Raw genomic sequence first — 230,686 nt, 5'->3', positions numbered from 1 at the left:
CGGCGACTATGTCTTCGTCACTGAGTATGACGGTTACCTCCGCCGCATGAGTGAGTCCGAGGCTGAGATGTTCGCCCCGGATGGCACGCACGGTTGCGATACCTGTCTCTACCCGGGTGTCTGGGAGAACTATCCGGAGGGGTGGATGTACGAGCTCGCGCGACTCGCCGGGTTTGGGTATCCACCTGCGTGGGCGTCACGAACGCCCGTCTGGTTGCCGGACGGCCCGGGCGGGCCGCCGGTGGATCCGGCCGTGCTTGCGCGGGAGATTCTCGATGATATGGATCTGCAGCCGATCGAGATCGGGATGGCGCCGGCCACGTTGTCCCAGAACCCAGGGTCGATGGGTCTGGTGGGCGCGCCGGTGTGGATGTGGGCGGTCGACCCCTCACCGCAAACGTGGGGGCCGCTCGAGGAGTCCGGTAGTGAGCAGGGTGTGACCGTCACTGTGGTGGCTGAGGTTGAGCATGCCGAGTGGGACATGGGCGACGGTGGCTCGACGACGTGCAGCACGCCTGGTCAGCCCTACCACGAGGCGATGGGTGTGCGAGATTCGCCGGACTGTGGGTATCTGTACACGCGCACCAGCCGCGATGAAAGCGATCAGGCCTACACAGTGACGGCTACGACGATGTGGGCTGCGAGTTGGGAGGCTTCGACGGGGGAGTCCGGGACGCTGGATGTGGATCCGTTGACGTCTTCGGCGTCGGTGCGTATCGGTGAACGCCAACTCATCGAGCAGTAGGGAGGGGGCAGCGTGCGCCAGTTCGGAAGTCTCGCTCGCGCCGAAGAACATCAACGACGTCGTAAGGCACCCCACAGTGCGATCCGGCCTAGGGGCCCGTTTCATGCCGAGATTCCCAGAACGCGAAGGGTCTAAGACGTGTCAGACACAGTGAGTGCGCCGCGACGGAGCGATTGCGAGCGTGGAGCAATCGGCCTGGTCGCGAGCATCCTGGCGGTGGCGTTGATCGCGATCATTGGGCTCGTGTTCGACGGCGGCGTGAAGGTCCGAAACATGCAGCGGGCGGATAATGCTGCCGCTGAAGCTGCGCGTGCAGCGGGCCAACACATCGACGGTACGGATCTAGGCGGTGGTTTCGGGCTAGACACCGGAGCCGCAATGGCCGCTGCGCGAAGTTACCTCGCCGAAGCAGGTGTCCAGGGCGACGTGTCGATCAGTGGCGACTTGATCACCGTCACGACAATCACCACCGAGAAGACCGTCTTCCTGTCCATCATCGGAATAACCACCCTTACCAGCCACGGCGAGGCCACAGTAAGAATCGCCGAAGATCTGTGACGCCAAGGAACGGAAGGCGAATATGAGCGGGATCGGGTATAGGACCATTGTCATAACCGGGTTAGCAGCAAGTCTGCTCACCGGATGCACGAACAACAGCGAGCCAGATAGCACGACTCCGATCTCCACTCAAACGCCGCCAACTGCCACCCCGACGTTTGCCGACCCGGACGAACCTGTGGGGCCGCCCCTCACGGCGCCGACTCAGGAGACGGCGACGCCGGATGAAACAACGCCGGAGGCGGAGCTTGAAAGCGAAGAGGATCTCGCATCTGGGGCGGCTGAGCTGGCGATTCTCGATTTTCATACGGTGATGGACCGGCTCTTTTCCGATCCAGAACTAGAGCTCGAAGAGTTGGACGAGGTTGCCATGGGGCAGGCATGGATCAGCGTTCACGAGAGTGTGCAGGATGCGCGGGCGGCTGGCCGTATACGTACGGGCGAATCAACAGTCCACGGCTTTGAGGTTATTGATCACGACCTTGATCCTGATCAGCCTGAGGAAGGGGTTGCGCCTCGACGAATCGTGGTTCGTGGCTGTCTCGTTACTCACAATGGTGATGAGGTGTATTTCCAGTACCTTTTGCACGATACGTCGGGCAGTGAGGATTACCACTGGCGAGTCGTCGTCGACGAACCGGTGTTCACCGATGATGATCCGCCGGAGCCTGAGCCATGCCCCTGAACCGCTGCCGCTGGCTCGTCCAGGTTATTGCGCCCTTAGTTTTGATGAGTTTCTTGGCCGTTGGCCCCTTATCTTGGCAAGCCCATGCAGGCCTCGCAATCTGCTGGGATCGCGATAGCGGAAGTTTCTCCAGAATCAGAAGTGGCAAACACCTGGTCTGACATTCATGCGCAAGAAATGATCTCCTCTGTTGTCGATGTCTGTCATGTATTGGCTGAGCGGGCAATGGCGGCGGGCGACTTGCGTGGCGCTCAGGTGGCTACGCTCCGCGAGTTGGACGTCGAGCACGGCTCAGAGCTGTTGTGGGGTGCCCGCCTGAAGCCGGAGGTCCGACTTGGTGACGCGGTACATGGCGCGGCAATGATCAGGCACCTCCGGGAGCTTGCCGAGCAGCTCTGGGGCGACCTTGAGGACGAGGCTGTGGAACTCCTCGATCAGATCGAAGAGCGGTTATCGGTCACACGTACGGTTCGTGGCCCTCTTACGCCGGTGATCATTGGCTGTTGACTACCGAATCCGGTAGTCAACAGCCAATGATCACGGGAAGAGGGGGTCGAAGCCGGGTAGGTGGCTTCCGTGGACCTCGAATCGTTCGACGAACGACGGGCCGACGATGAAGCCTGCCGCGGTGATCCGGTCCACCGTCTCCTGATAGAGCTGCGACGCCTCGAAGGCCGCGACAGACTCTGCGTCGGCCCACAACGTGACAACGACGCACTCGTCGCCGCTGCGGCCGAACAACAGGCCAGCGAAGCCCGCATGGGCGCGGAACATCGGCAGGGACTCCTGGGCTGCAAACTGTTCGTAGTCGGTGGTGCGACTGTCGTCGATCCGGGTCCGCCAGACTCGCATGATCATGGCCCGCTCCTTCTCGCCAGCCTGGACATGCAGTCTAAGCCTGCCGTCCAATCCCGGTTCATGCCCAGTGATCGTTGCCGGATTTTCCGCCCTCAGCCCCGGTGATCGAAGTCAAGATCGGGTCGCCAGGGCGACACGAAAGCGGCGACGATCACCGGGGATGGGTGTGGGTGGATGGGTGTGGGTGGATGGGTGTTGGGTGTAGGGGATGGGGGTTGGCGGGATGGGTTGGGGTTGGTGTGGTGGTGGTTCAGTGGGTTAGTCGACGGTGGGCATGATGTCGGCGGCGTCGACGTGGTCGAGGTGGAGAACGATGTCGACGAACGGTTCGAGCGCGACCGGGTAGTCGGGTAGCGGGTAGCCGGTGCCGATCACCCGAGTGGGTCGGGGTTGGCGTAGCCAGGTGGTGGACGTCTCTGGGAGTTGGCGCAGGTCAACGAGGAAGGTCGGGTGTTGTACCTGGTCGAGGAGGTGTTCGTTGCTGCCCTCGTCGGCCGGGCCCAGGGTGAACACTTCAAGGGGTTCGTCCTCGTCCTCCGCGTTCCAGGCGTTGAATGAGCCGCTGCCAAACGACGTGCCGACGTTGACATAACCGTCCCCGACGAGGTCTCTGAAGAACGCACCCTGCACCTTGGGGTACGCCGGTGGGTCGTAGGACTCGTAGGCGATGTGCCCGTTGTGGGCGAAGACCATGATCTTGTCGCCGGTGTGTTCGTGCCACCACACGGTGTTCTCGGCCATCACCCGATCGCGGAAGAGCATCGCCTCGGCCAGGCTTGTGTCATCCCAGAAGTCGGTCATGTACATGGCGGTGATCTGGTGGATGATCATGGCGTTCTGCACGGCCCAGCTGAACTGTTCGGGGTCGGGTCCGGGGTGGCGTTGGAGTAGCCACAGTGCCAACCTCGCTTCGATGGCCAGCCGCTGGCGCTGTGCCCGGGGCTGCTCCATGTACGCGTCCATCCAGTTCTCGACACTTTGGTCTGGCTGGGGGCGGATGTTGGTGTAGAGCCGCTCGAATCGGGGTCGTAGTGCGGGGTGGTGTTCGTCGATGTAGGTGAGTACTTCGTCGAAGACTTCGGGGCCGGCGTAGCCGATGTCGTTGCCCATGATCTGGATGGGGTGATCGGGGTCCCGCTCGTTGTAGGCACGCATCCATTCGAGGAGGTCGACGATCTCCGCGGTGCGGAAGAAGCTGTATTCGCGTTGGAGCTCTTCGGTGAGGATGCGGCGCACATCGCCCTGACCGGTGAGGACGTAGTGGTTGAGGCGTAGCCCGGTGCTCCAGCTGAGTTCGGCGGACACGGTGCTGAATCCGTGGTGGTCGACGAGGTAGCGGAAGAGTCGGTGGCCGAGGGTGCGGAACTCGTGGGATCCGTGGGTGGCTTCGCCGACGCCGATGATGGTTGCCTCGCCGATCATGTCGCCGAAGGGTTCGAGATCGTCGAGGGGATCGGTCGGGTTGGTGGACGCCACCGGTTGGGCGTGCTGGTCGAGTTCCGCGACGACCGCACTAGTTTCCGCATCGGCGGCGAGCAGGCCGGTTGGGGGCGGGTTGGCTAGTGCCGGCAGGGTGGTGGCGATCAGCGCGGCGGGTACGAGAGATGACAGGAGAAGTACGGGTAGCCGGCGTGCGGCTCGGGTGTTCATGTGGATGGTGCTCCCTTGAGGTCATCACCCGGGGCCGGTCGATGGACTGGCTACGCCGGGGGTTGATGAGTGGTGAACCAATGGCGAGTTCCACCCTGCCGATGTGGCCTGGGTCAGCCCATCCGGATCCACCCTGGCTCGGCCCCGGTTCGACCCCGACTCAGCCCTGAGCCAACCCTGCGAACCGGCCGCGCCGCCTACCGCTACGCTGTGGTTATGCTCTCGGGATTGTCGCGCAGGGTGCTGTTCGAGTTGGCCACCAACGAGCAGTTCGAGGCGCTCGTCCGGGCCACCAATGTCACCGAAGACCTCGCCTACCGCGCCGCCCGTCGGTACGTTGCCGGACGCACCCTGGATGAAGCACTCGAGACGGTGCGTCACCTCGTCCGCGATGGCTTCGGTGTCACCCTGGATCTGTTCGGTGAGGGCGCCGACGACGAAGCAGGCGTCACGCGAGTGGTGGAAGGTTATCGGGCGGCCGCCGCGGCCTTGGGTGATGTCGACGGCGACGTGTGCCTGGAGATCGTCCCGTCGAACCTTGGTCTCGATTTTGGCCCGGATGTGTGTCGCCGGCACGTCGAGCAGCTAGTCGAGCTCCTTCCGGAGGGTACACGGCTGGAGGTCAGCGCCGAAGAGAGCTGGCGCACGCCGCACATCATGGACCTCTCGATCACGCTGGCCGAGGCAGGCGTCCCCGTGCTGGCTACGGTTCAAGCCAACCTGCGCCGCAGCCCGGGCGATGTCGACCGGCTGAGTCAGGCCGGTATCCCCGTCCGCTTGGTCAAGGGTGCTTACCTGGAATCATCCGACGACGCACACCCGTGGGGCGACGAAACCGACATCGCCTACGTCCGGTTGGCCCACCAGATCCACTCCGGTGGCGCCGGACTGGTTCTGGCCACCCATGATCCGGTGATCCGGGAAGCCCTGCTGGCGACGCTGGACGGCGTCACCCTCGAGATGTTGCTCGGCGTCCGTCCCGATGACGCCCTTGAGCTGCTCCAACGAGGGCACGCGGTCCGGATCTACGCGTGTTACGGGCAGAGCTGGTTCCGTTACTGGATGCGGCGGGTGGCCGAAGCCCAGGGCAGCTGAGGCGCCGGCGGGTGGCGGTCATAGTCCGCCAAATCGTCGTTCGAGTGAAGTGATCGTTGCCGGTTTCCTGAGCGCCGGCGCGCTTGGTGCGTTGAGCGCCGGTCATCGTGTCCGGTATGGGCGTTCTGTGGAGGCGCTCAGCGCCCCATGCTCCGTGCCGCGGATCCCCGCGGACTGTAACGCCCCGTCACGAGGAGATGCGCTGAGGAAGTTTTACCGCTGATAGTTTGATGGCGTACTATCTTGCTACGAACTATCGGGAGGAAGATCTATGTCTTTTCATTCGTCGTCCGGCGAAGATCCGGATCCGACTACCCATGCGGAACCCGTCAGCATGCTTGGCCGGCTGGCCCGGGCCACGTTCCGGCATCGCGGAAAGGTCTTGGTCGGGTGGCTAGTGGCCATCGCGGTAACTGTGGGGTTGGCCTCGGCGTTCGGTGGAGACTTCGCCGTCGACTACGGAACGCCGGGCTCGGACTCGCAACGCGCACAGCACCTGCTCGACGAACGTTTTCCCGAGCAGGCAGGTGCATCCATCAACGTGGTGATCCGGGCTGAGGAGCCGGCCAGCGACGCCGAGGTACGGGCAGAGGTCTCCGCTCTGCTGGCCAACCTTGCTGAGCTGCCGCACATCGTCGAGGTCGCCGATCCTTATACAACGCCCGGAGGTCTGGCTCCCGACGGGCATACGCTGCTCGCCGACCTCAAGCTCGATGTCGTCAATCCGGACGATATGCCAGTGGCCGAAACCGAGCAGATCATGAACTTGGCGGCCGCGGTGGAACACCCGGGCCTCGACATCGCACTCGGCGGTACCGCGGTCGAACTCGCGCAGGCCACCGAGGCGGGCTCAGAGGTGATCGGGTTCATCGCCGCGGCCCTGATCTTGGTGGTCACCTTCGGCTCCGTGGTAGCCGCCGGTTTGCCGCTGGCGGTCGCGGTGGCCGGGCTCGGGGTCAGCGCCATGCTCACCGGGCTGATCGCCGCCATGGTGGACGTGCCGGACTGGTCGAGTGCCTTGGCGACCATGCTGGGTATCGCGGTTGGCATCGACTACACGTTGCTGATGGTCACGCGGTACCGGGAATGGCGCGCGGCCGGCCTGAATCCGGAAGCGGCCACCGTCGCCACCCTCGACACCGCCGGCCGAGCCGTGGTTGTCGCGGGAACCACCGTGGTCATCAGCATGTTCGGGCTGTTTGTGATGGGACTGTCGTTCTTGCAGGGCGCCGCCATGGTCGCCATCGCGGCGGTGCTAGTGGTGATGGTGGCAGCCGTGACCCTGTTTCCGGCGCTCCTCGGCTACCTGGGTGCACATGTGGATAGGCTGCGGCTCCCGCTGGGCGACCGCCGCCCGGTCTATGTGGCACCTGGTGGGCACGTCGCGCCATCACCTGGGTGGGCCCGGTGGAGCCGGTTCGTCGCCCGCCGCCGGATCCCGGCCGTCGTGCTGGCCGTCGCCGCCTTGCTTGCCCTCGCGGCGCCGTTCCTCGGGGCGCGGTTCGGATTCCCCGACGCCGGTAACCACGCACACGACACCTCCACCCGGCAGGCGTATGACATGGTGACCGACGGCTTTGGTGCCGGTGCGAACGGCCCGTTGCTACTCGTGGCCGATCTTCAGCCGGGGTCGGAAGGGGTGCTCGAGCGCATCACCGCCGACGTGACGGCCACCGAAGGGGTGGCACTGATCCACCCACCCCGGTTGGGGCCGGCTGGCGACACCGCACTCCTGACCGTCATCCCGGAGACCGGGCCGCAGCACGAGGCCACCGACCAACTGGTCGACCGGCTGCGAGACGAAGTGCTTCCCCGGGCAACAGCAGACACCGGCGTAGAGGTCCACGTGGGTGGAGTGGTGGCCGCCGGAATCGACGCCAACGAAGACACCGCGCAGCGCCTGCCGTTCCTCATCGGCGGCGTCGTGCTGGTATCGATGGTGCTGCTGATGTTGTCTTTCCGCAGCATCGTCATCCCGATCACTGCGGCCGTGATGAACCTCTTGTCGGTGGCAGCCGTGTACGGTGTGGTCGCGCTGGTGCTCGACGGCGGCTGGTTCGGGAATCTCGTCGGAGTGGACACCGCCACTCCGATGCCGGCCTGGTTGCCAGTGATCGTGTTCGCCGTCCTCTTCGGCTTGTCGATGGACTACGAGGTATTCCTGATCAGCCGGATGCGCGAAGCATGGGTGCGCAGCCAGGACACCACCCGAGCCATCGTCGAAGGGTTGGCCGGCACCGCGCGGGTCATCACCGCCGCAGCATCGATCATGGTGGTGGTGTTCGGTGCGTTCATCTTGAGCGACGACGTACTGGTCAAGGTCATCGGGGTGGGAATGGCGGCGGCGATCCTCATCGACGCCACGCTCGTGCGGTTGCTGCTGGTGCCCGCGGTGATGCACTGGTTGGGCCGGGCCAACTGGTGGCTGCCCGATACGTGGGAACGTCGGTTGCCCCGGCTGCACGTCGAGGGAAGCCCGGAAGCTCATCTAGCGACCGACGCCGAGTCCGACCTCCACCACGTGCCAGTGGAGGCGCGGACGTGACGTCTCCGCTGCTATTCGGTACGGCCATAGGATGGTGCGTGTGGGTGAACTGAGTGGACCCTCTGATGGCGCCGCCGAGCCCGCCGACGCGGTGAACCACATCGTGGCCCAGTGGCGCCGCGAGCGTCCGGACCTGGACGTGTCCTACATGCAGACCATGGGTCGCATCGCCGTGCTGACCCGCCAGTTGGCCCGACGCTCCGACGAGGTCTTCGGCCGCCACGGCATCACACAGGGGGAGTTCGACGTACTGACGACGCTTCGCCGGGCTGGTAGTCCGTATACCTTGATGCCGTCGGAGCTGGCGGAGTCGTTGATGATGTCCCGTGCCGGTATGACGAGCCGGCTGGATCGCCTCGAGAAAGCCGGTTACATCGAGCGGGCCCTGGATGCCGCGGATCGCCGAAGTTTCCGGGTCAGCCTCACTGATCAGGGCCGGGTTCTGGCCGACGCCGCCCTGGCTGACGTGGCGGCGGAGATGAACTCATTGGTCGCCAGACTTGAGACCGCCGATCGGGAGGTTTTCGAAAGGAGCCTGCGCACCCTGATCGATGCCTCGAACTGACCTCCTGAAAACACCGGCCCCACTCACGCTTCTAGGCGGCGCGGGGTTGGGCGCCGACCCGGTGCCCTGGAGCAGGCGGGGGGCGTGATTGGTAGCGGTGTCCGGTGGGGGTGGTGGTTTCCACGATGTGCCGGAACGGGTCGACGAGGCGGATAGTCCATCCCGGCTGCTGTTTGACGTAATTACCACGGGCGCAGGTCCCACGCCCATTACCCGGCCTGGTCACCCCATCATGGGAGTAGGGATGGATGTGGTCGAAGTGCCGGATGGGGGCGTCGCAGTAGGGGTCGCGGCAGGTGCCGCCGTCGCGGTAGGTGAGCAGCCGGGCTAGGGTGCCGTCGAACCGGCGCCGTTTGGGGTCGCAGTCGGCGATGATCCCGGTGGCCGGGTCGGTGAACAACCGTCGTAGGAAGACCCGGGCCCGCCCCACGTCATCGCTGTGGCGGTCCCCGGCGCGGCGGGTGATGTCGCGGGCGGTGTCGGCGGGGATCGGTCCGTACCCGGGTAGCTCCGCGGCTTCGTTGTCGTCGCCGAGCAGCGAGGTGTCGGTCATGACCAGGCCGATCTCGGCGGAGACCGCGTCGGCGGTCGCCTGCCCGGTGAGGCGTTCGACGAGGGTGTCGGCCATGATCTGGTCCCGGCTACGCCCGTCACCACCGGTGGCGATCACTCCGTCGGCGTGGCGGCGCAGCGCCGCATACGCCGCGACGCCTTGTTCGCAGGGCAGCAGTGCGGAGATCACGGCCATGGTGTCCGGCGCCGGGCGCACCCCGACCCGGCGGTCTTTGCGCGCCCGGGATGCGCGGGCGACCGCGGCGGCCGGATCGGCTTCGATGGCGTAGCGCCGGGCCAGGCCTTGAACCCGCCGCGGCCCGATCCCGGTGATCTCACCAGCCAGGCGGGCATCAACCTGACGCCGCTGCTCAGGGTCGAGATGGGAGGTCTCATTCACCACGAACGTCGCAGCGAACTCAGAGATCTCCCCCGTGCGTAGCAGGGCGAAGGTGCCCGGGAGGTGACAGGCCAACGCCCGCGCCTGACCGAGCTGGCGGGCCGCGGCCGAGGGTGAGGTCTTCGTGGCCAGGCCGATCTGTTCCGGCACCCCCCGCAGGGCGTGCCGTTCAGCAAACCCCATCCCACGCCGGGCCGCACGCTGAGACTCGGCGAACTGGACCATCACCTCGTACTGCGCCGCCGCCGCGGCTGCCTTCAACCGCTCCAACCCAGCCAACACATCGATCCGGGCCGCGTCGTCTTCAACGATGGCGGACAGCTCGGCCAACCGGGACACCATCACCGCGACCTCATCAGCCACCGCACCCATACCACCCACCACCGGCGCACCCCCTTCCGCGAGACCGCCACCCACCTGTTAGTTCATACGTTCGATTCTACCGCTACGACAAGTAGCAACACAAGCGGTCACCCAAGGTATCCACGCTTCGTCACGTTCGTGATCAGCACCCGCGGCCTCCTACCGGATCAGCTTGGGTAGGACTGTTCGCCAAGAAAGGCCGCGGCGTTGGCCCGGGTTATCTGATCGGTGGACACCTCACCTCGGTGCGATACGAGCGCCACCGGATCGTCGGTGCCCATGGGAAACGGCCAGTCGCTACCGATCACGACGTGCTCCTCGCCGACCACACCGACCGCCAGGTCGAGCACCGCGGGGTCGTGGGCCAGGCAGTCCACCCACAGCTGTCGGGCCTGCGTACGCAGGTCGGCGTCGGTCCGGTCGATGCCGGGGCGGGTGGTGTCGACGCCACGCTGCCACCGGCCCAGCAGCACCGGCAGCACACCGCCGCAATGGACCAGCGCCACCCGCAAACCAGGGTGGTCGTCGAGAACACCACCGAGCAGCAGCTGGGCCGCGGCGAGCCCACTCTCGTATGGGTTGCCGAGCAGGTTGCCCAGGTAGAACTCGTCTAGTCGGGAATCCGGTGCCGGTCCCGGGTGCAGTAACAAAGGACGGTTCGCCTGGGCCAGCAACCGCCACAGCGGGCGCAGCGACGGCGACGCCAGGGAAACGGACCGCGCTCCGGCGCTGGCGGTGAACCCGGCCCACCCGGAGGACACCAGGCGCTCGGCCTCGGCGAGCGCGGCCGTGGGCTGTTCGAGTGGGAGGTAACCGAGTGGGACCAGGGATTCATAGGCCCGGGTGGTCGCCGCGAGCCCGTCGTTCAGCGCCTGCGCCCATGCGGCGGCACCTGCGTCATCGTCGCCCTGTCGGTAGAGCGGCGGAGGAATGGCGACGAGGGCCCGGTCGAGGCCGGCGGTCGGCAACCACGCGGCGAGCCGGTCGGGCCGGTAGAGGTCCGCGGGACCAAGGAGATGCCCGTCCACCAGCAGCCGCTCACCTTCGAACGCCAGGCCGACGGCGCCAACCGCGGCGTCCGGCAGTTCGGGAACCAGGTGCGTGTGGACGTCGGTCCGGGGCAGGACGACGCTGGTCATGGGGTGATGGCTCCGGTTGAGTACGCCGTGAGCTCGGTGTATTGAACGTGGTTCCGCAGCTCACCGAGTCCGTCGACCCTGGTGACGAGTTCGTCGCCGGCGGCCAGGAAGACCTGGGGGTCGCGGGCGTTGCCGATACCGCTCGGGGTCCCGGTCAGGACCACGTCTCCCGGCAGCAACGTCATGCCGGCGCTGAGCTCGGCGATGATCTGCGCGACGGTGAACGCCATCTGTCCGGTTCGGGCGCGCTGGAGTTCGTGTCCGTTGAGCTCGAACGAGATCTGTAGGTCTTGGACGTCGTCGACGTCATCAGCCGTGGTTACCCACGGGCCTAGCGGCATCGTCGCGTCGATGCTCTTCCCTTTGAGCCACTGTCCGCCGTGTGCCCGCTGCAGGTCTCGCTGAGACACGTCGTTGGCGACGAGATAACCGACGACGTGGTCGAGGGCCCGTTCTTCCGGAATGGACCGGCCCGGGCGGCCGATCACCAGCGCGAGCTCGGCTTCGTAGTCCCACGTGCTGGACAACGCCGGATCGAACGCGATGGCGTCCCGGGGCCCGATCACGGTCAGCGGACCCTTCGTGAAGAACGTCGGGTGGATCGGGCGTTCCTTCGGGTCCTGCCCCTCTCGTTTGCCGTGGGACTCCTCGAAGTGGTCCCAGTAGTTCCACCCCGTGCAGAGGATGTCGCGGTTGAACCGGGTCAGCGGTCTGAGGAGGGTAAGTTCATCGACCGTGGTCCGCGGTGCACGATCCGCGTCGCGGCGGGCCGCCTGCCGTGCCGTCGGATCCCGGACCACGTCGTCGGGTGTCGGAGAATCCTGCGGGAGAATCGCCACCTCCGCGCCGTCGCCCCCGTCGCCCAGCACCACGATGCTGTGCGGTGCGCCATCGACGAGTGCCCGCCCGATCCTCATGCATCCTCCTCGGGCAGGACGGCGATCGCGTTGATCTCGATGAGGTAGTCCTTGTTGACGAACTTCGACACCTCGACCATCGTCGACGCCGGTGCCACCCCGGTGAAGTACTGCTCACGCACCGCATGGATCGCCGCGAAGTCCTCCATGTTGCGGATGTAGACGTCCAGGCGGGCGATGTCGGCGAGGGTGCCGCCGGCCTCCTCGACGGCCGCCGTGAGGTTCTGACATACCTGGTGGGTCTGCGCGGTAATGTCGCCCACCCCGGTCACACCGCCGTCGCGGTTGCGGGCGGTCATGCCGGAGATGAATACCAGCTTCCCACGCGCCGGCACCCAGGTGGCCTGTGAGAAATGACCGTTGGGTGTGGCCAGTTCGGGGCTGCGGATCTCGTTGACCGTCATGGTGTCCTCACGTCTCTCGTGTTCTGTTCCTGAACCGGACCTAACGGGCATCCGCAGGGTCGGTGTACCAGCTGGGCTGGGTCGGATAGTGCGGTCCGTCGTAGATCTCGAGCAGAACGGTCTCCTCCTCGGCGATGGTGGGCCCGTGGAGCGAGCCGCGCGGATTCCAGTAGAACGATCCAGCCGTGAGCGTGACGTTGGTCGGTGTGTACGTGTACCGGCCGGACAGGCAGTACATGAACTGGTTGGACGCATGAGAGTGCCGGTCCGGGATGCCGCTGCCCCGGCGGAATCGGACCAGGGTGATCGACGCGCCGGTGTCCTCGTTGCGCCATAGGGTTTTGTGGCTCAGGCCGGCGAGTGTTTTGTCCACCCACTCCAGGTCCTGCGTCTGTACGAGGATTTCCCGGAATCGGTGCGCGGCCTGCCCGTCCGGTGTGGATGCGGCCTCCTCGCGGGATCGGTCCGGCCCTTCCCCGCCGTACCTGGCCGGCTCGGAGAGGTTGGCGGCCCACTCGTCGGCGCTGACCGCGTCCGGGCGGGGTGGGCGGGGCGCCAGTGGCAGGTCGGCGGGGTAGGTCACGTCAGCGCTCATCGGTCCTCCAGATGGTCGAGGGAGACGACGAACCAGGTCTGATGGTCGCCGGTCGGGTTCGGCACGGCCAGCGGCCCGCCTGGGTGTTCGGTCACCGAGTCGCTTAACGCGTCGCCGTCGAGGTCCGCGTCGATCAGTGCCGTCACGTGCGGAACGCGGGTGAGGTCGAGTGAGGCTGTGTCACCCGGTGCGACGGTGACCGTCCAGACCGTCACGTACCCGGTGGACAGCACGGGTTCGCGGCCGTCACCGAGCCGTTGCGGCCCGGCCGGTAGGGACCCTCGCTCGCTGCGGGCACCTGGGCCGACGTCGACTACCTCGTCGCGGTTCTCGCCAAGCTCCTTGAGCTCCACGAGCCGGTTGCGATACCGCTTGCCGCCCGTCTCGGTCAGCCGGTGCACGGGGGACACCGGCCGGAACACCGCCCCACCGGTGTACTCATGGATGTGTCGGGGGTCGCTGCCATCGAGCCAGTCCATCCGTCCCGACGATCCGTCGATCGACAGCACGACGTAGGGGTTGTGATGCAGGTGCCACGGGTGTCGCCCGCCAGGAGGTAGGTGGACGTCCCACACCCGGACCCGGGGGGTGTCGAGGACCAGTGACGTCCCCACGTCGACCAGCTCGACCTCGGTGCCGTCAGGGGCGACGACGACCTGACCTTTCATAGTTCAGCCTCCGCGGTAGCGACGTCGGGATGGGTGATGTGGTGGTACACGTCGAGCACCGTGGTTCCGGCGGACGGCCACGGTAGAACCGCTGCGGCATGGGCGTCGGGGCGGACGAGCACCACCGCGTCGGCGTCCACACCGAAGCGCTTTCGCATCCGGTCACCAGGGTCGAACAGCGCCCGGTCACGTAACCCGGAGTCGTGTGGTGCGTCCCACCGGCTAACCACCAGATGCCGCAGCCCGGGGATGTCGTCGGGCGGAAGCGCCGGCCGGCGGCGGGTGTCGGTGAAGTAGAGAGCGACGAAGCTGTCGCCGACGAGATCATGCAGGTAGACGACACCACCGCCGGGTTCGTGCAGAGGCAGATCCGGCACCCGTTCTCCGGCCTGGACCGGGCCGGGTTCACCGCCGGTCTGCACGATGGTCCAGTCGCCGGTGTCGTCCACGTCGAGCCGGACTCCGAGGAGTGTCCGCGTCATGGCCCAGCCCCAGTCGGCCTGGTGACGCTGCTGGTGAGCGCCGGAGTTGTGGGAGCCCATGGCCTTGCGGGCTGCCTCGGCCATCTGACCGGACCCTTTGATCGCGACACTCGACTGTTCCTTTTCGTACCCGTTGAGCAGGGCGGGCGACGCCCAGCCGCGGAGCACCCAGGCCAGGCGCCAGGACAGGTTCGACGCATCCAAAACACCGGTGTTCAGCCCGAGTGCCCACATCGGGGTGATGAGGTGGGCGGCGTCGCCCATGAGGAGGATGCGGCCGCCGATCCACTGATCGGCCACCCTCTGGTGCACGGTGTACACGTTGGAGCCGAGCGTCCGGACGTCGCTGACGTCGCCGATGAAGTGGGTGGCTTTGGCGCGCAGCTCGTCGATGCCCGGTTCTGGCGCCCCCTGTTTGAGTGGGTACAGAAACCGCCAGCAGTGTGGCTGACGGACCAGGATCATCCACTCGTCCGGATCGGCGAAGTAGGCCAGATAGGGGTAGTCGCGGGGGTTCTCGACGTCGAGATCCACCTCGAGGTCGACGAGCATGTACCGCTCCTCGAGTGTTGTGCCCTCCACCCGGATGCCGAGCGCCGTGCGCAGCGGCGACCGCCCGCCGTCGCACCCCAGGACGTAACGTGCGTCCATGGTGTGTTCACCGTCGGGGGTCTCGACGGTGAGGACGACGCGATCCGGATGCTGGGTGAATCCGGTGACCCGGTGCCGCATCCGGAGCACGCCTGGCACCCGATCTCGCAGAAGCTGTTCGAGGACACCTTCCAGGGCGTTCTGTGGGATGTTGATCACGAACGGATACCGGGTGTCCTCGGCCAGGACACCCGTGCGGACGCTCATCCCCGCCGTGCCGGTCGGCCGGTCGATCTCGCCGATCTCGTCGATGCGTAACGACGCGGCCAGGACCGGTGCGGCGGCCCCGAAACGGCCCAACACCTCAAGCGTTCGGGTCAGGACGGTGCCGGCCTTGGTGTCCAGGGAGAGCGCACCGTCTTCTTCGAGCACGACGACGGGTATCCCGTGATGAACCAGTCCGAGCGCGGTGATCAGCCCGATCGGACCGGCACCAACGATGACCACCGGCAACACGTCGTCATCGGTGGAAGGCAGGGCGTGCGGAGGAGTAGTCACGGCGCTCCTTCGGACGGGTGAGGCGACGCGGCGAAGGCGCGATCCCGGGACAGCGTCGACCCCGTCATCGTCGCCGCGTCGGACAGCAGGAACAGCAATGACCCGACGACGTCCTCCGGTGCGCCGATCCCCGTCGAGCCCGCCCAATGCTCCCGTTCGGGGCCGGAATTGGCCCGCCGGAACTGGTCGGTGTCGATGACGCCCGGAAACAGCACGTTGACTCGTACCCGGTGGTCGGCGACCTCCGCGGCCAGCGACTTGGCGAACGGCACCATCGCACCCTTCGACGCCGCGTAGGCGGCCGCCTCAGCCCGGCCAGCATGCGCCAGGCCCGAGCTGAACAGGACGATCGAACCGTGCCGGGCGGCCACCATCGTGGGCAAGACCGCCTGGCAGGCCCACACGACGCCGTCGAGGTTGACCGCGCGTACCCGGTGCCACTCCTCTTCCGCCATGTCGATCACCCGGGTCCGAGGCTGGACCGCGGCCCCGGCGACGAGGCCGGTCACGGTGCCGTGGCGGCGCACCACGTCGTCGATGGCCGCGTGTACGGCAGGCCGGTCCGAGACGTCGACCCGGACGAGGTCGACACCCGCGCGTGCCTGTGCCGCTTGGTCCGGCCCACGTGGTTCGATGTCGAGGACAACGGCCGTGCCGCCCGCGTCGGCAACCGCCCCGGCGAGGGCCGCACCGATTCCGGCACCGCCGCCGGTCACCACGACGACGTCACCACGGGCGTCGAACGATGCCCTCATCGCGCGGGCTCCTCGGGAAGTGTCGTCCCGACGTTCTCCGCCGCCGATCGAAGCCCGCTCACCACTGAACCCGGGAGCCAGATCCCGTCGGCCAGTCTCCGCTGCGCCTCCTCACGCTCGCGCTGGCCCGGCAGCATCACCGCGTCGACGCCCGGCCGAGTACGCGATCCGAGCACGAAGGCGGCCAACGCCTCGATCCGCGCCGCGAAGCTGTCCGGATCACCGAAGGCGGCGACGTCCAGGGCGAGGAAGAAGTGTGCGCAATCGTTGGGCACCGACACGTCGGCGTACAGGCCCTTGACGCCATCGCCGAACGCTCCGCCGGACAACACACCGGTCAGCACGTCGATCATGAGGGCGAGCCCGAAACCCTTGGGCCCACCGGTCGGCAGGAGCATGCCGCCCACTGCCGCGGCCGCTGTGGTGGTGGGGTTGCCGTCTTTGTCGGTGGCCCAGGTGTCCGGGATCGACGTGCCGGCGGCCTCAGCGAGCCGGATTTTGCCGAGCGCCGCTTCCGAGAGGGCCATGTCCAGCGATATCGGCCCGTCGGGTGTCGGGGCCACGACGGCGAGCGGGTTGTTGCCGACCACGGGCTCGGCGCCGCCCACGGCCGGCATCAGCGGCCGGGTGTTGGACATCGCGATACCGAGGCATCCGTGCTCGGCGGCGAGTTCACCGTAGGTGGCGGCCCGGCCGAAATGGAACGCATGCCGGACCACCGACACCCCGACGCCGTGTTCCTTGGCCGCGTCGACGGCGAGTCGCATCGCCTGATGGCCGGTGAGCTGCCCCAGGGCGTGCCGGCCGTCGAGCACCGTCACCGCGCCGTGCCGGTGGACGACCTCGGCGTTCTCATGGCGCGACACCGAGCCGGCGCGTAGCCGGTCGACGTACATCGGGACGAGCATCGCCCCGTGGGACGCGACACCGGTGAGTTCGGCCTGGACCAGGCTGGTGGCCACGAGGCCGGCGGCTTTGGCGCTGAACCCCTCGGACCTGAAGATCCTCGTGATCGCTCCGTGGAGCCAGGCATGATCGACGGTGCGGCCCTCAGTCGCTCGGTCTACCGTCGTCACTGCGTCCCCTCATCGTTGGTCATCGCCGCCCGCATCCGGCTCATCGCTCCTTCGAGGTGGACCCGCATGGCCGCCTCCGCCCGCTGCGGATCGCGGGTCAGGCACGCGTTGAGCAGCTCAACATGTTCCTCGTGACTGCGGTCGTTGTACGCGTTCTCGTGTGCGGAGGAGAACCGGTAGCGCTCGCTGTTCTGCCAGGCAGGCTCGATGGAACGCAGCAGCCACCGCGAGCCGGCCGCCTGGTAGAGCAGGAAGTGGAACTCCGTGTGTGCCTGGCGGGCGGCGTCCGCGTCGTTCGCGGCCAGGAAGGCCTCGTGCCGTTGGAGGGCTTCGTGCGCTGCCCGGCCCTGTTCCTCGGTGAACTCCGCGGCCGCTGCCGCGACCACCAGCGGTTCGAGAACGAGCCGCACCCGGTACGTGTCCTCCAGGTCCGCCAGGGAAAGTTCACATACCCGGGCACCGCGATGTGGCACGAGGTCGACCAGCCCGAGGGCGGCGAGTTTGCGCAACGCCTCGCGGACCGGCATCGCGCTGGTGTCGAACCGCTCGGCGAGTTCCTGGATCCGCAGATGGGAGCCGGCCGGGAAGACCCCGCGGAGGATGAGCCGGTGCAACTCGGCGGCGACTCTGCCGGCCAATGTCCGTTCGGGTTGTCCGCCCGTGGAACCCTCCGTGGACAGCTGAAACCTGACCGAATCGCTGGTGATGTTCACCGGTTCTCCTCCGCCCACGGCAGCAGGCTCCTTTCGACGAGTTGGATCGCGTAGAAGAGCACGATGCTGATGATCGCCAACAGGGTGATCGCCGCGAACGCCAGGGCGGTGTCAGCGCTGGCGCCCGACTGGACGATGACGTAACCCAGCCCCTCGGACGAGCCCACGAACTCGGCGATGACCGCACCGATGACGGCAAGGGAGATCGCGGTTTTGAGTCCGACGAAGATCTGTGGCAAGGCCCAGGGGAACCGCACCTTGACGAACTCCTTGATCTCGCCCGCGTCCAGCGACTGGGACAACTCCACCAGCTCGGAGGGGGTCGACCGCAAGCCGGCCACCGTCGCCAGCACGATGGGGAAGAAGCACAGCAGGACCACCATCACGATCTTCGGCGCCAAACCGAAACCCATCCAGACGACGAGGATCGGGGCGATGGCCACCTTCGGCACGGCATTAACCGCCAGCAGCAGCGGATAGAGCATCTGCTCGAGCAGCCGGAACCGGGCGATGCTCATGGCCACCGGTATGCCGAGCAGGATCGCCAGCCCGAACCCGAGGACTGTCTCTTTTGTAGTGACGAAGGTCTGTTCAGCGAGATAGCTGTTGAGGTCGATCATCTTGCTGACCACGAGGTCTGGTCCGGGCACCAGGTAGGTCGGGATGTTGAAGAGTACTGTCGCCAGCCACCACAGCGCGACGATCATGGCGAGCGCCAGGATCGGAAGACCGAATGCCCGGATACGCTCGCGCGTTCTTCGGCGTCGCGCGCTGGTCGGCGCCGACTCGGCCGCCACGGGCGTGACCATGGTGTGCTCCTTCGGAGGCGGTTCGGTGTCCCGGCTCGGGGTCATGTGGACCGAACTCATGTGGCGACCTGCGGCGCGGGCTGCAAGAGGTCGTGGAGTTCGGCGCTGATCGCTGACACCTGATCCGCGTGGGCGTTGTGGCCCAGCGTGCGGGGCCGAGGGATCGGTACGTCGACGATTCGCTCCAGCCGGCCCGGGCGCGGGCTGAGCACCACGACCCGGTCGGCCAGCAGCACCGCCTCGTCGATGGAGTGGGTGACGAACACGATCGTGGTGCTCTCTTCGGCGACGACCCGTTGGAGCTCCACCGACATCTCCTCGCGGGTGAGCGCGTCGAGGGCCGAGAAGGGTTCGTCCATGAGGAGCACCTTGGGGCGTTGGATGAGCGAACGGACCAAGGAGACACGCTGTTGCATACCGCCGGACAGTTCGTGCGGCAGCTTCTCCTCGAATCCCGCCAGGCCCGCGAGTTCGATCAGAGCCTGGGCCCGGTCGGTGTACTGCCGTTTGTCCAGGCCGAGCATCTCTACCGGGAGCAGAACGTTCTTGCGTACGTTGCGCCAGGGCAGCAACGCCGGCCGCTGGAACATCACGCTGACGTCCCGCCGGGGCCGGGCGACCTGCTCACCGGCCACCCGCACCGCCCCGACCGTCGGCCGGATCAGCCCGGAGATGATCCGTAGCAACGTCGACTTGCCACAACCGGACCGCCCGACGAGGGTGACGAACTCGTTCTCATGGACCTCGAGATCGATCCGGTCGAGGGCGTGGATCTCGCCCCGCTGGGTGTCGAAGCGCTGGGAGACGCCGATGACTTCGATCATCGCGGTTCAGCCCTGTGGCGCGAGGTCGAACGACACCAGGTCTTCCGGTGTGACCTCATTGGTGAGCGCCGAACCCATGATGTCGATGACGCGGTCCACTCGATCGGGATCGATGCTGCCGACGACGTCGACATCGCCGCGAACGTACTCCGCCATGATGGTCACCTCGGCGGCGGCTACATCCACGTTCTGGGTCGGCTCGACGCCTTGGAGGATCTCTCCGGTTTCCTCGGGGTTCTCCACCGAGTACTCCAGGCCTTTCATCAGTGCCCCGATGAAACGCTCGACCACCTCGGGGTCGGACTCCGCGAGGGCGTCCGAGGTGAGGATGACGTTGCCGTAAAGATCCGGTAGGACATCGCCGTAAGGCAAGACCACGACGTCTTTACCGTCGGCTGCGGCGGCGATGAGTGGTTCGCCGACGACGAATTGGCCGATCGCGTCGACCTGGTTGCTGACGAGCAATTGGGGCAACGACGGTGGCGCCGATGGGACGAACTCCACCGCGTCCGCGTCGACGCCGGCGGCCTCGGCGTACGTGGGAAAGATGACCTGGTTGGTGGAGCCCGGCTGGTCGCCGATCGTCTTGCCTTCCAGGTCTTTCGGCTCGGTGATGCCGTATCCATCGAGGCTGACGATGGCCGCGAGGGACCGCTGGTGGGTGACCCCGATGGTGGTCACGGGCAGTTGTTCGTTGGCCACGGTGACGACGACGGTGGAGAAATCGGCGGCGCCGAAGTCCGCTGTGCCGCCAGCGATCAGCTTCATGACGTCGACGGACCCCGTGCCGGGTTCGATCGTGACGTCCAGGTTGACCTCGTCGAAGAAACCCTTCTCTTCCGCCACGTAGGCATACGCGTCGCGACCGAACGTCCCGAACGAGGTCAGATACGTGACGGAGGCGGGTTCGTATTCGGTGGCATCCGGGTCGTCACCGGAGCCCGTCGTCGGATCGGCTGCCGCGTCGTCGCTGGTGTCACCCCCACAAGCCGTGAGGAGGACGGCGCCCGCAACCGCGAGCGAGGACCACATCGCAGTCCGTCGGTTCATCATGTCGCACCTCTCGCCGGTTGGGCAGCGAGCCGGCCCGGGCCGGTCGTCGAACGACCTGGCCCCGCCGCCTGCGCCGCGGGGAGTTGCTCGCAGCGGCCGGATCTGTGACCTGTACCACTACGATCGATGCCGAGCAGCATTTCTGATATTTGATCAAATGTCAATGATTTCTTCTGGGGACTTTTTCCACCACGGGGAAAGGGGCATCGCGGGGCAGCGGCGAATTGACCCAGTGGGGTAACGCGGCAGCGACCCCGTCACGCCTAGCGTCGAGACACCTGATGCCCACCGGCGAAGGCGGTGTCATGCAACTCCAGCACGACTTCACGCTCCCAGTCCCGCCCCAACAGGCGTGGGCGGTGTTGCTCGACATCGAGCGCGTTGCGCCATGTATGCCGGGTGCGACGCTGGACCGGGTCGACGGCGACGATGTCTCGGGGCGCGTGACGCTGAAGGTTGGCCCGCTGCGGCTGACCTACCATGGCGACGCCCGGATAGAGCAACGAGACGAAGCTGCGCACCGGCTCGTCCTCGCTGCCCAGGGCCGGGAGGCCCGCGGATCCGGCACGGCGGCCGCGACTGTGACGGCCGCGCTCTCGCCCGCACCGGACGGCACCCGGGTGGCCCTGCGGACCGACCTTGCTCTGACCGGCCGTCCGGCTCAGTTCGGGCGGGGCCTGGTGGAGGAGGTCGCCGGAAAGCTCATCGGTCAGTTCGCCGACCGGCTGTCATACGCGATCACCAGCGACGGCCCTGACCAGCAACGGTTGCCCGACGCCGCTGCCGTGGCGGCTGGCGATGGACGGCCTCGCGGGCTGAGCGACGGACCCTCGGTGTCGGCTGCTGCCGCACCGTCGGGCACGTCGTCGACGCATGCGTCGAACGGGCTGATGGAGGAGAACTCGCTGGACGTGTTGTCGCTACTGCGGACGACGGTCGGTGCACGCGGCCTGCTGGTAGCCGGCGCGGTAGCGGGTCTGGTGATCGCCTTTCTGTTCGGCCGTCGTCGTCGCCCGTCGCCGTTCCACGTCGTCGACGACCGAACGTATGGCCGTCCACCCACCTACGTGATCGATGCGGGAAGGCGTGAAACCGGTGTATGACCTGCAAAAGCTGCTGTGGGACGTCCGAAAGGACCTCGACCTCGCCCGTCGCTTCCGCGCCGAACCGGACGCGGTGCTCGACGAGTACGGCATCGAAGGAGAGGAACGTGCCGCGATGAGATCGCTGGACTTCAAGACGCTCTATGAGCGCGGTGCCAACCCGTACCTGCTCTATTTCTGTGCGCTGCAGATCGGCGTCGACCGAGCCGAGTACTACGCGCGACTACGAGGGGAGGTCAGCTGATGGGACAGGTAGTTGGAGCGTTCACCGCGTCGCACTCGCCAGGCATCACCGGCTTTCCGGAGCGCGCCGAGCCGGCCCAGCGGGAAGCCGTGGAAGGTGCGTTCGGTGAGGTCCGGCGGCGGATCGAGGAACTGCGCCCGGACGCGGTGGTCGCGGTCTCGGTGGAGCACTTCACCAACTTCTTCCTGGGCAACCTGCCGGCGTTCGCGGTCGGCACAGCGGGTTCGTATCTGGGTCCAGTCACCAAGGAGATGGGGGAATTCCTTGGGGTCCCCCAGCACCAGTACCCGGGGCACGCGTCGCTAGGAGCTCACCTGTACCGGTTCGCCCTCGAATCGGACTTCGATCCAGCGCTGGTGGAAGGTGGGCTGGCGTTCGACGAGAACTTCTGCGTTCCGCTTAAACACCTGGACCCGGACTCGACGTTGCCGCTAGTTCCGGTGATCGTCAACGGGGTGAACCCGCCGTGGCCGACGGCACGTCGCTGCTACGACTTCGGACGCATGATCCGGGCCGCCGTCGAGGCTCAGGACGCCGCGCGGCGCGTCGTCGTTCTGGGCACCGGCGGCCTCTCCCACTGGGTGGGCATGCCGGAGTCGGGCCAGGTCAACGAAGACTTCGACCGCGACTTCCTGGATCGGCTGGAGAGCGGCGACGCGGCCCGCCTGACCGACTACACGCAGGACCAGATCGATGCCGCAGGCAACGGTGCACACGAGATCCGTACCTGGCTAGTCACCGCGGGTGCGGCAGGAGCGCCGTTCGACACCCTCGCCTACGAACCTGTCCCCGCCTGGCTCACCGGTACCGCGGTGGCCGCTGCCCGGATCTGACCCATCTTGGAGGAGCACGTATGAGCAAGCTGCCTAGCGTTACCGGCCAGGACATGCGCGGTGTGATGGCCTACCCGCCCACCCCGGCGCTGCCCGGTGCCGAGCGAGTGGACGCCACCAACACCGTTGACCTCGCGGAGACCGAGCGGATGATCCGCACGCTGATCAACGACGGTGTCGACGCGATCGCGCTCAACGGCACCCTCGGTGAATGCGCGACGCTGACCCTGGACGAATGGAAAGAGTTCGCCGCCTGTGCGCAGGAGACCGCCGAAGCGACTCGCTCCGGGTTTCCGCTGTTCATCGGGACGACGACACTCAACACCCGCGACACCGTCGCCCGGATGCGGTTCCTCGCCGACCTCGGCGTCACCGGAACCCTGCTCGGGCGTCCGATGTGGGGCGAGATGGTCGCGCCGGTGATGGAGCGCTTCTACCGCGATGTGGCCGAGGCCGTCCCGGAGCTGGCGATCACGGTGTATGACAACACCGCGGCCTTCCGCGGCATCATCCCCCGCAGCGTGTACCGGACACTCATCGAGTTGCCGCAGGTGGTGGCGGTTAAGTACGCCGGCGGTGCGTCCGTCGGGTTCCGCTACCACAACGACATGGCGCACACCCAGACGTCGTTCCCGCTGATGCCGATCGAGACCGACTGGTTCCCCGCCTGGGAGATGTACGGCGAAGAGCTGGTTGGAATGGCGTGGTCGTCGACGACGGCGTGTGGTCCGGCGCCGGTGCTGGCGCTGCGGGACGCACTCCGCGAGAACCGGTACGACGACGCGCGCTGGCTCACCGAGCGGCTGCGGTGGGCGCACGAGCCGTTCCTCGTCGGGCAGGACTTCATGGAGTTCGCCAAGTACAACGTGCCATTGGAGAAGATCCGGGTGAACGAGGCCGGCTACATCCACGTCGGCAAGTCCCGCCCGCCCTACACCGACGACTTCGTCCCCGAGAAACACGTCCAGGACACCAAGGACCACATCGCCCGCTATAAGCAGGTCGTGAAAGAGGTCGCGGAACGCCTGGGTAGGACGCACACAGAGAAGGTGTGACACATGGCCGCGATCGGAACCAGCGAGGGCGTCCAGCGGATGCTGGCTGATATGCGGGAAGGTGTCCTGCAGGGACGGGTTCCCGCGCGGATCTTCAACGACCAAGAGATCTTCGATCTGGAGCGCGACAAACTCTTCTCCACCGCCTGGTGTTTCCTGGCCCACGAGTCGGAGATCCCGAAGAACGGCGACTACGTCGTTCGCTACATCGCGAACAACAGCATCATCGTGGTGCGCGACGAGCACGGCAACCTCACGGCCAGCCTGAACATGTGTCGGCATCGCGGCAACATGATGTGTAAGTCGGAGATGGGTAACGCCTCGCACTTCCGGTGTTCGTACCACGGCTGGGTGTACAAGAACTCCGGCGAGCTGATCGGCGTCCCGTACTTCAAGGAGGGGTACGAGGGAAAGCTGGACCGCAAGCAGTGGGGCCTGGTTAAGGTCCGGATCGACACCTACGCAGGGCTGATCTTCGGCACGCTGGACCCGGACGCGCCGAGCCTGGACGAGTACCTGGGCGGGTTCCAGTTCTACCTGGACATCTACCTCAAGCAGGGCGCCGGTGGCAGCGAGGTGCACGGCCCGCCAGACCACTGGGTGGCCGAGACGGACTGGAAGATCTGCGCGGAGAACTTCTCCGGCGACGGCTACCACACGCCGGTGGCCCACCAGTTCGGTTTCCACCTGGGGTATTTCCCGTCGTCCGGCGCCACCCACAGTGAAGGGTGGGCGGTGCATATTCCGGACAAAGGGCATTCCATCGGACTGGGGCACACGCCCGGGATGCCGCCGTTCTTCGGGTACCCCGACCAGTTGGTGGAGCAGATGCGGGCCAGCCTCTCGCCTGAGCAGATGGAGGTGTTCTCCAAGACCCGCACCGCCGTGGGTTCGGTGTTCCCGAACCTGTCCTTCCTCATCCAGCCGTTCAGCCTGGTTCCGGGTGAGCCGGGGGTGCGGTTCTGCACCATGCGGTTGTGGCACCCGATCGGCCCGGGCCGGATGGAGATGTGGTCCTGGTGCCTAGTGCCCAAAGACGCCTCCGACGAATACAAGGAAGAGGCGTACAAGGCGTACACGCTGGCCTTCGGCCAAGCGGGGACCTTCGAGCAGGACGACTTCGAGAACTGGACCCGGGTGACGCGCGCCGCGGGGTCGACGGCGGTGCGCGGCGTCGAGTTCCCGTACGTCATGGGGTTGGACCGGCCGCGGTTGGACGACTTCCCAGGGCCGGGATACGCGGTCTCGCCGTATGTGACCGACACCAACTTCCGCAATCTCTGGTCGACCTGGCTGGACTACCTGACCAGGGAGGTGTGATGGGCCTGGCGACGACACGTGGGGTGGACCGTGAGGTGCGGGAGTCGATCCGGGAGTTCTTGTACCTGGAGTCGTTGGCGCTGGACGAGCGGCGGTTCCGGGATTGGCTCGAAGCGTTCGCTGAGGATGCCCGGTATGAGATCCCGGTCCGGGTGACCCGGGAGAAGTTCTCCGAGTGGGAGCTTTCACCGACATCGCGGATCTTCGACGACACCAAGGAGACCCTTGAGGTGCGGGTCAAGCGGCTCGAGACGGACTTCGCCTGGTCGGAGCAACCCCCGTCGCGCACCCGGCATTTCATCACCAACATCGTGGTGCGGCCGACCGATGAAGCCGACGAGTTCCTGGCCCTATCCAACTGCCTGGTCTATCGCAGCCGTGGCGAGGAGACGACGCCGAGCCTGTTCTCCGCACAGCGCCGCGACCTGCTGCGCCGTGCCGACGAGGGGGACGGCTGCGGCTGGTTGATCGTGCATCGCTGGGCGGCGCTGGACCAGGCGGTAGTGAACGCCCACAACATGTCGATCTTCATCTAGGACACCCAGGCCGGTGATCATTGCCGGATTCCCGCCCCACTCCCTGGTGATCGTTGCCGAAATTGCGTCGTCATAGCGACAGGGATCCGGCAACGATCACCGGGTCGGAGGGCGGAGATCGGTTAACGATCACCGGGAAGTGGAGCGGAGCTGAGTATGGACGACGAGAACACCGCAGCCGCGGGGGCACAGTTAGAGGCATCGGCATTGCCGAACGAGATTCCGCTCGACGGTGGCGTCGACGGGCCCATCCTGATCGCCAACGAGTTCGCCGACGTTGTGGTCAGCCGCGTCCTCACCCGCAACGGGATGCGGCTCGACATCTGGTCACCGCGCCGCGGGACCCGCGTCCAACTGGACGCTGTCGAGTTGGACTGTCTGAGCTACCAGGAACCGGAGACGTTTACCGAAATGCTGGCCCGGAAGCCCGGCGGATGACCAGTCAAAACGCGGCGGCGGGTGGCCGGTTGGCGGGGCGACGCATCGTGGTCACCGGCGGTGGCTCAGGAATCGGCCGCGGAGTGGTCGACGCGTACGTCGCCGAGGCGGCACAGGTAACCGTCCTCGAACGATCAGCGGAGCACGCGAGACAGCTCTCCGCCGACCATCCCGACGCCGTCCACGTTATTCATGGCGACGCTACGTGTCCCGACGACGTCGCCGAGGTGGTCCGGGCCGCGGCGACATCCGGCGGCGGAATCGACCACCTGACCTGCGGGGTTGGCGTGTTCGACTACTACGCTTCCCTCCGGGAGCTCACCTCGGCCGACGTCTGTGCGGCGGCCGAGGAGATCTGGCGGACCAACGTGCTCAGCAGTCTGCTGGCCATCAACATCGCCTACCCATCGTTGCGTGCGGCCAACGGGTCGGTGACGCTCACCCTCTCCGCGTCCGCGTTCTATCCCGAGGGCGGCGGAGTGCTGTATGGCAGCTCGAAATGGGCGCTGCGTGGTGTGGTCACTCACTTGGCCAAGGATCTGGCCCCGCAGGTGCGCGTGAACGGGGTAGCACCGGGCGGAACGTCGGGAACGAAGCTCGGCGGCCTCGGCACGTTGGATCAGGACCTGACCGCTGATCGGGTCGACGGCCGCGACCAGCGGATCACAGCTGGTAACGCTCTTCAGACGCTGGCTGAACCCGTCGATCACGCTGGAGCGTACGTGTACTTGGCTGACCCGGCCGCCGCTCGCATCGTCACCGGAGTGGTCATCAACACCGACGGAGGCCGCATATGACGACCACCGAGCACCCGCAGCCGTACGTCGGGCAGGCGGTCCGGCGACGCGAGGATCCGCGGTTCCTGACCGGACGCGGACGTTTCCTCGAAGACCGGACCCTGCAGGGGCAGCTGTACGCGCATTTCGTGCGCAGCACGGTGGCGCACGCGCGGCTGCTCGGCATCGACACCAGCACCGCACTGGCGATGAGCGGGGTGGTTGCCGTCATCACCGCCGACGACCTCCACGACGTACACCCGATCCCGCTGATCCGGCAGCCGCCCAGCCTTGGTGTGCCGTTGCCGGAGCTGCCGGTGCTCTCGTCGGGGACGGTCCGCTGGGTGGGTGACCCGGTGGCCGTCGTCGTCGCCGAATCACCCGCGGCCGCCGCCGACGGTGCCGAAGCGGTCGACGTGTCCTACGAGACCCTCCCGGCGGTGTGTCTGGTTGAAGACGCCGTTGCTGACGGCGCGCCCGTCCTGCATGAAGGGTTCGACGACAACTGCTGCTTCCGCACCGCCTACACCGGTGGCGACACCGCTGCGGCCTTCGACGCCGCGCCATACCGCCTACGTCGCCGCCTGGTGAACCACCGGGTAGCGCCGTTCGTGATGGAGCCGCGCGGCATGATCGCAGCGTACGACCAGCACGAGCAGGTCATGGACGTCTGGATCACCACTCAGCGTCCGCACCACACCAGGTGGTTCATCGGCCAGGTGCTGGGGATGCCGGAACACCTGATCAGAGTCGACGCGGGTGATGTCGGCGGTGCGTTCGGCGCCAAGGAGCCGATGTATCCCGACGAGGCCGCGATCGCCTACGCTGCCAAGCATCTGGGCCGGCCGGTCAAGTGGGTCGAGGAGCGCACCGAGAGTTTCCTCGCGACGACACACGGCCGCGATCACGTCGCCGACCTGGAGGTGGCCTTCGACGACGACGGCGTGATCACCGCCATGCGGGGGCGCGTGCTCGGGAACATGGGCGCGTACCTGTACCCCAACTCGTCGGGAACCATCATTGGGCGCACCGGGCCGCTGCTGCCGCAGAGTTACGCCTTCGATTCGATCGACGTGGAGATCGTCGGGGTGTTCACCAACACCACACCCACCGGTCCGTATCGGGGCGCCGGGCGGCCGGAGGCGACGTACTACACCGAGCGGCTGATCGACGAGGTGGCCGCGGAGCTCGGCCTGGACCCGGCTGAGGTGCGTCGTCGTAATTACGTCCCGGCCGACGCGTTCCCGTGGCACACGCCGACCGGGCTGGACTACGACAGCGGCGACTACGCGGCCGCCCTGCGGACGGCGCTGGACGAGATCGGGTACAACGACGTGCGTGCCCTGCAGCGCAGCGGTAATGACGACGGACGGCTGATCGGGGTGGGGGTGGCATCGTACGTCGAGATCGGTGGGGTGACCCCGTCAGCAGTAGCCGCGATGGAAGGCTCGCCGGGCCTGTGGGAGAGTGCGTCGGTGCGGGTCCACCCGTCCGGCAAGGTCGCCATCTCGATGGGCACGTGCGGGCACGGGCAGGGACACGAGACGACGTTCGCACAGGTGGCGGCGGACGCGCTGCAGATACCGTATGACGACATCTCGATCATTTACGGCAACACCGAGACGTCCCCGTTCGGGTTCGGCACGTTCGGTTCGCGTAGCGCGGCGGTCGGCGGCACCGCTGTTCTGCTGGCCTGCCGGAAAGTGGTGGCCAAGGCGAAGCGATGGGCGGCGGAACTGCTGGAGGCTGACGAGAAGGACGTCGAGCAGGTGTCCGGCGGCTACCAGGTCAGGGGCGTGCCGGCGACGCGCATCGGCTTCGCCGCCATCGCGACCAAGGCGCTGATGTTGATGAAACCGCTGGCCGAGGGCGAGGAGCCCGGGTTGGACGCGACCGGCTACTTCGACCCGCCCAACTACACGTTCTCCTCGGGGACACACGCGTGCGTCGTGGAGGTGGACCGGTTGACCGGCCACGTCGACGTCACCGACTTCGTTGCCGTAGACGACTGCGGCACCGTCATCAACCCACTCGTGGCCGACGGGCAGGTGCATGGCGGCGTCGCGCAGGGCATCGCGCAGGCGCTGTTCGAGCGGGTGGTTTACGACGCCGACGGGCAGCCGCTGACGTCGTCGTTGATGGACTACGCCGTGCCGACGGCGCGCCAAACACCGGTGATCCGTACGGCCCGCGCGACGTCCCCCACACCGGTCAACCCGATGGGCGTGAAGGGCATCGGGGAGAGCGGCGCGATTGGGTCGACGCCGGCGATCGCCAACGCTGTGCTGGACGCGCTCCGCCCGGCGGGTGTGCGTGACCTCGACATGCCGTTCACCCCGGAGCGCGTCTGGGGGGCCCTGCGCGCAGCGGATGCGACCGCTTGAGAGGCACCAGGCGGCTCCAGGTGCACGATCATGATCCACGATCAGCGAAGGACGGATCGATGAAAGCCCGTACCAGTGGAGAAGTCGTCGAGCGGACCCGTCCGAAAGCTGGCGGGCCACCCCTGAGCGGTAGGACGCCGGCCGGGCAGTTGGTTGGTGAGACGTTGTGGCGCCTCGGCGTGCGACAGGTGTTCGGCGTCGTCGGGAGTGGGAACTTCGTGCCGACAGCGGCCTTGATCGCGGCCGGTGCCCGCTACGTCGGAGCGCGGCACGAGGGCGCGGCGGTCACCATGGCGGATAGTTATACCCGGGTGTCCGGTGAGCTGGCCGTGTGCAGCGTGCATCAAGGCCCGGGGCTGACCAACACGATCACCGGCCTGGTGGACGCGGTGAAGAGCCGGACGCCATTGCTCGTCATCACTGGTCAGACGTCTGCCGGGTCCATCAGATCCAACTTCTACGTCGACCAGGCTGGGCTGATCGAGCGCACTGGTGCCGCCGTGGAGCAGGTGCACCGGCCGGAGACGGTGGTCGAGGACACGATCCGGGCTTACCGTCGCGCGTGGGTGGAGCGTCGCCCCGTGGTTCTTAACCTGCCGCTGGACATCCAGGCGGTCGACGTCGCCGCGCCAGCTGGGTTGGCGACGGACGGGACCGGCATGTCACGTGTGCCTGCGCCCACCCGGGTATCGGTTGAGGGTGTGGCAAATCTGCTGGCGACGGCACAGCGGCCGCTGATCATCGCCGGGCGCGGCGCCGTGGTGTCGGGCGCCCGCGGATCGCTGCTAAAACTCGGGCAACGTGTTGGTGCGTTGCTGGCCACCACGGCCGTGGCGAATGGATTCTTCGGTGAGGACCCGTGGACGCTCGGGATCGCGGGCGGGTTCGCCTCCGACGAGGCAGCGGAACTGATGCGGGAGGCCGACGTCGTCATCGGATTCGGATGCTCGTTCACCACGTGGACCCTGCGGCACGGGCGGCTGGTGAACCCGGATGCTGTCGTCGTACAGGTCGACGTCGACCCAGGTGCGCTCGGGCTGACTGAACGGGTCGACGTCGGTGTGCTCGGCGATTCCGACGAGACCGCCCGGGCGATCCTCGACGAGCTGGCGGCCCGCGACGATGACGGCCCGGCGTACCCCGGCTGGCGGACCGAAACCGTCGGCGCCCGCATTCACCGTTACGGCCGAGCACAGACGGTTGACCCGGGGAGTGTGCACACCGACGTGATCCACCCACGGGTGCTGTCCCTGGAGTTGGAGACGATGCTGCCCGCGGAGCGGACCATCGTCGTCGACGGTGGGCATTTTCTCGGCTGGCCGGTCACGTGCTGGTCGGTGCCCGATCCGGAAGGGTTCGTGTTCACCAGCGCCGGCTTCCAATCGATCGGCCTCGGCCTGGCCGCGGCGGTCGGTGCGCGGATCGCTCGGCCGGATCGGCTGACCGTCCTGGCGGCGGGCGACGGCGGATTCCTCATGAGTGTCTCCGAGCTTGAGACCCTGGTCCGGCTGCGGCTTCCGGTGCTCGTCGTCGTGTACAACGACGCCGCCTACGGTGCCGAGGTGCACCATTTCAGCGGCAGCGGTGCCGGGCTGGAACTGGTGCGGTTCCCGTCGACGGACATCGCCGCGCTGGCGCGGGGAGCCGGCGCTGGTGGTGTCACAGTGCGGGATGTGGCTGACCTGGCGCCGGTGGCGGCCTGGTTGGAGAAGCCGGACGGGCCGATGATCGTCGACGCGAAGATCGATCCCGACGTGGTCGGGTACTGGGCTGAGCAAGACTTCCAAGGCCACTGACCACCCTCCATCCGGGGATGGGGAGTGGAGGTGAAGCGGTCGATCCGTGGGTTCAACCTGCGGCGGTGCCTGCCCGGCTGCCGTCGGCGCCTCGGTTGCCGGACGACCAGATGAGCTGGATCAGCTCGGCGCGGTTGCGGACATCGGTCTTGGCGAACACCCGCTTGAGGTGCTGCTTGACCGTATTCTCGGTGACGAAGGCCCGTTCGGCGATCTGCTTGGTGGTCAACCCTTGGCTCACCAGTTCGGCGATCTCCTGCTCACGCCGCGACAACACGTCCCACAGCGGCAGCCGCTCGACCTTCTCCTGGCCACAGTTGAAAATCAGGGTCACCGCGGCGTCGTCGTTGTCAGCCAACCGGTAGGACTTGACGATCACCTGACGGCCGGATCGCTGGTCGCGCAGGCTGCGGGTGTGCACGCGTTTCCCGTCCCGACGGAATTCCTCCATCGCCTCGGCGATGCTCTCGTCCACCGGACCGAGCCGCCCCAACGCGTCCGGCGACACCGTCAGCCAGGGCTCGTCGCGGGCGATGCGGTTGCGGTACAGCACCTGTGCGCTGAGGTCGGTGACGACGACGGCCTGCGGCATCCGGTCTAGCACGTGTTCAAGCATGCTGGCGCGATGACCAGTGCTTTCGAACCGCAGGGCACGCTCGGTGGCGAGGCTGAGCTGTTCGCTGGCGAAACGCGCGGCGATGAGATCGTCGTCGTCGAAACTGGGTTGTTCCTCGGTGCGGGCGAAGTTGATGGTGCCGAAGAACGTGCCGGACACCACGACGGGAGCCTCGAGTGAATGGGCGTAGCCGCCGACGCCGAGCGCGGACCGCGCCCCGCATGATGTCCACCGATCGGCCGGCACCGCGCGCGACGAATCGATCGGGCGGCGCTGTTCCAGCACGAAGTCGAGAACCGGGTCGTCATCTCGCCCGTACTCCTCGTAGTCGTCGAGAAAGTCCGAGCCCACTTCGGCGCGCACGCTGACGACGTTCCCCGACTCGGTGTCCAGCCGGTACAGGCCGAATCCGCCGGCCGGGATCACATCCTGCACGACGTCGAAGAACGCGTTCTCGACTTCGCCGAGAGTCAGCGCCGATTGGAGTGCGCCGGCGAACCGATTCCGTGCGTCTTGCTCTTGTGTTGCCCGAGACTTCATCCACGACCACCCTGGCTTCGATCAGTGGTGCTGTGCGGGCGAAGGAATGACGGAGCCCCCTGGGTGAGCAGGAAAGACTCGCCCCTTTGGCCCGGTCTGGCATCGGGTGCAGAGGTTCCAGGCAGCATGCACAGCCCTGCCAGGCCTGGTCAATGCCTCTGCGCCGGGATCGGGCTGAACGTCAGCGAGACGTCAGCGGCCGCGTCGTGCCACCCGGCGGCCAAGAGATGGGCTTCCTGGATGTACCCGATTGGGTGAACCTCTCATCCCACCCAGCCGGTAGCGTCTCTCGGATCTGGCAGCGGTTTGCACGACGAGCTCCCCGAACAACGTGAGCCAATGTAGGAGGCGTCGAAGCCTCCTCATCATCTGAACCGAAGAGCCATGGAGGTCAGAGTCATGAGATGTTCGACATCGGTCGGCAGTCGACTAGTAGCGGGCGTGGCCGCGGTGGCTTTGCTGGCCGCATGTGGAGAGGGAGCCATCAGCGGCACTAACGGCGACGACGGTGGGTCCGAACAGGTCGGCGACGGTGACGCGGAGATCACCCTTCGGTACGCGTTCTTCGCACCTGCTGCCTCCTTCCCCGCCGTCCAGATGGAGGAGTGGGCCGAGCGGCTCAATGAACGCACCAACGGCCACGTCTCGGTCGAGCTTTTCCCCGGCGGCACGCTGCTGGGTGCCGGCGACATCTACGACGGCGTCAGGGGCGGTATCGCCGATGTCGGGCTTGATTCACCCGCCTACGATGTCGGCCGCTTCCCGCTGAGTTCGGTTGTGTCATTGCCAGTCGGCTTCGCCAACGCCAAGGTCGCCAGCCGCACCCTGCTCGACCTACTCGACGAGTTCGAGCCCCAGGAATTCGCCGGGTACGAGATCATCACCGCCTTCACTACCGAACCGGCCCGTCTGCAGTCGGATCGTCCGGTTTCCAGCCGCGACGACCTTGCGGGCTTGGAAGTGCGCGGTTCTGGAGCTGGGGTGCCGGCCTTGCGGGCACTGGGCGCGTCGCCCGTGGGTATGCCGATGCCGGAGGTCGCCGAAGGGCTGCAGACCGGTGTCATCAACGGCTACGTATCCTCCCGCGAGGTGCTGCAGGACTTCGGCCTGGCCGAGCAGGTCGGTTACGTCACCGACTACGCCTTCGGCGTCTCGAACACGTTCGTCGCCGTGATGGATGAGGGCGAGTTCGCCGCCCTGCCGGAAGACGTACAGACGGAGATCATGGGTCTGCGCGAGGAGATGATGGAGTTCGCCTCCGGATATCACGACGACGAGAACGTCGGCGGCGCCCTGGAGTGGGCGGAAGAGGAACACGGCGTGGAGATCGTCGAGCTCGACGAAGGTGAGCAGGACGCCTGGGACGAGATCCTCAGCGAGCTCATCACCACCTGGGCCGACGACGTCGAGGGCAACGGCTTCGACCCGCAAGAGGTCTTCGACCGGATGACCGAGCTACAGGAGCAGTACACGGCCGAGTTCGGCGAGGACCGCTGACAACGTGACCGGCACCCGCGGCAAAGGAGGGACCGTGACCGGCGCGGAGGTGGTCAACCCCGGCGTGACCAGCGGTCGCCTGACGGGCGGTATCGACATGGTGACGAAGGCACTGGCGAGTGTCGCCGGGGTGGTCCTGCTCGTGATGCTGACTATCACGGTCGGCAACATCGGCTTGCGGATGTTCGCCACTCCCTACCACGGCACGTTCGAGGTAGTCGGGCTCCTCGCCGTTCTGGTGAACGGCCTTGCCTTGGCCGAAGCGCAGCGTTCGAGATCGCATATCGCCGTCGATCTGGTGATGCGGCGTGCTCCGGTGCGTATCCAGCTCTACGTGGGCGGTGTCATCACCCTCGTGGCTGTGGTGCTGTTCGGCTTGCTGGCGCAACAGCTCACCTCGTATGGGTTGAACCTCCGTGACCAGGGTGCCGTGACTGACTCGCTGCGGCTGCCGTTCTGGCCCGTGGCGCTGGTCCTGGCGGCCGGAGTGGCGGGCCTCATGCTGGCCCTCGTCAACGACCTACTTGTCATCCGCCGCAACCTGCGGTCGGACTCGCCGGAGACGATCTGGTGACCGCGCCGTCCCCGAGGAGTCCCTGGTGAGTTTCACACTCGTCGCGGTCATCGGCATCGTCTTGATGCTCGTCATCATGATGCTGCGGATGCCGGTGGCCTTCGCCTTGATGTTGGCCGGCGTCGTTGGTGCCGCCTACATGATCGGCGCGCCAGCCGCCATCCAGCTGTTGGCTGCCGACACCTACCGGCAGTTCGCCTCCTATGGTCTGTCGGTAATCCCGTTGTTCGTCCTCATGGGCCAGATCGCCTTCAGGTCCGGGATCAGCGAACGTTTGTATGCCACGGCCTACAAATGGATCGGCTCCCTGCCGGGTGGCGTCGCGGCGACGACAATCCTGGCCAGCATTGGTTTCTCGACTTTCTCCGGGTCCAATTCGGCGACCACGGCCACGATGGGTGCGGTGTCCCTGCCGGAGATGAAGAAGTACCGGTATCAGCCGGCTCTCAGCGGTGGCAGTGTAGCCATCGGCGGCACGCTGGGTGTGCTCATCCCACCATCCACCGCGCTGATCATCATCGCGATCCAGTCCGAGCAGTCGATCGCCAGGCTGTTCGTCGCCGCCCTGGTGCCTGGATTGCTGGTGGGTGTGCTGCTCGTCGCCACAGTGCTGGTGGTGTGCTGGCGTCGTCCCGAACTCGGGCCGCCGGGTCCCAAGGTGAGCTGGCGGGAGCGGTTCAAGGCGCTCACCGGGGTGGTTGAGGCGTTGGCGCTGTTCGCGCTCGTCATTGGGGGGTTGTATCTCGGCTGGTTCACGCCCACTGAGGCGGGCGCCGTCGGGGCGTTCGGGGCGATCGTCATCGCGGTGTTGCGTCGTAGCCTCACCCCGCAGGCGTTGTGGTCCGCGGTCGTCGACAGCCTGCGGATCTCGGCGATGGTGGTGTTGCTGGTCACGGGGGCCGTCGTGTTCGGCCGCTTCCTGAGCCTGACTCGGTTGCCGTTCGAGCTGGCCGACTGGGTCGGGGGGCTCGCGGTGCCGTCGACAGTGGTGTTGTTGATCCTGGTGTTGATCTACCTGGTGGGTGGGGCGTTCATGGACGCCCTAGGGTTCCTGGTGATCAGCATTCCGATCTTCTTCCCGCTGGCGGTATCGCTCGGGTTCGACCCGGTCTGGTTCACCATCATCGTCACGCTGGTTACCACTATCGGCGCCGTGACACCACCCGTGGGAGTGAACCTCTACATCGTGAGTGCGCTCGACAAAGACCTCGACGTGGTGTCGGTGTCCAAGGGCACGGTCGTCTTCTTCATCCCCTATGCCCTGGCGATCGCCCTGTTCATCGCTGTGCCCGGTCTGGTCATCACCTGATGTGGCACGACCCCTCGGTGATCGTCAGCGCATTGTGGTTGCGATTTGGTGATCAACAGCGGGTTTTCGTTGCCGAGCAACAACTACAACATGCTGACGATCACCAAGAAGGACGACGAGAAGGAGGCTGATGGGATGACGGAACGGGTGCCGGCGGATGACGCCGACGCGCGGCAGGAGTATGTCGACGACATGATCCGCCGCCGCGGATACGTCCTTGACTACCACAAGGTGATGGCGGCGCAGGACCTGCCGGTGCTGAAGGCCGCCGACGGCCTGGTCTCCGCGGCCTACCTCGCTGAACGGTCGCTGGACCGGCGGACCAAGGAACTGCTCTTCGTCCTCAGCCTGACCGTCGTGCGAGCCGAGCGGCACCACATCGCCAGCCACATCCGGGTCGCCCTCAAACACGGTGCTACCCCGCAGGAAATCCTCGAGGCGATCGAGATCGCGTTACCCCAGGCCGGGGTGGTGGCGTTCCAGCACGGTTTCGACGTGTGGCGAGAGGTGGTCGGGGCCGAGGGAATCGATCCCAGCCCGGACGCCCTGCCGGAGACCCGGAATTGACCCGTCAGGGGGACGTGCCTGACCTGGCCGCTTCCGTAGCGTGACGAACCACCGGGTAATGAACTCCCCGGACCAACCGAACCACCAAGAACGACGAGCATCGGAGCCGCGATGGATCCCGCGAGGAACACGGACGTCGTCGTTGATCTCGAGGTCAACGGACGGAGCGAGGTGCGTACCGTGCCGGCGCGTACCCTGCTGGTCCACTTCCTGCGCGAGAACCTTGGCCTGACCGGGACACACGTTGGCTGCGATACCACACAGTGCGGCGCCTGCACGGTGGAGCTGGACGGGGTGGCGGTGAAATCGTGCACGGTCCTGGCCGCTCAGGCCGCTGGCAGCACCGTCCGGACCATCGAAGACGCGTCGGCCAGCACCGACGGCGGCCTCGACCGGGTCCAGCGGGCCTTCTGGGACGAACACGGGTTGCAGTGCGGCTTCTGCACCCCGGGGATGGTGCTGGCGGTCCGGCAGCTGCTCCGCGACAATCCGCGGCCGACGGACGACGAGATCCGCCACGGTATCGACGGCAACCTCTGCCGCTGCACCGGTTACCAGAACATCGTCGCCGCCGCCCGCAAAGCAGCTGAGGCGGGCCCGACGATGGCGAAGGCGGACTGACGATGTACCCAGCAGAGTTCGCCTATGAGCGCCCATCCAGCCTCGACGGGGTATTCACCGCACTCCAGCAGAACCCAGGCGACGCCAAACTCCTCGCGGGCGGCCAGAGTCTCCTGCCGATGATGAAGCTGCGCCTCGCCACCCCGGCCATGCTGGTCGACCTGGCCGGTGCCGCCGAACTACGCGGCCAGTGGCGCACCGATTCCGGCGTCCGCATCGGGGCTCTCACCAGTTACCGGGAGCTGCAGCGCAGTCCGCGCACGCTGAGCCTGCTGCCCGGCCTGGCGGACACGCTGGAGGTGATCGCCGACCAGCAGGTCCGTGCTCGTGGCACCGTCGGGGGCGCCCTGGCCCACGGCGACCCGACCGCCGATCTGCCCGCCCTCATGCTCGCACTCGACGCCGAGGTGCGCATCCGTTCGCGCGGCGGCGAACGTGTCGTCGCCCTGGGTGACTTCATCACCGGCATCTTCTCGACGGATCTGGCCGACGACGACGTGCTGACCGCCGTGGACGTACCGTTGCCGCCACCCAGCACGGGCGCGGCCTACGAGAAGTTCGAGCAACCGGCCAGCCATCTCGCGCTGTGCGGCGTGGCAGCGGCGCTGGCCATCGAGGGCGGCACCATCCAGCACGCCCGGGTGGCCATGACGGGCGTGTCGGCTACCCCGCGCCGGCTCACCACGGTCGAGGACGCGCTGCTCGGAGCGGCGGCGGACCCGTCGTCGCTGGATGAGATCGCGGCGCTGGCACCACACGGCGTCGAACCGCTGAACGACCTGCACGCACCGGCCGAATACCGGTCGCACCTGCTCGAAATTGCTACGCGCCGCGCCCTTCACCGTGCGGCGGCGCGGGCCGGAATGAGGTGGACGGAATGAAAGCCATGAGCGACGACGACGTGCTGGTCACGCGCACGGGGACAGTTACGACGTGCACACTGAACCGCCCAGACACCGGCAACAAACTCGACGCCACGTTGCTCGATGCGCTGGCCGGGTGCATCCGTGCTGCCCGCGAAGCCGATACCCGCGTGTTGGTCCTCCGTGGCGCTGGAGCGGACTTCTGCCTCGGCCGCCAAGGCCCGAGGCTCGACGGCCCGCCCACCCCCGCCATCCTCAACGCCGAGTTCGCCCGCGTCCAAGGTGTCAACGAGCTGGTCGAAGACTTTCCCGGGCTCACCGTTTCGGTGGTCCACGGCCGGGGACTAGGCGCCGGTGCCAGCCTGGCCGGACGGTGTGACGTGGTGGTGGCCGCCCGCTCGGCGCGGCTGGCGTTCCCGGAGGTGCCGCACGGCATCGCACCCACCGTCGTGGCGTCGTACTTCGTGCACCGGCTGAACCGGACGGCGCTGCTCGACCTGCTGCTGACCGGCCGGGAAGTGGACGCGGAAGAGGCGCAGCGGCTCGGCCTCGTGTCCCGGATCGTCGACGACGAGGGTCTCGACGGCTCGGTCGACGCGCTAGCCGAGGAGCTCGCGCGGCTGCAACCGGAGATCGTGCGGACCATCAAGTCGTTCATCGGCGTCGCGTCGACGGTGCCCCCGAGGACCGCCGTCCGGCTCGGCGTCGCCGAACTGGTCAACCAGATGGTCGACCAGGCCACCCCCCACCCGTCCAGCGGAGGATCGCGATGAGCAGCACCGCACTCACCGTGCGCAAGACGTTCGCCCAGGTAGAGGAGATCCGGCTGGCAGCCGGGCAGTCCGACGACGCCGGCCCGCTGCGGAAGGTCGCGGTCTGCGCGGTATGCCCCAATCCGTTCGCGGGACAAGGCTACGTAGCCGACCTTACTCTCTTGGTCGACGCTTCAGGCGAGATCGGGACCTTCCTCGGTACCGAGGCCGCCAAGCTGCTGGGCGCACCGGTCGAGAGCTACGGCAAAGCCGGTCTGGTAGGTACCTCCGGCGAGCAGGAGCACGTCAACGCCGCGTTGACGTCGGTGTTCGGCAACGCGTTCCGCGAGGCGATCGGTGGCGGGAAGGCGTGGATCACCTCGGCGACAAAGGTCTCCGCACCCGGCGCCATCATCGACGTGCCGCTCGCGTTCAAGGACGAGATCTGGGTAAGAAGCCACTACGACGCACTCGAAATGCGGATACCCGACGCTCCGCTGCCGGACGAGCTAGTCATCATCGCTGCCGTGTCCAACCGGGGCCGGATCAACGCCCGGGTGGGCGGAATGAGCGTCGACGAGGTCAGAGCCGGCGGTGCGTCGTGACGGCGACCCGGCTGGCCGTCGTCGGCGCCGGGACGGTGCTCTCGGGCGACCTGAACAACCCGGTGCTCGACGCCGCGGATACCGTGCTGTGCGAGGACGGGCTCATCACGGCTGTCGGCCCGGAGGGCGAGCTCGGTGCGGAGATCGACGCCGCCGATACCGTGATCGACGCGCGTGGCAGCACCGTTGCGCCGGGTCTTATCGACTCGCACTGCCACGTGGTGCTGGGTGACTACACCCCGCGGCAGAAAACCGTCGACTTCCTGGCCAGCTACGTCCACGGCGGCATCACCAGCGTGGTGTCGCCGGGTGAGATCCACGCTCCCGGCCGCCCGCACGACGCCACCGGCGTCAAGGCGCTGGCCATCGCCGCCCGGGCGTGTTTCAACAATCTGCGTCCCGGCGGCATGCGGGTGCATGCCGGGGCAGTGGTGCTCGAACCGACGTTGCAGCGTGAAGACTTCGCGGAGCTGCAGCGCGCGGGTGTGCACCTGGCCAAGTTCGGTTTCGGCCGCTACGAGGACCCGTCCGACGGCGTCGACCAGGTCAGATGGGCACAGGAGCACGGCATCACGGTGATGTGCCACTCCGGTGGGGCCAGCATCCCGGGGAGCAAGCCGATCACGCCGGAGCACCTGCTGGAGTTGGCCCCGGACGTGTGCGGTCATATCAACGGCGGGCCGACCTCGCTGGACGAGGCCGGTGTGGACGTCGTCATCGAGCAGACCCAGATGGCGCTGCAGCTGGTCCAGGCCGGCAACGTGCGCTCAGCGGTACGGATCCTGCGCAAAGCCCTCGACGACGGCCAGTTCCACCGGGTGGTCATCGGTTCGGACACCCCGACCGGCACCGGTGTGATGCCGTTGGGCGTGCTCAAAACGGTGGCCGAGCTGAGCTCGCTGGGCGGCGTCGACCCCGCCCTGGTGTGGGCCGCGGCCACCGGTAACAACGCCGCCACCTGGGATCTGCCGGCCGGCTACCTCCGGACCGGGGCGGCCGCGGACCTGGTGGTGATGGACGCCCCATGGGGGTCGACGGCCGACGACGCCCTCGGAGCGTTGCGCATCGGCGACCTGCCGGGCATCAGCGCCGTGGTGACCTCTGGGCAGGTACGCGCGCTGCTGAGCCGCAACACGCCGCGGGCGGCCCGCCTGGCCACGGTAGCGCCGGCTTTGCCGCACCTGGAGCCGGCGCATTGACACCGCCGTCCGCTCACATGATCGCTGACGATACCGAGGCTGAACGTACTGGCCAACCGGATGGAGGAGGACACGACATGTCCATGAAGGTGATCGTCGACCTGCAGGCATGTCAGGGATACGCCTGCTGCATGATGGAAGCTCCGGCCGTGTTCGACCTGGACGAATCCGCCGGCAAAGCGATCCTGCTGCAGGAGACCCCCACGGACGATCTGCGTGCACAAGTGGACTCCGCGGCCCGGGTCTGCCCGGCGCGCGCCATCACGGTCGAGAACGGCTGATCCGTGCGCCGCGTCGTCGTGGTGGGGGCGTCGCTGGCGGCCGTGCACGCGATCGAAGGACTCCGTGACCACGGGTACGCCGGCGAGATCGTGCTGATCGGAGCCGAGCCGCACCTGCCGTACGACCGCCCGCCGCTATCCAAGGAGGCGCTGCACCAGGGCCCTGAAGTCGACAAGGTCCACCTGCGGGCGCCCGAATGGTATGCCGACGCCGGCGTCGAGTTACGCCTTGGTCGCCGTGCGACGGCCCTGGATCCGGCTCGGCGTATCGTCGTTCTCGATGACGGAACACCGGAGGAGTACGACGGGATGGTGCTCGCCACCGGATCCACCCCGAAGACGCTGAGCACGCTGGGCGATGTCGGGCCCGTCAACATCCTGCGGACCGTCGACGATGCCGTCGCCCTGCATGGGCAGCTGATACCGGGGCGGCACCTGGTGGTGCTGGGTGCCGGGTTCATTGGGCTCGAAGTGGCTGCGACGGCCAGCGAAATGGGCCTGGATGTTTCCGTCGTCGAGCTTGCTCCGGTGCCACTGACGCGGGTGCTGGGCGACGAAGTAGGGCAGTGGTTCCGGACGCACCAGGAGGCACACGGCGTGCAACTGCACTGCGGAAGTGTTCTGGACGGCATTGACCCTGGCGCCGGTGGCAGCAAGATCCGGCTCCACAACGGCACCGTGCTCTCCGCCGATCTGGTGGTGGCCGGGGTGGGCGTCACACCAGCGACCGGGTGGCTGGAAGGTAGTGGCGTGCGGCTGGCCGACGGCGTGGTGTGTGACAAAAGCCTGCGCACATCGGTGCCCGGCGTCGTCGCCGCCGGAGACGTCACCCGCTGGTACAACGCTCTGTTCGACGAGGAGATGCGGGTAGAACAGTGGACCAACGCGGTTGAACAGGGACGACACGCCGCGGCGTCGCTGTTGGGGGCGGACGAGGCATACACTCCAGTTCCATACTTCTGGTCCGACCAGTTCAACGCGAAGATGCGTTTTGTGGGTCGGGCGAACGCGGCCGAGCAGGTCCACGTCGAGCGGATGGACGATACCTCGATGGTGGCCCTGTTCGGCAGGGACGGCGTCCTCCGCGGGGCTCTGTGTGTGAATGCCGCTCGACGACTGGCCCAGTACAGCCGGGCCATTCGCGATCAGGTGCCCTGGGGTGACGTCGTCGAGCCCTGAAGGAGGTAGCTGGTGTCCCACCCAGTGCCAGCGGACGCTGCCAGGGGACACCATGGTGCCGTGGACATCCGGGTCCTCGGCGGATTCAGTGTTTCTCTTGGAGGCAACGTCGTCCGGCTGACCGGGCGTCGCAGCCGTGGCCTGCTCGCGCTACTGGCCTCGCGGCCCGGCCAGCCGGTCACCACGTCCGAGGTGCTGCATCAGGTGTGGGGTGAGGCGACCGCGGATCCGCCCGGTGAGTCGGCGCGGAATACGGTGCAGGCCCGCGTGTCCGCTCTACGCCGTGCCGTTGGACCGGACCTGCTGCGCGCCGTTGAACGTGGGTACGTGCTGGATCTGCCGCCCGACGCCGTCGACGTGACCCGCTTCGAACGTGCCGTGCGCCGGGCGCGTGAACTACGTGCGGCGATGGAGGTTGAGCCGGCCAGCGAGATGTACGCCCACGCGTTGGGTCAGTGGCGGGGGGACCGGGCCTACTCCGATCTGCAGCACGTGCCAGCGCTGGTGAAGGAGGCCGACCGGCTGGCGGAGTTGCGGCTCCAGGTGCTGCAGGAGTGGCTGGCACTGGAGATCGAGCGTGGCCGATACGACGAGGTCGCCGAGATCTTGGTCGACGCCACAGGCCGGCATCCCGGCATCGAAGAGCTGTGGGCGTTGCGGATGCTGGGTCTCTATGGCCAAGGCCGGCAAGCCGAAGCCAGCGAGGTCTATGTGGAGGCTAGGCGTCAGCTGAGAGAGCGGTTCGGCCTGGATCCTAGCCCGCGGCTGCGAGAACTGGAATTGATCATCCTGCACCAGAAAGATCCTCGTCGCGGCGGCATGCGGTTCCCTGGGCCGGTCCGGATCGCTCGGCCGGCGACGTCGTTCGTGGGCCGTCAGGATGATCTCGATGAGGTAGCCGCGCTCGTGGCGAGCGCCCGGCTGCTCACGCTGACGGGTCCGGGCGGCGTGGGCAAAACCCGCCTGGCCATGGAGGCCACCCAGGTGCTGGTGGACTCCTGTGCCCCGGTGGCGGCGCACGGTGTCACCGTTGTCGACCTGATCGAATACCGCCGCGGCGACGACCTCGCCGGAGCCGTGCTCGAAGCGCTCGGCCCGGTAGTGCCGTCGTCGAGATCGGTGACGACGAGCAGCCGCGCCCGCCGGGCTCTGGACATGCTGTGTGACGTCCTGGCCGACCGGCGGCTCCTGCTGATTCTGGACAACTGCGAGCATCTGACCGAAGATGTCGCGGTCCTGACGTCGGCGCTGCTCAACCGGACCACGGCCACCCACATCCTTGCCACCAGTAGAGAAGCGCTCAACGTGCCCGGCGAGAGCGTGTACGTCGTCGACCCGCTGCACGACGATCCCGCCGTGCGGCTCTTTCTCGACCGGGTGCGTGCCACCCAGCCGGACCTGCAGGTCGACGACGACCGGAGGCGGACCGTGACCTCCATCTGCCGCCAGCTGGACGGGCTGCCCCTCGCCATGGAGCTGGCCGCGGTGCGGATCCGAGTGCTCGGCATCGATGAGGTGGCTCGCTTGCTGGACGACCGGTTTAGCCTGCTCAGTCACGGCGCGCGGATGGCAGCGGCCCGGCATCGCACTCTTGAGGCCGTCATCGACTGGAGTTACGACCTGCTCGACGAGGGAGACCGGCGGGTGTTCGAGGCGCTGTCGGTGTTCCGTGGCTCGTTCGCAGTGCGACATGCCCGGCAGGTCTGCGTCCGGCTGGGCGGCAGCGAAACCCAGGCCATGGACAGTATCGAACGGCTCGTGTCCCGCTCGATGGTGCAGGCCGAGACCGGCCCGGACGGCAGTGCTCGGCTCCGGCTGCTTGAGACCATGCGCGCCTATGCCGCCGAGCGTCTCCGGGCATCGGGACTAGAGCAGCGGGCCGTCGTCGCCCACGCACAGGTATATGTCGAGCTAGCCCGCGAGCAGATGCCGGCGCTGACGACCGAACGGCAGGCCAGGGCCGTCGCCGCGCTGATGAGGGACGACTCGAACATCCGCGCGGCGCACAACAACGCTGTTCAGCGGCGTCTCGGGGCGTTGGCTCAGGAATTCGTCGGAGTTCTCGGGTATGTCGCATGGATGCGTGAAGGTCGAGCGCCCGATTGGGGCATAGTGGTCCGTTCGTTGGACCTTCCCGCCCGGGACGTGGAGATCCGGGTGCGAGCACTCGCCTGGGCAACCCACCTGGGATCGGTTTTCGGACATGCCGACGAGGCGGTGCGTTATGGCGAGCAGGCGGCGCGGCTGGCGTCGGTGCACCCGGACTGCCGCCTGCCAGAGGTCGGTTTCGCCTTGCTGGCCAGGGCCCATGCGTTGCACCGGCTAGGACGATGGGAGGAAGGCGACGCGATCTTGGGTGAGGCTCGGGAAGTCTCGGCGGCGACCGGCGACCCATGGACGATCGCCGGCTGCGCCATGGTGCGTGGCCTGGGCGCCCTGGTCAGAGGCCGGCTGGCCGAGGCCGACGAGAACTTCATCGAAGCCGCGAATTGGTACCGAGCATGCCCCGACCGCTGGGGCCAGCAGCGAGCTGCGCTGCGCAGGGCGATCGTGGGCGGGGCGCAGGGCGACCATGCGGGCGCGGCGTTGCTTCTGCGGGAAGCGCTGGCCTTTCTCGACGAACTGGAACTACCGGAGGCCGCGATATCCGCCCGAGTGGCGCTTGCCCGGGCCACGTTGTTCGCCGGCGACGTGGAAACAGCTCGCGGCATGGTTGAGACCTTGGAGCGGGGCGGGATCATCGGTCGGTTCAGCGAGGTGGACGGGCGGGTGTTGCAATGCCGGGCGGTACTCGCCGAACATGACGGCGCGGCCGGTGACGCAGTGGAGTTGCATCTGGGGGCAGCACGCCGCTTGCTTGACGCCGGTCTGTCGGCCGAGGCTATCGAGTCGCTGGCCAGAGTCATACTGCTCACCGGCAGAGACGATCCCGCGGCGACCGCCGCTGCTGCCGACGCCGCTGCGGTTGCCGCGGGTAGCGCCGATCCACGAGTGCGAGCCACCGGGTGTGAAGTTGCGGCATTGGTTGGCACCGACGACGCGGAGGTGGTCCGGCAACAGCGGCAGGCGCAGTTGATCCGTGATGATCACGGGCTGGCCCGGCCTGCGCTGCTGCGCGACCATCCTTGGCTGGCCGGCGCCACACACTAGTGTGTCGCACTAGTGCGGGCGGGCGTATTTGTCGGCGAGTTCGGCGCCGATCCGGGCGAGTATCGCCTGGACTTCAGGCGGGTCGACGACGTCGATCATGGCACCCCAGCCGGCGAGATTGCGGGCGATGTCCAACGGTGTCGGCGCGGCGAGCCTGACCTTGGTGCGCCCATCGTCGAGTTCGCCGACGGTATGGCAGTGCCGCCCGAACTGATCTTGCAGGATCGGAACGAACCGAGTAGCGATGATGACGGTGGCCCAGGTGCGTGATCGGCGCTGCTCGACCGTGTCGACGACGTCCTGCCACGCGGCGGCGAGCGTGAATTCGTCGGGACGCTCGGCGCGCAAGTCGGTCGGCTCCGCCAGAACGATGCGGTCGACGCGGAATGTCCGCTGGCCGCGTTCGGTGCCGGCGAGCAAATACCAGGTGTCGTCTTTGTCGACCAGGCCCCACGGGTCGACCAGGCGTTCAGTCTGTTCGCGTGAGCTGCCGACGTAGGTGAGGCGGACTTTCCGCCGTTGGACGACGGCGGCCTGGAGCGTGTTGACCAGCTCTGGGCGGTCGCGATCACGCTCGCCCCATCGCGCGGGGTCGATCATGGTGGCTTCGGCCGCGGCCTGGGCGTCGGCTCGAAACGTCTGTGGTAGTGCCCCGACCAGCTTGCGCAACGCCGCTTTCGCCTCATCGGATATCGCCGCGGCCGGCCCGACCAGGAGGAACAGTGCTTGTGCCTCGGTGGCCGTTAAGCCGCTCAGGTCGGTTCGGGCGCCACCAACCAGTGACCAGCCGCCGCCCCGGCCGGGTTGTGGATACACCGGAATACCCGCTGTGGACAGGGCTTCGAGGTCGCGGCGGGCAGTGGCCACCGATACTTCGAGCTCGTCGGCCAGCTCCGCTGCGGTGACCCGGCCGCGAGTTTGCATCAAAAGAAGTGCGGCGACGAGGCGATCCGCTCGCATAGAAAAATTCTCTCATAAACCTGCTCAATAGATGAGCATTTTAGGGCGCAGGATGGAGATTGTTCAGAAGACAGCGGATCATCCGCCACGATGAAAGGACACGCCATGTTGCGGGGACTGACCACGACCACCTTTTTCGCCGACGACCTCCGGGCCGCGCAGGCTTGGTACACCGAACTGTTCGGCGTCGAGCCGTACTTCGTGCGCCCCGTTGAGGGCGACCCGGCGTACATCGAGTTCCGCATCGGCGACTACCTGCACGAGTTCGGTCTGCTCAACAGCAGCTTCTCCCCGCACGGCAGCACGGACAAACCCGGGGGTGTGGTGGCGTACTGGGCGGTCGACGATGTTCAGGCGAGCTTCGATCGGCTGCTCGACATGGGGGCCACGGTCCACCAGGGGCCGATCGAACGCGGTCCAGGTTTTACTACCGCCTCGGTGGTCGACCCGTTCGGCAACGTGCTCGGTGTGATGTACAACCAGCACTACCTGGACATGCTGACGGCTCGGACGGGGGCCTGACATGGACACCGTCATCGCCCGTACCCCTGACGAATGGCGTTCCTGGTTGGCGCGGAACTCGTGTGTCGAGACGGAGGTATGGCTGGTCATCTACCACAAGGACAGCAGCACTCCGAGCATCCGCTATCACGAGGCGGTCGAGCAGGCGCTGTGTTTCGGGTGGATCGACAGCGTGCATCGCAAGAACGACGCCGAGAGTTCCCGCTTGCGGTTCAGCCCCCGGCGTCGGCGCAGCCGGTGGAGCCAGCTCAATCGGCAACGTGCGGCGACGATGACCGAACAAGGGTTGATGACCGAGCGGGGATTCGCCGCGATTGAGATGGCCAAGGCTGGTGGCACCTGGGTGGTGGAGCCGGCCGGGTAAGACGGGTGCTCTACCCGGCCGGCCGGAATTCTCAGGTGGCGTCAGCGGCGGGAAGTGGCTGGCCAGTCTCCAGGAGGGTCTTGAGGCCGCTGATCAGTTCTGGCCAGCCGGTGCTCACCATCTCGCGCATGGTGCTGCCGGGCTCGAAGTCGTCGTGTATCACGGTCAACTTCACCGTCGCACCAAGAGGTTCGATCTCGAAGGTCACTTTCGACCGGCGTTCGCTGGCGAGGGTATCGCGCAGTTCGTCGCTGATGTTGTGTGCGGCGGCCCACTCCGGCGTGACGGCGTGCCACGTATACGAGAGCCGGTGCGGCGGTTCCGCCGCCAGGACTACCTGCTCCGCGTCGGAGAGGGTGACGTCGCCATCCTTCCAGCTCATCGGCGCCCCGGGGGTCCAGTCGGTGACGAACTCCAGACCCCAGTAGCGGCGGGTGAAGGTGGGGTCGGTGAGCGCTTGCCAGAGCCGTTCGGGGGTGGTCTTGATGTAGGTGGTGTAGACGAACTCGGTGTCGCCCATGGTGGCCTCCAATGCGGTTTTGAGGTCGGCGAGGGTGCGCACGCGGTGGCGGTGGTATTGCTGGATCCAGCGCTCGGCGATGGCGTTGATGGGTTCGGCGTTGAGAAAGTGCAGCTTCTCCCGGCCCTGCCGCAACGTGGTCACCAGGTTCGCGGCCTCGAGCACTGCCAGGTGCTTGCTGACCGACTGCCGCGCCATGTTGAGCCCTGAGCACAGATCGCGCAGGTTCTGCCCGTTGTGCTCGTTCAAGCTGTCCAATAGCCGGCGCCGGTGCGGATCTGCCAGTGCCTTGAAGACGTCGCCCATCGCGATCCACTCCATTCATGCAACCGAATGGCTGCATTTCAACAATAGGCAGCCGTTTGGCTGCATGTCAATGGTGTCGGAGTGCGGAACGGGCAAACCTGAGAGCGGCCTCCGTGCTCTCACCCGCCGACGAACTGCTACTCCGGCAGGATCGTGCGCAGGATCTCCGGCTCGACCAGCCCCGCCTCGCCGAAGCGCCGGGCCACCGCCGCGAAGTCCGGTGCCTGCTCGGCCAGCGCGGCAGCCAGCTGACGTGCTTCGTCGAGACGGCCGGCCAGGGCGAGGATGATGGCCCGCCACAGGATGAGGTCGGAATCCTGTTCCGCCACGTTCACGTCGTCCGGCAACTGGCCGACAGCTTCGTCGGGGCGTCCGTCCAAGGCGAGCTCGAACGCCATCACGGTGCGGTGGTAACGCCAGTTGTGCTCGACCATCCGGCTGATCTCGACCAACGGCTCCGGGTGGTCGTCGATCCGAAGGTCGGCGACGGTGTCCCGCCACGGCCGCCCGCTGCGCTCGGCCCGGACCACCAGGATGGCCGCGGAGCGCTGGCCGCGTTCGTCGCCACCGGCCGCTTCCGCCGCTTCGAGTGCGGCGACCAGCCGGCGGGGTAGCCAGCCCGTCGACTTTTCGTAGGCCTCCACCATGCTCTCCCACACCCGAGGACCTCGCACGATGTTCGCCAGCGCGGCGCACGAGTCGCCGACGAGATGACCGGCGGCACTCACACACGCGTCGCCGGTGTAGATGTCGATGCCGCCGTAGGTATCCACCATGCCGACCTGCCGCCGTTCCGGGTGCGGATCGACGCTGCGCAGCGCGCGTAGTGCCTCCGTGGCGGTGAGTCCGGCGCGGAGCGCGTCGAGCCCCAGGTCGCCGTACATGGGTTCACCCATCGATTGGGTAGCCACTAGTCCGTACCCAGGTGCCGCCCAAGGCACGCTGGCCCCCACGGCGAAGGCCTGGGACTGGGTGGCCACGCCCATATAGCCCGTTTCGGGGTCACGCGCGATGATGGAGTACGTCATGCCGCCGACAGTAGACGACGCCGGAGTCCGGCCGGGTGCGCGGCGGGCGATCCGTCAGTCACACGGGAGGTGACCCGATGTGCCGCCGTGTCCCGTCACTCGGTCGATGAGCAGCCACTCGCCGTACCAGGCGAGTTCATAGTCCAGTGACCAGTGCGTACACGACTCGCCTTCGGGTCCGTAACCCGGTGCTTGGATGCTGGTGAACTCTAGCCAGATCTCGGCGCCCTGGGGGGTTTCTTCGATCCAGTGGACCTCGAAGCCGAAGTCGTAACTCGTCTCGACCCCGGCCGCGAAGTCCGCCGCCGTCATCGAACCTTGCAGCCGCGGCGAGAGCTGATCGAAGGCCAGTTGGTAGTCACCGGAGTTGATGCCACCGAAGTATCGGTCCAACGTCTGGGCCACCGCGAGGTGCAGCTCGCTCACGTCCTCGATCTCCGGCAGCTCGGCGTCATCAGGTCCGAGCGGGAGTTCACAGTCGGCTATCTCCGGTGGTGAGAGGAGGTCCGGGCGGGTCAACCGGTCGACGACGAGATCGCTGCGGACCGCGTAGCTCAACCCTTCGGCCTCGACGTCTTTCGCGATGAGCACCCCCACCACCTCACCGGTGGGCCGCAGGACAGGGCCGCCCGAGTTGCCGGGGCTGACGCTGATGTCGAGCTGAATGTTCGGCCACAGGGCGTCGTCGACGCGCGAGACGGTACCCGTCGTCATGGTGAGCGGATCACCGAGTGGGTGGCCGATGACCGCGAGCGACTCACCGGCGGCGACGTCGGCCTCGGTGAGGGTGAAGCGGTGCCCGTCCAGCTCGGACGGTGTTTCGAGGATGGCGATGTCGTTGGCGCCATCGAGGCCGACCACCGTGGCCTGGTGTGTGTGGCCGCCGGCTATCACGGCCACCGACGCCGCTTGATCGACGACGTGCGCCGCGGTGACGATCTGGTGTCCGGAGATCAGGAAGGCCGATCCGACGCCGCTGCCCTCACACGTCGTGGCCTGGACCATCAGCACGCCGGAGCTGACCGTCCGGTAGAGGTCGGCGAAGTCGGCGGCCGGTGGTGGTGGCGTGGGCCCGGTGGTGTCCGTCGTCGCGGGTTCGGTTGCCTCCATGGGGCTAGGAATCGGCGATCCGTCCGGCACGGTCGGCTCAGCCGCTACCGTCGGCGGATCCGAAGCGTCGTCGCGTAGCAGCGCGTATGTAACCGCAGCGGCGCCGCCGAGTCCGAGCACGGTGACCCCGGCGATGATCGCGAGGCGGAAGCGGCGGCCCGCGGACGGTGGAACGGTGACGTTCGCCGCAGGATGACCGCAGGCGGGACAGTAGTTGACGTCCGCACCTAAACGACTCCCACACCGCGAACAGAACACCGGGCCCCCTCGGCCAGCTGCCAGAGTGTTGACGGCGATTCACTCTGAGTCTAGTGGTGCTGTATAGGGCGACCACTATCGGCGAAAACGATCTCTGGTTTATGATCGGCGATCACTACCGACCGCGTCGAAGGGCGGCGAGACCGTGGCCGGACGTCCAATTGGTATGGATCTCGGTACCACTTTCTCCGCGATCGCCTACGTAAATGATCTTGGTAAGCCGGAGATCATCCCGAATCGCGAAGGCGAGTCGATCACGCCTTCGGTCGTGCTGTTTCAAGGCGGTATCCCGTTGGTGGGTTCCATGGCCCGACGATCAGCGGCGACGGCGCCGGATGACGTCGTCCAGTTCCTCAAACGGCAGATGGGCAACCGCAGTTGGAGCTTCGAGGCTAGCGACGGCTCCACCTACGCTGCTGAGGAAGTCTCGGCCCTGATCCTGAGGCGGCTGAAGGACGACGCCGAGCTGCTCCTCGGGGAGGGCAGTGTGCAGGACGCGGTGATCACCGTGCCGGCATATTTCGATGACGCCCGCCGGCGCGCCACGATCGACGCGGGCAGGATCGCCGGACTGAACGTGTTACATGTGATCAACGAGCCCACCGCTGCGGCTTTGGCCTACGGCATCGAGTCCGGCGCGGACGGCACCGTCCTCGTCTTCGATCTCGGCGGTGGCACCTTCGACGTGACGGTCATGCGGGTCACCGGTGGCACGTTCGACATCCTGGCCACCGACGGCGACCGCAACCTCGGCGGCTTCGACTGGGACAACAAGCTGATCGAACACGTCAACCAGCAGTTCACGGCGGCCGGCGGTGCCGACCTGCTGGCTGACGACACCGCGCTGGCCGATCTGCGCGACAAGGCTGAACTGGCCAAGCGGAGCCTCACCAGTATTCCGAAGACCCAGATCGCGGTTACCTACGGTGGTGTGAGCCAGGCCCTGCCAGTAACCCGTGAAGGCTTCGAGAAGCTGACCGCCGGTCTGCTGAGCCGAACCAAGCACATCCTGCAGGAGGCACTTGTCGAAGCCGGTGTCACGTGGCGCGACATCGATCAGATCCTTCTCGTGGGCGGGTCGACCAGAATGCCCATGGTGCGCGAAATGGTCGAGGGCCTGGCCGGCAAACCCGTCGATCGCTCGATCAACCCGGACGAGGTCGTGGCACTGGGCGCCGCTATCCGGGCTCAGCTGAGTGTGGCCGAGAGCGGCACGGCCGGAGCCAACCTGCCCGAGCTGGCTACCAAGGAGCGGATCGTCGTTCAGGACGTCACATCACAGACGCTCGGTGTGATCCTCGTCGATGGTGATGGTCCCCGCGACCCACGGCGAAATTTCCCCGTTATCCATCGCAACACGAAGATCCCGGTGAAGGAGTCTCGTGCTATCGGCACGTTGTATGACAACCAGCGGGAGTTGTTGATCGAGGTGACTGAGGGGGAGGACAGCGACCCCGAGTACGTCACCAAGATCGGAGAGCAGTCGGCACCGATACCGAGCTATCCGAAGAATGCGCCCTTCACCGTCACCTACTCCTACGACATCGATCAGATGATCCATGTTCAGGTGATCGACGAAACGACGAAGAAGATCGTCGCGGACTTCGAGGTGGACAACAGCGCCAACCTCGACCGCTCGGCGGTTGGCGCCGCCGTCTCCCGGATGAGTGACATCGAGGTCGCATGACAGCGCCCGACACCAACTTCTACGAACTCCTGGACCTCGATCCGGAGGCGGACCCGGAAGCCATCAGCGTCGCCATCCGGCGTGAGCGCAAGATCTGGATCCGGCGCCAGAACGCCCCCGACGCCCAGCGCCGAGCCGAAGCGGAGCTGCGGGTGGCCGAGCTCGACGACGCCGAACAGACCTTGCTTGACGTCGAACGGCGACGCGACTATGACCGGCGACTGGACGGGCAGCGCCGACGACGCCAGGGGAACGATGACGGTCCACCGCCGCCGCCTGAACCCGTCGTCGACGTCGAGCAACTGCTCGCCACTGCCGAGGAGTACCTCGACGCGGACCTCCCGCGGCTTGCGCACGAGGTTGCCACCGAGGCTACTCGGGCTGATCGGCGTGACGAGCGTGGTTGGGCCTATCGGGGGGCGGCCTCGGCGCGGCTCGGAGACTACGAGCAAGCCGAATCGGAGTTTCGTGAGGCGGTCCGGCTAAGCCCGCGGAGCGTCCGGTACCTGACCCAATTGATGTACGCCCAGCTCCGGCTCGGCTGGATGGACGCCGCACGCGATACGTTGGCGAGGGCCGAACAGGAAGACCCGGACGATCTGGACGTTCGGCTGGCCAAAGCGCACTTCTGCCTGGCGGTCGACCGTCCCGACGACGCGTACGCCGTGGTCTACGGCTTGGCGCAGATCCGTCCCGACGACGCCGTCGTCCATGGGGTCGCCGCGCACGCACTGCGGGACATGACTCTGGCGCGACTGTCGGTGCCGCAACCGGACTACTTCGTGTACACGAGCCGTCGTCAAATCGACTTTGCGAGAGAGCACCTTCAGCGGGCCCTCGCGCTCCGATTCGACGACGACGAGCTACGCGGTGATATCAACCGTTGGTTGGTTCTTGCCAGTGAGGCTGAGCAGCGAGTATGGGTGCGCGGCGGAGGTGTGGCCGGCATCGGGGCGTTCGCGGTGCTGATGTTCGTCGCGATCAGCGCCGGAGCGGCCGGCGTGGGTGGCGGCGCGACCCTGTTCTTCCTCATAGCAATCTGTGTGCTCGGGGTATGGGTGGCCCGTCGATGGCGACCGCGGTGGAAAGTGAACCGTGATGCGATGCGGTATCGAGGAGGACTCCGATGGGGGATCTGACGCCGGGCGCGGAGGAGCGGCTAGACGAACTCGCGCGGGAGGTCGCTTCGTTGCGAGACCTCTTTCAGCGCCGGTTGTTCGATGACCGCGATCGCCGCCGTCTTTACGACGAGTTGTACGACCAACTGCAGTGGGCGCGCGACGGACTCGCTCGCCAGGTTGTCACCCCCCTGCTGCAGGAACTTCTTCTGGTTGTGGACCGGCTCGGTTCAGACCCAGCGGACGATTTCGTCCGGTCGATCCGCGATGAGTTGGTCGACGTGTTGGAACGGCGTGGTGTGGTGGCCATCGAACCACACGGCGAGCCGTTCGATCCTGCGCAGCACGAGGCGACCGGCACGGTGGAGCTGGCCGACGGACAGCCGCCCGGTGTGGTGATGGCCGTGGAACGTCCCGGCTACGTGCATGGCGACCGGCTGCTGCGGCCAGCACGGGTGGTTGTCTCGCGATCTGGGCCCCCCTCCCCATGATCATGAACACTTTGCCGTGCCACGGCACGGCAAAGTGTTCATGATCATGGGAAGGGGAGTGTCGGTGCGGTTCTGTAGGGTGCCGGGTAGTTCGACCGGTCCGGGCCGGCCGAGCGTCGAGGGAGGGCCATGCCCGTCACGATGCAGCAGACGGAGTTCGGGCCAGCCGCGTATCAAGCGCTGGTGGCAGCCGTACACGAGTGCAAAGCCGCGGACCGGCTGGCGCCGGTCACCGTCCTCGTCCCTAACGAGCGCATCGGTGTAGCCGCCCGCCGGGCGCTGGCTCGTGGGCCGGTCGGCGGGTCGGCCGGGATCGCGGCGCTGCAGGTGCTCACCATCCGGCGGTTGGCCGAGTCCGTGTGCGGTGAGCGGTTGGCGCGGTTGGGCCGGCGCCCGTTGACCGGTCCGTTGCTCGTCGCGGCCTTACGCGCGGCGCTGGCCGACGCGCCGGGTGTGTTCGCGCCGGTGGCCCAGCACATCGGTACCGCCCGAGCTCTGGCCAGGGCGTATCGAGAGCTGCGGCCGTTGTCGTCGGCCATGGTGGACACGCTTGGCGCTGCTGGCGATGTACCCGCCGCCACCGTGCGGTTGTGCCGGCAGCTTCGGCACCGGCTCGCCGAGTCGACGTTCGATGAGGTCGACCTCCTGGAGGCTGCGTATCCGCTGGTGGCCCGGCAGGGTGTGCAGGGCAGCGTCGTCGTCTTCCTCCCGCAAGACGTGGACCGCCCGGAGGCGGCGCTGCTGAGCGCGATCGCCGAGGTAGGCGAACTACGCCTGATCCTCGGGCTGACCGGCGATCCCGCGGCTGATCGCGGGCCGGTGGAGGTTTGTCGCGCGGTGGGTGGCAGCGCCGAGTCCGCTGGTACGCCGCCGCTCGCCCACACCGTCGTACACGCGTCGGACCCGGATGACGAAGTTCGCGAGGTAGCCCGGCGGGTGCTGGTGATGCTTCGGCACTCACCCGGGTTTCGGATCGGGGTGTTGTACGGCACGGCCAACCCTTACGCTCGCCTGGTACATGAGCACTTGGGCCGGGCCGGAGTGGCGGTCTTCGGCCGGGGTATGCGGTCCACCGCGGAGACGAGATTCGGCCGGGCGGCGCTGCGATTGCTGGCGTTGGCCGATCATCAGTTCCGCCGGGACGAGGTCCTCGCGTTCGTGGCGGACGCGCCGGTCCGGCACCGCGGCGCTCCCGTGCCGGCATCGGCATGGGAGCGGATCTCCCGAGTCGCCGGCGTGGTCCGCGGCACCGACTGGCAACGAGTCCGCGAGTATGCCGAGCGTCGTCGTACGTGGCTCGCCGATCAGCCGGACGCCGAGTCCAACCAGCGCAGCCGGGCCGAACGCGGGGCCGAGCAGGCTGAGGCGCTGGCCGATTTCGTCTCGGCCGTCCAGGCGGGGCTAGCCCGGATGTCGGAGGCCACGAGCTGGCGGGAACTAGCGACGGCGATCGCCGAGTTGTGGTCCGCGGTGCTGCCCGTGGAAGACCCCGAGCCGCTGCCACCGGAGGAACGCCGCACCGTCGACCGGATCGCCGGTATCTGGACATCGATCGCCGGTCTGGATGGCCTCGCCGGCCCCCCGGATCTGGCGTTGCTGCGTCAGTTGGTCGAGCTCGAACTCACCGACGATCTCGACCGGGTGGGCCGCATCGGTGAAGGGGTTCACGTTGGTCCGGTATCCGAGGGTGTCGGCGAAGCCGTCGACGCGATCTTCGTGGTGGGTGCGGCCGAGGGGCTACTGCCGGCGCGCTCCACCGACGACCCCCTCCTTCCGGACCGGGTCCGGGCCTTGACCGGCGGCGCGTTACCCACACAGGCCGATCGGACGGCACGGCAGCACCGGCATGTGCTGGCCGCGCTGTCGGCCGCACCGCCGCGCCGGCGGACCGTCAGCTTCCCCCGGGGCGACCTCCGCCGGGGCGGCGCTCGGGTGCCGTCGCGGTGGCTGTTGCCCAGTTTGCGGGCTCTCGCCGACGGCGGCGACGTGGTGGCCACGGCATGGGCGGCGGTGCCCGGACTGGACGAGTCGCCGTCGTACGCGGGTTCCGTCGCCCGCACCCCACACCCGGCCACCGCGCAGGAGTGGAGGCAGCGCGCGGTCATCGACCACCACCCCAGCGCACCGGATGATCCGATCATGACGCGGGCCCGGAGCGGGCGGGCGGCCCGCCAGTCCGCCGAGTTCACCGCGTTCGACGGCAATCTTGCCGGTGAACAACTACCGGACCCGACGGTGAGTGGCACGGTGTCGGCTACCTCGCTGGAGAACTGGGCCCAGTGCCCGCACGGGTATTTCATGCGGCACCTGCTCAGGGTGATCCCCGTCGAGCAACCGGAGGAGGTCGTCCAGATCTCCGCGCTGGACCGCGGGACGGTGATGCACGACATCCTCGAGCAGGTGGTACGGCGCGCCGCCGCCGAAGGCTGGACACCCGGTCCCGGTGAGCCGTGGCCGGAGCGGACGCGAGAAGTACTCGACGAGGCGGCTTCCGCCCGGTTCGCCCAGGCCGAGGCGGAAGGGGTGACGGGTTTCTCGTTGCTGTGGACCGAAGACAGCGCGGCCATCCGCGCCGATCTGCACACGTGGATCGGTGAAGACAACAAACGGCGAGCCGCGGCCGCGTTGGCCCCGATCGCCGCGGAGTGGGCATTCGACGGAGTTGAGATCCCGCTGGGTGACGGGCGGTCGCTCCGCGTCCGGGGCAAGATCGACCGGATCGACCTGGCGGCCGACGGCACCCTCGTCGTCATCGATTACAAAACTGGAAAACCGGACTCCTACCGGGATCTGAACAGCGATCCATGCCATCGGGGTCAGCGCCTCCAGCTACCCCTCTACGCCATGGCGGCTCAGGCCGAACGGGCCGGGTTGACCACCTCTGATCGGCAGATCGGCCCGATCCGTTCGGAGTATTGGTTCACCAGTCGCCGAGGCGGCTTCGAGCGGATCGGGTACCGCGTCGACGACACCGTCGTGGCGCAGGCCCAGCGGGCGCTACGCACCATCGTCGACGGCATCACCGGGGGTACCTTCCTGGCCCGTCCCAACGACACCTCGAACCCGATGTGGACGTGCCGGTACTGCAACCCGGACGAACTCGGTGAGCAGGGCGTCGAGGCAGCGTGGACAGCCAAGTCCCAGGCTCCGGAACTGGCAGCACTGCGGGCCATGCTCGACGGGGAGGCGCTGGCATGACACTCACCGATCAGCACGTACGTGAGCGGATCCGTACCGACCTGTCAACCAGCCTGTTCGTCGAGGCCGGAGCAGGGTCGGGCAAGACCACCGTTCTCGTCGACCGGATCGTCGCACTGGTGGGCAGCGGATTACCCCTGCGTCACATCGCCGCCGTGACATTTACCGAGAAGGCCGCTACCGAACTGCGCGACCGGATCCGGGTGGAGCTGGAACGGGCCGGCGCCGAGGAGGCCGTCGACGAGCTGGACGGTGCCGCCATCGGGACATTGCACTCATTCGCCCGCCGGGTGCTCACCGAACACCCCATCGAGGCAGGTGTGCCGCCGCTGTTCGATGTGCTGGACGAGCTGGGATCACAGGTTGCCCTGGATCGACGCTGGGACGAGTTGCAGACCGAGCTGTTGCAGGACGCCGCCACCGCGCCGGTCCTGCGGCGGGCGTTCGCCGCGGGCGTGACGCTGGACCACCTGCGAACCCTGGTGATCGAGCTGGACCGCAACTGGGATCTCGTCGAGCAGCACTACCCCGAGGTGGAGCGTGCCACCGGCTCGGCGCCGGCTGACCCGCGGCTGCGGCCGGTTGTCATCGCCGACGTGCGAGAACAGGCGGTGGCGTTGCTCGCGCGCCGGCACGAGTGCACCGATGTCGACGACCGCCTCCTCGCCCGGCTGAATCAGTTGGCCGACTGGTTGGACAAAACCCATGAGGCGGATGACGCCCAGCTCATCGAGCTGCTCAGAGGGATACCCAAGGGTGGCAAGATCGGGCGGAAGGGTTCGTGGTCGGGTCCGATCGACGAGATCCGGGCCGCCTTCGGGAGGCTGAAGGATGCCGCCGAACACACCCGCGCCCAGGCCGTCGACGATGTCATGCAGTGGTTGCTGCGCCGGCTAGCGCTGTCCACCGTGGCGGCGGCCGAGCAGCGAGTCGCTGACGGCGCGTTGCATTTTCACGACCTGCTGGTCCTCGCCCGGAGGCTCGTCCGTCAGGTCTCCGCGGCTCGGGAACAGCTCGCCCTGCGGTACCGCCGGCTGCTGTTGGACGAGTCGCAAGATACCGACCCGATCCAGATCGAGCTGGCCGTCCGCATCGCCGGGGGTGCGGATGCGCGCCACGAGGACTGGCAGGACATCGAGGTTCCCGACGGCGCGTTGTTCTTCGTCGGAGACGCGAAACAGTCCATCTACCGGTTCCGGCGGGCCGACATCCGCACCTATCTCGACGCTCGAGACCGGCTGGGCGAAACGGTCTCGTTGACCACCAACTTCCGATCTACACCGGAGATCCTGGGGTGGGTGAACTCCGTCTTCAGCGTGCTGATCACCGAGTCCCCGGGAGCTCAGCCGGCGTATCAGGCGCTGGAGCCGCCGCCGGGCCGTCCACAAGCCGTGCCGGCCGACGGTGCGCCGGTGGTTGTGCTGGGTGGACAGGCACATGCCGACAAACCATCGGCGGCTCAACTGCGGGAGCGGGAGGCGACGGACATCGTCGCCCTCATCCACCGCGCCGTGGAGGACGGCTGGCGGGCCGGTGATCGGCGTATGGGCCTGGCCGACATCACCATCCTGGCACCCACCCGCACGTCCATCTCCGGTTTGGAGGCGGCGCTGGACACGGCCGGCATCCCTTACCGGACCGAGGCCGCCACCTTCGTGTACTCCGCACCCGAGGTGCGTGAACTCATGCGCTGCGCCCGGGCCATCGACGACCCCACCGACGAGCTGGCGGCCGTCACAACCCTGCGCGCACCCATGTTCGGTTGTTCCGACGCGGAGCTGTGGCGGTGGCGCGCCGCTGGCGGATCATGGAATCCATTCGCACCGGCTGTCGCCCAGGGCCGCGTCGCCGATGGCCTCGCCCAGTTGCGTTCGTGGGCCCGCCGCCGATCCCATTTGAGCCCATCCGAGTTGCTGGACGAGATCATCGACCAGCGGCGGGTACTGGAGACCGCGGTCGACTCACCCCGATATCGGGAGACGTGGCGGCGGCTGCGTTTCGTCGTCGACCAAGCCCGGGCGTGGTCCGAAGCCGAGCGGGGCTCGCTGCGCGAATACCTGCTGTGGGCCGAGCGGCAGGCGGAGGATTCCGCCCGGGTCAGTGAGACGGTCCTGCCGGAGACGGACACCGAGGCGGTGCGCATCACCACCATCCATGCCGCCAAGGGGTTGCAGTTCCCATTCGTCATCGTCGCCGGGCTGTCGTCGAAGGGATCCAACCAGCGGCCCACCGTGTTGTGGCCGGAGACGGGCGGATTCGAGGTACGCCTGAACAAAGAGAAAATGGTTGAGACGGCCGGTTATGCCCAAGCGGATCAGCGGGAGCAGGCCATCGAGTACTGCGAACGTCTGCGGCTGTTGTACGTGGCGTGCACGAGAGCCCAGCATCACCTCGCTGTGTCGTTGCACCGCAGAGAAGGCGCCGACTGTCCAGCCGCCGTGCTCAGCACCGCCTGTCTCGATGCTGTCCACGAAGACTGGCATCCAGACCGGCTCCCCGGGCCGCTGCCGGCGGCGACAGAGACCGCGGCGCCGCCGTTGCCGGCATGGCAGGACTGGGTGAGTCAGCACGCCGCCGCCTCCGCCCGCTCCCGGCTCCGCGAGGCGGAATCCGCCACGGATATCGCCCACGGCCGGGCCAGCGCCGAACTCCCTACCTTCGCCCGTGCAGGGCTGGCCAAGCAGCCACGAGATCTCGAGCTGCCGGCCTGGGCCAAGGGACGCTACGGAACCGCGATCGGCCGGGCGGTCCATGCCGTTCTCCAGACCGTCGACCTCGCCAGCGGCATCGGCACCGACGAGTTGGCGGCGGCTCAGGCACTGGCCGAAGGGGTGCCCGACGCGGCGGCTGACGTCGCCGCGGCGGTGCGAGCAGGCCTGGACGCGCCCGTCATCCGGGCCGCGGCGACCGCGCCGCATTGGCGCGAGACATACGTGGGCACGGTGGTCGACGATGTGCTGGTGGAGGGATACGTCGACCTGCTCTTCCGTGATAGCGGTGGCCTGGTAGTGGTGGACTTCAAGACCGACGCCGTGACGTCCGCCGAGGCCGTCGCGGCCTACGAGACGCAACTGGACGTCTATGCCCGGGCGGTCGCGGACGCCACGGGCGAACGGGTCGACCGGTGTGTGCTGCTGTTCCTCCGGCCGGCTGCCGCCGTCGAATACGTCTGCGGCCCCGGCGGCGGGTAACGTCCGAGGTGAGCCGGATGATCGTGCCCGGCTGCTCCGCCGCGGGGGGGCCAGTGTGCCCGGGTGATCGCGAGATCGTGCTCGAAGCTCCTGCCGATACTTGGGAGTCAGCCCGCGGAGGTGGTGTCGGAGGTTAGGGTGGTGCGCGAAGGTCGCTGAGGGACGACGTCGTCCCCGATGACCCGAGAAGGTTGGAGAGCCTATGTCTGGAATTTCTCTTCCGGCCCCGGTCGCCGCCGTCGTGGACGCCATCAACGATGCGGACACGGACGCGTTCGTCGCCGCGTTCACGCCTGATGGGTTCGTCGATGATTGGGGCCGGGTGCTCAACGGCCCTGAAGGTGTTCGTAGCTGGGCCGAGTCCGACGCGATTGGTATGGGCGCACGGATGACGGTGTTGTCAGCTGACACACAGGGAGACACAACGACCCTGCGTTTCGGCTGGCAGAGCCAGAAATTCAACGGGGAGTCGGACGCGATCGTCGTCGTCGAGGACGGCCTGGTTCAGAGCTTCACCATTCCACCGCACCGGTGACGTCGTTCCGGCGCCGCCGGTTTCGTGGGTACGTCTCGGCGACCTTCACGGGGCGGTGACCACCTGGCCGGCCCAGGCTAAACCCCCGCCGAAACCGAACAGCAGAACCGGGCGGCCCGGTTCGATGTCACCGCGCTCCACCATCTTCGACAGCGCCAGCGGCACGGACGCTGCCGACGTGTTGCCCGACTCGACCACGTCGCGGGCGATGGCGGCCTGCTCGGCGCCCAGCTTGCGGGCGATCGCATCGATGATCCGCAGGTTGGCCTGGTGGGTCACTACGGCGCCGAGCTCGCTGAGGTCGACACCAGCTCGGGTGCATGCTTCCCGCGCGATGGGGGCCAGCTCGGTGGTGGCCCACCGGAACACGGATGGTCCTTCCTGGCTGAACGTGGGGCGCCAGTCGTCGTTGATGCGGACCATGTCGCCACGTGATGGATCCGATCCCCACACCACGGGGCCGACGCCAGCAGCACCGTCGGTGGCCGACAACACTGCGGCCGCGGCGGCGTCACCGAGAAGGATGCACGTGGTGCGGTCAGTCCAGTCGGTGATGTCGCTCATCTTTTCGGCGCCGATGACGAGCGCGTGCCGTGCCGCGCCGGCCTGGATGGCGTGATCGGCCGTGGCCAGCGCCGTGCAGAAACCAGCGCAGCCGTTGCTGACGTCGTAGCCGGCAGCGTGGGGGATTCCGAGCCGCCGAGCGACGAGGAGTGCGACGTTGGGAACCCGGTCGATTGCCGTGCAGGTGGCTACCACCACGAGGTCGATATCGGATGGTTGCAGCCCAGCTTTGGCGAGGGCTTTGCCCGCGGCGGTGGTGGCGAGGTCGGTCATCGTCTCGTCGCTGGCAATGTGCCGGGTGGCGATGCCGGTACGTTGCCGGATCCACTCGTCGTTGGTATCGACGGTGGTGGCGAGGTCGTCGTTGGTGAGCACGTGGTCGGGCTGATAGTGACCCAGCGCGGTGATGCGCGATCGCGGCACGGCGTGTCCTTCGTGAGCGGTGTCGTGGATCCGCGCGGGGGCCGCTACGGACAGTCCGGCTAATACTGTCGTGCATCGGTCGCCGAATCCACCTGTGGTGTCAGGGGCCGGTGCGTAATGACTCGAGTAGGCACGTCAGGGCAGCCATCGTGTCCAGCAGGTCTGTGTCGCGATCCTCGGACTGGGCCAGCCATAGGGCCGCTTCGTTCATGGCGCCGGACAACAGATGGACTAGGGGACGGATCGGTTGGCGTGAAATGACGCCGTCGGACATCAGCTGGGTGAGTCCGGCCTCGAGTTGCTGCATGGAGGTCTGTGCGTCCATCTCCCTCCACATTCCCCAGCCGAGTACAGCGGGCGCGTCGACCAGCATGATCTGGTGGATGCCCGGTTCGGTGCTGGCCGCGAGGAACGCTTGGCAGCCGGCGATCAGCTGGGTCCAGGGGTCGGCGTCGGGGGCGGCGTCGGCTACCCGGTTCGCCACTTCCTCGTGGATCTGTGCGAGCACCGCTCGGAAGAGTTCGTCCTTCCCGTTGAAGTGGTGGTAGAGCGCGCCTTTGCTCACGCCGGTGGCTTCGACGATCTGAGCCAGGCTCACGTGTGAGTAGCCGTGGGTGGCGAAGAGGTGGCGGGCTGTGGTGACGAGGGCGTGGGTGGTCTCGAGGCGTTGTTGCGCCTTGGTCCGGGAGGCACGACCAGTCGAGGGCATGGCGCCATCCTACACTTGACATACCGGCGGTCGGTATCTTAAGGTGGCAATCAATCAAAGATACATACCAACGGTCGGTATCTTTCATCTCTTGGGAGGCTCACATGCAACTGTCCAGCTACTACCCGGTGATCATGACGGACAAGGTGCAGGAAACCCTGGCCTTCTACGTCGAGCACTTTGGTTTCACCGTGACATTCGAGGCCGACTGGTACGTCAGCCTCAAGCGGCCAGGTGTCGACGGCGAGCCGTCGTACGAGCTGGCCATCCTGGACCACAGCCACCCGACCATTCCGGAGGGATACCGGAGGCCCGTGACCGGACTGCTGCTGAACTTCGAGGTCGCCGACGTCGACGCCGAGTACAAGCGCCTGGTAGAGGGAGCCGGCCTGGCCCCGAAACTCGAGCTGCGAACTGAGACGTTCGGGCAGCGCCACTTCATCGTCGCCGATCCGGCTGGAGTGTTGATCGACGTCATCACCGAGATTCCGCCGGGGGAGGAGTACGCCGACAGCTTCGTCGAATGATCGACCGAGGCTGAGCTGTTGTGATGCCGAGAGGTGGCCGCCGGAGCCAGGCAAGGCCCGGTTACCACCTCCCGGGCCAGCCCCGCTACGCGGCGACCAGGGCTGGAGAGTCGAACCACGCGTCGGCGGCCTGCTGGCCGTGTTCCACGAACGACGTGAGGTAGGTGCGGACCTCGGCGGCGAACTGGGAGATCTCCGCGGTGGTGAACCCGGCGATCATCGCCAGTGCCTCGATATCCGGAACCTCGGCGTTGACCAGCGATTCCGTCATATGGTCGACGTCCAGGCCGCATGCCCGGGTCACGGTGGCAATGGTTTCGCCTCGGTCCAGCGCTGCTTCTAGGGCGGCCGGCGTCACGCCGAGAATCTCGGCCGCGGTGGGAATCGCGTACATAGTCACTCCTTCACAGGGAGGATTGCTCCCTTTTGCTATCGACCAATTCTCCGCAGTCGAACCTGAGAGGAGCCGGAGAAAGTGCTGATAGTTGGGTGTGACTTCGGCCTCGTCGAAGCGTGGGCGCTGGCCGGTGGGCCCGGTGGAGAACGCGCGCGATGGGGGCGTCAGCGCAGGGCGTAGACCATGAAGACCGGGTCGCTGTCGATCAAGAAGGTGACGCCGGCCGTGAGGTCGTCGGTGGTGACTTCAAGAACGGACAGACCGTCAAAATGGGTCTCGCTGTTCCCGGTGTGCAGGTCGATCAACTCCAGCCCGTGCCGGCTGAGACCCGGAACGGCCAGCGCTCCATCGATGACGGCGGAGCCTTCGAGCAGGTCCGTGGTCTGGTTCTCGACTCGCCACAGCTCGTCGCCGCTGTTGACGTCGTATCCGGCGAGCCACGCGGCGCGGTGCTGCGATTCCTTATCTGACTCAACCGTCACGACGACGTCGTCGAAGAGGCCGGCGACGCTGTAGTAGCTGGAGCTGACGGATGGAAGAACCTCGGTCCACGCCGGGATACCCGTGCTGGCGTCCAGGGCGAGCAGGAAGTTCTCGATCGTGTCCGAGCCGTCGTCGAGCCGGGATGCGCGGACGACAACGAGCTCATCGGTGGTGCCGACCACCTGATGCGCGAAGGGTGCACCGCCGTGGTCGTCCTCGAACCCGTAGTCCCACACCGGCGCTCCATCAACCACCGAGAATGCGGAGAGCCGCAACCACTCGGGGCGGACGGTTCGGCCTAGATTGAATATCGTGTCCCATCCGGCCTGCAGCCCGTCATCCATGAAGGTGGTGACGAGAACGTCGCCGGCACGGTGGACGAAATCGGACAGGTGCTCGCGGTCCTCGGAACGCTGCCAGACGACTTCACCGGAGTACACATCGGTGCGCAGGAGACTCAGCCCGCGGTCCGGCACCCGGTGGATCAGCGCTATCGAGCGTTCATCGACCTGGGCGCCACCGGCGGTGCGCACGTCGAGGTCAGGCGCGTCGGCCCCATTCGCGATGCGGTGGCACTCGAGGAGGTCTCCGCTGACGCGCTTGGTCACCGCGACGGTCAGCTCGTCGTCGGAGACATGCGCGAGAACGAGGTGGTCGCCGATAGGTTCCGCGGCATAGGAGTAGCCATCCTGAGTGCGTCCCCACACTGCCTCGGCTGACCAGCCGTCGATGACGGAGACCGGACGATACTGGACGACCATCCCGGCGCCGGTGAGCTGCGGCCGGCGAGGGTTGGGGATCGCCGCACGCGGCTCGCCGAACGGCGCCTGGGCGGACAGCGCCGGCTCGGCCGGTTGGTCAGCGTTGGCGACGTAATCAGCCGGAAGGCTGACGTCGGGGAGGTCGTCGGCGGGTATGTCCCGGAAGTCGGCGACGCAGCGTCCCTGCCATGCTTGCCAACCCGCGAACCCACCGATGCCGACAGCCACGATGACGACGGCCGAGACGACCCCGATCCATACCTGACGGGTCATCCGGGCGACCTTTCGATTCGACGGCCACGGCACTCCCTGCCGCCCACGCTGTCAGGCCGGACAACTCGCCCAGCTTCGGCGATGGTTCTGGCCAGCCTGACAGTGCGGTGGACGCCGCGACTTGTCAGTCTAGGTAGGCATGGCACCGCCGGCTACAGCGTTGTCCGGCCTGACACCGCCAGGGTCAACTAGCGGCGGCCATGCGGGCCTGGTAGCGCGCCCGAGCCTTGGCGGCTTCGGTCTCACGATCACGCGGCGGAGCCTTGGTGATCAGGGTGTCCAGCAGCTTCTCGGTGGACGCGGTGATCTCGGCGACCGCGCGGTCGAAGGCCTCTTGATTGGCCTGCGACGGTTTACGTGTCCCGGCGATCTTGCGGACGTACTGCAAGGCAGCGTCGGCGACCTCGTCGCTGGTGGCCGGTGGTGCGAGGTTGTTCAGCGGCTTGATGTTGCGGCACATAACACGAGCGTATGCGAACAACCAAGCGCCGCCTACCCGTAAGCACTGCGTTGGCTCGGGTCGGCAGCTTAAGCGGACGCAGCGCTCAGCTCGCGCTCCAACGGGGTCCGGAAGGTCGGAACGACGGACGCCGACTCGAGCCGGGGCTGCAGGTGAGCCGCGGCCTCGGCGATGGCGGTGGTGGCCTCGGCGCCGACATCCTCCAGGAGCCGCCAGACGATGTCTGGACCATTCATACCCCAGCCGCCGACGATCCGACCGTCCCACCACACCGTAGGCCCGATGTTGCCGTTCCGGTCGAACAGCGGCGCTCGATGTGGCCCGAGGAAGAACTCGCGTTGCTGCCAGCCCATGGGAGTCGGGTCGAGGGCGGGCAGGAGCGCTGCCGACGGTGGGACGGGTGGTTCGGGTTCGAGGTCGTCGCTCAGCGCGATGCCCGGGCCATCGTCGAGCTCGACGTCTGCCACCGCGAGCGCGGCCAGGACCTTGCGGGTAGTGCCCAACGTCCACCCCGTCCACCACTGCAAATCCGCAACAGTGGCCGGCCCGAAAGACCGCAGCCATGCTCGGGCCAGCGTCACGCGGGCGTCGAGTTCGCCGACGGTAGGCAGCCCTTCGGGCCACAACTCCCGCACCGCCGCCCACCGGTGCATCCGGGACAACCAGGTGCCCGCCGGGCGGCCGCGCACGATCCGCCCGTCGGCACCCATCAAGGTGAGCACTCGGCTGGTGATGTTCTGCTTGACATCCCACGCTTTATCGGACGTGGGTAATACGGCGGTACGTAGCCGCGGTTCCGCCCTGGACAGTTCGGTCGCCAATGCCTCGCCCCGCTCGAGGAGCGCGCGTTCGACTTCCGTCTCGACCTCGGTCAGCCAGCTGTCGATGTCGGGCCCGACCGGGGGTTCGGTGGGAGCGGAAGAGAGTTCTTTCACCAGGCGCCGGCGTAACCTCGCGGCGATCTCCATGCCGGCCGCGCTGTGGATCACCGGCACCAGTTCGGTTGGGGCGACGAACATGGTGCGCCGCATACCGATCATCTTCACCAGCGAATGCTGCTCGTACAGCGCAACGGATAGGTCGTTCAGGGTTGCGTCCGGACAGCGGGCGAGGACAGACAGGTACACGGTGGCCGGGTCGGTAGCGTGGAGCACGACGACGCTGGAGGTGGCCTCGACCGGCGACGACGCCGCATGCTCCGCCGCGAGCCGATGCCGGCGCATCAGGCGAGTACGGCGCTGCGCCGTGCTGAACTTGACCATGGCCACACCCTAGTGCTCAGCGCAGACATCCCGGACCGATCGATGCGCTGCTTCCACGCCAGATAGTGGACGGTCGTCTCGTCCTCCAATGGTTACCTGAGGGCAAGAGCGGCCTTTCACAATTGGGCGGTTTCGTTGGGGTCTGGCAATGTGATGTTTGGGACTGTGATGTCTTGGGACATTGTGGTCACTGGGAGCTCGCGACTTCGTGGGCTGCCGTATCCGAGTGGGCATAGGTCTGGTGGGCGGGGTGCGGGGTAACGGTGGAGGGTTTTCGGCGTAACGGTGGAGGGTTCTTCGCGCTATAGCAGGGAGAACCCTCCACCGTCAGGCCGAAAACCCTCCACCGATCGACATCGCGGGCGCGGCGACCCCCTTCTCGCGCGGATACTCGGGACCTCTGAGACTTCGCTCATCAGCGTCCCTACACCCGCAACTAGGAATAGCCACAAAAGCCCCTAAAAGGACGGTGTGGTAGCCGATTCATGCAGCCTGTGGACAACCGAATGGCGAACGCGGGCCCGAGCGTCTACTCTCCGGTGCATGCGTGATCTTGGAGAACGAATCGCAGACTTTGGTCAATGGATAGTTAAACCTCGTGTCATGACCATGGCCTCGTGTCGGGTCCTTGCGATTCCGGTGTGTGTCGGCCTGGTTCTGGCCGGATGTGCTGGCGACGACGGGTCGGCGCCAGCTGCGGATGCACCCTCCACGATCACCGACGCACCCACCCCCGACACCACTCCTCGTGACGACCACACGCCGGACCCAACCCCAACCACAGAACCGACGCCAACTCCAGACCCCACAGCCGCCCTTGAGGCAGAGATCACCGAATTCTTCGAGGAGTACATCGACGTCGTAAACCGCAGCTGGACATCACGCGAAGCCTTGGATCGCCGCCGCGAAATGTTCTCAGACAGCTGTCAGGCATGTCTTGTGGGATATGAGTTTGCGCAACGTGTGCATGACGAGAGTCTGAGTTATGACGGCGAGGAAGCGGACCTCATCGATGTGTTGTTGGTTGAATTCGATGCAGGATCGGCGATCTTTTTAACAAGTGCTGATTACCCGGAAGGCAGCCTGGTATCGGCTGACGGTGATGTGGCTGTTAGTTTCGATCCAGCCAGGGGCAGGCAGACGCTCTACCAGGTGAATCGTAAGGCTGAAGGTGGCTTCGTGATTGTTTTCAGTGAGGCCTTGTGATTCTTATGCGACGTGTATGGCCCGCTCTAATCATCGCTTGTAGCTTATTGCTCTGGCCTGTTTTTGCTCACGCGTGCAATATAGATGGAGAGAATTGTCCGCCACCGCCGGACACAGATGGTGGGGGTGTGGGGTATTCATACGACAGTGCGACGCGGACGTTCTACCCGAAGCCAGAGGGTGGTGAGGCCCGCGAGGAACACGGTGGTGTGGTGTGGATGGTCCGGTACGTGATCACGTGCGAGCGCAACCATCCCGATCGTCCAGGCCATGACGTGGCGTGTTCCGAGGCGCTCTGCGATGCCGGCGGTGCAATTGGGTACACCACGTTGGTGTTTCGCCGGGAGCATGTCTCCGACCCTTGGGAGCCGTGGCCGGGTCGGGAGCGTATCTGCCGGATCCGCACCACGGGCGAGCCGATCCCGTTGGCGGATGTGGAGGCGGAGATCTTGGCGGTGGTCGAGCGGCACTATGAGGCGATTTCCCGTCCGGAGATCGACGTTGTTCCGACTGGGAATGCGGTGGTGAATCTTCCCGTGCTCGCGTCGACCGAGGATGCGGGATCGGTGGGTTTCGAGATCGAGAACCCGTTGCCGGGGCACGTGCGAGCGGATCCGCGGTATAGCTGGCAGTGGAGTAACGGCGACCGCGCGAGTGGTCCTGGGCGACGTTACGACGGAACTGATCCGTTGGCGCGACCCGCGCATTATCCGGTGCAGGCGGTGTTCGGCAGCCCCGGCGAGCAGCGGGTGGGTCTGGAGGCGACGTGGGAGATCACGCTGACGGTGGAGGGTATTCCACCGATCACCGACGTTGATCCCCTTGTGTACGAGGCTAGTGAGTCGTTCACGGTGCGCAGCGCGCGGACCGTCCTGGTGGACTGAGCTGGACGGCCTTCAGTGCACGGCACGATGTGTTAGGCGGGTCGTCCAGCCGTCCAGGCTCGTTTGTTGAGCAGCCACTTGGCTTCGTCCACGGCTTGTTCGGGGTCGAGGTCGGTGCCGAGTTGGTGCTGCTCCGTGCCGCCGTTGGCCTGGGGTTGAGGAACGAGTAGCAGCCAGGTGCGGACCCCGTTCGGGTCTTCGGTCTGGGTGATCAGCGGTGTGTCGTCCGGTTGAGTGGTGGAGCTGCCGGAGAGGTCGATGTGCTCGGCGAGGCGAACGGTCGGGTGGATGGTTTCGGAGAAGCAGCGTAGACACAACCAGCCGTACCTGGGCCCGCGCCACTGCACGTTTTCGGATGGGCAGCCGTAGCAGAAGCTTCGCATTCCGTGTTCCTACCAAGCGCGCAAGAGAGTGGTGACGAACGACGTGGCGGCGGTCCTTCCGCCTACCGGCCGGACGCGTGTGACCAGGCGTCCGGCTGGCCGGTGATGGTCAGGTGTTGGTCCGCCGCTGAGGAGAACACCGAGACCGCCGCTCAGCGATCGCGCGAACTCCATGCGCCGAGTATAGACACGCGAGATCATCTGAGCGGCTGCCCCGCGCCATCCCCGGCCTGCCGGGGCTGGCCGGGGATGGTGTGGTGCTCAGGACTTGATGAGCTGGTGGACGCGTTGGTGGGAGACACCGAGGATGGTGCCGATGTCGCGCAGCGAAAGTTGCTGAGCGGCCAGCGCCCGAGCGGCGGCACGGGACTCCGCCGCCGCGGCCCGATTAGCGTCCGCGGCGTCTCTGCGCAGCTGCCGGGCGCGGCCCAAATGCTGTTCGACGATGGGCGGTAGGACCGGCTGAACGTCGACGCTGACGTGTGCCTCGGGCACGCCGAGGATGGAGGCGATGGCGTGCCGTTGATGCCGGACGGCCTGGACGAGCAGCCGGACTCTCGACCGCGCGGCCGGATGTTGGTTGCAGTGGACCACCCAGTACAGGCCGTCCCGAATGGCGGTGCTGGTATAGCGATGGTGGGGTAGGTTGTGCATCTGGTCCCTGCCTTCCCTTTTCAGGTAGGGGTCGCGGGGCTGCGCGAAGTGCGAGTTCGCGCAGCCCCACCCAAGTGCGGCGCCGCTCTTGGATCGTATGTTCGAATAATGTCAGTTGGGTCCGACAGGGTCGGGATGGCTGACCGAACGGCGGGTCAGGCAGGGATGCCTCTGTATGGTGTTGTTTGAGTCGATCACTTGTCGCTTGATGACGTTCTAGCGTGTTTGTGCGTCGTCCGGCGCCGCGACCATGAGTCAGCGGAACTGGACTCCCACGGTGTGCAGGGGCCCGTCTGGTGTCAGAACGGTCAGTAGCCGGCACGAGCCAGACCATGTCGCATCGGAGTGCCAGATGTAGCGATAACTTTTCGTTCGCGGACGGTACGGGATCTGGTCCCGGTGCGGCGTCTGGGCGGCCTCGTCGGGGCCGGTCGGCTGGCCCGTCGCACACGACATCTCGGCGGTGGTCACCTCGAACGGGGCACGTCCCCGGTATCCGCCGACGGCGACGTCGAGCACGACGGCGCTACCGGGGTCGACGCTGGTCAGCGCAGGCGGGGATGCCAGAAATGCGGTGTACTGTTCAGCCACCTCCTCGTCCGATACCACCCGGTCCAGGAACATCAGGCTGTCCATCCGGCAGTTGCAGGGGTTGGCCTCGCGATTGTTCTGTGGGTAGCTGCCGCCGATCTTGATCCCGGTTGGGTCGGTGGGCGATGTGACGTGGGAGCCCGGCCCGTCGACCTCCCACGGGTCACCCGGGTTCGTGTAGAAACCGTCGAGCTGCACACCGTTGTGGAACAGCCGCATGGTGCCGTCGTCGTAGTTGAATGTCGCCGCGAGGAACACCCACTCGTCCCGGGGAAGTAACGTTTGCCAGTCATCGCTGGCGGCGAACGTCTGCGATGCACCGCCATCGATGCGGCGACCGAGGGCCACTAGCCGTAGCTCGCCGTCGACGTTGATGACCTCCAGCAACGCCCTCACCGGATGGCCGTCCGAGTCGCCACTGAGGATGCCGGCCATGCCGACAGCGTTGTAGTGGTCGTCCGGATCGGGTGTGTTCGAGTTCGGGCCGGGGTTCTCGCCGGTCATCTTGAACCAGCCCATGATGGTGATGCCGGCCGTCCCGCTGAACGCGTTGAGACTGGCGACGCCATCCGGGTTGTAGACGCCCGCCTTCCAATCGTCGTTGCCCATCACTGTCGGATTCACTTGCCGGGTCTGTAAGGATTGCCGGCTGCCGGGGTACGCACCGTCAGGCACCCGCATGTGGCCCGCGCCGTTGACGAGGTCGAGATCGGTCGCGGACCACCCGAGGTCATGTTCGCGCCCAGGATCACCGAGCACGGGATGCTCGAAGTCGAAATGGGCGACGACGTCGGGCCTGAGGCTGTCGATCACGACGGGCTCCGGAGCCGTCGGCAGGGTGATGTGGCGGTCCGGTGCCGCCTGTGCATGGTCGACTCCGGTGACACCGAGCGCGATCGCGGACGGTAGGCAGAGCAGAAGGCCGACCGGGATAACCGCGGCCCGCCAGAAAAGCTTGTGCATAGCTCCTCCTGAGAGTCTGTTTCAGACTCCGAGATGGCGAGAGCTCTGGATGGTCCGGTGGTGGCGGTAGCCGTCCGCCACCACCGTGGACGCGGTGAGCTGACAGGTGCCTCAGCTCGTGGACCTCAGTGCCCTAGGTTTCGGCGCCGGATACGGCGGCGATCGTCACTCCGGTGCCGGGTGGCCGGTCACCGCGAGGTTGCGGATGCGCCCGATGTCGTCGAACGAACCGAAACCCACCCGGCCGGTGCCGAAGGTGGTGTCGGTAGCCGTCATCAGCGGGGACTCCGAGCCGTCGATGTAGAGGGCGATCCGGCCGGTGTGCCCGTTGTGGGTGAGGCGGACGTCGTGCCAGTTCATGCCCGGTGTGATAGCCGGAGGTGCGGCGGAGGACCCGTCCCATTGGTCGTCGATGCGCTCCCGGTCGGCATTGTTCACCTTGAAGAGGCCGTTGTGGGGATAGATCGAGTCGTCTTCCGACAGGTGGGCGTAGTAGAACTCGGTGTCCGACTGGTAGCCAAAGACGATGATCACGTCACGGCCGACAGGTTGGGGGACGTCGATCCGCACCTGAGCGGTGAGGTCCACCGACCGCCAGGTCGGGCCGGCGGTGAGGATCGCGTACTCGAAGGGCCGGCGTGGGCCTGGACGCGGGTCTCCGGCCTCGGCCAGGATCACCTCCGTGCCGGGGAATTCCCACTTCTCCGGCGTCACCGGTGCCCAGTGGTGTGCGGCGGTGGTGTTCGTCACGGTCTGCTCCACGTCTCGGTGAGGGATGCGTTGTGCATCGGTGACCTTCCAGATGGAACCGCTGCCCTTCGAGAGCACGTACAACTCGCCGTCGGCGTCGTGGCCGAAACGCAGATCGATGCGGTCCAGGCCGGTAAGGTCTTGCATGGTGACGAGCTCGCCGTCAGCGTTGCGCAGCCGTAGCTCCTGGATGCGGGCCATCTCGTCGCGTTCCTGGTACATCTGGCTGGCCCGGGCGAAGTACATCTGACCGCTGACGATGTCGCCGAAGACATAGAGTCCTTTCAGCTGGGGGATGTCGCCGCGGTACACGAACCCACCGACGATAGCGACCCCGAGATCGCCGGTCTGGCCCGGCTGGCGGTTGTGGTCATAGGCGGCCACTGGATACGTGTAACCATACGTGTGGTCGTCCTCTGGCAGGGGCCGTGGCCAGCGGTCGTCTCCGACCATGAACGGGCCTTCCCGGTCGCTCCAACCGAAGTTGTCGCCGGCCCGGACCTCATAGATCGACTCGATGTGCCATTCGCCGATGTTGGCCACGTACATGCGGTGGTCGCCGACCGGATCCCAACTGAAGCGATGCGGATTGCGCAGACCGTAGGCGTAGGTCTCGCCAAGTGCATCCGGATCGTCGACGAAGGGGTTGTTCGACGGGATGCCGTACTGACCGTTGGAGCTGTTGGTGCCGGACGGATCGATGCGGAAGATCGCGCCCTCGGGTCGGCCGAGGTCCTGCGTGACGTCGGTGAACGTGGCGCCGCCGCCGTCGCCGATGGCCGTGTAGAGCAGGCCGTAGTCGTCGTCGCCCGGGGTGGCCGTGGGGTTGAAGCCGATCTGCTGGAAACCGTGGATGAACGTCTGGAAGCCGAGGCGGAGTACCTCGCGGCGGGTACCACTGAAGCTGTTGGCCGTGGGATCGTCGGCGGTCCACTCGGTGAGCACGCCGTGGTGGTTGGGGTTGTCCGGGCCGGGCAGGTCTGGAGTTTCGTTCCGGAGTGCGTCGCGGCCCTCGGTGTGCACTGTGTAGAAAATCCCGTTGTCGGCGAACTCGGGGTGGAACGCCATGAACCCGGACCCGCTACCGAGGCCCTGGTGGTTCCAGAACTCGGGCGAGAACTCGGCTCCAACGTCGAGGAACTCGATCGGCTCGCCGTCGTCGATGAGGTATAGCTTGCCGTTGAGATCTGGTACGTAGAGCCGGCCGGAGCCGTCGGGTACCTCACCGAGGTAGTTGATCCGGTTGGTGCGGTTGAGCCGTTGGTCGGTGGGTGGCGGGTCGGGCTGCGAGGCCGGGATCTGGACGAACTCTTCGAGGGTTAGTGCCAGATTGGACATGGTCGGATCGGGCAGGGGATCGAGGATGGGCCCGTCGTCGTCGGCCTTGGCCGGTGCCGCCAGAAGGGCGAGCGCCAGTGCGGCCGCGGTGGCCCCTGAGGCGACGGCGGCGGGATGACGTGGGAGTGGCTTCATTGTTCCTCCTCACCGTGAGTAAGCGCTTTCCAAGGAACGGAAAGCGCTTTCTCCTTTAGGTCACGAAAGTATTTCGATCGCGACCGCCTGTCAATAGGTGGGATGTCCGCTAGCCACGGTCGATGCGACGGGACGGCCTGATGTGCCGTCACGGCACCCTTGACGGTGCCCTGGGCGGCGGGTAGCTTTCACGTTCAGGCAAGCGCTTACCAAGCGCATCATCCCAGGTCCCAGGAAGTGCAATGATGCAACGTGGACGGCTCACTCTCAGTGTTCTGGCGGCCGCGTCGCTGGCCGTCGCGGCATGTGGTGGAGACGACGGCGACGCCGCGGATTCCTCCGATGCCACGCCCCTGGAGATCGTCGCCTTCAGCCCGCCATCACTCGGCGCGTTCCTGCCCGCCGTGATCGCGGACCAACGCTTCGATCTCGACAACGGACTCGACATCTCCTTCGTGGAACGCCCCCCGGACGCCTACAACACGGAGTTCGGCACCGGCCAATTCCAGGTTGGTGGCAGCGGCTCACTCATGAGTGAGGCGGTACGGCTGACCGAGGGAATAGACGTCGTCTATCTCTTCAACGTGCACGACTTCTGGGGCGGCCTCGTCTCCACCACCCCTGACGTCGCCAGTGTCACCGACCTGGAAGGGCACAGCCTGGCCGGCGTGACGGGTTCCACGAACTACGCGATGTTCCGGTGGTTCGCCGAGACTGCCGGTGTCGACTTCGGCGCGGTCACCGTCGAGAGCCATGACACGGGTGCTCTCGGTACGCAGGCCCAGACCTCGCGCAGCGACGCCATCCAGATCTGGGAGCCCGGCTACAGCCTGCTCATGGCCCAAGAACTCGACCACGTCCACGACGTCCCCCTACCGCTTGAGCTGTGGGAGCAGGAATTCGGTACGACGGACATCCCGTTCCTGGGCATCGCCGTCCACCGCTCGTGGCTCGATGAGAACGAAGAACTGGTGGCACCTCTGCACGCCACCTACGAGCAGGCAGCCGAGTGGAGCCTGGCCAACCCAGACGAAGCGGCGCAGATCATCGCCGACTCGATCGAAGGGGGCGGTGACGCCGAGGCCCTCGCCGGCCTCCTGGCCGACAACGACCGGCTGGGTCTCAACGTCCGGTGGTCGTCGGACGTCGCGGACGGGATCGCAGCGGTGTTCGACGCCGGCGTCACCATCGGCTACTTCGACGAGTCGCCCTCACTCGACATCGTCTACGAGGGCAACTGACCCCCAGGAAGGACCTCGACGTGAGCAAACTGGCAACCGGCCTGGCTCGACGGGGCGACGAGGTCTGGCGGCAACGCGTGCAACGCTCGGCGCGGCGGCTGCCACCCGTCGAGATGGTGGTGGCGATCTGCGTCGGGCTGATCGTCTGGACGATCGTCGCGGCCCGCACCGAGGATTACATCCTCCCGCCGATCACCGATGTCGGCTCGCGCATCGTGGAGCTGTTCACCGACGCTGACCAGCGGTGGGACTGGTTGATGACCATGTTCCGCATCATGCTCGGCCTGATCACGTCGTTCGTCGTGGGCACCGCGTTGGGTCTAGCCATGGGCAGATCACGTCGTCTCACGAACATCTTCATGCCCTATCTGCAGATCACCCAGGGGATTCCGTCGTTGTCATGGGTGATGATCGCGATCATCTGGTTCCAGACCGTCGAGGTTCGTATCTGGTTCCTCATGGTGATGGTCACCCTGGCCGGGTTCGCCTTCCAGGCGCAGGACTCGTACCGGGCGATCCCGGCCGAGCTCAAGGACATGGCGAAGTCACTGCGGCCGCGACGAGACCGGCTAGACATGTTCCGTACCATCACCCTGCCGGCCATCCTGCCCGGCATGCTGACCGCCTGGAAGGTCAACCTCGGCCTCGGCACGCGGGTGGTGCTGATCGCCGAGTTCGCCGGTGCCACCATCGGTGTTGGTTACCAACTCCGTCTTGAGCAGCAGTTCTTCCGCATGGACGGGGTTATCGCGTGGACCGCGTCGCTGGTGATCTTCGTTCTGATCATTCAACAGGTCATCGCGATGATCGAGCGGCGCATGCTCCGCTACCGCCCCGGAGCACACATGCCCCAGGTGAGCGAAGCGACTCAAGAACCGTTGACGGCGCAACCCGACGCCAGGCAGGTGGGGTAGGACGATGACCGATCTCATGCAGGGACGGGAGGTGGCGCCAGTGAGCCACGACGCGGGGAGGTCGGACGACGCGGCGGTCCGGTTCGAGGACGTCCACAAGGTCTTCGTCACCGGCGACGGAACTCGGGTGCGCGCCCTCGAAGGCCTGAATCTGTCGGTGGCCCGAGGCGAGATGCTGGCGATCGTCGGCCAGACCGGATGCGGCAAATCAACCGCGTTCAACTTGCTACTAGGACTGTTCGGGGCGACGTCGGGCACGGTCACCGTCCACGGCATGGACCCACATCGCGACTTCGAGGCACTGAAGGGCCGGATCGCGGTGGTGTTCCAAGACGGACGCCTGCTGCCGTGGCGCACCGCCGAAGACAACGCCGCACTCGGCCTCGAATACCAGGGCGTGCGCAAGGCAGAGCGGACCCGGATCGCCCGTGAATGGCTGGCCCGCCTGGGCCTGGAGGGCCGAGAGAAGGCCTACCCATTCGAGCTCTCCGGCGGCATGCGCCAGCGGGTGGGAATCGCGCGGTGCTTCGCGCTGAACCCGGACATCATCCTGTGCGACGAGTCGTTCAGTGCACTCGACGAGTTGACCGCGGAGCGGCTGCGCGGCGAGTTCCTGCGCCTGGTGAAGAACGAAGGCAAGACCGGCGTGTTCATCACACACTCCATCGAGGAGGCGCTGACCGTCGGCGACCGGGTGGCGGTGTTCCGAGCGCCGGGACATGTCGCCGCGGAATTCACACCGGAGGCCGCGTTGTCCGAGTCCGAGTTATCCCGGATGCGCAAGTCGGTGCGCGACGTCATGGCCGGAGTGGAGTCACCCGGATCCGCGTGAAACTTGCCGGCTAAGAGGCCCCTATTTGCGGGGCCGCCAAACCACATGGAGGCCACTCCCGTTAGGAGAGTGACCTCCATGGTCTTGGGCCTACACCATCGCGCGACGGCCTGCGCGCAGCATCAGACCGGCGCCAAGTGCCAACAACACGAACGTCAGCATGATGGACGGCACCAAGCCTGGGACGCCGGTGTCGGGCAGCTCGCGGCCTGAATCATCGTCACCACCGGACCCGTTGGCGTCGCCGTCACCGCCAGCGTCGCCGTCACCGTTGGCGTCACCATCGCCGTTGGCGTCACCATCGCCGTTGGCGTCGCCAGCGTCGCCATCGCCGTTGGCGTCGCCGTCAGCGTCGCCGTCACCGTTGGCGTCGCCGTCACCGTTGGCGTCGCCGTCAGCGTCGCCATCGCCGCCAGCGTCACCGTCGAACTCTGTGCTCCAGGTCAGGATCGAACTCCCGCATATGCCAAGGCTAGCGAAGAGCATGCCCGAGGCGGAGCCGTCGGCGTTCACTGTCCCTCGGATGACGTAGTCGGTCACGCTATCAGTCCAGTGGATCTCGAACGGGCGGTCAGCGGTGATCGGCGTAGCCGGGAACTGGCTTGAATCGAAGTCGCCGAAACCGGATCCGTTTCCGCCTCTGCAGAACCACCAATATTGACCGCTGAGGTTCGAGAGCCTGCCTTCGGAGTCGATCTCGAAGCTGAATGGACGCTCGTCTTGGTCATCCATCTCGACGTCACCCGCATGGGTCTGCACGGTGGCGCCGTCGTAGCTGCCGGCGGCCGGGGCCTCGCCCTGGTCGTCCGAGACGACGGTGAAGGTGATCGAGGCTTCACCAACCGGGCTCAGCAGCGTGACATCTTGCTCGCCCAAGGCCAACGGAGCCGAGATCTCTCCTTCTGCGGCGCCGAGAATGTCGGTGTTCAGCGTCTCGACAAACTCTCCGTTGAGGATCAGGTCGACGGTGATCGGCCCGGTGGGGTTCGATGAGGCGGGGAAACCGGTCCCGCGAATCCCGACTGGCTTCTCCGCGAGTTCGGATTCGGTGACAACCCACCGGTCAGCGGAGATCTGCGGGTCGAAGTTCGAGACGTACTCATCGTCGTAGTATTCGTCGTCGGCCACCACGGTGAAGTCTTGCGAGACGCTGCCTTCAGCGGACTCGAGCGCCAGCGTGTGCACACCGGCGGGCAGTTCCACGGTGAATCTGAAGTTCAGCGTCCCCTGCTCGTCCGTTGTGGCTTGGTGCATTTCGTCGCCATTAACCGAGATCGTCACACTGGAGTCGGGCGCCCAACCCCAGGAGTTGGTGATGATTCCCTCGCGCTGCATCGACCAGGCGGAGATCGTCGATTTGTCGAGGCTAATCTGCGGGTTGTCAGCCTGCGCGTCCACCTGCGCCTCGTCGCCGTCGACGACTATGAACTCGGCGGAGAACTCCGGCGCATCCGAGCTGGCTACGTTGGCCGCGGCTGGAATGGTAGCGCTCACGATCAGCGCGGCGGTGCCACCCAGCGCGCCGAGCAGGCGAGCCCGTCTCAGCCGCGAAGGGGCGCGTTTCTTCTCTGTCTTCAGCAAGTGAAGCTCTCCCTCTTATTCGTCGGATAGGCGCGTGTAGACCACTGACGACGCACGTCGTCGCGGAGATACGCCGCAGCCAGCGTGAAGTTCAACGCGACGCAGGGACAACTTCTCCGGACAACTCCAGACACGAAACCGGGCGGGGCGCGGGCGGACATTTCCGCAGGGCACCTAGCTTCGGTGTTTAAGAGTGGGTCAGACTCGTAGCGGGACGGCACCGATACGGTGATAGGTGTCGACATCACGTGGGAGGCGGGAATGGCGGGTCCGGTCCGTTGGGGTGTGCTGGGTGTCGCGGCGATCGCCACGAAGAAGGTGATCCCTTCGATGCAACGCGCAGCGGACTGCGAGATCCTCGGGATCGCGTCGAGGGATGCCGATCGCGCCGCTAAAGCGGCTGCTGAGCTGGGAATTCCGCGTCACTACGGCTCCTATCAAGCACTCCTAGACGACCCCGATATCGATGCTGTCTACATTCCGCTGCCGAACAACCTGCATGCCGAATGGACGCTGCGGGCCGCGGCCGCCGGGAAACACATCCTGTGCGAGAAGCCGCTGGCGATGAGTGCTGCCGAGGCGCGGACCATGGTCGCCGCGTGTGACGAGGCCGGGGTCGTGCTGATGGAGGCGTTTATGTACCGCCTGCACCCGTTGTGGGCCCGGACCCGGGACCTGGTGGCGGAGGGTCGTATCGGCGAACTGCGCGCCATCCAAGCGATCTTCGCCTATAACAACACCGACCCGGCGAACATCCGCAACATCGTCGAGCTGGGCGGTGGTGGGTTGATGGACATCGGCTGCTACCCGATCAATGCCGCCCGGATGATGTTCGGCGCCGAGCCAACCGCCATCCAAGCCAGCATCCGCCGTGATCCCACGTTCGGCACCGACGTCCTCACATCAGCGGTGCTGGATTTCGACGGCCGCCAGGCGTCGTTCGTCTGCTCGACACAGCTGGAGCCCGCCCAGCGGGTGGAGCTGTTCGGGTCTGAGGGGAGGCTCGTGGTCGAGATCCCGTTCAACATCCCGGCTGACCGACCCACCTTCATCACGCACATCGCCGGCGGCAAGCCGCCAGTCGAGCCTGGCATCACAGTGATCGAGGTCCCAGCCGCTGACCAGTACAGCATCCAGGGCTCGCGATTCGCCCAGGCCGTTCGCGACGGTGCGCCAGCACCGACACCCCCGGCCGACGCGGTCGCCAACATGGCGGTCATCGAGGGAGTCTTCGCTGCGGCTGAAGCTCGCTGAGCCTTCGAGCGCCTCCGCTGGGCATGCTCCTGACTGTCGCTCGCCCAGGAGCGGCCGGGCGGTTCGCTCAGCGCTGAAGGCTGGATGGAGCACGGCGGGGTGCCGGGGACCTAGGCTCGTCGCATGTACGAAGTGATCACCAACGACGGCCGGACCCTCGCCGTAGAAGAATGGGGAGTGCCGGACGGCACGGCGGTTGTGTACTGCCACGGCACGCCGATGAGCCGGCTGGCTCGATATCCGGACGACGAGCTGTTCGGCACCCTCGGTATCCGGCTTATCACCTACGACCGTCCGGGGTACGGCAAGTCCACCCCGCAACGCGGGCGGCGGGTGGCCGATGCCGCAGCGGATATCGAGGCCATCGCCTCGGCCCTCTCGCTGAACCGCTTTCCGGTCTTCGGCGTCTCCGGGGGTGGGGGTCATGCCCTCGCCGCGGCGGCAGGGCTCCCTGATCGGGTCACCGCGGTGGGTGTCATGGCGTGCACGGCGCCGCGGGACGCTGCCGGACTGGACTGGACCGCCGGCATGATGGAGGACAACCAGGCCTCGTCGGTGGCCGCCGCCAACGGCCGGGAGGCACTCGCGGACCACTTAGCCAAGGCCGAGTCGTCCGACCTGATGTCGTTGGTCCCGCCGGCCGAGCAGGCCGTACTCCAACGGCCGGATATCCAGCGGATGTTGTCGACGGCGTTCGCCGAGGCATTACGTCCCGGTCTGGATGGCTGGATCGACGACGAGCGGGCGCTGTATGCGCTGCCGTGGGGGTTCGACCCGTCGACCATCCGAGTTCCGGTGCGGCTCTGGCACGGCGAACTCGACACACTCGTCCCGGTCAGCCACAGCGTGTGGCTGGCCGAGCGGATACCGGACGCGTTGCTGGTTCGTGAGCCCACGGCGGCACACGCGGGTCATTTCCTCGCCACACCGGACATGCTGCGGTGGCTGGTGGCGACCGAAGGCTGAGCCGGCCGACGTTACTCCTCGTTGCGGATGGCGACTGGCGACTCGAGTTCGACGGTCCGGCTCACCGTGCACAGGCGGTCATGTGACTTCGCGAGGGCATCCGGCAGGATCTTGCGGGCTTCGTCGCCCCGTTCGCCCTCGGGGAAGGTCACCTTGAACACGACCTCCAGCCGCTCCATCCGGTTGCCGGATTCCGCGTCGCGGATTTTGTCGCCGCTGACCTCGACGGAGAACGACTCAGGCTCCGAGCGTCGGGTGGTGAGTGTGTCGACGTCGATCGCCGAGCAGCCACCAATGGCGGTGAGCAGCAGCTCCACGGGGGTGAACTCGCTGTCGCGGCCCTCGCCGAAGGTGATGACACCACCACGTTTGTTCGTGGCGATGTACTGCTTGTCGGCGACGCGGGTGATGGAGACGGTTCTACGGGGGTTGTCGGTCATGGGCCAACCCTGCCAGATGGGTAGCCCGTCGGTATACCCGCGGGTGGCCCGCCAGCCAGACAGGTGACGTCAGCGTCAGAGGATCTGGGAGAGGAACAGTTTCGTCCGTTCCTCCTGGGGATTCGTGAAGAAGTGGGTGGGTGTCCCCACCTCGACGATCTGGCCGTCCGCCATGAAGACGATCCGGTCCGCGACGGCCCGTGCGAAACCCATTTCGTGGGTGACGACGATCATCGTCATCCCAGATTCGGCCAGCTGGACCATCGCGTCGAGCACCTCCTTGATCATCTCTGGATCCAGTGCCGAGGTTGGCTCGTCGAACAGCATCACCTTGGGTTTCATGGCCAACGCGCGGGCGATGGCGACCCGCTGCTGCTGGCCGCCGGAGAGCTGAGCCGGGTATTTGTGGGCCTGCTCCGGGATCTTCACCCGTTCGAGCAGTTCCATCCCGTGCTGCTCCGCCTCGGCTTTGGGGACACGGCGCACTTGGCGGGGCGCCAGCGTCACGTTCTCCAGGATCGTCAGGTGTGGGAAGAGGTTGAACTGCTGGAAGACCATACCCACCTCCCGACGGACCTCCTGGATGTTGCGGATGTCGTCGCTGAGTTCGATGCCGTCGACGACGATCCGCCCGCCGTCGTGTTTCTCCAGCCGGTTGACGCACCGGATCAGCGTCGACTTGCCGGATCCGGACGGCCCGCACACCACCACGACCTCTTGACGGCCAACGACGAGATCGATGTCTCGGAGTGCTTGGAAGTCGCCGAACCATTTCTGGACTCGCTCGCAGCGGATCATCTCCTCTCCGGTGCCGCCCGCTCTCCGTGCGTCCTGGGTGAGGGAGGTGCTGGTGTCCGGTTCCGTCATGGCGTCGTCCTCATTCATCTCAACGCTCCCCGAGCCCAAGCCGCGTTTCCAACCGTTGACTCTCGCGGGACATCCAATACGACCCGACCCAATAGATGAAGGACACGAACAGCAGTGTCTCCGCGTGTAACCCCTGGCCGAGGAACTCCGGCTGCTGGGTGACCCGGCGCGCGACCGCGAGCAGGTCGGTCAGCCCAACAATCAGGACGAGCGACGTGTCCTTGAACAGACTGATGAACTGGCCGACCATCGCGGGGATCACGTTCCGCAGCGCCTGGGGCAAGATGATCAACCGCATAGTTTTCCACGGGGGCAGCCCCAGCGCCTGCGCGGCCTCGTACTGTCCCCGCGGGATGCTCTGCAACCCGCCGCGGACGATCTCGGCGACGTACGCAGCCGTGAACAGAAGCAGAATGATGACGACGCGCCACGTCCGGCCGGGGGTCGGAAACCCGACGGGCAGCATGAACGGCAGGATGAGCCAGCCCATGAAGAGCAAGGCGATCAGCGGCATGCCGCGGATCAACTCGATGTAGACGACCGATACCAGGCGGATGGCGGGAAGTGTCGATCGCCGGCCTAGCGCGATGAGCACCCCCACCGGAAACGCCATAGCGATACCGCCGATGGCGAGAAAGACGGTGAGCATCAGCCCGCCCCAACGGTCCAGGCTGACACCGTCGAACTGGGTCACGACCACGTATGAGCCGAGCAAGCCGGTGATGACGGCGAGGTGCATCCAGCGTCGCCGGTGAGGTGGGATCCGGCGGCCGACCAGGTAACCAGCGACGGCGAGCACCACCGTTGCCGCCAGCAGGATCAGCGGTGTGGCCGTCCGCACGAACGTGACCAGGGCAGCCACGAGCAGCAGGGCCGGTGCCGCGCGCCGGGCGTTCTGTTGCCAGGACGTGGTGAGCTCGATACCTCGGATCCGTGCGGCTTCGACGTTGGCACGTGCCGTCACACCCAAACCCAGGCCGATCACGAGAGCAAGGATCGCGACGGCGGCCCACGGTCGCCACAGTTCACTCCGGGGGAACGTGCCGACCATCAGATTGGTGAGGTTGACCTCGACGATCTCCCAGCGCGCGGTGACGAGAACGAACCGGATCGCCCGATAGACGACGTAGCCGATGGCCGGCACCAGAATCAGGGTGAACAACGAGTTGTACCAGGTGTTGAAGAGGTTCTGGCGGACCCAAACACCCGGCGAACGAGTGCCCGACGGCGGGCGGTCCGGCGGAGGTGGCCGGTACTCGGAGGAGTGCACCTTGATCTCGGACATCTACACCCCCCGCAACCCGAGCCGGCGGTTCAGCACGTTGACGATCAACGACAGGGTCAAACTGATCGCCAGGTACATAAGCATCATGATCCCGATCAGCTGCGGTGCTGGTTGGCCCTGCCCGATGGCGATCCGGGTCACGCGGAGCAACTCCGGAAAAGCGATGGCGATGCCGAGCGCTGAGTTCTTCGCCAGGTTGATGAACTCGTTCCCGGCGGGAGGAATGGCGATCCGCAATGCCTGCGGCAGCACTACGTGCCGATAGCGCTGCGCCCCGCTGAGGCCGAGCGCGTTCGCGGCCTCAGCCTGTCCTTTGGGAACGGCCAGGATGCTACCGCGGACGATCTCCGCGACGAACGCCGCCATGTAGAGCACCAGCCCCAGGAGCAGCGCCCCGTGTTCAACGGTGAGCTCGTAACCACCGCTGACCGTGCGCCCGTCGAGAACGGGTAGCGTCACGGACACCGGCTGGCCGAGTGCCAGCCACGCCACACCGACGACGACGCCGAACGTGACGGCACCCCACACGATCCGGTGATGCGGTTGTCCGGTGGCGTTGAATCTGCGGGTTCGCCACCGGACGACGACGATGGACAGCACGATGGCGACGGCGCAGAAACCCAAGAACAGGCCACTGTCGTCGTCGACGTCGAACCACGGTGCGTAGAGACCCCGGTTGGAGAAGACGAACCCGCCGCCGTCGATGGCGTCGTTGATCCTGGGCAACTGTTGCAGGATCGCCAGGTAGAGGAACAGGAGGAACACGATGAGCGGGATGTTGCGCAGCGCTTCGACATAGGCCGCCGCGCACTTGCGCACCAGCCAATTGCTGCTCAGTCTGGCGATTCCGACGAACACACCGAGCACCGTCGCCAGGACGATACCCCAGGCCGACACCACCAGCGTGTTCCGCAACCCCACGACCAACGCGGCCCAGATCGAATCGCGGGACGAGAAGTCGGCCCCGGCCAGGGGGAATCCCGCCGCCTGCCCGAGAAAACCGAAGTCGGTGCGCATTCCCTGGGCTTGCATGTTCTGGACCAGGTTGTTCGCCAGCAGCCAGAGCAACGCGGCGACACCGGCGAGAAAGGCCACCTGCACCGTGATGCGCAAGACCCGGACGTCCCGCCATGGTGGCGGCCTGGTGTCAGTGCCGTTGGTGCGTTGTCCCGTGTTCACCGCCGGTATCCGCCAGGGTTCGTGGAACCCCTAGCTGCGCTAGCGGTACGGAGGCGCATAGAGGAGCCCGCCCTCGGTCCATAGGTTGTTGAGCTCGGGTTCCAGACCCAGGGCGGTGTCCGGGCCGACGGTCCGCTCGTAGATCTCCTGGTAGTTGCCAACCTGTTGGAGAATGTCCACCGCGAAGTCGGCATCGAGACCGAGGCCCGGGTTGAAGTCGTCGATCCCTAGGAATCGAGCGACGTCCGGGTTCTCTTCCGGATCGACGGCGAGGAACTCATCCACGTTGGTGGAGTCGATACCGAACTCCCACGCCTGGATGGTGGCGATGACCGCCCAGTTCACCGTGTCGAACCATTCGACGTCGCCGTCGAGCGTGGCCGGGCTCAGGGGTTCCTTCGACATAGTCTCGTCGAGGACGACGAGCGCGTCCGGTCCGCCCTCGTCCGTGGGCCACTCGGCCTTGAAAGCGGCGAGCTGAGACTTGTCCGACGTCCATCCGTCGCATCGGTCGGTGAGGAACGCCTCACGGAGGGTGTCGTTGTCCTCGAAGGTAAGTGGCTCGTAGTCGACGCCGTGTGCGGAGAAGGCTGATTCGAGATTGAGTTCGGTTGTGGTGCCGGATAGAGTGCAGACCACGGTGTCTTGCATGTCGGCGATGGAGCTGAAGCCGTCGTCGGTGCGCACCATCATGCCCTGGCCGTCGTAGAACGTCGTGGTCGCGAAGCTGACGTTCTCGGCTCCGTCGCGCAGCGCGGTCCACGTCGTGTTCCGGATCAGCACGTCGATCTCGCGGGCTTGCAGCGCGGTCAGGCGCGCCTCAGCGGTCAGCTCGATGTATTCGACGGCGTCCGCGTCGCCAAGGACGGCGGCGGCGACCACCTGACAGAACTCGACGTCGAACCCTTCGTACGTACCTTCGGGCGTGACGAAGCCGAACCCCGGGACCTGTCCGTTGATGCCGCAGTTGAGGACGCCGCGGCTGCGGACCTGGGCCAGGGTGCCGTCGGTGGGGGTTTCGTCGGTTGCGTTCTCATCGTCGTCGGCTGGTCCCGCGTCGATGTCCTCGACGAGGTCGTCGTCGGGTAGTCCTGGATCGTCGGCGCCTCCGTCGTCCCCACCCGTGCACGCGGCAAGCATCAGGATCGGAGGTATGAGTACTGGCAGCAGTAATGTCCGGCGTCGCACGTGGCCCTCCCAGTGGTCTGGAGACCTGTTGGCCTCGAGGGCGCGCCCGTCCACCTGACCGGATGGCTGATGGTGGCACCGGAGGTGGACGCTCAGCGCGGAATGTCCACAGGTTAGGCGTCCAGAACGATCACGTCACCACCTAACGGCCGGCTAATTGTCCTCGTGATGAGGTTGTGATTTGTCCGGCGAGTTGGGGGCTTCGGCTGAAATATGGTTGTCACGTGCCGGACGCTTCGGAAAATCCCTCCACGGTGGCCCGGCCAGAGGCGCTCCGCGGATACGCCGGGCTACGACGCGGGTACCCGGCCTGAGCGCGGGTAGACGATGGATGTGCCGGGTGCGACACGTTCGGATCGACCATCGGTGGGTAGCGTGTCAGTGCGGCAACACGTGGGTTCTGCAGGGCGGTGACCACAACCCGCACGCAGAACATGAAGGAAGAGTCGACGCGACCGAAGGGATTGAGACCGTGTCGGACCGAGAACAGGCAGTGCTCAGCGCCGTCCCCACTGGGCTATTCATCGCTGGCGAGTGGCGTGAGTCCCGCTCCGGAGCCCGCCTCGACGTCGAGGATCCAGCCACGGGTGAGGTCCTGACCAGTGTCGCGAACGCCACACCAGAGGACGGCATGGATGCGCTGGCCGCCGCGGTCGACGCGCAGCAGGCCTGGGCCGAGACCGCGCCGCGATCCCGTGGTGACATTCTGCGCGGTGCCTATGAGGCGATCATGGACCGTATCGACGATCTCGCCCTGCTGATGACACTCGAGATGGGTAAGGCGGTCCCGGAGTCGAAGGCTGAAATCACCTACGCGGCGGAGTTTCTCCGGTGGTTCTCGGAGGAGGCGGTCCGAGTCGCGGGCCGGTATTCGATGGCTCCGGCGGGCGGCAGTCGACTACTCACCATGAAGCAGCCGGTCGGGCCGTGCCTGTTTATTACCCCGTGGAACTTCCCGATGGCCATGGGCACCCGCAAGATCGGCCCCGCGGTGGCGGCCGGGTGCACCATGGTGGTGAAACCGGCGACGGAGACTCCGTTGTCGATGCTCGCGCTGGCGTCGATCTTCGCCGAGGCAGGTCTGCCAGCCGGGGTGCTCAACGTCGTACCCACCAGCTCCGCCGGGGCCCTCTCCGAGCCGCTCATTCGCGACCCGCGGCTACGAAAGCTCTCGTTCACCGGTTCCACGCAGGTGGGCCGCAAGCTCATCGAGCAATCGGCGGAGCAGGTGTTGCGGGTGTCGATGGAGCTGGGCGGCAACGCGCCGTTCCTCGTCTTCGACGACGCCGACCTCGACGCCGCCGTCGACGGTGCGGTGCAGGCGAAGATGCGCAACGTCGGTGAGGCCTGTACGGCGGCCAACCGCTTCCACGTCCACGAGTCGGTCGCCGGCGAGTTCGCCGACCGGCTGGCGGCCCGGCTTGCGGCGTTGCGCGTCGGCCGTGGCACGGACGACGGGGTCGACGTCGGACCGCTCATCAACGCCAAGCAGCGTGACACCGTGGAGAGCCTCGTCGACGACGCGGTCGGCCGCGGAGCGAGCGCCTTGACCGGTGGCTCCCGGACCGGCGATGCCGGATACTTCTTCGAGCCGACGGTCCTCGCCGACGTGCCGCGGGACGCACGCATCCTCGCGGAGGAGGTCTTCGGGCCGGTGGCCCCGGTGACGACATTCACCTCCGACGACGACGCCGTGGCATTGGCCAACAACACCGAGTACGGCCTCGTCGCCTACGTCTTCACCCGGGACGTGCAGCGGGCGCTGCGGGTGTGTGAGCGGCTGGAGACCGGAATGGTCGGGCTGAACGCGGGCCTCGTATCCAACGTCGCGGCGCCGTTCGGCGGGGTGAAGGCCAGCGGGTTCGGCCGGGAAGGCGGCTTCGAGGGTATCGAGGAGTTCCTGGAGACGAAGTATGTCTCCATCGCCCTGCCCTGACCCACCCCCCCTGACCCCTTCCCCTCCTCCCGGTGATCATTGGCTTTTGACTACCGGATCCGGTAGTCAAAAGCCAATGATCACCGGGAGGAGGGAAAGGGGTCAGGTGCGGGTGATGCGGACCGCGTCGGCGATCACGTATCCGCTGGTGGCCGTCCAGCGGCTCACGCCGACGACGTTACGGTCGCCAGCGGCCAGCTGAAACGTGCCGAGATCTACCCACCGCCCGCCGTTGGACCGCTGATCGACCCGGATCACCTCGTTGCCGCCGGTCGTGGCGACGACGTACGGCGTAGAGCTGTTGTAATCGGGATGGGACGGATACCAGACCTCAACCCGGTAGGTGGCTGACGCTGGGAGATCGGCACGGAACCACGCTGCGTCACTCGCCGAGACCGGCTCGGCGAACCGGTAACTGTCGCCATGTCGTTCCGGCGACCACGACGACGTGCCCCAGGCGGCGCTGGCCGTGAACCCGCCTGGGGTGGTGGTATCGACGACGGCCGACCAGCCGCCGCCAGATCCTGGTGGCACCACGGCCGCGGTACTCGGCCCGCTTTCCAGATGATTTCGGCTCAGGGCGGTGACGTAGTAGGAGTACGTCTGGCTGCCGGCCGTGGTGTCGGTGAACGTCGTCGCGGAGCCGGAAGCCCGGACCGTGCCGAGAAGGTGGGTCGCATCGGCGAGGTCACACGGATCGAGCGGCCCGTCCCCATCGACGCGGTATACCGCGTAGGACGCTGCCGACCCTTGGATGGTGACGTCCACTCCACTGCCGGAGCGGGTGGCACTGGTGATGGTCGGCTGGTTGGGTGCGCTGCCACCCAGGTGTGGCATGGGCGGCACGATCGACGCTCGGCGGTAGTGGTCGCTGGCCAGCCTGCTGATGGCCCCGTGCCGATCGCTGCGCACGTCCTTGGCGCTGAAGTGCACGTCTCCGCGTACCTGCGGGTGGTTGCGGTTGAGCATGAGGTGGTCGCTCAGCACCGAGGCGGTGTTCCAGGGGCCGCCGGTGCCGAGCTTGTATGCACCCTGGCCGATGAACAGCTGTACGTCGGTACCGCTCACCACGTCGGACCACCAAGGCACCAGAACCGCATAGTCAGCCGCGTTGTGCCCGATCTCCCAATAGACCTGAGGTACGACGTAGTCCAGCCAACCTTCCAGGATCCACTTGCGGGTGTCGGCGTAGATGGCGTCGTAGGACTGAAGACCGTTGGTGTCCGAACCCAGCGGATCGGTTGAGCTGTTGCGCCAGATACCGAACGGGCTGATGCCGAACTTCACGTGGGACTTGGCCGCCTTGATGCGGTCGCTCATCTCCTCGACGAGAAGGTCGATGTTGTTGCGCCGCCAGTCCTGGATGGTGGAGAAGCCACCACCGTACTGCTCATAGGTGGCCTGGTCGGGAATCTGCTGCCCGCTGGCCGGGTACGGGTAGAAGTAGTCGTCGAAGTGGACGCCGTCGATGTCGTAGCGTGTGACGGCGTCCATCATCGCGTCGATGACGAAGTTCCGCACCGCCGGGATACCGGGGTTGTAGTACAGCTGGTTGTTGTAGCTGAACGCCCAATGGGGGTTCTGCCGGACCGGGTGGCCAGGTGCCAGGTTTCCGACGGTGGTGTGGGTAGCCACCCGGTACGGGTTGAACCAGGCGTGGAACTCGATGTCACGGCGGTGTGCTTCTTGGACCATGAAGGCCAGGGGGTCATACCCGGGGTCTGCGCCGGGTGTTCCGGTGAGCCACTGTGACCAGGGCTCGTAGGAGGATGGCCAGAACGCATCCGCGGTGGGCCGGATCTGGACCACCACGGCGTTCATGTTGTGCTGCTCAGCGAGGTCCAGCCAGGCACGGAATTCCGCCTGCTGTTGAGAGACGCTGAGCCCGGTGGCGCTGGGCCAGTCGATGTTGTACACCGACGCGATCCACATGGCCCGGAACTGGTGTTTCGGAGTGGCTGGGTTGGTTGAGCACTGGGCCGGCGCGGCGTTGGTGGTGGCCAGCGCGGCGGCGGCTGGTGCGCTGCCGGAGACCGCCGCTCGGGGCGTCGTGGGGCTCGCCGACGCGGGCGCGGTCGCTAGGCCCGCGGTCAGTACGGCGGTTGCGGTCAGGGTGAGAAGGGTGCGGAACGAGGCCATCGATATGCCTCCTCATTTTCTCATTCGTCAACGTTTGACTCGCCTGTGAAAATTAGTCTTATCGACAGCGATCATCTTGGCAATCCCTTCGCGGCCATCGATCCACGTCGGGAATCCGGGGCGACTGGACCCATCCGACGGATGTGGAAGGCTCGTGGCCGACGGTGCCGTCCCTGTCGGACCGGTGTGTCATGCTCGGTGTTATGTACACGGAACGGCCGTCGTCGTTACCGTCCACCATTCTGTGGACGGGCCGGGCCGAGCACGATACTCAGGTTCACCGTGTCCTGCCGGATGGCTGTATGGACATCATTCTGGCTGGTGATGCCCTGTACGTGGCCGGCCCGGACACCACGGCGCACCAGACGACGTGGACGCGCCGTTCGTTCACTGGCCTGCGGTTCGGCCACGGCGTGGGGCCGCGAGTGATCGGTATACCTGCCCATCACCTGCGCAACCGTCTGGTTCTGCTGGCCGACGTGTGGCCCGCGGCCGATACCCGGCGGCTCACCGAACAGCTACGGGCAGCACCGGCCCCGGGTGACCTCCTGGAGCGGGTGGTGGCGCGGCGGCTGGATCAGGCTGAGCCACCGGATCCGCTGGCCCGATTCACCGAAGAACGGCTGCGAGCAGGGTGGCGGGTCGACGACGTCGCCGCGGCGGCCGGCCTGAGCAGCCGTCAGTTGCACCGGCGCAGCCTTGATGCTTTCGGATACGGACCAAAGACGCTGGCCCGCATCCTGCGGTTCAACCACGCCCTACGCCTCGGCCGCCGCGGTGTGGCAGCGGCCGAGGCGGCAGTGGTCAGTGGGTATGCCGACCAGGCCCACCTCGCGCGCGAGACGCGCGCATTGGGCGGCACCACCTTCCGCTCTCTCGTAGCCTGACCAGCGTCGTACCCAATCCGCTCCGGGGGCCGCCGACCCACCGGACAGCAGTAGCCGCCTACCCACCGGATGGCAGCGCCGCGAACAGGTCCACCTGGTTGCCGTCGGGATCGAGCACGGCAGCGTACCGCTGGCCCCACACCGCATCCCACGGTGTGTGTTCGCTGCGATATCCGGCAGTCGTCAAGTCTTCGAACACGCTGTCCACCCCATGGGGAGCGCCGCAGTCGAAGGCGAGGGCGATCTGGCTCACGCCGGGCTGCTGGTAGTTGGGGTCGTAGGAGCGGATCGTCGCGACGGAGTCCCACGCGAGTTTCAAGCCGCCCGGCAGCTCCACCTCGACGTGGGGGGCGTTCTCGGCGCCGGCTGGGATGTCGAGACCAAGTCTGCGGTAGAACGCGAAGGAGCGGCCCATGTCTTCCACGACCAACTCGATCACTGCGATGCGTGGTGTCATGCTGTCGACCGTAGGGCAGCCGGTGGAGGGGTGTCTTGAATGATTCGGACAGACGACGGGGCAGGTGTCGAGGTGATCACAGGGCGAGATCGAGGTTGGCTCGACCGGTGGTGGGTGACGACGCCAGAGCCTGCTCGCGGCGGGGGATCCGACCGGCGAGGTAGGCATCACGGCCGGCCTCGACCGCATGCCGCATGGCCCGCGCCATCCGGACGGGCTCGGCCGCCCTCGTCACGGCGGTGGCGAGCAGCACGGCATCGCAGCCCAGCTCCATAGCGAGGGCGGCATCGGACGCGGTGCCGATCCCGGCGTCGAGGATCACCGGCACGGTTGCGTCGGCCACGATGGCGGCGATGTTGCGAGGATTGAGTACTCCGAGCCCAGTGCCGATCGGTGCACCCAGTGGCATGATGGCCGCGCAGCCGACGTCGGCTAGCTTGCGCGCCAGGATGGGGTCGTCGTTGGTGTAGGGCAGCACGGTGAAGCCGTCGTCGACGAGTATCCGTGCGGCCGCCACGAGTTCGATCGGGTCCGGCAGGAGTGTGGTGTCGTCGGCGATCACCTCGAGTTTCACCCAGGTCGTCTCGCACGCCTCGCGGCCAAGCTTGGCAGTGAGCACGGCCTCGTTCGCGGTGAAACAACCGGCGGTGTTGGGCAGGGCGCGGATGCCGTTGCTTTGCAGCATCTCCCAGATCGAGCCCTCGGTGCCGGCTTGAACCCGGCGTAGCGCAACCGTCGTCAGTTCGGTACCGGACTCTTTGAGTGCGGCCTCGAGTCCGAGCAAGCTGGGAGCGCCACCGGTGCCCATGATCAGCCGGGAGTTGAACGACTCGCCGGCAATCGTCAGGGGACCGTTGGCGGCTGGGTCCATCGGGCCGGCGTCGTTGGACATGCTGGTCACCTCACCCTCCTTGGGTTGCGTTGAGGATCTCGACGTGGTCGCCGTCGGCAACTAGGGTGCTGGCCCACGCTCCGCGCGGGACGACCTCGCTGTTCACGGCGACGGCGACCCCCCGCCCGTCGGGTGCGGAGGCACCGAGTTGATGGGCGACGAGGTCGCCGACGGAAGGTGTGCCGTCGACGGCCACTCGCTCGCCGTTGATGACGACGTGTGTGCTCATGTGTAGTCTCCCTCGTTGCTCCCCATGATCATGAACACTTTGCCGTGCTATGGCACGGCAAAGTGTTCATGATCATGGGTGGGGTGGAAGCGGGCCGGGTGTGCGGCGGACACCGAGTCGGGTAGTTTGCCGTCCGCCCAGCGGGCCGCCACCGCCGCGGCGGTCAGCGGCGCTAGCAGGACACCGTTGCGGTAGTGGCCGGTAGCCAGCACTATGCCGGGTGGGCCGGCATCGCCGATCAGCGGCAGGTTGTCCGGGCTGCCGGGGCGGGCCCGAGCGGTGAGTTCGGTGACGGGTAGCTCGTCGATGCCGGGAACCAGTGCGCGGGCGTCGCGGAGTAGGGCGAACGCACCACCGGCCGTCACCTGCCGGTTGTCCGGCTGCTCCTCGCTGGTCCCCCCGACCACGATCTCCCCGTCCGCCCGCGGCACAAGGTACACCGGTCGGTCCTGCACGAGTCCGCGAACTACCCTGGTCAGCTGGAATGTTGGCACTGCACGGGCGTCCAGCCGCGCCACCTGCCCCTTGACCGGACGGGTGGGGCAGCCGGGGGCGAGCAGCCGGCTGTTCCAGCCCGCCGCCACGACAACCAGGTCGGCTCGGTGGACCTGACCATTGGTGTCCACGACACCGGGCCTCGACGGACCCGTTACGGCCGTACCTGGCAGCACACGCTCGACAGCTCGTTCGATGATGTCGACCTTCCTTGCCATCAGCGCGGTGAGCAGTGCCTTCTGCGCCGACCGTGGATCGACTTGATGATCGCCAGGTGCCCAGATAGCCGCCGCCAGCCGCGGCCCGAGGGTCGGTTCCATCTGTCGGGCGGCGTCGGTCGTGATCTCCCGAGCGTCGAGGCCCCATTCCACGTGCAGCTGATGGAGGCGGCGTAGCTGCTGGCGGTCGTCGCCATCGAAGGCGAGTGTCAGCGTGCCGGTACGGCGCAGCCCGCACGGCTGGCCGGTCTCGGCCTCGAGCTGGGTGGCGAAATCCGGCCACATCGCCGCTGCTTCGAGGTTGAGCCGCATCAGCTCGTGTTCGCCGAAGGTGGTTTCGGTGACCGCGGCGAGCATGCCGGCCGCAGCGTAGGTCGAGCCGTCACCGGGGTGTGGGTCGAGGCATCTGACGACCGCGCCGCGGCGGGCCAACTGCCACGCGACAGAGGCGCCGATGATTCCGCATCCGACGACGATGACGTCGGTGGTGTCGCCGGTGTCCATCTCCACGCGCTCCCTCCGCTGGCATGACCCAGGTCAGGTACGACGGTCGGCCAGGTGGCGTGGGCCCGCTGAGGCGGGTGCGCCGGCCCTCTCAGCCCGCTGCCGGGCTCCCGTGCACCCTTCCACCGTACGACGACGCCCGGCGTGCTCGCTCACCGCGGGCATGGCACACTCGCCGTCGTGAACTCGACGTCCTACGAGCCGGCGGCCGAACGGCTGGCGCGGGCCCGCCTGTACCTCTGCACCGATGCCCGCCAAGACCGAGGTGATCTGCCGGAGTTCCTGCACGCCGCGCTGCGCGGCGGGGTGGATATCGTCCAGCTGCGAGACAAGGCCCTCGATGTGCGCGAGGAGCTGGAACTGCAACCCGTGGTGGCCGACATCGCGGCACAGTACGGGGCGCTGGTGGCGGTCAACGACCGTGCCGACGTCGCCCGCCTGGTCGGTGCGCCGGTGTTCCACACTGGGCAGGGTGACCTCCCGGTGCGGGCGGCTCGTCAGTTGCTCGGACCCGACGTGCTGCTGGGCCGCTCGACCCACGGCGTGGATCAGGCGACGGCCGCCGACGCGGACCGGGACGTGGACTACTTCTGTGTTGGACCGGTGTGGCCGACGCCCACCAAGGCGGGTCGTCCCGCGGTGGGGGTCGAGACGGTCCGCGCTGTGGCGGCTAACCCACCGCGAACACCGTGGTTCGCCATCGGCGGGATCGATCACCGCACGGTGGAGGAGGTAGTGCGGGCCGGCGCCCGGCGGATCGTCGTCGTCCGTGCCATCACCGATGCCGACGATCCGGAGGACGCCGCCCGCCGCCTTCGCGATGTGCTGTTGCCGGTGACGCCCTGATCGCGCGCCTCGGGCCCATGGTGGGAACACGTCACCTCGACCACGAGGTGCTGTGGTCGAGGTGACGTGTCGGCGTGGACTCGGGTCAGGGAGCGACGACGGATTCCACCGGCGACGAGTTCCAGGCGGCGTCGATCGCCCGGTACTCGAGGGTCTGGCCACTGGCTAACCGCACCGGGCGTGAATACACCGCCCAATTCGCGCCGTCCACCCGGTAGTGAATGGTGGGCGCGGAGTCGTCATCGTCGGTGGCGTTCAGCCGTACCGTCACCCCCTTCCCTTGGCGGGGGTTGGGTGGTAACACGTCGGCGTTGACCTCGGGTGGGGTGCGGTCGGCCGGTAGCTGGTAGCGCAGCAACCGGGTGCTGGCGCCGACGACGTAGAGGTCACCGTGCCGGTCTTGGGCTAGCTCTTGGACCCGTTGCGCCGGGCTGCCAGCTGGTCCGCCGTACAGCGTCGTCACTTCACCGGTGACGTGGTCGAGAACGAACAACCGGTTGGCGGTCGATCCGAACAGGCGGCCGTGGTCGAACAGCAACCGATTGCTGTTGCCGTAGCGGTCAGTCGGGAAACCGGCATCGATCTCGATGGTGCGTACGGTCTCGCCGGCGTCGAGGTCGAACTCGAACACCGTGGTGCTCCCGGCGATACCCCAGAGTCGGCCGTCGTCGTCCAGAGCCAGCCCGGATATGGTCGGCGCGCCCGGTACCGGGGCGGCGCTCCACAACGTCTCACCGGTGACCGGATCCCACGCGAAGAGCACGCCCTCGTCGGTGACCGGGTCGATGCCGTAGCCGCCTTCGATCGACGTCCCGCCGAGCAGGACGTCGCCATGCTCGACCAGCGACACCGGCGTCTGGTCCTCGACGACGTGCCGGAACACCTCGTGGGTGCCCTCGTCCGGTCGCCACAACGTGATCGCCCCGCCGTGTCGGCCACCCGTTGGTACCGAGGCCACGGCAACCGTGCCAGGCACGGAGGTGAGTTCGACGAAGGCCTGCGGACGACTCTGCTCGTCGCCGATCGGCAACGGGTTCTCCGGATTGGTACCGGTCTGCCACGGGCGCGACGGGTCGTAGCGGTACAGCGACCCCTGCGGGTAGCGGCCGAAGACGAGGTCGTCTCCGAAGGTTCCGTACCCCTCGATCTGCCCGGAGCCGGCGAGCAGGTCGAACCCGTCACCGTCCGGATCGAAACGGCCCATGCCAGGCGGACTGAGGTAGGCACCCGTGTAGATGTTGCCGTCCGGGCCCGAACCCAGGCTGATGATCTGGGCGCCGGCCCCCATGAGGCCTGGTACCTGGTACGACGTGCGGCCCGTCTCGACGTTGTACCCGTAGGTTCGGCCTTCGTTCCAATACGTCATCGCCAGCCACGGCCCCGTGCCGTCGCGGTCGATCCATGCCCACGACTCTGGTGTCGCGTTCGGCCGCCAGCCGGTGGGCGTGCGTTCTCCCGTGCGCAGGTCGTAGCGGTTGATCTCGCCGCCGAGGCGCAGGTAGACCGCATCTGGGTCGATCGGGGAGACAGGTGAGACCCGTGCGCTGGCGTTGGTGAAGCGGTCGACCCACTCACCCGTCTCGACGTCGAGCACGTGCATATTGGCGGTGCTGACGAAGAGCAGGTCGTCGCGGAGGTCGAGGGCGACGATGTTGTTCGCCGCATGCCCGGCTGGCATCTCGATCTCGGTGAACGTTCCGGAGCCGAGATCGTAGGCGGCCAGGCGGGCGTTGGACTCGGTACCGACGTAGACGGTGTCGCCGGCAGGTTCGATCGACTTGATGTACTGCTCGCCGTCGACGGCGCGGCCATGGTTGGTGATCTCCTCGGTGTCGGGGTCGAGGGAGTAGAGCCGTCCACCGGGGTAGGTGCCGAACCAGACGGTACGGTCGGCTCCGACGGCCATCGACCACACTCGCTGACCGTCCGGCGCCGGGCCGTAGTGCCTGATGTCCTCGTCACCAGGTGTGTAGCTGTACAGATGGCTGACGTCGGACGTGGCGAAGTAGACCGTGCCGTCTACCGGCGACAGGCCCATGGTGCGCTGGCTGGCATTGCCGTACGGCACCCGGAGTTGCCGCACGGTCTGGTTGGTGCGCAGGTCGGTCACGGTGAACTCGGCGCGGGTGGTCGGGTTGCCTTCCACGACGTAGTAGCCGAGGGGTTCGTCGTTGGAGCCGGGGCCCACCGCCGAACTCAGCGTCTGGACTTTGTGCACCGGTTCGCCGAGATCGGTGATGGCGTCAGCGCTCTTGACGGGGTCGTCTGTGCTGGTGGATGACATGTCCGGCGGGCTCGTGGCGCCCGCTCCGCCGACCGACAGGCCGGTGGCCACTGTCACGGCGGTGAGGATGGAAAGGAGGGTACGGGTCGGTCTCGTCACAGGGACCTCTCTTTTCGACTTTAGACAGAAGCGAATTCTGTCGTGTCCGAAATTAGATCGAGTCTCTCGTGCGCGATACGACCCGTCAAGAGGTAGACCACTCAGGCCCAGTGGCCCGGGGGCACGTCGGGCAGCATGAGTCCAGGTACTGGAAGGCCCCGAACTCGACTTCCGGGTGGGGCGGTAACCCGTAGGGATCAGCGGTCAACTTTGTCGACGAGCAGTTGGTACGGCCGCGGCGGCCGGCCCACCTTGCTGGAGCGTGCCGGTGGCATCGGCCACGCGAGGCCCTCATCGACCAACGTGTGCAGCATTCGCCGTGCGGTACGCAGTGTCACGCCGAGCAGCTCAGCGACCCGTTCGGCGTCGATCACTCGCTCGCTGTCGTTGTCGGCGTCGATCTTCTCTGCCAGGCGGGCCAGGATCTCGGCGGCCCGAGAGTCGCGGGAGGGCTGAGCGGGCTGGGAGGCCGCCGCCGGTGTGCCGTCGTCCTCCTGCCGGGCAGCGGGCAGTTGAAGGACAGTTTCTCCCGGCCCCACCAGGAACGCGGTATCGGCGCCGGCCGCCGAGGCTTTGTCGACCGCGGCTTGGGCGTTGAGCTCGGCCTCCCGAGTGGACCGGCCCAAACCGATGCCGACCTCCAGCCGCAATCCGAGTTCGGCGGAGATCCGGCCGAGGAACGGAGCCATCGTTAGATCGTCGGTGGCGAGATTCAACGAACCCATGGTGGTGACCACGAGGTAGCTATGTTCGTCGCGGGTAAGTACGGCGGCATCCATCGGGCGAGCATCCCGCAACAATTCACGATGGAGGGAGAGCTTCAGTTCCTGGTACCAGTAGTTGCTGGGGCTCGCGTGTGCCGGGAACGCACCGCTGGGCACCCGGACGATCATGGTGACGATCCGTGATTCCTCGAGTTTGGCGCCGCTGCCGATCAGGGCGGCCGTGTGCAGCGTGTGCCGGATGGTGGTGCCCGCCGGGGTCATCTTCAACGACGGGACCCCGGCCGCCGCCAGCGCCGCGGCCACCGTTGGCACCGTGGTGATGGCGCCGGTCGTCGCGCCCCGCTCGTACAGCTCCCGGTGGAAGTCCAGGAACTCGGCGGCCGATTCGGGGTGGACGTATGGCATGACCCGCACCGCCGCCGGGTCGAGTCCGATCTCCTGAAAGGCTTCCCGCACGTCAGCCACGGGCGCGGAGTCCACACTCACCCGCAGCGGGTCGAAGGTGCCCTCCAGGGCTCCGCGCAACAAGGTGCCGTACAGAGCTGAGCCGCCGACGGGGATGTACGTGGCCGGTACCGGAAGGTCGCCGGGACGGGTCGCGACGTCGTAGGGCAGGGGGCCGGCGAACAGGCATACGTCGACACGCGAGGCGATCTTCATGGCCTGTGCATGCGCCTCGTGCTCGACTCCGTACACCGCTGCGATCAGCCGCCACGACGGACTGCCGGTGGCTCGGGCGACCGACATGATGCGGCGCACGATCTCGTCGGCGCCGACCACTCCGATGGTGATCTCTTCGCGGGTTCCGTTGCTCGGCTGATGGATGGCTCGCTCCGGCATGGTCACTGCCGGATCCGCGTGTGGTGGACCGTCATTTTGGGCACGTATCTATTATGGCCGCCGGACGCCTCGAATCCTGCGTACCGCGCCGGCCAGGGTACTTAGGGCAGCCTGACCAAGTGCCAGCCGCGGGCGGCTGCGACCATGCCTTCATGCGGCTCGATCACGTTTCGTACGCGGCAGGCCCGGACGGCCTCGATGCCACGGCAGCCCGGTTGGCCGGCGCCCTGGGCGTCGAGTTCGGCGAGGGAGGTATCCATCCACGTTTCGGCACTCGCAACCGAGTGCTGCCGCTGACCAGCGGGCATTACCTTGAAGTTGTGGAGGTGCTCGACCACCCCGCGGCGGATACCGTGCCCTTCGGCCAAGCCGTGAAGGCACGCTCTGACCTCGGCGGCGGGTGGCTCGGGTGGGTGGTAGCCGTCACCGAGATCGGACCGGTGGAACGTCGTCTGGAACGCCCCGCGGTGCAGGGCAACCGGAAGCGGCCCGACGGATTCGAGTTGAGGTGGAAACAGATCGGCATCAAGGGGTTGATCAACGACCCCCAACTCCCGTTCTTCGTGTGCTGGGAGTCCGATCCGGCCGAACACCCGTCGCAAGGGGGCCGCGACATCCAACTGGTCGGCCTGGAGATCGCCGGGGACCCACAGCGTGTGGCCGGCTGGCTCGGTGAGCCGGAGTCTCATCCGCTCGAGGACGTGAACGTCGTGTGGGCCAACCCCAACGGCCAGCCCGGGCTACAGTCGGTCAGCTTCCTGACCCCGCAGGGTCTCGTCACGCTCTGAGCCGCCAACGGCTACGGCCAGCAACGCTCACCGGGCCCGTAGCCGGGGCCATAGCCGGCCCCGGCTGACCTGAATGCGGGAAGCCGACATCGGGTCAGGCGTCGCGCTTCTTGAACAGCAGCCACGCAACGAGCAGCACCAGCAAGGTGAAGCCGGCGAAGACACCACCGGATGCCCATCGGTCCAGGTAGTCGAAGTCGGGGCCGTCGGTGTGGGTGTAGTCTTCGGTGGCCAACAGCCGCGTTCCCGCCGCGAACGGCAAGAACTTCAGTGCTGGCTGCAACCAGTCCAGGGCGTCCAGCATCGAGAGCCCGGCGATGAGCTGTTCCACGAGCATCGGCGTGATGAGCAGGACAACAATGGCTGACGGCACCCCTCGGAACAACTGCGCAAGCGCGACCCCCAGGGCACCGTAGATAACGACCAGCACGATGTAGCCGAGCAATGCGTCGTTCAGCGGGCTGGAGGTGATGTCGGGAGCTTCGCCCCACACGAGGGCGCCGACACCGAAGTTGATCGCCAGTGATGCGACGGCGACCAGCAATGCGGTGACCATGACGATCGTTACCTTGGCGGTCAGGATCGTGGTGCGTTGAGGAATCGCCAGTAGCGTCGGCTGAATAGTCCCGTGCCGGTATTCATGTCCCGCCGCGAAGATCCCGATGATCGCCATGAAGATCGGGATGAACGTGGCGAACTCACCACCGCCGGTCAGGGTGTCCCGGACCAGGTTGTCGTCGAGCGGCTCATCAATGGTGGCCAGCGTGATGATCAACGCCACCCCGGCGGTCAGCAGCAGGCCGAGTCCGATCAGCCAATATGTGGACCGCAAAGTGCGGATACGTGTTGTTTCAAAGCGCAGCGCGTCGATCATGCCGCACCTCCGGCCGGCTTGTCCGTGGTGTCGTCGCCGGTCTCCTGGACGGGCTGCGAGTCGGTCGGTGGTGGGGTTTCGGGCGGCGGGCCGGCCGTGACGTCGTGGGCGACGTACTCCTCCGAAGCGCCCGTGGCGGTGATGAACGCCTCCTCGAGCGAGGCGCTACGAGTGGCCAGCTCGTGTAGGACGATCCCGTCTCGGTGCGCCAGTTCACCGATCACCGAGGCGTCCGCACCCGACACGAGTAGCCCACCGTCGGGCGCGGGGTCGACGGTGGCGCCCATACCCTTGAGAGTCTCAGCGAAGTCCGTGGCCGACGGCGTTTTCACCAGCACAGTGGACTGGGTGAACTGCCGGACGAACACGTCGACCTCGCCATTGAAGATCATCTTTCCTTGACCGATGACGACGAGTTCGTCCGCCATCAGCGACATCTCCGACAACAGGTGGGACGAGACGAAGATGGTGCGCCCCTGTCCGGCGAGGGTCTTCAGCACGTCGCGTAGCCAGTGGATGCCGTGCGGATCGAGTCCGTTGGCCGGCTCGTCGAGGATCAGCGTGCCCGGGTCGCCAAGCATCGCCTGGGCGAGTCCGAGGCGCTGCGACATACCCAGTGAGAAACCTTTGGGTTTCTTGCCCCTGACCCCGGTCAGGCCAACGAAGTCGAGAACTTCGTCGACCCGCTTCCGCGGGATTCGGCTGCCGGCGGCCAGCATCCGCAGGTGGTTGCGGGCCGTCCGCGTCGGGTGGAACGCTTTGGCCTCCAGCACCGCACCGATCTCGTGCATCGGATGCCGGATCTCGTCGAACCGCCGCCCGTCGAAGCGGGTCTCGCCGGCGCCGTGGTCGAGATCGAGCATCAGCCGCATGGTGGTGGACTTACCCGCCCCGTTGGGGCCGAGGAAGCCGGTGACGACACCCGGCTGGACGTCGAACGTGAGGTCGTCGACAGCGAGCTTGTTGCCGTAGCGCTTGCGCAGGCCTTGAACAGTGATCATCGGTGGACTCCTGAATCTGAGCGGGCCGGCGGGCGGCCCCCGTGCCCGAAAATATCGGTTCGGCCGGCTGGATGTGTCCGTTCCGGCCTGACCGGCGCGCCGTGTCGTCGAGTGGTGCCGGACATTAAGGTCAGGCCGGACTATCCGCTGTTTGGCCGCGTCGTCCGCATCCGGATGGCCGCCCTTGGCGGGCGCTCCCGACCCCTCAGTGCGACCGCAGCGCGAGCCGGGCGAGTTGACCGGCCTGCGAGCCGTAGGAGCCACCGAACAACACAGCGTGGACAAGTACGGGATGGAGCTGGTGGAGGGGCAGCCGGTCTCGCCAGCCATCGGCGAGTGGCGTGGCCTCGTGGTAGCTAGCCACGACTCGGTCGAGGTGGGGTAGGCCGAACAGCATCAACATGGCGAGGTCGGTCTCCCGGTGACCGCCGTGCACCGCGGGGTCGACCAACCAGGTACGCCCGTCGGCTCCCCACAACACGTTGCCCGCCCAGAGGTCACCATGGACCAGAGACGGTGCCTCGGCCGGGCCGGTGAGATCCGGCAGCACGTCCATCACCCGGGTCACGTCCGCGGCGTCGCGCTTGGTTATCGCCCCACGATCCCGAGCCGACCTCAGGTATGGCTCGATGCGACCGTTGGCCCACATCCGGGGCCAGTCTGGCCACGGACCCCCGGGCAGGGGGAGGGTCCCGATCCACCCGGGACCGCGCAGCGAGCCGAAACCATCGTGGCCGGCCTGGTGAGTTGCGGCGAGTGTCCGGCCTAACCGTTCCGCGGCCGATGCTGAGGGTGGCCCCTGGGTGACCCACTCGAGCGCAAGGTGGGCCGAGTCGGCGGCCAGCACCTCCGGCACGGGTACTCCACCGGCGGCGGAGTGGAGTTGGCGGAGGCCATAGGCCTCGGTTGCGAAGAAACCGTCCGGTGCGTCGACGAGGGTTTTGACGAATACGGTGCGGCTGTCCTCCAGCCGTGCCCGGTACGCCCGGCAGATGTCTCCACCGCCGATAGGCGTGAGTTCGGTGACGGCTGTTCCGAGGAGTTCGCCCAGCTGGTCGGTGTTGGCCGGATCTGAACTCGCAGGCTGTGCCTGTGGTGGGTCGACGGTCATGCTGGCCGTGGCCGACGAGACTCGGGAGGTGTCGTGGCCGAGGTGAGGTCAGTACGCAGGTGGGTGATGAGGCCTGCGACGGACTCCTCGACGAGACTCAAGACGAGCGCGAATCCGGAGTCGCCGCCGTAGTAGGGATCGGGCACATCGAGATCGCCCGTGGCGTCGGGAGCGTAGCTGCGGAACAACCTGAGCTTGGATCGGGCAGGTTCGTCGGGCGCGAGCCGCTCGAGGTCGGCGAGGTTGGAATTGTCGAGGGCAAGGACGAGATCGAACTCGTCGAACCATGACGGGCGGAACTGTCGAGCCCTATGTCGGGAGCCGTCGTAACCGTTGGCGTGCAGCGTCCGTACCGCGCGCGGATCAGCTGGTTCGCCCGCGTGCCAGCCGCCGGTACCAGCCGACTCCACGACCACTTGGTCGTCGAGCCCGTTCTCGGCCAGCCGAGCCGCAAGTACGGCCTCGGCGATCGGTGACCGGCAGATATTGCCCGCACAGACGATGCAGATCTTGACCGGTAGGGAGCTCGGCACGGTGCGGCGGATCAGTCCTGCTGGCGCGCTAGCTCGCCCACGGCCAGCGCGAGCTCGGTGGCGAGGTCGAACGAGCGCTCGTCGTGCGGGTGGCTGCGCATCCACAGGCACACCGTCTGTACGACCGCTCCGGCCCACGAGGGGTCACGGCGCAGGGCGAACCGGACGGTCACCGGACGTGGTGACTGTGATGTCATGTCCCACCACTGGCCATCGGTGAACGCCAGCAGCGGGCGGCCGTGGGCGTCGTCGTACACCACCTCATATTGCTGGTGGATCGAAGCATGTGCCGCACTGCTGGGCCGCGACGTGTTGGCGCGGGGTGGAAGGGCTTGCCGTGGAAATTCGGAGATCAAGTGCTCGTCCGGGGGTCGCTCGGTTAAGAGGGACGCGACAGGGGCGTGACCAGTCGTCATGTTGTTGTCCACCATGCTCATAAGGGATGAGAACTTGGCACCACGGCCCCCGTAGCAGCCTGTTGACCACCCTCGTCGTGCGAACGCGGACACTAAGATACGGCACAGTACCGGGGTAGCGAAAGACCCCGCGTCAGCCGTTTGGACGTTATTTCGGGAGCAAAAGGTTGAGCATCCAGCTCACGAAGGAGACGACGAGGGCGCCCAAAACGGCCGACCAGAAGAAATCGGTGACCTCGAACGGCACGTTGAGCTGCTCGGCGATCCAGCCGGTCAGCCAGAGCATCAGGGCGTTCACGATGAACGTGAACAGTCCTAAGGTCACCAGGAACAGCGGCAGTGTGAGTATCTGCACCACCGGTTTGATGAAGGTGTTGATCAGCGCGAAGATCAGGCCGATCACCAGCAGGGTGAGGACCTTGTCGGTGGTGGAATCTGCCGAGGTGACGTTGACGCCGCCGACCATGGCTGTCGCCACCCACAACGCAAGCCCGTTGACGACGATGCGGATCAGAAAGGAGGTCACGGACGCTGAGCGTATATCGTGCGTCACCATGACGCCATCGAATGACACGCAGAACCGCGTCGACGAGGTGATGCACCCACGAGTGCGGCTGCGGGCGGCGCTGGACGGCTTGCCGTCGTATCGCCCCGGCCGAGCCGCTGGGGGCGCCGGGGGACCCGTACCGGTCAAGTTGTCGTCCAATGAGAACCCGTTCCCGCCTCTACCCGGGGTTGAGGAAGCCATCGTCGAGGCGGCCCGATCGGTCAACCGTTACCCCGACATGTTCGCCACGACCCTCGTGGAGGCGCTGGCACGCCGGTTTGACGTACCGGCCGAACACATCGCCACGGGCACCGGCAGCGTCGGAGTTCTCCAGCAGATCGTGCAGGCCTGTGCCGCGGAGGGCGACGAGGTGTTGTACGCGTGGCGATCGTTCGAGGCTTATCCGATCGTGGTGGGAGTTTCGGGGGCGACGTCGGTGCGCGTCCCGCTGGACGCCGATGCCCGGCATGACGTGCGGGCTATGGCTGCCGCAGTGACCGACCGGACGAAGCTGGTGTTGGTCTGTAGTCCCAACAACCCGACCGGTCCCGTGGTCACTCGGGACGAGTTGGAGTGGCTCATGGGACAGGTACCCAAGAACGTGCTGGTGGTGCTGGACGAGGCATATCGCGAGTTCGTGCGTGATCCCGAGGCAGCCGACGGTATCGACGCCTACCGCGGACACCACAACCTCTGCGTGTTGCGTACCTTCTCGAAGGCCTACGGCCTGGCGGGTATGCGGGTGGGCTTCTCGGTCGCGCATGACGAGGTGGCTGACGCGCTTCGGAAGACGGCGGTGCCCTTCGGGGTGTCGAGCCTTGCGCAGGCGGCGGCGGTGGCGTCGCTCCAACGTGAGGCCGACCTGCTGGAGCGGGTGCATGACCTGGTTGGTGAACGTGACCGAGTGGCCGCGGCCCTACGAGAGCAGGGCTGGCCGGTGCCGCGCACCGAGGCGAACTTCGTATGGCTAGAACTGGGTGAGGAAACAGACAGATTTGCCCAGAAATGTGCCGAAGCGGGGATAATTGTCCGCCCATTCGGTGATGAAGGATGCCGCGTGACTGTCGGCGAGCCGGAAGCCAACGATGTTGTCATCCGGGTGTGTGCCGAGTGGTTAACTCGCGGCGCGTGAAGGTCAATAACTCGGAGTGAGCACCAGGTAACTGTCAGTTATAAAACGGACACTGACGGAACTCGTCGGGTGATGCTCGACAGGTGCATGGGCGCACAATTAAAGCACGGACGACATACCTGCGTTCGGGGGGCGAGACGCAGCTAGTCGTCCGTGCGCGTTCAATGTTACTCCTAGCAGCACATCACAGGCCAGTCGGGCGCGATGGTGCCTGCGGAAGCTGGGGCAGCAACGATGGCGGCAGTTGCCGTCAGGGTCAATGCAGCAAGAGTGACGGCGAGTACGCGCTTGATACGGGCCACCGCGATCTACCTCCTGGATCACTGGGCTGGTCACTAGGACTAGCAAAAAATGACTACCTGTAGTGCAATAGTGTCATGACAGAGCAGCCACAAGCAACAGTTGACGAGGCGCCAACCCCGACGCCCGTCGGGCAGCGAATCCGATCGCGACGGATTGAGCTTGGTCTTTCGCAGGCGGACATCGCTGAGGGGATGTTGTCGCCCAGTTATGTCTCGCTGGTGGAGAGTGGTCGCCGTCAACCGGCTGCCGCGGCTTTGGCGCATATCGCTGAGCGGTTGCGGATAGACGTGGAGTATCTGCGTGACGGTGTCGACGCCTCGGTGCGCACACGGGCCCGGCTGGCGCTGGGGCGTGCGGAGAAAGCGCTGTACGACGGTCAGGCCGACGGCGCTTACGACGAGTTCACCACGTTGATCGGCGATCCCGGTCTGAATGACGAGCAGAGCCGCCGGGCTCGGCTCGGCCAAGCGCAGGCGCTGGAGCGCAAGGGAGACATCGAGGGCGCCATCGACCTCTTGGGCCAGCTGGCCGACGAAGCCCGGCAGACACCAGAAGTTCAGCCGTGGCTGGATGTCGCTCTCGTGATGTCCCGTTGCTACCAGAGCGCCGGTGACCTCGACATGGCCATCCAGATCGGCGAAGAGGCCATGCGCTCGGCCGGCGAGATGGGCCTGGAACACACCGACGAGTACGTGCGGCTGGGTTGCACGGTGCTCAGCGCGTATCACGGCCGGGGCGACATCGTCCGTTCGCGGACGTTGGCCGCGGAACTCGTCCGGGCCGCCGACGAGATGGGCGCTCCGCACACCCGCGGGGCGGCGTACTGGAACGCATCGGTGATCGCCGAGGCCCGCGGCGACCTCGCTCAGGCGCTGAGTCTCGTAGATCGCGCCCTGGCGCTGTTCGGCGAGGGCGATGATCGTCGTAACCTGGCGCGGTTGCGCATGGCGTACGCGTGGTTGTTGCTCCAGGGCGACGAGCCGCGCGCCACGGAAGCGTTGGATCTGCTGGAGAGCGTGCGAGGTGAAATCTCCGCCCACGGTGGGACGGACGACGTTCGCCACTTCGACAGCACCCGGGCCGACGCTCTGCTCACGCTCGGACGGTTGAACGAGGCTCACGAGGCTGCCCAAGCGGCCTTGCGTGACATGGACGACCAGCCACGCATGGAGGCTGCACGAGCACGGCTTGTGCTGGCTCGAGTCCTCCGTGCCGAGGGCGACGTAGACCAGAGTGCTCGTGAGGGTTCGTTGGCCGCGTCCATGCTCGAGGCGATGGGTGCGTCGCGTCGCGCCGCGGCCGCGTGGCGTGAGCTAGGTGACCTCTATCGCGATCTGGGGCGTACCGACGAGGCACTCGAGGCATTCGACCGAGCGTTGCAGTCCATGCGGATCATGCACTCGGTTGGTGCCGGTGTAGTGCTCGACGCGCCGGCTGACGACCGTGAGCTGGCATTGAGCTGACTCCGTGATCGCAGAGCGCGAGGAGGTTTCCACTTTTCGCGCTTACTCCGTGTGACTCAGGGTGGGCAGGGTTTCCCTCTGCCCACCCTGAGTGTGTTCGGTGTCGGCGCGCTCGTGTGCCGGGCGGTCAGCCTTGCTGGGTCCGGGCCGGCAGGCGTCGGCGGGAACGGCGGGATGTTGTGGAGTTGGCTACGGCCGCCCGAGGTGGTCGCCGTTCGGCGCTGACGACCAGCGCAACCCCGCCGACCAGCAGCGCGCCACCGAGGATGACGATGCCGGTGACCGGCTCGGACAAGATGGCCCAGCCCAGGAGGACGGCGACCACCGGGTTTACGTAGGCGTACGTGCCCACGAGCGACAACGGTGCGTGTGCGAGTGCGTACACATAGGCGGTGAACCCAAGGAGGGAGCCGAACACGATCAGGTAAACGAGGGCGATCCAACCGGAGGGGTCCACTGTCGCGACGTCCAGCCGCGCGGCCTCGCCAGATATGACCGAGATGGTGATCATGGCGAAGCCGGCGATGATCATCTCGTAGGTGGACGCGACGAATCCGTTGCGGGGTAGGCCGAGCCGCGGCGAGATGAACGAGCCGAACGACCACGAGATGGTGGCGAGGAAGAGGAGGAGCACTCCCCACGTCTCGATGCCGTCGATGCCGCCCCGAGACAGGCTGATCATCGTGAGCCCGCCCAGCCCGACGCTGATGCCGAGCCAGGTCAGTGTGCGCGGACGCTCGCCCGCCAGCACTCGCAGAAGCACGAACCACAGCGGTATGGCGCCGATGATCAGCGCGGTCAGCCCGCTGGGCACCGTCTGCTCGGCGATCGCCACGACACCGTTGCCGAACATCAGCAGCAGCGCACCCATGATAGCGGCGCCGCGCAACTCCCGAGTCGAGATTCTCAGGACCGGCGGGCGGCCGTCGGCCAGGTGGCGCTGTCCGTGTAGCAGCAGGGCCACGAAGAGCAGGGTGCCGGCCACCGCGAACCTGATGCCCATACCGAGGATCGGCGGAATGTCCGCCTCGACGACAACACGGATCGCCAAGTAGGTCGAGCCCCAGATGACGTAGACGGTGATCAGCGCCATCCAGATCAGTCCGGGCCGCGCCGTTGTCGTTGTCATGACCGTCTCCGTAGTTTGAGCATGTACATCCGTCATTCTTCCGGAGTTGGCCGGCCCGGTGATAGCGGTGAACGGACGTTGACCTGCGAGATCCCGCCAATTTACGGGCCCCCCCCCCCCGGGATCGTGGCCGGCTTCGTGTCGCCCGGGCGACACGAAGCCGGCAACGATCACCGGGAGTGGGTGGGGAGGCCGGGCGCCGAGTTCATGGGCGTGGGCGGCAGGTAGGGGCGGCAGGTAGGGGTGGCTTGGGCGGCCGGACCGACGGGTACTCTAAGGAAGGGCGGGAAGCAGGGCGATCGCGGAAGGCGAAGAAGTGCGACGTACAAAGTTCGGCCACCCGAACTCTAGTGTTCGGCTTTCTGTACTTGTGAGTTCGGTTCTGCTGCTCGCTGCGTGCGGCGGTGGGGCAGCGGCGACCGGCGACGATGGACGTCCGGTGGTCATGACGTCGTTTACGGTGCTGGCCGATATCGCCCGCAACGTCGGTGGTGAGGCCGTCGTGGTCGAATCCATCACAAAGCCTGGTGTGGAAATCCACGGATACGAGCCCACACCGAGCGACATCCGTCGCGTCGCCGACGCCGATCTGATCCTCGAGAACGGATTCGGTCTGGAGCTGTGGTTCGACGACTTCATGGCTCGAGTCGACGCGCCTCGTGTCGTCGTCACCGACGGTATCGAGACCATCCCGATCGAGTCCGGTCACTATGCCGGAGACGCTAACCCGCACGCCTGGATGTCACCGCTCAACGTGATCACCTATGCGGAGAACATCGCCGACGCGTTCGCCGAACTCGACCCTGACCGAGCTGACCAGTTCGCGGCCAACGCTGCGGCGTATGCGGATGAGTTGCGCGACGTTCATGCTGGACTCGTCGACGCGTTGGTGGATCTGCCAGAGCATCAGCGGGCCTTGGTGACCTGCGAAGGTGCGTTCTCCTACCTCGCCCGGGATGCCGGGCTGGGTGAGGCCTACCTCTGGCCGGTGAACAGCGACGCCGACCCCACTCCGAAGCAGGTGGTCGACGTGATCGACTTCGTGCGGGACAACCAGGTGCCGGCCGTGTTCTGCGAGACGACGGTCAGCGACGACCTGCAACGACGGGTAGCCCGCGAGGCGGATGCGCATTATGCCGGCGCCTTGTACGTCGACTCGCTGTCCGAGCCGGACGGGCCGGTCCCAACGTACCTCGACCTCATCCAGTACGACGTCGACACCATCATCGACGGCTTGACGGGCGCCGATGAGCGGATGGGCCGATCCTGATGGGATCGTCCGTGGTGGGGGAGCCGGTGGTCGAAGTCGTGGATGTCACCGTTCGGTACGGAGACGTGGTCGCGCTGCGCCGGATGTCGCTCTCCGTCGGAGCTGGCCGGGTGTGCGGGATCATCGGCATGAACGGCTCCGGAAAGTCCACGCTGTTCAGAACCATCACCGGGCTGGTCCGCCCGGATGGGGGAACCGTCCGCCTGTTCGGCGCGGATCCGGCGCGGAGTCGTCGGTTCGGAGAGGTCGCTTATGTGCCGCAGGCTGAGAACGTCGACTGGGCCTTCCCGTTACGGGTGCGAGACGTCGTCATGATGGGACGTTATGGGCGGATGGGCCGGCTACGTCGAGCCCGGCCGGCGGACCGCGAAGCAGTGGCCGCAGCCCTGGACCAGGTCGAGCTGACCGAACTCGGCGGGCGGCAGATCGGTGAGCTCTCCGGTGGTCAACGCAAACGTGTGTTCGTGGCCCGAGGGATCGCCCAGGATGCTCGGCTGCTCCTGTTGGACGAGCCGTTCTCCGGTGTCGATCGGGCCTCGGAGGCAACGATCTCCGCGCTGCTCCGCCGCCGGGCCGAGGCCGGTGCCACCGTGTTGATCGCCACCCATGACCTACCCGCCTTACCCAGCCTCGCCGACGAAGCCGTGCTGCTCCACCAGCGCGTCCTCATTCACGACACACCAACCGAGGTTTTACGGCCAGAGCACCTGGCGCTCGCGTTCTCGGCGTCGTCTGCTGTCCCGGACGAGAGCACGGCTCGCGGATGATCGAGTTTCTCGCCGAGCCATGGCAACTGGAGGTGATGCGCTGGGCATTTCTCGTCACGTCCGTCGCCGGTGTGGCGTGTGCTCTGCTGTCGTGCTGGCTGGTGCTCATCGGGTGGTCGCTGATGGGCGACGCGGTCTCACACGCCGTGGTGCCCGGCGTCGTGCTGGCGTATGTTGTGGGAGCCCCGTTCGCCGTGGGTGCCTTCCTGTTCGGCTGCCTCGCGGTATGGCTGATCGGCACCGTCAGGGCGACGTCGCGGGTGAAGGGCGACGCGGCGATCGGCGTCGTCTTCACGACACTGTTCGCCCTTGGCCTGGTGCTGGTGTCGGTCACCCCGAGCGAGGTGGACCTCCATCACATCCTGTTCGGCAACGTGCTGGGCTTGTCCGATGCGGACATCATCCAGGTGGTGGTCCTCGGGACGATCACGGTGGCTGTACTGCTGTTGCGCCACCGCGATCTGACCCTGTACGCCTTCGATGCCGACCACGCCTATGCCATCGGCATCAGCCCGCGTCGGATCCAGATTCTGCTGCTCGGGGTGCTGGCGTTGACCGTCGTGGTCGCACTGCAAGCGGTTGGCGTGATTCTCGTCGTCGCGATGGTCATTACCCCCGGGGCCACAGCGTATTTGCTCACCGACCGGATGGAGCGGATGCTCGTCATCGCTCCGGCATTGGCTGTGACGAGTGCGTTCGTCGGCCTCTACACCGCTTACTACGCCGACGTATCGCCGGGTGGGGCGGTGGTCCTCACCCAAGGTGTGCTGTTCTTCGTGGTGTACCTGTTCGGTCCCCGGCGAGGTGTGGTGGTGGCCCCGTTGCGGCGGCGCATCCGTACTGCCCGCGCCGGCCGCACCGCGCAGCCCACCCGCGACTGACCGGGATAGGGGAGTAAGGGGTAGGTGCGCCGCACCGCCCACTATTCATCCGCCGTATCAGTTCAGGTGCGGCGATCTTTACCCGGACAGAACGGACAACGCCGATGCTCGGTGCCGTCAGCTCGACCAAGAGACGACGGAGAGGCGGGCATATCGTGACCAACGATCCTCAGCGTCAGGAGACGGAAGGCAACACCGGGATATCCCGGCGGGCGCTGCTGCGCAGCGGTGGCGGTGGTGTAGCCGCGGCAGCGATCATCGGCCTAGGAGGTGCGCCGGCGCTGGCCACCCCGGGCGGCGAGGCGGCGCGGAGCCGGCGGGGTTCGGCGGACGGGTTGCTCGACACCGACCCGCACGCCCACACGATGCGCACGGACGCCTCGGCCGACCGCCGGCCGCAGACCCCGCAGGTGCGGATCTTGCCGATCGACCGGGCGAAGTTCCTGGCCGGAGCCCGATTCGACCTGCGAGTTGAAGCCACCGGGGTGGACCCGAAGACGGCACGGCTCGACATCTCGGTCCAGGGACCGAATGGCCCGGCGCCCATCCTCGTCGGTGACCCCGTACGCACAAGCACCCGTGACGACAGTCTGGAGGTCACTTACGAAGGTGTCTTCTACGATGCGCCGGGGCAATACAAGGTGTGGGCCAATGTGCGCTCACGCGGCCGGACCACCCGATCCGAGGTCGGGCACGACGTTGTCGTGGCGAAGGTCGGCGATCGCCGAGCCAAGAATGTCATCTTCTTCCTCGGCGACGGGATGGGCACCCCGGCGATCACCGCCGCGCGGATCCTGTCCAAGGGCATCACCGAAGGCAAATACCACGGCCTGCTCGAGATGGACCGGATGGAATATCGCGGCATGGTCGGCACGTCGGGCGTGGACTCCATCGCCACGGACTCGGCGAACTCGATGTCGGCTTATATGACCGGCCACAAGTCTTCCGTCAACGCTATGGGTGTGTATGAATCGAACGAACCCGACCCCGACAAACACCCGCGGGTCGAGAACATCGCCGAACTGCTGACCCGCACCCGGGGGATGTCCGTGGGGGTCGTCGCCACCTCGGACGTCCAGGACGCCACTCCGGCCGCGGTGTTCGCGCACACCCGTCGGCGCGCCGAGTACGCGGCGATCATGGACCAGTTCCTGGCGCAGGAGCTGGATGTGTGGATGGGCGGCGGAGCGTCGTTCTTCTGGCCTCAGTCGGTGAACGGATCGAACCGCAACGACGACCGCAACGTCGTCGACGAGTTCGAGCAGGCTGGATACACCCACGTCGGCAGCCGTGCTGACCTCGAGGCGGCGCTCAACGGACCGGCTCCGGACAAATTGCTGGGCCTGTTCCATCCGCGAAACATGAACGTTTACGTCGACCGCCAGTTGATCAAGAAGCCTGAGGTGCTCGGCGACTGGGACGATCAGCCCACGCTGATGGAGATGACTGAGGCCGCGCTCAAGGTGGTGGAGCGCAACAACAACGGGTTCTTCCTGATGGTCGAGGCCGCATCCATCGACAAGATGGAGCACCCACTGGACGGACCGCGAGCCACCTACGACACGATCGAGTTCGACCAGGCGATCGCGGTAGCGAAGAAGTGGGCCGAAGGCCGCGACGACACGTTGATCGTCGTCACTGCCGACCACAATCACTCGATGAGCATCGTCGGCACCCACGATCGGCGCGGCGCCGAAGGCCGGGCGGCCAACGGGGTCTACGGCGACGCGGGGTTCCCCACATACGTCGACGAGGACGGCGACGGCTTCCCGGACGACCCCAACCCTGAGGTGGGTCTGTTCTTCGGCTGGTCGAACCACCCGGATCACACCGACGACTTCCAGCACAACGCGGTGTTTCAGCAGCCGGCGTTGATCGACCCCAGCACCGGCGAGGCAGTGGACAACCCGGAGCGGGATCCCGGCGCCGAACTTCAGATTGGCAACCTACCGCTGGGCTCGACCAACTGCGTCCATACGGTCGAAGACGTCTCGATCTTCGCTTCTGGCCCGGGGGCGGCGCGGTTCAACGCGTTCCTGGACAACACCGAGGTGTTCCACGCGATCGCGGATGCCCTCGGCCTCGACCCGCTAAACGAGTCTCACTGAGCGCAGGCGGCTCAGCAGCACGGTGGCGACGACGGCCACCACGATGCCGTTGACCGGCGGGATCCCCCAACTCCACTGGTCCGAGGCCTTGGCGACCAACGCTGCCAGGGCATAGGCCGCGACGTTCCCCCAACGTACGGACGGGAAGGGGAACGTCGACGGATCCGGGATCCCGCCGCGCCACCGTGCCCACCAGTCGCCGATGATGACCCCGCCGATCGGTGGGATCACGATGCCCAGCCAGACGAGATAGGTGACCAGGTTGTCGTAGATCCCGGTGACGGCCAGCAGGGTCCCGACGATCACACCACCAATAACGAACGGCTTCTTCGACCGCGTGTTGGCGATCTCGGCACCGGCGACGCCGAAGTTGTAGGCCGTGTTGTCGTTGGTGGTCCACAGGTTGCCGACCAGGAAGACCAGACCCCAGGCGACCAGGCCGAGGTCGAACAGGACCAGCACGAAGTCCGGCTGGCCGAAGGCGATCGCACCGATCGCACCAAAAAACAGCATGAGGAACTGGCCAACGAAGAATGCGATGAGGCCGGCGCCGAGCCCTTGCCGCGGTGTGCGGGCGAATCGGGTCCAGTTGGGCGCCTGAGTGCCTCCGGAGGCGAACGTACCGACGATGATGGTCACGGCCACGGCGATGCTCATGGTCGCGGTGGGACGTTGGTCGAGCATCCCCGACATACCGCCAACCTCGTCGAACGACCGGTAGGTGACCCACCCGGCCAGAACCAGGAGCAACGGCACCGACACGATGGACAGGCCGTACATACCTCGGTAGCCGAAGTACGCCGTGACCCCCATGGCGGCACCACCGGCGACCATCAGCAGCCGTTGGGCGCCGTCGCCTTCCCAACCAGCGGCCTGGGCGACGAGATGGGCCAGGGTGGCGACGGTGACTCCGTACCAGCCGACCTGGGTTCCGCCCAGCAGCAGCGAACTGAGTTTGGACCCTTTCGCGCCGAACGCGTACCGGCACATCATCACCGTGGTCAAACCCGTGCGGGCACCGATGCCGCCGATGATGGCGACGTAGCTGCCGAGGACCACGCTGCCAAGGAGCAGGACACCGATGAGTGGCCAGAACTCGAACGCGGCTCCCACCTGGGCCCCCGCGAGCATGGTCGGGGTGAAGAAGGTGAAGCCGAGCAGCACTACCGAGAGGGAGAACAGAGACTGACGGGCATGTCGGGGGACCGGGTCGATCGGATAGTCGGGGTCGACGTCACCGCTGCCGGTGCTCGCCGTCATCGCCGATGTCCTCCATCCACAGCTCCGGGTTGGCAGCGATGAAATGCTCCATCAGTTCGACACATTGGGGATCGTCGAGCAGCACGATGTCGGTCCCATGCTCAGCAAGCCACGTGTGTCCGCCGACGAACGTCCGGGCCTCGCCGATGACCACCCTGGAGATCCCGAACTGGCGGACGAGGCCGCTACAGTACCAGCACGGCGACAGCGTCGTGACCATAGTGGTGTCCCGGTAGGTGCGGCGGCGGCCAGCGGCCCGGAAAGCGGCCGTCTCGGCGTGCAGCGACGGGTCTGCGTCTTGGACCCGCCGGTTGTGGCCACGGCCGAGAACCTCCCCGTCGGGACCTATCAGCGCCGCACCGATCGGGATACCACCTTCGCCAACACTGATTCGTGCTTCGTCGACAGCCACGGTCAGCCAAGCCCGCATCCGCCGGGGATCGGATGGAGAGCCCTGCACCGGGTGCACCTCCGTTGGGTTGTGACGTGAAGGGGCCTGCCCTCCGGCCGACAGCGGATCTGGGGGGCGGACAGCCAGTGTGAGGGGTGGGTCCGATCCAACGTGGGCCGAAGAGCAGGCCCTTACAGCCTGATCGTTTGCCGGTGTTCAGGCAACGGACAGAACGTCAACATTCGTCTAGCTGATTTGCTACGCCGGGTCATTGACCTTGCTCGTAGTACACGGCAGTGTCAAGGCATGTCGATGACGGTACGCGAGATACTCGACCTGGCGGTGGTTCAGGCTGCGGCTCCGGTGCTGACCACCGGTGCCGGTGAGTTGAATCGGCGCGTCTTGTGGGCGCACTCGAGTGAAATCTTCGAGATCGGGCCACTGCTCGCCGGCGGCGAGTTGCTCTTGACCACCGGGTTGGGGCTGTCGGGCACCGACGCCGGCGCCCGCCGGTTCTGGATCCGGGACCTAGCCGAGCGTGGTGTCGCCGCCGTGGCGATCGAGATCGGCCGCTCACTGCCGATGCTGCCCGACGAACTCGTCGACGAGGCCGGCCGACGAGGGATTCCACTGATCCGGCTGGACGACGTCGTGCCGTTCGAGCGTATCTGTCGCGCCGTGAATACCGTGATCCTGGATCGTGAAGGCACCGAGTTGCGTACCGTCGACCAACTCAGTGAAGCTCTGTTCGCCGTCTTGACCCGCGGCGGGCTGAACGGCGTCGCGCGGGTGGCGGCGGAACGGCTGGGAGGTCCTGTACTGGTTGCTACCGCGGCCGGCCAGGTGGTAGCCGCCGGTGGTGTCCCGGCGAAGCCCGCGCTGAGCCGGTTGGTCAGTGACGCCCCGACCCGGGCGCCGATCCTCGTCGACGGTCGTCAATGGGGGGACGTGGTCGCCGAGTGTGCCCCTGGATGGAGTCCTGGCGCCGCCGCGCTCGCCGCTCGCCGGGTGGCCGCCGCGGCGGGAGTCGCCGTCGCGCAACTGCGCGACTCTCCAGGCGAGGCTGGCGGTGCTGCCGCCCTCTTGGAGGACCTGCTGACCGGCAAGGTCGCCAGCGAGCACGAGTTCGCCATCCGCGCCGGACTAGCCGGTGTACATCCACCCGCTGGCGCCGAGCTGATCGGCATCGTCGCGTCCACCGCGGACCCCAGGGCGACGATCGCGATGATGCGTGCGGCCGGCGCGGCCACTGGGGGGACTTTGGTGGCCCGCGTGCGCGATCACGTGTTGAGTATCGTCGTGGCCGACGGACACACAGCGGACCCCTCGGGTGCGGTAGCGCAGCGGCTACGGCAACAGAGTGGGTGCAGTGTCGACGGGCTCGCCGGCCTCCGATGTGTGGTGGGTCCCCCGGTGCCGCCGGCCGAGGTGGGGCGGTCGCTGCGCGAGGCGCACGATGTGGCCGACACCGGTGGCCCGGCCATCCGGGTGTGGCGGGAGAACATCCCGGACCGGCTTCTGGGGATGCTCGACGAGAACACCCGCCGCCAGCTCGTGGATGACCTCCTGGGGCCGCTGCGACGCTGGGACGCGGCACACGGCAGCGAACTGGTCCGCACGGTGGATGTGTACGTACGGCACGGATGCAGCCCGACCCGGGCGGCGGAGCAGTTGCATGTTCGGCGGCAGTCGCTGCATCAGCGCCTGCGGCGGGCCGAGGAGCTCTTGGGGCATCGCGTCGACGATCCCTCGGTGATCGCCTCGATGCTGCTCGCTACCCGCGCCGTCGGCCTAGACCGTCCCCATGATCATGAACACTTTGCCGGGTGATAGCACGGCAAAGTGTTCATGATCATGGGGACGGGCGGACAACCCATAGGGCTGCCGCGGCCACGTCGGTCAGCTCCAGCTCGTCGACGGTGTCGCCAGCACCGACCCGGAGTGTCGACGATCCCGCGAAGGTGCGCCTGCGCAGCACCTCCACCCGTTGGTCGAGCTTGATGTCGTGAGCGGTGAAGTAGCGGAGGAGTTCCGGCTCGTCGTCGGAGATCCGGGCAACGTATCCCACGTCCCCCGGTGCGAGGGCAGACAAGCGGACGGCGTTGGGCCGCCGAACGGTGCCGTCGGGGCCCGGGATCGGGTCGCCGTGTGGATCGCGGAAGGGGTGTCCTAGCCGCTCCGACATCCGTTCCAGAAGGCGGTCGGAGATGACGTGTTCGAGCTGTTCGGCTTCGTCGTGGACCTCGTCCCAGCCGTACCCGAGCTCGGCGACGAGGTACGTCTCGACGAGGCGGTGCCGGCGTAAGGTCTGAAGCGCCAGGGCCCGCCCGGCTGCGGTGAGATCGACCGGGCCGTACCGCTGATGGGTGACCAACCCTTGGTCATGCAGCCGGCGCACCATCTCGGAGATGGCCGGAGCGCCGACGCCAAGACGTGCTTTGAGGTAGGACGTCGTGACGGGGACGTCGTCCCATTCCTGCGCGGCGTAGATAACCTTCACGCAGTCTTCAGCTGCCACTGACACCTTGCTCGGGCGATGCTCGTCGGCCACACCGACAGAGTAGTGCCCGCCAGCTGTCGGTGTGGTGTCCGCCGACATCGGTTGGTCAGGTGACTCGGACCCGGGCGAGTTGGTGCGACTGAGCGACCAGGGCACCGTCGGCGTCGTAGACCTCGGCCTCCTCGTCGAACCAGCCGTCACGGACCAGACGACCCCGGAGGTGGACGGTGAGCCAGCCCGGGGCCGGGAGACTACGGGTGGTGACGGTCAGCTCGACGGTGGGAGCCCACCCCAGTCGGCCGAGGCCGAACACCGTGGGCGGCAACGAGTCGACTGCCAACGCGAGTACGACGGGGTCGGGTTGAGTGCCGTCCACGAGCCGGACATGGCCGCGCATGGAGAGCTGACCGGCCGGCCGGCCGGAGAACCACCCGAGTGTTTGTGGATCGAGCCGCAGGTCGACGTGTTCCAGCAGGCCGACGTGGGAGCCGTCGGGTAGGTCGACGACCGCGGGGATGCACTCGTCGACGGGGGCGACGGGCTCTGGTGCGGGACCGGCCCACTCGACGGCGGCGTCACGATCAAGTGTGCCGGTGGTGATCAGCGCCTCGACCCGAGGAATCTCGTCTTGAACCAGGGTGGCGCGCAGCGTGGCGGTGGTGCGGCCGGCGCGTAGGAGATCGACGTTGATCCGGGCTTCCCCGCCGGCTGGCGGGGCGACGTAATGCGCGCTGGTGCTGACGGGATGGGGGTGGGGTGACTCCGCGGCCACCGCCTTCAAGATCAAGGCGAGCAGGTATCCACCGTTGGGGACGTCGCCGACGGACCAGGTGTCGTCGATCTTGACGTCGTACGATCCCGGCCGCACCAGTTTGACGGCTGTCGCTTCGTTGAAGTCGGCCACGGAAGTCGACCCTATGCCAACGATCAGTTGCTGCCTAGTGGCGAGCGGTGGATCTCCGGCGCGATACACCAGTGCCGAGCGGCGGACGTCTGTGCGTGACGTGCGGCGCCGAGACGGATATGTGGCGCGGCGGACCCGGTCACGGCCCCTCGTTGATGGAACGGCCTCTAGGTCCTGATTGTCGCCTTTCTTCAAGTCGGGGGCACTTGCGACAGGTCTGTGACTGTTCGGTAATATCCGCCCCGGCGGGGGAGTGATCTTGATTTTGCGTACCTGTCCGCCGACGCGGCTGGCAGGGGATGACAACAAGGGAGAAAGATGCCATCGCCAGTCCGCAGAGCCGCCCTCATAGCTGGGGGCCTGGCGCTGTCTCTGGTCGGCGCGGGTGTATCCGCCGCCGCGCTGACCACAGCTGAAGCTGAGAAACGAGCAAAACTCGACGGGAACGACATTAGTGGTCTCCGCGTCAACATCGACGGCGCCGGCCAGCCTCGCACCATGTTGATCGGGTTGACCACGCCGGATGGTGCGGCGCTGAAGACGTACTGCGTCGAGATCAACGTGGCGATCGACCGAGACCATCCAGAGATGGAAGAGGTTCCCTGGGACCAATATCCCGACCCGGAATCGCCGTTCCATGAGAACCGTGACTACGTTAACTGGATCCTGCACCATTCGTACCCGGCGGTTTCGCTCGACGACATCGAGGACGCCGTCGGCTACAACTTCCGCGACGGCCTGAGCGAGCAGGAGGCGATCACCGCGACCCAGGCCGCCATCTGGCACTTCAGCGACGGCGTCGACCTGGCCCGCCGCGACGTCACCCCAGGCAATCCTCAATCCGGCCCGGACGTGCGAGCCCTGTACAACTATTTGACCGGGGAGAACAACGAAGGCCTGACCGAACAGCCGGCGCCGGAACTGGCGCTTACTCCGGCTGAGTTGTCCGGTGAGCCCGGCTCGCTGATCGGCCCCTTCGAGGTGTCGACGACGGCGGAGTCGGCTCGGCTCAGCGCTGTGCTGCCCGACGGTGTCGGCCTGGTCGACGACGAAGCCGCGCCGGTGGGCGACGACGTGACCGACGGCGCCCAGCTCTTCGTCGACGTGCCGGACGGGACCGACGATGGCTCGGGCAGCGTGCACCTCGAGGCCTCGGCCACGCTCAGCCTGGGGCGGCTGTTCGTCGGGTCGGACTACGACAACAACGAGACGCAGTCATTGATCTTGGCGGCGTCGGAGAACACCGACCTCCAGGTCTCGGGTGAGGTGTCGTGGACAACACCGACGGAGACGCCGGAGCCCACGGAGACCCCGGAGCCGACCGAGACACCGACGGAGACACCGGAGCCCACGGAGACCCCGGAGCCGACCGACACGCCGACGGAGACGCCGGAGCCCACGGAGACCCCGGAGCCGACCGAGACACCGACGGGGACGCCGGAGCCGACCACACCTCCTGAGGACGAGGACGAAGATGAGGACGAGGAAGACGAGGACGAGCAGCTTCCCGACACCGGTCTGGCCTCGGGTGCCCTGCTGACCGCCGGCCTGGTGGCCTTGGCTGGTGGGCTCGGTCTTGCCGGATTCGCTGCTGCGGGCCGCAACGGTCGCAGCTGACAACAGAAACAGCGAACCCTCCAATGATCATGAACACTTTGCCGTGCTATAGCACGGCAAAGTGTTCATGATCATGGACGCGGTGAGTCAGGCCCAGGCGAGGGCGTTCCCCGGATCCTCCAGCAGAGCCGCGACGTCCGCGATGAACCGCGAGCCTTGCTCGCCGTCGACCAAGCGGTGGTCGAACGACAGCCCCAATGTGGTGACCTGGCGCGCCTTGATCTTGCCCTTGTGCACCCAGGGCTGTTCGCGGATGGCGCCCAAGGCCAGGATGGCCGCCTCGCCGGGGTTGATGATGGGGGTTCCGGTATCGACGCCGAAGACACCCACGTTGGTGATGGAGAACGTACCGCCGAGCATGTCCGCCGGGGGTGTCTTGCCGTCCCGGGCGGTCGCGGCCAACTCGTTGATGGCGCCGGCCAGCTCACGCAGCGGCAGCGTGTGAGCGTCCTTGATGTTGGGGACGACCAGTCCACGCGGAGTGGCCGCTGCGATGCCGAGGTTCACGTAGCGCTGTGTGATGATCTCGCCGGCGTCGTCGTCCCACCGAGAGTTGACCGCGGGAGTGCGCGGCATCGCCAGGCAGACCGCCCGGGCGACGAGCGCCAGCGGCGACAGCTTGACGTCGCGGAACTCCCGTGACGTGCGGAGCCGGTCGGTTAGGCGCATGGTGCGCGTGACATCGACGGTGATGAACTCGGTTACGTGCGGCGCGGTAAAAGCCGACCGCACCATAGCTTCGGCGGTCTTGCGCCGCACCGACCGGATCGGGGTGCGCTCCTCGCGCGGTTGGGCCTTCCAGCCCCCCTCTCCCACTGCTCCGGCCGCCGCTGGTTGCGCGGCGGGAGTGCTGGCGGCGGCATGGACGTCGTCGCGCGTCACGGTGCCGTTCGGCCCGGTGGGGGTGACCGTGGAAAGGTCGACACCGAGATCTTTCGCCAGTTTGCGCACTGGCGGTTTGGCCCGGACGAGTGTCTGAGTCGGAGCCTCGCGGTCTGGTCCGCTGCTCTCCGGGGTGGTGGTCGGGGTGGTCGCCGGGCTGCCTGTCGCGCCGGTCGGCTTGCGGACGCGGCGTTTGGCGGCCGACGTGCGCGGCCCGTAGCCGACGAGGACCGGCTGCCGTTCGTCGCCGGAGGATGAGGTGGCCGTGGGCTCGGGCGACGCGTCGGGAACCGGGACGAGGTCTTCGCCCGGGCTCGAGGTATCCGCGGGAGCGGGATCGTCGGCGGTGCGTACCGCGATGATGGGGGTGCCGACCGGCACGGTGGCACCCTCGTCGACCAAGAGCCCTTCGACCACGCCGGTATACGGACACGGCAACTCGACGAGCGACTTGGCGGTCTCGATCTCGACGATGATGTCGTTGACCTTGACGGCGTCGCCCGGCTTGACCTTCCAGGACACGATCTCGGCTTCGGTCAGCCCTTCACCGACGTCTGGGAGGTTGAACTGCGAAACGCTCACTCTGTGTTCCTTTCGGGGCGGGAAGCACCAGGGTCAGTGGGCCAAGGTCCGGTCGACGCCATCGAGCACGCGGTCGAGGTCGGGGAGGTAGTCGTCCTCCACCCGGGACGCCGGGTAGGGGGTGTCGTAGCCGGTGACCCGCATCACCGGTGCCTCGAGCTCGTAGAAGCACTCTTCGGTGACGCGGGCGGCCACCTCCGCGCCAACCCCGAGGGTCCGCTGGGCCTCGTGGACGACGACGAGCCGCCCAGTGCGCCGTACCGACTCGATCACCGGCCCGAGGTCGAGCGGGGCGAGGGTGCGTAGGTCGATGACCTCGAGTGAGCGGCCCTCGTCGGCCGCGGCGGTGGCGGCTTCCAGGCAGGTCTTGACCATCGGACCATAGGCGGCGACGGTGGCGTCCGTGCCTTCCCGCACCACTCGGGCGGCGTGCAGCGGGAGTGTGGGCGAGCCGTCGGTGTCGACCTCCGCCTTCTCGTAATAGCGGCGCTTGGGCTCGAAGAACATCACTGGATCGTCGGACTCGATGGCCTGTTGAATCATCCAGTAGGCATCAACCGGGTCGGCGCAGGTCACAACCTTCAGGCCGGGGGTGTGGACGAAGTAGCCTTCCGGGCTTTCGCTGTGATGCTCGACGGCGCCGATGCCGCCACCGTAGGGAATACGGATGACGATGGGCAGCCGCAGCCGTCCGGCGGACCGGTAGTGCATCTTGGCGACCTGGCTGACGATTTGGTCGTAGCCGGGGAACACGAAACCGTCGAACTGGATCTCGCAGACCGGCCGGTAGCCACGTAGTGCCAGGCCGACAGCGGTACCGATGATGCCCGACTCGGCCAGCGGGGTGTCGATGACGCGGTCCTCGCCGAAATCTTTCTGGAGGCCGTCGGTGACTCGGAACACGCCGCCGAGTTTGCCGACGTCTTCACCCATGATGAGCACTTTGGGGTCGCCGTCCATGGCGCGGCGTAACCCGGCGTTGATGGCCTTGACGATGTTGAAGGTGGTCATCGGCGCGCCTCCTCGTTGGCGAAGGAGTCGAGGTAGGCCGTCATTTCGTCGCGCTGGGCGAGGAGCGGGGCCGGTGGGTCGACGTACACGTGGTCGAAGATGGACTCGGGGCCTGGATCGGGTAGCTCGCGGCACGCCGTGCGGAGGTGCTCGGCCAACTGTTCCGCCTCGGCTTCGACCTCGTCGAAGAACTCCTGGTCGGCGAGTTCGCCGCGCACGATATAAGCCTTGACCCGCTCGATGGGGTCCTTGAGCCGCCAGTGCTCCAGCTCGGAGCCGAGCCGGTAGCGGGTGGGGTCGTCGGTGGTGGTGTGCGCCCCCATGCGGTACGTGAACGCTTCGATGAGGGTGGGGCCTTCGCCGTCTCGGGCGCGTTGCAGAGCCTCGCGGGTGACCGCCAGGCACGCGAGGACGTCGTTGCCATCGACCCGTAGGCCGGGGAAGCCGAAGCCGTGTGCCCTTCGGTACAGCGGCACCCGGGTCTGCCGCTCCAGCGGCTCGGAGATGGCCCACTGGTTGTTCTGGCAGAAGAAGACCACCGGGGTGTTGTTGACGCTCGCCCAGATGAAGGCCTCGTTGACGTCGCCCTGGCTGGTGGCGCCGTCACCGAAGTACGCGATCACCGCGGTGTCGCGGTTGGGGTCGCCGGTGCCCACTGCGCCGTCACGCTGCACCCCCATCGCGTATCCGGTGGCGTGCAGGGTCTGTGCACCGATGACGATGGTGTAAAGGTGGAAGTTGGTGCTTCGGGGGTCCCAACCGCCTTGGTCGACGCCCCGGAACAGACCGAGCAGCCGGGCTGGATCGACCCCCCGGCACCAGGCGACGCCGTGCTCCCGGTAGGTGGGGAAAACGTGGTCGTGTGGGCGCAGTGCGCGGCCGGAACCGACCTGTGCGGCCTCCTGGCCCAGGAGGCTGGCCCAAAGCCCGAGTTCGCCCTGGCGCTGTAGTGCCACGGCTTCGCTGTCGATACGCCGGGCGAGGACGAGGTCGCGATAGAGGCCGCGGATCTCGGGAGGGCCGATGTCGTCGATCAGCGCGTCGTAGTGGTCGTCGGGAACGCGCTCCCCCTCGGGGGTCAGCAGCTGCACGAGCTCCGGTTCGCTCGCGGCTGCGCCGCCGGCCGGCTCAACCGTCGAATCGACAGTCATGTCTCTCCTTCACGTCGTGGGCTCTGCGGGGTCGCCGCGTACGCCTGGCCGTGTCCTGGCCGCCGGTGCGGTCGAGTGGGGTGCCTCGGGGGTCGACCGGCGGTGTGTGTCGTGACGTGTGCCACGACGGTGCTACTGACACGGTACCCATGTCCGAACCGGTGTGAATACTTCCCACCCTTTCGCCTTCCCGTCCCTCGCCGGGTGACCCCTGATCGGCAGTCTCGAAGTTCCCCCCTCCAGCCTGCCCATCGGCGCCGGGTTCTGGGCTCGTCGACCCGCACAACTTCACCCGCTCCCGCCTGATGTGACCGCACAAGTGCTCGGGCGTCCCAGCAGTCGCGATGCGGGTGGTGAAGGGCGGCGTGGGTGGTGGCGGCGCCGGAGCGTCGGCACGGTGCGGGGCGTTGCCCGGTGGGTGAGATGTCCGCCGCGTGGCGCCATGTGACGTAATTGTTACCGGTTCGGTGCCATTGGTCCCTTGAGTTTTCGTTGCGTAAACGTTTTCGTTGTCCGTCACAGGCACGAATGTGCGTGCCTTTCGGTTCGGGCCGACCAGGGATCCGAGCCGGATCCCACGGACGGGAGGCACCAGATGAACCTGAGCAAGAGGAGAGCGGGCGTGGCCGCGATCGGCTGTATCGCTGGGCTGTCGCTCGTGCTGGCCGCATGTGGCGGGGACGACGACGATTCCGCCAACGGCACCGCGGCCGCCGAAAACGGCGATGACGCCGACGACACCGACACCGATCCAGACGAAGACGACACCGACGGCGCCGACGATCCGGGTGACTGCGCGGCCTACGAGCAGTACGGCGACCTGAGCGGCACCACCGTGCACGTGTACACGTCGATCGTCGCGCCGGAAGACCTCGCCCACATCGAGTCGTACAAACCGTTCGAGGAGTGCACCGGTGCCACCATCAACTACGAGGGTTCCGGTGAGTTCGAGGCGCAGTTGACGGTCCGGGTCCGGGGTGGCAACGCCCCAGACATCGCCTACTTCCCGCAGCCTGGCCTGCTGGAGACCGTGGTGCAGGACACCGGGTCGGTCCAGTCCTTGGCGGGCACGCTCGCCGAGGAATACACCGACCTGCACTTCGCTGAGGAGTGGAAGGAACTCGGAACGGTCGACGGCACCTTCTACGCCTCGCCGATCGGTGCGAACGTCAAGTCGTTCGTGTGGTATTCGCCGAGTATGTTCGCCGACGCCGGCTATGAGATTCCGGAGACGTGGGACGAGATGCTCACGTTGTCCGATCAGATCGTCGCCGACGGCAACGGCAAGCCGTGGTGCGCGGGGATCGGGTCCGGTGATGCCACCGGCTGGCCGGCCACCGACTGGATGGAAGACGTCATGCTCCGCATGCACGGCCCCGACGTCTACGACCAGTGGATGAACCACGACATCCCATTCAACGACCCCCAGGTGGCCGAAGTGTTGGCCGCGGTGGGCGACATCCTGAAGAACGACGACTACGTCAACGGTGGACTGGGTGATGTGAGAAGCATCGCCGCCACGGAGTTCCAGGCCGGTGGCCTGCCTATCCTGGACGGCAACTGCTGGATGCACCGCCAGGCATCGTTCTACCAGGTCAACTTCACTGAGGCGGGAGCGACCGTCGCGCCGGACGGTGATGTCTACGCGTTCTACCTGCCCCCGATGGGTGACGACTTCGGCAACCCCGTGCTCGGCGGCGGCGAGTTCGCCGCGGCCTTCGACGACCGCCCCGAGGTGCAGGCGTTCCAGGCGTTCCTCGCGTCGCCGGAATGGGCGAACCTGAAGGCCATCGAAGGCAACTGGATCTCGGCCAACACCGGCCTTGATCTGGAGAACGTCGACACCGAGATCAATCGGCTGTCGGTGGAAATCCTCCAGGATCCGGAGACGATCTTCCGGTTCGATGCGTCCGACCTGATGCCGGGCGAGGTCGGGGCGGGTTCGTTCTGGACCGAGATGACTAACTGGATAGCCAACGACAAGCCGGACGACGAGGTTCTCGACGCGATCGAGAGTTCCTGGCCGCAATAGCGGGGTCAAGACCCTACGGGCCTGTTCGGGGGGCGTGCTCCACGGCCCACCTCTCTGGACGAGTTGTGCTCTCGGTGGCTTCGGCCACCGAGAGCCAGTTCCGAAAGCAGGCTCTGAGCTTGCTGACCGACCAAGGTCGTCTCGCGGCGTGGTTGTGTCATCGGGCTGCGTGATCGTTGCCGGATTCCTGCCAGCACCGGGGCTGAGGGCCGTGCTGTGTGGCCTCGCCGGATGAGGGCACCCGGCAGGCGGATGTTCGCCACCCGCACGCGGAAAGGATGTTGTCTTGTCCGACCCTCGTTCTCCCTCGCCGCCGCCGGCGGACGACAGCGCCGGCTCGACCGTCACGGTCTCCGGCCACGACACGCCGGACCCCCGCCTGTTGGGTGGTGGTCCGCGGCCCAGCGGCTCGGTCCGCTGGACCCTCGCGCTGATCGCGCTGGGGGTGTTCGCCACGGTGGCGGGCGCCGCCTTCCTCCTATCGGCCTTCGGAGTGTCGCCGTTCGACGAGTTCTCCGTCCCGTGGCCCAACTGGTTGCTGGACACGACGACGACGCCGGAGAAGCTCGGCGTCATGGTCTTCGCCATCGTGCTCTTCGTCGTCGTGATGGCACTGATCCTGCTATCGGTCGACCGGGCCCGAGCTGTCCCCAACTGGGCTTTGGTGGCCGCCTTCCTCGGCCCCGCCTTGTTGATGTTGGCCTTCGGCCTGCTGTATCCGATGTTCCGCACGATCCGGGAGAGCTTCTTCGACCGGACCGGAGCGAACTACATCGGATTCGACAACTACGTCACGATGTTCAGCCAGAACGAATTCCAGATCGTACTGCGCAACACCCTGATCTGGGTCCTGCTGGTGCCGATCCTCGCGACGTTCATCGGACTGGTCTACGCGGTGCTCGTCGACCGCACCCGCTTCGAGGCCCTAGCCAAGGGATTGATCTTCCTGCCGATGGCCATCTCGCTCGTCGGAGCGTCGATCATCTGGCGCTTCGTGTACGCCTACCGGCCCGACCAGGACGGCGTCGCGCAGATCGGACTGATCAACCAGCTCTTGGTGTGGATCGGCTTCGAGCCACAACAGTTCCTCCTCGGCGCACCGATGAACACGTTCTGGCTGTTGATCGTGATGATCTGGGTGCAGACCGGGTTCGCCATGACCGTTCTGTCGGCAGCCATCAAGGCGATCCCCGACGACATCGTGGAGGCGGCCCGGCTCGACGGGCTGACGGGGATCCGCATGTTCCGTTACATCACCGTACCCAGCATCCGGCCGGCGCTGATCGTGGTGATGGTCACCGTGACGATGACCACCCTGAAGGCGTTCGACATCGTCCGCACCATGACCGGCGGCCAGTTCGAGACCAGCGTGGTGGCCAACGAGTTCTACACACAGAGCTTCCGGCAGGGCAACTTCGGTCTTGGAGCGACCCTCGCCGTGTTCCTGTTCGTCCTGGTCATACCCGTGGTGATCTATCAGGTGCGCCAGCTGCGTCTCGCCGAGGAGATCCGATGACGACGACACCCACACCTCCGGTAGTGCCCGCCGACACAGCTGCGATACCCCGTCAGCTCACCGCGGCGGAGCGGCGGGCGGCGGCAGCCCGGGCGAAACTGTCGTCGCCGTGGGCGTCGGCCGTGGCGATCGTCATCGCGCTCGTATGGACGATCCCGACGATCGGCCTGCTGGTCAGCTCGTTTCGGCCGCAGCAGTCCATCAACACCTCCGGTTGGTGGACGTGGTTCACCAACCCGGAATTCACGTTCGCCAACTACGACGAGGTGCTCTTCGGCGCTCGGGAATCGTTCTCGACGTACTTCATCAACTCGATCGTCATCACCTTGCCCGCCGTCGTTATCCCCATCACCCTCGCGTTGCTCGCGGCGTACGCGTTCGCCTGGATCGACTTCAAGGGACGGGACATTCTGTTCGTCGCGGTCTTCGCGCTGCAGATCGTGCCGCTTCAGGTAGCCCTCATCCCGCTGATGCAGCAGTACGTGCGCTGGGAGATCGCCGGATCGTTCTGGACGGTGTGGCTATCCCATTCGATCTTCGCGTTGCCGCTGGCGACCTTCTTGCTGCACAACTTCATGAAGGACATCCCGCCGTCGCTGGTGGAGGCGGCCCGGGTGGACGGTGCCGGCCACGTGAAGATCTTCTTCCGGGTGTTGCTTCCGCTCCTGGTGCCGGCTATCGCCGCATTCGGCATCTTCCAGTTCCTCTGGGTGTGGAACGACCTGCTCGTGGCGCTGACCTTCGCCGGCGGCACCCCGAACGTCGCGCCGCTGACCGCGCGCCTGGCCGAGCTGGCCGGGAGCCGCGGTGAGGCCTGGCACCTGCTCACGGCCGGTGCGTTCGTCGCGATGATCGTCCCGCTCGTGGTGTTCCTAGCGTTGCAGCGCTACTTCGTGCGGGGTTTGTTGTCCGGGGGCGTCAAGGGCTAGCGGGCCGTCCCTGGGAAGCTGACTCCTATGACGGGCATCGTGGACGTGGCCGCACGGGCCGGAGTTTCGGTGGCGACGGTGTCGCGGGCACTGCGGGGTCTACCAGGCGTGTCACCTGCCACCCGCGCTGCCGTGCAGGCGGTGGCTACCGAGCTCGGCTACGTACCGTCACCGAGTGCGGCCGGACTGCCCACGGGCCGCACAGGGGCCGTCGGTGTGGTGTCGCCGGTGGCTCGGGGGTGGTACTTCAGCGCGGTCGCCGAGGGCGCCCAGGAAGCGTTCTCGGCGGCCGGATACGACGTGCTGCGCTACGGCCTCGCCGACGTCGAGACGCAGCGGCGGCGCGTCGTCGACACTCATCTGCTCCGCAAACGGGTCGACGCGTTGGTGGTGCTCAGCCTGCCGTTGATGCCGGACGAGGTGACCGCACTGGTCGCGATGCAGCGCCCGGTTGTTGCGATCGGCCCGGTGATGCCCGGCATCCCGACGGTGCGGATCGACGACGTCGAGGTCGGTCGGATGGCGGCCGAACACCTGGTACGGCTGGGACACCGCCGCATCGGATTCATCGGAGGCGATCCGGACGATCACCTCGGGTTCCCGGTGGCCCCGGACCGGCAGAGGGGGTACGCCGAGGTGCTCCGGGCGGCTGGGGTGGAGCCGGATCCCGCCCTGACCGTGGCGGGGAGGTTCGTCGCCGAGGCAGGCGTCGAGGCGTACGCGGAGTTCAAGCGGCGCGGGCCGCTGCCCACCGCTGTGATGGCGGTGTCGGACGAGATCGCCATGGGATTCGTCCACGCGGCTCGGCAGGACGGTGTCCGGGTGCCCGATGACGTCTCCGTGATGGGAGTTGACGATCACGATCTGGCGTGGCTGTTCGGGTTGACCACGGTGGCCCAGCCGGTGCGTGAGGAGGGCCGGATCGCGGCGGCGTACCTGCTTGACCGGTTGCGTGGTCGGGACGCCGACCACGCGGAGATCATGACGCTGCCGACCCGGCTGATCGTGCGGACCACCACCGCGGCCCCGGCAGCACGCTGAGCCGCTGCCGGGGCCACCTCGGTCCTGCTAGAGACTCGGGCCGATGGGCTCAGCTCTGGATCTCTTGCCGTTCGTTGCTGCTCGTGGTGCCGACCGCGTGTGCGGTGTCGGCGCGGACGACGTCGATGCGCCGCGGCCGGGCTTGTTCTGCGACCGGGACGGTGAGGGTCAGCACCCCGTCGGCGTAGGTTGCGTCGATCTCCTCCGTGGACAGGCCGTCGCCGAGGGTGAGTTGGCGGGCATAGGTGCCGGTGGGGCGCTCGCGCGCTAGCCACTGGGTGCCCTCGTCGGCGCGATCAGTGCGTTGGGCTCGCACGGTGAGCGTGCGATTCTCCACACTGACGTCGATGGAGCCAGGATCGACACCCGGTAGGTCGAAATGGATGACGTAATGGTGCCCGGATCGGTAGAGATCGAGCGGCATGGTCGCGGCGTTCCGGGCGGTGCCGAGAACATGGTCGGCTAGGCGGTCGATCTCACGGAATGGGTCGAAGCGAGTCGTCACAACAACCACCTCCAGACAACGACATGCTTCACGTGTGAATGCACATGGCTTCCGCGGGTGCTGTGTCTGCGTGGTGTCCTGAGCGGTCCAGACAACAGCGCCGGTTGCCACCGTCATTTTAGCACTCGCGACATAGGAGTGCTAACCGTCCCGATCAAGGGTGGTGAGTCTGTTTCCGTCCTACAGCAATCATGATCAGGAGGCGACGACATGATAGGTATAGGGAGGGTGAACGACATCACAGCGGAGACCCCGCCCTCCCCCACCCCGTTTCACGATCTGGACGAGTACATCTCACTTCCACGTGCCGCCGGCCTCACACTTTCGCCCGACGGGCGCCGGTTGGTGACAGCGGTCGCCACGATGAACGCGGACAAGACCAGATACGTCACCGCCCTATGGGACGTCGATCCCGACGGCTCGCGTCCGGCGCGACGCTTGACCCGAAGCGCCAAAGGTGAAAGCGGTGCGGCGTTCCTCCCCGACGGCTCGTTGCTGTTCTGCTCGGCCCGTCCCGACCCGTCCGCGAGTGACGACGACGAGGTGCCACTCCTCTGGATGCTGCCCGTCGACGGCGGTGAGGCGCGGGTAGTGGCCCGTCGTCCCGGTGGTGTCGGTGGCGTCGTCGTGGCTCGCGACAGCGGGACGGTGGTCGTCTCGTCGTCCACCTACCCGTCGTCGTCGGACGCCGAGGCGGAGGCGGCCAAACGTAAGGAGCGCAAGGAGAAGAAGGTCTCGGCCATCCTGCACGAGAGCTACCCGGTGCGGTACTGGGACAGCGACCTCGGCCCCGACCTTCCCCGATTGTTCGCCGGGCAGCTCAGCGACGGCGAGGACGAGTTCGCCGAGCCGACCGTCGAGCTGACCGACCTCACCCCCGACGCCGGGCGGGCGTTGGAGCGAGGCGACCACGACATCAGTGCTGACGGACGGACGATCGTCAGCACATGGAACGTCCCACACGCCGCTGGGCTGCGGCGGTCTCTTGTGGTCATCGATACCAACACGGGCGAACGGCGGATGCTCGTCGACGAGCCCGCCTACGAGTACGGCGCTCCACGGTTGAGCCCCGATGGCACCATGGTCGCCGCGGTGCGGGAGCGGATGACGACCCCACACGATCCAGGCGACCAGGTGTTGGTCGTGGTGTCGGTAGCCGACGGTACGGTCCGCGAGCTGGCGCCAGACTGGGACCGTTGGCCGGCCGGCGCACCGTCCTGGACACCCGACGGATCCGCGCTGATCGTCGTCGCCGACGAGAACGGCCGGGCGCCGGTGTTCCGCGTCGAGATCGACACCGGCGCCGTGACCCGGCTCACCGCGGACGACTACGCATACTTCGACGTCTCCGTCTCGCCCGATGGCCGCTACGTCTATGCCATGCGCACGTCGTACCTCGAACCGATGACCCCCGTCCGACTGGCCGCCGACGTCGCGGACCAGACGTCGCACCGGCTCCTCGGCCCGGTACCGGCTCCGCGGCTGCCCGGGCGCCTGGAGGAGGTCGAGACCGTCGCGACGGATGGGACGCGGGTGCGGGCATGGCTGGCCCTCCCCGACGACACTTCGCCGGCCAATCCGGCGCCGCTGCTGCTGTGGATCCACGGTGGTCCCCTGAACTCGTGGAACGCGTGGTCGTGGCGGTGGAACCCATGGATCATGGCGGCGCAGGGGTATGCGGTGTTACTCCCGGACCCCGCGTTGTCCACCGGATACGGTCGCGAGTTCATCAAACGCGGTTGGGGAGCGTGGGGAAAGGCGCCATTCACCGACCTGATGGCCATCACCGACGTCACGGTGGCACGCGACGACATCGACCACAACCGCACCGCGGCGATGGGTGGTTCGTTCGGTGGCTACATGGCCAACTGGGTAGCCGGCCACACCGACCGGTTCGACGCGATCGTCACTCACGCCAGCCTATGGGCTCTGGACCAGTTCGGCGCCACTACCGACGCCGCGTGGTACTGGTTGCGTGAGATGACGCCCCAGATGGCCCGTGACAATTCACCGCATCACAGCGTCGACAAGATAGAGACGCCGATGCTGGTGATCCACGGCGACAAGGACTACCGCGTACCCATCGGCGAGGCGCTGCGGCTGTGGTACGAGCTCGCCAGCCATAGCGTTTCCAACGACGGCGAGATGCCGCACAAGTTCTTGTACTTCCCGGACGAGAACCACTGGGTCCTGACCCCGCAACACGCCAAGGTCTGGTACCAGACGGTGGCGGCGTTCCTGGGCCATCACGTACTCGGCAAAGACTGGGAGCCGCCCGCCATCCTGCGTTGATGGGTCGCAGCTGTTCCGTACCCCGCCCAACCCTGGTGGATCTTTGCCGGGGTTGGGCGGCGGTACGTGGCGGCGGGGTTCACCGGCTAGAGTTTTGGGCGTGCCTGCCAGTACCAGCCGATACGCCTACCTCGGCCCCGAAGCGACCTTCACCGAGGCGGCCGCGCGCCGCATACCGGCGCTCGCCGGCGCCGCACTCGAACCGTACTCCACGGTTCACACGGCGGTTGACGCCGTCCGTACCGGCGACGTCGCTGGAGCCGTCGTACCGCTGGAAAACTCCGTCGAGGGGTCGGTAAACACCACCCTCGACGAATTGATCCGCGGCGCACCGGTGATGATCGCCGCCGAACACCTGCTGCCGGTCACCTTTACGTTGATGGCGCGCACCGGGACCACGCTGACCGGCGTCCGGAGGGTGATCACCCACCCGGTTGCTGAGGCGCAGTGCCGAGCCTGGCTCAGCAAGACACTGCCGGACGCGGTGACGGCGATGGGCTCGTCCACGGCGGCGGCGGCCGAAAGTGTGTCAGGCGGGTCGCCGGGGGTCGACGGCGAGCTATACGACGCCGCGATCGCCGCGCCGATCGCCGCCGAGCGTTACGGGCTGGCGGTGTTAGCCGACGACATCGGGGAAGACAAAGACGCGCTGACGAGGTTCGTGCTCATTACCCGGCCCGGGCGGCCGCCGCGGTCCACCGGATCGGACAAGACCAGCCTGGTCGCGTACATCCGTGACGATCATCCGGGTGCCTTGTTGGAGATCCTGGAGCAGTTCGCCACTCGCGGAGTGAATCTCACCCGCATCGAGTCGCGGCCAACAGGCAACGGGATGGGACGGTACTGTTTCGTCATCGACGCTGAAGGACACCTCAACGACGCCCGGGTGGGTGAGGCGCTCATGGGACTGCGTCGAGTCTGCGCCGACGTGCGGTTCCTCGGCTCGTACGCTCGGGCCGACGGCGTGCGCCCCCCAGTTGGGCGCGGCATGAGCAATGCCGACTTCCGCGACGCCGTCGAGTGGCTGGAATCGTTGCGGTCCGGCTGACGCCGACGGGGTGCACTCCGCTGAGGTAATCGGGTTGTCGGCCGGTAGGGGTGGGCCGGTACGCTCTCAACGTGCTTGATCTCCGAGTGATCCGTGATGATCCGGACCGCCTCCGAGCCTCGCAGCGTGCCCGCGGCGAGAGCATCGACGTGGTCGACGAGTTGCTGGCCGCCGACGAGGCCCGCCGCTCGTCCCTAGCCGAGTTCGAACGGCTGCGTGGCGAACAGAAGGTCTTGAGCAAGGAGATTCCGCACGCGTCTGGTGAGGAGAAGCAGGCGCTGTTGGCTCGGGCCAAAGACCTCGCCGCGGCCGTCAAGGCGGCCCAAGCGGCTGCGGACGACGCCCAGGTACGGCTCGACGAACTCGCCATGGTGCCGTCCAACATCGTGCTCGACGGGGTACCCGCTGGTGGGGAGCAGAACTATAAGGTTCTCCGCGAGGTCGGCACGGCACCCGAGCTGGACAAGGTGCGTGACCATCTCGAGCTGGGCGAAGGGTTGCGGGCCATCGACACCGAACGTGGCGCCAAGGTGTCGGGCTCGCGGTTCTACTTCCTCACCGGTGTGGGCGCGCAACTGGAGCTGGGGATCCTCAACCTGGCCATGAAGACCGCCGTCGATGCCGGGTTCACCCCCGTCATCACACCAACCTTGGTGCGGCCCGAGGTAATGGCCGGAACCGGCTTCCTCGGTGCACACGCGGACGAGATCTACCGGCTGGAGCGCGACGATCTCTACCTGGTAGGTACCAGCGAGGTCGCGCTGGCCGGTTTCCATGCCAACGAGATCGTCGATCTTGACGCCGGACCACTGCGTTATGCCGGGTGGTCGGCCTGTTACCGCCGCGAGGCCGGCTCACACGGCAAGGACACGCGCGGCATCATCCGGGTGCATCAGTTCCACAAGGTCGAGATGTTCATCTACTGCCGCGAGGAGGACGCCATCGCCGAACACGAGCGGCTGCTCGGATGGGAGGAGCAGATGCTCGCGGCGGTCGAGGTGCCTTACCGGGTGATCGACGTCGCCGCCGGAGACCTCGGGTCCAGTGCGGCGCGAAAGTTCGACTGCGAGGCGTGGTTGCCGTCGCAGTCGCGCTGGATGGAGGTCACCTCCACGTCGAACTGCACGACGTTCCAGGCGCGGCGGCTCGGGATCCGGGAACGGTCGGGGGCTGGCCCCAGGACGGTCGCCACCCTGAACGGCACCTTGGGCACCACCCGCTGGATCGTGGCGATCCTGGAGAACCATCAGCGCCCGGACGGTTCCGTGGCCGTGCCGACGGCGCTGCGGCCATACCTCGGCGGCGTCGAGGTACTCGAGCCCGTGGTTCCCACGCGGCGGTGAGGTTCCTGGCACAGCTGTGAGGTTCCTGGCGCGGCTGTGACCCGGTCGGCTGTGGTATCCGTGCGACTGTGATTTACAGTTGCATTCGCACGGGGGCGACATGGTCATAAAACGAGATAAAGGACGCATAACGTCATGGCAGACACGTTGGAAGAGATTCTGCTCGCACCGAGCCGCCGGTCCCTGGTGGTGACCGACGTGGCCGCATTGGTCGACGCCGAGGTCAGCGACAAGAGTGGGGTATCCGGCCTGGCCGTCAAGAGCGGGTACGCGCTGATCAAGAAGATCAATTCGTCGTTCGTCACGGACGCGGTCGACAGCATGCTCGAGAACTTCGTCGCCAGGTTGGAGCCGTTCTACGCCAGCTACCGATCCAGCGGCACCACCTCGTTCAAAGACCACCTGGCGGCCAACTCGGCCGAAGCCGCCGACGCCCTGCTCGGAGTCACCGACGACCGAGCCGCCGCATCGCACCGTGAAAGCGTCAAGAAGGTCTACTCCAAGCTGCGCCCCCAGGCCACGAAGCACGTCGAAGAGGCGTTGCCGCGGCTGGGTGAGCTCGTGGAGAAGCACGCGGCGGCCGTCAACGCCGGTTAGTGTGTTCCGGTGCCGGACCGAATGTCCTGCACCGGTAGGCCGCCACCCCCGCGCACCTAGATGTATCGGGGTCAGGGTTCCAACGTCAGGAACCCTGACCCCGTTTGTATGCCACGGACGTCCCACCCCGCCAGAGTGTGCACCTGATCTCCGTTTTGTCACCTGATCATTTTCTGTGGGGCGATCAGGTGTACCAACGACGGACGACGGCGCGGTGTGATGCATCTGATCGCGTCCCGTGATGTGGACGCGCGGTGATCAGATGTGTAAACGCGGCTCGCTGGTGAGTTGATGCATCTGATCACCAGACCGGCGCCCACCCGCGGGTGCAAGCGACGACGACACGCACACCCCAACAACGACACGAACAGAAGGATCCGTCACCGATCGCTCGCCGGGCCCGTCACGGATCCGCTGACCGAACACTTGCTGCCGATCAGATGCACAACTCGACTCAAAAGCGCTGACCGTGCATCTGATCGCCGCGCGTCCATACTCTGAGACGCGATCAGATGCACCACACCGTGTCGACACCCGCGGTTGGTACACCTGATCGCCCCAGGGAAAACGATCAGGTGGCAAAACGGAGATCAGGTGCACACGCGGGGGTCGGGAGGGGGTTGCGCTAAGGCGGTCCGCTGCGCATCACGCATCTACCTGATCTCACCGATCTCACATCGCGCAGGCTGACCAGGAAAGACGCCACCTGGGTGCCAATTGTCAGGCGCACGGATTCTGGTGCAGGACGCTAGAGATACATGCCGCTACGTTGTTCACCCTCGCCGGGCTGCTGACCAGGCGCGCCTGGTTGTCCAGGGGGCATCTGCACGCCGGGTGGCAGTGCACGGCGCATCTGCTCGAGCTGTGCACGTGCGGCCATCTGCTGAGCGAAGAGTGTGGTCTGAATGCCGTGGAACAATCCTTCCAGCCAGCCGACGAGCTGCGCCTGAGCGACTCGCAACTCCGACTCGGACGGCACAGTGTCATTGCCGAACGGCAACGCCAGACGTTCGAGTTCCTCGACCAGTTCGGGAGCGAGGCCATCCTCGAGTTCGTCGAGGGACGTGCGGTGGATCTCGCCCAACCGGCGGCGGCTCGCCTCGTCGAGGGGCGCCGCTTTGACCTCGTCCAACAGCTGCTTGATCATGCTGCCGATGCGCATCACTTTGGCCGGCTGCTCCACCAGGTCGGTGAGCGAACTCGGCTCTTTGTCATCTTCGTTCTCGTTTGACGCCGGCTCTACGGCCATACCCTCGGGCCCGACAACGACGACCCGTGGGCTTTCTGGGCCCGGTGCGTCATCGTGCTGCTCGGCGTTCTCGTTCGACTCCGTCATACCCCCATCTTGACGCACGGCGAGGGACCACGGCACCCGAGGCGTCTACGAGTCCTGTTCAGCGACGAAGCAGCGCGAGGCGTTCAGGCTGAGACGTACTCACGCTGCCACTTGATCATGTGCGGGCTACACCCCCCAGGAAGTGGCGAACTCGCACATGATCAAGGCAGCCAGACCTGTCGCCCGTCAGTCGCGCCTACTCCCGACCCACGTCAATCTGCCGTTGTCAGTAGGACCTTGCCGACATGGTCGCTGTCTTCGACAGTGCGGTGAGCGCGGGCGGCCTCGGACATGGGAACCCGGTGGTCGACGACGGGTACCACCTGACCGTTGGAGATCATTGGCCAGACGTGGTCGCGGACTTCGGTGACGATGCCGGCCTTCTCGGCGGGTGGCCGGGCGCGCAGCGTGGTCCCGGTGATCGACGCGCGTTTGCCCATCAATGCGCGCAGGTCGATCTCCGCCGCCCGTCCGCCTTGGAGGCCGATGACGACGAGGCGGCCGTTGACCGCCAGGACATCGATGTTGCCGGCCAGGTACTTGGCTCCGATGATGTCGAGCACGACGTCGGCCCCACGCCCGCCGGTAGCGGCGCGGAGTGCCTCGACGAAGTCCTGCTCGCGGTAATTGACCAGGATCGACGCGCCCAGCTGCGCACACCGTTCGAGTTTGGCGGCCGAACCCGCGGTGACGGCGACCGTTGCGCCGAGCGCGACACCGATTTGGATCGCCGCGGTCCCGATGCCGCTGCCGCCACCATGGATCAGCACGACCTCGCCCTGGCGCAGCCCGGCCGTCATGACGAGATTGGACCAGACCGTGCACATGACCTCCGGCAGGGCGGCGGCGGTGACGAGGTCGATGCCTGCGGGGACGGGGAGGAGCTGACCGGCGGGAACCACGACCCGTTCGGCGTAACCACCACCGGACAGTAAGGCACAGACCTCGTCACCCACCGCCCACCCTGATACGTCCGGCCCGACGTCGCGAATGATCCCACTGCACTCGAGGCCGGGCCATTCCGGAGCGTCGGGCGGTGGCGGGTAGTGTCCGAGGCGTTGCATGATGTCGGCGCGGTTGACCGCGGATGCGACCACGTCGATGACCACCTCACCGGGACCGCATACCGGGTCGGGCACTTCCTGCCAGCGGAGGACGTCGGGCCCACCGGCCTCGGTGATGACGACGGCCCGCATCAGGGTTCGGTCCGGTCGGATGGGGTCGTGGCGTCCGCGTCTGCCGACGGCTGTCCACCACCGTCGAGGGGTGGTGTTGCGTCGGAGGTGGCCGCTGCTTGGGGTCCATGGCCGGGCCAGTTGGTGGCGAGCTCGGCCGCGGTGTCGAGGGTGGTAGCGACCGCGCCGGATCCGCCGCCCCGGAGCGCCGCGGCGTAGCCCGCGATGAACGTGGAGACCGGTGCCGCAGGGCGCTCCACGTTGTGGGCGGCATCCCGGGCCAGATCGAGGATGGCGCCGACGTCGACGTCGTCGATTGGCACGTTCAGCTCTTCGCAGAGGGCGGTGATCCACGGGTCCATGGTCATGGTGCCTGGTGATCCTTCCGTACGGCGTCGTCGTCCGGCCGGCCTGGCGGTTGCGCGGTCGGTGTGGTCCCGGTCCAGCGTGCCAGGTCGACCTCGGTGTCGATGTCTTCTGCGGCGATCGGGTCGGGGAGTGTCGCGATGGTGAGGTGGTCGACGAGGTGCCGGAGCGGTCGGTCGGGCAGGTGCCCGGCCGCGCGCAGTGCGGCTTCCAGAGCGGGCCGGGCGTAGACGGCGGTGAGTGGCTGGCGCCGGCCGGTGCCGTCGGTGAGCAGCACGGCGTCCGCTGTGCCGGCGTCGAGTTCTTCGTGTAGCCGTTCGACGGTGCTGGCGGTGACCGCCGGTAGGTCGGCGGCGAGGACGGTCACCGTCGTTGCTGCGGACGGCAGTACGGCCACCCCGGCGTCGAGTGCCGCCAGCGGGCCGCTGCCCGGCGGTTCTTCGACGGTCCACCGCACCGGCCGGCAGGTGGGTCGTAGTGGGCCGACGACGACGATGTCCGGGCAGCTGGTGCAGGCGGCGATGGCGGTGTCGAGCAGCGCGCGGCCACCGACGATCAGCTGGGGTTTGTCGGCGCCCCCGAGCCGTCGGGCCGACCCTCCGGCCAGAATCACCGCACCTCGAGCCATGGGCAACCTCCGGTTATTCCTCCGTCACGACGGACGTCGGCCAGGGCCGACGGTGTCGCAGCGCGGGGTTGCGCTCGCGGCTGGCCGCAAGGTGTTCCCGGTCGATCAGCCCGGACACGACCCCTTCGGCGTCGCCGGTAGCCGCCACCGCAACCCCGAGCGGGTCGACCAGCATGCTGCGGCCGCAATAGGCCTTGCCGGTCTGTGCGGCGGCCGCGACGTAGGTGGTGTTCTCGATAGCTCGGGCCCGCACCAGCGTCGACCAGTGGTCCTCTTTGAGGGGGCCACGTACCCACGCCGCTGGCAACACGAGCACATCCGCGCCGGCGGTCACCAACGCCCGGGAGTGTTCGGGGAAGCGGAGGTCGTAACAGGTGAGCAACCCCAAGGTGAAGCCGCCTACGTCTACCACGGTGGGGGTGGCGGGGCCGGCCAGCAGCCGGTCGGATTCCCGGTAGCCGAACGAGTCGTACAGGTGCGCCTTGCGGTATGTCGCCAGTAGATCTCCGGACGGACCTACGACGACGAGGGTGTTGAACGGCCGGTTGGGGTCGTCGGAGATCTCGAACATGCCGCCGACGAACGTCGCCCCCTGTTGTTTGGCGAGATCGGCCAGGCCGGCGACGAATGGGCCGTCGACCGCCTGGGCGACCGGGCCCAGGGGTGTGGTGGGTGTGCCGAAGTCATGCATCACGGCCTCGGGCAGAACGACCAGCTCGGCGTCGACGCCGGTGACCAGCCGTTGGATGGCGTCGAGGTTCGCGGCCGGATCGAGGCCGGCCGCCGTCTGCACGAGTGCTACACGCATGTGTCCATTCTGGCCCACCGCGCCGGGCTCCCACGGGTCGCCCGTCGCCGGACGATCAGGGCTGGTCAGACCGGGAGCTGGTTGCCTCCCGCCGGAATGGTCGAGGGCGTCCTGTTCAGCTTCTCTTGCACATCGTCAGGGAGGTCGTCGCTACGGTCGCGGAGCTGGTTCTTGTACGCTTCCAGTTCCTCGGAGAACTCCCGCGCCTGCGGCCCGAACCAGACCGTGCCGTTGCCCATCGCCTCGGCGATGTCGTGCAGTTGGCCGCGCACGTCCGGCTTGTCTCGTTCGACATCCGCCTTGAGTTGGAGCAGCGCCTCGTACTCCGGGTTCGGCTGCGTGTTCGATTCACCCGGCTTGGTGGATATCCCGATCGGGGGGCGGTGGTCGATCCGGTTGTCGAGGCCGTCGAAAAGCTCGGTACCGTCGTAGTTCATCGTTTCTCCTTGGGCGGCCGATGCGGCGTCAGGACACGCCCGGGTTCGGGAAATGGGCGCCGAGATCGTTCCAATAGGCGTCTACCACCGCCGGATCCTGCACCCACTCCATGTAGGCGAGCATGCCGGCCTCGTCCATCTCGCTGATGGGGAGGATCCGGCCGTCGTCGTCGGTGAACTTGCCGCCGTGCCGTTCCTCGTAGGTGGCCGGGTTGCCGTCGTAGGTTTCGGTCCAGGTGGTGCCGTCGTCCCGCTCGTGCACGATCTCGACCTCGGGCAGGCTGCCGTCGCCGAGCCGCTTCTTGTGATAGTTCACGCTCGCGTTGAGCCACATCCGGTGTTCGAGCTCGGTCCAGCCAACGTCCGGGTCGTAGTCCGGGTAGGGCCGTGACAGGAGGTCCTTGAGTAGACCGTTGGCGATGTCTTTGCCGATGTCGAGCGCAAGCTCCTTCGGGTGTTTCGGGTCGGTAAGGAGGTCGATGGCGGCACCGAGCATCTCGTTCCACTCGTCGACCTCCTTGTTCAGCGTCTCGGCGACGTTCGCGCTGCGGCAGACGAACCAGTCGGCGAAGAGGTTGGCCTGCGCGAGCGGAAAGTTGTTGGCATCTCGGTTCGAGGAGTCCGTGGAACCACCCCAGTATTCGTGGGTTTCTACGAACTTCTCTTGGAACCGCACGGACAGGTAGGCGGCGTTCGTCTCGTCGCGCATGGCCTGTTCGACGATGCTCGCCCACCACTCCGCCGGTGCCTCGACGCCGTCCCGGCCGTCCCGGAGTTCCTTGTAGTACTCCTCGACCGGTGCGGTCACGCTGTCGTAAAGATCGTCGAGATGCCGCTCGATCAGGTGGGTGAACCACAGCCGGTACATCTCCTGAGCGACTTTGTCGTCCATGTCGTGAACAGTCTTCAGGAGCAGGTAGACACTCTTGTCGGCCAGACCTTGATCGAAGCGGGCTACACCTTCGGTAGCCGCGTCGAGCACTTTGAGGAACGCTTCGTGGACGGATTCGCCGTAGGCCCAGCCCTGCATGATGGCGGCGGCGTACTCGGCATTGGTGTCGAAACGGTGATTGCCGGAGGGTGATCCCTGGAACCAGGTCGCGGCGGCCACCGGATGGCGGGCCAGCGCTTCCATGACGGTGATGGTGCCGGTGTCGTCGAGACGGTGGAGGTTGTCCATGGCGCTGTGCAGGAAGTCTTCATTCCAACGTCCGTAACCCATGAACTGGGCCATGGTGGTCCAGCCGTCGTCTTCGCGCCACCCGACGTCTCCCCAGTTGTCCATTCCCCGCATCCACTCGCCGCCGGCCATGTCGATCCGGTGGCTCGCGGCAGCCAGGGCGAAGGACACCGCGCCCAGCTTGGAGCTGTCATATTCTCCGGACCCCTGGTAGGCGTCCTGGAGGAAGATCGCCAACACCGCCGAGCCCGTGCTGTTGAAGAACGCCTCGAGGTAGTCGGGGTCGAAGCTATGCTCCCGGAGCAGCGCGTAGACCTCGTCCGGGATCTCGTCGCCGGGGTGGAGTCCCTCGAGGAGGCGTTCCGCGTCTTCCCGGCCGGCCTTGGCGGCTTCGTCCGCGGTGTCCCAACCGAGATCCCCGGCGCCGACCGCGACGAACGTTCCTGGTGGGCCTTCTGCCGCGATCTCAGCCATGTCCCGGCGGCGTTCCAGCATGGGTAGCTGGTCATTCACCCACTCGGCCACCACTTCCTGCCGGCTGATGTTGGTGGTGGTCACGCCGGCCTGATTGAACCGGCTGCGGTAGGTGCCGGTGAACTGTTCGATTTCGCCGATAGCGGCGCGAGCGTCAGCGATCAGCTGGTTGAGGGCACCCGGGTCGATCCCGACGGCGGTGCCGCCGGCTGGGTCATCCCGGCGTTCCTGATCGTTCATGTCACGTTCCTCAGCGATTCAGCAAATGTTCGAGGAGCATGACAGTTGTGGAAACGACGTGATCGTCGGGCCAAACGGTCCAGCCTCCGGGCGGTGGAGTAGTATCCCCGGTTGTTTTCGGCCGCTCAGACCCCCGCTCGTGCCGTTAGGGGATGCGGTTCTGGCACCGGGTGCAGATCTTCATGCCGGCGTTGCGCCAGCCCCATTGCGGTGAGCAGCCGAACATCTTGCAGCGAAGTGTCTTGGTGCCTGGGCCTGCTTTGCTCCAGAAGATGGCGTCCCAGATGAAGAAGGCGACCACTGCCGCCCCGAGGAGCCCGATGAGAACCAGAAACTCCATCCGCACTCCCGGGGCAGGTACTGGTTGGTCGGATCGCACACCCCGTACATTGAGCGTAAAGGAGATGTCAAGATCAACACTGATCCGAGGTTGACGCTCTTACATCACCATCCAGCGTTCATGGAGGACACACGTTGAGCCAGCACGAGTGGACGGCCGTCGACCACTACTTCGAGGAGCGGTTCAATCCGCCGGATCCGGCCCTCGACGCGGCACTCCAGGCCAGTGATGCCGCCGGCCTGCCCGCCATCAGCGTCGCTGCCAACCAGGGCAAGCTACTCCAGCTGGTGGCGCTGGCGCAGGGTGCACGCCGCATTCTGGAGGTCGGAACCCTGGGTGGCTACAGCACGATCTGGCTGGCCCGGGCGCTGCCCTCCGATGGGCGGCTGATAACGCTGGAGGCCGATCCCACACATGCCGAGGTAGCCCGCGCCAACCTCGACCGTGCTGGACTAGGGGCGTTGGTGGACGTACGCACCGGCCCGGCGCTCGACACGTTGCCGAGCCTCGCCGATGACGGCCCGGAACCGTTCGATCTCGTCTTCATCGACGCCAACAAAGATGCCACCGCGGAGTACTTCGACTGGGCGCTGCGGTTGTCCCGGGTGGGAAGCGTCATCGTCGTCGACAACGTGGTACGCGGCGGAGCGGTTGCCGATCCGGAGAGCAACGATCCCAGTGTGCAGGGTATTCAGCGGTTTGCCGACAGGGTGGCCGCCGAGCCTAGAGTCAGCGCCACCACCGTTCAGACCGTCGGCAGCAAGGGGTACGACGGGTTCACCATGGTGGTGGTCACCCACTAAGAGCGGAAGCTCTAAGGTGTGTTCCATCGCGTGAGCGAGCCGCGCCCGGGACGTGTAGGCGCGGCTCGCTCATCTTCATGGGGTGCCACCCGTGATGGGTACCTCCCTCAACCTGGGCACGGGATGGTTCAGGTGGTGGCGGGGTTGGCCTCGCCGTCGCCAGCGTTCACCGGTCGCCCGCGTGTTGCTCGCTCGTTGTCCCGTCGGGGCGTCGTCGACACTTCGGGCGGCCCGGCCGTCGCCGCGCTCACCCGGGCCATCACGTCCTCCGGGACGTCATCCTCGGTGGCGATCTCGTAGCTCGACTCGCCGTGGTGCACCCGGTCGACACCAACGATCTCGTGGTCGTCGTGTACCCGGAAGCCGATGGTCTTCTCCAGCAGGGTCGCGATGATGTACGTCACGACGAACGAGTACGCCATGACGGCGACCGCACCAACGATCTGCCGACCGAGCAGGTCGACGCCACCACCGAAGAGCAGCCCGTCCACTCCGTCGGGTGCGTTCGCCGTCGCGAAGAAACCGATGGCCACGGTGCCGACCAGGCCGCCCACGAGGTGCACGCCCACCACGTCCAGCGAGTCGTCGTAGCGGAGCCGGAACTTCAGGCTGACCGTCAGCGAGCAGATCACGCCGGCGAGTGCGCCGATGCACAGCGCGCCCATCGGGTTGACCGCTCCGGCCGCCGGTGTGATGGCCACCAGCCCGGCCACCACTCCGGACGCCGCGCCCAGCGAGGTGGCGTGCCCGTCGCGCACCTTCTCGACGATGATCCAGGCCAGTAGCGCCGCGGCCGTCGCTCCGATGGTGTTGACGAGTGCCACGCCGGCGGCCTCATCCGCGGCGTAGGCGGAGCCCGCGTTGAAACCGAACCAGCCGAACCACAGCAGCCCGGCGCCGATCATCACCAACGGCAGGTTGTGCGGCCGGTGGGAGCCCTTGCCGAAACCACGCCGGCGGCCCAGCACTATCGCGAGGGCGAGGCCCGCCGCACCAGCATTGATGTGCACCGCCGTCCCGCCGGCGAAGTCGACCGCCTCCAGCGAGTCGATGATCCAGCCGCCGTCGCCCCACACCCAATGCGCTACCGGCGAATAGACGACGGTCATCCAGATCGCGGCGAACAGTAGCCAGGTCCAGAAGTTGGCCCGGTCGGCGATCGCGCCGGCGATCAGCGCAACCGTGATCACCGCGAACATCCCCTGGAAACCGACGTCCACGAGGGTGGGGATGTTGCCACTCAAGTCGTCCATCAGGCCGGACAGGCCGAAGAAGTCCGCCGGGTTGCCGAGTAATCCTCCGACGCTGTCACCGTAGGCGATCGAGTAGCCGTACATGATCCACAAGATGCTGACGACACCGAGCGCGCCGAAACACATCATCATCATGTTGATGACGCTCTTGGCGCGCACCATGCCGCCGTAGAAGAGTGCGAGGCCTGGTGTCATGAGCATGACCAGCGCCGTGCACACGAGAATCCAGGCGGTATCTCCCGTATCCATCTGCCGTCCCTCCAACGCGAGCGGCGGGGAACGGGCGCGACCTGTTCACCGGAGGCCACGCCCGGTCCGCCTTCATCGAGCCGCGACGTTGCGGCAACCGGACATCACGAGCGTGGAGGGTGGACGTTTCGCCGATCGGCTCGGAACCGTTACAAGCACGTGTCGCGGTGGGCCCGGTGTGACCGGCTGGTTAACGGATCACCGTTGGTGTTGCGGCTGGATCACGTCGTGGGCATCCTGCGCGATGGCCCGGGCGTGCCGGCGAATCTCGCCCGCCGCCGGGATGGTCGGCGGTCAGCCGATGACCTTAGATGTCTTCGATCCGGCGGCCGCGAGAAACACGATCGTTCCACAGCCGGATGCCGCCCAGAAGGCCGTTCTCGTTGCCGACGACGGTGACGTCGCCGCCCAACTCGCCCTGGATATGGCGGGCGCCGCCGCCACCGACGTAAAGGTGATCCCAGTGCAAGACCGGGCGTAACCCGTCGACGGCGCGGATCACCCGGCGGGACCAGCGACGGTCGCCGAGGCGCCGCCGGGCGTGGTGGCCGAGCTGCTCGTCGTAGGTCTGCCCCTTGCGGAACGGCGCCTGCGACAACTCGACCTTCGGGAGCAGGACGCCGTCGTCGAACAGAGCACATCCGAGCCCGGTACCTAAAGTGAGCACCACCTCGAACCCCTTGCTGTCGATCACCGCAAGACCGGCGATCTCGGCGTCGTTGAGGACCCTGGTGGGGCGCCCCAAGGCGGACTCGAGCGCCGACTGAATGTCGAAGCCGGACCAGGCCGCCACCAGTTCCGGCAGCGGCGGGGTGAACGGACCAGCCTCGGTGACGTAATGCGGGGTGGCGTGTACGACACCCAGCCGGACCATGCCGGGAAACCCGACCGAAACACGGTCGAACTGCATCCCCGTTGTCTCGGCCAGCAAGACGACGGCCGCGACCAGCACGTCGGGCGGGCAGGGATAGGGTGTGCGTAACCGGCTGCGTTTGTGTAGCGCCGTGCCGTCGGGACCGAGCACGGTGGCTTTGAGGCCCGTTCCGCCGCAGTCGACGGCCAGAGTGCGCGGGCCTTCGCCGGCGGAGGTCATCACGGATGAGACGGTAGCTTGACACCCTCGCTTGCCGGAAATCGGGGGGCGGCCGCGGCCCCCGTTTGGTGACCCACGGGAAGGACGATCATGGACGTGCTCGTCGATGTCGACGAACTATATCGCCTGGTGACCGTTGGCCCACGGCCAGTGGTGCTGGACGTGCGGTGGAAGCTCGGCCAAACCGACGGACGGCAACAGTACCAGGACGAACACCTCCCCGGTGCGGTGTACGTGGACCTCGAGACCGAACTCGCCGCGCCGGCGACACCCGAGCTCGGCCGGCACCCGTTGCCAGAGGTGTCGCGGCTCCAACGGGCGGCGCGGCGCTGGGGGGTTCGCCAGGATGTCGCGGTGATCGCCTACGACGACAACGCCGGGATGACCGCCGCCCGGGCGTGGTGGCTGTTGCGGTGGGCCGGGGTGCGTGACGTCCGGCTGCTGGACGGCGGCCTAGCCGCCTGGCGGCGGGCCGGATACCCACTGGACGACGGCGATGTCGTGCCGAGCCCTGGTGACGTGGTCCTCACCTCCGGCGGAATGCCGGTCGTCGACGCCGAGGCGGCGGCGCAGCTGGCCCGCGACGGGGTGTTGCTCGACGCGCGGGCGGCGGAACGCTACCGAGGGGACGCCGAGCCGATCGATCCACGGGCCGGCCACATTCCCGGTGCGCTGAGTGCACCCACCACCGACAACGTGGATGACGACGGTCGGTTCCGGCCAGCCGACCAGCTGCGGCGGCGTTTCGCCGCGGTGGGGATCTCGGGCTCGGCGACGGTAGGTGCCTACTGTGGTTCCGGCGTCACCGCCGCACACGAGGTGGCCGCGCTGGCCATCGCCGGCGTCGACGCCGCGCTCTACCCGGGTTCGTGGTCGCAGTGGTCGGCCGACCCGGACCGGCCGGCCGCCACCGGTGCCCAGCCGTAGCCGACCGCCCGTGACCGGCGCCCAGCCGTAGCCGACCGGCCGCGGGCCGTCGTCAGTCGAGGATGGCCCCGCAGGTGACATTCGCGACGGTGCCCGTCATGGCGGTGACGCGGTCCGAGGCCATGACGGTGGCGACGTCAGCTACCTCGCGCAACGTCGGGGATCTTTGCAGGAGTGCTCCGGACATCCCGGGGGAGCCGTCGAGCAACTCGTCCAGAGTCATTCCGGCGCGCTCGGCCGCCCGGCCCCAGACGCTGCGGGTGTGTGAGCCGCGCCGGGCTGACTCGGGGATCGCATCAGGGCGCAGGCACACCACCCTGATGCCGTGCGGGCCGAGTTCTCCGGCTAGCTGCCGAGACAGCGCCTCCACCCCCGCACAAGCGATGCCGAAACCATCGGAGGGGAGGGAGACCCGCGCCGCGGTGGTCGACATGGTGAGAATGACACCCGAGCCCTGGTCGACCATGTGCCGGGCGGCAGCCCGCGCGGTGAGGAACTGGGTGATCGGATAGGTCTGGATGGGGAGGGCGTAGTCCTCGACCGCCAGTTCGACGAGCGGGACACCCTGGACGTGGTCGACGCCGATGGCGTTCACCGAGATGTCGAGGTGGCCCGCCTGGCCGATCAGCGACGCGAGGTGGTTGTCGACGGCCGGTTCGTTCAACGCGTCGACGACGGCCGGGTGGGCTCGCCCTCCGGCCTGCCGGATCTCCCGGGCCACGTCGTCTAGCGGCCCTTGGGTGCGTCCGGCGAGGAAGACGGTGGCGCCTTCGTGGGCGAATGCCCGGGCGATGGCTCCGCCGACCGCACCGGCCGCGCCGTACACGACGGCGTTCTTGTTCTCGAGTAGCACCTGTGCCTCCGTTGGTGTGTTGGTCCCCGTCGTGGGGTTACCTCACCGACGAACGGGCCCGCCCAGGTTCGACACCCTCCCCGCGGCCCCTCCCTCCCCGCGGCCCCCCTCCCCATGATCATGAACACTTTGCCGTGCCATAACACGGCAAAGTGTTCATGATCATGGGGAGGGGGCGGTCACCTCGGCCAGGCGCCGCTGCAAGTAGCGGCGTTCGGCCTCAGTACCCACGAGGTCGAGCGCCCGCCGGTAATACGTGGCCGCCTCCGCAGGGCGGTTCGCCCGCCGGAGTAGGTCGGCGTGGGTGGCCGGCAGCAGGTGGTAGCCGGCGAGCGCACCGTCGCGCTCCAGCGCCTCGACCAGCTCCAGGCCGGCCGGGATGCCGTCGGCCATGGCCACGGCGACAGCACGGTTGAGCTCCACTACCGGGGAGGGGGCCAGCGTGGCCAGCCGTTCGTAGAGCACGGCGATCTGCGACCAGTCGGTGTCCGTCACGTCCGCGGCCGTGGCATGGCACGCCGAGATGGCCGCTTGTACCTGGTAAGGACCGGGTCGGCCGAGCTTGAGCGCGGTGTCGAGTAGATGCACCCCCTCGTCGATCTTCGCTGCGTCCCAGTCCGCGCGGCGCTGTTCGTCGAGCGGCACCAGCATGCCGGTGCGATCCACCCTCGTCGTCCGACGGGCGTCGTGCAGGAGCATGAGCGCCAGCAGCCCGAGGCACTCGGGTTCACCGGGCATCAGGTGCACCACGAGGCGGGCGAGCCGGATCGCCTCGGCGCTCAACTCTCGGCGGACAAGGTCGGCACCACTGGTAGCACCGTAGCCCTCGTTGAAGACCAGGTAGAGCACCCCGAGCACGGCCGCGGTCCGTTCCGGCAGGTCCGCGGCCGGCGGCACCACGTAGGGGAGCCCGGCCTCGCGGATCCTCCGCTTGGCCCGCACGAGCCGTTGCGCCATCGTGGACTCGGAGACAAGGAAAGCCCGCGCGATCTCAGCGGTGCTCAGGCCGGTGAGGGTGCGTAACGTCAGCGCCACCCGGCCCTCGAACGGGATCGTCGGGTGACAGCAGGTGAAGATCAACTCTAGGCGGTGGTCGCCGTATTCGTCGCTGTCTACCTCGTCGTTCGCGAGTTCGGCGCTGGGGTCACCGCGGGCCGACGCGGCCAGCAGCCGAAGCTTCGCCGCCCCCACCGCGTCGCGGCGCAGCCGGTCGGTGGCCCTCCGTCGGGCGGTGGTGGTCAGCCACGCGCCGGGCCGACGCGGGACGCCGTCTCGCCGCCACCGGTCGACGGCCACGGCGAACGCGTCCTGCGTACATTCCTCGGCGAGGTCCCAGTCTCCGGTCAGCTTGATCAAGGTGGCGACGACCTGGCCCCACTCGTCCTGGAACGCCGCCGCTACCGCGGCTTGTATCTCGTCCGTCACGTCTCCCAGAACGGCCGGATCTCGACGACGGCGGACCGGGCGACGGGGTGGCTGGCGGCGACCTCGATGGCGGTGTCGAGATCGGGACACTCGATCACGGCGAACCCGCCGATCAAGTCTTTGGTTTCGATGAACGGGCCATCGGAGACCAGCGTCTCGTCGCCGCGCACCCGCACGGTTGTGGCCTCGGTGCTGGGCCGTAGCTGTCCGCCGTCGACGAGTATCCGGCGGCTGCGCATCTGCGCCGACCAGCTCTGGTGTTCGGGGTCGGCCGCGATCTCCTCCGGTGTGGGCCAGGATGCGTCGTCGTCACACATCAGAAGGACGAAGCGCATCGGTTCTCCCGTTGGTCGGACGGGTTGTCGGAGGAGGACATAGTAAAGGATCCAGCCTCACCGTGGACGATGTCCGACGGTCCCCGCCAGCGACGGCGGCCAAGCCGCCATAGTCGATCCGACCCGGAGGTTCGTGGCACACTTGCCTATGCCGGGAGGGCTGCCGGAGTGGCCGAACGGGGAACTCTTGAAAAGTTCTAGGGCGGGGCCCTCTCCGTCCTCATGGGTTCGAATCCCATGCCCTCCGCGGACGTGTCCGGCCGTGGCGGCCGCTGCCGACGTGTGCGGCCGCCACGGTCTCGGCAGCCGATAGTTCTTCGGGCGGTCTACCCACTGAAATCCGACGAGCCCTTCGTCATGGTGGGATCAACCGGCCTAGTGCGGTGAATCCTCGTTTGATCGGCCCGGGTCGCGGTTTCCAGCGAGCGTTCAGCGCACCAGCGACCCCGCTGAGCTCTGAAGCCGAGGTGGCATTGTTCGCACCGATCCAGGCAGACTCGCTACTGATGGATACACGCCACCTCGTACCGTTTGTTGTGACCTGTGCAGTGCTCGCCGCCGCGTGTGGCTCCGATCCGGATCCGGTCGTCGATCAGCCCCATGAGCCGTCGCCGAACACCACCGAATCCGCCCCGGAAGGCGAACCGAATCCGGACCCGGATGGTGGTGCTGATGCCGAGGCTGAGTCCGATGCGGCGGAGGAGCCGTCGACGCTGCCGGGCGGAGCCGAGTCGATCTTTCCCGAGCACCGATTGGTCGGCTTCTCGGGCGGCCGGTCCCCGGCGTTCGGGCGGCTCGACGCGGATGACCTCGACGGTGCCGCCGACGCGTTGGACGAGATGCTCGCCGACTACGAAGTCGACGGCCGCACGGCGCTGCCGGTCTACGAGTTGATCGCCGTCATCGCGCACAACTCGGCGACATCTAGCGGGCTGTACCGAACCATCGAGCCGGACGAGGTGATCGAGGACTACTTGCGGGCCGCACGGGAACACGGCGCCTTGCTGTTGCTCAACATCCAGCCGGGCCGGTCGAGTTTCCTTGACGACGTCGAACTGTTGGAGGAGTGGCTGCTGGAGCCGGATGTCGGCCTGGCCCTCGACCCCGAATGGGCCGTCGGTGACGGCGAGGTGCCCGGCCGGACGTATGGCAGCACTACCGGTGAGGAACTCGACGACGTTGCCGCGTACGTCTCGGATCTGGTCGCCGAACATGACCTACCGGAGAAGGTGATCGTGTTCCACCAGGTGCACCCGTCGGTTGTTCGCGACGAGGCCGACCTCGGTGACCATCCCGGTGTGGTGCTGGTGAAAAGCGTCGACGGGATCGGGGCCCAGGCGGACAAGGAGGCAACCTGGGACCGCATCGTTCCGTCGACACCGGACCACGTCCACGCGGGTTTCAAGCTGTTCTTCGAGGAAGATGCTCGGCACGGCCCGCTGATGACGCCGGAGCAGGTGCTCGCGCTTGATCCGTTGCCCGAATACGTCCTTTACGAGTGAATCGGACGCCGCGCCACAGTCGTAGGGGCTTGGCTCACCACTGCACCGTCGGCGCCGCGTTGGCGCACGACGGTGTCATCAACCGCTGCCGGGGCATACCCGTGGTGCGTTGAACGCCGGTCATCGTGCCCGCTATGCGCCCTTTGTGGAGGCGCTCACCGTGTCACGCTCTGAATGTCGGTTCGTGGGTACGGCAGTCATCTGTGTGCACCTGATCTCCGTTTGTGCATCTGATCGTCTCCGCGATGTGGACGCACCGATGATCAGATGCACGTCAGGCCAAAATCGGCCCGTTTGTGCACCTGATCATCGAGTGTCCACATCGCGGAGACGATCAGATGCAGCACGGCGAGCCGTTGCCCGCGTTCAGCACACCTGATCGCTGCCGTGGAAAAGATCAGGTGACAAAACGGAGATCAGGTGCACAACGGGGTTAGGTGAGGTTGCCGGGGGTGTCGGTGTGGCCGTCGCCGTTGAGGTCGAACGGGGTGTCGGCGTAGCCGCCGCGGACGTCGTTGTTGGTGTAGAAGAGGTCGGCGGCGTCGGCGTCGGACGAGATCGCGTGGGCGGGCCTCGGTGACACCGAGGTGATTTTGTTGCCTTGGACGTTGGCCGTCGTGGCGCGCGCGAAGTGGATCCCGGCGCCGGTGCCCGACCGGCCCGCGTTGGCGATGGAGTTGCCGCTTACCTGGTGGCCGTCGCCCCCGGTGACGGCGATGCCGTGCTGGTGAAGGTCGCGGACGTAGTTGGCGGAGACGACGGACGCGGGAGAGTCGAGTACCTCGACGCCGTGCCGCTTCGAGCCGAGCACGGTGTTGTTGCTCACCTGTGCCTCGGGCGCCCAGCGGACGACGATCCCGGTCAGCTCGGCGTTGCGCACGACGTTGCCCGTGACGGAGCTGCCGTAGATCCGCCCGTCGCCGAGATCGTCGCTGACGATTCCCCGGACTCGGATCCCTTCGTCGCGGGTGGTGGTGTCGACGACGTTGTCCGCTACGACGATGCCGTTGTTGGCTCGGTGGTTGTCGTAGTTCGGGTCGTCGTGGGGCCGGACCCAGATCCCGCCGCCGACGTTGTGCATCGTGTTGCCGGTGATCACCGCCCCGTTGACGTTGCGGATGCTGACCCCCCAGTAGGACAGATCCTCCATCGTGTTGTTGGCGATGATGAACTGTTCATGGCTGGACCCGGTGTAACCGCTGTGATCGCCGGCGAACGTCGGCCAACCTGAGCAGTAGTTGTTGGTGATCCGGATCATCTTGCTCTGGGTGTAGTCGGCTGCGCCGAACGGTTGTAGTCCCGGCCAGGCGAGGTCGATGCTCACCGCCTCCTGGTTCCACGCCGCTGATGGCCGTTCGATGGAACCAACCGTGGTGCACGAGTCGATGACGCCGTTGAAGATGGCGTTGTATTCGATGGCGTGCCATTCGGAGACGTCGAGGATCTCCATGTTCTGCACGACGATGTTGGCAGCGTGACCGAACACCAAACCCCAGCCGGGGCGGGGAACCTCCCGGGCGTTGAAATCCCACACGCCACCTTCGACGATGATGTTGCCAGGGCCGTCGTAGCCCTCGGTGGTGGTGTCGGAACCATCGCGAGGCCCGTTGCTCAGCATGGCGGTCAACGCCCCGGTGCGCAGCAAGACCGTTCCCGGCGCGAGGGTGAGTCGAGTGTTGGCATAGATGCGCAGGTGCTGGTTGTGAATCCGCCAGACGCCGGGGCCGACGTTGACGTGCCCGCCATCGGCGTCGCGGGCGGCGTCGAGCGCCCGCTGGATCTGTGTCTCGTCTGGTTCGCCGCCGGGGTGTTCGACACCGAACCGTTTCCAACTCGGTGGTGCGGCCACGGCTGGTGGTGCGGAAAGCAGCGCACCGGCGGCGAGGCCGCCACCCCCGATCAGCGCTCCACCGATCAGTGAACGCCGCGAGCGGTGTAGGTGCTGGGAATCAGTCGGATCGGACGATGGGCGGTTCGATCTCCACATGTTTGCGCTCCCTCGGTTTATGGACAGCGTTGAGTGCTGCGGAAGGACCCGCTCTTACGTCCGGCGCCGGACAGAACTATTCTGCGGACTAGCTAATAGCGCCGTCTATGTGTGAGTCGAAAGTGCGCAATGTGAAGTGCGCATTCTCAAGTAATGGTCAGTCCCTTGTGTTTCGCCGTCGGTTGAGACGGTGATTCCGTGGTGCCGAATATGATCAACTTCGGCTGCATTCGCGGTGGCATCCGTGATCAACTCGTCGATGTCGGTGATTGGACTGACCGGGGTCCTCGTGACTCGCCCGACTTTCGAGCCATCGGCGACGACCACCACGCGGCGGGCCCGTGACACGAGGGCGGCAGCACCAGCGGCTTCAGCGTCGTCGTCGATGGTCAAGCCCATCTGAGCGGTGACCCCGTCGACTCCGACGATGGCGACGTCAACGGTGATCCGGTGGAGGGAACGGATGGTGTCCGGGCCGACGAGTTGGTGCGAGCTCGACCGGTTGATGCCACCGGTCAGCCACAATCGAATGGATGAATGTCCGGCCAACTCGGTGGCGATGCTGAGTGAATTGGTGGCGACCATGAGGCCAATTCTTCGGGCCAGTAACCGCGCTACTTCGAGTGTGGTGCTGCCGCCATTGAGTCCCACCGCTATATTTCCGTGTGGAATGGACCGGACGGCGCGTTCGGCAATTTCTCGCTTCACGTCCGTGTGATCGCGCCGAAAGGGAACTGGTGGGCGGGTGGATCGGCCGGAGGACACGGCGCCGCCGTGCGTGCGCGACAGAATTCCCTGTTGTTCGAGTAGTAACAGATCACGTCTTATGGTCCCCGCGGACACCCCGAATTCGCCGGCCAGTTCGCGCACGTTCACCTTGGCCCCCCGTGCCAGCCGGTCGACGATGGCCGAGATGCGGGCGGAACGGCGGCGGGTGGCGCGTGGCATGGTTCACTCCCTGGGAATGGCGATCTCCGCGATGACGGCAAGGTGGTCCGATGCGTCTCCGACGTCCACCAGTTCCACGGCTTTTACGTCGAGGTCGGGTGCGGTCAGGACGTAGTCGATGCGGATGGAGCGGCTCACCGAGTCGTAGGTGCCGCCCGGTTCGTCGTGATGGGTCGCCCAGCTGTCGGTCAACGACCGGGTGAGTTCGGCCATGGTGCCGCTGCCGGGGACGTCGTTCATGTCACCGGTGAGCACGAGCCGGGTGAGGGGGTCGGGAAGTATGCGCGTGATCGCGCGGGCCTGTTCCACCCGCTGGTCGGGGTTCTCGTGGGAGAGGTGCGCGGTCCATACCGAGAGGGGTTCATCGCCGTCGACCATGATCGATGCGCGCAGCACACCTCGCGACTCGTGGCCTGGCCAGGCCGGCAGTGGAACGTGGTCCCAGCTCACGATCGGGTGGCGGCTGAGTATCGCGTTGCCGTACTCGCGCAGTGGTCGGCCGATGTCCGGAGGTGGCAGAGCCAGGTCGGCACCGTAGATGGCGGTCATGTCTAGCCGCCGGCCCAGCCACCAGGTCTGGTCGAGGAATCGGCTGCGGCCGCCGAAGTGCCGGTCGACCTCTTGGAGGGCAACGATGTCGGCGTCGGTCGATTCGATGACGTGAGCGATCCGTTCGAGGTCGAGCCGGTCGTCGATGCCTTCGCCGTGCCTGATGTTGAACGTCAGGATCTGGGTGCTCAGGGGAGCCTCCTGGTTCGAGCGACGGGAACAGAAGTAGTGCATGTTTATAATCGTTTGTATCCTAATTCAATCATAAACGGGCTAGTTCTGGTAGGAAACGAGCAGTCGCGTTCCCGGGGCGGAATGAGGAGAATGGCGCACATGCGGATAGTTCACATCTCTGACCTGCACATCGAGCCGGCGCCAGAGCGGCGCTTCCCCGGGTTGATGGCCTCGCTCGAACGTGATCGGACGGCTATCTCCCGTCACGCTGCTGACCTGGTGGTCGTGACGGGGGACGTGACCAACTATGGGGGCCGGTACCGGGACCACCTCGTGCTGGCCAGGGACTGGATCGAGGGGCTGGACGCGCCGACGCTCGTCGTGCCGGGAAACCATGATCTCGGCCCCAGCCCGGCGCGGGCGGCGGACAACCCGGAGAACGAGGCCTATCAAGACGCCCCCTACCCGGAGACGAACTTCGGCACCATCTTCCATCCGAGCCCGGTGATCACCCGCGACGCCGGCCCGGTCCGGGTGATCGGCATCGGGCTGCGCGAGGGTGATCCGGACGGCGTCCTGCCCCGCCTGGAGCGGTTGCTCCGCGCCGATACCCGGCCGGTGATTCTTTGCGGTCACTATCCCGTGGTCGATACCCGCGAGGTGCCCGTATCCAGCGAGTTCGGCTCGGCTGCCTATCTACCCACCACCGCGCCGGCGTTGCTGGAGCTGATTCGTGCACACCGCAACGTCGCTGTCTACGCGGGTGGCCACGTGCATGTGAACTCGGTGCGCCGGATCGCCCCGCACTGCGTGCAGATGACCGCCGGCGGGCTGGGCCCCGGTGCGTCGAGTTATCGCGTGTACGACCTCGACGCTCGGGGCCTGACGTATTCGACGGTGCTCGGTAGTGGCTCACTCACCTTCTGGGAAGCGGAGATGGACGTGGCGCCCGCCGAAGGATTCTCGCTCGGCACACCGGAGGAGCGCACGGGCCGCATCTCCTGGCCGACATCGAGCTGACCGCTCCCCGCCCGCGCGTCATTAGCCTGCCGACTCGTTCGCCTCCAGGCGTAACCTGAGGAGCTTCTCCAGCGGTATCGACTCGCCGTCGCGCCCGCCCCGGCCCACAACCAGCGGCGGGTCGGAGGGAACCAGACGGACACCGAAGATCCTGGACGTCAGGCTCGACGGCACCGTGAGGATGTAGAAGCACGCGTCGGCGTCCACGGCCAAGGTCCGGTTGCGGCGCAAGTACCACCCGGTGAGGTTGGTGCGGTAGGACGCGCCGGTATCCGGCACCGTGGCCCGCAGCCGGGTGGGTGGCTCACCAGTGGCGGTGATGGCGCGGACGAAACCCGCGATGAGCTCATGGGCCTGCGCGGTCTCGGCGGCGCGCCGCTGGTCCAGCGCGGCGGCCTGCGCTGCCAGCGCGGCACGGCGTTCGTCGCGCCAGCTCGAACCACTCACACCGCTACTCTACGGGCGCGGTGGTCACGTCACGGACGCGGTGCGGGAGCGGTGTCCTCGAGGACGACGGACCGGTTGAGGTTGCGCGGCCGGTCCGGGTCCAGGCCCTTCGCCAGCCCGGCGGCAACCGCGAGGCGTTGGGCTCGGACCAGATCGGCGAGCGGATCGAGCCGATCGGCGACGACATGTGCCCCGGTGGCGCGCACCTCGTCGATCAGGCCGACCGGTGCGGAGCCGCCGACGAACCAGACGACGCCGTCGGAGTCGGCCAGGCTGATCGGGCCGTGCCGGTAGTCCATCGCCGGATACGACTCCGCCCACGCGAGCGAGGCCTCACGCATCTTCAGGGCTCCCTCGTGGGCGAGGCCGACCGTCCATCCTTGACCCAGATAGACGAACCTCCGGTGGCGGGTCAGGGTTTCGTCCGCGGGACCGGCCAAGATCTCCTCGGCCTGCCGGCGAGCGGTGTCGATCTCGTCGCCGAGATGGCTGCGGAGCAGGGCCAGCACACTGGTGGCGAAGCGCGTCTGGACCACCGACTTCTCGTCGGCGAAGTCGAGAACGACGAGGTCGCTGGTGAGGTCGGCGATAGGTGTCGCGGCGTCGGCGGTCAGCGCGACGGCCGGGGTATGCGGTGAGGTGTCACGCAGCAGATCGAGGACCTCACTGGTGGTTCCCGATCGGGTGATGGCCACGATCCGGTCATACCGTCGCCCGGCCGGGAACTCCGAGGCGGCAAACGCGTCGGTTTCCCCCTGGCCCCGGTGTTCCCGCAGCGTCGCGTAGGCCTGAGCCATGAACCACGACGTGCCGCAGCCAACCACCGCGACTCGCTCACCTGCTCTGGGTAGATGGGTGGCCGACGTCAACGCCAGCTCGGCTGCCCGTCGCCAGCAGTCGGGCTGGGTGTTGATCTCGGTGTGAACGTGGGTGGTGCTCGTCAAGGAAACCTCCAGTGCGTGTTCGTTGCCGTCGGGTGGTCCGGGTGGGATCACGACGGCGGCCGGGCCGCTTCGGCGGAGCCGGCAGGGGGTGCGTAGACCCGCACCGCGACGACGTGTGCACATGGCGCACCGTTGGTCGCGTTGACTACAAGGCGAAGCCGTGAGGTGGCGAGCGGGCCGACGTCATGGACCCGCCGTCGCAGGCGGTTGTCCTCGACCGTGGCGACCGTCGCCCAGCCGCGTTCCCCGGCGGCCTGTAGTTCGTAGGCACCGACCACCTCCGGCATCACCCGGAACGGGCTGCGGTGGAAATGCAGGTTGTTCATGTACTCGTTGACGTCATCATCGAAGATCAACTCGACTCTTCCGATAGTGACTGATTCGGGCCAGGCCAGGTCAAGGTGCTCGGGCCCGTCGGTTAGCGGCTGTGAGGCCCACATCCGCGGGCCACCGAACGGCCTGGCGTATCCGCCGACCACGTGGCTGGCGTCGAACGCCCTGGTGGCCGAACGCAGCCGGAAGCAGTAGCTGCTGCGCTGGCGCGACCGCCGCACCCACTCCACTACCGGCTGCTCCTGCTCGGCGACGTCGACACCGCCGTCGTCGAGCCGTTTGGAGACGTCGCGGACGAAGCTGAGACTGCCGCTGTGTGCTCGATCGGCGACGTGGAGCCGGACGTGGGGGTGGGCCCGGATGATGATGAACGCGTTCTGCGGGTCGGCCGGCTCCCATCGCGCCGGGATCGGGATCCATTGGGCCGTTCCGGCGGTGAGCGGCACTTCGACGACGGATTCACGACGGGCCGGCACGTAGTTCTGGGCCCGGCCAGTGCTCCACACCTCGACGGTCAGACCGGTGCCGGCTCCGTCTTCCGTCACGTCGGCGAGCAGGTCGAGTCCGTCGAGTCCAGGGTCGGCCGGTAAAAGAAGCCCAGCGTCGACGGAGAGATCCTGAGTGCCGGTCGAGACATCGACCCGTAGCTCGGTGAGGGTGCTCGACGCGGAGACGGTGGCCGATCCGGCCAGATCGGCGGGGTCGTCGTAGACCACGCCGACCAGGGCGGCATCCTGGCGGACCAGCTGACGGCGGAGGTCGTCGATGGCGCTGGTGCCGAGCACGCGAGGGGTGAGCCCGCGCTCGGCGCACAGGGCGGCGGCGGTCCCCGCGGCTTCACCCAGCACCGCACAGGTGGCCATGACGCGGGTACTGCCGAAAGCAACGTGGGATGCGGAGATGTTGCGCCCGGCGAAGAGCAGGTTGTCCGTGTTCACCGAGTACAACGAGCGGTAGGGGATGTCGTAGGTGCCGTCGGGATACCACTGGGCCGCCCCACCCTCCGCGGAGTACATGCCACCGGGTGGGTGCAGGTCGATCGACCAGCCGCCGTAGCCGACCGCGTCGGGAAACGGCCGCTGGTCGATGATGTCGTTCTGGGTGAGGACGTGATCCCCGATGAACCGCCGGTATTCGCGTTTGCCGGGAACCGTCCCGACCCACTCGAGGGTCATCGTGTCCGCGTCGAACTTTCCGGAGTTCTTGATGTAGTCCCAGATGCCATAGATCACCGACCAGAGTTCGTCCCGGATACGTTCGTTGTCGTGGACGGTGTCGACCTCGCCGCCCCACTCGATCCACCAGTAGGCTGCCCCGTTGTCGCCGGCCCGGATGATCCGACGCTCCGGAATCGGGGTCTGGGTGATGTCTTTGGCGATCGCCGGCGGCACGTACTCCACCGGCCGGCCGAGATCTTTGGTGTAGAAGAGGATGGTGCTCCCGAGCAGCAACTCGTCGGCCTCTTCGGGCGCCCAGCTCTCGCCGAATTCGGCCCGCGCCTCCCGCCCGATCCGGTACCGGGCGCCGGCCAGGTGGCCGACCAGGCCGTCGCCCGTACAGTCCAGGAAGATCGGAGATACGAATCGGGTCTGCCGCTCCGAACCCATGGTCCAGCCCGTCACCGACCGGATCATCCGTGCATCAGCGGGCCCGTCCGCCTCGACGATGCGCACGTCGGTGTTGAGGAACAGCGAGATGTTCGGTTCGGCGCGGACGGCGTCGAGAACCACCATGTCCCAGAAGATCGGGTTGCCTTCCGGGTTCCGGTACTGGTTCTCCAGATACAGCTCACCCACGATGCCGTTCTCCCGGGCATAACGCTGCCGGCCGGCGGCGGTGGCGCCGCAGACCCAGACCCGGACCTCGCTGCTGGAGTTGCCACCCAGGACCGGCCGGTTCTGGATCAACGCCACTCGCGCCCCGGCGCGGGCGGCGGCGATCGCCGCACACACCCCCGCCAGGCCACCACCGACGACGGTGACGTCGCTGGTGTGTTCGGTGACCCGCATTCAGGACTCCTGTTCGTAGGGGATGAGCTCGCCCACCGCGGTGTAGCCACCAACCCCGAACTCGGAGACGAATCGGAGGTACCGCGCGCTGACGTCGGGCAGCTCGACATCCTTCGGCAATGAGTCACGCGCCCACGTTCCCGAGGCCACCCGACGGAAGGTGTCCCCGTCGTCGCTGACCTCGATGCGGTAGCGCGTGACGATGCCGTTGAAGCCGTTGAGCCGCGGCTGGTACCGGACGGCGGACAGGGTTCGCTCGCCACCGAGGTCGACGGTCAACGTATGTGGATGGGTATCCGGCGGGTCGGGTGTGGTCCGCGAATGCCAGATGGTGCGAGGATCGCCATCGACGGCGCGCCCGGCCGAACCCGGCGTCTCGCTGTCGGCCACCGCTGTCAGGTGCGCGGCTGGCACTGGAGTGCCTGGTGGGTCGGCTGGCCAGACCACGGGGACACCAGGCTCCTGCGGGTCGGAATCTGCTGGTCCGTCAGGTCCGGTGCCGCCCCCACGGATGAGTAGCTCCGTGACGACGGCGGAGTGGTCGGAGTAGAACGGGTACCACTCGTCGAGGACACTGCCCTGGTGTGCGGGCAGCCGGGTACTACGCGTCGACGAGCCTAGGACGCGGACGTCCGCGCCGCGGGTCAGCACGTAGTCGATCCGCGTCGGCGAGTACATGAAGGAATGTGCCGGAGCCCAGGTCCGGCCGGGGTAGCGGGCCGCATCCGGGTTGGCATGCCGGTAGGTATCGGTGAATCCGGCCTCGGCGAAGGCGCGGGTCACCGGCCAGTTCAGCACCATACCCTCACGCCCGGTGGCTTCAGCGAACCGTTCCGACCAGTCCAGATGGGATTGGGTGTTGAGATCTCCGCCGATGATGACGGGGGAGTCGTCGTCGCCGACATACTCCGAGATCCGTTCGTCGAGCAGGGTCCGCGCCATCTCCATCCGCCGCGGTGCGTCGGTCGCTATGAGGTCGTCGTTGGAATAGGTACGGTCCAGCCCCATCGCGATCTCCATCGCCGACTGCGTCGTCGGCGACCAGCTGTTGCCTTCGTGCCAGAGCCACGCCGTGAAGGCGTGTACGGCGCCGCCGTCGGGTAGTCCCAGCCGGGCACCGCCGAAGTTGAACGAGGTGAGCCGGGCGTCGTCGACCCGGGGGTAGATCTCCTCGACGTCGAGCCAGGTGAACAGCCAGAGGTTGTCGCGGGCAGGTGCCTGCCCCGGTTCCTGGGTGATCTGGATGCCGGTGTACTCCCGGCCCGCGGGTTGGCCCTCGGAGAGTGCTTCAGCGATCAGCTCACCGGCGCCGTAGGTCTCGACACTGAAGAGCACGTCCGGGTTCTCGTGCCGGATGAACTCCAGCAACTCCTCGAGATTCTGCTCCTCCAGCCCATGTTCGTGGCGGCCTTCCAGCCGGCCGCCGAGCCAGATGTTGAAGGCCATGGTCTTCAGCGGGGTGCCTACTTCGTCGGCTGGCAACGAGCCGAGCGTGACGTCGACGGTGAGATCGCCGTCAGGCAGCGGGAACGTCCTGGACCTCGTGGTGCCGTCGGCGGTGTAGGCGAGGTGCCGCTCCACCACCTCGTCGCTCGCCCGCACGGTGATGCCGACCTCATCGGTGAAACCGTCTCGGGCGGGCGACTCTACGGCGACCGTGCAGGTTCCGCCGCCGCGCAGCGGTGTCACCTTGTGCGTTGCGTGCGGAGCGACCAGGACTGCTCGGGCCGCGGGCCGGCCACCGCAGTCCAGCCGGATCGTGGCCCGCCCCGACTTGATTGCGGTGTCGGGTGGTGCGTGCACGGTGAAGGTGACGGTGTCCCGGCCGTCGGCTGGCCCGCCAGCGCTGGATGCCTCCGCGCCGGCGGTGCCATGCTGCGAGGCCAGGCCAAGGCCGGTCAGCAGCGCCACTGCGCCTGCGGTGATCGTCCTGGCGCCCACGATCGTGATCACGCCCCAGCTTCGGCGATGGCCTGGATTCGGTCGAGCAGCTCGCGCGGGTCGGTGTTCGAGGAGACCCCGGTGCCGAGGTCGCTGTCGAGTGTTCCACGCAACTCGGCCCACACCGGCTGGGCGGCCGGGTCGAAGCGGGCGAACTCCAGCAGCTCGACGTACTGGCCGTACTCGTCGTCGTCCCGGAACTCATCGGCACCGGACTCGGTTGTCGGCAGCAGCCCTTCCACCCGCAGGTATTCGGCGTAGTTCTCCGGCTGGTAGAAGTAGTCGAGGAAGTCCGTCACCGCCTGCTGGTTGTTGTCCTTGCGGAAGGCCATCAGATAGTCCTGGATGCCATGGGTGGACGGCTCGGTGCCGTGGTTGGTGGGGTGGGTGGCGACGCCGTAGTCGATGCCGGCCTCTTCCACCTGCTCCATGAAGGCGCGGGTACCGAACGACGCGTACACCATCGCCACCCGGCCTTGAGCGAACAGCGGCCAGGTTCCATCGGCCCGGTTCGTCTGGCCCGGGTTCGGCTGAGTGAAGCCGTCCTCGGTGAGCTCTTTGAGGAACTCCAGGGTTTCGACGTTGCGCTCGCCGTTGACCGTCCATTCGCCGTCGATCATCCAGTCGCCGCCGTTGGACCGCGCCCAGGTGCCGAACTCCCCGGTGCCGCCCTCACTGCCGAGAGCTAGGGCGTAGGGCACGTAGTCGCCGGGGAGATCGACGATCGCTTCGGCGGCGTCGCGGAACTCGTCCCAGGTTTGTGGTGGGCCGTCCAGCCCGGCCTCGTCGAGGATGGTGGTGTTGTAGTACATCCCGTTGACCGTGGCGACGAAGGGGAAGGCGTATTGGGTGCCGTCGTACGACGCGTTCTCGGCGAACGACGGAACGAAGTCGGCCAGTCGTTCCTCCGACATGACCTCGTCGGCCCGGTAGAGCAGCCCGGCGTCGGCGTAGTCGGCGAACAGGTTGATGTTGAGGATGTCGGGGAGTTGCTGAGTCTGGACCATGGTGTTGACCTGGCTGCGTAGATTGCCCCAGTCGATGACCTGTAGATCCACCGTATGTCCGGGATGTTCGTCCTCGAACGCGTCGATCAGGTTTTCCCAGTAGGGCTGAGTTCCTTCGGTGTACTGGGCGACCACGAGCCGGATCGACTGACCGTCGCCGGTGCTGCTGCTGGTGTCGTCGCCGCCACAGCCGGCCGCCAGCAGTGCGGTGCCGGTGGCGAGCACCGCGAACGTCGTCCATGGCGTTCGTCGTGTCTGCATGTGCGTTCTCCTCGTGGTGGTGTGGGGTGGAATCGGAGGTAGGTCAACGGCTGCTGCCCGCGGTTAGTCCGCTGACCAGGCGCCGTTCGATCAAGGCGAAGAGGATGACGGCCGGGATGATCGCCATCAGCGCCGCGGCGAACAGGTACTGATAGTTCGTTTCGTACAGGCCGATGAACTGCTGGACACCGACCGTCAGGGGGACTCGGCTGTTGGCCGGGTCGTTGAAGAGCGTGAGTGCGATGACGAACTCGTTCCACACTTGAATGAACGTGAAGATCGTCACCGTGATGAGCGCTGGTGCCGCGAGCGGAAGGATCATCCGGAGCATGATCCGGAAGCGGCCCAGTCCGTCGATCATGGCGGCCTCGTCGATGTCGGCCGGGATCGAGCTGATGTTCGCGTGCATGATCCAGATCGCGAAGGCCAGGTTGAACGCCGTGTTGACGGTGATGATGAACCAGAAGGTGTGGACCCCGTCGACGAACAGCGCCTGCCGGTACAGGCCGATGAGCAGCGCGACGGCCGGGAACATCTGGGTGACCAGCACGATGCCGAGGAAGGCCGCGCGGCCGCGGAACTTGGAGCGGGCCAGGATGTAGGCCGCCGGGGCGGCGATCAGCAGGACCGCGGCGGTGGCGACCAGCGCCACCGTCAGGCTGACCCGGAAGTAGCTGGCCAGCGGGATCCGTTCCCACACGTCGACATAGTTCGACCACGTCCACTCCTGTGGCAGGTACGGCGCGGGGACAGCGAAGAGTTCGGCGTGGCTCTTGAGTGAGCCGAGCAGCATCGCGGCGTACGGCGCGAGGAAGAACGCCGAGATGAGCAGGCCGATCACGCTCAGTCCGACCGGCCGGATCCGGGCCCAGCCGCGCCCGACGTGAACCATGGCTCGGCGCGCCGGGGCGAACGCTGGGCGTACCGCCGCGTTCACCCGTTCCGACCAGCCGCTGACGGCCGCCCTGACCGCCGCCCGACGGGTCGGGCCGGCCCCGGATGCGGCCGTCGTGACGTCGCGGTCCGGGCGCAGGATCCGCACGTAGGCGGCGACCAGCAAGCTCAGGAAGATGACGTTCAGGACGGCCAGCGCGGCGGCTTCGCCGGGGTCGAGCTGGACGGTGAACGCGATCTTGTACATCCAGGTGACGGTGGTATCGGCGTGGTGGCCGGCGGTTTTTCCGGCGATGACCCAGATGACGGTGAACGCGTTGAACACGTGCAGCATGTTGAGGACCAACGCGACCAGCATCGACGGACGCAGCAGCGGCAGAGTGATGTGCCGGTAGGTGGCGAAGGGACCGGCCCCGTCGATCTTGGCGGCTTCGAGGACCTCGTGTGGGATGGTCTGGAGCCCGGCGAGCAGGACGTAGGTGGTGAAGGGGATCGACGTGATGATCCCGACGGCCATGATGGAGAAGAACGCGACCGACGGGTCTTTGTACCAGTCGACTGGCGCGTTCAGCAGCCCGATGTCCATCAGCAGCCGGTTGAGCAGCCCGTTGCCGCCTTCGTAGATGAATCGCCACACCGTCGCCGTCATCACCAGCGACGCCGCCCACGGAACGATCAAGGCGAGCCGTACCAGCCGTCGCCCGAAGAACGACTTCGACAGGAACTGGGCCAACCCGAGCGAGAACAGCACCGTTAGGCCGACCACGACGACGAGCCAGAGTGCGGTGTTGCCGATGATCTGAGGTAGTGCGGGTTCAGCGAACAGCCGCCGGTAGTTGGCGAGTCCGGTGAAGCCGTCGATCTGGCCGATCCGGTCGATGCGCAGGAACGACATCCAGACCATATAGGCGGCGGGGAACGCGACGACCAGACTGATCACCGCGATGCTGGGGGTCAACCACCGCAGGGGGGTCAACCGCTCCCACAACGAGTGCCGGCGCCGCCCGGGCGTCAGCGGGGGTGGCTCGCCGCTCGGTTCCCGAGGCTGAAGGGCGCCGTCCGGGGGTTGGGTACGTGCGGCATTCTCCACCCGTCTTCCTCCATTGATCCGTGGCTACGGCTTGAGTGGCTGGTTGCGCTTGTGGCGGTTGGCGACGTGGCGCTGGAGCGCACGCGGGGCACCCGTCTGGGTGCCATGCTCCAAGGTCGTCCGATTGATGTCAAGCGTTTAGAGTAGGTTTCTTGCAGAATCAGTCATCTAGGTGTTCTCGCCTGGTTTCCTCGCGGCAACCAATGAATGAGTAAGGTCACCTGGGTAAATAGTCGGTGACCGGCGAAGAGATGGGAGTCCATGGTGCTGTGGATGGACCAATGTGTCAGGTTCAACGAGGCGGATGTGCGTGAAACGCCACGAAATGTTGCGCAAGACTGCGCGATCGCTCATCGAGAGGTGGCGTAGTGATGACGGCCGCCAGTTACGCACTGATCCCCGAACCGGTCCGGATCCAACCCCGGACCGACTCGTTCACCCTGACGCCGGACACCACGGTCGCCGTCGACCCGGGTGCGGGCCGGGCCGGCGCCGCCTGGCAGCGTCTGGTCGGACATGCGCCCAACACCGCGACCACCGCCGGAGCCGATGTCCGGATCACCATTGACCCGGCCGGGTTACCCGCCCACGGTTACCGGCTCACGGTCGACTGCGACCACATCCAGGTGGTCGGAGCGGACTCCGCCGGCGCCTTCTACGGCGTTCAGACGTTGGCTCAGCTGATGCCAACTTCACTACTCGCCGATGAGCGCCGATCCTGGCCGGTGCACGTTCCGGGAGTGCGGATCGTCGATCACCCGCGGGTGTCATGGCGCGGTGTGATGCTGGATGTCGCCCGGCACTTCATGCCCAAGGAGTTCGTCCTACGGCTGCTCGACCTGCTCGCTCTGCACAAACTGAACGTCCTTCACCTGCACCTCACCGACGACCAAGGCTGGCGCATCGAGATTCCGGGATACCCGCGGCTGACCGAGATCGGCGCCTGGCGCCCGGAGACGGTCATCGGCCACGACACCGCCCTCGAAGAGTGGGACCTCCGCTACGACGGGCAACCGCACGGGGGCTTCTACACGGCCGCGGAGTTACGGGAGATCGTCGCCTACGCCGCCGACCGGTTCATCACCGTGGTTCCGGAGGTCGACATGCCCGGCCACATGCAAGCCGCCATCGCGGCCTACCCCGAGCTGGGCAACGGCCTGGCCAAGCCCGAGGTCAGGCGCCGGTGGAACGTCAGCACCCAAGTGCTCAACCTGACCGAACCCACCGTGCGCTTCTGCCTTGATGTGCTGGACGAGGTGCTGCGGATCTTCCCCAGCGAGTTCATCCACTGCGGTGGTGACGAGGTGCCCCGAGACGAATGGCGAGCCAGCTTCGCCGTCCAGGAGCGGATGCGGACCCTGGGCCTGTCCGACGAGGACGCCCTGCAGACCTGGTTCACCGGCCGGATCGCGGACTTCCTGGCCGAGTCCGGACGCCGGCTGGTTGGCTGGGACGAGATCCTGGCCGCCGGACCGGTCCCGAAGGGGACCGTCGTCATGCCCTGGCGCGGCGGCCAAGCGGTAGACGCGGCGCTGCGATCCGGATCGGACGTCGTCCTCACCCCGGCCGAGCATCTGTACCTGAACTACAACCAGTCGATGGACGTCCACGCCGAGCCGCTGGCGATTGGTGGCTACGTGCCGCTGGAGACGGTGCACGCCTTCGACCTGCCCGCCTCTGGCCATGTTCTAGGCGCACAGGCGCAGCTGTGGACCGAATACATCAACAGTCCAGGGCTCGCCGAATACATGCTCTTCCCGCGGCTCTGCGCATTCGCCGACACGGTATGGCGGCCGGGCGGCGCGTACCCGGACTTCCTGCGGAGCCTGCGGGTGCACGTGACTCGACTGGACGCGCTGGGGGTTGGCTACCGGCCGTTGGACACCTGAGCGGAGCCCGGCCGAACCGCATGGATCAGGGTGACACCTGCGGCGGCGCAGCGTTCCCGCAGGCCTGTGGAGCCGGCGGCGTCGGTGACCAACGTCCAACCGGCAGACAGCGACGTCCACGCCGGTAGGTCTTCGGGTACGTCGAGTTTGCTGGCGTCGGCGAGTACCACCACCTGCTGCGAGCGGGCGGCCACTCGCTCCTTGACCGCGGTCTCTTCGAGCGTCGGCTCACCGATCCCGCGGGCCGGATCGACGGCGTCGGCGCCGAGAAAGGCCACGGAGAACGACAGCCGCTCCAGCGCCAGATCGGTCAGCGGCCCCACCACTCCATGGCTGAGCCGGCGCACCCGCCCACCCAGGATCACGACGTCCACCTCCGACGAGGAGGCGAGTGTGGTGGCCGTCTCCAGTCCTCGAGTCACTACCACTGGGCCGTCGTCGTGCCAGTCTTCGCCGGCGAGCAGCCTGGCCAGCGCCGCGCAGGTGGTGCCGGCATCGATGAAGACCGTCGCGCCGGCGCCGACCATCGGCCGGGCGGCGGCGGCGATAGCGGCCTTGGCCTGCAACTGGACCCGGGCGCTTTCCTCGATGGGTCGTTCGTGGAACGTCTCAGGGACAACGGCGCCGCCGTACGTGCGGGCCACCTGGCGGTCCGCGGTGAGTCGCCCGAGGTCGCGGCGGACCGTGGACGGTGACACCGCCAACTCGGCGGCGAGTTCCTCGACATGGGTGGTGCCTTGGCGCAGGAGCTGGAGGAGGATCTTGTGCCGTTCTCGGGTGCCGCGGCGGGTGCTGCGTGGTGGTTCCATGAACGTGTGGACCTCCGCGTCGTCGTGGCCGGTCAGGACCCGTACGTGGCGCGGATGCGGGGCACGAACGGGCTGTAGTCGACGGCGGCCAGGTAGGCGGAGAGCATCGTGTGGTGATCGGCCCGCCCGGTGCCGGCGATGTCGAACGCGGTGCCGTGGTCCACCGACGTGCGCAGGATCGGCAGGCCCACGGTCACCGAGATCGTCCCATCGAAATCATAGGTCTTGGCGGCGATATGGCCCTGGTCGTGGAAATGGGAGAGCACGCCGTCGTAGCGGCCGGTGAGTCCCTGGTGGAACACGGAGTCCGCCGGGATCGGCCCGGCAGCGTCGAGCCCGGCGGCCCGGGCCTGCTCGCAGGCCGGTCCGATGTGCACGATCTCCTCATCACCAAAGGCGCCGTTCTCACCCCCGTGGGGGTTCACCGCGGCCACCGCCAGCCGCGGTTGGTCGACGCCGAACACGTGAAGAGCGGTGGCCGCCTCGCCGATGGCCGTGGCGACGGTGTCTTCGGTGATCTGATCGAGGGCCTGACGTAGCGACACGTGCCGGGTGGTGAAGAAGATCCGCAGGTGATGCCCGTCGACGGCCGTATTGCGCACGACGAACATCGTGTTCTGTCGGGTGACGCCGGTGAGTTCCCCGAGCATCTCGGTGTGGCCGAGATGTTGCGAGCCGGCCGCCCAGATCGCCTCCTTGTGGATCGGGCCGGTGACGATCCCGGCGACCTGGCCGTCCATGGCGGCGCGGGTGGCGACCTCGATGGCAACAACCGCGGCGCGGCCGGCGCGACCGTCGACCACCCCCCACGCAGGAATGTCGCGGCCCAAGACGCCGATGTCGACCACGTCGATGGTGCCGGGACCAGCTGGGGCGGTGGTGAACCCGGAAACCTCGCGCACCTCGACGTCCAGGCCGCAGGCGCGAGCACCGCGGCGCAGAGCTTCGGCGTCGCCGACCGCGACACCGTGGTGTCCGTCCTGCCCGGCCACCTCGGCCAGGGTGCGGGCGGTGATCTCCGGTCCGATACCCACCGGATCCCCGACGGTGACGGCGAGAACGTGGCGGCTCATGGTGTCCTCCTGAGCGGCGTAGTGAACGACAGCCGCGATTGTGCGGCTCGCACATGCCTTCGTGTGGTGGTGGCGGCCTGCCGCAGGTGATCGAGGCAGGCCGCGATAGTGGTGGTGGAGCCGATCAGCCCGCCCTTGGTGGCGACGGGAAGACCGGCCCACGGTCCGCCGACGAACGTTCCCGCGACGGCGAGCGGTTCGACTTCGAGCTCGACGTCGAGCCCGTGTGCGCCGAGCTCGGTGAACAGCGCGGCGGTGACATCGCCTCCGGTGGAGAACAGGCCGTCGATGGTGCGCTGCTCCAGCACCCTGCGCACCGCCCGGGCCAGCGCGACCGGCACCAGCGTGGCGTCGTCGGCGCTGATGTCGGCGACGTCGCCGTCCTCCAGCACGGTGGCGACGATGACGACGTCGCCGGGGCCCGCTGCCGCCAGCGCGGCGTCGAGGGCGTGGGCGGTGGCGTCGACGTCGGGTACGACGGATCCGGCGTTGCCGGCTGGTGCCGCCTTCACCACGGTGACCGCCCGGTCGGCGCGGAGGGTTGCCAGTTGGGTGCGGGTGAGCCGGGTAGCCGAGCCGGAGACCGCCAGCAGGGGAGCGCCCGCGGAATCGCCGGTGACCCCGAACGCCGTGGCCAACGCTACCGACGCGGGTCCGGAGTCGACGCTGACCCAGATCATCTCGTCGGCTTCGACGGCCGCGGCTGCGTGCGCGATCCGCCGCAAGTGTGCCGTCGTGATCGCGTCGGCGACGACCACGTCGGCGCCGTCGGCCACCGCACCGGTCAGCGCCTCGGCGAGTTGGTGATCGTTGTTGGTGACCACCGACAGCGGCAGGTGGGCCACCCGCAGGTCGGCTTGCTCAGCGATGATCGCCTCGATGGCCGAGTGCCGCACCGGCGTGCGGGGGTCGTGGGCGAGTTCGGTGTGTTCGAGGCGGACGCCGTCGAGGAGCTGAGTGCCTTCGACGGTGTGCCGGCCGGCGTCCGGGTGTGCTGGGGCGCAGAGTGCGACCGCACGGCGCCCCGACTCCTCGGCCACCGCTCGTAGCGCCGCGGCGGTGCTCGCGCCGACGTTGCCCCGGAGGGTGGAGTCGATCCGGTTGCTCACCAGTCGGGCCGGCCAGCCGGCCCGGATGACCGACGTGACCAGTGCGGCGGCCCGTTCGGGTGGCTCGTGGCGGCTGTCGGTGCTGGCCACCACGGCATCGAACCGGGACGCGAACTCGGCGACCACGTCCGGCCCTTGGTCGGCACCAACCGTGACCGCGCGCAAGCCGGCCCGGGCGAACCCCGCGGCGGTGGCGTTCGCCCCCGTGAGATCGTCCGCGACGACGAGGACCGTGTTGCCGGCCACATCGCCATTGTCCGTCACGCCGATGTTCGTCACAGGATGGCACTCGCGATCAACAGCAGCGGTAGCGAACCGAGCCATACCGCGGTGGTGATGCCGGACCAGCCGCGGATGGCGGCGAGCCCGTCCAACCCGGTGAAGCGGGTGACCACCCAGAAGTAGGAGTCGTTGAAGTAGCTGAACACCATCGACCCGGCGCAGCAGGCGAGCGCGGCCGCCACCGGCGAGATGCCGAGGCCGACCACCAGCGGCGCCGACACCGACGCTGCGGTGATCATGGCGACCGTGCCGGAGCCCTGCGCCAGCCGGACCAGCGAGGCGACCAGGAACGGCACCAACACCCCGGGAAGGTTCCACGATGAGATCGTGTCGGCCAGCTCGTCGCCAACCCCGGAGTCGCGCAGGACCTGACCTAGCGCGCCACCGGCACCGGTGATGAGGAGGATGAGCCCGGCGGCTGCGGCGGCCTGGGCCAGCCAGCCACCAACCTGCGTCCGGGTGGTCCATTTGGGCAGCAGGACGTAGACGGCCAGCAGGATTCCGATGATCAGCGCGACCACCGGGCTGCCGATGAACGACATCACCTCGGCTACCCGCGCCGGCTCGTAGTCGTCCGCGCCGGCCAAGACTCCCTGGCGGTTGCGGTCGATGGCGGTCGTGACCGTGTTGGCGACGATGAGCAGCAGAGGGACCAGCAGCGGCAGGGACGCCAGACCCGCGGTCATCCGGTGTGGTTTGCCGCCGGTCGGAGGTTCGCCGAGGGCATGGGCGACCTGGTCGTCGTCGCCGCCGGCGGCAGGGCTGCCGGACGGCGCCGCGGCACTGCTGACCGAGCTGCTGACCGGGCTGCTGACCGAGCTGTAGACCGCCTCGCGCACCTCCGGGACCACATGCGGCTCCAGCCGGGGCCCGACCCACCGGGCGTACATAACGACGATCGGCATGAGCAGGACGGTGAATACGAGCCCAGCCAGGATCAGTCCGCCGAGGTCGGCGCCGATGATGCCGGCGACGGCGAGCGGGCCAGGTGTGGGCGGCACGAGGTGGTGGGTGAGCGTCATCCCGCAGCCGAGCGCGAGCGCCAGCGTGACGTAGCCGGCCCCTTTGCGGCGGGCGATGGAGCGGGCCAGTGGGTTCATGATCACGTAGCCGGAGTCGCAGAAGACCGGGATGGACACCAGGCCGCCGGTGCCGGCCATCGCCCAGGGTTCTCGCCCACGGCCGAGTGCCGCGACGAACTTGCGGGCGAGAGCATCCGCGGCACCGGAGACTTCGAGTATCTTGCCGACGGCCACCCCGAGGCCGATGACGATGCCGATAGAGCCCATGGTGGCGCCGAAGCCACTGGTGATCGAGTCGAGTGTGTCCGTGGCAGGTGAACCGGCCACGAATCCGATCACCAATGCGGCGAGGAGCAGGGCGACGAACGCGTCCAGCCGAGTCCACAACACCAGTACGACGATGGTGGCGATCCCGAGGACGAGTGCCGCCAGCAGTTGCAGATCCACGTCGATCCTCCTGCATGAGCGGGACATGGTGGGGTGTTTCGTCGCGTCATCATGCCGGATCTAACTGCGCGATTCAAGCATTACTGGTAAGTAACATGAGCGAATAGTGCATCTATGGTGATGGGTGCAGAATCCCGTCGAGGCGCCAGCCGAGCCAACCGCGGCCGCGATGACGGTGCGCGGGCAGCTCAGGGCCGGATGGCGGAGACGTAGGCGCCGGCGCGGCGCAGCCGCCCTGGCCGCGATCGCTCGATCAGCGGTCGGAGGTGCGCCTCGAGCCGCGCCGCCTCGGTTGGTACGAGTGCCTGCTCGATGGCCGCACCAAAGGTGGGAGTATGCGGATTCGGGCTGGTGGCCAGGACGTGCTCCCAGGGTGTGCCGGCATACGGCGAGCGGGTGGAGCGGACGGTCGGATTCCTCTCAAGGGTGGCACGTCATGTCCTGCCTTGGGCGACGGCACGACGAGTATCCGCCTCACGACGTCGAGAACGTCGATTCGTGTGCGACGAACCGGCTGATGCTGGCGCGCAGCCCGGCCGGGTCGAGGCCATACTCGGCGTCGTGGTCGGCCGGGGTGCCGTATCGGCGGGCCGTGTGTGGTGGTGCGCCGAGGGCGAGCAGCCGGTGTGGCAGGTCTACGAGGGCTTCGGATACCCGCGCCGACGACGTGCCGCGCAGGTACGGCTCGACCAGGACGACCGCCGGTTCGGCCAGGACGAACCGGAGCGTCGCCGCGTCGAATGGTCGCACCGTCGCCGCATACAGCACGGTGACGTCGAGATCCGACGTCGCCTCTAGAACTCGGTCCAGCATCGGACCAACGGCCACCACAGTGGGGCCTGTTCCTTTGCGTATAACGCTGAACTGCCCGTCGCCCACCGATTGCGGCCTGTGGTTCGTCTGGGTCGAGAGCCGGATGTAGACGCGGTTGTCATCGGCGACGGCCTGGCGCAGCAGAGTGTCGACCTCGTCGGGATGCCCGGGTACGTGCACGGTCCATTGGGGGAGGGTGTCGATGAGGGCGACGTCGCCTGGTGCGTGGTGGGTGTAGCCGTATCGTGGTTCGTCGTAGGTGGCGCCGACGCTCACCAGGATCGCCCCCAGGTCTTGGTGGCCGAGGTCGACCTTCACCTGCTCGAACGGGCGCTCGATGAGAAATGGCGCGTAGGTATGGGCGATGGGACGTAGCCCGGACAGCGCCAGGCCGGCGGTGGAGCCGATGAGAGCCTGTTCCCGGATGCCCACATTGATCACGCGGCTCTGGTGCCGGCTGGCGGCTTGCTCGAACAGCTCGGTGGAGATGTCTGCCAGAACGACGGCGAGCTGAGGAACGTCGTCGAGCAACTCGGTGGTGACAGCGGCGAATCGATGGCGCATGATCAGCCCTTGGGTTCGACGACGGCGACGACGGCTCTGGGCTGTCGTGGTGCACGGGTGGACAGTGCTGCGGCCAATGCCTCGTGGTCACGGCCATCGACCGTCGAGGTAGACCATCCTTCGAGCTCGAAGCGCTGAGCGATTCCTCCGGGCCAGCCGAGTGATGCCGAGTTGTTGTCCACGACGATGGTGGTCAGCGTGTCGAGTTCATATGCGGCGGCGACCACGATGGCCTCATGGTTGCTCCCCTCATCCAACTCTGCGTCGCCGACCAGGACGAACGTCTTCGCCGGATTGCCCTGTGCGCGCAGGCCGAGCGCCAGTCCGGTCGCCGTCCCCAGCCCGTGTCCGAGGGAGCCGCTGGAGATCTCGACGCCGGGCAGGAGCTGCCGGTCGGGGTGGTGCCCGAGGCGGGAGTCCGGGCCGGCGAACCCGGATAGCCATTCGGCCGGAAAGAAGCCGTGGGCGGCGAGCACGGCGTAGTAGGCCATCGGCCCGTGACCCTTGGACAGGAGGAAACGGTCGCGGTCGGGATCGTCGGGGGCTTGGGGATCGATGCGCAGGATCCTGTCGTACAGTACCCAGAGCACGTCCAGGGTGGAGGTGGCGCTGGGTGTGTGTTTCTCCGCGCCGGTCAGGCGAGACATCAACGGTGCCAGGTCGGCGTACGTGGCAGCGGTGGTCATCTGGGTCATGTTGACGACTCTGCAACCTCAACTATGGTTGAGGTCAAGAGTTCTCGCCGATCTTCTCGACGGCGTCCGTCGGGATCCGTGCGACGCGCGACCGGAGGTAGCGTTGTTCCGGGATGCTGGTCGCCAACCGAGCTGCGGTCCGGTAGGCATCCCGTGCGGCCAACCGGTCACCGGCCTGTTCGAGCAGGTGGGCACGGACCGCGTGGTATCGATGATGCCGGGTCATCCGGTGGTCGGTCCGGAGGGTGTCGAGCACGTCGAGGCCGGCCGTCGGCCCGCGGGTCATGGCGACCGCGATGGCGTGGTTGAGTGTGACCATCGGGTTGGGAGCGATCCGACTGAGGATCTGATAGAGCACGCTGATCTCGTACCAGTTGGTGTCATCGGCTGTTGGTGCCTGTACGTGGACGGCGGCGATCGCGGCCTGGAGCTGGTAGGGCCCGAGCTGGGACGTCGACATCGCGGTAGTAATCAGCTGGCTCCCTTCCTCGATCAGCCTGGTGTCCCACAGCGCGCGATCTTGTTCGGCGAGCGGGATCAGCGTTCCATGCTCATCGGTGCGCGCCGCGCTCCTGGCATCGGTGAGCACCATGAGGGCCAGCAGACCCGCGACCTCGCCGTCGTCGGGCAGGAGGTGGTGGACCGCTCGGGTGAGCCGGATCGCCTCCCGGGTGAGTTCGTGCCGTTGCAGCTCCGGGCCCGACGTAGCGGCGTAGCCTTCGTTGAACATCAAGTAGAGCACCTGCAACACCGCGGCGAGGCGCTCCGGCCACTCCCGCTCCGATGGCATCCGGAAGCTGGCCCCCGCCGCCTTGATGCGTTGTTTGGCCCGGCTGATCCGGGGCGCCATGGTGGCCTCCGGGACCAGGAACGCCTGGGCGATCTGGGCGGTGGTCAGCCCACCGACGGCGCGGAGGGTCAGCGCCACCTGTGAGGCCGGTGTGAGCACCGGATGGCAACACAGGAACAAGAGGCTGAGGGTGTCGTCCCGGCTACCCGGTTGTTCTCCGTCGAGCTCCGGATCGAGAAACTCGTCCGGCGGCTCTAGTGCCGCGGCCGCCGCCTCGCGTCTCCGTCTCGCCTGTTCACTACGGATGTGGTCGACGAACCGGCGGGCCGCCACGGTGGTCAGCCAGCCGCGTGGGTTATCGGGAACGCCGCTCTGCGGCCAGCGTTCGGCCGCGGCCAGCAGGGCATCTTGCACCGCGTCCTCACAGGCGTCGAACTGCTGATACCGGCGGGTGAGCGTGCCGAGGACCTGCGGCGCCAGCCGGCGCAGCAGGACCTCGATCTCCACGTCGGCGGTCAGCGGATCACATCTCCATCCCGGCAGAGAACATCACCGGACGCACCTCGATCCCCAGGCCGTCCAGAGCGGCGTCGGGGATCATGGCGGCCAGCTCGATCGCCCGTTCCTTGCTCTCGCAGTCCACAAGGTAGAACCCGGCCAGGTGTTCTTTGGATTCTAGGTACGGACCGTCGGTGACCGCGGGTAGACCATCCCGGACCCGCACCACACAGCTGGTGGAAGGGTCGGCCAGAGCCTGGGTGCCGATCATCTCACCAGACTGCTGGATCGTCTCGATGAACTTTCCGTGGCCGTCCATCACCGCGTTGCGTTCTTCCTCGGTGAGTGACTCGAAGATCTGTGGATTCATGTGCATGATCAGCAGGAATTTCACGGTGTCTCCTTCATTCGGGGTGCCCGCACGGATGGGCACGTCTCAACGGTAGGTCGGTGCGGGCGGCGTGGTCTTGACATCACGTGGCGAGCTGGGCGCAAGATCCGGCGCTGGGAACCGACTCCGTTTCGAGACCGGTGCCTCGCCGGTCGCCACCATCGACGAGGAGTACAGGAAACGGAGACGACGATGACGTTGCCACGGATGGGGATCGGCCTGCCGACCTTCGGGCCGTACGCGGGCCCGCAGGCCATCACGACGGTAGCCGCGGCGGCCGAGCGGCTGGGCTATCACAGCGTGTCCGTCTCGGAGCGGCTACTGCTGCCCGCCGGCCCGGAATGGAGCAACGATGCGGGGCTCCCGGCTTCCCACGTATGGGATCCGATCGAAGCTCTGACCTGGGCTGCTGCTAGTACCACCCGGGTCCGCGTCGGGACCGCCGTCATGATCGCCCTGTTCCAGCCGCCGATCATCCTGGCCCGCCGCCTGGCCACGCTGGACGCACTTTCCGGTGGCCGCCTCGACGTCGGGCTAGGCCAAGGCTGGCTACCAGAGGAGTTCACCGCCACGGGGGTGGCCATGAGCCGGCGGGGTCGAGGATTCGAGGAGTACGTGGCCGCCTTGCGGGCATGTTGGGCACCCGATCCCGTCCAATTCGAGGGTGCCCGATACCAGTTGCCATTGTCCATCGTGGGCCCCAAGCCGTCCGGCCAACTGCCGATCTACATCGGCGCGGTTGCGCGGCCGGCGGTCGAACGTGCGGCGCGGCTCGCAGATGGATTCATCGGGGCCGTCCGGACGTGGGCGGACACCCGCAACGAGATCGGTTGGTACCGGGACGCCGGTGGAATCGGGCCGGTCGTGCTGAGATGTGCCCACCCTGACCGGGAGCCGGTGGCCTTCGCGGCGAACTTCGTCGCAACCGCGTTGGCCGACCTCGAGAATGCGGCCGACGTTGGAGCCGCGGAGGTGCACTGGGACATGAACCTGGCCAGTGTGCCGACGGAGAAGCAGGTGGAGCTACTCGAGGTGCTCGCCACGAAAGTGTCCGGCGGCTGACTGTTCGACAGGGGACGGGCGGACGAGGTCATAGCAGCGCTGCGTAGCCGGCCAACCCGAAGTACACCGTACCGACGGCGATGTGCTGGTAACGTGCGGCGGCGCCCCGGCGGCGCAGCACCCTCCGCAACAAATCTCCAGACAGCGCATACCCCAGGTCCATCACCAGCGCGATCCCGAAGAAGACGGCGCCAAGCACGAGCATCTCGCCACGGGCCGTCTCCGGCCCCGACACGAACTGTGGGAGGAAGGCCAGAAAGAACAGCACAACCTTCGGGTTGAGGAGGTTGATGAGGAGACCGTCCCGGAACACCTGATACATCGGGATCGGCGGGGGTTCGGCCCCATCGACGGGAGACGGCCGGCGCATCGCGCGGACCCCGAGGTAGGCAAGGTACGCCGCGCCGGCGAGTTTGAGCGCCGTGAACCCGGCCGGTGCGGCGACGGCATGGTGCGCAGCCGTCGGGGCAGCGGCAGCGTGATCGCCGGCCCGGTGGTTGCCGCGCCATCCGATGGCCGGATAGCGGGCGGCACCGCCACGTCGATCTTCCAGCGGCTCGTCGACAGCGACCCCAGGATCATCTCGCTGGCGCACGCCGCCGAACCACCCGCGAGCGGATTGCTGAGCACGCTGCGGTCCGTCGTCGCCGACGATCTGCCGGATCTGCTGCCCCACGCCGGTTACCACCCTCGGGGGTTGCCGATGCTGCGCGCCGCGGTCGCCGCCGAGTTCTCCCGATGTGGTGTGCCGACGGCCGCCGACGACATCGTCGTGACCACGGGAGCTTCTCAGGCTCTGGCCCTGATTGCTCAGCTTTACGTTCGTCGCGGGGCGGCCGTGGTGGTCGAGTTGCCGAGCTGGCCCGGCTGCTACCACGCATCGACGAGTTGGTGGCGGACCAGGCGCCGCTGGCCAGGCAGCGGTTGGAACACCTCGCCGGGCTCCTGGCGCAGGCGCTCCCCGAGTGGCGCTGGCGGTGGCCGGACGGCGGTTCGGCGCTGTGGGTAGCTCTACCCGGAGTGGACGCGAGGGTGTTCGCTCAGGTGGCGCTCCGGCACGGAGTGGAGGTGGTGCCGGGCGCGGCGATGGACCCAACCGGTGAACATGACAACTACGTCCGCATCCCGTACACGTTCAGCCCAAACACCCTCACCGACCTGGTGCGCCGGCTGGAGTCGGCCTGGACGGAGCTCGTCAGCGGTTAGCGCCGGTGATCGGTGTTACGGTGGCTCCGCGTTGATCGTCGCGAGCGAGAGTTGGAGGCGACGCCACGTGTTCACGGCATCCAGGACGGTAGGTCAGGTCGAGGTGACCTGCCTGCTGGACGGCTCCGGCCCCTTCACCTTGGCGACACTTGAGGCGACGTTTCCCAACGCCACCGCCGCCGACTGGTCCGCCGCCCGCCGGCTCGACCCGAAGGCCTTCGGTGCTGATGGCCGGTGGCACCTCTCGTTCCACTGCTTCGCGATCCGGGTTCCCGGTGGCCGGATCGTCCTGGTCGACACCGGGATCGGCCCAGCCGACGGGCCGGCGTCGACCTGGGCTCCGGTGCCCGGTCGGCTACCGGAAGCGCTCGCCGAGGCCGGCATCGCGGCAAGTGACGTGTCGCTCGTCGTGCAGACCCATCTCCACACCGATCACGTGGGCTGGGCCGTCTCCCTTGAGGGTGATCCGGTGTTCTCCAACGCGCGATACGTGGTGCAGCGGGCTGAGCTGGCCGCCCTGGAGAAGGCCGGCAGTCCGCTGCTCGAGGCCGTCGTGCGGCCCTTGCGGCAGCGTGATCAGCTGGACGCGGTGGATGGCTCGCTGGACCTGCTCGGTGGTCACGGCCGGCATGGCGCGCGAATCGCCGTCTCCGCCACCCCCGGACATACCCCCGGCCACCAGTCGGTTGTCGTCGACAGCGGAGCCGACCGGATGGTGATCACCGGTGACGTGCTGGTCCATGCGGTTCAACTGGTCAATCCCGACGTCCGGTATACCTACGAGGACGATGCCGACCTCGCGCGGAGGAGCCGGCGTGATCTGTTGGCGGACGCGGAGGCGCACCGCGCGTTCCTGGCCACTGCCCACCTGAACCAGCCGTTCATGCCGACCCCGCTCCGGTGACCCGCCGGAGATCGGGAGCGGGTGACAAGCGACGTCCGGGCCGCTGGTCAGCGACCCGGACGCCGTTCCCCTTGTGAACGGGCGGCTACCGCGCCGAGCGGGCAGCGGCGCGGACTAGCTGTCCGCGCTCACGGGGGGTGATGACGCCAGCCGCACGTAGCTGGTCAGCCACCCGACCGACATGCCGGACGAAGTCGCCGTGGTTGCCCCACGCGGCGTCGTCCAGGATGTGATGGTTGATCGTGCAGATCCCGGCGAGTTCGTGGTTCGGGACGCCGCTGTCCTCGCCTCTTATCATCACGGTCTCACGGGGATCTTCGTCGGCGCAGATCGGCACCGCGAGCGGGCCGCCAACCACGGGCAGCTCGATGGAGGTACCGGCCAAGTCGACGGTCAATTCGGTGCCCGGCTCAGGGCGCAGTGTGTGCTGGTGGTCGCTGGAGAAGACCATGAGCCCCAGGCGTTGTCCCGCGGAGACGATCTTGTCCGTGGACTGCAAGGTGAACGTGACGTCGTAGAACTCGCCGGGCGTCAGCGGCTCGCTGCTGGTCAACGAACTGTGGTTGCGGGGGTCCGCCCAGCCTCGGGTGACGACGCTGGTCGCCGCGAGTGGGCTCCCCGTCCACGGTAGGCGGACCAGCATCACCGAGAGGTTGGCGGCGGGTTTGCTCGACGCGAGCCGCACGGTGATCGACGGGGTGCCCGACAGGTGAAGGTCGTCGCTGAGCTCCGGTGTGGCGTAGAGCAGTCGGTGGTCCGAGGTTTCCTGCTGGGCCAGGTTCCCGGCGAGGTGGGTGTAGTCGTCCACGAGCGTTTCCCCGCCCGCGTCCGGCAGGGTCAGCGAGGTGAACTCACCAGTGGTCGACCCGCCGGCCAGGGGGTAGAAGGTGACGGACGTGGAATCCGGGTTCGGATAGTCGTCGAACGGTGTGGTGTCGAACCGGTCGGAGCCATGGGCGATCTGTACCCGCGGGTCGTTCTCGACGTCGTTCTCGTGCTCCCAGAGGTACCGGGTGAACCAACGGTTCATCATCTCGTGCGGCGGCGGGCCGCCGTGCCCACCCTGGTGGAAGTACGCCTGAACCGGGGTGCCTTGCTGCCGCAGAACGTCGTACAGCTGAGTGGCCTGCTGCGGCATGACGTTCCAGTCGTTGAAGCCGTGCGCGAACAGTGTGGCGGCGGTGATGTTCCCCGCGTCAGCGAGGTAGCTGCGTTCGGCCCAGAAACTGTTGTAGTCGCCGTTGGCCCGGTCCATCTCGGCCACCATCGTGGCGTCGCGGACGGTGTCGTTGCAGTAGTCCCGCGTCTCCGGGAATCCGCTGTTGACGAAGTCGTACAGAACATCCGCGTCTTCACCACGCCACGTTCCCTCGGGCGATACACCGCCGCCGGGGTGTTTGACGGTTCCGTTGGACCGGAAGTAGTCATACCACTCCGAGATCGCCGCGACCGGGATGATGGCCTCCAGCCCCTCCACGCCGGTGGTGGCGGCGGCGATGGGCAGCGTGCCGTTGTACGACGTGCCGGTCATACCGACCTTGCCGGTGGACCAGTAGGCGTCGACCTCATCGTCGCCGTCGACGGAGGTATAACCGGCGGCGCGGCCGTTCAGCCAGTCGACGACCGCCTTGGGGGCTAGCGACTCGTTGGTGCCCCCGATGGTCGGGCAGCCCTGGGAGAGGCCGGTGCCTGGCGAGTCGGAATGCACCAAGGCGAAGCCGCGTCGTACCCATTCGTTGACGTGGCTGTTGGAGACCGATGTCCGGTTCGGCTGGTGCGGGATGACCGGTGCCGGCTGGCGCTGCGGAGGCTCCGCGCCGATTTCCTGATGGACATTCCAGAACCAGGTGAGCTGTGAGTTCACTGGCGCCGTACCGGCGTAGTACGGGCTGGTCTCGTAGACCACGGGTACCTTGAGGCCCTCGGTGTCCGTCTGCATCGGCCGGGTGACGTCGACGTGGACGCGGTCCGGTTGACCGTCGCCATCGCTGTCGAATTCGGTCTCCACCCAGAGTTGCTGGCGGATCCACGTGTTCGGGTCGGCGAACTCGGGCACGATCTGGGCCTGGCCGTCCTCGAAGATGGGGCCGGTACCAGCGGGCTCGTTGGCCGCGCCGGTGGTGGAGAACAACGTGAGGACGAGGGTGCCGGTGGCTGTCGCGGCAGCTACCTGTCTGGCCCTGGTGCGCGCGGTGCGTGGTGCCATGGAGGGTCCCCCAAGGTGGGTCCGGTGACGGGTGGCCAGGATGGCAGCACCTGCCACGGCGAGCAGATCCGGGCGTGCTGGAACGGTACCGATCCAGCACGGATGGTGTCATCCGACAGCTGTTGAGGAGTTATCTGCTCCAACCCGACATTTCGCCGGATGGGCCACCCCCTTGGCCGGGTTAGGGCGCTGCGCCCTGAGCCTTGGGTCCACAACGGAGGGGAGTTGGTGCGGCAACGGAGCGGCGAAGGTGTTGCTCCGGCGACACCGCCGTCACTTCAATAGCGCATTAACTCCGCTCCAGGCTCCAAACCCACTCCGTGGGTCGGCGTCGTTGTGTAGCGGGCGCTTCCCGTCGTGCGTGAGCTCCACCGGGGCGACAACAAGCCTCCGCATGGTGCACCCTGGCCCGCCACAAGCCTCCTTATGGTCGCCTGGGCAACAACATGCTTCCTTGTGCCGACATGGAGGGTGCAGTAAGGCGCCTTGTGGTGGCCACGGTCGCTCCGGCTGGGCGCCGAGCGATGCATCCCCGTGCGGCCGCACGCTGCGGCTGATACCCCCAAATCGCCGGATGTCCGGATGTCGGTAGGGGTCAGGAGGTGTCCAATGTGTTCATCGCCGTGCGTACCTCGGCGAGGATGTCCCGCATGGCCTCCTCGGCAGCGGCGCCGTCGCCCTGCGCCACCGCCTGTGCGACGTCCTCGTGGAGCTGCATCGAGACGGGGACCGGGTGGTGGGGCATAAGGCCGAGTTGGATCCGGCCACGCAGGACAACCGACACGGCGTCGCCAAGCGCGTCGAACATCTCGTTGCCGCTGGCTTCGAGTAAGAGTGTGTGGAACTCGATGTCGAGTTCGAGGAAGTCGTCGAGCCGGCCAGCGGCGCCCTGTTCGCGCATGGCCGCCGCCAGCCCGATGAGACGGTTGCGTTCCGCGGCGGTGGCGTTGCGGGCGGCCGAGTTGGCTGCCACCGGTTCGATGGCCACCCGCAGTTCGGTGAGGGAACGCAGCTGTTGATCGCGGCCGGTGCCGGAGAGCCGCCACCAGATCACCCGCGGATCGAAGACGTTCCACGATGCGCGCGGCTGGACGGTGATGCCGACCCGGCGCCTGGAGGTCACCAGGCCCATCCATTCGAGGATCCGCATCGTCTCACGGGCAACGGTCCGCGATACGCCGAACTCGGCCTGGATCCATTCGAGCGTGAGAACGTGACCGGCCGGCAACGTCTCGTCGACTATCTGCTGGCCGATCACATCCATGACTCCGGCATGCAGTGCCCCGACGCTCCACTGGTGCCCGACGCCGCGTGGCCCGGCCGGTGCTAAGTAGTCCGTGGGAACTCCTCACCCCAGCGAATGATGTTATCTTTGCGGCCTCATCATACGGCCATTCGGTGGTGGGGGCTCACCTCTCCGGTCGACGTCTGTGCCGCGCCCGGGCACCCTCCGGCGCTGGAGGCCCGGCGTGGCATGATTCCCAGGGTGCGCTTCTACGCCGACCTGCACATCCACTCGAAGTACTCCCGGGCCTGTAGCAAGGATTGCGACCTCGAACATCTGACCTGGTGGGCCAAGCGCAAGGGCATCAGCCTCGTCGGTACCGGCGACGTCACCCACCCGGCCTGGTTCGCCCATCTGCAAGAGAACCTCGTGCCGGCCGAGCCCGGTGTGTTCCGGCTCCGGCCCGACCTGGAGCGCCAGATCGATCGCGACCTCCCGCCCAGCTGCGTCGCCGACGTGCGGTTCATGCTGTCGGTCGAGATCTCCACCATCTACAAACGGGCCGAGCGGACCCGGAAGGTCCACCATCTCGTCTACCTGCCCCATTTCGACGCTGCCGCCGAGTTCAATCGCCGGCTGGGTGCCATTGGCAACATCGGCTCCGACGGGCGGCCGATCCTGGGGCTCGACTCTCGCGACCTCCTGGAGATCGTCCTGGAGTGCAGCACCGACGCGTACCTGGTGCCGGCGCATATCTGGACACCGTGGTTCTCGGTTCTTGGTTCCAAAGCCGGCTTCGACGCGGTCGAGGATTGTTACCTCGATCTGGCCGGACACATCTTCGCGCTGGAGACGGGTCTATCAGCTGATCCGGAGATGATCTGGCGGGTCTCCGCGCTGGACCGGTACCGGCTGGTGAGCAACTCGGATGCGCATTCGCCACCGATCCTCGGCCGTGAGGCGAGCCGTTTCGACACCGACCTCGACTACTACGCGGTACGTCGGGCGCTGGAGACCGGAAAAGGTTTTCTCGGCTCGGTGGAGTTCTTCCCCGAAGAGGGCAAATACCACCATGACGGCCACCGTAAGTGTCAGGTGCGGCTGCGCCCGGACGAGACCCGCCAGCTCGGAGGGGCGTGTCCCGAATGTGGCAAACCCGTCACGGTGGGTGTGCTGAGCCGGGTCGACGACCTCGCTGACCGGCCCGTCGGGTTCCGGCCCGACGGCGTGGCCGGCTTCCGCAGCCTGATCCCGCTGCCGGAGATTATGGGCGAGTTGCTCGGAGTCGGCCCGAAGAGCAAGCGAGTGCAGCGGGAGATCGCGACGCTGACCGCCGCACACGGCCCGGAGCTGGGCATCCTCGACGACGTACCGGTGGAGGACCTGGAACGTGGCTCGCCACAGCTGGCGGAGGCGATCCGCCGGCTGCGCCGCGGTCAAGTTATCCGCGACGCCGGATACGACGGTGAGTACGGCACCATCCGCCTGTTCGATCCGGGTGAGCTGCACGAGGTCCGGCACTGGCAGGCACCGGCGTTGTTCGACGACGTACCGGCCGCCGCGCCGGCTGAACGTCGTCGTCCGCGAGACGCCACTTCGTCCGTGACGCCAGCGCGACCAGAGCAGGCGACCATTCCGATGGGATCGGCCGAGCCAGACACCTCTCCGGGGCTGTGGGACACGCCGGGCGACGGCGTATCCGCCACTGACCCGACACCAGCCGCGGATCCGCGGGTGCCCGCGTTGCTCGCCGCGCTCGACCCGGAGCAGCGGGCTGCGGCGGCCGTCCGGAGCGGGCCGCTGTTGATCATCGCCGGGCCCGGAACCGGAAAGACCCGCACGCTGACCCACCGGATCGCACATGTGATCGACGACCACTCGGTGGCGCCCGAACAGTGCCTGGCTATCACCTTCACCCGGAAGGCGGCGGCCGAGATGAAGGATCGGCTGCACCGGCTGCTCGGCGACCGGGCGGCCGCGGTGACGGTGACCACGTTCCACGCGTTCGGGCTGGACCTCCTCCGCGCCGAGCACCACCGGCTGGGCCTGACAGCTGACTTCGGCATCGCCGACGACGAGCGCCGACTCGCGGTGCTGGCCGAAGTGCTGGGCGACGACCGGGCGGCCCGTGACATGGTGCCGGAGCTGTCCCGGGTCCGGCGTAGTCCGCAACCGGTGGATCCCGAGGTGGCCAAGGCGCTCGACGGATATCTGGGCCGGCTACGTGAGCTGGACCTCGTCGATTTCGACGACCTCGTCGCCGCGCCGGTCGACCTTCTGGAGTCGGATTCGCAGCTCGCGGCGACGGTCCGGGACAGGTACCCGTGGATCTGCGTCGACGAGTATCAGGACGTGGATGCCGTGCAGTACCGGCTGTTGCGGATGCTGGCCCCGGCCGGCGGCAACATCACCGCGATTGGTGACCCGGATCAGGCCATCTACCGCTTCCGCGGCTCCGACGTAGGGTTCTTCCTCCGATTCGAGCAGGACTTCCCGTCCGCCGAGGTGGTCCACCTATCCCGCAACTACCGGTCGAGTGCACCCATCCTGACCGGTGCCATGCAGGTGGTGCGGCCATCCACCCTGGTGCCCGGCCGGGTGCTCGATCCGATGGCTGACGAGCCGGATCCGGCGCGGATCGGGGTGTACCGGGCGGACACCGACCAGGCCGAAGCGGCGTTCGTCAGCCGGACCATCGACCAGATCCTCGGTGGGTCGTCGTTCCATTCGCGCGACAGTGGCCGCGTCGACGGAGACGGTTCGGGGACTATCGGGTTCGGTGACATCGCGGTGCTCTATCGGACGTCTGCCCAGTCCGGGGTCCTGGTAGAGGCGTTGACGAGAGCGGGTTATCCGTTCCAGAAACATTCCCACGACCGAATCGTGGAACGTCCTGGGGTGCGGGCGTTGCTGAACGAGCTAACTCTCGTGTCGGCGGCAAGTTCGGCGCCGGACCTGCTCACCGGGTTGCGGCGGGCGGCGGAGATCACCGTGGAACGTGCTCCTCGAGCGGAGCGGCAGGAGCGTACTTCCGAGGTGTACTCAGCGTTGGACCTGCTCACTCCCCTGGCCAGTGAGTGTGGATCCGACCAGGAGCGGTTCCGGCGCGAGCTTCTGGTTGGTGCCGAGGTGGACGTGCTCGATCCGCGGGCCGATCGGATCTCGTTGCTCACCCTGCACGCCGCCAAGGGTCTCGAGTTTCCGGTGGTGTTCCTCGTGGGATGTGAGGACGGGTTGTTGCCGCTGCGATGGCCGGGGCAGGACATAGACGACGAACATGTCGCCGAGGAACGCCGGCTGTTGTTCGTCGGGATGACCCGTGCGCAGCGGCTGCTCTACCTGAGCCGCGCCGACCGACGCACCTGGCGTGGCCAGGAGTTGGAGCCGAGACCGTCGCCATTCCTCCAGGCGCTCGACCCGGCGGTGTGTGAGCGGGTCGACGACGGGGAGGACCGTCGTCGCTCTCGAGGTCAGCAGCTCTCACTCCTGTGACCATTCCGGAATGAGGACGTCAGCCTACCGGCGGCGGCCGATGTAAGTTATGTTTCAACTCACAATATTTTCATTGCGGTAATTCTTGGAGCGGCGAGAGGACCGGATGATGACGGATCGAACCGACTACGAGGTCTTCGAGATCCCGGACTTCACCCTGGAATGTGGCCTGACGCTGCGACCGGCGCGGGTCGCCTACAAGACGTACGGCACGCTCAACGCGGACAAATCCAACGCCATCGTCTACCCCACCTGGTACTCCGGTCGGCACTGGGAGAACGAATGGCTCATCGGGCCCGGTATGGGGTTAGACCCGGAACGGTGGTTCATCATCGTGCCCAACATGCTGGGCAACGGGTTGTCGTCGTCGCCGTCCAACACGCCGCCGCCCTACGATCGGGCCCGGTTCCCCCGGATCAACGTCCGCGACAACGTGGAATCGCAATACCGGCTCGTCACCGAACACTTCGGTATCGAGCGCCTGGTGATGGTCACCGGCTGGTCCATGGGCGCCGGGCAGACCTACCAATGGGCCGTCAGCCACCCGGACATGGTGGAGCGGATCGTGCCGTTCTGCGGGTCAAGCAAAACCAGCCTGCACAACATCGTGTTCCTGGAGGGCGTCAAGGCAGCGCTGACCGCTGATGGCGCCTACCAAGGTGGCTGGTACACCGAGCAACCCACTACCGGGCTGCGGGCCGCGGCGCGGGTCTACGCCGGCTGGGGTTTCTCCCAGGCGTTCTACTGGGACAAGCTCTACACGCAGCTTGGGTTCACGTCGCTTGAGGACTTCCTCGTAGGGTTCTGGGAGGGGTTCTTCCTCGACGAACGCGACGTCAACAACTTGCTCTGCATGCTCGACACCTGGCAGAACGGCGACGTCGGCGCCAGCCCCGGATTTGGTGGGGATGTTGCTGCCGCGCTGGTTTCGATCCGGGCCAAGGCGCTGATCATGCCCGCGGAGAAAGACCTGTACTTCCCGCCGGAAGACGAGCGGTGGGCCGCGGAGCATGTTCCCGATGCCGAGCTACGTGTCATTCCGGGGGTCTGGGGCCATTTCGCCGGCGGCGGCGCCAACCCCGATGACACCGCGTTCATCGACGCCGGCATCAAAGAGCTGCTGGCCGCACCGGCACCCGACCTATCCGCGAACTGACGACGACCCCTGGCTCGTTACGGCACCCGGAGCTCGTGCAACGGGTCGCGGCAGGCGGCGGCGACCGCCGGGGCGAGCGCCGCGACGATAGCCGTTAAGACGGCTGCGATGCCCACAGCAAGAGTGAAGTCGAGCCCGGGAGACTCTTGGCCGTTCGCGGCCAGCATGACAACGGTTAGCGCGGTTCCAAGCGTGGCGCCCACCACACTGAGTAGCCAGACTTGGGAAAGGAGTAGTACGACGATCAAACCCTGGGTGGCACCGAGTGCGCGGCGCCGACCGAAGTCTTTGCGACGGAGGACGACGAGCCCAAAGAGGTTGATGGCCACGAGGAACGCGGATATCGCGAGTATGCCGAGCACCGTGGTGCGGCCGTAGGTATCCAACTCACCTCCAACCGCGGCCCGGAGATCCGCGAGTTGTCCCGAGGTCTCCACCGTGACTCGGGATGGATCGGTGTCGGCGAGTAAACCCATAATGACATCGGCCACCGTCGATACGTTGTGTGGTTGGTCGACCAGCACCACGAGCACGGTCAGAGGCTCGCCAGAGTTGGGTCCGCCGCGCATGGAAAGACTAGCGGGGACGATGACAAGGGGTTCAAGAAAGGCGGCATGGTCGGGCACGGCCAGGCCGCCCGTCACAGTGAGACTGCGGCCTCCAGCGGTAATGATGCCGCCGGTTCCGTCGACCAGCCCCAGTGCTTCAGCGCCGGCTGTCGACGCGAGGGCTGTGTCGTCGCGCGCTCCGCTTTCGAGCGCGGCGCCCCCAAACCGGCCATAGGCGGTGCGCACCGGTACGGCGTCGCCTTCAGAAATGGCGGCATTACGAGCATCTGTTACTGGTCCGAAACCTATGGCCTCGTCGATGGCATCGACGGCGTCAAGGTGACCAAGGATGGCTGTGGTGATGTTGGCGGTTGTGTCGGCGCGTACGACGATGCTACGAGTACCTGCGGCGTCAAGTTGGCCGAGGACCGCCGTCTCGGCCGCCACGTTTCGTCCGGTAGTGAGCAGCACTGCTACACACATGCCCGCCACCATAACCACGGTTAACAAGCTCGTCACCGGCTGGCTGCGGGCTGAGAGTGCCGACTCGCGCAGTATCTGGGCAACTATGCGCACTGCTGACCATCCAGGGCCACATGCCGGTGACAAGCCTGGGCGACAAGCGGATCATGGGTGGCGATGATCACGCACGAGCCTTGCTCGGCCTGTTTCCTTAGCGCTGCAACGACGAGGTCCCGGCTAGCCGGATCTAAGTTGCCGGTCGGCTCGTCGGCGAGGATGATCCTAGGCTGAGCCAGCAACGCCCGACATAGGGCTATCCGCTGTGCCTGGCCTCCGGAGATCTCACCCGGTCGGTGTGAAGCCCGTAGCGCCACTCCAAAACGCTCCAGCAGGGTATGTGCGTTGGAGACGGCAGCCTTGCGTGATTGACGGCGATAGAGCGCGGTCTCGACGACGTTGTCGAGGACTGACCGCGTTGGATCCAGGGCGGCGTCTTGAAAGACGAACCCAAACTGGTGGGCGCGTAGCCGAGCGCGTTCGGCATCTGAGAGTCCGGCCACCGGCCGTCCATGTAGCAGCAGGTCACCAGTCTGGTGGCGTTGCATGAGCCCAAGCACGTAGAGAAGGGTCGACTTGCCGCTGCCGGATGGGCCCGTGAGCGCCGTCATAGATCCGGCCGGAAACGTCGAGGTCCACCCGGTGATGACCTGAACTCCATTGGGGTAAGAGAAGCCGAGTTCGACCGCGCTCAGAGGCGGTGCTGACGTCATGATGAATCCTCGGTCTTGGAGTCAGCGTCAGCCGGTGCATCCGGAGCTTGATCATCGGGCACCTGCTGGCCCACGTCGCCGGGAACCCGTACCCGACTTCCAGCGTCCAACCCCTCGACCACCGCGAGCCCGGACGCATACTCCACCATGTCGACTGGATGGAAGTCGCCAGATTCGCGTATGACCCCTGTCGAACCTGCCGCATCGGTCACTAGAGCCGCAATTGGCACGATGGTGCCTTCGGTATCGGGAACGACTTGAATCATGCTTGGAAACAGGCTGGCGTCGCCGAGCGGAACCACGTCGCACTCGTCGCCACAGATCGACTCACCAGACGCTGCGTCAAGTTCGGCGTAGCGTTGGGCTGTCTCGTCGTCGAAGCCGATGCTAGCGATCTCTGCCAACCATGGCTGCGATCCCGACTGATCAATTTCGACTATTTGACCAGTGTGAACCCATTGTGCCTGCCCTTCAGGCAGGTTGATGACGAACGCCGGCTCGCTGTCGAGGCGCTGGGCGGCGGGTTCGCCTCCGGCAAGCGTCATGCCGACTTCCAAACTCGGATCGAGTGCCAGCCGTGCCGGAAGGCTGTCAACAAATACCACGTCTTCATGGCGGACTACACCATCGACGGGAACCCCCAGCTCTTCCTGCCACGAACGCACTGCCCAGTATGTCGCTTCCCCGTACCGGCCGTCGGTGGCGTCCTCGTAGTGGCCGATGTCGGTGAGGAACTCCTGTAACTGCGCAACATCGTCCCCTCGATCCCCGCGGGACATATCACGAAACGCAGGTACCTGGCCGGCCGCGGCGACAACTGGGCGGAGGTCGACCCGATACAGGACCGTCCCGGCCTCTGCCCACGTGCCATTGTCGAGATCGATGCTTGTGAGTGTTCCTTTGGCTTGGTTCGCCGCCACCGGCCGAGCCATCCATTGTGCCGACGCGTTCAGCCGGAAAGACTGCCCAATTTCACCCGTCCGAGCTTCAACGACCGTGTATCCGGGAGACGCCAGAACGTTTGGAGCTGGGCGCAACAGAACATCGCCGGCCCATGCCCCAGCCACACCACCGATGACTAGGCCGATGGCCACACCCGTAACAACACTCAGCCTCATTGCCGGTGTCCGCCAAGATCCACAATCTGCTCCCTAGTCTCGGATCTCGCGCAGGACGTCTGATGGCTCGGGTCGTTCGCAGGCTCGCTGTGCATGCTCAGATGCTTCCCGGCCATGAATCTCGATGACATCGAGTATTGGCTCCCATGAAGCGAACCGGTCATTGATGGTCTGATCTATGAATGCCTGTCGGCTCGGGGCATCGGGTAATTCATACCCTAAAGCTTCGATACACGCGGCGTTTTCCACTCTTAGGTCATAGTCTCGATCAAGGTACTCGGTGGTGAAGAATGCATCGTCATCGTAACCGATCTCCTTGAGGCACTGATCCGAATCTTCGTAGAATCTTTCTTCCTGGTCGCTAGGAAGTTCGTAACTTACTCCGCCTTGCTCATTGGCTGCCACGTCCCAACCTTTGTCGGACAGACAGCGCGTCATGTCGGTAGCGTAGTCACCGCTCCAACCACTCGAAGCTTCGCCCTGTGCCTGTGTATCGTCAGCATCGTCATGCTGGCCTGAACAGGCCACTGTGGCCGCGACTAGGGTCGCGGCCACGATTGGGCCAATAGTAAGCCTCACGCTGGCGGACTGCACTTCGAGAGGGCGTATCCGATGAAGTTCATGCTCCCGTTTTGGACATACCATGCTGAGCCGGAGCTATTGTAGATGCTTGTCCAGCCAGACCAATAGGTGCGGACTGAGCCTCCACCCTGGTTGAACATGTCGCCCCTTGTAGCTGTATTACGTCGATGGATATAGTGGGTATTCCCTGATGCGTGGGCTTCGGTGCCGACAATGGCTCCGTTGGAGCAATATCGATCCCCCCGCTTCTACTCGCACCATGGGCCGGTGCGCTGCTGAGCGCCACCACCAGCGCGACGGCGCCTGTGACTGCCGCAACGCGCGAGGTTAGACGCGTGCTTTGGTTTGTCGTCATTCTGAGCTTCCCCTCACCGAGAGTTACGGTCTGCAACAGCGCTGGCAATCCCTTTGCCGCGGCCCCCTCGTGACCTGACCGTGTGTAAGTTTGATCTTAAGCTGGTCGTCACATGCTGGCAAGACGGAGTCGATAGGTCAATGAAGATTGGCCGCGTTGCGTCGAACATGACACTCGGCCCGCACTGCCACGCTCAAATGTAACGGAGCGTGATGACGTTGTCGGTCGCCGATGGACTCGTCGTCGGCACCGATCAGCGCGCTGATACCCGCCACGGGCCGTCAGCCTGGGGAGCGGGCTGGACGTCGAGGATCCAGGTGACCCCGAAGCGGTCGGTGAGCATGCCGAAGCCGGGGGCCCATGCTGAGGCGGCGAGGGGTTCGACGACGGTGCCGCTTTCGTTGAGTGCGTTCCAGTAAGTCGTAATCTCGGCGAGGGTGTCGCCTCGGACGGAGAGAAAGAACGGACGGTCCGTGATCGTGACGCCATGCTCGCGGCGGGTAGCGCCAGCAAAGGACTCGGTGTATCCGGGGATGTCGTACGCCATGACCTGGAAGCCATTGTCGGCGTGGAGCTGCCCGAAGACGATCTTGTCGGCGTCGGGGGCTTCCGGTGGCATACCGAGATCGCCGTAGGTGGTGGCGATGACCTGACCGCCGAAGACACTCTGGTAGAAGTCGAGCGCGGCGCGGGCGGTTCCGGGGAAGTTCAGGTGTGTGGTGGTGGTGAGGGGCACGATGTCTCCTTGTGGTTCGTCGTTACGGGTAACGGGCGCCATGCCCACAAGCAGCCTGACAGCCGTATGGGACAGATTTTGTCCGCTACTCCAGCGAGGATGGCGACATGAGTGCTCCTTCTTCGCGGATGCTCACCCTGCTGTCGCTACTTCAGGCGCGACGGGATTGGCCGAGCAAGGTGCTCGCCGATCGGCTCGGGGTGACGACGCGCACGGTCAGGCGCGATGTCGAGCGGCTACGCGAGTTGGGTTACCGGATCGGGGCGGTGAAGGGGCCCGATGGTGGGTACCGGCTGGAGGCCGGCTCGGAGCTGCCGCCGCTTCTGTTCGACGACGATCAGGCTGTGGCGATCGCCGTCGCCCTGCAGAGCGCCTCGGCCAGCGGGGTCGACATCGAGGAAGCGGCTCAGCGGGCGTTGGTGACGGTGAGACAGGTTATGCCGTCACGGCTGCGGCAACGGATCGACAGAGTACGGTTCACCGGTTCGGACAGCGCCGAACTGGTTGACCCAGCGGTGCTGGAAGCGGTCAGCGACGCGGTCAGAGGCCGGATGACCCTGCGCTTCGGCTACGGCGACCCACAAGCCCCGCCCCGCCACGCCGAGCCGCACGGACTCGTCGCTCGGAACGCCCGCTGGTATCTCGTGGCGTGGGACATCGACTGCGACGACTGGCGCATCTACCGGCTCGACCGGATGTCGCCCCGCTACCCGGCAGGTTCCCGTTTCGTTCCCCGGCCGGTGCCTACTGGCGATGCCGGAGGATTCGTCGGTGCGCGCGCGAAAGGCTCGGACGACGCGAATCAGTGGCCCTGCGTGGGGCAGTTCGAGATATCTCTGCCCGCGCGTGAGGTCGTACCGTGGATCCGGGATGGGCAGGTCGAGCCAACCTCCGGCCACACCGCCTTGGTCACCGCCGGCTCCTGGTCGTGGACGGGACTTGTCACGTATGTGCTGCGCTTCAATGCACCGTTCCGCATCATCGGACCCGTCGAGCTCGACGATGCGGCACAGGAAATCGCCGAACGGCTAACCGCCGCCCGAAACACGACGAACTGACCGCTGGCGCCGCGCCGGTTGCGTCGAATAACCCAGAGGATCATGGCGGGTGAACCTGCCGACGTCGAGTTCTGTGTGCAGGAGCCGTCGCTGATATTCGGCCATGAGGCCCTACGCTACCGCTAGCACGGAGGTAACGCTGCCGTTAGCACGGACGTAAGGCTACCGTTAGCACGAAATCTAAGACGATGACCCGGGAGGAACTGCTGGCTCTTCCGCGTTCCTGCTCGAGGCGTTCGGTGATCGGTTCGGGAGCGGGCGCCGTGACGCTACCCGTCCGCTCGCATGTGCCACGCTAGTGCCATCAAGTGCTTGAACGCCGGGTGGCGAACAAAGCATGCATGGTTCTGACATGCATGAATGGTGGAGCCGCCTGTCGGAATCGAACCGACGACCTATTCATTACGAGTGAATCGCTCTGCCGACTGAGCTAAGGCGGCTTGTGCCGGGTGACCAGCACGAGGCACGAGTATAGGACGTCAACCCCGCTCCCGCCGAATCGAGTCCGGTTCCCCGGGCTCGGCTCACAGCTCCCGGGTGGTGATCTCCTCGCCGAGAGCGGAGCCGGCGACGTACTCGGCCCAGGGCTGGTTCCAGTCCACCATGCCGGGGTCGCCCCGGGCTACGAGATCGTCCGCGTCGCGGGTGGAGTTGGTGACGGTCACGATGTCGCCGTACCGGACCAGGTCGAAGAAGGTTTCGCCGTTGGCGTCGTTGAGGTTGATGCAGCCGTGAGAGACGTTGTCCGCACCCTGGGAACCTTCGGACCACGGCGCGGAGTGGACGAAGGTGCCGCTGTAGGACAGCCGGACCGCCCAGTCGGCGTCGACGTCGTAGTAGTGCGGGTCGCTGGGGTCGCAGGTGATGTTGGCGTTGCACGAGGTCATGTTGCGTTCCTCGAACTTCTCCAGCACGACGTAGGTGCCGTTGCGGGTGGCGAAGTCCGGAGCCCCGAGGCTGGTGTCCCACGTATGGGTGGTTTCTCCGTCGATGGCGACGGTCATGGTGTGCGTGTCCGCGTCGACCTCGGCCACGTGCTCGGATCCCACCTCGAACTCGAGATGGTAGGAACGTCCACCCCAGAGGTCGTCACCAGCCTGTACGCCGTTGAACTCGAGGTCGAGAGCCACGTGTGTGCCGGCCGGCCAGTACTCCTCGGGCCGGAACCGTACCTCGGAGTCGTTCACCCAGTGCCAGCTGCCAACCACCTGCGGGTCGGACGAGACGTACATTTCGCGTTCGATCGTCGCGCGGTCGGTGATCGGCTGCTCGAAACGGACGACGATGGGCGCTCCCACGCCGACGACGGACTCGTTGCTGGGTTGCATGGTGAGGGTGAGCCGTTCGCCGTCGGGTACATCCTCGACCTCGAAGGTCTCCCGGAACGTGTGGGTGCCGCCGAACGGATCCGTCGCGGTGAGGTCGACGTCGTAGCTCGCGCCCGGCTCGGGGCGGGTGTCGCTGGTCCAGCTGCGTCCGTCGTCGTCGACCGAGCCGTCCAGCGGTACCCCGTCAGCTGAGACGACGTCGACCGTCTCGACCTGGCCGGCCCGGACCCGCAGCGTCACCGGTTCGGCGAAGCTCGCCGAACCATCGGCTCCGGTCAGCTGGGTCAACGCCGAAACCTGCCGGGTGCCGTCGTCGCCCCCGCCGCAGCTGCTCAGGGCGACGGCGGCCCCGACACCAGCGAGGGCGATCAGAAGGTTCCGCACAGCAGGCCGCATATGGCCCATTGTGCAGATTTCCGCCGACGTTACGAACAGACGAGTCCGTCTTCGGGAACCTCACCGTCGACGAGGTAGCCATCAACGGCGGCATCGATGCAGTCGCTGCCGGACAGGTACGCGGTGTGTACGTAGGCGTCGTAGGTCAGCAGCACGGCCGACTCCAGCTGCTCGGCGAGGGACTCGGCCCACCGGTAAGGCGTGGCGGGGTCGCCGGTGGTGCCGACGACGAGGATCGGCTCCGCCCCGGCCGCGGTCAGCGTGGCTGGGTCGTAGTCGGACTCGGCGGGCCAGTCGGCACACGTGAGGCCAGCCCACGCCATGAAGCGGCCGAACGTGGGGGAGAGCTCGTCGAAGTCCGAGGCGCTATCGCGGGCTTCCTCGACCGTGGTGTCACTGGGCCGATCCAGACAGTTCACCGCGATGATCGCCTCGTTCTGGTTCCCCCGGTAGGTGCCGTCCGGGTTGCGCGCCAGGTAGAAGTCGGCCAGCTGGAGGAGATTGGCTCCGTCGCCGTCCTCGACGGCACTCTGCAGAGCCATCCGCAGCACCGGGTATCCCTCGTCGGCGGGAAGATACAGCGGCAGGATGATGCCGTAGAAGGCTAGCGCCGGGGTGAGGGGGCGGGCTGTGTCGTTGGTAGGCAGCGGCTCTTCTTCGGTGTCGGCGATCAGCTGGTCGAGTGTGTCGCGGGCCTCCTGCTCGTCGTCACCCAGTGGGCAGTCTTCGTCGAGGCACCAGGTGATGAACGCGCTCAACGACTGCTCGAAACCCTCGGCCTGGCCGAGTGCGATCTCCTCGGCCGGGAGGTCGGGGTCGACAGCGCCGTCGAGCACCAGACGTCCGGTGCGCTCCGGGAACAGATCGGCATAAACCGCGCCGATGAACGTGCCGTACGACTTGCCGAGGTAGTACAGCGTCTCGTCACCAAGGGCGGCCCGGAGGACGTCGAGATCACGGGCGACGTTGGCGGTGTCGATGTGTGGCAGCAGCTCACCTGACCGGGCCCGGCAGGCCGAGGCGAACCGGTCGATGCTTGCTTCCAGCTCGGTGAGTCCGTCGTCGGTTTCGGCAGTGGAGTGCTCCGCGACGAACTCATCGAGTGCGTCGTCGTCGAGGCAGTCGATCGACGTCGACGTCCCCACCCCACGGGGATCGAACCCGACGACGTCGAACCGTTCACGGACGTGCGGGGAGACGACGACATCCTCGTTGCGGGCGTTGCGTGCATATTCGATACCTGATGCCCCGGGGCCACCCGGGTTGATGACAAGCGAACCCATCGGCTCGGCACCGGTGGCTGGCACCCGCAGCAGTGCGATCTCGATGTCGGCGCCGTTCGGATCGTCGTAGTCGAGCGGGACGGTCAGCGTGGAGCACTGGTAGCTGTCGTCACAGTCGTCCCACTCCAACGTCTGCGTGTAGTACTCCAGAAGCTCGTCAGCCACCCCCTCGGTGGCGTCCGGGGCCGGCGTCGACTCCGGCGGCATCTCCGGCGGCGGTGGACCGTCCGGAGGGGTCGCCGTCGAGCATGCCGCGGCCGCGACCACGGCGAGCGCGACCGGTAGGAGGATCCGGCGGTTCACGAGTTCTCCTCGGTGGTGGGGGCATCCGTATCCCCGTCGACGGGTGACTGAGGGTCCGGAAGGTCCGACGTCGGCCGCATACCCTCCGCGACGGCGCCCTCGTAGGCCTGACGTGAACCGCACACACTGGCCTTGGGACACGCCACTCGACGGCCGGTCTCGCGGTCGCGGACGTACACCGTCTCCGCGGGGACGTTGTAGCCCACAACAGTTCCCTGGACGCCGTCGTCGGTCTCCACGCCACAGCCCAGCGCCGGCGCACTGACCTTGAAGTCCTGGTAGAGCGGGTGTTCGTACTTGAGACAGCACATCAGCCGCCCGCACGCACCGGAGATCTTGAGTGGATTGAGCGGCAGGTCTTGATCCTTGGCCATCCGAATGCTGACCGGTTCGAAGTCCTTCAAAAAGGTGGAGCAGCACGTCTCGCGGCCACAGGGGCCCACTCCACCCTGGACCCTGGCCTCGTCTCGTGGGCCGAGCTGGCGCAGGTCGATCCGGGCCCGGAGGGTGCGGGCGAGATCTCGGACGAGATCGCGGAAGTCGACCCGTTGAGGTGCGCTGAAGTAGATGGTGATGAGCTGATCGACATCTTCCCGGGTGTCGACGAAGTCGACGCCGACCACCTTCATCGGCAGCCTGTGGTCGCGGATCAGCCGGCGCGCGACCACTCGCGCCTCGGCGCGCCGTCGGCGGTTGCGCTCGTCTCGGGCGAGATCTTCGTCGGTGGCGACACCCGCACAGACGGGCAGCCCATCGATGTCGTCGCTGACCCACTGCGGTGCCCAGATACACTCGGCCACCTCGGGGCCGTCCTCCGTCGGGACCAGGACTTTGTCACCGACCCGAGGGGTATGCCCACCCGGGTCGAGGTAGTAGAGCTTCCCGTACCGGGTGAAGGTCACCGCCATCACCATGCCCACAACTGCCACCATACGGCCTGTTGTGTTGTGGGCCACGTTCGCCCTGCCAGCAGCGGGTCGTCGCGACGGTCCGACGTCGACGGGAACCTATGACGTGGCCAATGCGTCGCAGTAGGTATCCATAACCGAAGGCGCAGGCGGAGAGGATGCGAGAGCCGAAATGGCGGACGACATGACCGACTACCACCAGAGCGGTGCTGGGCGCCGACATAGCTGGCACGGCACCAAGGCGTTGGTTAAAAGGGTGCTCTCATGGCGATTGCCGCATGGCGCCATGAGAGTGGTGGCGGCCGTAGCCGGCGACCGCATCAGCCAGGAGCGGCTCCCGGCCCCCGCCCACGTGAAGTCGGTCCAGGCCCGGATGGCCGGTGTGACGTTCGTGATGCAACGGCCGGACCGGTGCATCATCGCCAAAGAGCTGTACTGGGGTCGTGGTCGCCGACCGAAACCGGCCGACCAGCTCGCCCTCGACGTATTCGCCCAGTTGGCCCGCGACGCTCGGCTGGTGCTCGACGTGGGCGCCTACACAGGTATCTTCTCCCTTCTGGCGGCGCGAGTATCGAACGACTCCGACGTCCACGCGTTCGAGGTACTGCCCGAGGTAGCCAAGGCGGCGTTGGACAACGTGGTGGCCAACGACCTGCTGACCAGGATCACCATCCACACCGAGGGAATCGGCAAGGATGGCGACTCTGCCCAACTGGACACCGGCGCCGGCGGATCCGCGCTGCCGGACTTCTACTCGACCGACCTGCATTTCGAGCGCGGTGTGCACGTTCCGCTACGGTCACTCGATTCGGTGGCCGAGTCGATTCCCGGGGCCACGCGGGGGGTGGCGACGCTCGTGAAGATCGACGTCGAGGGCACCGAAGACATCGTCCTGCAGAACGGCCGGCAGTTTCTCGAGGCCAACCGGCCCGACATCGTCTGTGAGGTCCTGCCGGACCGGGCCAACACGGCCGGCATCCAAGCCGCCCTCGATCCGCACGGCTATCGGTACTACCGGTTCGAGGAGGACGTACTGACCGCTCATGACCATCTCGTAGCGGAGGAGCCGTTCCGCGACTGGCTGTTCACCACTCGGACACCGGACCATTTAGCCGCTGCCGGCATCTCCGTGCGAGGCTGAGCCTCGCCGTCTCATCCCTCGCGCAGGGTCAGCGCCATGGACTCGAGCGTCAGCAGAGGCGCCGCGTTGGCCAGGAGCGCCTCGCGGGCGGCCACGATAGCCTCCATCCGACGCAGGGTCGTCTCTGGGCTGCTAGAGCGTGCCAGCCGGTCGAGGGATGGCCGCATCTCGTCGTTCACGAGTTCCGCGCCGACCCCCATCTGTACGACGAGCACGTCGCGGTAGAGCGCCAGAACGTCCACGAGAGCGCGGTCGATGGAATCTCGCTGGACCCGGGTGCGGCGCAACTTCTGCTCCCGTTCGAGATCCTTGACGGCGGCGTCGAGATGCCGCGGCTTGCGCCCGGTTGTCCCGGCCCCCAACGCCTTCTTCAGCTCCTCGACCTCACGTGCGTCGAGGGTGTCGCAGTGCCGCTCCGCGTCGGCTTTGGCGGTGTCGACGAGGCTGGCGGCCGCGTCGAGGCACTGACGCAGGTCGTCCAGCGCGAACGGCAGCCGCAACACCTCCTCGCGCCGGGCCCTGGCGTCGGCGTCGGTAGCCAGCGCGCGGGCCCGGCCGATGTGGCCCTGAGCGGCCCGGGCGGCGAAGGCCGCGACCTCGGCGTCGACACCTTCCGAGGTGGTGAGGTAGGTGGCGATATCCGCATATGGCGGGGTGCGCAGCTGCACCACTCGGCAACGCGAGCGAATAGTGGGCACGATGTCTTCGGCGGTGGGAGCACAGAGCATCCACACCGTACGCTCGGGGGGTTCTTCCACCGACAACAGGAGCGCGTCGGCAGCGTCCTCGCCCAGCCGGTCGGCATCTTCGACGATGACGATCTGCCACCGACCCTTGGCCGGTTTGAGCGCGGCCCGGGGGACCAGCTCCCGCACCTGGCTGATCCGGATGTTCAGCCCCTGCGTGGTCAACGCGGCGACGTCGGGATGGGTGCCGGCACGCACCTCCGTGCACTCGGCGCACTGCCCACAGCCGGCATTCGGGCACTGCAACGCGGCGGCGAATGCCCACGCCGCCACCGACCGACCCGAGCCGGGTGGCCCGGTGAACAGCCACGCATGTGTCATCGCTCCGGCCGAGCCACCGTCCAGCATCGACGCCGCGTCCGCGGCGGTGCGTTGCAGAAGCGGGACGATGGACTGCCCGATGACGGTGTCCCAGACGCTCACGTGTTCACCTTCTCTACGGCGGCGGCAATCTCAGCGGCGACGACGTCCGGTGGGCGGGCGGCGTCGACCACGAGGTAGCGCTCGGGATGGGCCGCCGCGAGGTCGAGAAACGTGCGGCGTACGTCATCGTGCATCTGCTCTGGAGCACGTTCGATGCGGTCGAAGCGCTCGAGGTTGCCCATCCGGCGGCGCCGCTCGGCCGCGCTGAGGTCGAGGACGATGGTGAGATCGGGATTCAGTCCACGAGTGGCGAACTCGGACAGCGCCGCTACCTCGGTAGTACCAAGCCCACGGCCCACGCCCTGATAGGCGATGGACGAGTCGACGTACCGGTCGGTGATGACGACGGCCCCCCGACGCAAGGCGGGGCCGATCACCGACACGACGTGATCGGCGCGGTCCGCCGCGAAGAGCAGCGCCTCGGCCCGGGCGTCGAGTTCGTCGCCGTCCAAGAGCATCTGGCGGACCTGTGGCCCGATGCGCGAATCGCCGGGCTCGCGGGTGACGATGACGTCACGGCCGTGCTCGCGTAATTGGTCGGCCAGCAGGGCTACCTGGGTTGACTTGCCGACACCATCGCCGCCCTCGAACGCGATGAACAGCCCGCTAGGGGTCGGGGTGGGGGCGTCGTCATTCACCGTCACCCCGCCAGCGTAGCGAGGCCGAGCGACAGCGTGGGCTACTGTCCTGGACAGCGTGGAATGGGAGTGCTCCATCCGTCGGATGAACGGGTGGACACGTAGTGGTCGCTGACCCAACGCCCGTCGGCCAGTTGATTCCATACCGAGGAGCCGAACACGTCGGAGCCACGCGCCTGACAGGTCACCCAGGCCAGCGAGCCGTGCGGGAGCGGGTCTCCGGCGAGATCATGTGAGGTACCGGGGCCAGAACGGGTATTGAGGGGGATCCCGCTGTGGACCTGCCCAGGGTACGTGCACCGAGGGACATCCTCGCTGAACCCACCGCTGGACGGCGTGGAGACGTAGTGGTCGCTGACCCACGCTCCGGAGGAGAGCCGATTCCACACCTGGGTGCCGCCGATGGTTTGGCCGCGTCCCTGGCAGACCACCGACAGCGTGGTCCCGGGAGGATGACGATGGGCGACCGGATACGACGTGGCCGGGCCGGTGCGGGCGTTGAGGGGAACGGTGCTGGTGACCCGGTATTCGCGGGCGACGGTGGCCACCGGCGCGTCGAGAACGTTGCTGTCGATATGCAACGTGGCTCCACCCCACGTCTGCGCATGCTCGCCGCGATATTGCTTCACTCGCTGCTGCCGGGCCCAATGGTCGGCAGGGGTACCTGGCCAGGAGCCGAGTGACGCCTTCCCGTCCCACTGGGCCATCCATACCGCGTCCGGCCGGGTGTGGTGCGGCGAGTTGTAGTTGGCGACGACGTCGCGGAGCCCGGACGCGTGATGCACGTAGACCCCGGCGAGATAGCCGTTGCGGTGAAGAGTGCTGCTCCATCCGGAGACATAGTCGGCGACGGATCCGCGGCAAGCCAGGTCCGAGTGATCGTAGTGCTCGATGTCGGCGTAGATGGCGCTGCCGGGGAGTAGACCGAGCGAGCCGGCCCGCTGCACCGCGTCGGCGGCATCGTTCCGGCCGGCGTCGTTACCGCCCGACACCGGGAACGTGCCCATCGTGGTGCCGATGACACACCGTGGCTGCCGGCCCACATAGGTCGGCAGGAGGTACCAGCCGATGGCGGTCGCCTGCTGCACCCACGACCGGGTCAGGTGCGGCTGTCGACACGAGCGATTCACCCCGCCGATGTAGACGTTGACGGTGGTGTATTCGGACGCCGTCCACGCCCGCAGGGTGTCGAGACCGGGTGCCACACATGTGTCGAAACCGGGCCCCGTGGCTCGGGTAGCCGACGAACCTTCCGGATAGTGCACCGCGTCGCTGCTGGGTACAGCACTTGCAGTGGTGGTAGGGCCGAGCACGGCCGACGCCGCGACGACAACCCCTACGCCGATGTAGGCCAACCGGGTCTTACAACCATGGCCTGTCACGATGTCCTCCCCCGTCGAGACCTGCCGAAACATCATCTTGTCACATGACATGACTAATAGTCGCCATATTCGTCACCAGCAAACGGGATGGCGAGGTAGGCGGCGACGTTCCAGACGGGTGCGGTGCGGCACACTAGTGTCGTGCGTATGCAACACGCCAAGATCGTGAACGCGCTGACAGCTTCGTGGGCCCGCCACGTCGACGGAGGAACGGTGCTGTCCGGCGCAGGTGCGTGGCCCCTGCTCGCCATCTTGGCGGCCGCTGCCGACGAGCCGGGCCGGGATGAGCTGGCCGCAGCGGTTGGACTGCCCGCCGGAGACTGTACGACGGCTGCCCGCGAGACGTTGACCCTGATGGCCGAGACCGACGGCGTCGACGCCGCCTTGGGTGTGTGGGCGCACGCCCGCGCTCACCTGAACCCGGAGTGGGCTGCCGAGTTGCCGCCCGCCGCCGTCGGTGAACTCAGCGGTGATCCGGCGGCGGACCGTGCCCGCCTCGACAGCTGGGCCCAAGAGCACACCGCTGGGCTGATCCAGCGGTTCCCGATCGATCTCGACCCCGACTTGATGCTCACTCTCGCGACGGCTGTCGCGCTTCGAACCACCTGGACTCGCCCTTTCACCGACGAGCCGATGCGGCCACTAGACGGCCCATGGCGTGGCCAGCAGGTGGCGGGGTTGAAGCGCACCACCCGGGCCCTCGACGATCTACGCGCCGCACTCACTCCGGCGGGAGTCCTCACGATGACGCGGATCGAAGGTGGCAACGGGCTAGACGTCCACCTCGTGCTGGGTGAGGAAGGTCGCCCGCCGGGTGAGGTGCTGCCGGCGGCCTTCGGCCTGCTCGCCGGTGAACACCGCGTGCAGCACGGCTCGGAGCTGATCGACGCCGACGTCGGACCGGCGCCCGGGGTGTCGGTGATCGCCGCTCAGCGGCCCAGCCTGGCCCTCACCACCACGAGGTTCACCGTCCGGTCCGAACATGATCTGCTGCGGCTGCCCGCCGTCTTCGGACTGCGGACGGTCAGCCGTGGCGACCGCGGACACTTCTCCCGGATCTCATCCGTGCCACTCCGGGTGGGCCAAGCCCGCCAATCCGCGGTGGCGTACTTCAGCGCCCAAGGGTTCGAGGCGGCAGCCACCACGGCGGTCGGCCTTCACCTGGTCTCGATGCCCGTGTTCAAAGCCCGCGGCCTGCAAGTCACCTACGACCGTCCGTTCGGCTTTCTAGCCGTGCATAGAGCTAGCGGCCTGGTGTTGTTCGCCGGTTGGGTCGACGAAGCCGAACTGGCCTGAACACCCGCGCGCTGCCGTTGCGTTCGGAACTGACAGCTCAGGATTTCGACCCCGAACGCTGAGCGCGCTTCTTCGGCGCCGGACCCTTGGCCCGCTTCTCCGCGACCAACTCGGCTGCCCGATCCAGGCTGAGCTGCTCCACCGACATGCCGCGTGGCACGGTGACGTTGACCTCACCATCGGTGATGTACGGACCGAATCGCCCGTCCTTAACCACCAGTGGTTTGCCGCTACCGGGGTCGTTGCCCAGCTCCTTCAGGGGAGGAGTGGCCGCCCGAGCGCCTCGGCGGCCCTTGGGCTGCGCGAACAGCTTCTCGGCCTCCTCAACGGTGACGGTGAACAACGACTCTTCGTCGGGCAAGGAGCGGGAGTCGGTGCCTTTCTTGACGTACGGTCCGTACCGGCCGTTCGCCGCGATGATCTCTTTGCCCTCAGGGTCTTTGCCTACCGTTCGAGGGAGCGTCAGTAACCGAAGCGCCTCGTCGAGGGTGATCGTGTCCAGGCTCATGGACTTGAACAGCGAGGCGGTCGCCGGTTTCGTGCCCTTGGGAGTGTCTTCCGGCAGCACCTCGGTGACGTACGGCCCGTACCGGCCGGCCTTGGCCACGACGGTGCGTCCGGTGTCCGGGTGGATCCCGAGTTCGCGGTCACCGTTGCCCGCTTCGACCAGCTCCCGCGCCTTCTCGACGGTGAGCTCGTCAGGAGGTAGATCCTCGGGAACGCTGCCGCGATTGCCGTCGGCGTCTTCGACGTATGGCCCATACCGGCCTACACGCACCGTGACCCCGTCGCCGATCGGGAACGACGAGATGCCGCGGGCGTCGATCTCGCCGAGGTTGTCGGCGAGGTTCTTCAGCCCGACGATCTTCTCGTCCCCGTGCCAGAACTGGCCCAGTTCGGCGGCCCGATTGGCCCGCCCGGCGGCGATCTCGTCGAGAACGTCCTCCATTTTGGCGGTGAACGTGTAGTCGATGAGCCGGGTGAAGTGCTCCTCGAGCAGCCGCACGACGGCGAAGGCCAGCCATGCGGGCACCAGAGCGTTTCCGCGTTTGAACACATAGCCGCGGTCGAGGATGGTTCGGATGATCGAGGCATACGTGGATGGTCGCCCGATCTCTCGTTCTTCGAGCTCTTTGACCAAAGACGCTTCGGTGTAGCGGGCGGGTGGTTTGGTGGTGTGCCCGGCGGACTCGACCCCGGTGGCGGTGAGCCCTTGTCCTTCGGTCAGGTGCGGCAGCCGCTTCTCGCGGTCGTCTAGCTCGGCTTCGGGGTCGTCGGAGCCCTCGACGTAGGCCTTGAGGAATCCGTGGAAGGTAATGGTGCGGCCGGACGCTCCGAACTCGACCGCCTCGCCCGTGGTGGCGGTGGCACCGACCCGCACCGTCAAGGTCTCGCCCTTGGCGTCTTTCATCTGGGAGGCGACGGTACGCATCCAGATCAGCTCGTAGAGACGATATTCGTCATCTCGCAGGCCGGTCTCGGCTGGGGTGCGGAAAGAGTCTCCGGCCGGCCGGATCGCCTCGTGCGCTTCCTGTGCGTTCTTGACCTTGCTGGCGTACACCCTGGGGGCGTCCGGCAGGTAGGCGGGTCCGTACAACTCCCGGACCTGTGTTCGCGCCGCGTTGATGGCGGAGTCGGACAGGGTGGTGGAGTCGGTCCGCATATAGGTGATGTAGCCATTCTCGTACAGCCGCTGGGCGACCTGCATGGTGCGCGCCGCACCGTAGCCGAGCTTGCGGGAGGCCTCTTGCTGCAGAGTGGTAGTGCGGAACGGGGCATATGGACGGCGGGTATACGGCTTGGCCTCGACCGACGTGACCTCGTAGCGAGCTTCGGTCAGGGCGTCGGCCAGCGCCCGCGCCCGTGTCTCGTCCAGGACGACGACATTACCTCGGCCCTTGACCTGACCGGCGGCATCGAAGTCCCGGCCACTAGCTACCCGGGCACCGTCGACCGACACCAGCTTGGCGTCGAAGGTGCTGGGATCGTCGGCGCCGCGAGTGTCGAGGGTGGCGGTGAGATCCCAGTACGACGCAGGTGTGAAGGCCATACGTTCGCGTTCGCGGTCGACCACCAGCCGGGTGGCCACACTCTGGACCCGCCCGGCGGAGAGGCCTTGTGTCACCTTGCGCCACAGCACCGGGGAGATCTGGTAGCCGTACAGACGGTCGACGATGCGACGGGTCTCTTGAGCGTCGACCAGGTCCTCGTCGATCTCCCGCGGATTCTGAACAGCATTGCGGATGGCGTCTCGGGTGATCTCGTGGAAGACCATCCGGCGCACCGGGACTTTGGGCTTGAGCTCTTCCCGTAGGTGCCAGGCGATGGCCTCGCCCTCGCGGTCCTCATCCGTGGCGAGCAACAGCTCGTCGGCGTCCTTCAACAGCGACTTGAGCTTCTTGACCTGTTCCTTCGCCCTACCAGCGGGAACGACGTAGAGGGGGTCGAAGTCACCTTGGACATCGACGCCGACGGGGTCGCCGTAGCGTTCGCGTTTGGTCGCCGGGACGTCGGTCTTCTTCGACGGGAGGTCGCGAATGTGTCCAAGGGAGGACTCCACGACGTAGCCGTCGCCAAGGTAACCGGCGATGGTCTTGGCCTTCGCCGGCGACTCGACGACAACGAGGCGGCGTCCCGCCCCGTTGGTGTTCTGTGCCATCAAAACCCCTCAATTACTCCCAAGAGTCCGGATTTCCGGTGTTCTGGGTCCCTCTATCGACAACGCACGGTATACGACGTTGTTCCCGAACGTGCCTCGACGATGCGCCGAACACGGACATATCTAGCCGATCCCACCGCCATCGCGGCAAGCGGACCGGGTGTGGTAGCTCATGATCAACGGTGCCCTACTCCCAGGCGATAGTACGACACCTGGCCCCGGCTCCGCCCCCAGGATGGTCGGTGTGGTGTTTCGTGCGGGCCACCGTCGGCGGATCTGGCGTGGGCCATCGAGGGGTAATCCAGCTCTCATTGCCCGGGGTCAACGTGATCTGAGCCTGCTCGTCGACGTATGCAGCGGTGTGCCAGGCGCGCCCGTATCGGCCCCGGGTCTGACCGCATGCGCAGGACGGAGTGAAGTTGGTGCGGCAACGGAGCGGCGGAGGTGTTGCTCTGGTGACACCGCCGTCACTCCGATTACGCACCACCTCCACTCCGTGCACCACCTCCACTCCGTGCGGGAGCTCCACCTGGGCGACAACAAGCCTCCTTGTCGCGCATCCCGGTCCGCCACAAGCCTCCTTATGGTGGTTTGGGCGACAACAAGCCTCCTTGTGCCGAGGTGGAGGGTGCAGTAAGGCGCCTTGTGGTGGCCACGTCGGTCTGCCGGGCGGTCGGTCTGCCGGGCGGTCGGTCTGCCGGGCGGTCGGTCTGCCGGGCGGTCGGTCTGCCGGTCGGTCGGTCTGCCGGTCGGTCGGTCTGCCGGTCGGTCCGTCTGGGCGGGGAGCGGCTGACGCCCGTGCGGTTGCACGCTGCGGGCAGCCTCGGTGGGTGGACGCCCGCTTAGAGCTTCCGCCAATAGATGCTGGCGGGCTGCGCCAGCGGATGAGCATCACCTGGCTTCGTTGTCGTCGTCGATCGATGGCTCCGCATCGACCTCCTCCTCCGCCTTGCCATGCTCGCTCCTCCACTGGCTCAGCTCCACCGATCTATTGGCGGAAGCTCTTAGGCCTGGCGCGTCCCGAAGACGGCGGTGCCGACCCGCACCATCGTGGCGCCTTCGGCGATGGCGATGTCGAGATCGTGGCTCATCCCCATCGACAGGACGTCTAGGCGTAGTTCACCGCCGGTGGAGTGACGTACATCGTCCCGGATCGCACGCAGTGAGCGGTAACTGGGGCGAGCTAGTTCTGGATCGTCGGAGGGGAGCCCGATGGTCATCAAGCCGCGCAGCCGTAGCCGGTCGCGGCGGGCGACCTCACGGATCAGGTCGGCCGCGCCATCCGCGGTTACTCCGAACTTGCTGTCCTCAGCCGACGTGTTGACCTGGACGAGCACGTCGATGGTCTGGTCCAGGGTGTCGAGCCGCCGCTGGAGGCGATCGGCTAGGTCGACGGAGTCGATCGACTGAATACACGAGACGTGCCGTAAGACCTGGTTGACCTTGTTGGACTGCAAATGCCCGATGAAGTGCCGCGTGCAGTCGAGTCCGGCCAGGCCAGCATCTTTCTCGGCCAACTCCTGCACCTTGTTCTCGCCGATCAGGCGGATCCCGGTACGGACCGCGGTGGCGATTCGATCGGCTGGAACCTGTTTGGTAGCGAGCAGGATGTCAACGTCGGCTGGATCACGGCCCGCCGCCCGGCAACTGTGGGCGATCCGTTCGTGTAGGGCGGTGACGTTGGCCTGGATTCGCGCGTCGATCTGCACTGCCGTCCTCCCGTGATGGCCGGCCGTCCCCGGGCCGGTCCCGCACTCCACGACCATAGTGCGCGGCTGAGTGCGCTCGGCCCGGGCCTCCCAGGCACGACTGTGCCGTGACTGATATGGCCGCGACGGGTAACCCGCCGGATTGCCCGGCACGCCGGGGTGGCGCGGGTTACCGTCGGGGTTGGGGCGGTGGTGCCGCCGCCCTGCACGGTCGTAGCTTCGGTCTGGCCGAGCTGTGGCCACGAGCGGATCGACGACGGGGGTCGCCATGACAGAACCGATCACCTCGGCCGAGCCGGTGCCGCCTCCGCCCGTGATCGAGGCGGCTGGGCTCGGACTTCGGACCAGGGCGGGCTGGGTATACCGGAACGTCGAGGCCAGAATCGAAGCACGCACCGTGGTGGCCATCTTCGGATCAGCCGGCACCGGCCGCTCCAGTTTGCTGCTGACCTTGACAGGTCGGATGCGGCCCACGGCTGGCACCTTGGTGGTGTGTGGGCTTCACCTGCCGGCTCAGGCGGCTCACGTCCGCCGCCGCACCAGTGTGGCGCGGCTCGGTGAGCATGTGCGGCTCGACCGCACCCAGCTGGTGGGGGAGGCCGTGAGCGAGCGGCGACTCCTGGCGCCGGGACCAGCCGCGCCCGCCGCGAGGTTCGACGCCGCGGCTCACATAGTCGGGTTTCGTGGCCGTCATCACCAGCAGGTCGGTGATCTCCCGGCGGTTGAGGTGACCTTGCTACAGCTAGCCCTCGCGGCCGTGGCCGCGCCGGAGGTCATCGCCATCGACGACGTCGAGAACGGTCTGACCCCAGTGGAGCAAGACCGGGTGTGGGTGGCGATCTCGCGGCTGGCTCGTTCCGGACCGGTCGTAGTGGGCGCGTCAACCGTCCCCCGGGTTGATGTCGCAGGCCAACGGATTGATCTGAGGTCGACGCGATGACGGGTGCCACAGTGACGGAGGGATCATGAGAGCACTGCGCCTGGCCGGACTCGAACTGCGGCGTTTCCGGCACCCACTCCAGCGGTTGGCGCTGGGTTTCCTGCTCTTGATACCGCTGCTCTACGGGGCCTTGTATCTGTGGTCCAACTGGGACCCGTACGGGCGGCTCGACCGGATCCCGGTAGCCGTCGTCAACCATGATCAACCGGTGACGGTGGATGGTGAGGAGGTCGACGCCGGCGAACGTTTCATCGACGAGTTACGCGGCGAGCCCATCTTCGACTGGATCTTCACCGACGACGCCGATGCCGCGGACGGGCTCAGCGCTGGCCGGTACTACATGACCATCACCATCCCCGAGGATTTCAGCGCGGATCTCGCGAGTGGTGCCGAAGACACCCCACGGCGGGCGACGGTGGATCTCCGGCGCGACGACGGCAACGGTTACGTGTTCGGCATCATGGCCGACACGGCCCGGACCACCCTGCAGGCACAGCTTGATCGAGCTGCGACCACCGCCTACTTCGAGTCGGTGTACGGCAATCTCGACGCTCTACGCGACGGTCTTGTCTCCGCGCACGACGGCGCAGCCGAGTTGGTGGATGGCCTGAGCCAGGCGGGAGACGGCGTGGATGCCCTGGTCGACGGGGTTGGCGCCGCGGCCAGCGGTAGCGCGGAGTTGACCAGTGGGTTGGCCGAACTGGCGACGGGCTCGGCCGAGCTGGCGGACGGCGCCGCCGCCGTCGCAGCGGGCAACGAGCAGATCGCGGACGTCGTCGTGCCCATCATCGATGAGATCGTGCCGGTTGTTCCCGACGTCGCCGCCGGGGCGGCGGCTGTCACCGACGCCGTCGCCGGACTGACCGAGCTTGCCTCCGGCGGCAGCGATACTGTGGCCGACCGCACCGGATCCGTGGTGGAACAACTCGAGCAGTTGGCTGTTGACGACCCCGAGTTGGCCGCCGACCCAGGTTTCCAGGAGGTGCTGGATGCTGCCCAAGCCGCCGACGATCGGGCCGGTGAAGTAGCGGACGCGGTGGCAACTGTCGACGACGCCGCGCAGGAGTTGGCCGCCGACGCCGATACCTTGCAAGACCGCTCCGCCGAGATCCAGGACCGGCTCGAGGAGGCCGAGCGGTCGGTTCAGGATCTTGCGTCCGGATCCGCGGAGGTCGCCTCCGGTGCGGCAGAGCTGCGGGACGGCATCGACGCCGCGCACAGCGGTGCCAGCGACCTCGATGCCGCAATGGGGCAGCTCGGCGACGGAGCACATGAGCTGGACAGCGGGCTGGGGCAGCTGAGCGACGGCGCAGGCCAGCTGGAAGCCGGTCTGGACGACATCGTCGCCCGGATCCCGGCCATGAGCGGCGAGCAGCGGGAGAGCGCCGCTCAGATCCTCGGTGCACCCACCGAGGTCACCATGACCGTCGACAACGACGCTGAGCTTTACGGGCGCGGGTTGGCGCCCTTCTTCTTCGCGATCGCCCTCTGGGTGTTCGGCATCGCCGCGTTCGTCGTGTTGCGGCCGATCTCCGGACGAGCGTTGGCCAGCGCGGCCAGGCCAACCGTCGTCGCTCTCGCCGGCTGGTTGCCGGTATACGGGCTGGCGCTGTTCGGAGGGCTGTTCCTGTTGGTGGTGTGTTGGATGGCGCTGGGGCTCGATCCGGTCCACCCAGGCTGGACTGTAGGGCTGGTGGCGCTCGGTGCCGCCGCGTTCACCGCGATCGCGCATCTGCTGCGGCTCGCGCTGGGTGTGGTGGGTACGGCGATCGCATTGGTTCTCCTGATGCTGCAACTCACCTCCAGCGCCGGGGTGTATCCGGTCGAGACCCTTCCGGCGCCGTTCCAGGTGTTGCACCCGCTGCTTCCAATGACGTACCTGGTGGACGGCCTGCGGGTGGCCGTGACGGGAGGCAACGTGGACCACCTCCTTCGTGACGTGGTTGTGCTGGCCGGGTTCCTCGTCGTGGCGCTGGTGGGGACCGTCGTGGTCGTCGCGGCGAAGCGGACGTGGACGATGCCACGGCTGCACCCTGTTCTCGAAGGTTGACCCGCCATTACCAGCGAGCGACCATGATCGAGTTGCTCGGTATTCTCAAACCGTGACCGTTCTCGTGGGCACCATCGTTGCCCTGGGCATGATCGTCATCGTCCCGCTCGGCCTGCGGCTCATCGACGACGAGCAGCGCCGGCTGCATCCGTTGATCCAGATCTGGCCGATGGCCGGTGTGCTCGGCGCCGTGTCCCTGGTCCTTGACCGCGGCGCCCTGGCAGCCGCCCTAGCCACCGCATACGGTGTGGTCACGTTGTGGCTGGCGGTCCTGGCCGGGCTTCGGCTACTGCGCCGCCGCTCGCTCCAACCGGCGGAGATCGCCGTGTTGACCGCCATGGTCACGCCCCTAGTGGCTGGCAGCAGCCTGGTGGCGGAACGAGCTGGATATGAGCTGTTCGGGTTCGGCATGACGATCCTGGCCCTGACCGTGGCCCACTTCCATTTCGCTGGTTTCGCCGCTGCCCTGATCGCTGCGTTGGTGGCTAGCACCGTGCGGTCGGTGCCGGCCGAGATCGTGGCGTTGACCGTGCCAGCCGGGACAGCGATCGTGTTGGCCGGATACTTCACCACGGGCGAAGTCGAACTCCTCGGCGCGCTGGTGCTCAGCGTGGGCATGTGGATGCTCGGTTGGATCCTGTGGCGGCGGGTCCGCCCGGCCGCCGCCACCACCGTCACCCGGGTCCTCATCGGCACCAGCGCCGTCGTCGTGGCCGTGACCATGGTGCTCGCCCTCAACTGGGCATTAACTCACATCTGGGATGACCTCCCGCACCTGTCGTTGACCTGGATGGCGGCCACCCACGGCGTCATCAACGCCGTGGGTTTCGCCCTCTGTGGCCTACTAGGCTGGCACCGGATCAAATTCGCCCCGGCCGAAGTGCGCGCCCCGGCGTGACGTGTTCGCCGGGACGGACACGGATATCGTCACGTCAAGTGGTCGAAGTCGCCACGGACCCAACTCGCATGCCGCTCAGCTGAGCGCTGGATCGCCATGTCGGCGCCGGTGGTGATCGAGTTGCCGAAGTTGCTCCAGACCTGCTCGAAGCTCAACGGTGCCAGTTGTGCGGCGATCCGGTTCACCACTCCGGCCGACAACGGGAGCCGGTTGGGGTAGCTGCGCATGAAGCTCGTGGTGACGCGGTCCGGATTGACCATAACGGTGTCGCCGGCCAGCAGGATGCCGTCGTCGCCGGTCCAATGAGCTACCGTGCTGCCGCGGAAGTGGCCACCGATCTGATACAACGTCAGCCCCTCGGTGACCTGGTGTTTTCCGCTCCAGAATGTGATGGCCGGAGAACGTCGGCCCAGCCACTCGGCATCGGCCTCGTTGACCAGCACCGGCGCATCGTCCAAAGCCTCGGACCACGACACCTGCACACCGAACATGTGGGGGTGGCTGGCAGCGATACCCAACACCGGACCCTGCGCCCGCAACCATGCGACCGTCTGTTCGTCGATGAATCCCAGCGGATCCCAAAGCAGATTCCCTTGGGGTGTGTGGAGGAGCAGCATCTGCTGCCCTATGCCGACACCTGGGGCGCTCAACCCCCACAAGATCGGAGAGTGCTGCGTGATCCGGATGACAGCCCCTCCTTCGTGCAGGTCGCGAATACTGAGCCAGACCTGGCCGGTGGCTGGGACGTACTGGCGTTCGTCGCTGCAGATCGGACAGACGTCGGGGGGCGGTTCGTCGTACTCGACCGCGCAGGTCTTACAGATGATCATGCTTCCTCCTGTGGCGAAGCCGTTCCCGTGGTGCGACAACGAGGTACTCGCCACGGTGCCCGGATGTTCATGGTGACGATTATTCGGGTCGCCGGGAGGGTTCGGTAGAGGTGTGCTAGAAACTCAGTGTTCGGGGGCGCCGCAGCGGCGGTCCGATGCCTCGACCAGTCGGAAGGCGTGGAGACATGACTGTGGTGAGCTGGGCGGACGTGAACCGTGAAGTGTTGACCGAGCTGCTTCCGGAGGCATTGGTGGTGTTGCCCGTCGGGGCCGTCGAACAACATGGGCCGCACCTGGCCACCGGCACCGATACCTTCATGGCGGCCACCGTCGCCCAACGCGCCGCGGAGCGGGCGGAGAAGGAATCCTCTCGACCATTGGTGATCGCACCGGTTCTGCCCTTCGGAGCATCCGACCATCACCTGCCTTTTGGTGGCACTCTCTCGCTCACCCCGGAGACGTTGCTAGCTGTGCTGGTCGACCTCCTCCGTTCGGTCGCGGCCGATGGTGGCCGGCGGGTCGTCCTGGTCAACGGGCACGGCGGCAACGTGGGTATCTGTCACGCGGCCTCGGCCGCGGCGGCTGCTCGCCACGAGATAGCCGTGGCACACGTCGACTATTGGCGGATGGCCGGCCCTGGCACGTCGCCCGGTCATGCCGGCGAGTTCGAGACCTCTCTGGTCGGCGCGGTCCGCCCGGAGCTGATGGGGTCCGCCGAACCGCGCGATCACGTGCCTGAGGCCGCCGCTATTGATGGTGTGGAGGTCCACGATGCCGGCATCTGGGCCGCCATGGACGGCTTCACCGACCGCCCCGATCGAGCTGATCGCGCGGCTGGCGAAGCCAGGCTCGACCAGATCGTCGACGCCTTGGCCGAACGCCTCGTCGCGCTGGCGAAGACCATGTAGCGGCGCCCCACCCCGTGTGTGCACCTGATCTCCGTTTTGTCACCTGATCTTTTTCTGTGGGGCGATCAGGTGTGCCAACGGCGGGTGTCGGCGCGGTGTGGTGCATCTGATCGCGTCCCGTGATGTGGACGCGTGGCGATCAGATGCGTCACCGCGGCCTGTCAGTCAGTTGATGCATCTGATCGTCACGCCCGATGACGACCACGCGGGATGCGAACAACGACGAGCCACCCCACCACCACCAACACCCCCAGCCGGGTGACCGGGCCCACTCGCCGGACACCACTCGCCAGACCCGCCACCGATCCGCTGACCAGACACCTGCTACCGATCAGATGCACAACCCGCCCCAAAAACGCCGATCGTGCATCTGATCGCCGCGCGTCCGCATGGTGGAGGCGATCAGGTGCACCACACCGCGCCGACACCCGCCGTTGGTACACCTGATCGCCTCACAGAAAAAGATCAGGTGACAAAACGGAGATCAGGTGCACACACGGGGTGGGGCGCTGCCGGGTCTGACATGGCGTTCTGTCACTCACTCGTAGCCGAACTTCTGCGTCCAGTACATGCCGCGCGATCCCTCGGCCGCACCAACCCCGATGGCGCGGAAGTCGCAGTTGAGGATGTTGCGCCGGTGTCCTTCGCTGTCCATCCAGGCAGCGACGACTGCGGCTGGCGTCGGGTAGCCCATGGCGACGTTTTCCCCACCCCAGCGGTGGTAGCCCGCGGCGGCTGCGCGATCGGCTGGACTGCGGCCATCCAGGCTCGTGTGGTCGAGGTAACCGTGGGTCGCCATGTCTACACTGTGCGCCCGGGCCGCGGCGGCGAGGCGTTCGTCGGCGCGTAACGGTTGACAGCCGTGTTCGCTGCGTTCGGCGTTGGTGAGTTCCAGGATCTCCTGTTCGGCGGCGTCCGGACCCGACGGCGGGGTCGGCTCGTTGGTGGTGTCGTCGGGCGGTTCGGTGCTTCGGGTGGGCTCTGGCTCGGGGGTGTCGGACGGCGACGGCTCGCTGGGCCGCCCGCTCTCCGAGGGAGTTGACGATGGCGGTGGCGGAGTGGACGTCGGCGTGGGAGTGGGCGATGGCGATGGTGGGTCTGGCCGGAGGCGGTTGATGTCGCCCTTGAGGTCGAGCCCGAAGGTGGGGGCATCCCAGGGCAACGGTTCGGCTCGATCGGAGGTGGCCGGGCGGACGAACTCGCCGTAGCTCGGCGGCGGCGCACACGACATCAGGGCGATCCCGGCCGCGAGCGCGAACACCAACGGAGCAGGCGACGCTCGGATGTCCACAGGTGAGGCACCTCCGGTGGGCCGAGTCAGCATCCGCGCATACTCTACGAGGCCGGGCGCGGCGCTGCCAGCGCCATGATCGATCGGGTCTTTCGGCCACGCCGTCCATCGTCTTACCCCGTTGGGCGCCGATCCAACCGATGTTCGCTATGCGAACGCAAATGCGGATGTCGTACACTGCCCGGTGTCATCGTCATCCTCGGGAGGTGCGGTGTGGCAGATGTGAACGACGTGTACGTGCTGGACGCGGTCCGGACCCCGGTGGGCCGGTACGGCGGGGCACTGGCCGGGGTCCGGCCGGACGACCTGGCGGCCACGGTGGTGCGTGCGGTGGTCCACCGCAGTGCACAACTAGACCCGGCCGCTATCGACGACGTGTTCCTCGGCAATGCCAACGGTGCCGGCGAAGAGAACCGCAACGTCGCTCGGATGGCTGCCTTGCTGGCCGGCCTACCACCGGCCGTGCCGGGCGTGACCGTCAACCGGCTATGCGGGTCTGGCCTTGAAGCGGTCATCGAGGCGTCGCGGGCCGTCGCGCTGGGTGACGCGTCGCTCTGCGTGGCCGGCGGTGTGGAGTCGATGAGCCGGGCGCCGTGGGTGCTGCCCAAGCCGGACCGCGCCTACCCGCGTGCGCATGAGACGTTGCACTCCACCACCCTCGGCTGGCGCATGGTGAACCCGCGGATGCCCGCGGAGTGGACGGTCTCGCTCGGCGAATGCGCGGAGATCCTGGCCGATCGGTACGAGATCACCCGGGCGGCCCAAGACGAGTTCGCGCTGCGCAGCCACCAGCTGGCCGCGGCGGCGTGGAAGGACGGCCGGTACGCCGACGAGGTGGTCGAGGTCGACGGCATCGACCTCGACCAGGACGAGGGAATCCGCCCCGACACCTCGATGGCGGCGCTGGCCAGGTTACGGCCGGCTTTCCGCGAGGACGGTACCGTCACCGCCGGCAACGCGTCGTCGCTGAACGATGGTGCCAGCGCGTTGCTGATCGGTGACGAGGCCGGTGCCGCCCGGGCCGGACGCCGGCCACTGGCGCGGATCGCCGCCCGCGCCGTACACGGTGTGGAGCCACACCTGTTCGGTATCGCGCCGGTGCAGGCAGCTCGGGAAGCGTTGCGCCGGGCCGGCATCGGCTGGGACGACCTCGCCGCCGTCGAGCTGAACGAGGCATACGCGGCACAGTCGCTGGCCTGCCTGGCCGAATGGCCGGAGCTGGACCCGGCGATCGTCAACCAGCAAGGCGGCGCCATCGCGCTCGGCCATCCGCTGGGCAGCTCCGGCTCCCGGATCTTAGCGTCGCTGGCCTGGCAGCTTCATCGCCGCGGCGGTGGCTGGGGACTCGCCGCCATCTGTATTGGGGTTGGGCAGGGCCTGGCCGTCGTGCTGGAGGGATGATCAGCCGGTGTGCCGGGCCGGTTCGAGGAAACCGTCGAGAACCAGCTGACGCGCCTGTGGCACCAACTCGTCGCGGAGTAGGCCGGCATCGACGTCGAGCACCTGAGCCAGCGCGTCGATGACCACCCCCACCGGGAGCGTGCCGTCGCAGGCGCCGACGAAACCGGCGTCAGCCGTGCCCGTGCGGATCGCCCGCATCAGCTCGCCGTGCCGGCGGAGGACGAGATGCTCCGGATCCGCGGCGCCGGGCCGGCCGATCTGTTCGAGGACAACGTCGTCGGCCATCGTCAGGTAAGACTCCAGCAGCTTCGTATCGTCGAGGCGCAACGTCTCCGCTCGGTCGAACCAGCCTCGGATGGCTGGCCCGAGCGGCTGCTGGACCGCATGTGGCCAGTCCTCGATCCGCACGGTGGGATGAGCGGCGCGGGCGGCCCGGAGGTTGATCCAGCCGAAGCCGATACCTTCGACACGGTTCTCGTCGAACCAGTCCAACCACTCCTGGTACCTGGATGTGTAGCTGTCGCCGCCGATCTCCCCGGAATCACGCAACCACAACTCGACGTACTCAGCGGGATCTTGCACCTCGCGCTGGACCACCCAGGCGTCGCAGCCGGTAGCCGTCACCCATGTGCCTACACGTTGCCGCCAGTCCTCGCCACGCACATGCATCCAGTTGCCCAGCGACTGCAACACGCCACCGTCGGCTAGCCGAGCCGCACCGTCGACCACCACCCGCCGAGTGACGTCGTCGCCGGAGAGCCCACTGTCGCGGTACACGTGGCGCCCACCCGGAGACACCACGAAGGGAGGGTTGGTGGCGATCAGATTGAACCGCTCGGTGGCCACCGGCTGAAACAGGCTGCCGTGCCGGATGTCCACGTTCAGCCCGTTCAATCGGGTGGTGAGGGCGGCCATGGCCAATGCCCGGGCGTTGATGTCGGTGGCCACGATGGTGTCGCAGTGCCGGCTGAGGTGCAGCGCCTGGACACCGCAGCCGGTGCCGAGGTCGAGCGCACGAGAGGCCGGTTCGCGGACGGTGAGCTGAGCCAGCGTGGACGACGCGGCGTTGAGGCCGAGTACGTGGTCGTGCGGAACCGGGGTGTGTCTGCCGTTCATGTCGGGGGTGAGGTCGGCCACCACCCACCAGTCGCCGGTGTCGTCGGCGTACGGACGGACGTCGACCGTGGCGTGGACGTCGTCGCCGTCGATGGTGAGTAGGCCACCACCGACGAGTGCCTCGACGGGCAGCGCGGCCCGCGCCGCCGACAGCGGGACCGGCTGCTGCAACCGCCAGAGCCTGGTCATGATCTCCAACGGACCACTGCCGCGGACCGCGAGCTGGCCCGGAACGGTGTGGTTGCGATCAAGTGCGGCAGTCGCGCGTTCGCCCAGCAGGGCGGCCACCGCCTCGAACCGGTAGTCGGCGGCGTCGAGCGCTTCTCGAAGCCTGGCCAGATCGGGCTCGGCCAGCATCGGCTGCGTATGAATCACGGGGCTATTCTGACCCGATGAGTGACAATCCATTCACACCGGACGTGATTTCCGCGGTCGCGGAGCATATGAACGACGATCACGACGAAGATTCGCTGCTGATCGTTCAGGCGCTGGGCGGCGTCCCCGACGCCGACGAGGCCGCCGTCGCGTACCTCGACGGTGAGGGTGTCGACTTCACCGCCATGGTCGGCGGGACCGAACGCACCGTCCGGGTGCCGTGGAGCCGTCGCCTGACCGAACGCCCACAGATCCGCGAGGAGTTCGTCCGCCTGTACCGTGAGGCCAGCACGGCGCACGGCATCACGCCTCGACCAGCCGACACGGAGCACTGATGGAACTCTCCCAAGAGCTCACCTGGAACGGGCGCACCGTGCGGTGGTCGGCGCGTGGCTCCGGTCCCGCGGTGGTGTTCTGCCACGGGACTCCGTGGTCGTCGGCGTTGTGGAAGCCGTTCGCCGAGGCATTGGCCGCCGACTTCACGGTGTACCTGTGGGATATGCCCGGGTACGGCGAATCGTCGAAGGTGGCCGAACACCGCGTCTCACTGGATGTGCAGGGGCAGTTGTTCGCCGACCTACTCGATCACTGGGACCTTGATTCGCCACGGGTCGTCGCACACGACTACGGCGGAGCCGTCTCGCTGCGGGCTCATCTCCTGCATGGAGCGTCGTACGAGTCACTGGCGTTGGTCGACGTCGTCGCGCTGGCGCCGTGGGGGTCGGAGTACTTCCGGCTGGTGCGAGAACACGCCGACGTCTTCGCGTCCGTACCGCCGGCCATCCATGAGGGTGCGGTGCGCGCGTACATCTCCGGGGCCAGCCACCCCGGACTGACCGATGAGCAGCTGGAGATGCTCGTGCGGCCCTGGCGTGGCCCAGCTGGGCAGCCGGCGTTCTACCGACAGATCGCCCAGGCGGACCAGGCTTACACCGACGAGGTCGAACCGCTGTACCCGTCGCTGGACCTGCCGGTCCTGGTGGTGTGGGGCACCGACGACACCTGGATCCCGGTCGACCGAGCACACCGGCTGGCCAAGCTGATCCCCGGGGCCCGCCTGGAGTTGGTTGAGGGTGCGGGCCATCTCATTCAGCTCGACTCCCCGGTCCACCTGGCCACGGTGCTGCACCGCTGGTTGGCGTCGACGTGACCCCGCGGTAGTCGCCTACCGTTCGTAGATGCCGACCACGCGGTTCTGCTCGAGGATGGCATCGGCGTACTGGTCCAGGAACTCGCGTCGAGACGGAGCGCCGTTGACCGGACGGGTCAGGGCGTAGATCCAGAAGTAGTAGTGATGTGGACCGTGTCCGGCCGGTGGGCGAGGCCCGCCGTATCCGGTGCCGCCGAAGTCGTTGGGCCCGGGACGATGCCGCTCGTCGGCGTCGGTGCCGAGGTCTCTCGTCTCCGTCGGAATCCCGAACAGCGTCCAGTGGGTGAACCCCCGCGGGAGGGGCGCGTCGGGATCGTGGCAGATGAGGGCGAGTTCAGCCGTGCCATCCGGCACGCCGCTGACCTGGAGGGCCGGCGGTTGGTTGCCGCGGTCCTTGGCGTGGTGGTCGCCGAGCCGCCCGTCCGCTCCGATGTCGGTGCTACTGATCGTGAGATCCTTGATGTTCAGCGCCATGACGTCAACCTCCTGGTCCTTGCTCGTCGCGGCCCACCTTAGTAGTTCCCGGCATCGCAGCGATCATGTGTGAGACCAGCCCACCGGTCGGCCACGTGTCAGGCCGGATCAGTGGTCCCGGCGGTACATCTGCCGGCGGGCCAGCAACACTGTGGAGCGACGATCACCCTCGGTGCTCGGCTCCTCCATCAGCACGGCGAATCCAGTGGGCAGCCGGCGGCTGAGCTCGCCGTGGGGTACCCGCCATCGCCCGGTCCCGGGCTTCGCCGCGGGATCATCTGTTAGTGCCTGCCAAGCCACCAGTCCTCCGGAGGCCACGGCGCGGCACCCCGCCGCGAAGGCATCCGCGTCCCAATAGAACGTGGCCAGAACCAATGCGAAACCCGCCGGCCGTGGGCGGTATGAGGGAACGTCGGCGAGGACACCATCGATCCGTCCCGATAACCCGCGCTGCCGTGCTTGTGCGGCGAGATCATCGAGGGCCACATCGGAGACGTCGACCGCTACGACGTGTCGCCCGGTGGCGGCCAACTCGAGGGCGTTGCCGGATCGGCCGGCCGCCAGTTCGAGCACCGGGCCGTCCGGAAACCCCGCCGCGAGGGCCTCCGTCACCAGCCGGTGTGCGGTGAACGTGGGTGGGTTCGCCTGGTAACGCTGGTTCCACCGCAACCGGTCGGGATGATGCTGAAGGTGGTCGGGTATCCGGCCGTCGCCGGCGTGCGGGTTCGACGCCGTCATGACCGCGGTATGTTCTGGGCATACTCGACGACGTGGCCGTCCGGGTCGGCGACGTGGAGTGTCCGTTGGCCCCAAGGCCGATCCGTTGGGCCGGTCAACACCTCCGCGCCGGCCTCGCGTAGCCGCACCGCCACGGCATCGACGTCGTCGACGACGAAGGCGATCTCGCCGCTGGGCGGCTGGCCACCCGCACGGCCGATCAGCTCGGGCAGTTTGGCCCGCTCGAAGAGGGCGAACTTCACGTTGTCCATCGCGAACTCGACGTAACCGTCGCCTTCGAGCCGGACCTCGAGGCCTATCACGTCGCGATAGAACGCGACGGACCGGTCGAGCGAATGGACGAACCAGATGACATAGCCGATCCGAGGCATGCGGCCAGGGTAGCCCGGCCGGACGGGTCATTTCCCGAGTGCTGGTCGAACCGCCGCCTCCCCAACGAAGCCGCACCCCAGGCCACAGCAAGCTTCCTCGTTGTGGCACAACGCGCGGCCTCTAAGCCTCCTTGTTGTTGCCAGAGTGACAGTGAGCCTCCTTATGACGAAGTCGCGGTCGCCGTAGGGCTCCATGTGGCCCGGGTTGTGGCTCCGCCGGGAGTCCGGTGGCCGGGCATGGAATCGCGGTGTGGCTTCGCCCGGCCACCGGAGCACGAGGTGCGCTGATCAGGTGCTGGTCACGGCCCGGCGCCGATTCAACGCCGTCACAACGGCCGCGCCGAGAGCGAGCAATGCGGTAGCACCGAGCAGGAGAGAGGACGTTCCGGCGCCGGTGTCGGGGAGCTGCCCGCCGGTGCCGTCGTCGGCTCCCGAACCGTTGTCGCCGCCCTTCGCGTCACCCCCGGCATTACCGCCGTCGGCGCCGCCCGCCGCTCCGCCGTCGGTGCCGTCCGCGTCGCTGCCGCCGTTCTCATCCGCGCCGCCGTCGCCGTTCTCGTCCGCACCGTCGTCGCCGTTCTCGTCCGCACCGTCGTCGTCGCCGCCGTTCTCGTCGCCCCCGCCGCTGGCTGGTTCGACGGTGAACTCTCCGGTCAACTCGACGTCGCCGGTGGTCATGACGGCTGTGGCCGGTCCGAGCGGGAAGTCGTCCGGCACGGTCCAGCTGACCTCCACCGAGCCGTCCTCGCCGACGACACCGCTGCCGGCCTCGACGTCCGATCCGTCCGTCAGGGTCACGCGGAAACTGAGCGGGTCGAGCACGGTGCCCGCCTCGTAGAAGTCGGCGAAGGCCGGCACGCCATCGTCGGTGAGAGTCGCGGTGACCCCCGACGCCTCGGCCACCCCGTCGACGACGGTCAGCGGTGTGTCGCTGAAGTCGAGGTCGGCGAACTCCACGTCCGGATAGTCGACGAGTTCTCCGTCCGACAGGCTCTTGCTCACCACGTCGGCGACGAGGACACCCGCGGCGCCATCGGCGACGATCCGCAGGTCGGACATGCTCAGCTGCAACAACGGGCCATCGCCGTAGTCGTGCCCGATGAAATGGACCGCTCCGGCGAAGGACAGCTCAGCTGCGCCGGTGCGGGCCGTTCCGGCGGCGCCGGCGAACCGGAAGGTGCCGTCGTCGTTACGGGCGGCCGGTGCGTCGACGGTGATGGAGCCGTGGGCGATGTTGCCTTCGATGTAGGTGCGGAAGGACTGTCGTACCCCCCAGTCCACCGTGCCGTCGGACACCGCATCGGGCGCCGTCTGGACCGTCACCGTGGCGGTCTCGCCCGGGGCCAGGTGCTCGCCGTGGAACGTGACCGCATGACCTCGCTGCACCGTGGAGGGAGAAATGGTCAGCGTCGGATCTTCTGGATCTGGGTCCGGATCTGGATCCGGGTCTGGGTCCGGGTCTGGGTCCGGGTCTGGGTCCGGGTCTGGGTCTGGGTCCGGGTCTGGGTCCGGGTCCGGGTCCGGCCCAGGGTCGGTGTCCGCCGCGAAGCTGATCGGGATGAACACGTCCTGGCTGCGGTCCGCCCGGTAGTCGACGGGTACCGCATCCGATGCCTGGGCCGAGCTGAAGCTGGCCACGTAGCAGTCGACCTCGGTGCAGTCCTCACCAGATCCGGTGATGGCGCCGGTCAGCGTGATAGTGCGGCTCAGGTTGCCGTCGGCGTCGGCCTGGACCACGCCATGTGCCAGCCAACCGGTTGGCCATCCGTACGTCGGATGTGTCGACGTATTCGCGGTCACAGCGACGGAGATCCTACGGTTGGGTGCGAAGCCGCTGCCCTCGACCTCGATCACCTGGCCGATCTCGAGGTCGTCAGCCGGCTCGACGGTGAGCTGTGGGGTACGGGGCGCCGCGAACGAGACCTCTGTGCTGGTGGTGTAGGCGGCCGATGCTGCGTCGTCGACCGGAGCCGTGTAGACGGCGAGAACGGTCCCCGGCTCGACCTGGCCGGTGTGTAGGTCGATCTCGAATGATCCGTCGTCGTTGATCTCTCCGGTACCGGAACCCGGTTCCACGGTGAGTTCCGGGTCGAGGTCCGGCACCGAGCCGTCGTCGGTCACCGGGCCCAAACCCACGCGCAGGCCAGTGGTGAGGTCGGCCGGGCGGAAGTTGGTGCCACCGACGGTTAGCACGTCCGCGTAGGGGTCGAGATCGGTGCTCTTCGACAGGGTCACCGAAGGTTCGGGTTCGTCCGGGTCGGGATCCGGGTCCGGGTCGGGGTCCGGCTCGGTCTCCTCGGTCACGGCCACGGGAAGGCCGAACTCGTGGTCGGGGTTCGGTGCGGCTCCACCGGCGGCATAGGTATAGACACCATAGTTTCCATCGGCCTCCGCCGTATCGACGGTCAGCCGAGCCTCGAACGTGCCGTCGGCCGTGAGCTCGACATGCTGGGCCAGGATGGTGCCCTTGAACTGCTCCGGCACTTGGTCGAGTGTCGCCATCGTCATGGCCCAGCGCTGATCGATGACGGTCCGGGCACTCGACGGCGCGCCGTCGGACGGTTTCCAGGTATCGGCGAACCGGCCGAAGACGACGTAGACGCCGGCCGGCAGCCCGGTCGGCACCGGGGGTCGGCTCGACGGGTTGGCTTCCGGATCGAAGCCCGATCCACGGACGACGATCTCGTCGCCGGGTTCGACCTCGGTGTCTCCGAGCGGGGTGTGGCCGTCGGCGGCGAAGACGTCGACGGCGGGCTCCCAGTCCGGTTCTTCGGCCTCAGGCTCGACAGTGGTGGTGAAGCTCAACGGGTCCAGCTGGATGTTCGGGACCTCGCCGGAGTAGAAGATGTCCCAGCCGATCGCCTCCATCGCCTCCAGGACGCCGGTGACCGGGGCAGACTCGACGGTGACCGTTCCGTCCGTATCGGGGGTGAGATCGGCACCGCTGAGGTCGACCTGGCCGAAGGCAAGATCGTCGGCGACCTCGACCGGCGGTGGTTCGATGTTCGGGTTCGCGCCGACGAACGGCCGGTATTCCGCGTCGACCACGAGTGTGCCGGCGTCGCCGTCCACCTGCAGGCGGACGTTGCGCAGTGTCAGCTCGAGGATCGGTCCGTCGCCGTAGTCGTGTCCTCCGGTGTACACCTGACCGTCGAACACCAGCTCTCCGGTGCCGGTGTCCGGGTCCAGCCAGCCGGTGCTACCGGGGAACGTGAACGGTCCCCGTGCGTTGCCGGTGCCGTCGAGCCATTCGGCGCCGTCGCTGGCGACGATTTCGCCGTGGGCGATCGGCCCGGCGATGTAGTTGCGGTACGAGGTGCGTAGCCCCCACTGCAGAGTGCCGTCGGTAGCCTCCCGGACGGCCGTCGTGGATGGCTCGTCGGCGGCATGCGCGCCGATTCCGCCGGCACCGGCTAATCCGCCGGCGATGAGGACCGCGGTCAGCGCGGCCGCGGCCGGGCGCCGAAGCGGCGGGCGCCGGGTTCGATGGGGTGTCACGATCACGTCTCCTTGTGATTGCACGATCACGATGTGGTGGTCCGGCGACGGGCGAGGAGCGCGGTGCCGCCGACAACGGCGAGCAACGCCACCGCGGTGACGGGCAGCAGCTCGGTTCCGGTCCGGGCCAGGTCGTCGGCGGAGGTTGCCGTCGTGGTGGCGCCGGGTGTGGGGGTCGTGCCAGGCCCCGGCGTCGGGGGTGTGGTTGCGGACGGGGTGGGCGTGGTGCGTGATCCGGTGTCCTCGCCCGAGCCGGACTCGCCGCCAGTGCCGGACTCGCCGCCTGAGCCGGCCGCGGTGAAGCTAACCGGGATGCGGACGTCCGCGCTGCGGTCGGCGCTGCGGGTGTGGTCGGCGCGGGTGCCGACGACACAGCCGTTCGGTGCGGCCGAGGTGTCGAGGCAGTCGGTGAACTCGTCGTTGGCGGCGACGCTGAGCTGCACGCTGAAGGACCCCTTCCCGCCGACGTCCTCGAACGGCTCGGCGAGCCCTTCGCCGTAGGCGGGTGGATTGGACGATATCCAGGCCGACGAGCCGCTGGTGCCGTCCATATCGACCCCACCGAGGCACGGCGACGGCGCCTGGCCCGGCCCTTGGTCGACGCAGAGTGCGACGTAGATCCCCTTGGCCAGGTCGAAACCCGAGCCTGTGACGGTGATCGTTTCGCCCTCGGCGTCGAGGCCGGTGGCTTTCGACACGGTGACCTGCTGGCCTTCGGGGCCGGTGTGGGAGGTCGCGGCGGTTGCGGTGGCGGGCAGCGCGACGCCGAGTAGTAGGGCGAGGCCGGCGGCACCCCCTCGGGTCAACCGGCGTCGGACAGCGGGTGGCCGCCGTGTGGGCCGTGCGGTTGGTATGTGCATCCTCCACCTCGGTTTGGTCGATCACAGTAGGTTCGCGATAAAGGTAAGGCTTACCTCGTTTCGGGTAGGCTAGCCTTAATTTGTCGGAAGAGGGAGTGCCTGTGACCGCGACGACCACGGATCGACGACCCCCGTTCGCCCAGGTGCTGCGGGAACGCAGCCGGCATGTTCACCAACGCGCCGAGGGTGCGGGATTCATGAAGGCGCTGATGAATGGGGAGATCGACCGGTCGGGATACGCCCTGATGGTCACCCAGCACCTGTTCATCTACGACGCGCTGGAGGCCGTAGGGCGTGAGCTTCGTAACAATCAGATCGCCGGGGCGTTCATCGCCGACGAACTCCTCCGCGGGCCGCATCTCCGTGCCGATCTGGATGAACTGCTCGAGCCGGGGTGGCCGGAGCGGGTGACCCCACTGCCGGCGACAACCCGATACGTGGCACGTCTCCGGGACATGGCCACCTGGCCGCCCGGTTTCGTCGCCCATCACTACACCCGTTACCTGGGAGATCTCTCCGGAGGCCTAGCGATCGGCCAGGTGGTGGCACGGGTGTATGGCTTGTCCGGCCCGGGGGTGAGCTTCTACCGGTTCGAGCGGATTCCCCGGCCGAAAGTCTTCAAAGACGGCTATCGGGAACGGCTCGACACACTCTTCCTCGACACCGACGAGCAGGAACGCATGATCCAAGAGGTCCTCACCGCCTACCAGCTCAACACCGACGTGTTCGTCGAACTAGGGCAGGCCGTCGGCCTCCCCGGCCAGCCGTGAGGGGCGGCGTGCGCACAGGGGCCCCGACGAGTAGGGCCCTGGGTCTGTGGATGACCGTGCTGGCGATCGGCGCCCTGGTGGTAGGAGCGTGTGCGGCTGACGACTCAGGTCCGGATGGTGCCGAACCCGGTCTGGTGGACGCGTGCCCGGACCCTGTCGAGGGCTTCGCGGTGTCCGCGGACGCCGACGGCAATCCGCTGCACCGCCCGACGTCCGGCCAGGCCGGATCGGCTGGACCGGATCCACGCTCGCTGTCCGGGCAATCCACGGCCGAGATCAGCGCCGAGATCCAGCCGGTGGCCACCGACGACCTCACACCAGCGCTGCCCGTCCAGGTCGCGTCGTGCGACGGCGAGACAGTTGAGATCACCGACACCAGCCGGATCCTGGCGGTCGACCTCTACGGCACGTTAGGTGAGATCGTCTTCAGTCTCGGGCTCGGGGAGCACGTCGTCGGTAGAGACACCTCGACCGGATTCCGCGCGGCCGAGCATCTCCCCGTGGTCACACCGGGTGGGCACGACCTCAACGCCGAGGCCGTCTTGGATCTGAACCCATCGGTGGTGCTGACCGACACCAGCATCGGCCCTCCCGAGGTCCAGCAACAGCTACGCGACGCTGGTATACCGGTTGTCTTCTTCGACGGCACGCGCACCATCGACGGCGTGCCCGGCCAGATCCGGGCGGTGGCCGGTGCGCTGGGCGTCCCGGAGGCCGGAGAAGCACTCGTACAACGGACACAGGACGAGATCGCCGACGCGATGGCCTGGTCCCCGACCGACGGTGAACCGCTCCGAATCGCTTTCCTCTACACCCGCGGAGGGGCCGTGCAACTTCTGGCCGGACCCGGGTCCGGGGCCGACGCGATGATCCAGGCGATCGGAGCGGTCGACGTCGGCACCGACATCGGCCTCGACCGGCCCTTCACGCAGATCACCTCCGAAGCTCTGATCAACGCTCGGCCCGAACTCATCATCATGATGACGAAAGGCCTGGAGTCCATCGGAGGTATCGACGGCCTGTCGAAGATCCCCGGTGTGGCACAAACCCCGGCCGGGGAGAACCAGCGCGTCGTCGATATGGACGACACCCAGCTACTCAGCTTCGGCCCGCGGACCGGCCAGACCATCGCCGCCCTCGCCGAGGCCGTCTACTCGCCGTGAACGTTACATCCAGCCCCCGAACCGGCGAGCTGACGTCGGACGACACCCGCGCCGCCGCGCCGGCGGCGACCCGTCCGGTCCCCCCGCCCCCGAGCTCACGCCGCACTCGCGGAGCGTTCCTGCTGATGGGGCTTGGCGTGGCGTTGGTCGCCGTAACGGTGGTGGCAGCTGGCCGCGGGCAGATGGCCATCCCACCAGCCGAGGTGGCGGGATCGATCGCGCACCGCCTCGACTCCGGACTGGAATGGGTGCTCGGCCGGGTCGGTGTCACCGTCGATCTGCCACTCGACATCGGCCCGTTGCCCGCCCACGTGCAAGGCGAGAACACCCTATGGCTCGTGCGGTTCCCTCGAGTGGTCCTGGCGATGCTTGTGGGGGCAGCGTTGGCCACGGCCGGGGCGTTGATGCAGGGCACGTTCGGCAACCCGCTGGCCGAGCCGGCCATCGTGGGCGTCTCACCCGGCGCCGCGGTGGGGGCCAGCCTGGTCTTCGTCACAGGTACGAGTGCCTTGGGGGAGTGGACGGTGCCGGTGGCGGCGTTCAGTACCGGGTTGATCGCCACGCTGCTGGTCTACTTCCTGTCCCGGTCCGGGGGCCGCACCGAGGTGGTCACGCTCATTCTCACCGGGGTGGCGGTGACCGCGGTGGCGTTCGCGATCGTCGCGTTCGCGACCTTCGTCGCCACCCCGGAAGCACGCGAGCAGATCGTCTTCTGGCAACTCGGCAGTCTGAACGGCGCACGCTGGGTGGCGGTCGCGGCCGTGGTCCCCTTCGTGGTGGTGGGTCTGGTGGCGGCCGGCTGGCTGGCCCGGCCGCTGGACCTGTTGTCACTGGGTGACCGGGCCGCCCGGCACCTGGGTGTCCACGTTGAGAGAGTCAGAATCGTCGCCATCGTGGCGGTGGCGTTGCTGGTCGGCGCGGGCGTGGCTTTCGCCGGGGTGATCGGTTTTGTCGGGTTGGTCGTCCCGCATCTCGTCCGGATGGTGATCGGCCCGGGTCATCGGATGCTGCTGCCGGCCAGTGCGTTGGGCGGCGCCGTTCTGCTGGTCACCGCCGACCTCGTCGCGCGTACCGCGATGACGCATGCGGACCTCCCGATCGGCATGTTGACCGCACTCGTAGGTGGTCCGTTCTTCTTCTGGTTGTTGCGCCGGACCCGCAGCAGAGCCGGGGGGTGGGGCTGATGAGGCGGGGATGGCGGCGTGGCCGAGCGCCGGCGCGGATCGCTCCGGAACAGACCATCGCGGCGGTGCGCGAGGTCAGCGTCGACCTGGGGGGTACACCGGTGCTCGACCACGTGTCGCTCGAGGTGCGCACCGGGGAGGTGCTGGCGTTGGTGGGGCCGAACGGCGCCGGCAAGTCGACCCTGTTGGGGGTACTGACGGGCGACGTATCCGCGGCGTCGGGTGTGGTCGAGATGTGTGGCCGGGCGGTCCACGAGTGGTCCCACGTCGAGGCCGGGATGCGCCGGTCGGTGCTCTTGCAGCAGGTCACGCTGTCCTTTCCGTTCACCGTGGCCGAGGTGGTGGCTATGGGCCGCGCGCCGTGGGCGAACACTCCGATGGAGGACGACGACGAGAAGGCCATCGCCGCGGCGATGACCGCCACCGATGTCGAAGGCTTCGAGACCCGACGTTTCAACTCTCTGTCCGGTGGAGAGCGAGCCCGGGTGGCTCTGGCCCGGGTGCTGGCCCAGGCGACCCAGCTGATCTTGCTGGATGAACCGACGGCCGCGCTCGACCTGCACCATCAAGAGTTGGTGCTGGCGGTCGCGCGAGATCGCGCCGCCGCGGGTGACGCGGTGGTGGTGGTGTTGCACGACCTGAACCTGGCCGCGGCCCACGCGGACCGGGTGGCCGTACTCGCCCGGGGGCGGGTGGTGGACGTCGGGCCTCCGGATCTGGTGTTCACGCCCGAACTACTCAGCGAGGTGTACACCCACGACGTCGAAGTGATTGCGCACCCGGCTGGGGCGGCACCGATCATTCTGCCCCGGCGGGCCCGTCGATGAACACGGCGATGCCGTCGAGAATACGAGCCAGGCCGAACTCGAAGTGGTCTTCGTGGCTGAAGGCGAAGGTGTCGTTGTCCAGCGCCGCCAGGGTCGGGTACCGGCCGCTGTGCATGGCTTTGGCCAGCAGTGGTTCCTGGGCGGCCCAGAACTCGTCGGCGCTGACCCCAGTACGTTGGTCGGCCTGAATGGCACTCAGATGTGTCCGGGCCATGCTGGTAACGAAGTCAGAGACCAGGCCGATGATCATGATCAACTTCTGGTCGGGTACTCCGATTGTGCGTAGCCGACGGATGATGTACTCGAGACCCGATAGGGCGTTGGGGCCGAGGAGCGGGCGGGCTTGGTCGACGAATGGGTACCACGGGTGTCGCTCGCACAGCTTCCAGATCCCGCGGGCCATCTCCTCCAGCAGTGGCCGCCAATGTGGGGGCGCGTCCTCGTCCGGGACGTCGTCGGCCGGATCGGAGACGTAGTCCAGCATCAGGTCGAGTAGTTCACTCTTTCCCGGCACGTAGCGATACAGCGACATGGTTCCGACGCCGAGTTTGGCGGCGACGCGGCGCATGGACAAGACCTCAAGCCCCTCGGCGTCGGCGATCTCGACGGCCGCTTCGACGATCTTGTCGAGGCGCAAACCCGGCTTGGGGCCCCGCGTGGGGCGTTCCCGGCCTCCCCAGAGCAGCTCAAGGCTGCGCGAGACGTCGCCGCTGCCGCTGTATTCCGTGGTCATCGAGTCCACAGCTTAGTGCCTTGTCGCTCGCAGGTGGCGGCGATGGTCACCTTCACCACGTAGTATAGTCGGATCCGACTGATCGAGAACGAGCAATTGCTCGAAGAAATAAATGCGTGCGGTGTACGCGTTCATGGGTATAGTGTACGCAGTTGGTTGGCGCATAAGCCACAGCACACATGAAGAAAGGAGGCGTCGTGACTCATACGGCGATCGTCGCCGAGCAGCTCCACAAGCATTACAAGGAGAAGCGGGCACTCGACGGCTTTGACCTGACCGTCCCGCAGGGCATGGTGTATGGCTTGCTGGGGCCCAACGGTGCCGGCAAGACAACCGCGGTGCGGATCTTGGCCACGCTGGTCCGGTTGGACGCCGGGCGGGCATTGGTGGCCGGATACGACGTGGTCGAACAGCCACGGCAGGTCCGGCGCAGTATTGGGTTCACCGGTCAGTTCGCCGCACTCGACGAGGTACTGACCGGTCGCCAGAACCTCCGGATGTTCGGGCGGTTGTTCCACCTCACCCCCAAACAGGCCGCACGCCGGGCGGACGAGCTGCTCGAGCGGTTCGATCTCGTCGAGGCCGCGGGGAAAGGTGTCCGCGAGTACAGCGGTGGAATGCGCCGCCGGCTGGACCTCGCCTCGAGCATGATTCTTTCGCCGCAGATCCTGTTCCTCGACGAACCGACCACTGGCCTCGACCCACGCGGGCGAAATGAGGTCTGGGAATCGGTCCGATCGCTGGTAGCCGGCGGGACAACGGTGTTGTTGACGACGCAATACTTGGACGAGGCCGACCAACTGGCCGAGCGGATCGCCGTCATCGATCACGGCCGGGTCATCGCCGACGACACCCCCGATGCGTTGAAGACTCTCATCGGCGGGGACCGCATCGAGGTGGTGATGAAGGATGCGGCTGACGTCCCGGTGGCAGTCAAGGTAGTGGCGAGAGTGGCGACGGCGGAGCCGGAGGTCGACGACACCAGCCGTCGGGTGCACGCCCCGGTAGCCGATCGGGTCGCGGCACTGACCGATGTCGCGCGGACGTTGCAGGACGACGGCATCGGCGTCGAGGACATCGGGCTGCGCCGCCCCACGCTGGACGAGGTGTTCCTGCGCCTGACCGGTCATCGTGTCGAGGAGCAACCCGACGAGGCCGGGGGTGCCGGCGAGATCTCCAGTCCAGACACATCACGAGGAGCAACCAGATGAGCACGTCCACCATGCCGAGTCGGCCGGCCCCGGCCGAACTCGTCGACGACGGCCCCGGCCAACGGCTCTACTGGGCTTTCGCCGATGGCTGGACCATCGTTCGCCGGGGCCTGACGCACTATGTGCGGCAGCCGACCAATATCCTCTGGCAGCTCGGCTTCCCGATCGTCTCGGTGCTCCTGTTCGGCTACGTCTTCGGCAGTGCCATGTCGGTGCCCGGAGGCGGCGACTATCGCGAGTTCCTCATGCCTGGCCTCTTCGGCATGACCATGGCGATGGGGTTCATGAACACCGCCTATGCCGTGGTGCTCGATACCACCAAGGGTGTCACCGACCGCTTCCGATCGATGCCTATGGCGCCGTCGGCGGTGGTTACGGGCCGCGGCGGGGGCGATCTGGTTGGTGCCGTCGTCGACCTGTTCGTGCTCGCCATGACCGCCTTGGTGGTGGGCTGGAGGTCACAAGCCGGGATCCTCGGCACACTGGCGGCGTTCGCGCTGTTCCTGTTCCTGCGGTTCGCCTTGACCTGGGTCGGGGTCTGGCTGGGGATGCTGGTGCCCAACGAGGAGGCGGCAGGCAGCCTGTTCGCGGTGGCATTCCCGTTCGCGATGATCTCCAGTGTCTTCGTGGCGCCGGCGCTGATGCCGTCGTGGCTGGGCACTATCGCGTTGTGGAACCCGGTCTCGTCGACGGTGACGGCCGCCCGTGAGCTGTTCGGCAACCCGGCGGCCCTCGGAGACACCTGGATCGAACAGAACGCCCTGCTGATGTCGCTGGTCTGGCCAGTGATCATTACGGCGATCTTCCTGCCGCTGGCGATCCGCCGGTTCCAGCGGCTCAGTCGCTGACGAGATCCGCCGACGACGACGTTGTACGTGTTCCTGGTCGCATCATCCCGCTCCGGCGGTGCTTCGCCGCCGGCCGGGAGAGATGCCGACCGCGATGCCGGCGCCGCAGAGCAGCACCCCCACCAGTGCGGAGACAGCCCAGGTAGAGCTGCCGATCGCTAGACCGGCCAGGTAGCCCGCGATCGGCATGATCCCGACGAACAACCCGGCCCGGTCGGCGCCGAGCCGGCGGACGCCGCTGTACCAGAGGAGAAACGCTACCGCTGTGGTGAGTACGGCCATATAGAGCAATGCGGCCGCTTCCGTCGTGGTTGGCATCTGGAGACTGGGGCCTGGCTCGAGGAGGCTGAGCACGGCCAGCATGGGGGTCGCCATCAGGCATACGGTGGCCGATAGCTGAAGGGGGGTCAGCTCTTTCAGCACGGGCACCGCGAGCAGGGTAAAGATCGCTTCGCAGGCGAGAAACCCCAGGGCATACGGCAGCGCGATCAGCGGCGCCTGGGTCGCTCCATGCACCAGCACGATGCCGAGGACGACGAAGGTGCTGCCGGCGACCGTGATCGGCCGGATCCGGGTGCCATTGGCAACGGGGCCGGCAACCGCCAAGACCAGCGGTGTGGCTCCCACCACCGACGCCATGAACGCTGGGTCGGCGTGCCGGGTGCCTTCGATGAGCAACCAATTGAATCCGGCCAGGCCGGTGGCGGCGACGGCTATGAGTCGAAGTGTGTTGCCGGCCGACATACTCCGGATCGGCCGGGCCGCCGCCCGCCAGCGCTGTACGAGCGCCGCACCCCCGGCCCCCGCGACGGGCCGGTCCGTGGTCCGGTGCACGAGGATAAGGCAGAGGATCGCGGCGGCCAGCAGATAACGCCAGGCCTGCCCGGCCAGGACCGGATAATCGGCCAGTGCGGGGGCGATGGCGATCGACGTGCCGACGATCGCCATACCAGTCGCGCAGCGGGCGGCGCCGGTCAGCGCTGTTGACGTGTGGTGGGTGTGAGTGACGGGCACAGCATCGACTGTGGCCGGCAATCTGGCCTATCGACAGAGCCAGTCCATACATGTTTTACTGGGCCAGTGCAGTCCGATTCCGCGATCCGGCTGGCGACGATCTGCGGCGACGCCCCCGCCGCGGGTAAGGGCGAGTGGTTACGAGCTCAGCTGATCGCAGCGATCCATGGTGGCAAACTCGGAGCCGGCGACACTCTCCCGGGCGCGCGCGATCTGGCCGGCGCCCTGGGGGTCTCGCGGGGGACCACCGACGCGGTCTACGCACAGCTGGCTGCCGAAGGATTCGTGCGGTTGGCGCCGCGTCGCCGCCCAATCGTCACCGGTGTTGTCGGTTCCGGGCCCAGGGTGCCGGAGCGGCCGACGTCGGCAGCACCACCACGCTCACCGAGTGTGCCCGACCCGGCACTGTTTCCCCATCGGGCTTGGTCGGCCGCGAGCCGGATGGCGATGTCGCAGCTGGCCGGGACCGACCTCGGTTATCCCGATCCCGCGGGACATCCACGCCTGCGGTTGGTCCTTGCGGACTGGTTACGGCGTACGCGGGGGGTGTCGGTCGCACCGGACAGCGTTCACGTCACCGGTGGTGTCGCCCACGCGATGGCTCTGTTGGCGCAGGTGCTCGGTGCGGCGCAGTGGGCCGTGGAGAAGCCGGGGTCACCCGGATCGACACAGATGATGGAGGAACTCGTCGACGTACGGCGGGTGCCCATCGACGAGAGTGGGCTCGTCCCGGAGGACATCCCCCCGGGGGTGGGCGCTGTACTCGTCACCCCGACGCGCCAGTACCCAACCGGCCTGCTCATGCCCGCCGGGCGGCGCCGTGCACTCGTGGATGCATGCACCGAGGCCGGTCGCTGGCTCGTCGAAGACGACTGGGATTCCCATCTGGCCGCACCCGCGACCCCGGGGGCCATACAGGCGTTGGCTCCGGAGACGGTGGTGCTCATGGGGTCGCTGTCCAAGGTTCTGGCACCTGGGCTCCGTCTGGGATGGATCGTCGCGCCACACGCCGTCGCCGTGCGCTTGCGACAGCTGCGGGAGCGGACCGACTTGGGGGTGTCGGTCTTCGTCCAACTCACTGCCGCCGAGCTGATCTCATCGGGTGCGCTCGATCGGCACATCAGGCGGGCCCGAGGGATTTACCAGCGGCGGTGGGACCGCCTTGCCGCACACCTAGGCGACCTGGGAGAGCTTCGCGGGACACCCGGAGGTGTACACGCCTTCGTCCGGACCCACGCGCCGCGGGTGCTGATCGCCGAGATGACCCGGGTGGGGGTGCCAGCCGTCGAGGTGGTGGACGAGCGGTTTCCCGGCGTGGTGGTGTCGGTGGCTTCTTATACGCGTTGACCGCCCGGGCCGATGATGCTGGCCCCGGGCGGTCAACGGGATGGTGCTCGACGTGCTGGTGGTGCGGTGGTGCCGGGTTAGGCGGCGACGTTCTCCCGTGCCGGCTGCTCGTCGGAGATGACGGTCGAACGGCGCTTCGAGATCCACACCGCGGCGACGATGATCAGTGCGGCCACGATCGCGATGGTGTACCGGAGGCCATCGTTGGCGTTGGCACCAACCGTCATGCCGACCACCGCCGGCGCGATCAGAACCGACACCAGGTTCATCACCTTGAGCAGCGGGTTGATAGCCGGTCCTGCGGTGTCCTTGAACGGGTCACCGACGGTGTCGCCGATCACCGTGGCGTCGTGGGCCGGGGAGCCCTTGCCGCCGTGGTAACCGTCCTCCACCAGCTTCTTGGAGTTGTCCCAAGCGCCACCGGAGTTGGCGAGCATGACGGCCATCAGCATGCCGGTGGCGATCGCACCGCCGAGGTAGCCGGCCAGCGCACCGATACCGAGGCCGAAGCCCACCGAGATGGGTGCCAGCACCGCTAGGAGCCCAGGTGTGGCCAGTTCTCGCAGGGAGTCCTTGGTGACGATGTCGACCACGCGGCCGTACTCGGGCCGGGTGGTGCCAGCCATGATGCCGGGGTCGTCGCGGAACTGGCGACGGACCTCGAAGACCACCGCACCAGCTGCCCGACCGACGGCGTTGATGGCCAGACCGGCGAACAGGAACACCACGCAGGCGCCGATGAGGACACCAACCAGGACGTTCGGCGAGATGATCTGCAGGATGAACGAGTCGTGATCGGCCAACGACGCGCCGATGCTGCTCAGCTCCCGGTTGATGACGTCCATGTAGGAGCCGAACAACGCGGTGGCGGCCAAGACCGCCGTGGCGATCGCGATCCCCTTGGTGACGGCCTTCGTGGTGTTGCCCACTGCGTCGAGTTCGGTCAGCAGCTGCGCGCCCTCACCTTCGACGTCGCCGGACATCTCCGCGATGCCCTGGGCGTTGTCGGCGACCGGGCCGAACGTGTCCATGGCGACGATGACGCCGACCGTGGTCAGCAGGCCGCAGCCGGCCAG

At 67.0% G+C, this 230,686-nt stretch carries 207 protein-coding genes and 2 tRNA genes (2 of these 209 only partly in view); 93 read left to right on the top strand and 116 right to left on the bottom strand.

Features of this window, described 5'->3' with window-relative positions; translation table 11 throughout:
- The 4 genes from G8760_RS01715 to G8760_RS01700 all read left to right on the top strand — a co-directional run.
- A protein-coding gene (locus tag G8760_RS01715) for a hypothetical protein (RefSeq protein WP_166345708.1) crosses the window boundary here: on the top strand, positions 1-745 show its 3' portion. The gene continues 26 nt to the left of window position 1, outside the view; only the last 745 of its 771 coding nucleotides appear in the window; its start codon lies off the left edge, out of view; its stop codon occupies positions 743-745.
- Positions 746-883: 138 nt separating this feature from the next.
- Positions 884-1,303: a pilus assembly protein TadG-related protein gene (locus G8760_RS01710; protein WP_343074344.1), complete on the top strand. Its 420-nt coding sequence runs from the start codon at positions 884-886 to the stop codon at positions 1,301-1,303.
- A 22-nt stretch (positions 1,304-1,325) separates the two neighbouring features.
- The gene (locus tag G8760_RS01705; RefSeq protein WP_166345705.1) at positions 1,326-1,988 is read left to right on the top strand and encodes a hypothetical protein; all 663 of its coding nucleotides are present in this window, start codon (positions 1,326-1,328) and stop codon (positions 1,986-1,988) included.
- A gap of 84 nt (positions 1,989-2,072) precedes the next feature.
- Positions 2,073-2,495 carry a hypothetical protein gene (locus tag G8760_RS01700; RefSeq protein ID WP_166345702.1) on the top strand — a complete coding sequence of 141 codons (423 nt, stop codon included), beginning with the start codon at positions 2,073-2,075 and terminating at the stop codon, positions 2,493-2,495.
- A gap of 30 nt (positions 2,496-2,525) precedes the next feature.
- On the opposite strand, the gene G8760_RS01695 is transcribed toward G8760_RS01700, so the two are convergent.
- Entirely contained in the window at positions 2,526-2,846 is a 321-nt protein-coding gene (locus G8760_RS01695) for a hypothetical protein (RefSeq protein ID WP_166345699.1), read from the bottom strand.
- A 258-nt stretch (positions 2,847-3,104) separates the two neighbouring features.
- Positions 3,105-4,496, bottom strand: coding sequence for an erythromycin esterase family protein (locus G8760_RS01690; protein WP_166345696.1), 1,392 nt, complete (start codon positions 4,494-4,496; stop codon positions 3,105-3,107).
- A 216-nt stretch (positions 4,497-4,712) separates the two neighbouring features.
- Between G8760_RS01690 and G8760_RS01685 the strand changes: the two genes are divergently transcribed.
- The 3 genes from G8760_RS01685 to G8760_RS01675 all read left to right on the top strand — a co-directional run bounded on the left by G8760_RS01685 (position 4,713) and on the right by G8760_RS01675 (position 8,701).
- Positions 4,713-5,591, top strand: coding sequence for a proline dehydrogenase family protein (locus G8760_RS01685; protein WP_166345693.1), 879 nt, complete (start codon positions 4,713-4,715; stop codon positions 5,589-5,591).
- A gap of 271 nt (positions 5,592-5,862) precedes the next feature.
- A complete protein-coding gene (locus tag G8760_RS01680; protein WP_166345690.1) occupies positions 5,863-8,136 on the top strand; it encodes an MMPL family transporter in 2,274 nt (757 codons plus the stop codon).
- 40 nt (positions 8,137-8,176) lie between these two features.
- Complete coding sequence (locus G8760_RS01675; protein ID WP_207781913.1) at positions 8,177-8,701, top strand: MarR family winged helix-turn-helix transcriptional regulator; 525 nt, start codon at positions 8,177-8,179, stop codon at positions 8,699-8,701.
- A 31-nt stretch (positions 8,702-8,732) separates the two neighbouring features.
- On the opposite strand, the gene G8760_RS01670 is transcribed toward G8760_RS01675, so the two are convergent.
- The 13 genes from G8760_RS01670 to G8760_RS01610 all read right to left on the bottom strand — a co-directional run bounded on the left by G8760_RS01670 (position 8,733) and on the right by G8760_RS01610 (position 20,597).
- Complete coding sequence (locus G8760_RS01670) at positions 8,733-10,070, bottom strand: HNH endonuclease (protein ID WP_166345684.1); 1,338 nt, start codon at positions 10,068-10,070, stop codon at positions 8,733-8,735.
- Positions 10,071-10,183: 113 nt separating this feature from the next.
- Positions 10,184-11,155, bottom strand: coding sequence for an amidohydrolase family protein (locus G8760_RS01665; RefSeq protein ID WP_166345681.1), 972 nt, complete (start codon positions 11,153-11,155; stop codon positions 10,184-10,186).
- Positions 11,152-12,072 carry a fumarylacetoacetate hydrolase family protein gene (locus G8760_RS01660; protein ID WP_166345678.1) on the bottom strand — a complete coding sequence of 307 codons (921 nt, stop codon included), beginning with the start codon at positions 12,070-12,072 and terminating at the stop codon, positions 11,152-11,154. Before G8760_RS01660 ends, G8760_RS01665 begins: the two co-directional genes overlap by 4 nt.
- Entirely contained in the window at positions 12,069-12,476 is a 408-nt protein-coding gene (locus G8760_RS01655) for a RidA family protein (protein ID WP_166345675.1), read from the bottom strand. Before G8760_RS01655 ends, G8760_RS01660 begins: the two co-directional genes overlap by 4 nt.
- 40 nt (positions 12,477-12,516) lie before the next feature.
- Positions 12,517-13,071 carry a cupin domain-containing protein gene (locus G8760_RS01650; protein WP_166345672.1) on the bottom strand — a complete coding sequence of 185 codons (555 nt, stop codon included), beginning with the start codon at positions 13,069-13,071 and terminating at the stop codon, positions 12,517-12,519.
- Positions 13,068-13,739, bottom strand: coding sequence for a cupin domain-containing protein (locus tag G8760_RS29715; protein WP_207781912.1), 672 nt, complete (start codon positions 13,737-13,739; stop codon positions 13,068-13,070). The genes G8760_RS01650 and G8760_RS29715 overlap by 4 nt, the downstream gene beginning before the upstream one ends.
- Positions 13,736-15,370: an FAD-dependent monooxygenase gene (locus G8760_RS01640; protein ID WP_207781911.1), complete on the bottom strand. Its 1,635-nt coding sequence runs from the start codon at positions 15,368-15,370 to the stop codon at positions 13,736-13,738. Before G8760_RS01640 ends, G8760_RS29715 begins: the two co-directional genes overlap by 4 nt.
- Positions 15,367-16,125 carry an SDR family NAD(P)-dependent oxidoreductase gene (locus G8760_RS01635; RefSeq protein WP_166345669.1) on the bottom strand — a complete coding sequence of 253 codons (759 nt, stop codon included), beginning with the start codon at positions 16,123-16,125 and terminating at the stop codon, positions 15,367-15,369. Before G8760_RS01635 ends, G8760_RS01640 begins: the two co-directional genes overlap by 4 nt.
- Positions 16,122-17,201: an Ldh family oxidoreductase gene (locus tag G8760_RS01630; RefSeq protein ID WP_166345666.1), complete on the bottom strand. Its 1,080-nt coding sequence runs from the start codon at positions 17,199-17,201 to the stop codon at positions 16,122-16,124. The genes G8760_RS01635 and G8760_RS01630 overlap by 4 nt, the downstream gene beginning before the upstream one ends.
- Positions 17,198-17,914 (bottom strand): GntR family transcriptional regulator, encoded by a 717-nt coding sequence (locus tag G8760_RS01625; protein ID WP_207781910.1) that lies wholly within the window; start codon positions 17,912-17,914, stop codon positions 17,198-17,200. Before G8760_RS01625 ends, G8760_RS01630 begins: the two co-directional genes overlap by 4 nt.
- The gene (locus tag G8760_RS01620; RefSeq protein WP_166345663.1) at positions 17,911-18,723 is read right to left on the bottom strand and encodes an ABC transporter permease; all 813 of its coding nucleotides are present in this window, start codon (positions 18,721-18,723) and stop codon (positions 17,911-17,913) included. The genes G8760_RS01625 and G8760_RS01620 overlap by 4 nt, the downstream gene beginning before the upstream one ends.
- A 56-nt stretch (positions 18,724-18,779) precedes the next feature.
- A complete protein-coding gene (locus G8760_RS01615; RefSeq protein ID WP_166345660.1) occupies positions 18,780-19,547 on the bottom strand; it encodes an ABC transporter ATP-binding protein in 768 nt (255 codons plus the stop codon).
- Positions 19,548-19,553: 6 nt separating this feature from the next.
- Positions 19,554-20,597: an ABC transporter substrate-binding protein gene (locus tag G8760_RS01610; protein ID WP_207781909.1), complete on the bottom strand. Its 1,044-nt coding sequence runs from the start codon at positions 20,595-20,597 to the stop codon at positions 19,554-19,556.
- Positions 20,598-20,905: 308 nt separating this feature from the next.
- On the opposite strand from G8760_RS01610, the gene G8760_RS01605 reads away from it, so the two are divergent.
- From G8760_RS01605 to G8760_RS01560, 10 genes are all read left to right on the top strand, one after another.
- Positions 20,906-21,703, top strand: a complete 798-nt coding sequence (locus tag G8760_RS01605) for an SRPBCC family protein (RefSeq protein ID WP_166345657.1) — start codon at positions 20,906-20,908, stop codon at positions 21,701-21,703.
- Positions 21,696-21,947: a hypothetical protein gene (locus tag G8760_RS01600; protein WP_166345653.1), complete on the top strand. Its 252-nt coding sequence runs from the start codon at positions 21,696-21,698 to the stop codon at positions 21,945-21,947. Before G8760_RS01605 ends, G8760_RS01600 begins: the two co-directional genes overlap by 8 nt.
- Complete coding sequence (locus tag G8760_RS01595) at positions 21,947-22,780, top strand: DODA-type extradiol aromatic ring-opening family dioxygenase (RefSeq protein ID WP_166345650.1); 834 nt, start codon at positions 21,947-21,949, stop codon at positions 22,778-22,780. Before G8760_RS01600 ends, G8760_RS01595 begins: the two co-directional genes overlap by 1 nt.
- A gap of 20 nt (positions 22,781-22,800) precedes the next feature.
- Complete coding sequence (locus G8760_RS01590) at positions 22,801-23,835, top strand: dihydrodipicolinate synthase family protein (protein WP_166345647.1); 1,035 nt, start codon at positions 22,801-22,803, stop codon at positions 23,833-23,835.
- Positions 23,836-23,838: 3 nt separating this feature from the next.
- On the top strand, positions 23,839-25,155 hold the full coding sequence (locus G8760_RS01585) for an aromatic ring-hydroxylating oxygenase subunit alpha (RefSeq protein WP_207781908.1): 1,317 nt from the start codon (positions 23,839-23,841) through the stop codon (positions 25,153-25,155).
- The gene (locus G8760_RS01580; protein WP_166345644.1) at positions 25,155-25,691 is read left to right on the top strand and encodes an aromatic-ring-hydroxylating dioxygenase subunit beta; all 537 of its coding nucleotides are present in this window, start codon (positions 25,155-25,157) and stop codon (positions 25,689-25,691) included. Before G8760_RS01585 ends, G8760_RS01580 begins: the two co-directional genes overlap by 1 nt.
- 156 nt (positions 25,692-25,847) lie before the next feature.
- Positions 25,848-26,129: a hypothetical protein gene (locus G8760_RS01575; RefSeq protein ID WP_207781907.1), complete on the top strand. Its 282-nt coding sequence runs from the start codon at positions 25,848-25,850 to the stop codon at positions 26,127-26,129.
- Positions 26,126-26,926: an SDR family NAD(P)-dependent oxidoreductase gene (locus G8760_RS01570; RefSeq protein ID WP_166345641.1), complete on the top strand. Its 801-nt coding sequence runs from the start codon at positions 26,126-26,128 to the stop codon at positions 26,924-26,926. The genes G8760_RS01575 and G8760_RS01570 overlap by 4 nt, the downstream gene beginning before the upstream one ends.
- Positions 26,923-29,289, top strand: a complete 2,367-nt coding sequence (locus G8760_RS01565) for a xanthine dehydrogenase family protein molybdopterin-binding subunit (protein WP_166345638.1) — start codon at positions 26,923-26,925, stop codon at positions 29,287-29,289. Before G8760_RS01570 ends, G8760_RS01565 begins: the two co-directional genes overlap by 4 nt.
- A gap of 59 nt (positions 29,290-29,348) precedes the next feature.
- Positions 29,349-31,085 (top strand): thiamine pyrophosphate-binding protein, encoded by a 1,737-nt coding sequence (locus G8760_RS01560; protein WP_166345635.1) that lies wholly within the window; start codon positions 29,349-29,351, stop codon positions 31,083-31,085.
- 52 nt (positions 31,086-31,137) lie between these two features.
- Here G8760_RS01560 and G8760_RS01555 read toward each other — a convergent pair whose 3' ends face one another.
- Positions 31,138-32,241 (bottom strand): LuxR C-terminal-related transcriptional regulator, encoded by a 1,104-nt coding sequence (locus G8760_RS01555; protein WP_166345632.1) that lies wholly within the window; start codon positions 32,239-32,241, stop codon positions 31,138-31,140.
- A gap of 399 nt (positions 32,242-32,640) precedes the next feature.
- Between G8760_RS01555 and G8760_RS01550 the strand changes: the two genes are divergently transcribed.
- From G8760_RS01550 to G8760_RS01495, 12 genes are all read left to right on the top strand, one after another.
- Complete coding sequence (locus tag G8760_RS01550) at positions 32,641-33,738, top strand: TRAP transporter substrate-binding protein (RefSeq protein WP_166345629.1); 1,098 nt, start codon at positions 32,641-32,643, stop codon at positions 33,736-33,738.
- 34 nt (positions 33,739-33,772) lie between these two features.
- Positions 33,773-34,312, top strand: coding sequence for a TRAP transporter small permease (locus G8760_RS01545; protein ID WP_166345626.1), 540 nt, complete (start codon positions 33,773-33,775; stop codon positions 34,310-34,312).
- A gap of 25 nt (positions 34,313-34,337) precedes the next feature.
- Positions 34,338-35,621, top strand: coding sequence for a TRAP transporter large permease (locus tag G8760_RS01540; protein ID WP_166345623.1), 1,284 nt, complete (start codon positions 34,338-34,340; stop codon positions 35,619-35,621).
- A gap of 135 nt (positions 35,622-35,756) precedes the next feature.
- Positions 35,757-36,188 (top strand): carboxymuconolactone decarboxylase family protein, encoded by a 432-nt coding sequence (locus tag G8760_RS01535; protein WP_166347814.1) that lies wholly within the window; start codon positions 35,757-35,759, stop codon positions 36,186-36,188.
- 111 nt (positions 36,189-36,299) lie between these two features.
- The gene (locus G8760_RS01530) at positions 36,300-36,809 is read left to right on the top strand and encodes a (2Fe-2S)-binding protein (protein ID WP_166345620.1); all 510 of its coding nucleotides are present in this window, start codon (positions 36,300-36,302) and stop codon (positions 36,807-36,809) included.
- A 2-nt stretch (positions 36,810-36,811) separates the two neighbouring features.
- Complete coding sequence (locus G8760_RS01525; RefSeq protein WP_166345617.1) at positions 36,812-37,690, top strand: FAD binding domain-containing protein; 879 nt, start codon at positions 36,812-36,814, stop codon at positions 37,688-37,690.
- The gene (locus G8760_RS01520; RefSeq protein WP_166345614.1) at positions 37,687-38,445 is read left to right on the top strand and encodes an enoyl-CoA hydratase/isomerase family protein; all 759 of its coding nucleotides are present in this window, start codon (positions 37,687-37,689) and stop codon (positions 38,443-38,445) included. The genes G8760_RS01525 and G8760_RS01520 overlap by 4 nt, the downstream gene beginning before the upstream one ends.
- On the top strand, positions 38,442-39,029 hold the full coding sequence (locus G8760_RS01515) for an amino acid synthesis family protein (RefSeq protein ID WP_166345611.1): 588 nt from the start codon (positions 38,442-38,444) through the stop codon (positions 39,027-39,029). Before G8760_RS01520 ends, G8760_RS01515 begins: the two co-directional genes overlap by 4 nt.
- On the top strand, positions 39,026-40,228 hold the full coding sequence (locus tag G8760_RS01510; RefSeq protein WP_207781905.1) for an amidohydrolase family protein: 1,203 nt from the start codon (positions 39,026-39,028) through the stop codon (positions 40,226-40,228). Before G8760_RS01515 ends, G8760_RS01510 begins: the two co-directional genes overlap by 4 nt.
- Positions 40,229-40,305: 77 nt before the next feature.
- Entirely contained in the window at positions 40,306-40,509 is a 204-nt protein-coding gene (locus tag G8760_RS01505) for a ferredoxin (RefSeq protein ID WP_207781904.1), read from the top strand.
- A gap of 3 nt (positions 40,510-40,512) precedes the next feature.
- Positions 40,513-41,688, top strand: a complete 1,176-nt coding sequence (locus G8760_RS01500; RefSeq protein WP_166345608.1) for an NAD(P)/FAD-dependent oxidoreductase — start codon at positions 40,513-40,515, stop codon at positions 41,686-41,688.
- Positions 41,689-41,700: 12 nt separating this feature from the next.
- The gene (locus G8760_RS01495) at positions 41,701-44,838 is read left to right on the top strand and encodes an AfsR/SARP family transcriptional regulator (protein WP_166345605.1); all 3,138 of its coding nucleotides are present in this window, start codon (positions 41,701-41,703) and stop codon (positions 44,836-44,838) included.
- 9 nt (positions 44,839-44,847) lie between these two features.
- Here the strand turns inward: G8760_RS01495 and G8760_RS01490 are convergent, their stop codons facing one another.
- A complete protein-coding gene (locus G8760_RS01490; RefSeq protein ID WP_166345602.1) occupies positions 44,848-45,798 on the bottom strand; it encodes a helix-turn-helix transcriptional regulator in 951 nt (316 codons plus the stop codon).
- A 105-nt stretch (positions 45,799-45,903) separates the two neighbouring features.
- On the opposite strand from G8760_RS01490, the gene G8760_RS01485 reads away from it, so the two are divergent.
- Both G8760_RS01485 and G8760_RS01480 read left to right on the top strand, forming a co-directional pair.
- Positions 45,904-46,320, top strand: a complete 417-nt coding sequence (locus tag G8760_RS01485; protein ID WP_166347805.1) for a VOC family protein — start codon at positions 45,904-45,906, stop codon at positions 46,318-46,320.
- A 1-nt stretch (position 46,321) separates the two neighbouring features.
- Positions 46,322-46,684, top strand: a complete 363-nt coding sequence (locus G8760_RS01480; protein ID WP_166345599.1) for a YdeI/OmpD-associated family protein — start codon at positions 46,322-46,324, stop codon at positions 46,682-46,684.
- Positions 46,685-46,715: 31 nt separating this feature from the next.
- On the opposite strand, the gene G8760_RS01475 is transcribed toward G8760_RS01480, so the two are convergent.
- The 3 genes from G8760_RS01475 to G8760_RS01465 all read right to left on the bottom strand — a co-directional run bounded on the left by G8760_RS01475 (position 46,716) and on the right by G8760_RS01465 (position 49,906).
- On the bottom strand, positions 46,716-47,510 hold the full coding sequence (locus tag G8760_RS01475; RefSeq protein ID WP_166345596.1) for an ArsR/SmtB family transcription factor: 795 nt from the start codon (positions 47,508-47,510) through the stop codon (positions 46,716-46,718).
- 137 nt (positions 47,511-47,647) lie between these two features.
- Positions 47,648-48,538: a DUF1028 domain-containing protein gene (locus G8760_RS01470; RefSeq protein ID WP_166345593.1), complete on the bottom strand. Its 891-nt coding sequence runs from the start codon at positions 48,536-48,538 to the stop codon at positions 47,648-47,650.
- A gap of 54 nt (positions 48,539-48,592) precedes the next feature.
- On the bottom strand, positions 48,593-49,906 hold the full coding sequence (locus G8760_RS01465) for a trypsin-like peptidase domain-containing protein (RefSeq protein ID WP_166345590.1): 1,314 nt from the start codon (positions 49,904-49,906) through the stop codon (positions 48,593-48,595).
- Positions 49,907-50,051: 145 nt separating this feature from the next.
- Between G8760_RS01465 and G8760_RS01460 the strand changes: the two genes are divergently transcribed.
- From G8760_RS01460 to G8760_RS01435, 6 genes are all read left to right on the top strand, one after another.
- The gene (locus G8760_RS01460; RefSeq protein WP_207781903.1) at positions 50,052-51,593 is read left to right on the top strand and encodes an Hsp70 family protein; all 1,542 of its coding nucleotides are present in this window, start codon (positions 50,052-50,054) and stop codon (positions 51,591-51,593) included.
- Positions 51,590-52,732: a tetratricopeptide repeat protein gene (locus tag G8760_RS01455; protein WP_166345587.1), complete on the top strand. Its 1,143-nt coding sequence runs from the start codon at positions 51,590-51,592 to the stop codon at positions 52,730-52,732. The genes G8760_RS01460 and G8760_RS01455 overlap by 4 nt, the downstream gene beginning before the upstream one ends.
- Positions 52,720-53,202 carry a nucleotide exchange factor GrpE gene (locus G8760_RS01450; protein ID WP_166345584.1) on the top strand — a complete coding sequence of 161 codons (483 nt, stop codon included), beginning with the start codon at positions 52,720-52,722 and terminating at the stop codon, positions 53,200-53,202. The genes G8760_RS01455 and G8760_RS01450 overlap by 13 nt, the downstream gene beginning before the upstream one ends.
- Before the next feature lie 129 nt (positions 53,203-53,331).
- Positions 53,332-56,400 (top strand): PD-(D/E)XK nuclease family protein, encoded by a 3,069-nt coding sequence (locus tag G8760_RS01445; RefSeq protein WP_166345581.1) that lies wholly within the window; start codon positions 53,332-53,334, stop codon positions 56,398-56,400.
- On the top strand, positions 56,397-59,591 hold the full coding sequence (locus G8760_RS01440; protein WP_166345578.1) for a UvrD-helicase domain-containing protein: 3,195 nt from the start codon (positions 56,397-56,399) through the stop codon (positions 59,589-59,591). Before G8760_RS01445 ends, G8760_RS01440 begins: the two co-directional genes overlap by 4 nt.
- Before the next feature lie 202 nt (positions 59,592-59,793).
- Positions 59,794-60,126, top strand: a complete 333-nt coding sequence (locus G8760_RS01435; protein ID WP_166345575.1) for a nuclear transport factor 2-like protein — start codon at positions 59,794-59,796, stop codon at positions 60,124-60,126.
- Positions 60,127-60,171: 45 nt separating this feature from the next.
- Here G8760_RS01435 and G8760_RS01430 read toward each other — a convergent pair whose 3' ends face one another.
- The gene (locus G8760_RS01430) at positions 60,172-61,113 is read right to left on the bottom strand and encodes a beta-ketoacyl-ACP synthase III (RefSeq protein WP_166345572.1); all 942 of its coding nucleotides are present in this window, start codon (positions 61,111-61,113) and stop codon (positions 60,172-60,174) included.
- Between the two features lie 100 nt (positions 61,114-61,213).
- Positions 61,214-61,822: a TetR/AcrR family transcriptional regulator gene (locus G8760_RS01425; protein ID WP_166345569.1), complete on the bottom strand. Its 609-nt coding sequence runs from the start codon at positions 61,820-61,822 to the stop codon at positions 61,214-61,216.
- A 104-nt stretch (positions 61,823-61,926) separates the two neighbouring features.
- On the opposite strand from G8760_RS01425, the gene G8760_RS01420 reads away from it, so the two are divergent.
- Positions 61,927-62,349, top strand: a complete 423-nt coding sequence (locus G8760_RS01420; protein WP_166345566.1) for a VOC family protein — start codon at positions 61,927-61,929, stop codon at positions 62,347-62,349.
- 85 nt (positions 62,350-62,434) lie between these two features.
- On the opposite strand, the gene G8760_RS01415 is transcribed toward G8760_RS01420, so the two are convergent.
- The 4 genes from G8760_RS01415 to G8760_RS01400 all read right to left on the bottom strand — a co-directional run bounded on the left by G8760_RS01415 (position 62,435) and on the right by G8760_RS01400 (position 65,985).
- Positions 62,435-62,743 carry a hypothetical protein gene (locus tag G8760_RS01415; RefSeq protein ID WP_166345563.1) on the bottom strand — a complete coding sequence of 103 codons (309 nt, stop codon included), beginning with the start codon at positions 62,741-62,743 and terminating at the stop codon, positions 62,435-62,437.
- A 167-nt stretch (positions 62,744-62,910) separates the two neighbouring features.
- Positions 62,911-64,263, bottom strand: coding sequence for an outer membrane protein assembly factor BamB family protein (locus tag G8760_RS01410; RefSeq protein ID WP_166345560.1), 1,353 nt, complete (start codon positions 64,261-64,263; stop codon positions 62,911-62,913).
- A gap of 184 nt (positions 64,264-64,447) precedes the next feature.
- Positions 64,448-64,723 carry a DUF2277 domain-containing protein gene (locus G8760_RS01405; RefSeq protein ID WP_166345557.1) on the bottom strand — a complete coding sequence of 92 codons (276 nt, stop codon included), beginning with the start codon at positions 64,721-64,723 and terminating at the stop codon, positions 64,448-64,450.
- A gap of 68 nt (positions 64,724-64,791) precedes the next feature.
- Positions 64,792-65,985 (bottom strand): winged helix DNA-binding domain-containing protein, encoded by a 1,194-nt coding sequence (locus tag G8760_RS01400; RefSeq protein WP_166345554.1) that lies wholly within the window; start codon positions 65,983-65,985, stop codon positions 64,792-64,794.
- A gap of 543 nt (positions 65,986-66,528) precedes the next feature.
- Between G8760_RS01400 and G8760_RS01395 the strand changes: the two genes are divergently transcribed.
- Positions 66,529-67,191, top strand: coding sequence for a hypothetical protein (locus tag G8760_RS01395; protein WP_166345551.1), 663 nt, complete (start codon positions 66,529-66,531; stop codon positions 67,189-67,191).
- Between the two features lie 128 nt (positions 67,192-67,319).
- Entirely contained in the window at positions 67,320-68,075 is a 756-nt protein-coding gene (locus tag G8760_RS01390) for a hypothetical protein (RefSeq protein ID WP_166345548.1), read from the top strand.
- 32 nt (positions 68,076-68,107) lie between these two features.
- Here G8760_RS01390 and G8760_RS01385 read toward each other — a convergent pair whose 3' ends face one another.
- The 4 genes from G8760_RS01385 to G8760_RS01370 all read right to left on the bottom strand — a co-directional run bounded on the left by G8760_RS01385 (position 68,108) and on the right by G8760_RS01370 (position 72,889).
- The gene (locus tag G8760_RS01385; protein WP_166345545.1) at positions 68,108-68,458 is read right to left on the bottom strand and encodes a hypothetical protein; all 351 of its coding nucleotides are present in this window, start codon (positions 68,456-68,458) and stop codon (positions 68,108-68,110) included.
- A gap of 261 nt (positions 68,459-68,719) precedes the next feature.
- Positions 68,720-69,112, bottom strand: coding sequence for a hypothetical protein (locus G8760_RS01380; RefSeq protein ID WP_166345542.1), 393 nt, complete (start codon positions 69,110-69,112; stop codon positions 68,720-68,722).
- A 255-nt stretch (positions 69,113-69,367) separates the two neighbouring features.
- Positions 69,368-70,666, bottom strand: a complete 1,299-nt coding sequence (locus tag G8760_RS01375) for a PxKF domain-containing protein (protein WP_166345539.1) — start codon at positions 70,664-70,666, stop codon at positions 69,368-69,370.
- A 165-nt stretch (positions 70,667-70,831) separates the two neighbouring features.
- Complete coding sequence (locus tag G8760_RS01370; protein WP_166345536.1) at positions 70,832-72,889, bottom strand: PQQ-dependent sugar dehydrogenase; 2,058 nt, start codon at positions 72,887-72,889, stop codon at positions 70,832-70,834.
- 242 nt (positions 72,890-73,131) lie between these two features.
- Here G8760_RS01370 and G8760_RS01365 point away from each other — a divergent pair, with 242 nt between their 5' ends.
- From G8760_RS01365 to G8760_RS01355, 3 genes are read left to right on the top strand one after another with little or no spacing between them, the layout of a single operon-like run.
- Positions 73,132-74,130, top strand: a complete 999-nt coding sequence (locus tag G8760_RS01365; protein ID WP_166345533.1) for an ABC transporter substrate-binding protein — start codon at positions 73,132-73,134, stop codon at positions 74,128-74,130.
- A 20-nt stretch (positions 74,131-74,150) separates the two neighbouring features.
- The gene (locus G8760_RS01360; protein WP_166345530.1) at positions 74,151-75,044 is read left to right on the top strand and encodes an ABC transporter permease; all 894 of its coding nucleotides are present in this window, start codon (positions 74,151-74,153) and stop codon (positions 75,042-75,044) included.
- A 4-nt stretch (positions 75,045-75,048) separates the two neighbouring features.
- On the top strand, positions 75,049-75,876 hold the full coding sequence (locus G8760_RS01355; protein WP_166345527.1) for an ABC transporter ATP-binding protein: 828 nt from the start codon (positions 75,049-75,051) through the stop codon (positions 75,874-75,876).
- Positions 75,877-75,966: 90 nt separating this feature from the next.
- On the opposite strand, the gene G8760_RS29710 is transcribed toward G8760_RS01355, so the two are convergent.
- Entirely contained in the window at positions 75,967-77,457 is a 1,491-nt protein-coding gene (locus tag G8760_RS29710) for a hypothetical protein (RefSeq protein ID WP_207781902.1), read from the bottom strand.
- Between the two features lie 261 nt (positions 77,458-77,718).
- Between G8760_RS29710 and G8760_RS01345 the strand changes: the two genes are divergently transcribed.
- Positions 77,719-78,711 carry a Gfo/Idh/MocA family protein gene (locus G8760_RS01345; protein ID WP_166345524.1) on the top strand — a complete coding sequence of 331 codons (993 nt, stop codon included), beginning with the start codon at positions 77,719-77,721 and terminating at the stop codon, positions 78,709-78,711.
- Positions 78,712-78,834: 123 nt separating this feature from the next.
- Positions 78,835-79,677, top strand: a complete 843-nt coding sequence (locus tag G8760_RS01340) for an alpha/beta fold hydrolase (RefSeq protein ID WP_166345521.1) — start codon at positions 78,835-78,837, stop codon at positions 79,675-79,677.
- 11 nt (positions 79,678-79,688) lie between these two features.
- Here G8760_RS01340 and G8760_RS01335 read toward each other — a convergent pair whose 3' ends face one another.
- From G8760_RS01335 to G8760_RS01315, 5 genes are all read right to left on the bottom strand, one after another.
- A complete protein-coding gene (locus tag G8760_RS01335) occupies positions 79,689-80,117 on the bottom strand; it encodes an OsmC family protein (protein ID WP_166345518.1) in 429 nt (142 codons plus the stop codon).
- 75 nt (positions 80,118-80,192) lie between these two features.
- A complete protein-coding gene (locus G8760_RS01330) occupies positions 80,193-80,915 on the bottom strand; it encodes an amino acid ABC transporter ATP-binding protein (RefSeq protein ID WP_166347798.1) in 723 nt (240 codons plus the stop codon).
- 88 nt (positions 80,916-81,003) lie between these two features.
- Entirely contained in the window at positions 81,004-82,269 is a 1,266-nt protein-coding gene (locus G8760_RS01325; RefSeq protein ID WP_166345515.1) for an amino acid ABC transporter permease, read from the bottom strand.
- Entirely contained in the window at positions 82,270-83,448 is a 1,179-nt protein-coding gene (locus tag G8760_RS01320) for an amino acid ABC transporter permease (protein WP_166345512.1), read from the bottom strand. It abuts the gene before it with no gap.
- A 39-nt stretch (positions 83,449-83,487) separates the two neighbouring features.
- On the bottom strand, positions 83,488-84,636 hold the full coding sequence (locus G8760_RS01315; RefSeq protein WP_166345509.1) for an amino acid ABC transporter substrate-binding protein: 1,149 nt from the start codon (positions 84,634-84,636) through the stop codon (positions 83,488-83,490).
- Between the two features lie 463 nt (positions 84,637-85,099).
- Between G8760_RS01315 and G8760_RS01310 the strand changes: the two genes are divergently transcribed.
- The gene (locus G8760_RS01310; RefSeq protein ID WP_343074355.1) at positions 85,100-86,572 is read left to right on the top strand and encodes an NAD-dependent succinate-semialdehyde dehydrogenase; all 1,473 of its coding nucleotides are present in this window, start codon (positions 85,100-85,102) and stop codon (positions 86,570-86,572) included.
- A gap of 102 nt (positions 86,573-86,674) precedes the next feature.
- On the opposite strand, the gene G8760_RS01305 is transcribed toward G8760_RS01310, so the two are convergent.
- Positions 86,675-88,711 carry a family 10 glycosylhydrolase gene (locus G8760_RS01305; protein WP_166345503.1) on the bottom strand — a complete coding sequence of 679 codons (2,037 nt, stop codon included), beginning with the start codon at positions 88,709-88,711 and terminating at the stop codon, positions 86,675-86,677.
- 203 nt (positions 88,712-88,914) lie between these two features.
- On the opposite strand from G8760_RS01305, the gene G8760_RS01300 reads away from it, so the two are divergent.
- Positions 88,915-89,598, top strand: coding sequence for a helix-turn-helix transcriptional regulator (locus G8760_RS01300; RefSeq protein WP_166345500.1), 684 nt, complete (start codon positions 88,915-88,917; stop codon positions 89,596-89,598).
- Between the two features lie 58 nt (positions 89,599-89,656).
- Here G8760_RS01300 and G8760_RS01295 read toward each other — a convergent pair whose 3' ends face one another.
- From G8760_RS01295 to thiO, 4 genes are all read right to left on the bottom strand, one after another.
- The gene (locus G8760_RS01295) at positions 89,657-90,055 is read right to left on the bottom strand and encodes a VOC family protein (protein ID WP_166345497.1); all 399 of its coding nucleotides are present in this window, start codon (positions 90,053-90,055) and stop codon (positions 89,657-89,659) included.
- Between the two features lie 76 nt (positions 90,056-90,131).
- Positions 90,132-90,947, bottom strand: coding sequence for a thiazole synthase (locus G8760_RS01290; RefSeq protein ID WP_166347794.1), 816 nt, complete (start codon positions 90,945-90,947; stop codon positions 90,132-90,134).
- A gap of 10 nt (positions 90,948-90,957) precedes the next feature.
- Positions 90,958-91,176 (bottom strand): sulfur carrier protein ThiS, encoded by a 219-nt coding sequence (gene thiS, locus G8760_RS01285; protein ID WP_166345494.1) that lies wholly within the window; start codon positions 91,174-91,176, stop codon positions 90,958-90,960.
- 47 nt (positions 91,177-91,223) lie between these two features.
- Entirely contained in the window at positions 91,224-92,393 is a 1,170-nt protein-coding gene (gene thiO, locus G8760_RS01280) for a glycine oxidase ThiO (protein ID WP_166347790.1), read from the bottom strand.
- Between the two features lie 180 nt (positions 92,394-92,573).
- Between thiO and thiE the strand changes: the two genes are divergently transcribed.
- The gene (gene thiE / locus G8760_RS01275; RefSeq protein WP_166345491.1) at positions 92,574-93,239 is read left to right on the top strand and encodes a thiamine phosphate synthase; all 666 of its coding nucleotides are present in this window, start codon (positions 92,574-92,576) and stop codon (positions 93,237-93,239) included.
- A gap of 85 nt (positions 93,240-93,324) precedes the next feature.
- Here thiE and G8760_RS01270 read toward each other — a convergent pair whose 3' ends face one another.
- A complete protein-coding gene (locus tag G8760_RS01270; protein WP_166345487.1) occupies positions 93,325-95,622 on the bottom strand; it encodes a PQQ-binding-like beta-propeller repeat protein in 2,298 nt (765 codons plus the stop codon).
- Between the two features lie 197 nt (positions 95,623-95,819).
- Positions 95,820-97,193 carry a transcriptional regulator gene (locus tag G8760_RS01265; protein WP_166345484.1) on the bottom strand — a complete coding sequence of 458 codons (1,374 nt, stop codon included), beginning with the start codon at positions 97,191-97,193 and terminating at the stop codon, positions 95,820-95,822.
- 146 nt (positions 97,194-97,339) lie between these two features.
- Here G8760_RS01265 and G8760_RS01260 point away from each other — a divergent pair, with 146 nt between their 5' ends.
- Entirely contained in the window at positions 97,340-97,975 is a 636-nt protein-coding gene (locus G8760_RS01260) for a VOC family protein (protein ID WP_166345481.1), read from the top strand.
- A 94-nt stretch (positions 97,976-98,069) separates the two neighbouring features.
- Here the strand turns inward: G8760_RS01260 and G8760_RS01255 are convergent, their stop codons facing one another.
- From G8760_RS01255 to G8760_RS01230, 6 genes are all read right to left on the bottom strand, one after another.
- A complete protein-coding gene (locus G8760_RS01255) occupies positions 98,070-98,849 on the bottom strand; it encodes an ABC transporter permease (protein WP_166345478.1) in 780 nt (259 codons plus the stop codon).
- Positions 98,846-99,850, bottom strand: coding sequence for an ATP-binding cassette domain-containing protein (locus tag G8760_RS01250; protein WP_166345475.1), 1,005 nt, complete (start codon positions 99,848-99,850; stop codon positions 98,846-98,848). Before G8760_RS01250 ends, G8760_RS01255 begins: the two co-directional genes overlap by 4 nt.
- A gap of 205 nt (positions 99,851-100,055) precedes the next feature.
- Positions 100,056-100,961 carry a fructosamine kinase family protein gene (locus tag G8760_RS01245; protein WP_166345472.1) on the bottom strand — a complete coding sequence of 302 codons (906 nt, stop codon included), beginning with the start codon at positions 100,959-100,961 and terminating at the stop codon, positions 100,056-100,058.
- Positions 100,958-101,494 (bottom strand): low molecular weight protein-tyrosine-phosphatase, encoded by a 537-nt coding sequence (locus tag G8760_RS01240; protein ID WP_166345469.1) that lies wholly within the window; start codon positions 101,492-101,494, stop codon positions 100,958-100,960. Before G8760_RS01240 ends, G8760_RS01245 begins: the two co-directional genes overlap by 4 nt.
- An 11-nt stretch (positions 101,495-101,505) precedes the next feature.
- A complete protein-coding gene (locus G8760_RS01235) occupies positions 101,506-101,910 on the bottom strand; it encodes a hypothetical protein (protein ID WP_166345466.1) in 405 nt (134 codons plus the stop codon).
- A gap of 148 nt (positions 101,911-102,058) precedes the next feature.
- A complete protein-coding gene (locus G8760_RS01230) occupies positions 102,059-102,436 on the bottom strand; it encodes a phage holin family protein (RefSeq protein WP_166347787.1) in 378 nt (125 codons plus the stop codon).
- Positions 102,437-102,464: 28 nt separating this feature from the next.
- Between G8760_RS01230 and hisC the strand changes: the two genes are divergently transcribed.
- Both hisC and G8760_RS01220 read left to right on the top strand, forming a co-directional pair.
- A complete protein-coding gene (hisC, locus tag G8760_RS01225) occupies positions 102,465-103,589 on the top strand; it encodes a histidinol-phosphate transaminase (protein ID WP_246222391.1) in 1,125 nt (374 codons plus the stop codon).
- 377 nt (positions 103,590-103,966) lie between these two features.
- On the top strand, positions 103,967-105,355 hold the full coding sequence (locus tag G8760_RS01220) for a tetratricopeptide repeat protein (protein WP_166345463.1): 1,389 nt from the start codon (positions 103,967-103,969) through the stop codon (positions 105,353-105,355).
- A 127-nt stretch (positions 105,356-105,482) separates the two neighbouring features.
- Here the strand turns inward: G8760_RS01220 and G8760_RS01215 are convergent, their stop codons facing one another.
- Complete coding sequence (locus G8760_RS01215; protein ID WP_166345460.1) at positions 105,483-106,484, bottom strand: EamA family transporter; 1,002 nt, start codon at positions 106,482-106,484, stop codon at positions 105,483-105,485.
- A gap of 370 nt (positions 106,485-106,854) precedes the next feature.
- Between G8760_RS01215 and G8760_RS01210 the strand changes: the two genes are divergently transcribed.
- The 4 genes from G8760_RS01210 (at position 106,855) to G8760_RS01195 (ending at position 111,510) form a co-directional block, all read left to right on the top strand.
- Complete coding sequence (locus G8760_RS01210; protein ID WP_246222390.1) at positions 106,855-107,754, top strand: metal ABC transporter substrate-binding protein; 900 nt, start codon at positions 106,855-106,857, stop codon at positions 107,752-107,754.
- Entirely contained in the window at positions 107,754-108,521 is a 768-nt protein-coding gene (locus G8760_RS01205; RefSeq protein WP_207781899.1) for a metal ABC transporter ATP-binding protein, read from the top strand. The genes G8760_RS01210 and G8760_RS01205 overlap by 1 nt, the downstream gene beginning before the upstream one ends.
- Positions 108,518-109,402: a metal ABC transporter permease gene (locus G8760_RS01200; RefSeq protein WP_166345457.1), complete on the top strand. Its 885-nt coding sequence runs from the start codon at positions 108,518-108,520 to the stop codon at positions 109,400-109,402. The genes G8760_RS01205 and G8760_RS01200 overlap by 4 nt, the downstream gene beginning before the upstream one ends.
- Before the next feature lie 155 nt (positions 109,403-109,557).
- A complete protein-coding gene (locus G8760_RS01195) occupies positions 109,558-111,510 on the top strand; it encodes an alkaline phosphatase (RefSeq protein ID WP_166345454.1) in 1,953 nt (650 codons plus the stop codon).
- Here G8760_RS01195 and codB read toward each other — a convergent pair.
- Positions 111,493-112,770 (bottom strand): cytosine permease, encoded by a 1,278-nt coding sequence (gene codB, locus G8760_RS01190; RefSeq protein WP_166345451.1) that lies wholly within the window; start codon positions 112,768-112,770, stop codon positions 111,493-111,495. The genes G8760_RS01195 and codB overlap by 18 nt on opposite strands.
- Entirely contained in the window at positions 112,745-113,200 is a 456-nt protein-coding gene (locus tag G8760_RS01185; protein WP_166347773.1) for a deaminase, read from the bottom strand. The genes codB and G8760_RS01185 overlap by 26 nt, the downstream gene beginning before the upstream one ends.
- Before the next feature lie 267 nt (positions 113,201-113,467).
- On the opposite strand from G8760_RS01185, the gene G8760_RS01180 reads away from it, so the two are divergent.
- Positions 113,468-114,991 (top strand): PucR family transcriptional regulator, encoded by a 1,524-nt coding sequence (locus G8760_RS01180; RefSeq protein ID WP_166345448.1) that lies wholly within the window; start codon positions 113,468-113,470, stop codon positions 114,989-114,991.
- Positions 114,992-115,013: 22 nt separating this feature from the next.
- On the opposite strand, the gene G8760_RS01175 is transcribed toward G8760_RS01180, so the two are convergent.
- Both G8760_RS01175 and G8760_RS29705 read right to left on the bottom strand, forming a co-directional pair.
- Positions 115,014-115,712, bottom strand: coding sequence for a metal-dependent transcriptional regulator (locus tag G8760_RS01175; protein ID WP_246222388.1), 699 nt, complete (start codon positions 115,710-115,712; stop codon positions 115,014-115,016).
- A gap of 55 nt (positions 115,713-115,767) precedes the next feature.
- Positions 115,768-116,565: a thioesterase family protein gene (locus G8760_RS29705; RefSeq protein ID WP_207781898.1), complete on the bottom strand. Its 798-nt coding sequence runs from the start codon at positions 116,563-116,565 to the stop codon at positions 115,768-115,770.
- Between the two features lie 318 nt (positions 116,566-116,883).
- Between G8760_RS29705 and G8760_RS01165 the strand changes: the two genes are divergently transcribed.
- On the top strand, positions 116,884-118,182 hold the full coding sequence (locus G8760_RS01165; RefSeq protein ID WP_207781897.1) for a thioester domain-containing protein: 1,299 nt from the start codon (positions 116,884-116,886) through the stop codon (positions 118,180-118,182).
- An 87-nt stretch (positions 118,183-118,269) separates the two neighbouring features.
- On the opposite strand, the gene G8760_RS01160 is transcribed toward G8760_RS01165, so the two are convergent.
- Genes G8760_RS01160 through pdhA form a run of 3 tightly spaced genes read right to left on the bottom strand, consistent with a single transcriptional unit; the run spans position 118,270 to position 121,808 of the window.
- Positions 118,270-119,646 (bottom strand): dihydrolipoamide acetyltransferase family protein, encoded by a 1,377-nt coding sequence (locus G8760_RS01160; protein WP_166345438.1) that lies wholly within the window; start codon positions 119,644-119,646, stop codon positions 118,270-118,272.
- A 33-nt stretch (positions 119,647-119,679) separates the two neighbouring features.
- Positions 119,680-120,657 carry an alpha-ketoacid dehydrogenase subunit beta gene (locus G8760_RS01155; protein WP_166345436.1) on the bottom strand — a complete coding sequence of 326 codons (978 nt, stop codon included), beginning with the start codon at positions 120,655-120,657 and terminating at the stop codon, positions 119,680-119,682.
- Positions 120,654-121,808 (bottom strand): pyruvate dehydrogenase (acetyl-transferring) E1 component subunit alpha, encoded by a 1,155-nt coding sequence (pdhA, locus tag G8760_RS01150; protein WP_166345434.1) that lies wholly within the window; start codon positions 121,806-121,808, stop codon positions 120,654-120,656. The genes G8760_RS01155 and pdhA overlap by 4 nt, the downstream gene beginning before the upstream one ends.
- Positions 121,809-122,403: 595 nt before the next feature.
- Between pdhA and G8760_RS01145 the strand changes: the two genes are divergently transcribed.
- The 4 genes from G8760_RS01145 to G8760_RS01130 all read left to right on the top strand — a co-directional run bounded on the left by G8760_RS01145 (position 122,404) and on the right by G8760_RS01130 (position 127,326).
- Positions 122,404-123,840: an extracellular solute-binding protein gene (locus G8760_RS01145; RefSeq protein WP_166345432.1), complete on the top strand. Its 1,437-nt coding sequence runs from the start codon at positions 122,404-122,406 to the stop codon at positions 123,838-123,840.
- Positions 123,841-124,414: 574 nt separating this feature from the next.
- Entirely contained in the window at positions 124,415-125,356 is a 942-nt protein-coding gene (locus G8760_RS01140) for an ABC transporter permease subunit (RefSeq protein WP_166347769.1), read from the top strand.
- A complete protein-coding gene (locus G8760_RS01135) occupies positions 125,353-126,285 on the top strand; it encodes a carbohydrate ABC transporter permease (protein WP_166345430.1) in 933 nt (310 codons plus the stop codon). Before G8760_RS01140 ends, G8760_RS01135 begins: the two co-directional genes overlap by 4 nt.
- Positions 126,286-126,312: 27 nt before the next feature.
- Positions 126,313-127,326 carry a LacI family DNA-binding transcriptional regulator gene (locus G8760_RS01130; RefSeq protein ID WP_166345428.1) on the top strand — a complete coding sequence of 338 codons (1,014 nt, stop codon included), beginning with the start codon at positions 126,313-126,315 and terminating at the stop codon, positions 127,324-127,326.
- Positions 127,327-127,375: 49 nt separating this feature from the next.
- Here the strand turns inward: G8760_RS01130 and G8760_RS01125 are convergent, their stop codons facing one another.
- Positions 127,376-127,831, bottom strand: coding sequence for an Hsp20/alpha crystallin family protein (locus G8760_RS01125; protein ID WP_166345426.1), 456 nt, complete (start codon positions 127,829-127,831; stop codon positions 127,376-127,378).
- A gap of 210 nt (positions 127,832-128,041) precedes the next feature.
- On the opposite strand from G8760_RS01125, the gene G8760_RS01120 reads away from it, so the two are divergent.
- The 4 genes from G8760_RS01120 to G8760_RS01105 all read left to right on the top strand — a co-directional run bounded on the left by G8760_RS01120 (position 128,042) and on the right by G8760_RS01105 (position 133,111).
- Complete coding sequence (locus tag G8760_RS01120; protein ID WP_166345423.1) at positions 128,042-130,123, top strand: S9 family peptidase; 2,082 nt, start codon at positions 128,042-128,044, stop codon at positions 130,121-130,123.
- 100 nt (positions 130,124-130,223) lie between these two features.
- The gene (pheA, locus tag G8760_RS01115; RefSeq protein ID WP_166345420.1) at positions 130,224-131,171 is read left to right on the top strand and encodes a prephenate dehydratase; all 948 of its coding nucleotides are present in this window, start codon (positions 130,224-130,226) and stop codon (positions 131,169-131,171) included.
- A 71-nt stretch (positions 131,172-131,242) separates the two neighbouring features.
- On the top strand, positions 131,243-132,514 hold the full coding sequence (gene serS, locus G8760_RS01110; protein WP_166345417.1) for a serine--tRNA ligase: 1,272 nt from the start codon (positions 131,243-131,245) through the stop codon (positions 132,512-132,514).
- A 135-nt stretch (positions 132,515-132,649) separates the two neighbouring features.
- Entirely contained in the window at positions 132,650-133,111 is a 462-nt protein-coding gene (locus tag G8760_RS01105; protein ID WP_166345414.1) for a DUF6918 family protein, read from the top strand.
- 748 nt (positions 133,112-133,859) lie between these two features.
- On the opposite strand, the gene G8760_RS01100 is transcribed toward G8760_RS01105, so the two are convergent.
- The 8 genes from G8760_RS01100 to G8760_RS01065 all read right to left on the bottom strand — a co-directional run bounded on the left by G8760_RS01100 (position 133,860) and on the right by G8760_RS01065 (position 140,095).
- Positions 133,860-134,447: a bacterial proteasome activator family protein gene (locus G8760_RS01100; protein ID WP_166345411.1), complete on the bottom strand. Its 588-nt coding sequence runs from the start codon at positions 134,445-134,447 to the stop codon at positions 133,860-133,862.
- 212 nt (positions 134,448-134,659) lie between these two features.
- Entirely contained in the window at positions 134,660-135,643 is a 984-nt protein-coding gene (locus tag G8760_RS01095; protein ID WP_166345408.1) for an NAD(P)H-quinone oxidoreductase, read from the bottom strand.
- The gene (locus G8760_RS01090; protein WP_166345405.1) at positions 135,643-135,990 is read right to left on the bottom strand and encodes a DUF6457 domain-containing protein; all 348 of its coding nucleotides are present in this window, start codon (positions 135,988-135,990) and stop codon (positions 135,643-135,645) included. Before G8760_RS01090 ends, G8760_RS01095 begins: the two co-directional genes overlap by 1 nt.
- The gene (gene mobA / locus G8760_RS01085) at positions 135,987-136,616 is read right to left on the bottom strand and encodes a molybdenum cofactor guanylyltransferase (RefSeq protein ID WP_166345402.1); all 630 of its coding nucleotides are present in this window, start codon (positions 136,614-136,616) and stop codon (positions 135,987-135,989) included. The genes G8760_RS01090 and mobA overlap by 4 nt, the downstream gene beginning before the upstream one ends.
- A 13-nt stretch (positions 136,617-136,629) precedes the next feature.
- The gene (locus G8760_RS01080) at positions 136,630-137,424 is read right to left on the bottom strand and encodes a carbon-nitrogen hydrolase family protein (RefSeq protein ID WP_166345399.1); all 795 of its coding nucleotides are present in this window, start codon (positions 137,422-137,424) and stop codon (positions 136,630-136,632) included.
- 65 nt (positions 137,425-137,489) lie between these two features.
- Positions 137,490-137,861, bottom strand: a complete 372-nt coding sequence (locus G8760_RS01075) for a hypothetical protein (protein WP_166345396.1) — start codon at positions 137,859-137,861, stop codon at positions 137,490-137,492.
- 28 nt (positions 137,862-137,889) lie between these two features.
- Positions 137,890-139,755, bottom strand: coding sequence for a hypothetical protein (locus G8760_RS01070; protein ID WP_166345393.1), 1,866 nt, complete (start codon positions 139,753-139,755; stop codon positions 137,890-137,892).
- A gap of 145 nt (positions 139,756-139,900) precedes the next feature.
- Positions 139,901-140,095, bottom strand: coding sequence for a hypothetical protein (locus tag G8760_RS01065; RefSeq protein WP_166345390.1), 195 nt, complete (start codon positions 140,093-140,095; stop codon positions 139,901-139,903).
- 134 nt (positions 140,096-140,229) lie between these two features.
- On the opposite strand from G8760_RS01065, the gene G8760_RS01060 reads away from it, so the two are divergent.
- Positions 140,230-140,898 carry an O-methyltransferase gene (locus G8760_RS01060; RefSeq protein ID WP_166345387.1) on the top strand — a complete coding sequence of 223 codons (669 nt, stop codon included), beginning with the start codon at positions 140,230-140,232 and terminating at the stop codon, positions 140,896-140,898.
- Positions 140,899-141,026: 128 nt separating this feature from the next.
- On the opposite strand, the gene G8760_RS01055 is transcribed toward G8760_RS01060, so the two are convergent.
- Positions 141,027-142,400 carry an ammonium transporter gene (locus G8760_RS01055; RefSeq protein WP_166345384.1) on the bottom strand — a complete coding sequence of 458 codons (1,374 nt, stop codon included), beginning with the start codon at positions 142,398-142,400 and terminating at the stop codon, positions 141,027-141,029.
- 307 nt (positions 142,401-142,707) lie between these two features.
- Positions 142,708-143,493, bottom strand: a complete 786-nt coding sequence (locus tag G8760_RS01050) for an ROK family protein (RefSeq protein ID WP_166347766.1) — start codon at positions 143,491-143,493, stop codon at positions 142,708-142,710.
- A gap of 90 nt (positions 143,494-143,583) precedes the next feature.
- Between G8760_RS01050 and G8760_RS01045 the strand changes: the two genes are divergently transcribed.
- The gene (locus G8760_RS01045) at positions 143,584-144,420 is read left to right on the top strand and encodes a sulfurtransferase (RefSeq protein WP_166345381.1); all 837 of its coding nucleotides are present in this window, start codon (positions 143,584-143,586) and stop codon (positions 144,418-144,420) included.
- A gap of 52 nt (positions 144,421-144,472) precedes the next feature.
- Here G8760_RS01045 and G8760_RS01040 read toward each other — a convergent pair whose 3' ends face one another.
- The 3 genes from G8760_RS01040 to G8760_RS01030 all read right to left on the bottom strand — a co-directional run bounded on the left by G8760_RS01040 (position 144,473) and on the right by G8760_RS01030 (position 147,033).
- Positions 144,473-145,273 carry an SDR family NAD(P)-dependent oxidoreductase gene (locus G8760_RS01040; protein WP_166345378.1) on the bottom strand — a complete coding sequence of 267 codons (801 nt, stop codon included), beginning with the start codon at positions 145,271-145,273 and terminating at the stop codon, positions 144,473-144,475.
- 162 nt (positions 145,274-145,435) lie between these two features.
- On the bottom strand, positions 145,436-146,698 hold the full coding sequence (locus G8760_RS01035) for an RNA polymerase sigma factor (protein ID WP_166345375.1): 1,263 nt from the start codon (positions 146,696-146,698) through the stop codon (positions 145,436-145,438).
- Entirely contained in the window at positions 146,695-147,033 is a 339-nt protein-coding gene (locus tag G8760_RS01030) for a YciI family protein (protein ID WP_166345372.1), read from the bottom strand. The genes G8760_RS01035 and G8760_RS01030 overlap by 4 nt, the downstream gene beginning before the upstream one ends.
- A gap of 154 nt (positions 147,034-147,187) precedes the next feature.
- Here G8760_RS01030 and G8760_RS01025 point away from each other — a divergent pair.
- Positions 147,188-147,280 (top strand) — tRNA-Ser (locus tag G8760_RS01025).
- 289 nt (positions 147,281-147,569) lie between these two features.
- Entirely contained in the window at positions 147,570-148,535 is a 966-nt protein-coding gene (locus G8760_RS01020) for a hypothetical protein (protein WP_207781893.1), read from the top strand.
- 433 nt (positions 148,536-148,968) lie between these two features.
- Here G8760_RS01020 and G8760_RS01015 read toward each other — a convergent pair whose 3' ends face one another.
- The 3 genes from G8760_RS01015 to G8760_RS01005 form a co-directional block, all read right to left on the bottom strand.
- Positions 148,969-150,522 (bottom strand): right-handed parallel beta-helix repeat-containing protein, encoded by a 1,554-nt coding sequence (locus G8760_RS01015; RefSeq protein ID WP_166345369.1) that lies wholly within the window; start codon positions 150,520-150,522, stop codon positions 148,969-148,971.
- A gap of 105 nt (positions 150,523-150,627) precedes the next feature.
- The gene (locus G8760_RS01010) at positions 150,628-151,470 is read right to left on the bottom strand and encodes a DeoR/GlpR family DNA-binding transcription regulator (RefSeq protein ID WP_166345366.1); all 843 of its coding nucleotides are present in this window, start codon (positions 151,468-151,470) and stop codon (positions 150,628-150,630) included.
- Positions 151,471-151,473: 3 nt separating this feature from the next.
- Positions 151,474-152,253, bottom strand: a complete 780-nt coding sequence (locus tag G8760_RS01005) for an endonuclease/exonuclease/phosphatase family protein (RefSeq protein WP_166345362.1) — start codon at positions 152,251-152,253, stop codon at positions 151,474-151,476.
- A 99-nt stretch (positions 152,254-152,352) separates the two neighbouring features.
- On the opposite strand from G8760_RS01005, the gene G8760_RS01000 reads away from it, so the two are divergent.
- Positions 152,353-153,213 carry a metallophosphoesterase family protein gene (locus tag G8760_RS01000; protein WP_166345358.1) on the top strand — a complete coding sequence of 287 codons (861 nt, stop codon included), beginning with the start codon at positions 152,353-152,355 and terminating at the stop codon, positions 153,211-153,213.
- A gap of 21 nt (positions 153,214-153,234) precedes the next feature.
- Here G8760_RS01000 and G8760_RS00995 read toward each other — a convergent pair whose 3' ends face one another.
- From G8760_RS00995 to G8760_RS00970, 6 genes are read right to left on the bottom strand one after another with little or no spacing between them, the layout of a single operon-like run.
- A complete protein-coding gene (locus G8760_RS00995; protein WP_166345354.1) occupies positions 153,235-153,660 on the bottom strand; it encodes a hypothetical protein in 426 nt (141 codons plus the stop codon).
- A 29-nt stretch (positions 153,661-153,689) separates the two neighbouring features.
- Positions 153,690-154,604, bottom strand: a complete 915-nt coding sequence (locus tag G8760_RS00990; RefSeq protein WP_166345351.1) for an SIS domain-containing protein — start codon at positions 154,602-154,604, stop codon at positions 153,690-153,692.
- 47 nt (positions 154,605-154,651) lie between these two features.
- The gene (locus tag G8760_RS00985; RefSeq protein WP_166345348.1) at positions 154,652-156,946 is read right to left on the bottom strand and encodes an FAD-dependent oxidoreductase; all 2,295 of its coding nucleotides are present in this window, start codon (positions 156,944-156,946) and stop codon (positions 154,652-154,654) included.
- The gene (locus G8760_RS00980) at positions 156,947-158,899 is read right to left on the bottom strand and encodes a discoidin domain-containing protein (RefSeq protein WP_166345345.1); all 1,953 of its coding nucleotides are present in this window, start codon (positions 158,897-158,899) and stop codon (positions 156,947-156,949) included.
- The gene (locus G8760_RS00975) at positions 158,896-160,155 is read right to left on the bottom strand and encodes an extracellular solute-binding protein (protein ID WP_166345341.1); all 1,260 of its coding nucleotides are present in this window, start codon (positions 160,153-160,155) and stop codon (positions 158,896-158,898) included. The genes G8760_RS00980 and G8760_RS00975 overlap by 4 nt, the downstream gene beginning before the upstream one ends.
- A gap of 43 nt (positions 160,156-160,198) precedes the next feature.
- A complete protein-coding gene (locus G8760_RS00970; RefSeq protein WP_207781892.1) occupies positions 160,199-162,139 on the bottom strand; it encodes an ABC transporter permease in 1,941 nt (646 codons plus the stop codon).
- A 371-nt stretch (positions 162,140-162,510) separates the two neighbouring features.
- On the opposite strand from G8760_RS00970, the gene G8760_RS00965 reads away from it, so the two are divergent.
- Positions 162,511-164,028, top strand: coding sequence for a beta-N-acetylhexosaminidase (locus G8760_RS00965; protein WP_166345338.1), 1,518 nt, complete (start codon positions 162,511-162,513; stop codon positions 164,026-164,028).
- Here the strand turns inward: G8760_RS00965 and G8760_RS00960 are convergent.
- From G8760_RS00960 to G8760_RS00925, 8 genes are all read right to left on the bottom strand, one after another.
- Positions 164,007-164,837: a DeoR/GlpR family DNA-binding transcription regulator gene (locus G8760_RS00960; protein WP_166345335.1), complete on the bottom strand. Its 831-nt coding sequence runs from the start codon at positions 164,835-164,837 to the stop codon at positions 164,007-164,009. The two genes, G8760_RS00965 and G8760_RS00960, sit on opposite strands and share 22 nt — an antisense overlap.
- Before the next feature lie 32 nt (positions 164,838-164,869).
- The gene (gene pdxA, locus G8760_RS00955) at positions 164,870-165,910 is read right to left on the bottom strand and encodes a 4-hydroxythreonine-4-phosphate dehydrogenase PdxA (RefSeq protein WP_166345333.1); all 1,041 of its coding nucleotides are present in this window, start codon (positions 165,908-165,910) and stop codon (positions 164,870-164,872) included.
- A complete protein-coding gene (locus G8760_RS00950) occupies positions 165,907-167,265 on the bottom strand; it encodes a four-carbon acid sugar kinase family protein (RefSeq protein ID WP_207781891.1) in 1,359 nt (452 codons plus the stop codon). The genes pdxA and G8760_RS00950 overlap by 4 nt, the downstream gene beginning before the upstream one ends.
- Before the next feature lie 29 nt (positions 167,266-167,294).
- Positions 167,295-168,770, bottom strand: coding sequence for a GntP family permease (locus G8760_RS00945; protein WP_207781890.1), 1,476 nt, complete (start codon positions 168,768-168,770; stop codon positions 167,295-167,297).
- Between the two features lie 474 nt (positions 168,771-169,244).
- A complete protein-coding gene (locus G8760_RS00940) occupies positions 169,245-170,147 on the bottom strand; it encodes a transketolase family protein (RefSeq protein WP_166345329.1) in 903 nt (300 codons plus the stop codon).
- A 2-nt stretch (positions 170,148-170,149) separates the two neighbouring features.
- The gene (locus G8760_RS00935; protein ID WP_166347752.1) at positions 170,150-170,833 is read right to left on the bottom strand and encodes a thiamine pyrophosphate-dependent enzyme; all 684 of its coding nucleotides are present in this window, start codon (positions 170,831-170,833) and stop codon (positions 170,150-170,152) included.
- A gap of 43 nt (positions 170,834-170,876) precedes the next feature.
- The gene (locus tag G8760_RS00930) at positions 170,877-172,139 is read right to left on the bottom strand and encodes an RNA polymerase sigma factor (RefSeq protein ID WP_207781888.1); all 1,263 of its coding nucleotides are present in this window, start codon (positions 172,137-172,139) and stop codon (positions 170,877-170,879) included.
- 16 nt (positions 172,140-172,155) lie between these two features.
- Positions 172,156-172,524: a YciI family protein gene (locus tag G8760_RS00925; RefSeq protein WP_166345327.1), complete on the bottom strand. Its 369-nt coding sequence runs from the start codon at positions 172,522-172,524 to the stop codon at positions 172,156-172,158.
- A gap of 189 nt (positions 172,525-172,713) precedes the next feature.
- Between G8760_RS00925 and G8760_RS00920 the strand changes: the two genes are divergently transcribed.
- Positions 172,714-173,583, top strand: coding sequence for a TIGR03619 family F420-dependent LLM class oxidoreductase (locus G8760_RS00920; protein WP_166345325.1), 870 nt, complete (start codon positions 172,714-172,716; stop codon positions 173,581-173,583).
- Between the two features lie 28 nt (positions 173,584-173,611).
- Here G8760_RS00920 and G8760_RS00915 read toward each other — a convergent pair whose 3' ends face one another.
- On the bottom strand, positions 173,612-174,259 hold the full coding sequence (locus tag G8760_RS00915; RefSeq protein ID WP_207781887.1) for a LysE family translocator: 648 nt from the start codon (positions 174,257-174,259) through the stop codon (positions 173,612-173,614).
- A 215-nt stretch (positions 174,260-174,474) separates the two neighbouring features.
- Here G8760_RS00915 and G8760_RS00910 point away from each other — a divergent pair, with 215 nt between their 5' ends.
- Entirely contained in the window at positions 174,475-174,789 is a 315-nt protein-coding gene (locus G8760_RS00910; protein ID WP_166345323.1) for an aminotransferase-like domain-containing protein, read from the top strand.
- Between the two features lie 67 nt (positions 174,790-174,856).
- A complete protein-coding gene (locus tag G8760_RS00905; RefSeq protein WP_207781886.1) occupies positions 174,857-175,693 on the top strand; it encodes an MBL fold metallo-hydrolase in 837 nt (278 codons plus the stop codon).
- A gap of 85 nt (positions 175,694-175,778) precedes the next feature.
- On the opposite strand, the gene G8760_RS00900 is transcribed toward G8760_RS00905, so the two are convergent.
- Positions 175,779-177,899 carry a Xaa-Pro dipeptidyl-peptidase gene (locus G8760_RS00900; protein WP_166345319.1) on the bottom strand — a complete coding sequence of 707 codons (2,121 nt, stop codon included), beginning with the start codon at positions 177,897-177,899 and terminating at the stop codon, positions 175,779-175,781.
- 595 nt (positions 177,900-178,494) lie between these two features.
- Positions 178,495-179,163, bottom strand: coding sequence for a FadR/GntR family transcriptional regulator (locus G8760_RS00895; RefSeq protein ID WP_166345317.1), 669 nt, complete (start codon positions 179,161-179,163; stop codon positions 178,495-178,497).
- A gap of 222 nt (positions 179,164-179,385) precedes the next feature.
- Between G8760_RS00895 and G8760_RS00890 the strand changes: the two genes are divergently transcribed.
- Positions 179,386-182,616: a UvrD-helicase domain-containing protein gene (locus G8760_RS00890; protein ID WP_166345315.1), complete on the top strand. Its 3,231-nt coding sequence runs from the start codon at positions 179,386-179,388 to the stop codon at positions 182,614-182,616.
- Positions 182,617-182,725: 109 nt separating this feature from the next.
- Complete coding sequence (locus G8760_RS00885) at positions 182,726-183,772, top strand: alpha/beta fold hydrolase (RefSeq protein WP_166345313.1); 1,047 nt, start codon at positions 182,726-182,728, stop codon at positions 183,770-183,772.
- 17 nt (positions 183,773-183,789) lie between these two features.
- On the opposite strand, the gene G8760_RS00880 is transcribed toward G8760_RS00885, so the two are convergent.
- The 5 genes from G8760_RS00880 to G8760_RS00860 all read right to left on the bottom strand — a co-directional run bounded on the left by G8760_RS00880 (position 183,790) and on the right by G8760_RS00860 (position 188,343).
- On the bottom strand, positions 183,790-184,803 hold the full coding sequence (locus G8760_RS00880; protein ID WP_166345311.1) for an FtsX-like permease family protein: 1,014 nt from the start codon (positions 184,801-184,803) through the stop codon (positions 183,790-183,792).
- A gap of 83 nt (positions 184,804-184,886) precedes the next feature.
- Positions 184,887-185,552 (bottom strand): ABC transporter ATP-binding protein, encoded by a 666-nt coding sequence (locus G8760_RS00875; RefSeq protein WP_166345310.1) that lies wholly within the window; start codon positions 185,550-185,552, stop codon positions 184,887-184,889.
- Positions 185,549-186,331: a peptidoglycan-binding domain-containing protein gene (locus G8760_RS00870; RefSeq protein WP_166345309.1), complete on the bottom strand. Its 783-nt coding sequence runs from the start codon at positions 186,329-186,331 to the stop codon at positions 185,549-185,551. The genes G8760_RS00875 and G8760_RS00870 overlap by 4 nt, the downstream gene beginning before the upstream one ends.
- Positions 186,332-186,703: 372 nt before the next feature.
- The gene (locus tag G8760_RS00865; RefSeq protein WP_166345308.1) at positions 186,704-187,225 is read right to left on the bottom strand and encodes a hypothetical protein; all 522 of its coding nucleotides are present in this window, start codon (positions 187,223-187,225) and stop codon (positions 186,704-186,706) included.
- Positions 187,226-187,860: 635 nt separating this feature from the next.
- Positions 187,861-188,343 carry a VOC family protein gene (locus tag G8760_RS00860; RefSeq protein WP_166345307.1) on the bottom strand — a complete coding sequence of 161 codons (483 nt, stop codon included), beginning with the start codon at positions 188,341-188,343 and terminating at the stop codon, positions 187,861-187,863.
- A gap of 107 nt (positions 188,344-188,450) precedes the next feature.
- On the opposite strand from G8760_RS00860, the gene G8760_RS00855 reads away from it, so the two are divergent.
- Positions 188,451-189,401, top strand: coding sequence for a helix-turn-helix transcriptional regulator (locus G8760_RS00855; RefSeq protein WP_166345306.1), 951 nt, complete (start codon positions 188,451-188,453; stop codon positions 189,399-189,401).
- A 364-nt stretch (positions 189,402-189,765) separates the two neighbouring features.
- Here G8760_RS00855 and G8760_RS00850 read toward each other — a convergent pair.
- The 4 genes from G8760_RS00850 to G8760_RS00835 form a co-directional block, all read right to left on the bottom strand.
- Positions 189,766-189,841 (bottom strand) — tRNA-Thr (locus tag G8760_RS00850).
- An 84-nt stretch (positions 189,842-189,925) separates the two neighbouring features.
- Positions 189,926-191,125 carry a L,D-transpeptidase gene (locus tag G8760_RS00845; protein WP_166345305.1) on the bottom strand — a complete coding sequence of 400 codons (1,200 nt, stop codon included), beginning with the start codon at positions 191,123-191,125 and terminating at the stop codon, positions 189,926-189,928.
- Positions 191,126-191,154: 29 nt separating this feature from the next.
- The gene (locus G8760_RS00840; RefSeq protein ID WP_166345304.1) at positions 191,155-192,711 is read right to left on the bottom strand and encodes an alpha/beta hydrolase; all 1,557 of its coding nucleotides are present in this window, start codon (positions 192,709-192,711) and stop codon (positions 191,155-191,157) included.
- The gene (locus tag G8760_RS00835) at positions 192,708-193,625 is read right to left on the bottom strand and encodes a regulatory iron-sulfur-containing complex subunit RicT (RefSeq protein ID WP_166347743.1); all 918 of its coding nucleotides are present in this window, start codon (positions 193,623-193,625) and stop codon (positions 192,708-192,710) included. Before G8760_RS00835 ends, G8760_RS00840 begins: the two co-directional genes overlap by 4 nt.
- Positions 193,626-193,803: 178 nt before the next feature.
- On the opposite strand from G8760_RS00835, the gene G8760_RS00830 reads away from it, so the two are divergent.
- Positions 193,804-194,760: an FkbM family methyltransferase gene (locus tag G8760_RS00830; protein WP_166345303.1), complete on the top strand. Its 957-nt coding sequence runs from the start codon at positions 193,804-193,806 to the stop codon at positions 194,758-194,760.
- An 11-nt stretch (positions 194,761-194,771) separates the two neighbouring features.
- Here the strand turns inward: G8760_RS00830 and G8760_RS00825 are convergent, their stop codons facing one another.
- From G8760_RS00825 to G8760_RS00815, 3 genes are read right to left on the bottom strand one after another with little or no spacing between them, the layout of a single operon-like run.
- Complete coding sequence (locus G8760_RS00825; protein ID WP_166345302.1) at positions 194,772-195,929, bottom strand: DNA polymerase III subunit delta'; 1,158 nt, start codon at positions 195,927-195,929, stop codon at positions 194,772-194,774.
- Positions 195,926-196,573 (bottom strand): dTMP kinase, encoded by a 648-nt coding sequence (gene tmk / locus G8760_RS00820; RefSeq protein WP_207781883.1) that lies wholly within the window; start codon positions 196,571-196,573, stop codon positions 195,926-195,928. The genes G8760_RS00825 and tmk overlap by 4 nt, the downstream gene beginning before the upstream one ends.
- Positions 196,574-196,608: 35 nt before the next feature.
- Positions 196,609-197,949: a glycoside hydrolase domain-containing protein gene (locus G8760_RS00815; protein ID WP_166345296.1), complete on the bottom strand. Its 1,341-nt coding sequence runs from the start codon at positions 197,947-197,949 to the stop codon at positions 196,609-196,611.
- A 147-nt stretch (positions 197,950-198,096) separates the two neighbouring features.
- On the opposite strand from G8760_RS00815, the gene G8760_RS00810 reads away from it, so the two are divergent.
- The gene (locus G8760_RS00810; RefSeq protein ID WP_166347740.1) at positions 198,097-199,245 is read left to right on the top strand and encodes a serpin family protein; all 1,149 of its coding nucleotides are present in this window, start codon (positions 198,097-198,099) and stop codon (positions 199,243-199,245) included.
- Positions 199,246-199,282: 37 nt separating this feature from the next.
- Here the strand turns inward: G8760_RS00810 and topA are convergent, their stop codons facing one another.
- Both topA and G8760_RS00800 read right to left on the bottom strand, forming a co-directional pair.
- Positions 199,283-201,904, bottom strand: coding sequence for a type I DNA topoisomerase (gene topA / locus G8760_RS00805; protein ID WP_166345293.1), 2,622 nt, complete (start codon positions 201,902-201,904; stop codon positions 199,283-199,285).
- Positions 201,905-202,908: 1,004 nt separating this feature from the next.
- Entirely contained in the window at positions 202,909-203,613 is a 705-nt protein-coding gene (locus tag G8760_RS00800) for a YggS family pyridoxal phosphate-dependent enzyme (protein WP_207781881.1), read from the bottom strand.
- Between the two features lie 268 nt (positions 203,614-203,881).
- Here G8760_RS00800 and G8760_RS00795 point away from each other — a divergent pair, with 268 nt between their 5' ends.
- The 3 genes from G8760_RS00795 to G8760_RS00785 are packed head-to-tail and all read left to right on the top strand — an operon-like array spanning position 203,882 to position 207,501.
- The gene (locus G8760_RS00795; protein WP_166345290.1) at positions 203,882-204,553 is read left to right on the top strand and encodes an ATP-binding cassette domain-containing protein; all 672 of its coding nucleotides are present in this window, start codon (positions 203,882-203,884) and stop codon (positions 204,551-204,553) included.
- Between the two features lie 25 nt (positions 204,554-204,578).
- A complete protein-coding gene (locus G8760_RS00790) occupies positions 204,579-206,603 on the top strand; it encodes a YhgE/Pip domain-containing protein (protein ID WP_166345287.1) in 2,025 nt (674 codons plus the stop codon).
- 52 nt (positions 206,604-206,655) lie between these two features.
- On the top strand, positions 206,656-207,501 hold the full coding sequence (locus G8760_RS00785) for a YndJ family protein (RefSeq protein ID WP_166345284.1): 846 nt from the start codon (positions 206,656-206,658) through the stop codon (positions 207,499-207,501).
- Between the two features lie 29 nt (positions 207,502-207,530).
- On the opposite strand, the gene G8760_RS00780 is transcribed toward G8760_RS00785, so the two are convergent.
- Positions 207,531-208,331, bottom strand: a complete 801-nt coding sequence (locus tag G8760_RS00780; protein WP_166345281.1) for an MBL fold metallo-hydrolase — start codon at positions 208,329-208,331, stop codon at positions 207,531-207,533.
- 185 nt (positions 208,332-208,516) lie between these two features.
- Here G8760_RS00780 and G8760_RS00775 point away from each other — a divergent pair, with 185 nt between their 5' ends.
- Positions 208,517-209,239 (top strand): creatininase family protein, encoded by a 723-nt coding sequence (locus tag G8760_RS00775; RefSeq protein ID WP_166345278.1) that lies wholly within the window; start codon positions 208,517-208,519, stop codon positions 209,237-209,239.
- 538 nt (positions 209,240-209,777) lie between these two features.
- Here G8760_RS00775 and G8760_RS00770 read toward each other — a convergent pair.
- On the bottom strand, positions 209,778-210,530 hold the full coding sequence (locus tag G8760_RS00770; protein WP_207781880.1) for a CAP domain-containing protein: 753 nt from the start codon (positions 210,528-210,530) through the stop codon (positions 209,778-209,780).
- Positions 210,531-210,752: 222 nt separating this feature from the next.
- Here G8760_RS00770 and G8760_RS00765 point away from each other — a divergent pair, with 222 nt between their 5' ends.
- Positions 210,753-211,931 carry an acetyl-CoA C-acyltransferase gene (locus G8760_RS00765; RefSeq protein WP_166347734.1) on the top strand — a complete coding sequence of 393 codons (1,179 nt, stop codon included), beginning with the start codon at positions 210,753-210,755 and terminating at the stop codon, positions 211,929-211,931.
- Here G8760_RS00765 and G8760_RS00760 read toward each other — a convergent pair whose 3' ends face one another.
- Entirely contained in the window at positions 211,932-213,422 is a 1,491-nt protein-coding gene (locus G8760_RS00760; RefSeq protein WP_211198928.1) for a DUF7059 domain-containing protein, read from the bottom strand.
- Positions 213,423-213,439: 17 nt separating this feature from the next.
- On the opposite strand from G8760_RS00760, the gene G8760_RS00755 reads away from it, so the two are divergent.
- Together G8760_RS00755 and G8760_RS00750 are read left to right on the top strand one after the other, a co-directional pair.
- Entirely contained in the window at positions 213,440-213,757 is a 318-nt protein-coding gene (locus tag G8760_RS00755; RefSeq protein ID WP_166345272.1) for a DUF2470 domain-containing protein, read from the top strand.
- A complete protein-coding gene (locus tag G8760_RS00750) occupies positions 213,757-214,572 on the top strand; it encodes an alpha/beta fold hydrolase (protein WP_166345269.1) in 816 nt (271 codons plus the stop codon). The genes G8760_RS00755 and G8760_RS00750 overlap by 1 nt, the downstream gene beginning before the upstream one ends.
- A 15-nt stretch (positions 214,573-214,587) precedes the next feature.
- Here the strand turns inward: G8760_RS00750 and G8760_RS00745 are convergent, their stop codons facing one another.
- The 5 genes from G8760_RS00745 to G8760_RS00725 form a co-directional block, all read right to left on the bottom strand.
- The gene (locus tag G8760_RS00745) at positions 214,588-215,046 is read right to left on the bottom strand and encodes a YbhB/YbcL family Raf kinase inhibitor-like protein (protein WP_166345266.1); all 459 of its coding nucleotides are present in this window, start codon (positions 215,044-215,046) and stop codon (positions 214,588-214,590) included.
- A gap of 108 nt (positions 215,047-215,154) precedes the next feature.
- On the bottom strand, positions 215,155-215,784 hold the full coding sequence (locus tag G8760_RS00740) for a methyltransferase domain-containing protein (protein ID WP_166345263.1): 630 nt from the start codon (positions 215,782-215,784) through the stop codon (positions 215,155-215,157).
- Positions 215,781-216,155: a VOC family protein gene (locus G8760_RS00735; protein ID WP_166345260.1), complete on the bottom strand. Its 375-nt coding sequence runs from the start codon at positions 216,153-216,155 to the stop codon at positions 215,781-215,783. The genes G8760_RS00740 and G8760_RS00735 overlap by 4 nt, the downstream gene beginning before the upstream one ends.
- Before the next feature lie 288 nt (positions 216,156-216,443).
- The gene (locus G8760_RS00730; protein WP_166345257.1) at positions 216,444-219,653 is read right to left on the bottom strand and encodes an HtaA domain-containing protein; all 3,210 of its coding nucleotides are present in this window, start codon (positions 219,651-219,653) and stop codon (positions 216,444-216,446) included.
- A gap of 26 nt (positions 219,654-219,679) precedes the next feature.
- Positions 219,680-220,513 (bottom strand): hypothetical protein, encoded by an 834-nt coding sequence (locus tag G8760_RS00725; protein ID WP_166345254.1) that lies wholly within the window; start codon positions 220,511-220,513, stop codon positions 219,680-219,682.
- 101 nt (positions 220,514-220,614) lie between these two features.
- Between G8760_RS00725 and G8760_RS00720 the strand changes: the two genes are divergently transcribed.
- Genes G8760_RS00720 through G8760_RS00705 form a run of 4 tightly spaced genes read left to right on the top strand, consistent with a single transcriptional unit; the run spans position 220,615 to position 224,457 of the window.
- Positions 220,615-221,283, top strand: coding sequence for a biliverdin-producing heme oxygenase (locus tag G8760_RS00720; protein ID WP_166345251.1), 669 nt, complete (start codon positions 220,615-220,617; stop codon positions 221,281-221,283).
- Positions 221,284-221,333: 50 nt separating this feature from the next.
- The gene (locus tag G8760_RS00715) at positions 221,334-222,446 is read left to right on the top strand and encodes a heme/hemin ABC transporter substrate-binding protein (RefSeq protein ID WP_207781879.1); all 1,113 of its coding nucleotides are present in this window, start codon (positions 221,334-221,336) and stop codon (positions 222,444-222,446) included.
- A gap of 29 nt (positions 222,447-222,475) precedes the next feature.
- Positions 222,476-223,630: a FecCD family ABC transporter permease gene (locus G8760_RS00710; protein WP_425502272.1), complete on the top strand. Its 1,155-nt coding sequence runs from the start codon at positions 222,476-222,478 to the stop codon at positions 223,628-223,630.
- Entirely contained in the window at positions 223,630-224,457 is an 828-nt protein-coding gene (locus G8760_RS00705; protein WP_166345246.1) for a heme ABC transporter ATP-binding protein, read from the top strand. Before G8760_RS00710 ends, G8760_RS00705 begins: the two co-directional genes overlap by 1 nt.
- On the opposite strand, the gene G8760_RS00700 is transcribed toward G8760_RS00705, so the two are convergent.
- Entirely contained in the window at positions 224,429-225,190 is a 762-nt protein-coding gene (locus G8760_RS00700) for a TetR/AcrR family transcriptional regulator (protein ID WP_166345243.1), read from the bottom strand. The genes G8760_RS00705 and G8760_RS00700 overlap by 29 nt on opposite strands.
- Positions 225,191-225,387: 197 nt before the next feature.
- Between G8760_RS00700 and G8760_RS00695 the strand changes: the two genes are divergently transcribed.
- Positions 225,388-226,401 (top strand): ATP-binding cassette domain-containing protein, encoded by a 1,014-nt coding sequence (locus G8760_RS00695; RefSeq protein ID WP_211198927.1) that lies wholly within the window; start codon positions 225,388-225,390, stop codon positions 226,399-226,401.
- Between the two features lie 11 nt (positions 226,402-226,412).
- A complete protein-coding gene (locus tag G8760_RS00690; RefSeq protein ID WP_343074354.1) occupies positions 226,413-227,249 on the top strand; it encodes an ABC transporter permease in 837 nt (278 codons plus the stop codon).
- Positions 227,250-227,291: 42 nt separating this feature from the next.
- Here the strand turns inward: G8760_RS00690 and G8760_RS00685 are convergent, their stop codons facing one another.
- Positions 227,292-228,263 carry a DMT family transporter gene (locus G8760_RS00685; RefSeq protein WP_166345233.1) on the bottom strand — a complete coding sequence of 324 codons (972 nt, stop codon included), beginning with the start codon at positions 228,261-228,263 and terminating at the stop codon, positions 227,292-227,294.
- A 66-nt stretch (positions 228,264-228,329) separates the two neighbouring features.
- Here G8760_RS00685 and G8760_RS00680 point away from each other — a divergent pair, with 66 nt between their 5' ends.
- The gene (locus G8760_RS00680) at positions 228,330-229,610 is read left to right on the top strand and encodes an aminotransferase-like domain-containing protein (RefSeq protein WP_166345231.1); all 1,281 of its coding nucleotides are present in this window, start codon (positions 228,330-228,332) and stop codon (positions 229,608-229,610) included.
- 77 nt (positions 229,611-229,687) lie between these two features.
- On the opposite strand, the gene G8760_RS00675 is transcribed toward G8760_RS00680, so the two are convergent.
- Positions 229,688-230,686: the end of a sodium-translocating pyrophosphatase gene (locus G8760_RS00675; RefSeq protein WP_166345229.1), read on the bottom strand. Its footprint extends 1,302 nt past the window's final position; the window shows 999 of its 2,301 coding nt (coding positions 1,303-2,301); the start codon falls outside the window, past its right edge; it ends in the stop codon at positions 229,688-229,690.

Source organism: Phytoactinopolyspora limicola (assembly GCF_011320225.1).
GTDB lineage: Bacteria > Actinomycetota > Actinomycetes > Jiangellales > Jiangellaceae > Phytoactinopolyspora > Phytoactinopolyspora limicola.
The sequence above is the reverse complement of the archived record's forward strand: the minus strand, read 5'-3'. Positions and strand labels throughout refer to the sequence as shown.

Coding starts and splice junctions, on each gene's coding strand:
- G8760_RS01660 (WP_166345678.1), bottom strand. CDS start 12,072: ATGAGGATCGGGCGGGCACTCGTCGATGGCGCACCGCACAGCATCGTG.
- G8760_RS01565 (WP_166345638.1), top strand. CDS start 26,923: ATGACGACCACCGAGCACCCGCAGCCGTACGTCGGGCAGGCGGTCCGG.
- G8760_RS01445 (WP_166345581.1), top strand. CDS start 53,332: ATGCCCGTCACGATGCAGCAGACGGAGTTCGGGCCAGCCGCGTATCAA.
- G8760_RS01180 (WP_166345448.1), top strand. CDS start 113,468: ATGTCGATGACGGTACGCGAGATACTCGACCTGGCGGTGGTTCAGGCT.
- G8760_RS00885 (WP_166345313.1), top strand. CDS start 182,726: ATGACGGATCGAACCGACTACGAGGTCTTCGAGATCCCGGACTTCACC.
- G8760_RS01575 (WP_207781907.1), top strand. CDS start 25,848: ATGGACGACGAGAACACCGCAGCCGCGGGGGCACAGTTAGAGGCATCG.
- G8760_RS01525 (WP_166345617.1), top strand. CDS start 36,812: ATGTACCCAGCAGAGTTCGCCTATGAGCGCCCATCCAGCCTCGACGGG.
- codB (WP_166345451.1), bottom strand. CDS start 112,770: ATGACGGCGAGCACCGGCAGCGGTGACGTCGACCCCGACTATCCGATC.
- G8760_RS01680 (WP_166345690.1), top strand. CDS start 5,863: ATGTCTTTTCATTCGTCGTCCGGCGAAGATCCGGATCCGACTACCCAT.
- G8760_RS01120 (WP_166345423.1), top strand. CDS start 128,042: ATGATAGGTATAGGGAGGGTGAACGACATCACAGCGGAGACCCCGCCC.
- G8760_RS01000 (WP_166345358.1), top strand. CDS start 152,353: ATGCGGATAGTTCACATCTCTGACCTGCACATCGAGCCGGCGCCAGAG.
- G8760_RS01295 (WP_166345497.1), bottom strand. CDS start 90,055: ATGACACCACGCATCGCAGTGATCGAGTTGGTCGTGGAAGACATGGGC.
- G8760_RS01385 (WP_166345545.1), bottom strand. CDS start 68,458: ATGCGAAGCTTCTGCTACGGCTGCCCATCCGAAAACGTGCAGTGGCGC.
- G8760_RS01395 (WP_166345551.1), top strand. CDS start 66,529: ATGCGTGATCTTGGAGAACGAATCGCAGACTTTGGTCAATGGATAGTT.
- G8760_RS01505 (WP_207781904.1), top strand. CDS start 40,306: ATGTCCATGAAGGTGATCGTCGACCTGCAGGCATGTCAGGGATACGCC.
- G8760_RS01010 (WP_166345366.1), bottom strand. CDS start 151,470: ATGCCACGCGCCACCCGCCGCCGTTCCGCCCGCATCTCGGCCATCGTC.
- G8760_RS01220 (WP_166345463.1), top strand. CDS start 103,967: ATGACAGAGCAGCCACAAGCAACAGTTGACGAGGCGCCAACCCCGACG.
- G8760_RS00780 (WP_166345281.1), bottom strand. CDS start 208,331: ATGATCATCTGTAAGACCTGCGCGGTCGAGTACGACGAACCGCCCCCC.
- G8760_RS01635 (WP_166345669.1), bottom strand. CDS start 16,125: ATGAGGGCATCGTTCGACGCCCGTGGTGACGTCGTCGTGGTGACCGGC.
- G8760_RS01470 (WP_166345593.1), bottom strand. CDS start 48,538: ATGACGTACTCCATCATCGCGCGTGACCCCGAAACGGGCTATATGGGC.
- hisC (WP_246222391.1), top strand. CDS start 102,465: ATGACGCCATCGAATGACACGCAGAACCGCGTCGACGAGGTGATGCAC.
- G8760_RS01705 (WP_166345705.1), top strand. CDS start 1,326: ATGAGCGGGATCGGGTATAGGACCATTGTCATAACCGGGTTAGCAGCA.
- G8760_RS01490 (WP_166345602.1), bottom strand. CDS start 45,798: ATGCGAGCGGATCGCCTCGTCGCCGCACTTCTTTTGATGCAAACTCGC.
- G8760_RS01690 (WP_166345696.1), bottom strand. CDS start 4,496: ATGAACACCCGAGCCGCACGCCGGCTACCCGTACTTCTCCTGTCATCT.
- G8760_RS01365 (WP_166345533.1), top strand. CDS start 73,132: ATGATGCAACGTGGACGGCTCACTCTCAGTGTTCTGGCGGCCGCGTCG.
- G8760_RS01300 (WP_166345500.1), top strand. CDS start 88,915: ATGTACACGGAACGGCCGTCGTCGTTACCGTCCACCATTCTGTGGACG.
- thiO (WP_166347790.1), bottom strand. CDS start 92,393: ATGGACACCGGCGACACCACCGACGTCATCGTCGTCGGATGCGGAATC.
- G8760_RS01485 (WP_166347805.1), top strand. CDS start 45,904: ATGTTGCGGGGACTGACCACGACCACCTTTTTCGCCGACGACCTCCGG.
- G8760_RS29715 (WP_207781912.1), bottom strand. CDS start 13,739: ATGAAAGGTCAGGTCGTCGTCGCCCCTGACGGCACCGAGGTCGAGCTG.
- G8760_RS01420 (WP_166345566.1), top strand. CDS start 61,927: ATGCAACTGTCCAGCTACTACCCGGTGATCATGACGGACAAGGTGCAG.
- G8760_RS00810 (WP_166347740.1), top strand. CDS start 198,097: ATGCAACACGCCAAGATCGTGAACGCGCTGACAGCTTCGTGGGCCCGC.
- G8760_RS01305 (WP_166345503.1), bottom strand. CDS start 88,711: ATGGCCTCGTTCCGCACCCTTCTCACCCTGACCGCAACCGCCGTACTG.
- G8760_RS00935 (WP_166347752.1), bottom strand. CDS start 170,833: ATGACCACCGCTGCCACGTACGCCGACCTGGCACCGTTGATGTCTCGC.
- G8760_RS01700 (WP_166345702.1), top strand. CDS start 2,073: ATGCAGGCCTCGCAATCTGCTGGGATCGCGATAGCGGAAGTTTCTCCA.
- G8760_RS01370 (WP_166345536.1), bottom strand. CDS start 72,889: ATGAAGCCACTCCCACGTCATCCCGCCGCCGTCGCCTCAGGGGCCACC.
- thiS (WP_166345494.1), bottom strand. CDS start 91,176: ATGAGCACACACGTCGTCATCAACGGCGAGCGAGTGGCCGTCGACGGC.
- G8760_RS00845 (WP_166345305.1), bottom strand. CDS start 191,125: ATGCGGCCTGCTGTGCGGAACCTTCTGATCGCCCTCGCTGGTGTCGGG.
- pdxA (WP_166345333.1), bottom strand. CDS start 165,910: ATGAGCCGCCACGTTCTCGCCGTCACCGTCGGGGATCCGGTGGGTATC.
- G8760_RS01135 (WP_166345430.1), top strand. CDS start 125,353: ATGACGACGACACCCACACCTCCGGTAGTGCCCGCCGACACAGCTGCG.
- G8760_RS01095 (WP_166345408.1), bottom strand. CDS start 135,643: ATGCGGGCCGTCGTCATCACCGAGGCCGGTGGGCCCGACGTCCTCCGC.
- G8760_RS01340 (WP_166345521.1), top strand. CDS start 78,835: ATGTACGAAGTGATCACCAACGACGGCCGGACCCTCGCCGTAGAAGAA.
- G8760_RS01655 (WP_166345675.1), bottom strand. CDS start 12,476: ATGACGGTCAACGAGATCCGCAGCCCCGAACTGGCCACACCCAACGGT.
- G8760_RS01345 (WP_166345524.1), top strand. CDS start 77,719: ATGGCGGGTCCGGTCCGTTGGGGTGTGCTGGGTGTCGCGGCGATCGCC.
- G8760_RS01595 (WP_166345650.1), top strand. CDS start 21,947: ATGGGACAGGTAGTTGGAGCGTTCACCGCGTCGCACTCGCCAGGCATC.
- G8760_RS01650 (WP_166345672.1), bottom strand. CDS start 13,071: ATGAGCGCTGACGTGACCTACCCCGCCGACCTGCCACTGGCGCCCCGC.
- G8760_RS01330 (WP_166347798.1), bottom strand. CDS start 80,915: ATGATCCGCTGCGAGCGAGTCCAGAAATGGTTCGGCGACTTCCAAGCA.
- G8760_RS01185 (WP_166347773.1), bottom strand. CDS start 113,200: ATGCGGGCTTGGCTGACCGTGGCTGTCGACGAAGCACGAATCAGTGTT.
- G8760_RS01580 (WP_166345644.1), top strand. CDS start 25,155: ATGGGCCTGGCGACGACACGTGGGGTGGACCGTGAGGTGCGGGAGTCG.
- G8760_RS01030 (WP_166345372.1), bottom strand. CDS start 147,033: ATGCGCTTCGTCCTTCTGATGTGTGACGACGACGCATCCTGGCCCACA.
- G8760_RS01455 (WP_166345587.1), top strand. CDS start 51,590: ATGACAGCGCCCGACACCAACTTCTACGAACTCCTGGACCTCGATCCG.
- G8760_RS00690 (WP_343074354.1), top strand. CDS start 226,413: ATGCCGAGTCGGCCGGCCCCGGCCGAACTCGTCGACGACGGCCCCGGC.
- pdhA (WP_166345434.1), bottom strand. CDS start 121,808: ATGACTGTCGATTCGACGGTTGAGCCGGCCGGCGGCGCAGCCGCGAGC.
- G8760_RS01380 (WP_166345542.1), bottom strand. CDS start 69,112: ATGCACAACCTACCCCACCATCGCTATACCAGCACCGCCATTCGGGAC.
- G8760_RS01480 (WP_166345599.1), top strand. CDS start 46,322: ATGGACACCGTCATCGCCCGTACCCCTGACGAATGGCGTTCCTGGTTG.
- G8760_RS01325 (WP_166345515.1), bottom strand. CDS start 82,269: ATGTCCGAGATCAAGGTGCACTCCTCCGAGTACCGGCCACCTCCGCCG.
- G8760_RS01665 (WP_166345681.1), bottom strand. CDS start 11,155: ATGACCAGCGTCGTCCTGCCCCGGACCGACGTCCACACGCACCTGGTT.
- G8760_RS01695 (WP_166345699.1), bottom strand. CDS start 2,846: ATGATCATGCGAGTCTGGCGGACCCGGATCGACGACAGTCGCACCACC.
- G8760_RS01100 (WP_166345411.1), bottom strand. CDS start 134,447: ATGACGGAGTCGAACGAGAACGCCGAGCAGCACGATGACGCACCGGGC.
- G8760_RS01535 (WP_166347814.1), top strand. CDS start 35,757: ATGACGGAACGGGTGCCGGCGGATGACGCCGACGCGCGGCAGGAGTAT.
- G8760_RS01245 (WP_166345472.1), bottom strand. CDS start 100,961: ATGACCGTCGACCCACCACAGGCACAGCCTGCGAGTTCAGATCCGGCC.
- G8760_RS01335 (WP_166345518.1), bottom strand. CDS start 80,117: ATGACCGACAACCCCCGTAGAACCGTCTCCATCACCCGCGTCGCCGAC.
- G8760_RS00940 (WP_166345329.1), bottom strand. CDS start 170,147: ATGCGCCATCGATTCGCCGCTGTCACCACCGAGTTGCTCGACGACGTT.
- G8760_RS00725 (WP_166345254.1), bottom strand. CDS start 220,513: ATGCACATACCAACCGCACGGCCCACACGGCGGCCACCCGCTGTCCGA.
- G8760_RS00975 (WP_166345341.1), bottom strand. CDS start 160,155: ATGCAGACACGACGAACGCCATGGACGACGTTCGCGGTGCTCGCCACC.
- G8760_RS01090 (WP_166345405.1), bottom strand. CDS start 135,990: ATGACCATGGACCCGTGGATCACCGCCCTCTGCGAAGAGCTGAACGTG.
- G8760_RS00735 (WP_166345260.1), bottom strand. CDS start 216,155: ATGCCTCGGATCGGCTATGTCATCTGGTTCGTCCATTCGCTCGACCGG.
- G8760_RS01055 (WP_166345384.1), bottom strand. CDS start 142,400: ATGGATACGGGAGATACCGCCTGGATTCTCGTGTGCACGGCGCTGGTC.
- G8760_RS01065 (WP_166345390.1), bottom strand. CDS start 140,095: ATGGAGTTTCTGGTTCTCATCGGGCTCCTCGGGGCGGCAGTGGTCGCC.
- G8760_RS01440 (WP_166345578.1), top strand. CDS start 56,397: ATGACACTCACCGATCAGCACGTACGTGAGCGGATCCGTACCGACCTG.
- G8760_RS01410 (WP_166345560.1), bottom strand. CDS start 64,263: ATGACCCGTCAGGTATGGATCGGGGTCGTCTCGGCCGTCGTCATCGTG.
- G8760_RS01620 (WP_166345663.1), bottom strand. CDS start 18,723: ATGGTCACGCCCGTGGCGGCCGAGTCGGCGCCGACCAGCGCGCGACGC.
- G8760_RS01610 (WP_207781909.1), bottom strand. CDS start 20,597: ATGAACCGACGGACTGCGATGTGGTCCTCGCTCGCGGTTGCGGGCGCC.
- G8760_RS01400 (WP_166345554.1), bottom strand. CDS start 65,985: ATGGTCAAGTTCAGCACGGCGCAGCGCCGTACTCGCCTGATGCGCCGG.
- G8760_RS01520 (WP_166345614.1), top strand. CDS start 37,687: ATGAAAGCCATGAGCGACGACGACGTGCTGGTCACGCGCACGGGGACA.
- G8760_RS00835 (WP_166347743.1), bottom strand. CDS start 193,625: ATGGTGATGGCGGTGACCTTCACCCGGTACGGGAAGCTCTACTACCTC.
- G8760_RS01155 (WP_166345436.1), bottom strand. CDS start 120,657: ATGACCACCTTCAACATCGTCAAGGCCATCAACGCCGGGTTACGCCGC.
- G8760_RS01685 (WP_166345693.1), top strand. CDS start 4,713: ATGCTCTCGGGATTGTCGCGCAGGGTGCTGTTCGAGTTGGCCACCAAC.
- G8760_RS01070 (WP_166345393.1), bottom strand. CDS start 139,755: ATGAACGATCAGGAACGCCGGGATGACCCAGCCGGCGGCACCGCCGTC.
- G8760_RS01045 (WP_166345381.1), top strand. CDS start 143,584: ATGGACGTGCTCGTCGATGTCGACGAACTATATCGCCTGGTGACCGTT.
- G8760_RS01555 (WP_166345632.1), bottom strand. CDS start 32,241: ATGAAGTCTCGGGCAACACAAGAGCAAGACGCACGGAATCGGTTCGCC.
- G8760_RS01605 (WP_166345657.1), top strand. CDS start 20,906: ATGCAACTCCAGCACGACTTCACGCTCCCAGTCCCGCCCCAACAGGCG.
- G8760_RS01570 (WP_166345641.1), top strand. CDS start 26,126: ATGACCAGTCAAAACGCGGCGGCGGGTGGCCGGTTGGCGGGGCGACGC.
- G8760_RS01255 (WP_166345478.1), bottom strand. CDS start 98,849: ATGATCGACGCGCTGCGCTTTGAAACAACACGTATCCGCACTTTGCGG.
- G8760_RS01355 (WP_166345527.1), top strand. CDS start 75,049: ATGACCGATCTCATGCAGGGACGGGAGGTGGCGCCAGTGAGCCACGAC.
- G8760_RS00895 (WP_166345317.1), bottom strand. CDS start 179,163: ATGGATGTGATCGGCCAGCAGATAGTCGACGAGACGTTGCCGGCCGGT.
- G8760_RS00775 (WP_166345278.1), top strand. CDS start 208,517: ATGACTGTGGTGAGCTGGGCGGACGTGAACCGTGAAGTGTTGACCGAG.
- G8760_RS00900 (WP_166345319.1), bottom strand. CDS start 177,899: ATGGCACCACGCACCGCGCGCACCAGGGCCAGACAGGTAGCTGCCGCG.
- G8760_RS00740 (WP_166345263.1), bottom strand. CDS start 215,784: ATGACGGCGTCGAACCCGCACGCCGGCGACGGCCGGATACCCGACCAC.
- G8760_RS00755 (WP_166345272.1), top strand. CDS start 213,440: ATGAGTGACAATCCATTCACACCGGACGTGATTTCCGCGGTCGCGGAG.
- G8760_RS01005 (WP_166345362.1), bottom strand. CDS start 152,253: ATGCACTACTTCTGTTCCCGTCGCTCGAACCAGGAGGCTCCCCTGAGC.
- G8760_RS00795 (WP_166345290.1), top strand. CDS start 203,882: ATGACAGAACCGATCACCTCGGCCGAGCCGGTGCCGCCTCCGCCCGTG.
- G8760_RS01235 (WP_166345466.1), bottom strand. CDS start 101,910: ATGACGACTGGTCACGCCCCTGTCGCGTCCCTCTTAACCGAGCGACCC.
- G8760_RS01015 (WP_166345369.1), bottom strand. CDS start 150,522: ATGTGGAGATCGAACCGCCCATCGTCCGATCCGACTGATTCCCAGCAC.
- G8760_RS00705 (WP_166345246.1), top strand. CDS start 223,630: ATGAGGCGGGGATGGCGGCGTGGCCGAGCGCCGGCGCGGATCGCTCCG.
- G8760_RS01590 (WP_166345647.1), top strand. CDS start 22,801: ATGAGCAAGCTGCCTAGCGTTACCGGCCAGGACATGCGCGGTGTGATG.
- G8760_RS00790 (WP_166345287.1), top strand. CDS start 204,579: ATGAGAGCACTGCGCCTGGCCGGACTCGAACTGCGGCGTTTCCGGCAC.
- G8760_RS01375 (WP_166345539.1), bottom strand. CDS start 70,666: ATGCACAAGCTTTTCTGGCGGGCCGCGGTTATCCCGGTCGGCCTTCTG.
- G8760_RS01080 (WP_166345399.1), bottom strand. CDS start 137,424: ATGCGTGTAGCACTCGTGCAGACGGCGGCCGGCCTCGATCCGGCCGCG.
- G8760_RS01075 (WP_166345396.1), bottom strand. CDS start 137,861: ATGAACTACGACGGTACCGAGCTTTTCGACGGCCTCGACAACCGGATC.
- G8760_RS01215 (WP_166345460.1), bottom strand. CDS start 106,484: ATGACAACGACAACGGCGCGGCCCGGACTGATCTGGATGGCGCTGATC.
- G8760_RS00965 (WP_166345338.1), top strand. CDS start 162,511: ATGACGGCCGCCAGTTACGCACTGATCCCCGAACCGGTCCGGATCCAA.
- G8760_RS00855 (WP_166345306.1), top strand. CDS start 188,451: ATGAGTGCTCCTTCTTCGCGGATGCTCACCCTGCTGTCGCTACTTCAG.
- topA (WP_166345293.1), bottom strand. CDS start 201,904: ATGGCACAGAACACCAACGGGGCGGGACGCCGCCTCGTTGTCGTCGAG.
- G8760_RS00985 (WP_166345348.1), bottom strand. CDS start 156,946: ATGCGGGTCACCGAACACACCAGCGACGTCACCGTCGTCGGTGGTGGC.
- G8760_RS01560 (WP_166345635.1), top strand. CDS start 29,349: ATGAAAGCCCGTACCAGTGGAGAAGTCGTCGAGCGGACCCGTCCGAAA.
- G8760_RS01585 (WP_207781908.1), top strand. CDS start 23,839: ATGGCCGCGATCGGAACCAGCGAGGGCGTCCAGCGGATGCTGGCTGAT.
- G8760_RS00745 (WP_166345266.1), bottom strand. CDS start 215,046: ATGGCGCTGAACATCAAGGATCTCACGATCAGTAGCACCGACATCGGA.
- G8760_RS00715 (WP_207781879.1), top strand. CDS start 221,334: ATGACCGTGCTGGCGATCGGCGCCCTGGTGGTAGGAGCGTGTGCGGCT.
- G8760_RS01615 (WP_166345660.1), bottom strand. CDS start 19,547: ATGATCGAAGTCATCGGCGTCTCCCAGCGCTTCGACACCCAGCGGGGC.
- G8760_RS01260 (WP_166345481.1), top strand. CDS start 97,340: ATGCGGCTCGATCACGTTTCGTACGCGGCAGGCCCGGACGGCCTCGAT.
- G8760_RS01435 (WP_166345575.1), top strand. CDS start 59,794: ATGTCTGGAATTTCTCTTCCGGCCCCGGTCGCCGCCGTCGTGGACGCC.
- G8760_RS01105 (WP_166345414.1), top strand. CDS start 132,650: ATGGCAGACACGTTGGAAGAGATTCTGCTCGCACCGAGCCGCCGGTCC.
- G8760_RS00700 (WP_166345243.1), bottom strand. CDS start 225,190: ATGACCACGGAATACAGCGGCAGCGGCGACGTCTCGCGCAGCCTTGAG.
- G8760_RS00880 (WP_166345311.1), bottom strand. CDS start 184,803: ATGTGTGTAGCAGTGCTGCTCACTACCGGACGAAACGTGGCGGCCGAG.
- G8760_RS01515 (WP_166345611.1), top strand. CDS start 38,442: ATGAGCAGCACCGCACTCACCGTGCGCAAGACGTTCGCCCAGGTAGAG.
- G8760_RS01415 (WP_166345563.1), bottom strand. CDS start 62,743: ATGTACGCGATTCCCACCGCGGCCGAGATTCTCGGCGTGACGCCGGCC.
- G8760_RS00830 (WP_166345303.1), top strand. CDS start 193,804: ATGACCGACTACCACCAGAGCGGTGCTGGGCGCCGACATAGCTGGCAC.
- G8760_RS01050 (WP_166347766.1), bottom strand. CDS start 143,493: ATGACCTCCGCCGGCGAAGGCCCGCGCACTCTGGCCGTCGACTGCGGC.
- G8760_RS01205 (WP_207781899.1), top strand. CDS start 107,754: ATGGGATCGTCCGTGGTGGGGGAGCCGGTGGTCGAAGTCGTGGATGTC.
- G8760_RS01530 (WP_166345620.1), top strand. CDS start 36,300: ATGGATCCCGCGAGGAACACGGACGTCGTCGTTGATCTCGAGGTCAAC.
- G8760_RS00870 (WP_166345309.1), bottom strand. CDS start 186,331: ATGTCCCGCGGGGATCGAGGGGACGATGTTGCGCAGTTACAGGAGTTC.
- G8760_RS01165 (WP_207781897.1), top strand. CDS start 116,884: ATGCCATCGCCAGTCCGCAGAGCCGCCCTCATAGCTGGGGGCCTGGCG.
- G8760_RS01550 (WP_166345629.1), top strand. CDS start 32,641: ATGAGATGTTCGACATCGGTCGGCAGTCGACTAGTAGCGGGCGTGGCC.
- G8760_RS01145 (WP_166345432.1), top strand. CDS start 122,404: ATGAACCTGAGCAAGAGGAGAGCGGGCGTGGCCGCGATCGGCTGTATC.
- G8760_RS01130 (WP_166345428.1), top strand. CDS start 126,313: ATGACGGGCATCGTGGACGTGGCCGCACGGGCCGGAGTTTCGGTGGCG.
- G8760_RS01200 (WP_166345457.1), top strand. CDS start 108,518: ATGATCGAGTTTCTCGCCGAGCCATGGCAACTGGAGGTGATGCGCTGG.
- G8760_RS01140 (WP_166347769.1), top strand. CDS start 124,415: ATGGTCTTCGCCATCGTGCTCTTCGTCGTCGTGATGGCACTGATCCTG.
- G8760_RS01405 (WP_166345557.1), bottom strand. CDS start 64,723: ATGTGCCGCAACATCAAGCCGCTGAACAACCTCGCACCACCGGCCACC.
- G8760_RS00960 (WP_166345335.1), bottom strand. CDS start 164,837: ATGGAACCACCACGCAGCACCCGCCGCGGCACCCGAGAACGGCACAAG.
- G8760_RS01450 (WP_166345584.1), top strand. CDS start 52,720: ATGGGGGATCTGACGCCGGGCGCGGAGGAGCGGCTAGACGAACTCGCG.
- G8760_RS01250 (WP_166345475.1), bottom strand. CDS start 99,850: ATGATCACTGTTCAAGGCCTGCGCAAGCGCTACGGCAACAAGCTCGCT.
- G8760_RS00750 (WP_166345269.1), top strand. CDS start 213,757: ATGGAACTCTCCCAAGAGCTCACCTGGAACGGGCGCACCGTGCGGTGG.
- G8760_RS01290 (WP_166347794.1), bottom strand. CDS start 90,947: ATGTCCAACGACGCCGGCCCGATGGACCCAGCCGCCAACGGTCCCCTG.
- G8760_RS01475 (WP_166345596.1), bottom strand. CDS start 47,510: ATGGGCGACGTCTTCAAGGCACTGGCAGATCCGCACCGGCGCCGGCTA.
- G8760_RS00875 (WP_166345310.1), bottom strand. CDS start 185,552: ATGACGTCAGCACCGCCTCTGAGCGCGGTCGAACTCGGCTTCTCTTAC.
- mobA (WP_166345402.1), bottom strand. CDS start 136,616: ATGGCTCGAGGTGCGGTGATTCTGGCCGGAGGGTCGGCCCGACGGCTC.
- G8760_RS01425 (WP_166345569.1), bottom strand. CDS start 61,822: ATGCCCTCGACTGGTCGTGCCTCCCGGACCAAGGCGCAACAACGCCTC.
- G8760_RS00920 (WP_166345325.1), top strand. CDS start 172,714: ATGACGTTGCCACGGATGGGGATCGGCCTGCCGACCTTCGGGCCGTAC.